This is a genomic window from Shewanella sp. 10N.286.48.B5, assembly GCF_002874355.2.
Taxonomy (GTDB): Bacteria; Pseudomonadota; Gammaproteobacteria; order Enterobacterales; family Shewanellaceae; genus Shewanella.
In genome coordinates this window covers 1-230,686 of the sequence record NZ_MCVG02000003.1, presented here as the reverse complement: position 1 = coordinate 230,686, position 230,686 = coordinate 1, and the positions used below count along the sequence as shown (strand labels likewise).

Here is a 230,686-nt window from a genome sequence, read left to right as displayed (position 1 = left end):
CCTAAATAGTGGCATTTCTCACAGCCTTTTTAAGCGCGCAAATGTAGCATAATCAGCTGTATTTCGCCAATCCAGATGCTATGGGCTTGTTGCGACAAGCCGTGTAGGTTAGCATGATGCAGTATTTCCTAAATTAACAGAATAAGAACAGCGACCTGTGCTGAGGGTCAAAGCAAATATGGATGTATTAGATAAAGTTATTACCAAGGTTGCGGCTCTTCCTCAAAAGCAGCTGAGCGCGGCCTTCTTTTGGTTAGGGTTAGTGATCGTGCTATCAATTGCTGCTCAGATCACTTGGAAGTTAATGCCTGTTAATTCTCAAGCTGTAGCATGGCAACCATCGCCAACTTCTTCTGCTAGCGCGAAACGTATTGAGCTCAGTGGTGTGCAACAGTTATCACTGTTTGGTAAAAAAGGTGCCAGTGATACCCAAGCGAAAAAGCCCGCTCCAGTGGAACAAATTACCGATGCCCCTAAAACTAACTTGTCTATTTTGCTGACAGGTGTGGTGGCATCAACTTCTGATTCACATGGCCTTGCGGTTATCGAGTCAAAAGGCAGCCAAGAAACCTACAGCCTAGGTGACAAAATCAAAGGCACTTCAGCGTCATTAAAAGAAGTTTATGCCGACCGCATTATTATTACCAATGCGGGCCGCTATGAAACCTTAATGCTTGATGGCTTAAATTACACCACTCAAAGCCAAGCCAATGAATCACTTCAAAAAGCAAAACAAAATCGCACCGTGCAAACGGTTCAGCGCAGTGTGCTCTCTCAAGAGTTAGCCGATTCACGTGATGAATTACTAGCCGATCCGGGTAAATTAACCGACTATCTGGCTATCTCACCAGTCAGCGGTGCAGATGGCATCAGCGGTTATCGATTAAACCCGGGCAAAAATAAGTCTTTATTTGCCTCAGCAGGTTTTAAAGCAAATGATTTAGCCAAATCCATCAACGGCTACGACTTAACTGATATGGGGCAGTCGTTAGAAGTGATGGGGCAATTAGCAGAATTAACCGAAATTGGCGTCATGGTCGAACGTGATGGGCAGTTAGTTGAAATAATTTTTAGTTTGCCAGAATAGTATGGGCAGTAGAGGATTGAAAATAATGAAGAGTTACGGAATTCGACGCAAGTTATTTGCTGGAATGGTTGCCGGTATTGCCATGCTGGCTTCTCAAGCTGCTTGGTCGGAACAGTATGCTGCCAATTTCAAAGGCACAGACATTCAGGAATTCATTAATATTGTGGGTAAAAACCTCAATAAGACCATCATCGTTGATCCTACTGTTCGCGGCAAAATTAACGTCCGCAGTTACGACTTATTAGATGACGAGCAGTACTACCAGTTCTTCCTCAATGTTTTGCAGGTGTATGGCTATGCCGTGGTTGAAATGGAAAACCGCGTTATTAAAGTCATTAAAGATAAAGATGCCAAAACTGCAGCTATTCGCGTCGCTGATGATAACACCCCAGGCTTGGGCGATGAAATGGTCACCCGCATTGTGGCGTTATACAACACCGAAGCTAAACAACTAGCGCCATTACTGCGCCAGCTTAATGATAATGCTGGTGGCGGTAACGTAGTGAACTACGACCCATCTAACGTATTGATGATTTCAGGCCGCGCAGCTGTCGTAAATAAATTAGTCGAAATTGTTCGCCGTGTCGATAAGCAAGGTGATACAGCTGTTGAAGTGGTATCCCTTGAATATGCCTCAGCCGGTGAGATTGTCCGTATTGTTGATACCCTTTATCGCGCCAGCGCTAATCAAGCACAAATGCCCGGTCAAGCGCCAAAAGTGGTGGCTGATGAGCGTATGAACGCCGTTATTGTGAGTGGTGATGAAAAGAGCCGTCAACGCGTGGTCGATCTAATTCGTCGTCTAGATGCTGAGCAAGCTAACACTGGTAACACTAAAGTACGCTACTTACGCTACGCTAAAGCAGAAGATTTAGTCGAAGTGCTAACCGGTTTTGCTGACCAACTCGTGAGCGATCAAGATGCGGGTAAAACCTCGGGTAGCAAGCGTAAAGAAATTAATATTATGGCTCACGTTGATACCAATGCTTTGGTGATCAGCGCTGAACCGGATCAAATGCGCACCATTGAAAGCGTGATTAACCAGTTAGATATTCGCCGTGCACAAGTATTGGTAGAAGCGATTATTGTTGAAGTATCAGAAGGCGATGATGTTGGCTTTGGTATTCAATGGGCATCAGCTGCTGGTGGTGGTACTCAGTTTAATAACTTAGGCCCAACCATAGGTGAGATTGGCGCAGGTGTATGGCAAGCACAAGGTGAAGAAGGCACTACAGTGTGTACCGAAAATGGTACTTGTACTGAAAACCCAGATTCACGTGGTGATATTACCTTACTGGCGCAAGCATTAGGTAAAGTGAACGGCATGGCTTGGGGCGTGGCAATGGGTGACTTCGGCGCCTTAATCCAAGCGGTTTCAAGTGATACCAAATCAAACGTACTTGCAACACCGTCGATTACCACCCTTGATAACCAAGAAGCATCATTCATCGTTGGTGACGAAGTACCTATTCTTACCGGTAGCCAAAACTCAAGTAACGGTAACAGCAACCCATTCCAAACCGTTGAACGTAAAGAAGTGGGCGTTAAATTAAAAGTGGTACCACAAGTCAATGAAGGTAATGCGGTTAAGCTGACCATTGAGCAAGAAGTGTCAGGTATTAACGGTAAAACTGGTGTCGATGTGACCTTTGCAACTCGTCGCTTAACTACCACGGTTATGGCAGATTCTGGTCAGATTGTAGTACTGGGCGGTTTGATTAATGAAGAAGTACAAGAGTCAGTACAAAAAGTGCCATTTTTAGGTGACTTACCGATTATCGGTCACTTATTTAAGTCTTCATCAAGCGGTAAGAAAAAGAAGAACTTGATGGTATTTATCAAGCCAACCATTATTCGTGACGGTATCACCATGGAAGGCATCGCTGGTCGTAAATATAACTACTTCCGCGCCCTGCAACTTGAGCAACAAGAGCGCGGCGTAAACTTAATGCCTAAGACCAATGTGCCAGTGTTAACTGAGTGGGATCAAGAAGCTTATTTACCTGATGAAGTGAACGAAGTGCTTAATCGTTACAAAGAAGGTAAAGAGTTAGAAACTAAGATGCGCGAAACAGACCCTGCGCTTAAGCATATTAGCGAAAGAAAAGATCTAGACAATGCCGTCACTGAAGCTGCTGAAACCGAACAAGAAGATGATGCCAATGAGTGAAGCAGCAATGACTGAACAATTGGCACAGGTGTCTACCGATTTAGGCTTAGAAGCCGAAGAGCTTAATGATGAGGTGTTTCACTCCAACAGTCGTGAACGCCTGCCATTTGCTTTTTCTCATCGCTTTAATTTGGCATTGGCCAAAGAAGCCGATGCCCTAAAGCTTTACTACACCAGTAATACCCCACTTGATGCCATGCTTGAAGTGCGCCGTTATGCCGGTGAAGATCTGGTGTTAGTCAAGCTGCCGGTAGAAGACTTTGAAGCGAAATTAACCCACACATTCCAGGCTAATTCATCAGAAGCCCAGCAGCTGATGGAAGACATTGGTAATGAAATGGATTTATTTACCCTCGCCGAAGAACTGCCACAAACCGAAGATTTGCTCGAAGGTGATGATGACGCGCCAATCATTAAATTGATCAACGCCTTGTTATCAGAAGCCATTAAAGAAGAAGCCTCTGATATCCATATCGAAACCTACGAAAAGCAATTAATCGTCCGTTTCCGTATTGATGGGGTTTTGAAAGAAGTTTTAAAACCTAACCGTAAACTGTCTTCATTGTTGGTTTCACGTATTAAGGTGATGGCGCGTTTAGATATCGCAGAAAAACGTGTGCCGCAAGATGGTCGTATTTCATTACGTATTGCCGGCCGCGCAGTTGATGTGCGTGTCTCTACCATGCCATCAAGCCATGGCGAGCGAGTGGTATTACGACTACTGGATAAAAATACCGGCAACCTAGATTTAAAATTATTGGGTATGACCCTGTCTATCCAAGATGAATTTGAAGCGTTAATTCGTAAACCGCACGGTATTATTTTGGTTACCGGCCCAACAGGTTCAGGTAAAAGTACCACCCTGTATGCGGGGTTAACTGAGATTAACTCCAAAGACACCAACATTTTAACCGTTGAAGATCCGATTGAATATGAACTGGAAGGCATTGGCCAAACTCAAGTGAATATGAAAGCGGATATGACCTTCGCCCGTGGTTTGCGGGCGATATTACGTCAAGATCCTGATGTGGTCATGATTGGTGAAATCCGAGATTTAGAAACCGCACAAATTGCAGTGCAAGCTTCACTAACCGGTCACATGGTTATTTCGACCTTGCATACCAACACGGCATCGGGCGCGATTACTCGTCTGCAAGATATGGGTGTTGAGCCTTTCTTGGTGTCTTCAAGCTTACTGGGTGTATTAGCCCAGCGACTTATTCGTACCTTGTGTAACGAATGTAAGGTCGAGCATGAGCCAGATGAGCGTGAGCGCGAATTATTAGGCATAACGGTCAATGATACCCGAGTGATTTATCGCGCTAAAGGCTGTAAAGCCTGTGGTCATAATGGTTATCGAGGTCGTACCGGTATCCATGAATTACTCACTGTTGATGACAACGTTCGTGAATTAATTCACGGTGGCCGCGGTGAGTTAGCCATTGAAAAGTATGTCCGTCAAACGATTCCAAGTATCCGTCATGATGGCATGAGCAAAGTACTGAAAGGGGTTACCACCCTTGAAGAAGTATTGCGCGTGACCCGCGAGGAGTAATCAATGGCAGCGTTTGAATATAAAGCCCTTGATAGCAATGGTAAACAGCAAAAAGGGGTGATAGAGGCTGATACGGCTCGTCATGCACGTAGTCAGCTACGTGAACAGCGCTTAATGCCCTTAGAGCTAGAACCGGTTGCTGAAAAAGAAGCCAAGGCCAAAAGCGGTGGGCTTAAGTTTTTCAAACGTGGTATCTCGGTTGCAGAGCTTGCTTTAATTACCCGTCAAATCGCCACTTTAGTTGCTGCAGGTTTACCCATTGAGGAATCACTCAAAGCGGTAGGCCAGCAATGTGAAAAAGATCGTCTTGCCAGTTTGGTAATGGCGGTGCGCTCGCGGGTTGTTGAAGGGTACAGCTTGGCTGATTCTTTAGCCGAATTCCCCCACGTATTTGATGATTTGTACCGCGCTATGGTGGCATCAGGTGAAAAGTCTGGTCATTTAGAAGTGGTACTAAACCGCTTAGCCGATTACACCGAACGTCGCCAGCAACTGAAATCTAAGCTAACTCAGGCAATGATTTACCCTATGGTATTAACCATTGTTGCCATTGGGGTAATTGCCGTATTACTGGCAGCAGTGGTACCTAAGGTGGTTGGTCAGTTTGAACACATGGGTCAAGAGCTACCCGGTTCAACTCAGTTTTTGATCCTCGCCTCTGATTTTGTGCAAAATTATGGGGTATTTGTGCTTGTGGCACTGATTGGTTTGTTTGCACTACTAAAGCAGCTGCTAAAAAAACCAAACTTTAGAATGCAATATGACACCTGGTTACTCAAAGCACCGGTTATTGGCAAAGTCAGTAAAGGCCTGAATACCGCCCGTTTTGCGAGAACCTTAAGTATCTTGTCAGCAAGTTCTGTACCTTTGCTTGAGGGCATGCGTATTGCCAGTGAAGTGCTGCAAAACGTCAAAGTGCGCGCAGCAGTGGATGATGCTACAGCAAGAGTGCGTGAAGGTACCAGCCTGGGCGCGGCGCTAACTAATACCAAACTTTTTCCGGCTATGATGCTCTATATGATTGCATCAGGCGAAAAAAGTGGTCAGCTGGAGCAAATGCTAGAACGTGCTGCAGATAACCAAGACAGAGAATTTGAATCTAATGTGAATATTGCCTTAGGGGTATTTGAACCCATGCTCGTGGTCAGTATGGCCTCGGTGGTGTTATTTATCGTGATGGCAATTTTACAGCCTATTTTAGAATTGAATAACTTGATCAGCGCTTAAGTATCCAAGTTATTTACTATTTATTGTTAGCGCACCGAGTGTGCGCGTCGGAGGAAGTTGTTAATGCAAACTAATCGAAATCAAACCCGTGGTAAACAAGCTGGTTTTACCTTACTTGAAGTCATGGTCGTGATTGTTATTTTAGGTATTTTGGCCTCTATGGTGGTACCTAACTTAATGGGTAACAAAGATAAAGCTGATATCCAAAAAGCCGTTTCTGACATTGTAGCGTTAGAAAACACCCTCGATATGTACCGCCTAGATAACAGTGTTTATCCAACAACGGAGCAAGGCTTAGATGCGTTAGTGCAAAAGCCAACCTCGTCACCTGAGCCACGTAATTACCGCCCAGACGGTTACATTAAGCGTTTACCACAGGATCCTTGGCGTAACGATTACTACCTATTAAGTCCTGGCGAAAATGGCCGTATTGATATTTTCAGTGCCGGTCCTGATGGCCAAGTGGGAACTGAAGATGATATCGGCAACTGGAATCTGCAAAACTTCCAGTAAGCACGAAGTCTAATAGCAGATGATGATATCTAAACGCCAATCGGGGTTCACCCTCTTAGAAGTATTGCTGGTTGCCTTATTGATGGGGTTAGCTGCGGCTGCCGTCACGATGACAACCAGTACTTCAGGGCCTGAGCAAGCGTTAAAAAAAACGGCCCGTCAGTTTATTGCGACCACTGAATTAGTGATTGAAGAAACCATTTTAAGCGGTCAATTCTTAGGTGTCGTCGTCGAAGAAGATGAATATCAATTTGTCTATTACGATGAAAAAAAATGGCACCCTATAACCCAAGATCGTCAACTGGCCCCAAGGCAAATGGACCCGGGTGTGAGTTTGAGTCTACTGCTTGATGGCTTGCCATTAGTTCAAGAAGATGAAGATGATGAATCTTGGTTTGATGAGCCATTAATTGAAGCCTCAAAAGAAGATAAAAAGAAAAATCCCGAGCCGCAAATTTTACTGTTTCCCAGTGGTGAAATGTCGACGTTTGAGTTGAGTTTTTTGACCGATGACGACCAAGGTAAAGAGATTGAAGTGCTAGTGGTGGGTGATGCATTAGGGCGTTTAGCCATAGGAAGCTTTGATGAAATACAGTAAAGGTATGACCTTACTTGAAGTCATAGTGGCCTTGGCGGTGTTTTCTATTGCTGCGGTTGCTGTCACCAAAAGCATTGGTGATCAAATGGCCAACCTGCCGATTTTAGAAGAGCGAACCTTAGCCCAATGGGTTGCTAGCAATCAAATGGTTGAGGTTAGATTAACGCAGCCTTTTCCTGAGCTGGGCACTAAAAATGGTCAGGTAGAGTTAGCCGATAAAGATTGGTATTGGCGTCAGGAAGTGATTAAAACCACCGACGACAATTTCAGAATGATCAGAGTATTAGTCAGTGATGATGACAGATTTAATCGCACCGTCGCACAAGTGAGTAGCTATGTTCACAATGAAGGCTAAGCGCTCAAGACACAGCGACAATCATCGCCAAGCAGGCTTTACTTTGCTGGAAATGATGATTGCTATTGGTATTTTTGCCATGATCGGGCTGGCATCGAACTCGGTACTGTCAACCGTGATGAAAAACGATGAAGCCACCAAAGAATTTTCAATCCGTTTGAAAGCCTTACAGCAAGGTTTTGGCATTATCGAACGTGATTTAGGCCAGATGGTAGCCCGAACACAACGTGGCCTAGACGGCGAGCGTACCACCACTGTGTTTCAAACGGGCGATAACATGCTGGACTCAGAAACCGAAGCGCTGGTGTTTTTCCGTTTAGGTTGGCTCAACCCTGATGGCATGTTGCCAAGGGGTAGTTTGCAATCGGTGTCATATGTGGTGCAAGAAGGCCGCTTAGAGCGTTGGTACTATCCTTACCCTGAGCCAGAAATTGGTGCAGAGCCATTAAAAAGTTTGATCATTAAAGATGTTATCTCCATCGAGTATTCGTTTTTTGTCGGTGATAAATGGGAGCGTAAAGTTGATGCTTCACAACTGCCACTTGGCATCGCGATGAAATTAGAAATTGAAGGCTTAGGTATCATTGAGCGTCGTTTTCTACTGCCTAAAGGTGGCGGTGATGCCGCAGCCAGTAACGGCGACAATAACGATGATAATGGCAGTAACGATAATACTGATAACGACAATGATACTGATGGCTCTAGCACGGGTGAAGACGGATGATGAAATATCAGTCGCCGGGGTTGCGTAAACAGCGCGGAGTCGCGTTATTAGTGGTGTTACTGGTGGTCGCTTTAGTGGTGATTATTGCGACCAATATTACCAGCCGTAATCAGTTATCCATGCGCCGTACCTTGAATTTAGCCCAGTATGATCAAGCCTATTGGTATGCTATTTCGGCAGAAGAATTAGGTAAAAAGATTTTAAAGCAAGATATGGAAGATGCTGACGGCACCGTACATTTACAGCAATATTGGGCTTTAGCTGATGTGATTTTTCCGGCTGAATACGGCGAAATTGGCGGTGAGATTAAAGATATGCGTTCTTGTTTTAATCTTAACGCTTTATCAGTTAAGTCAACAGAAGTTGAAAATGGCCAACCTAAATTATCATTAGCCGCGACTCAGTATATGTCACTGTTGGTTGCCCTAGGTATGGATGAATTTGGCGCCGAGCGGCTGACCCATACTTTGATTGATTATATTGACGAAGATACGGTAGCAATGCCCTATGGCGCTGAAGATGCCGATTATGAGTCTCGTAATACGCCATATCGAGCAGCGAATACCTTGATGAATCATCGCAGTGAGCTGCGGGCGGTATTAGGATATAACCAGCAAGTGTATTTAACCTTGTTGCCTTATATTTGCGCGATACCAGGTAATAACCAACAATTGCTTAATGTGAATACCCTAGAGGTTGAACAAGCAGCATTGTTAGTGGGTATGCTAGAAAACAAGATTAGCCAAAGCGATGCGGAAAGTTTAATTAACCAACGACCTGCAGATGGCTTCGAAACCGCAGCAGAGTTTTGGGAAAATAATTCCTTAGCGAGTTTAGCCACTGAAAGTAATATGAAATCGAGCATAGTGGTCGATAGTAATTACTTCTTATTAAAAGCGGGCGCTAAAGTGGATAATGCGATGTTTAGAATGGATAGCGTTTTGCGTCGCAGTAATAACAAGTTTGATGTGATCAGTCGTCAATACGGTGATCAGCAATAATGAATATGGGTAACAATCCGCTTCAATTAACCTTGGCTAGTTTGGCCTGTGGCAGTTTGAAGCTTGTGGAGAATGACAGTGTCTGAACGGCTTTTTATCCGATTAGGGAAAACATCAACAAGTCCTTGTTCGTGGCTGGTATGGTCAGAACAAGAGCAAGAAATTATTGCTTCAGGTGAGTTAAGTGATGCAGCGAGCTTAACCAGTTTGACTGAGCGCGCGGGCAATCGTCCGGTGGATGTGTTGGTGCCAGCGGCCAGTATGACATTGACTCAAATTGCATTGCCTGAAAAAAATCAGCGCCAAGCGTTAAAGGCACTCCCTTTCATGCTAGAAGAAACCATCGCCTCTGATGTTGAAACCATGCACTTTGTGGTTGGCCCCCGTGATGGTGAGCAGCTAAATGTCGCCGCAGTGGCCCATGAGCAAATGCAAAACTGGTTATCTTGGCTGCTTGATGCTGGCATTAAAGTAAAGAGTATTGTCCCTGATTGTTTAGCCTTACCGTTGGATCAATGTAGCTGGGCTGCGCTGGATATGGGTGATGAATTGTTACTGCGTACCGGTGAAGGTAGTGGTGTGAGCTTGCCAAAAACATGGTTAGATTTCGCCTTACCTGAGCTGCTATCGCGTCGAAGTGATGCCGATTCTGCGCTAAAAATTGCCGCCTATAGCGAAGACTTAGTGTTTACCAATGCTGAGGTGGAAGCGAAACCATTAGATATTCCGATGATGGTATTGGCAAAGGGTATTTTACAGGCACCGATTAATTTATTAAGCGGTGTGTATCAGCCAAAGCGTGAATACAGCAAGCATCTGATGCTATGGAAAAATGCGGCTATTGTAGCGGTTATTGCTATCGTACTTGGGCTAGTGAATAAAGGCTTAACCATTCATCAGTTGAATCAACAAACCGCTGAAATAAAACAGCAAAGTGAAGCGATATTTAAGCGTGTTAGTCCAGGGGTAAACCGGATTGTTAATATTCGCTCGCAGCTGGACTCACAATTGCGCAGTCTTAAAGGTCAAGGTGGCGGTGCTGCTTTCTTTGACATGCTTGATGGTCTGAAAGAGTCATTTCAAAAAGTGCCCGATTTAAAACCGAACTCAATTCGTTTTGATGCAAGTCGTAATGAACTGCGCATGCAAGTGACGGCAAAAAGTTATGATCACGTGGATAAATTCAAGCAACTGGTTGAAGCGCGTTATGAGTTTGATATGGGTGCCATCAATAGCGGTGACAATGAAGTGAATACCACAATTACCTTGAAGGGCAAATAAGATGGAAAATTTGCAAATTTGGTGGCGTGGACTCGCGCAACGTGAACAGCAATTAGTCGGCAGTTGCGCAGTGTTTGTGGTTATTGGAATTTTGTATTGGGGCATTTGGAGCCCGATTGCAACTGCGGCAGACAATGCTGAAAAAGATCATCAAGCAGCCAAGCAAACCTTAAATTATGTTAAACAATCGGCGAATAAAATTGCCGGTTTAAAACAACAAGGTTCTGGGCCAAGAGCATCAGGCAGCTTAAGTTCGATTGTGAACCAATTAGCTGGCCAATATGATTTAGACATTACCCGTATGCAGCCACAGGGCAATAAAATCCAATTATGGATGGACGATGTGCCATTTGACAGCTTACTTGATTACTTGCATGAACTGGTTGAAGAAAAAGGCTTAACCCTAGAAAGTGTTGATGTATCAGAGTCTGACTTGGCAGGTTATGTCAAAGTGCGCCGTATTCAGTTATCTAAGTAAGTAGGTATAGTAGTGAGTTTGATTAAGAAAATTATTTTAGGTGTTTTTGTTTACCTGATCTTTTTGGTGGTATTTATCCCAGCAAATTGGCTAGTGGGGATTGCGCCATTACCCAATAATATCAAGGTAAGCGGTGTTAGTGGTACATTGTGGCAAGGCTCTGCTGATTTGGTGTCGATTGATCGCCGTTTGATTGAACAGGTGTCATGGGATTTAAATCCTTGGACATTATTTATTGGTCAGCTCTATGTCGATCTGCAGATTGGTAGCCGGGCAACGCCAGTTAGTGGGCAGGGTGATATTAGTTGGTCTTTAGCAGGTGTCTCAGCTGAAAACTTGCGCTTTGAAGCGCCGAATAAATTTTTATTAGGCAACGCAAAATTACCCTTTAGAACCATGGTAGATGGTGATGTCAGTTTAATTGTTGAAAGCCTTAAGCAAGGTACGCCTTGGTGTGAGCAGTTAACCGGTAAGCTATTTTTGAATGCTATTGATGTTAAAAATCAGTTTGGTGAATATCCTTTAGGGGATATCGCCCTAGGGTTGAGTTGTATTGATGGCCAAGTGCAATTGATGACTGATGACTCAATGAACAAAATGGGGATTCAAGGTAGCGCAACTTTAGGTGAAAATAATCGTATTGTGGTTAGTGCTAAGATCAAACCGACCCATGAGCAGCCACAAGATTTAACCCAAGCTTTAAGCTTTTTGGGTAAACAAGATAGCCAAGGCTATTACCCTGTTAATTATCAGGGCACGATTCCAGGGTTGTAGTAACGACTGCTTCATCAGAAATTTGAAAGGCAGCTGAATCACATCAGCTGCCTTTTTTATTGGCTATAAATTATTAGCTACCATAGGCACTTAGCCTTTAACTGCAGCTAATAAGTCTTGATGTAAGAGTTGGTAATCATCAATGGCAGGAAAATCGATAAAATCCTTATTGGGCTTTTGACTGTCAGGATTGCTAATACCTAATTGAAAGCCAACACCCGCCAAACGTGATGCTTCAAGAATATTTTCATTGTCATCAACAAACAAACAGCGGCTTGGATCTAAATCATACTTCGCGAATGCTTGCTTCCAAAATTCAGGGTGCTCTTTAGGATAACCCGTTTCATGGCTCGACATCATTCCATCTAGGCCTCTTGCCAGTTCAGTATGTTCTAATTTAAGTTCTAGGCTTTTAGGATGGGCATTGGTTAACAGGATTCTTTGTTTACCTGCCGTAGCGAGCGCCTCTAAAAAGGGCATGCTGTCTTGGCGCATTTGAATTCGCTCAACCAGTGAATAATGCAGGGTGAGAATATCTATGTCTAATTGTTGCTGCCAAAAATCAATGCAATACCAGTCTAGGGTGCCAACAACCTTATGGTAAGACTGCTCGACTAGCGCCTGCGCTTGGGCTAAGGAAATTTGCTTTTGTGTACTAAGCTGTTGAGGTACCAAAGTTAACCAAAAATGGTTATCAAAATGCAAATCCAGCAAGGTGCCGTCCATATCGAGCAAAACTGTGTCTATCTTATGCCAAGGAAACATGTAAATTCCGGTTGTAGAATATAGCTAGGGTAGTAAGATTGTAACTGGTCTTACTAAATTCGTCATATACGAGGTTTTAATGACATCACGGCATAAAAAGCCCGAAATTCTTCATCGCGAAATTGTCGCCAAAAGTCGACTGTTTCAGATAGAACAGCTGCACCTAAAATTTTCTAATGGCATTGAGCGTCAATATGAACGAATGAGTGGTGGCAGCCGCGGTGCGGTCATGATTGTGCCTGTGCATCAAGGTCAATTTTTGTTGGCTAAAGAATATGCCGCAGGCACTGATAATTATGAGTTGGGTTTTCCTAAAGGCTTGATTGATCCCGGCGAAGAGGCTGTTGAAGCCGCGAATCGTGAGTTACAAGAAGAAATCGGTTTTGCCAGTCGTAAGCTGACCTTATTGAAAGAATTAAGCTTAGCGCCAGGTTATTTTGCCAGTAAGATGCAAATTTTCATTGCTGAAGATTTATATGAAAGCAGCCTAGAAGGTGATGAGCCTGAACCTATTGAAGTTATTCCGTGGGCGCTTGGTGAATGGCAAGCGTTACTGGATAACACTGATTTTTCAGAATCGAGAAGTGTGAGTGCATTATTTTTAGCCCAACAACATTTACAAGGTTAATCTTGCTACTGTGTTAGCGGCTAAATTTAGCCAATTGAGATGTTGTAAGCGTTATTACTGACTGATGATTAAAATATTTCAGCTTACTCATCTAATTTAACTACAAATAAATCGTAAATTAGTCTAACTTGACACTATTCAGAGTATTATTTGGCGATTGGAGTCGTTATGAAGCCAGAAGAAGTAATTGAACAAGTCATCAGTATTGCCACCGAGGCGGGTCAAAAAATCCGCGATATTTATTTGAAAGGTGATTTTGATCGCGAAATAAAATCTGATAATACTCCTGTCACCTCAGCGGATCTGGCTGCAAATGAAATTATTTGTACTGAACTTGCTAAATTAACGCCTGATATTCCAATCTTAAGTGAAGAAGCTGCCGATATACCTTTTAATGAGCGTAGCGAGTGGCCACGTTATTGGTTAGTGGATCCATTAGATGGCACTGGTGAATTTATTGCTGGTAGTGGTGACTTTTCAGTGATTATTGCACTCGTTGAGCATAATCGCCCTGTGATGGGGATAGTGTATGTGCCGATGACAAACGTGTGTTACTACGCGATTGCAGGTTTAGGAGCCTACAAACGTGATGCTAACAATGAAGTGCGTATTAGCAGTAAACCACTTACTGATATTAATGAATCAGGTTTACGTCTTGCGGTAAGTCGTCGTCAAGACCCACAATCAGTATTAAAGTTACTCAGTCATCCTAGCAGTTGCGAATTAGTGGTGTTAGGCGGCGCAGCATTAAAGAGTTGTTTAGTGGCCGAAGGCCGAGCTGACTGTTACGTGCGTTTAGGGCCAACCGGTGAGTGGGATACAGGCGCTGCGCAAATTATTCTAGAAGAAGCAGGCGGCGCGTTAATGGATATTAACCTGCAACCGTTAACTTATAATGAACGTGAAACCCTTGAAAATCCAAACTTTATTGTTGTAGGTAGCCCGAATTTACCTTGGGACGATATCCTCACTAATTAGTCAGCTCGACATGACTTATTTAAGCCCTCTAGTAGAGGGCTTTTTTGTGGCCGCCATTTATAAAATACTCATGCTGTCTATAAATTAATGGGTTATGAGCATTGTTTTAATTTTGTTTGCTGTTAGTTTGTTGTTCAAAGCATTATTGATAATAGCGGCTTAAGGGCAAATGCAATGCGTGAAGGAGAGGGGGTGTTCACTCAGAGCTTCATTCATGGCTTAAATTACTTACCAAAATTGTTATCTATTTATATTCAAGGCTATACCTCAGGAATGGCAAAATAAGGATGTTTCATGGTATTAACCAAACGTTTTCTCCCTTACTTCATCACTCAGTGCCTTGGGGCATTAAACGATAATATCTATAAAAATGTGCTGCTATTACTGGTGACTTACAGCCAGGTAGATGCACTACCGATTAGCGTCAATATGTTTGTTAATTTAGCTGCCGGAGTGTTTATTTTACCGTTTTTCTTATTTTCAGCCCATGCAGGTGTCGTGGCTGACAATATGGACAAAGCGCGACTGATAAGACGACTTAAATTACTGGAGCTTATCATCATGTCTTGCGCGGCTTTTGCCATATTGTCGCAAAGCTATTTGCTGATGTTGGTGCTGCTATTTCTTACTGGCAGTCAATCGGCTTACTTTGGCCCAGTTAAGTATTCCTTATTGCCACAAACGCTTAAAGAAGATGAGTTAGTTACTGGTAATGCTTGGGTTGAAATGGGCACCTTTATCTCGATCCTTGCTGGCACCTTGTCTGCAGGTTTGTTAGTGGCAAGTGAGCATAGTTTACTTGGCGCTGCGGTGACTGTGGTGACGTTATCTATTGCTGGTTACTTATCAAGCCGGGCTATTCCTGCATTACCGCCACAAGGCACAATCAGTAAAATTCGTTTTACCCCTTTTACGGGAACATGGCGCAGTATTGCCAAAGTAAGGCAAACCCCAAGTATCTGGATGGCTATTCTCGCCATTAGCTGGTTTTGGTTTTTGGGCGCCACTTATTTAACCCAGTTTCCTAACTTTGCCAAATTACACCTGTATGCCGATGCCACCGTGGTGTCGTTATTGTTGGCATTATTTTCCATTGGTATCGGCATTGGCTCGTGGGTATGTGAGCGGATTTCCTATGGTCATGTGGAGTTAGGCGTGCTGCCGTTTGGGGTTTTAGGTTTAACGGTATTTGGGGTTGATTTAATTTTTGCTATTCCGCCAGCGCCATTAGATAGCAGTTTTGTTTACAGCTTTAGTAGCTTTATCGCAGATCCGCAGCATTATCGGCTGATGGTTGATTTGCTGTTTATTGGCTTAAGTGGTGGATTATTCATTGTGCCCTTGTATGCCTTTATTCAATCTAGGGCTGCACCAGGGGAGTGTGCCCAAGCTATTGCGGCAAACAATATTAATAATGCCTTATTCATGGTGATGGCGGCAATACTATCTATGTTGTTACTTGGCGTTTTAGAGTGGAGTATTCCGCAATTATTTTTACTCCTTGGTGGGTTGAACACTGCGGTGGCGTTATATGTGTATGCTCAGGTACCTGAGTTTGCTCAGCGCTTTATCAGTTACTTGTTGAGCCACTTGATGTACCGCGTCAGTGTTAATGGGCGTCTCAATATTCCGGCGCAGGGAGCTGGGGTGATTGTCTGTAATCATGTTAGCTATGTTGATGCCTTAATTATTATGGGTGCATCCACCCGTCCTATTCGTTTTGTGATGGATAAATCCATCAGTGAAATTCCGCTATTAAAATATCTCTTTCGCCATGCTGGAGTTATTCCTATTTGCTCACCTAAAAAGTGTGAAACCACCTACAAGCAAGCATTTGAGCTAATCCATGAAGCCCTTGGTAATGAGGAGCTAGTGTGTATTTTCCCTGAAGGACGTTTATCTGTTGATGGTGAAATTGCTGAGTTTAGACCCGGTATCGAAGCGATTTTAGCGAGAGATTCCGTCACAGTAATCCCGATGTCATTACAAGGCTTATGGGGCTCATACTTTAGCCATAAAGGCGGCCATGCACTGACAACACTGCCGAAGCGTTTTTGGTCTAGGGTGACTGTGAATATTGATGCAGCGGTCGATGGGGTCTCACTGGGTCGCCATGGGCTACAAGCTAAGGTCACTGAGTTATTTGATAGCACAACTACTCGTTAAATGAGAGCGCTAATGGTCGTTAAGTGATGGAGCTAAAACACGAGTATAAGTGATTGCTCTATCTTTGCTATGTGACACTCATAACAGCAACCGTTCGTTGTTATGAGTGCAGAGTGTGTGAATTATCCTGCTAGCTGATCTAAATATTGCTGGAGCGCAATTTTATCACCACTAAATATTACCCTTTGCTGACGTTTGCTCATTTGGTATTGATACATAGGGTCGTAATAGCGCTCTAATAGTATTGAAATCCAATCAAAATGTTCATTAGCATCGTTTATTGAAAACTGTCGATTTATGGCGCTTTCAATAATGGCACTGAGCTGTTGGTGTTGCTTGCCACCTAAGCGTTTTTTGATGCTATTAATGCTGCTAAGCAGGTATTGGCTAAACTGTTCTTTTCCATGTTCTGCGCCATATTTATTGATAAAGGCGGCTGACTTATCAATAACATAGTCTTTATGTATTCTGTTTATACGATTCGCTAAGCTTTCTTCTAATACAATCATCTCACTGGCTTGCATCGCTTGGTAAAAAGCTTTGGGTATGGCTGAGCGCCCGATTAAGAAGCTTTCGTCTTCTAACAAGATTTTATGTTGTGGCAATTGCTGATGTTGTAGTAGCTGTGTCGCCAGCTGATTTTCGAAATTAATTTGAGTTGGTTGGGGCTCAAGGTTCTTACCAAAGCTTGAGCCGCGATGATTGGCAATGGCTTCTAAGTCAATGGACTCTGGTCGCAGTTGTAAGAGCTCGGTCTTACCGCTGCCGGTGCTGCCGCTTAAAATGACTAAGGGCTGCAAAGTCGCCGCGGTATCAATGGTATCAATTAAATATTGGCGCATGGCTTTATAGCCACCTTCAATATAAGGGATATCGATGCCGGCCTCTTTCAGCCATTGCTGTGACAACTTTGAACGTAAGCCACCACGAAAACAATATAGGTAGCTGTTGGGGTGCTTAGCGATAAACTGCTGCCAGCTTTCAATGCGCTGCTGCTTGGTTTTGCCATTAACCAATTGATGACCTAATTCGATAGCCGCCTGTTGTCCTTGCTCTTTATAGCAAGTACCAACCTTGGTACGTTCACTGTCATTCATCAGCGGGAAATTGGCCGAATGCTCGAAGGCGCCTTTACTAAATTCGATGGGGGCGCGCACATCAATGAGCGCGCGCTGCTGAAGGAAAAGACGTTGATACTCGGTTTTAGCAATGATGTTAGCAAGCATTTGTTACTCTCTATCTCAGTGTAATTAATGCGCTATTGGTATTTGAAGCGCTCAATTCACCAATGCAAATAGGGGCAATATTTTGCGCCTCAAGTAAAGCAACCAGTTGTTGTTCTGCGTCAGCGCTTACCGCAATCAACAAGCCGCCACTGGTTTGCGGATCGCACAAAATTGCTTGTTGTTGCTGAGTTAGTGCTGGTAAGTATTGCTGATAGCTGTCGAAGTTGCGTTGGGTTCCGCCTGGGGTGCAACCTAAGTTTAAGTAGTGCAGCGCTCGGTCTAATAATGGGATGTTATTAAATACTAAATTCGCAGTGACATCGCCGCCTTGGCAGACTTCAATCAGGTGACCTGCCAAGCCAAAACCCGTGACGTCTGTCAGTGCATTTACTCCAGCGATTGCCGCAATATCTTGGCCGACCTTGTTTAGCTGACACATGGCATCAATGGCAATCATACTGTCTTGCTCTGTGAGTTTTTTTTGTTTTTGCGCGGTAGTGAGGATACCGATCCCTATCGGTTTAGTGAGATACAGTTTATCGCCAGCTTTTGCCGTATTATTGCGCTTTAATTGCTCAAGAGGGATTTGTCCGGTTACCGCCAATCCAAAAATCGGTTCAGGTGCATCAATGCTGTGACCGCCAGCTAACATTATTCCCGCATCTGCACAGGCTTGGCGCCCGCCTTCAATAACCTTTTGAGCCACTTCTGCAGCTAAGATATTCACTGGCCAGCCAAGTATGGCAATAGCCATGATAGGCGTGCCACCCATGGCATAAATATCGCTGATGGCATTAGTGGCCGCGATACGCCCAAAGGTGAAGGGGTCATCCACAATCGGCATGAAAAAGTCAGTAGTACTGATAATGCCTGTTTCATCATTGAGTTGGTAAACTGCTGCATCGTCACGGGTTTGATTGCCGACTAATAATTTAGGATCGGTAAAAGAGGGTAAAGATGAGGCAAGTATGGTGCTAAGTACCTGCGGGGAAATTTTACAGCCACAGCCGGCGCCGTGGCTATATTCAGTAAGTTTAACTGACGATTCAGACATTAATGGGTAACCCTTAAAAAGGAAGATTATCCATCATAAACACATACGGCTACCTTGCAAGGTAGCCGTTTACTTTTAATGGGTTAAAGCAGACTTTAATAAGCAGCAGTGAGGTTATTCCAGTTTTTCTTTTGGGCTAACAAACGTGCTTTTAATTCTTCGACCTGCAATTTTAATTGCTGGTTGCTCAGTTGTTTACGTTTGGCATCTAGCAGTACCTTTTTCGCTTGATAATAATCCACTAGATGTTGCTTCATAAGATCATATTCGGCTTGGAAATTAGCGATTATTTCATCACAATTTGGTAAATGTGCGACCTTATTTTGCGCTCTTAATAATTGCATTTGAAGTTTGGCACTTTCGATTCGCTCTTGCGGTACTACTCGTAAATCAGTGGCTAAACCACACCATTGCATTGACTTAATTAGCCATTTTGTTGGGTCGTAATGCCACCACTTAATACCATTACGGTAGTCATTTTCAAAAATGTGATGAAAGTTATGATAACCCTCACCATAGGTCAGTAAGGCAATCATGCCATTATCTTTAGCCGTATTTTTATTGGTATATGGCTGACTGCCCCAGACATGGGCTAATGAATTAATAAAGAAAGTACAGTGATGTACGACCACTAAACGTAATAGTCCTGCCATCAGCACCATTGAAATAATATCGCCATTGAGCCAGCCTAAAAATGCCGGTAGTGCGATATTCATCAATACCACTAGGGTAAGATAATGTTTATGCTGCCACATAACGATGGCATCTTTTTGTAAGTCACGGACGTTATTATAATCATGATAACGACTGGCTTGGTATTCACGTAGCATCCAACCAATATGACTATACCAAAAGCCCATTTTGGCTGAATAAGGATCTTTGTCGTTATTATCAACGTGCTTATGATGGATGCGATGATCTGATGACCAATGCAGTGCACTATTTTGTAATGCTAATGCACCGCCAAGGGCAAATAAGAATCGCATTGCAGGATGCGCTTTATAAGCTTTGTGAGACCATAATCTATGGTAACCGGCGGTAATTGAAAGGCCGCTAGCAAAGGCAAGTACCACAAAAGCAATCCACTCAATAGCTTCAAAGCCATGTGTAAAGCCACGCCACGGCACTAAAGTCAGCGCGCCAAGTAGTGTTAGCGCAAATAAAGCAGTATTTAACCAAATAATCGGTGGTTTTTTCATTAAGATAATCCATGATTCTTATTGAGCGTACAGTTGTAAGCTAATTTAGCTCACCAACTTTATTCGGTCAAGTATCTCGGGGCTGTGTTTTTAGCTTAAAAGCGGTATTATCTGTGCAATAACATTTACTAAATGGATCTTTACATGGGTGTAAGAGCATTACAGAAAGAAAAAACCCGTCGTGCATTGGTAGATGCCGCTTTTAATCAATTAAGCGCTGAACGTAGTTTCTCCAGTTTAAGCTTGCGAGAAGTGGCAAGGGAAGCGGGCATAGCACCAACCTCTTTTTATCGTCATTTCAAAGACATGAATGAACTTGGTTTAACCATGGTTGATGAAGGTGGACTTACACTTCGACAAATGATGCGTAAAGGTCGCCAGCGCGCAGAAGCGGGTGGCAGTGTCATTCGCATCTCGGTTGACACGTTTGTGGAAGTATTAGAATCAAATCCCAATGTTTTTCGAATTCTATTACATGAGCGCTCAGGAACGTCAGCGGCTTTTCGTGCCGCTGTAGCAAGAGAAATAGAACACTTTATTTCAGAGTTGTCTCATTACACAGAGGCGACTGCTGGAAGAACGCCGATGCTAGCCAGAGTACAAGCAGAAGCTTTAGTTACCCTAGTGTTTAACGCTGGGGCATCAGCTTTAGATATGAAACGAGCTGACAGAAAAGTATTAGCCGATCACTTAGTGCTGCAATTGCGCATGGTGGCAAAAGGCGCAGAAGCGCTGCAACATAAAGTTGATACTAAATAGCATCAGTGAATTAATAGTAAAACTTGCGCAATAAAAAAGCCGTTATGGATAATTCATCCTATAACGGCTTTTTAATATGTGTTGAACCTACTTACGTTCTAGTAGTACACCTGATTCCATATGGTGGGTATATGGGAATTGATCAAATAAAGCGAAACGGGTGATCTTATGGGTGCTTCCCAGTACCTCAAGGTTTGCTTTTAGGGTTTCTGGGTTACATGAAATATATAAAATGCGGTCGTAGTTTTGCATTAATGCCAAGGTGTCATCGTCAATACCCGCTCGTGGTGGGTCAACGAAAATGGTATTGCAATCGTAGCTATCTAAGTCAATACCTTCTAAACGTCTAAAGGTGCGTTTTTTCGCCATCGCATCACTAAAGTCTTCAGCAGACATACGAATGATTTGCACATTATCGACTTTGTTGATGGCAATATTATACTGCGCAGCATCAACAGATGGCTTAGCTAATTCTGTTGCTAGTACGCGGTCAAAGTTTTGCGCTAAAGCGATAGTGAAATTGCCATTACCGCAATAAAGCTCTAATAAATCGCCAGTGCTGTCTTTGGTTGCTGAAATAGCCCATTCAAGCATTTTGACTGACACTTTCGCATTTGGCTGGGTAAAGCTATTTTCAATTTGTTTATAATGTAATTCTTGACCGGCTACATTAAGGGTCTCAACCACAAAGTCTTTATCTAAATCGATTTTAAGTTTACGTGCTCGGCCAATGATATTGACGTTAAACTTTTCAGCTAAACGCGCCTTCATTTGGGTCGCTTGCTCTATCCAAGTGTCACCTAATTGGCGGTGATAAAGTAACGACACTAAGATCTCACCGCTAAGCGTGGTTAAAAAGTCCACCTGAAATAACTTAAAGCGTAAATCATGATTAGGACGTAGCTCTTCCATTAATGCAGTCATCATTTCATTGATTAAAGTCCCTGCTGGCAAATATTGCTCACAGCGCACTTTCTCATCTAAGACTTTATCAAACATGTAATAGAATAAGTCATCGCCATCGTGCCATACTCGAAACTCGGCGCGCATACGGTAATGGGCTGGTTCTGAGGCAAAAACTTCTAAACTAGGCGGCGTAAAATCGGCAAAGTCCTGTTCAAGCTTGATACGCTTCTCTGCTAGTTGCGCATCATAGTTTTTAGGATCCATTGCAGCTAAATTCATTTTGTTCCACCATAGGCTGTAAATTAAGGGCGCAAATATTATACTACACAACGCTGATGTCCAGCGGATTGACTTAATCTTAATGGATTAAGTGGTTAATTTTATCTATACAGCTTTTATCACCCGCATTATGGAGAAGAGATTGTCAGGTCCAATACTTATTTTTGATTCTGGTATCGGCGGTTTATCCGTTTTAGAACACATTCAAACAAAAATGCCTGCTAAAGATATCTTCTATTTATTTGATAATGCCCGGCTACCTTATGGGGATCTAGCAGAACAAGCATTAATTGAAGGTTGTGTGGCACTGATTATCAAGCAAGTGGCATGCATTAATGCTTCCATTGTGGTCGTTGCCTGCAATACTGCCAGCACCTTAGTGTTACCGCATTTACGAAGACGACTAACCATACCCGTGGTGGGCGTAGTGCCAGCAATTAAACCTGCAGCGCAATTGACTCAATCCAAACACATAGCATTACTTGCCACGCCAGGGACAGTTGAAAGAGCTTATACTAAAGAGTTGATCCGTGAGTTTGCTGGTTGCTGTGAAGTGACTTTGATTGGTTCATCTGAATTAGTGCTTATTGCCGAAGAGAAAGCTAAAAGAAACCCAATAAACTTAAATGCGATAAAACCAATCTTGGCTTCGATAAATGGCACTGATATAGATACCTTGGTTTTAGGCTGCACTCACTTTCCGTTATTACGCCAAGAAATAGCTGAGTGCATTAGCCATCCAGTAACGCTATTAGATTCCGGCGAAGCCATTGCAATAAGAGTGGCGTCATTATTAGAAACAATAAACAGGTCAGCTAAAGGTAAAACGAACAAAGTAGGCAGGTTAACAGCGGGATTTACAAAGAAGATAGATAAAGGCTTAGCATTAACATTAGCTGACTACGGTTTTAAGCAACTAGAGTGCATTTCCGTAGGCAGCTAATAGAAGGGGTTTAGTCTTCTTTATTTGACTCAGATGGATCTGACTCTTGTGATTTAGCTTCACGCACCTTTAGTGTGCGTTCTTGGAAACTGTAATCGTTTAACTTGTTCATTGCTTTCTTGGCGCCAGTTTCAGACATTTCAACAAAACCAAATCCCTTACGGCGACCTGTTTTTCTATCTCTAACTAAACGTACTGAATTAACTGGTCCATATTCGCCGAATAAAGCTTTCACTTCACCTTCATGAACACGGTAAGGCAAGTTACCAACATAAAGTGTCATTGTTGGGCCAACATAAGGCTTATTTGAATCAGTTGCAGTTGAAGACGGAACAAAAGTGAATATAAGACTCGCTAACATAACACCAGCGATGAAAGACACGACTAATTGAACATTGGTAGAAAGAGCATAAATAACGATTGCACCTATAAGGGCAATAATTAGGGTAATAACAAATGACTTTTGCATATGATTGTCTCTAATAAAAATGAAAAATGATAAATAACTGTTAAAAACATTGCTATGGTAATGAATTATTGAAGCTTTCACCATACTCTGATGAAAATATGACCTCAAAACACGATAAAAACCATATTACTGATAGTTACTGTAGGACAAAAGTGTTCTTTAAATACCCATAATAGTTAAAAATAAAACGATCTGTTCAAAAGCTATTCGCTTAAACGGTTTTTATATAAAAAGCCCTTGCACCAATTCAGAATCTGCCTATAATGCGCATCCACTGACACGGCAAACCACGCACTAGCATGGGTTACACGCCAAATCAGTTCACTGTAAAGTGACGCTGAAAATTGTTTTTAAATAAGTTTAAAAATGACTTGACGCGAAAAAGGAATTGCGTAGAATACGCATCCCAAGCCAACGACCTAGCGTCTAACGGCGGAGTCTGAAAAATTGATTCCACGCTCTTTAACAATTTATCAAGTAATCTGTGTGGACACTCACAGGTGTTGAGTTAATCGAAATTGCTTATTCTTTCTCGTAAAGAGTGAAGCAATCAAAATTATTACTCAATGTAACGATGAGTGTTCATAGCAATATGTAACAAACGTTTTAGAGATTCTTCCGAGTCTTTAAATCGAAATCAGAATTCATTGAGCCGAAACATTTTCGAATGTTTCAACAAAACTTTAATTGAAGAGTTTGATCATGGCTCAGATTGAACGCTGGCGGCAGGCCTAACACATGCAAGTCGAGCGGTAACAGGAATTAGCTTGCTAATTCGCTGACGAGCGGCGGACGGGTGAGTAATGCCTAGGGATCTGCCCAGTCGAGGGGGATAACAGTTGGAAACGACTGCTAATACCGCATACGCCCTACGGGGGAAAGGAGGGGACCTTCGGGCCTTTCGCGATTGGATGAACCTAGGTGGGATTAGCTAGTTGGTGAGGTAATGGCTCACCAAGGCGACGATCCCTAGCTGTTCTGAGAGGATGATCAGCCACACTGGGACTGAGACACGGCCCAGACTCCTACGGGAGGCAGCAGTGGGGAATATTGCACAATGGGCGAAAGCCTGATGCAGCCATGCCGCGTGTGTGAAGAAGGCCTTCGGGTTGTAAAGCACTTTCAGTAGGGAGGAAAGGTTAACGGTTAATAACCGTTAGCTGTGACGTTACCTACAGAAGAAGGACCGGCTAACTTCGTGCCAGCAGCCGCGGTAATACGAGGGGTCCAAGCGTTAATCGGAATTACTGGGCGTAAAGCGTACGCAGGCGGTTCATTAAGCCAGATGTGAAATCCCCGGGCTCAACCTGGGAATTGCATTTGGAACTGGTGAACTAGAGTCTTGTAGAGGGGGGTAGAATTTCAGGTGTAGCGGTGAAATGCGTAGAGATCTGAAGGAATACCGGTGGCGAAGGCGGCCCCCTGGACAAAGACTGACGCTCATGTACGAAAGCGTGGGGAGCAAACAGGATTAGATACCCTGGTAGTCCACGCCGTAAACGATGTCTACTCGGAGTTTGGTGCCTTGAGCACTGGGCTCCCAAGCTAACGCATTAAGTAGACCGCCTGGGGAGTACGGCCGCAAGGTTAAAACTCAAATGAATTGACGGGGGCCCGCACAAGCGGTGGAGCATGTGGTTTAATTCGATGCAACGCGAAGAACCTTACCTACTCTTGACATCCAGAGAATTCGCTAGAGATAGCTTAGTGCCTTCGGGAACTCTGAGACAGGTGCTGCATGGCTGTCGTCAGCTCGTGTTGTGAAATGTTGGGTTAAGTCCCGCAACGAGCGCAACCCCTATCCTTATTTGCCAGCGCGTAATGGCGGGAACTCTAGGGAGACTGCCGGTGATAAACCGGAGGAAGGTGGGGACGACGTCAAGTCATCATGGCCCTTACGAGTAGGGCTACACACGTGCTACAATGGCGTATACAGAGGGTTGCAAAGCCGCAAGGTCTAGCTAATCTCACAAAGTACGTCGTAGTCCGGATTGGAGTCTGCAACTCGACTCCATGAAGTCGGAATCGCTAGTAATCGTAGATCAGAATGCTACGGTGAATACGTTCCCGGGCCTTGTACACACCGCCCGTCACACCATGGGAGTGGGCTGCACCAGAAGTAGATAGTCTAACCTTCGGGAGGACGTTTACCACGGTGTGGTTCATGACTGGGGTGAAGTCGTAACAAGGTAGCCCTAGGGGAACCTGGGGCTGGATCACCTCCTTACCTATACGACTAACGACTAACTTAATGTTTGTTGAGTGTTCACACAGATTACTTGATAGAAAGAAAGCAATATATTTTGGTTGTTTAGCTCCGCTGGTTAGAGCCCACCCCTGATAAGGGTGAGGTCAGTGGTTCAAGTCCACTCTGACCCACCAAAATCTTCATTTCTCCTAAGCGAAGATTTTGTATTAAAGTATTTTGTTTTACTGCATGTAAATGGGGCTATAGCTCAGCTGGGAGAGCGCCTGCCTTGCACGCAGGAGGTCTGCGGTTCGATCCCGCATAGCTCCACCATTTACATCTTCTCAATAAGTTGAGTCGACATATGCAATTAAGAGATGCCAAAGATAATCTAACCATTATCTTTGGCTTTTTTTTACCCGTTCTTTAACAATTTGGAAAGCTGATAGTATTTAATACGATGATGTCTGTCGTTGTATTAATTACAAATCGTATTATTGGGAAATTAATCCTTTTCTGATAATACATTGAGTTCTCAAAACACTTTATTAAGTGTCTTGAATATTCTAAAAACTAAGGCGAATTTGTGTACTCGCAAGAGATGCAAATCATGTAATAAACCAGCTAGTTACGATACAGCTGTTAGGGCTACCCGCTCTAACAACGATTAAGTTTCCTTGTGAAACTCATTTGGGTTGTATGGTTAAGTGACTAAGCGTATACGGTGGATGCCTTGGCAGTCAGAGGCGATGAAGGACGTAGTAACTTGCGAAAAGCGTTGGCGAGCTAGTAACAAGCATTTGAGCTAACGATGTCCGAATGGGGAAACCCGGCCACATAAGTGGTCATCATAACGTGAATACATAGCGTTATGAGGCGAACCTGGGGAACTGAAACATCTAAGTACCCAGAGGAAAAGAAATCAACCGAGATTCCCCTAGTAGCGGCGAGCGAACGGGGATTAGCCCTTAAGTCTATGGGGTGTTAGTGGAATGAGTTGGAAAGCTCAACGGTACAGGGTGATAGTCCCGTACATGAAAACTAACCATAGATGAAAACGAGTAAGGCGGGACACGTGACATCCTGTTTGAATATGGGGGGACCATCCTCCAAGGCTAAATACTCCTGACTGACCGATAGTGAACCAGTACCGTGAGGGAAAGGCGAAAAGAACCCCTGTGAGGGGAGTGAAATAGAACCTGAAACCGTGTACGTACAAGCAGTGGGAGCGGTTCTTGAGACCGTGACTGCGTACCTTTTGTATAATGGGTCAGCGACTTACGTTTTGTAGCGAGGTTAAGCGAATAGCGGAGCCGTAGGGAAACCGAGTGTTAACTGCGCGTTTAGTTGCAAGGCGTAGACCCGAAACCGAGTGATCTAGCCATGGGCAGGTTGAAGGTTGAGTAACATCAACTGGAGGACCGAACCGACTAATGTTGAAAAATTAGCGGATGACTTGTGGCTGGGGGTGAAAGGCCAATCAAACTCGGAGATATCTGGTTCTCCTCGAAAGCTATTTAGGTAGCGCCTCGAGCGAATACCACTGGGGGTAGAGCACTGTTAAGGCTAGGGGGTCATCCCGACTTACCAACCCTTTGCAAACTCCGAATACCAGTGAGTACTACTCGGGAGACAGACGGCGGGTGCTAACGTCCGTCGTCAAAAGGGAAACAACCCAGACCATCAGCTAAGGTCCCAAAGTTATTGCTAAGTGGGAAACGATGTGGGAAGGCTTAGACAGCTAGGATGTTGGCTTAGAAGCAGCCATCATTTAAAGAAAGCGTAATAGCTCACTAGTCGAGTCGGCCTGCGCGGAAGATTTAACGGGGCTAAGCAATACACCGAAGCTATGGGTTTGCTCTTATGAGCAAGCGGTAGAGGAGCGTTCTGTAAGCGGTTGAAGGTGAAGGGGTAACCCACACTGGACGTATCAGAAGTGCGAATGCTGACATGAGTAACGATAAAGGGAGTGAAAAACTCCCTCGCCGAAAGACCAAGGGTTCCTGTCCAACGTTAATCGGGGCAGGGTGAGTCGACCCCTAAGGCGAGGCCGAAAGGCGTAGTCGATGGGAAACGGGTCAATATTCCCGTACTTCTGCTAACTGCGATGGAGAGACGGAGAAGGCTAGGCTAGCGCGGCGTTGGTAGTCCGCGTTTAAGGTTGTAGGCTGTTCACTTAGGCAAATCCGGGTGAACATTAGGCTGAGAGCTGATGACGAGTCACTAAGGTGATGAAGTAGTTGATGCCATGCTTCCAGGAAAATCTTCTAAGCTTCAGGTTAGTAGGAATCGTACCCCAAACCGACACAGGTGGTCGGGTAGAGAATACCAAGGCGCTTGAGAGAACTCGGCTGAAGGAACTAGGCAAAATGGTACCGTAACTTCGGGAGAAGGTACGCTGCTGTTGGTGATGGGACTTGCTCCCTAAGCTGACGGCAGTCGCAGATACCAGGTGGCTGCAACTGTTTATCAAAAACACAGTACTGTGCAAAATCGCAAGATGACGTATACGGTATGACGCCTGCCCGGTGCTTGAAGGTTAATTGATTGGGTTATCTTCGGAGAAGCTCATGATCGAAGCCCAAGTAAACGGCGGCCGTAACTATAACGGTCCTAAGGTAGCGAAATTCCTTGTCGGGTAAGTTCCGACCTGCACGAATGGCGTAATGATGGCCACGCTGTCTCCAGCCGAGACTCAGTGAAGTTGAAATTGCGGTGAAGATGCCGTATACCCGCGGCTAGACGGAAAGACCCCGTGAACCTTTACTATAGCTTGGCACTGAACATTGAACCTACATGTGTAGGATAGGTGGGAGACTTTGAAGCTTCGTCGCTAGATGGAGTGGAGTCAATCTTGAAATACCACCCTTGTAGTTTTGATGTTCTAACCGTGGCCCCTTATCGGGGTTCGGGACAGTGCCTGGTGGGTAGTTTGACTGGGGCGGTCTCCTCCCAAAGAGTAACGGAGGAGCACGAAGGTTGGCTAAGTACGGTCGGACATCGTACGGTTAGTGCAATGGCATAAGCCAGCTTAACTGCGAGACATACACGTCGAGCAGGTACGAAAGTAGGTCATAGTGATCCGGTGGTTCTGTATGGAAGGGCCATCGCTCAACGGATAAAAGGTACTCCGGGGATAACAGGCTGATACCGCCCAAGAGTTCATATCGACGGCGGTGTTTGGCACCTCGATGTCGGCTCATCACATCCTGGGGCTGAAGTCGGTCCCAAGGGTATGGCTGTTCGCCATTTAAAGTGGTACGCGAGCTGGGTTCAGAACGTCGTGAGACAGTTCGGTCCCTATCTGCCGTGGGGCGTTGGATGATTGAAGGAAGCTGCTCCTAGTACGAGAGGACCGGAGTGGACGAACCGCTGGTGTTCGGGTTGTTATGCCAATAGCATTGCCCGGTAGCTACGTTCGGAATCGATAACCGCTGAAAGCATCTAAGCGGGAAGCGAGTCCTAAGATGAGTCATCCCTAGGAATTTAATTCCTCTAAAGAGCCGTTCGAGACTAGGACGTTGATAGGCAGGGTGTGTAAGCGTTGTGAGGCGTTGAGCTAACCTGTACTAATGACTCGTGAGGCTTAACCATACAACCCAGATGAGTTTTATCTGAGTTGATGGTAACTAGATTTATTACAAAAGACTTAGTGATAGAATTTAAGCACTTAATAAAGTAAGAAACTCAAACAGCTTTCCGAATTTAGTTAACCGCTTATGCGGTTAACAACCAAATTTGCTTGGTGACAATAGCATTGTGGTACCACCTGATCCCATCCCGAACTCAGTAGTGAAACGCAATCGCGCCGATGATAGTGTGGGGTCTCCCCATGTGAAAGTAGGTCATCGCCAAGCGCCTAATATCTCTCGTAAGAGAGTCGATAAAGCCCTGACTTAACAGTCAGGGCTTTTTTCGTATTGGGGGAAAAACAACAATACCTAATGCTGATAATTTGAGTTATTAGCTGCAACATATCAGCGTGAGCGGTGAGTGTGGACGAATGCCCATGTGAAAGTAGGTCATCGCCAAGCGCCTAATATCTCTCATAAGAGAGTCGATAAAGCCCTGACTTAACAGTCAGGGCTTTTTTCGTATTGGGGGGAAAACAACAATACCTAATGCTGATAATTTGAGTTATTAGCTGCAACATATCAGCGTGAGCGGTGAGTGTGGACGAATGCCAATGTGAAAGTAGGTCATTGCCAAGCGCATAATTTATCTTACTTTTTAAAAGTAAGAACAAAAGTTACGAATAATCCCTGACTCTACGAGTCAGGGATTTTTTCGTTTACGACTTTCGATCAATATAGGGTGAAGTAGGGTGCAATGTCTGTGTTTATAAAGCAACGCTTTATACAGACATGAAAGGCGGAGGATTTAGCCGCAGCTGAACAACGCCAAGTGCCTAATATTTCTCGATAGAGAATCGATAAAGCCCTGACTTAACAGTCAGGCTTTTTTCGTTTCAGGCAAAAAGAATAAACCCTAATGCTGATAACTTGAGTCATCAGCTGCTAGATAATATCGTGAGCGGTGAGTGTGAGCGATTGCCTATGTGAAACTAGGGGGAATGTCTGTGGTTATAAAGCAACGCTTTATACAGATATGGAACGCGAAATATTTATCCGCAGCTGAACATCGCAAGCGCCTAATTTCTCTCGTAAGAGAGTCGATAAAGTCCTGATTTAACAGTTAGGGCTTTTTTGTATTTGGGGAAGAAGAATAAATCCTAACGCAGATTACTTGAGTCATTTACTGCTACATATCGGTGTGAGCTGCGAGTCTGGGCGAATGCCTATGTGAAAGTAGATTACCGCCAAGCGCCTAATATCACTCATTAAAGAGTCGATAGAGCCCTGACTTAATAGTCAGGGCTCTATCCGTTTTCGGGGAAAGTGAAATATGTACTAACCATGAGAGCTTGAATCATCACCTGCTAGATAATATTGTTCGGTGAGAGTGGGAAAATGTTCATGACAAAGCAGACCTTAATGCTGATCTAAATTCAGCAAGGCTTTATAGCGACTCTACACAGATATAAAGTACGAAGGGTTTATTTGTTGATCAACATCAACAAGCGTCTAATCAGTATCAAGCCCGATATTATGTAGCGGGCTTTTTCATTTCTGGCTTTCAATATATATGTCTATGGATATTATTTTAATAGAAGACAAATTAAGCTCCCGGTGCTCAATAGGCAAAGTTTTATAGGTTTTTTAGAGATATTGATATGACACGAGTAGTGCTAAGACGTTTTGATATAAAAACCTACGGGATGTAGTAATTTATTAATCAAAAGAGACTTATTTCGCCATTTGTATATATCTTAAGTACAATAGTGTTCATTATTTTTCGTTAGAACTATGCCTTTATGCCTGTAAGTTTAGCTCCCCATAATACCTTGGCCTTAACACAATGTTGCGACGCTATTGTTGAAGTTGACTCAAAAAAACAACTGATTTCAGTCGTTTCTAAGCTTGTCAGTGAATCTAAGCCTATGTTGATCTTAGGCGGTGGCAGTAATGTGGTATTTACCGATGATTTCAATGGCACCATTATAAAAGTGCTTACAAAAGGAATTAAGGTCGTTGAAGATGAGTTTAATTTCATCTTATCAGTTCAAGCAGGTGAAAATTGGCATGATTTTGTTGAATACTGTTTAGAAAATGGCATTAACGGCTTAGAGAATCTAGCGTTAATTCCAGGCACAGTTGGCGCCGCGCCTATTCAAAATATTGGTGCTTACGGTGTAGAAATCGATAATTTCTGCTCTCAAGTAGAATACTATGACTATACGACATCTCAGTTGATAACCCTTGATGCAGATCAGTGCCAGTTTGGTTACCGAGATTCAATTTTTAAACACCAGCTTAAGGATAAGGCTGTCATCACCGAGGTTGAATTTAGATTACCTAAGTTGTGGGCGCCTAATCTTGAATATGGACCACTAAAACACTTACAGGATGACAGTGTTAGCGCACAAATAATATTTGAAACAGTATGTGATGTGAGGCAAAGTAAATTACCGGATCCTAAGGTACTTGGTAATGTTGGTAGTTTCTTCAAAAACCCGATTATTTCAGCTAAGCAGTATCTTGAGTTATTAACCGAATTTAGTGATCTTGTCGGCTACGCGCAAACTGACGGCACGATTAAAATTGCCGCAGGTTGGTTAATTGATGAAGCTAATTTAAAAGGCTTTACAGTAGGCCGTGCTGCCGTGCATACCAAGCAAGCACTAGTGCTCGTTAACCTCGGTGGGGCAACGGGTAATGATATTTGTCAATTAGCTCATGCGGTGATGAATAAAGTTTACGATAAATTTAATATAAATTTAGAACCGGAACCAAGAATTATTGGCCCAAAAGGCGAGGTAGATATCTGATATGAATGGTCATTGGGTTAAAAAGAAACAGATCCTAGCTTTGCTTGATCATAGTGATTATGTCTCTGGTGAGCAAATTGCTCAAAAAGTGGGTTTATCACGCACCGCGGTAAACAACCACATCAGCCAGTTACTTGATTATGGCGTAGATATATACAGTGTTAAAGGCAAAGGCTATAAGTTATCTAACCCATTACCATTATTTGATGAGGCAAAACTATTGGCTGCAATAGATAATCGTTGCTTTTATTTTGATGACATTAACAGCACCAATGCCTTTATGTTGCAACACGCTGATGAATTGAAAACAGGTGATATTTGTATCGCTGAATATCAATCTGCAGGTAGGGGGAGGCGAGGACGTAATTGGGTATCTCCCTATGGGCACCATGTTTATGCTTCAATTTTTTGGCGCTTAAATCAAGGTATGAATGCAGCAATGGGCTTAAGCTTAATTGTTGGCTGCTCTATTGTAAAAACCTTAGAGAAATATGGTGTAGAAAATTTAGGCTTAAAATGGCCCAATGATATTTATAAAGATAATAAAAAATTAGCAGGCATTTTAATTGAATTGTCTGGCCATTCCTTGGATGAATGTAATTTAGTGATCGGTTTTGGCATTAACATGAGTATGTCTAATAAGCATGCTGAAGCTATTGATCAACCATGGAGTGACTTGAGTGCTTTAGCGGAGATGCCAAATAAAACTGATTTAATGATTGATTTACATCAACAACTTAAATCAGATTTACGCCTATTTGAATTACAAGGCTTAACGCCTTTTATACCGCAATGGGAAAAACATGATTTATTCATTCATAAAGAAGTGGATTTGATCATGGCACCTCATTCTCTATCGGGGATCTGTCGAGGAATTGATCAACAAGGCGCTATTTTATTGGAGATTAATGGCAACATTACATCACACATTGGTGGCGAAATTAGCTTGAGGGCATCTGCCAAATAACCGTATTTATTTACGTAAAAGCACTTGGTCTACAAGGTGGTTCTGGGCTTTTTTTAAAATGAGGTTAGCGCGGGCACGACTGGGTTTGATGTTTGACTGTAAATTGGGGCCGTTAATTGTGTCCCAAATATTCGCTGCCGTAGCATTCGCTTCTTCATCAGACAGTGTCGAATAGTGATGGAAAAAAGACTCAGGATCACTGAAAGCCCCTTGTCGGAATTTCAAAAAGCGTTGCTGGTACCAGTGTTTTAACAGTGACTCTTCAGCATCGACATAGATAGAGAAGTCGACATAATCTGACAAAAAGGTACTTTTATGATCAGGTGATGGATCTAATGATGTCTGTAATACATTAAGGCCTTCGATAATCAAAATATCGGGCTGATTAATTTCTTGGACACTATCCGTTAACCTATCGTAGCTGACATGAGAATATAACGGTGCCGATACGGATTCATCGCCAGCTTTAATGCTGGAAATAAAATCAATCAACATTTTCATGTCGTAACTTTCAGGAAAACCTTTGCGCTTAAGCAAATTACGTTGTTTAAGTTCTGCTAACGGGTATAAGAAGCCATCGGTGGTGACTAATTCGACTTTTGGGTGCTCTGACCAGCGTTGTAATAATGTTTGCAAAATACGTGCAGTGGTACTCTTACCGACTGCAACACTGCCTGAGATACTAATGATGTAAGGTGTTTTTGTCGGTTTATGACTTAAGAACTGATCAAGCACTTCACTGCGTTGATGTTTGGCACTGATAATCAGGTTGAGTAGGCGACTTAAGGGCAAATAAATATCCGTCACTTCATCGAGTGACAGTTGCTCATTCATGCCTCGAAGGTTTTCTAATTCTTCTTGGCTTAGTGTTAAAGGCACCGAATTACGTAATTCAGACCATTGTTGGCGCTGAAAAGAAAAATAAAGTGCTTGCTGAGATAATTTATTTGATGTCATAACGTCCTTTCCTTAGATCAGGCACAGTACACCAACAATATATATTGAACAATAGAAAATGCATTGATAGTTTTAGCAATAGTTTAAATCGAGGTATTTTTGAACGCAGTTGTTAAATTGAGCCTAAAAAAGCGACATTTAAGACTTTTTTTATCTTTTTTATGCTTTTGCTATTGCACTTGTGCCGACATTTACCTAATATCCGTTTCCGAAATGATTAGCCGGCATAGCTCAGTTGGTAGAGCAACTGACTTGTAATCAGTAGGTCCCGAGTTCGACTCTTGGTGCCGGCACCATTTTTCTGGAGGGGTTCCCGAGTGGCCAAAGGGATCAGACTGTAAATCTGACGGCTCAGCCTTCGAAGGTTCGAATCCTTCTCCCTCCACCATTTTTAAAGGTAGTTAGGTAGCCTTAAACAGGTTGCGCGGATGTCGTATAATGGTATTACTCCAGCCTTCCAAGCTGATAACGCGGGTTCGATTCCCGCCATCCGCTCCAAATTGCTGAACGACTTGATTGCTTAATATCTCTGTCAGAGTTATTAAGTCAATCAAATCCTTTAAATCAGCACGTCCTGTCTTATGCTAAACTAATCTCCTAAACTAATCGATTCGATGTCATTCAATGCATCGGATTTTTTCTATATGTGTTTTCATTACCAAGACTCTGGGTTGAGGCAATATCATGGCTAAAGAAAAATTTGAACGTAGTAAACCACACGTAAACGTGGGTACAATTGGTCACGTTGACCATGGTAAAACAACTCTTACAGCAGCTATTTCAGCTGTATTGTCAAAAGTATATGGTGGTGAAGTTAAAGATTTCGCACAAATCGATAACGCTCCAGAAGAGCGTGAGCGCGGTATTACAATTAATACTTCTCACATCGAATATGACACTCCATCTCGTCATTACGCACACGTAGATTGTCCTGGTCACGCCGATTATGTTAAAAACATGATTACTGGTGCTGCACAAATGGACGGCGCTATCTTAGTAGTTGCTGCTACAGATGGTCCAATGCCACAAACACGTGAGCACATCTTGCTTTCACGTCAGGTTGGCGTACCTTTCATCATCGTATTCATGAACAAATGTGACATGGTTGACGATGAAGAACTACTTGAATTAGTAGAAATGGAAGTTCGTGAACTTCTTTCTGAATATGACTTCCCAGGTGATGACTTACCAGTTATTCAAGGTTCTGCACTTAAAGCACTTGAAGGCGAAGCAGATTGGGAAGCTAAAGTTGTTGAACTAGCTGAAGCTCTAGATACTTATATCCCAGAGCCAGAGCGTGACATCGATAAGCCATTCCTACTTCCAATTGAAGATGTATTCTCAATTTCAGGTCGTGGTACTGTTGTTACTGGTCGTGTTGAGCGCGGTATCATCACAGTAGGTGACGAAGTAGAAATCGTTGGTGTTAAAGACACAACTAAAACGACTTGTACTGGTGTTGAAATGTTCCGTAAGCTGCTTGACGAAGGTCGTGCTGGCGAGAACTGTGGTGTACTTTTACGTGGTACTAAGCGTGATGACGTTGAACGTGGTCAAGTATTAGCTAAGCCTGGTTCAATCACTCCACATACAACTTTCGAATCAGAAGTATACGTACTTTCGAAAGAAGAAGGTGGTCGTCACACTCCATTCTTCAAAGGTTACCGTCCACAGTTCTACTTCCGTACAACTGACGTAACTGGTACTATCGAGCTTCCAGAAGGCGTAGAAATGGTAATGCCTGGTGATAACATCAAAATGGTTGTTACACTAATCTACCCAATCGCAATGGATGACGGTTTACGTTTCGCTATCCGTGAAGGTGGCCGTACTGTTGGTGCTGGTGTTGTAGCTAAAGTTATCGCTTAATAGCGATTTTAGTTAACACATAAAAAAAGGAAGCTTCGGCTTCCTTTTTTGTTTTTATTATTTTTTGTAAGATTTGCTGATGATCTCTAGTGTCATCCTTGCGAACTGACTAGAATAAGAATACAATCTATGGCCGATTTTTGACCCTGAGCTGATGCTTTTCGTGGCTTAATTCGGAAGTACTGATTGATAATGGTACACTTTATCAATTTTAAGCTCAGGTCTCTTAGTGAGTAACGGAACCAACCGATGACAACAAATACTGAAAACCAGACTAATTCTCTGGATATTGTTAAGTGGGGCATAGCAGTTATATTGATTGCCGCCGCTGTTATTGGCAACCAAGCATTTGGCGAAGCCAGTGTTGTGGTACGCGCTTTAGGCGTAATTGTTGCCTTTGTTCTTGCAGGTTTTATTGCTCTGCAAACTGTGAAAGGTAAAGAAGCTTTATCTTTTGCTCGTGAAGCTCACATTGAAGTTCGTAAAGTGGTTTGGCCTACGCGTCAAGAAGCGCTAAACACTACATTCATTGTTCTTGCTGCAACAGCTGTCGTAGCCGTTATCCTTTGGGGTTTCGACTGGGTACTTTTGCGCGTTGTTAACCTAATTACTGGCGTATAGGCATTTACATGACTGAAGCAACAGAAGCTAAAAAAAGATGGTATGTGATCCAAGCATTCTCGGGCTATGAAGGCCGTGTATGTAAAACATTGCTTGAACACATAAAAATGCACAACATGGAAGATTACTTCGCTGAGGTATTAGTACCGACAGAAGAAGTGGTTGAAATGCGTGCAGGTCAGCGTCGCAAAAGCGAACGTAAATTCTTCCCTGGCTATGTATTAGTACAGATGGAAATGAATGACGAAAGCTGGCATTTAGTTAAAAGTATTCCACGTGTTATGGGCTTTATCGGTGGTACATCTGACCGTCCAGCGCCTATTTCAGACAAAGAAGCGGATGCCATTCTTCAGCGTTTACAAGACACAGTTGAGTCACCGACTCATCGCGTTATGTATGAACCTGGTGAAGTTGTTCGTGTTAACGATGGTCCATTTGCTGATTTTAATGGCACTATCGAAGAAGTTGATTACGACAAGAACCGCGTTAAGGTTTCAGTAATGATCTTCGGTCGCTCTACTCCTGTTGAACTTGATTTCGATCAAGTTGAAAAGAGCTGATTAAATTAACTACAAATAGTATTTGTTTGCGGGTGCGAATTTTTGTATAATTCGCACCCGTAATTTTCAAGGGGAGCATATTGGCATGTAGCCGATACGCGTTTGAACCCAAACTGAGGATATGTCGACATGGCAAAGAAAATTGAAGCTTATATTAAGCTACAAGTAGCAGCCGGTGCTGCAAACCCGTCTCCACCAGTTGGACCTGCTTTAGGTCAAAAAGGTGTGAACATCATGGAATTCTGTAAAGCATTCAACGCTCGTACTGAAAAGTTCGAAAAAGGCATGCCAATTCCTGTTGTTATCACTGTATACAACGACCGTTCTTTCACGTTCGAAACTAAGACTCCTCCAGCATCTTTCTTATTATTGAAAGCTGCAGGTCTTAAGTCTGGTTCTGGCCGTCCGAACACTGAGAAAGTTGGTACTATCAAGCGTAGCGCAGTTCAAGAAATTGCTGAATCAAAAGCTACTGATATGACTGGCGCTGATATTGAAGCGATGACTCGCTCAATTGAAGGTACTGCACGTTCAATGGGTTTGGTAGTAGAGGACTAATATAATGGCAAAGCTAACTAAGCGCATGCGCGTTATCCGTGAAAAATTAGACGGAACTAAGAACTACGACATCAATGAAGCTACTGCTTTATTAAAAGAATTAGCAACTGCTAAGTTCGTAGAAAGTGTTGACGTTGCTGTTAACCTAGGTATCGATCCTCGTAAATCAGATCAAAACGTTCGTGGCGCTACAGTATTACCACATGGTACTGGCCGTGAAGTTCGTGTTGCTGTGTTTACACAGGGCGCAAACGCTGAAGCAGCTAAAGAAGCTGGTGCAGAACTTGTTGGTATGGAAGATCTTGCTGCACAAGTTAAAGCTGGCGAAATGAACTTTGACGTTGTTATCGCATCTCCAGATGCAATGCGCGTTGTTGGTATGTTAGGTCAAATCTTAGGCCCACGTGGTTTAATGCCTAACCCTAAAACTGGTACAGTAACGCCTAACGTTGCTGATGCAGTTAAAAATGCCAAAGCTGGTCAAGTTCGTTACCGTAACGACAAGAACGGTATTATCCACACTACTATCGGTAAAGTGGATTTCACACCAGTTCAGCTTAAAGAAAACTTAGAATCGCTTGTAGCAGCACTGAAAAAGGCTAAGCCTGCAGTTGCTAAAGGCGTTTACTTGAAGAAAGTTACTATCTCTACCACTATGGGTGCAGGCGTAACTATCGATCAAGGTAGCTTAGACGAAGTTAAGTAATATACAAAGCGTGCGTATTAGTCTATAATGCGCGCACTTTGTGGGTTGAGGTCTATTTTCTACGTGTGTTACTAATTTATTAGTCCGCTTATTGAATAGATTTCCGTCCAAGACCGTAGGTGTAATCTAACCATTACTTAATTTCCTACGTAGACGGTGTCAGACCCCCCAGATAGATTTTGTTCTGCTGGAAAATCTGCACCGTAAGTCGTTAAACACTTTGTGTTTAACATGGTTAATTCTAGGGAATTCCCTAGGTAGAATCCAGGAGTAAAGCCAATGGCATTAAGACTCGAAGACAAAAAAGCGATTGTTGCTGAAGTCAACGAAGCAGCCAAAGGTGCTTTATCTGCAGTTGTTGCCGATTCACGCGGTGTAACTGTAGGTGATATGACCGGTTTGCGTAAAGCAGCTCGTGAAGCTGGTGTATTTATACGTGTAGTACGTAATACATTAGTTAAACGCGCTGTAGCTGGTACTGATTTTGAGTGCCTTAGCGACACGTTTACAGGTCCTACTTTAATTGCCTTTTCTAACGAGCACCCAGGTGCTGCAGCACGTCTATTAAAAGACTTCGCTGCTACGCAAGAAAAGTTTGAAATTAAAGCAGCAGCCTTTGAAGGGGAAGTAATCCCTGCAGCAGATATTGATCGTTTAGCGAAATTACCAACTTACGACGAAGCACTAGCTCAGTTAATGATGACTCTAAAAGAAGCATCTGCTGGCAAGTTTGTTCGTACCTTGGCCGCTCTTCGCGATCAAAAAGAAGCAGCTTAATATTTTATTAGCCGCTTAATTAAATTGAATTCAGTACAATAGGAATTTTTTGTTATGTCTATCACAAAAGACCAAATCTTAGAAGCTTTCGCAGAAATGTCTGTAATGGAAGTTGTTGAACTTATCGAAGCAATGGAAGAAAAATTCGGCGTTTCTGCTGCAGCTGCAGTAGTTTCTGGTGGTGGTGATGCTGCCGCTGCTGTTGAGCAAACAGAATTTGACGTTGTTATGACATCTTTCGGTGCTAACAAAGTTGCTGTTATTAAAGCACTTCGTGGCGCTACAGGTCTTGGCCTGAAAGAAGCTAAAGCGATGGCTGAATCTGCACCAGTTGCAGTTAAAGAAGCTATCTCTAAAGAAGAAGCTGAAGCACTTCAAGCAGACCTAGTTGCTGCTGGCGCTGAAGTAGAAGTTAAGTAAGTTATACTTTAACTTACCACCTCCCGAGTAATCGGGCGGAGGCTGGCGGTTTTTTAACCGTCGGCCTTTTTTGCGCTATATGCGCAGGCGATTTTTTATTCACCGTTTGTCGCCAGTTTTAGCAGTTCCTAGCAGAGATTACTGGTTAGGTTCTTGCCATTAACGGTGATGGGCAAACGTGCTGATTTAATCTTTTGTATTATTTCAGTCTTGGTCACATCTCGTAAGTAGAGGAAACCCATGGTTTACTCCTATTCTGAAAAGAAGCGTATTCGTAAAGACTTTGGCAAACGCCCAAAAGTTTTGGATATTCCGTACCTATTGTCTATTCAATTAGACTCTTTTAAGAAGTTCACCGATCAAGATCCTACGGGTGAACGTGGCTTCGAAGCCGCATTCCGTAGCGTTTTTCCCATCAAGAGCTTTTCTGGCAACTCTGAACTGCAATACGTCAGTTATAAGTTAGGCGAGCCAGTTTTTGATGTGAAAGAGTGTCAGATCCGCGGTGTTACATATTCAGCTCCATTACGCGTTAAATTGCGTATGGTGTTATATGACCGTGAAGCTGCACCAGGCACAGTTAAAGACATTAAAGAACAAGAAGTCTACATGGGTGATATCCCATTAATGACTGATAACGGTACTTTTGTTATCAATGGTACTGAGCGTGTTATCGTGTCTCAGTTACACCGCTCACCAGGTGTATTCTTTGATCATGACCGTGGTAAAACCCACTCTTCAGGTAAAGTGTTATATAACGCACGTATTATTCCTTACCGTGGTTCATGGCTTGACTTTGAATTTGATCCAAAAGATGCCTTATTTGTACGTATTGACCGTCGTCGTAAATTACCTGCGACTATCATGCTACGTGCACTTGAGTTTTCTACTCAAGAAATCTTAGACTTATTCTTTGAACGTACTCAGTTCAAAATTAAGAAAGATTCTCTTGTTATGGCACTTGTACCAGACCGTTTACGTGGTGAAACTGCAAGTTACGATATTAAAGATTCAGAAGGCAATGTTCTTGTTGAAACTGGTCGTCGTATTACTGCTCGTCACATTAAACAACTTGAAAAAACTGCCACTACAGAACTTGAAGTACCTGTAGATTACATTGTTGGTAAGTTTGCTGCTCAAGATTATATCGATCAAGATACTGGTGAAGTACTTGTTAGCGCAAATGCTGAAATCACCCTTGAAGACCTTGCTAAACTTTCTTTAGCAGGCATTAAAGAAGTTGATACTTTGTTTATCAACGATCTTGATCATGGTGCTTATATTTCTGACACATTACGTATCGATTCTACAACTAACCGCTTAGAAGCATTAGTTGAAATCTACCGCATGATGCGTCCAGGTGAGCCACCAACCAAAGATGCTGCTGAAAGCTTATTCCAGAACTTGTTCTTCAGTGAAGAACGTTATGACTTATCTAAAGTAGGTCGTATGAAGTTCAACCGTCGTCTTGAGATTGCTGAAGACGAAGGCGCTGGCGTATTGTCTAAAGAAGACATCGTACACGTTATGAAGAAAATCATCGAAATCCGTAATGGTGACGATGAAGTCGATGATATCGACCATCTTGGTAACCGTCGTATTCGTAGCGTTGGCGAAATGGCTGAAAACCAATTCCGTGTTGGTCTAGTTCGTGTTGAGCGTGCTGTTCGTGAACGTCTATCATTAGGCGACTTGAACGAGTTGATGCCACAAGATCTTATCAATGCGAAGCCTATTTCGGCAGCAGTGAAAGAATTCTTTGGTTCTTCACAGCTGTCTCAATTCATGGATCAAAACAACCCGCTTTCAGAAGTAACGCATAAGCGTCGTATTTCTGCTTTAGGCCCAGGTGGTTTGACTCGTGAACGTGCAGGCTTCGAAGTACGTGACGTACATCCGACTCACTATGGTCGTCTATGTCCGATTGAAACGCCAGAGGGACCAAACATTGGTCTAATTAACTCTTTAGCAAGTTTCGCACGTACTAACTCATACGGCTTCCTAGAAACTCCTTATCGTAAGGTTGTTGATAGTGTAATTACTGATGAAGTTGAATACTTGTCAGCAATTGAAGAAGGTCGTTATGTTATTGCACAGGCAAACATTGAAGTAGATGGTTCTAGCCGAATCATTGAAGAGCAAGTTGCTTGTCGTCATAAAGGTGAATCTACCTTTATGCGTGCTGCTGACATTCAATATATGGATGTATCACCACAACAGATTATTTCTGTTGCGGCATCACTAATTCCGTTCCTAGAACACGATGATGCTAACCGTGCATTGATGGGTGCGAACATGCAACGTCAAGCGGTTCCTACTTTACGTGCTGATAAGCCGTTAGTCGGTACAGGTATTGAGCGCACTTTAGCGGTCGATTCTGGTGTTGTTGTTGCTGCGAAACGTGGCGGTGTTGTTGATTACGTTGATGCTAGCCGTATCGTTATCAAAGTTAATGAAGCAGAGTTAACACCGGGTGAAGCTGGTATTGATATCTACAACTTAACTAAGTATACCCGTTCAAACCAAAACACCTGTATTAACCAACGTCCTTGTTGTTCTGTTGGTGATCCAATTGTACGTGGTGATGTATTAGCTGACGGTCCATCAACCGATTTAGGTGATTTGGCTCTTGGTCAAAACATGCGTATCGCGTTCATGCCGTGGAATGGTTATAACTTCGAAGATTCTATCTTAATTTCTGAGCGCGTAGCGCAAGAAGATCGTTTTACTACTATTCATATCCAAGAGCTTTCATGTATTGCTCGTGATACGAAACTAGGTAGCGAAGAAATCACAGCTGATATTCCAAACGTAGGTGAGTCTGCTTTATCTAAACTAGATGAATCAGGTATCGTTTACATTGGTGCTGAAGTGAAAGGCGGCGACATTCTAGTTGGTAAAGTGACACCTAAAGGTGAAACTCAGCTGACGCCAGAAGAGAAGCTATTGCGTGCAATTTTCGGTGAGAAAGCTTCAGATGTTAAGGACAGCTCTTTACGTGTACCTAACTCTGTTAAAGGCACCATCATCGACGTTCAAGTATTCACTCGTGACGGTATCGAGAAAGATAAACGTGCGCTTGAAATTGAAGAGATGCATGTTAGCCAAGCTCGCAAAGATTTAGGCGAAGAGTTCCAGATCCTTGAAGAAGGTGTGTTGAGCCGTGCGCGTAACTTATTACTATCTACCGGTTTCTCAGAAGCTAAATTAGCAGAGCTACCGCGTAAAGATGTATTAATTCAAGTTATCGATGACGAAGCTAAACAAACTGAACTTGAGCAATTAGCTGAGCAACATGAAGAGCTAAAAGCAGACTTCGATAAGAAGTTTGAAGTTAAGCGTCGTAAGATCACCCAAGGTGATGACTTAGCACCTGGTGTACTGAAAATTGTTAAGGTTTACCTAGCAGTTAAACGTACTATCCAACCTGGTGATAAGATGGCGGGTCGTCACGGTAACAAGGGTGTAATCTCTAAGATTTGTCCTATCGAAGACATGCCTTACGATGAAACTGGTGATCCAGTTGATATCGTACTTAACCCATTGGGCGTACCATCGCGTATGAACATTGGTCAGGTACTAGAAGTCCACTTAGGTGCTGCAGCTAAAGGTATCGGTAATCGTATTACTGCTATGCTTGAAGAGCAACGCGAACTGGCAGAGCTACGTAGCTACATTCAGCAGGTTTATGACTTAGGTGATGACGTTCTTCAGAAAGTCGACATCAGTACATTTAGCGACCATGAAGTAGTGCGCTTAGCTAAGAACCTGAGAGGCGGCATACCAATTGCTACGCCAGCTTTCGATGGTGCTAAAGAGAAAGAGATCAAGCAAATGCTTGAACTTGCAGGCTTACCTTCATCTGGCCAGTTAACATTATGTGACGGCCGTACCGGTAACGAATTTGAGCGTAAAGTAACTGTTGGTTACATGTACATGCTTAAATTGAACCATTTAGTTGATGACAAGATGCACGCCCGTTCAACCGGTTCGTACAGCTTAGTTACACAACAACCATTGGGCGGTAAAGCTCAATTCGGTGGTCAGCGTTTCGGTGAGATGGAAGTATGGGCACTAGAAGCATACGGTGCTGCATATACTCTTCAGGAAATGCTAACGGTTAAATCAGATGACGTTAACGGTCGTACTCAGATGTATAAAAACATCGTCGACGGTAACCATCAGATGCACCCAGGCATGCCTGAGTCTTTCAACGTATTGTTGAAGGAAATTCGTTCACTTGGTATTAATATCGAGTTGGATCAAGAGTAAGCATCGCTCTTAAGCAATGTTTGGTAACCAAGGATGCTTTGCAATAGCAAGGCATCTGGTTTAACTCCTTCAGGAGAGAAACGTGAAAGACTTATTAAAGTTTCTTAAACAGCAAAGCAAGACTGAAGAATTTAACGGAATCAAAATTGGTTTGGCTTCGCCAGATCTAATCCGTTCTTGGTCTTTTGGTGAAGTTAAAAAACCAGAAACCATTAACTACCGTACCTTTAAACCTGAACGTGAAGGTTTATTCTGTGCGCGTATTTTCGGTCCTGTGAAAGATTACGAATGTTTGTGTGGTAAATACAAGCGTTTGAAGCACCGTGGTGTTATTTGTGAGAAGTGTGGCGTTGAAGTTACACAGACTAAAGTGCGTCGTGAGCGCATGGGTCATATTGATCTTGCAAGCCCAGTTGCCCACATTTGGTTCTTGAAATCACTTCCGTCTCGTATCGGCTTAATGCTTGATATGACACTTCGTGACATCGAACGTGTACTTTACTTCGAATCATTTGTTGTGATCGAGCCTGGCATGACCAGTCTTGAACGTGGCCAAATGCTTACTGAAGAAACGTATCTTGATGCACTTGAAGAATACGGTGACGAGTTCGAAGCTAAAATGGGTGCTGAAGCAGTCTTAGACTTGCTACGTGCAATTGATTTAGAAGAACAGATCGAACAAATGCGTGAAGAGTTGCCTTCAATCAACTCTGAAACCCGTCGTAAAAAGGTCACTAAACGCCTTAAACTGATGGAAGCATTCTTCACTTCAGGTAACAAGCCTGAGTGGATGATCTTAAAAGTTCTACCGGTTCTACCACCTGATTTACGTCCTCTAGTACCACTAGATGGCGGACGTTTTGCTACGTCTGATTTGAACGACCTTTACCGTCGTGTAATCAACCGTAACAACCGTCTAAAACGTCTATTAGACTTAGCTGCGCCAGACATTATCGTACGTAACGAAAAGCGTATGTTACAAGAGTCTGTTGATGCGCTATTAGATAATGGTCGTCGTGGTCGTGCTATTACAGGTTCTAACAAGCGTCCGCTAAAATCTTTGGCCGATATGATCAAAGGTAAGCAAGGTCGTTTCCGTCAGAACTTACTTGGTAAGCGTGTTGACTACTCAGGCCGTTCGGTAATTACCGTAGGTCCTACTTTACGTCTGCACCAGTGTGGTCTTCCTAAGAAGATGGCACTTGAGCTATTCAAACCATTCATTTATGGCAAGCTAGAAGGTCGTGGTTTAGCTACTACGATTAAAGCTGCTAAGAAAATGGTTGAACGCGAACAGCCAGAAGTATGGGATGTTTTAGACGAAGTAATTCGTGAACATCCAGTTATGCTTAACCGTGCACCAACACTTCATAGACTTGGTATCCAGGCATTTGAGCCGGTACTAATTGAAGGTAAAGCTATTCAATTGCACCCATTAGTATGTGCGGCATATAACGCCGACTTCGATGGTGACCAAATGGCTGTGCACGTACCGTTAACGCTTGAAGCTCAATTAGAAGCTCGCTCGTTAATGATGTCGACAAACAACATCCTTTCTCCAGCAAATGGTGAGCCAGTAATCACGCCTTCTCAAGACGTGGTACTTGGTCTTTACTATACCAGCCGTGAATGTGTTAACGGCCGTGGTGAAGGTATGACATTTATGTCTGTTGATGAAGTTGAAAAAGCGTACGCAACAGGTGCTGCAGAATTGCATGCACGCGTTAAAGTACGTATTACAGAGACTTCAACTGACGACAATGGTGAAAAGACTCAAAGCCGTCGTATTGTAGATACTACAGTGGGCCGTGCATTGTTATCGCAGATCTTGCCTAAAGGCTTACCGTATGAACTGGTTAACCAGAACATGGGTAAAAAGCAAATCTCGAAACTATTGAACACTTGTTACCGTGCGCTAGGCCTAAAAGATACTGTTATCTTTGCTGACCAATTAATGTATACCGGTTTCCGTTATGCAACTATCTCTGGTGCCTCTGTTGGTATCAACGATATGGTTATCCCAGATGAGAAGTACACTTTAGTTGAAGAAGCTGAACGTGAAGTGCTTGAAATTCAAGAGCAGTTCCAATCAGGTCTGGTTACCGCTGGTGAGCGTTACAACAAAGTTATCGATATTTGGGCAAGTACCAACGATAAAATCTCTAAAGCGATGATGGACAATTTGAAGAAAGAAGTTGTTATCAATCGTGATGGCGAAGAAGAAGAGCAAGATTCGTTTAACAGCATCTATATGATGGCTGACTCGGGCGCTCGTGGTAGTGCTGCTCAGATCCGTCAGTTAGCGGGTATGCGTGGTCTGATGGCTAAGCCAGATGGCTCAATCATCGAAACCCCAATTACTGCGAACTTCCGTGAAGGTCTAAACGTACTTCAGTACTTCATCTCTACTCACGGTGCGCGTAAAGGTCTTGCCGATACCGCATTGAAAACAGCTAACTCGGGTTACCTAACTCGTCGTCTTGTTGACGTTGCACAAGATCTAGTTGTTATTGAAGATGATTGTGGCACTGAAGCTGGCTTAACCATGAAGCCGTTGATTGAAGGTGGTGATGTTAAAGAGCCTCTTCGTGAACGTGTTCTTGGTCGTGTTGTTGCTATTGACGTACTTGAGCCTGGTACTGAAAAAGTACTTGCTCCACGCAATACGCTACTTGACGAAGCATGGTGTGATCTTCTTGAAGAGCACAGCGTTGATGAAGTTATCGTACGTTCTGTAATTTCATGTGAAACAGACTTTGGTGTTTGTGCCGCATGTTACGGTCGTGACTTAGCTCGTGGTCATATCATTAACCACGGTGAAGCTATCGGTGTTGTTGCTGCTCAATCAATCGGTGAGCCAGGTACACAGCTTACGATGCGTACCTTCCACATTGGTGGTGCAGCATCTCGTGACTCTGCTGAAAACAATGTTCAAATTAAGAACTCAGGTACACTGAAGCTTCATAATGCGAAATACGTTAAGAGCATCGACAACAAGTTAGTTATTGTTTCTCGTTCATCTGAACTTGCAATCATTGACGAACTTGGTCGTGAAAAAGAGCGTTACAGAGTACCTTACGGTACTGTTTTAGAAGTGTTGGAAGACAGTGAAGTGGCAGCAGGCGCAATTATTGCGAACTGGGATCCACATACTCACCCAATTATTTCTGAAGTAGCCGGTTCAGTTAAATTCGTAGACATGATTGAAGGCGTTACTATGACGCGTCAAACAGATGACCTAACTGGTCTGTCTTCGATTGTGGTACTTGACCCAAGTGCTCGTAGCACAGCTGGTAAAGAAATGCGTCCTGCTATCCGTCTAATCGACGCTGATGGCAACGATCTTATGATCCCGGGTACCGATGTACCTGCGCAGTATTTCTTACCTGGTAACGCGATTGTAGCGAAAGACGATAATGCACAAATTAACGTTGGTGATGCTTTAGCACGTATTCCTCAGGAATCGTCTAAAACTCGCGATATTACCGGTGGTCTACCACGTGTTGCTGACTTGTTCGAAGCTCGTAAACCAAAAGAGCCTGCTATCCTTGCTGAAATCTCGGGTACTATCTCATTCGGTAAAGAAACCAAAGGTAAAGTACGTCTAGTCATCAGCCCTGCTGATGGTAGTGATCATTATGAAGAAATGATCCCTAAATGGCGTAACCTGAACGTGTTCGAAGGTGAAAAAGTTGAACGTGGTGAAGTTATTGCTGATGGCCCAGAAGCTGCGCATGACATCCTACGTTTACGTGGCATCCATCATGTTGCTAACTATATTGTTGATGAAGTTCAAGACGTTTACCGCCTACAGGGCGTTAAAATCAATGATAAGCACATTGAGGTGATTATTCGCCAAATGCTACGTAAGTGCTTAATTACTGACGCTGGTGATACCGAATTCTTAGTCGGTGAACAAGCTGAAGTTGCCCGCGTTAAGATCGCTAACCGCGAACTTGAAGCACAAGGCAAAACACCTGCGAAGTTTGAGCGTGAATTATTAGGTATTACCAAAGCATCTTTGGCTACTGAATCATTCATCTCAGCTGCATCGTTCCAGGAAACAACTCGCGTACTAACCGAAGCTGCTGTTGGCGGTAAGAGCGATCCATTACGTGGTCTGAAAGAAAACGTAATTGTTGGTCGTCTAATCCCAGCTGGTACCGGTTATGCATATCACACAGCTCGTAATGAAGCTCGTGCGAATGTCAAATCGGACAATGCAGAAGCGCCAGTGATCACTGCAAGTGAAGCAGAGAAGAACTTAGCTGACTTACTTAACTTAGCCGGAAGTGCTGATTAAAGTAAATGGTATGTTAAAAAAGGCGCCTTTGGCGCCTTTTTTATTGGAAATTGCATGAAAAGTTGTCTATTTCTTGACAGTTGGCCATTACCTTTCTAAACTTTCGCGTCCCATCATAGTGGGATATAGATTTTTCACACAAAATTGTTGAGATATTTCAACTGAACGGAGCTATTCATGGCAACTGTAAACCAGTTGGTACGTAAGCCTCGCTCGCCAAAAGTCGAAAAGACTAACGTGCCAGCGTTGAATGCGTGTCCACAAAAACGTGGAGTTTGTACTCGTGTGTACACAACTACTCCTAAAAAACCTAACTCTGCACTACGTAAAGTAGCACGTGTTCGCTTAACTAACGGTTTCGAAGTTACTTCGTACATCGGTGGTGAAGGTCACAACTTGCAGGAACATAGTGTAATTCTAATCCGTGGTGGTCGTGTTAAAGATCTACCTGGTGTGCGTTACCACACTATTCGCGGTGCATTAGATTGTGCTGGCGTAAGTGCTCGTCGCAACGGCCGTTCTAAGTACGGTGCTAAGCGTCCTAAGTCGTAACTTGTCCGTTTAAGTAAGGCCAAGCTAGTTAAAAAAATTCCAGTTTTGGAAGTACCTGAAGCATACGGAGAATTGTTATGCCAAGACGTCGCGTTGTAGGACAACGTAAAATCCTACCAGATCCAAAGTTCAAAAGTGAGTTGTTGGCTAAGTTCATCAACGTCATTATGGTTGACGGTAAAAAGTCAACTGCTGAAAAAATTATCTACCAAGCATTAGATGTTGTCGCTGAAAAGAAAAGCGAAGAGCATTTAAGCATCCTTGAAGCTGCTCTTGATAATGTTCGTCCATCAGTCGAAGTTAAATCTCGTCGCGTTGGTGGTTCAACTTATCAAGTACCATGTGAAGTTCGTCCAGTGCGTCGTAACGCACTAGCGATGCGCTGGTTAGTTGAAGCTGCTCGCAAGCGTGGTGAAAAATCTATGGCTCTACGTCTAGCTGGTGAAATGCTAGACGCATCTGAAAACAAAGGTACTGCTGTTAAGAAGCGTGAAGACGTGCATCGCATGGCTGAAGCTAACAAAGCCTTTGCTCATTACCGTTGGTAATTTGATGGAGTGGGCGTTAGCCCACTCCATATTGTTGATATTTTCTAAAGCACTTTAGCTTTAGTTGAGAGGGTATAAATAGTGGCTCGTACAACCCCAATTGAGCGTTATCGTAATATCGGTATCGTTGCTCATGTGGATGCAGGTAAAACTACCACAACAGAACGTGTTCTGTTCTATACCGGTTTGTCTCATAAAATCGGTGAGGTGCATGACGGCGCCGCTACCACTGACTGGATGGTTCAAGAGCAAGAGCGTGGTATTACTATCACATCTGCTGCTGTAACCACATTCTGGCGTGGTATGGATGCTCAATTCACCGAACATCGTATTAATATCATCGATACCCCTGGTCATGTTGACTTTACTATTGAAGTAGAACGTTCGCTTCGAGTACTTGATGGTGCAGTTGTTGTCTTCTGCGGATCATCAGGTGTCGAGCCACAATCTGAAACTGTTTGGCGTCAAGCTGATAAGTATCAGGTACCGCGCATGGTATTCGTTAATAAAATGGATCGTGCAGGTGCTGACTTTGATAGTGTCATCGACCAAATCCGTAACCGCCTAGGTGCGACTTGTGTCCCTATTCAATTGAATATTGGCGCTGAGGAGAACTTTAAAGGGGTTATTGATTTAATTAAGATGAAAGCAATTAATTGGTCTGAAAAAGACCAAGGAACGACTTTCTCTTATGAAGAAATTCCTGCAGATCTTCTCGCTAAGGCAGAAGAAATGCATGAGTATCTCGTGGAAAGTGCTGCAGAGGCCTCTGATGAATTGATGGAAAAATACCTTGAAGAAGGTGAGCTATCAGAATTAGAGATCAAGCAAGCATTACGTCAGCGCACAATTAACAATGAAATAGTATTAGCAACTTGTGGTTCTGCATTTAAGAACAAAGGTGTTCAAGCTGTTTTAGATGGTGTGGTCGATTACTTACCGGCTCCTACTGAAGTCCCTGCAATTAAAGGGATTGACGAGAACGATAATGAAGTCGAACGTCCATCAGACGATAATGCCCCTTTTGCGGCATTAGCGTTTAAAATTGCGACTGATCCATTTGTTGGAACTTTAACCTTTATCCGTGTATATTCAGGCGTATTAGAGTCGGGTGCAGCGGTTTACAACTCTGTCAAAGAGAAACGTGAACGCGTCGGCCGAATCGTACAAATGCATGCAAATGACCGAACCGAGCTGAAAGAAGTTCGTGCTGGTGATATTGCCGCGGCAATTGGCTTAAAAGATGTGACAACAGGAGATACTCTTTGCGCAAATGATCACAAAGTGATTTTAGAACGCATGGAGTTTCCAGAACCTGTAATTACTATTGCCGTTGAGCCACGTTCGCAAGCAGACCAAGATAAAATGGCGATTGCGCTGCAAAAATTAGCAGCTGAAGACCCGTCTTTTAGAGTGGAAACTGATGCAGAATCAGCTCAAACATTGATTTCTGGCATGGGTGAATTACATTTAGACATTATCGTAGACAGAATGCGTCGCGAATTTAATGTAGATTGTAACGTAGGTAAACCTCAGGTTGCTTATCGTGAAACAATTCGCTCAGCAGTTGAAGTGGAAGGTAAGTTCGTACGTCAATCAGGCGGACGTGGTCAGTTTGGCCATGTGTGGTTGAAAGTTGAACCTTCTGAAGAAGGTCAAGGCTACGAATTTGTTAACGAAATCGTTGGTGGTGCAGTTCCTCGTGAATTCATCCCATCCGTTGACAAAGGTATTCAAGAGCAAATGAATAACGGCGTATTAGCTGGTTATCCAATGCTTGATGTGAAAGTGACTTTATTTGACGGCTCATATCATGATGTCGACTCAAATGAGATGGCTTTCAAAATTGCTGGTTCAATGGGCTTCAAAAAGGGTGCGCTTGAAGCAACCCCTGTGTTACTAGAACCCACAATGAAAGTGGAAATAACCACACCTGAAAATAACATGGGCGATGTAGTGGGTGATTTGAACCGACGTCGCGGTATTATTGAAGGTATGGATGATGGTCTGGGTGGTGTTAAAATTATCCACGCTGTTGTACCGCTTTCTGAAATGTTTGGTTATGCTACTGACTTGCGAAGTGCAACTCAGGGTCGTGCTTCATACTCTATGGAGTTCTTAAAGTACGACGATGCACCATCAAATATTGCAAAGGCAATTATTGAATCACGTACTTAAATTTTTAAGTACTTAATTAACTGTTATATAGCTCGTTGTCGAGCACTTCTGAAAAGAAAGGAATATATCGTGGCTAAAGAAAAATTTGAACGTAGTAAACCACACGTAAACGTGGGTACAATTGGTCACGTCGACCATGGTAAAACTACTCTTACAGCAGCTATCTCAGCTGTATTGTCAAAAGTATATGGTGGTGAAGTTAAAGATTTCGCACAAATCGATAACGCTCCAGAAGAGCGTGAGCGCGGTATTACAATTAATACTTCTCACATCGAATATGACACACCATCTCGTCACTACGCACACGTAGATTGTCCTGGTCACGCCGATTATGTTAAAAACATGATTACTGGTGCTGCACAAATGGACGGCGCTATCTTAGTAGTTGCTGCTACAGATGGTCCAATGCCACAAACACGTGAGCACATCTTGCTTTCACGTCAGGTTGGCGTACCTTTCATCATCGTATTCATGAACAAATGTGACATGGTTGACGATGAAGAACTACTTGAATTAGTAGAAATGGAAGTTCGTGAACTTCTTTCTGAATATGACTTCCCAGGTGATGACTTACCAGTTATTCAAGGTTCTGCACTTAAAGCACTTGAAGGCGAAGCAGATTGGGAAGCTAAAGTTGTTGAACTAGCTGAAGCTCTAGATACTTATATCCCAGAGCCAGAGCGTGACATCGATAAGCCATTCCTACTTCCAATTGAAGATGTATTCTCAATTTCAGGTCGTGGTACTGTTGTTACTGGTCGTGTTGAGCGTGGTATCATCACAGTAGGTGACGAAGTAGAAATCGTTGGTGTTAAAGACACAACTAAAACGACTTGTACTGGTGTTGAAATGTTCCGTAAGCTGCTTGACGAAGGTCGTGCTGGCGAGAACTGTGGTGTACTTTTACGTGGTACTAAGCGTGATGACGTTGAACGTGGTCAAGTATTAGCTAAGCCTGGTTCAATCACTCCACATACAACTTTCGAATCAGAAGTATACGTACTTTCGAAAGAAGAAGGTGGACGTCACACTCCATTCTTCAAAGGTTACCGTCCACAGTTCTACTTCCGTACAACTGACGTAACTGGTACTATCGAGCTTCCAGAAGGCGTAGAAATGGTAATGCCTGGTGATAACATCAAAATGGTTGTTACACTAATCTACCCAATCGCAATGGATGACGGTTTACGTTTCGCTATCCGTGAAGGTGGCCGTACTGTTGGTGCTGGTGTTGTAGCTAAAGTTATCGCTTAATAGCGTCTTTAGTTAACACATAAAAAAAGGAAGCTTCGGCTTCCTTTTTTGTTTTTATTGCATTTTGATTCTAACCATGTAAAATCCACCGCCTTGAACAGAACCACTAAATTGAAGAGTTTTTGTTCGCAGGGGTTGATCTATGAAATTAGATCTGTATAATTGCCCTTCGCTGTCCTAGACAGCGTAATATAATGTTTAATCATTTGGATTATTCATTTTCATAATTGACTCCGATTGGGAGTCTACGGTTAAATCATCTCGCTCTGCTTTTCCATTGGGAAGAAGCTAGAGGGTGATTTTTTATGTGTGCATTTTAGGAGCTCTGGTCAATGCAGAACCAAAGAATCCGTATCCGCTTGAAAGGATTTGATCATCGTTTGATCGATCAATCAACAGCGGAAATCGTTGAAACTGCTAAGCGTACAGGCGCACAGGTTCGTGGTCCAATTCCACTTCCTACGCGTAAAGAACGTTATACCATTTTGACTTCTCCGCACGTCAACAAAGACGCACGTGATCAGTACGAAATTCGTACTCACAAGCGCTTAGTTGACATCGTAGAGCCAACTGAAAAGACTGTAGACGCATTAATGCGTTTAGATCTTGCCGCTGGTGTCGACGTTCAGATTAGCTTAGGTTAATTGAGATCCTTAGAAGAGGTTTGAAAGATGGCTATCGGTCTTATTGGTCGTAAAGTGGGTATGACTCGCATCTTCACAGAAGATGGTGCTTCAATCCCTGTAACAGTAATTGAAATTGCTGGTAACCGCGTAACTCAAGTGAAAACTTTAGAAAACGACGGATACCGTGCTCTTCAAGTAACTACTGGTACCAAAAAAGCCAACCGCATCACTAAGCCAGAAGCAGGCCATTTTGCTAAGAGCGGCGTAGAAGCCGGTCGAGGTTTATGGGAATTGCGTTTGGCAGATGGTGAAGGTGAAGGCATTGAAGTTGGTGCTGAACTTAACGTTGATATCTTTGCAGATACAGCGAAAGTTGATGTTACTGGTCAATCTAAAGGTAAGGGCTTCCAAGGCGGTATTAAACGCTGGAACTTCCACGCTCAAGATATGACACATGGTAACTCTTTGGCTCATAGATCTAATGGTTCTATTGGTCAAAACCAGACACCTGGTCGCGTTTTCAAAGGTAAGAAAATGTCTGGCCACATGGGTGCCGAGCAAGTAACTACTCAAAATCTAGACGTTGTACGTGTAGATGCAGAGCGTAACTTGTTATTGGTAAAAGGTGCTGTTCCTGGCGCTACCAATGGTGACTTGATTATCAAGCCAGCCGTTAAAGCATAGGTCTGAGGAGATAGTAATGGAATTGGTATTGAAAGACGCGCAAAGCGCTCTTGAAGTTTCCGAAACTACCTTCGGCCGTGACTTTAACGAGGCATTGGTCCATCAGGTAGTTGTAGCTTACGCTGCAAACGCGCGTCAGGGCACTCGTGCTCAACAGACTCGTGCGGAAGTAACTGGCTCAGGCAAAAAGCCTTGGCGTCAGAAAGGCACAGGCCGAGCTCGTGCCGGTAGTGTTAAAGGCCCGATCTGGCGTGGCGGTGGCGTAACATTCGCTGCTAAAACACAAGATCACAGCCAAAAAGTTAACAAAAAGATGTACCGTGGTGCTCTAAAAAGCATTCTTTCTGAATTGGTACGTCAAGAGCGTTTAGTCGTTGTTGAATCTTTTAGTGTTGAAGCTCCTAAAACTAAAGAGCTGAAAGCTAAGTTAAAAGAAATGCAACTAGAAGACGTTCTAATTGTTACTGCAGATGTTGATGAGAATTTATTCTTAGCAGCACGCAACTTATACAAGGTTGACGTACGTGACGTAGCGGGTCTAGACCCAGTTAGTCTAATCGCGTTCAACACTGTTCTTGTTACTGCTGATGCAGTGAAGCAAATCGAGGAGATGCTAGCATGATCACCGAAGAACGTTTGCTAAAAGTTATCTTAGCGCCACATGTATCTGAAAAGAGCACTGTATTAGCTGAGAAAAACAACACTGTAGTTTTCCGCGTAGCAATCGATGCGACTAAAGCAGAGATTAAAGCTGCTGTAGCGAAACTTTTCGAAGTTGAAGTTGATAGTGTTCGCACTTTGGTAAACAAAGGCAAAACTAAACGTACCGGTGGCCGTGTAGGTCGTCGTAGCGATTGGAAAAAAGCCTATGTAACTTTAGCTGCTGGTGCTGACATCGATTTCGTCGGTGGCGCTGAGTAAGCAAAGGAGAATTATCATGGCAGTTATTAAGTGTAAGCCAACCTCTCCAGGTCGTCGCCACGTTGTTAAAGTGGTGAACAGCGACTTGCATAAAGGGAAACCTTTTGCAGGCCTGTTGGCTAAGAAATCTAAAAGTGGTGGCCGTAACAATACGGGTCGCATCACTGTTCGTCACGTTGGTGGTGGACACAAGCAGCATTATCGTATTATTGATTTCAAACGCAATAAAGACGGTATCCCTGCGAAAATTGAACGTCTGGAATATGATCCAAACCGTACAGCTAACATTGCGTTAGTATTGTACGCAGATGGTGAGCGTCGCTACATTCTTGCCGCTAAAGGCATGAAAGCTGGTGATGCAATCCAATCTGGTGTGGATGCAGACATCAAAACCGGTAACGCAATGCCGCTTCGCAACATCCCAGTGGGTAGTGTTGTGCACGCAGTAGAAATGAAACCTGGTAAAGGTGCTCAAATCGCGCGTTCAGCTGGTGCTTATGTTCAAGTTGTTGCTCGTGATAACCAATATGCAACTTTACGTCTTCGCTCTGGCGAAATGCGCAAAGTGCCTGTTGATTGTCGTGCAACATTCGGTGAAGTTGGAAATGCCGAGCACATGTTACGCCAGTTAGGTAAAGCAGGTGCTAAACGCTGGAGAGGCGTACGCCCTACAGTGCGTGGTGTTGCAATGAACCCGGTAGACCATCCACACGGTGGTGGTGAAGGCCGTACTTCTGGTGGTCGTCATCCAGTAAGTCCATGGGGTGTGCCAACTAAGGGTTATAAAACTCGTAGTAATAAGCTCACCGACAAGTACATTGTACGTCGTCGTAACAAATAGTAAGAGGATTCGCCCATGCCACGTTCTCTCAAGAAAGGTCCTTTCATTGACCTGCACTTGCTGAAGAAGGTAGAGAAAGCGATGGAAGCGGGAGATAAAAAACCAATTAAGACTTGGTCTCGCCGCTCAATGATCATCCCAAATATGATTGGGTTGACCATCGCTGTCCATAATGGTCGTCAGCACGTACCTGTGTTCGTAACTGACGAAATGATCGGTCATAAGCTTGGTGAATTTTCACCAACTCGCACTTATCGCGGCCATGCTGCAGATAAGAAAGCGAAGAAGCGTTAATACGGGAGACATAAGATGGAAGTTTTAGCTAAACATCGTTACGCCCGTACGTCTGCGCAGAAGGCCCGTCTAGTTGCTGATCAAATTCGCGGGTTGCCTGTATCTAAGGCGCTTGAGATTTTGACCTTCAGCCCTAAGAAAGCCGCCGTACTGGTTAAGAAAGTACTAGACTCAGCTATCGCAAACGCCGAACACAACGAAGGTGCAGATATCGATGAGCTTAAAGTTGGCCAAGTCTTTGTTGACGAAGCACCAACTATGAAGCGCATCATGCCTCGTGCCAAAGGCCGCGCTGATCGTATCATGAAGCGTACCAGCCACATTACTGTGGTTGTATCAGATCGCTAGGAGAAGAGAGCAATGGGACAGAAAGTACATCCTAATGGTATCCGTCTGGGTATCACGAAGCCTTGGATCTCTACTTGGTACGCCGATAAGTCAGATTATGCGAATAATCTGAACAGCGACTGGGAAGTTCGTCAATATCTTACAGAGAAATTGAAGGCTGCATCAGTATCTAAAATCGTTATCGAGCGTCCTGCGAAGAGCATCCGCGTTACTATTCACACTGCCCGTCCAGGCGTTGTGATTGGTAAGAAAGGTGAAGACGTTGAAGTATTACGTGCACATGTATCTAAAATTACAGGCACTACTGCTCAAATCAACATCGCTGAGATCCGTAAGCCTGAGTTAGACGCAAAGTTAGTTGCTGACAGTATTGCGCAGCAACTAGAACGTCGTGTTATGTTCCGTCGCGCTATGAAGCGTGCAGTTCAAAACGCAATGCGCATTGGTGCTCAAGGTATCAAAGTTGAAGTGAGCGGCCGTCTAGGCGGAGCTGAAATCGCACGTTCTGAGTGGTATCGTGAAGGTCGTGTACCTTTGCATACTCTACGTGCTGATATCGACTATTCTACAGCTGAAAGTCACACCCAATACGGTGTGATTGGCGTTAAAGTTTGGATCTTCAAAGGCGAAGTTCTAGACGGTAACGTTGTCGCGTTAGAAGAGCCGAAGCAGCAGTCTAAGCGCAAGCCTCGTGCTAAATAGGAGAAACTTTAATGCTGCAACCTAAACGTATGAAGTTTCGCAAGATGTTCAAAGGCCGTAACCGCGGTCTAGCGAACGGTACTGAAGTTAGCTTTGGTACTTTCGGTTTGAAAGCTGTCGGCCGTGGTCGTTTAACAGCTCGTCAAATCGAATCTGCACGTCGTGCCATGACACGTCACATTAAACGTCAAGGACAAATTTGGATTCGAGTTTTCCCTGACAAGCCAATTACCTCTAAGCCTCTTGAAGTGCGTATGGGTAAAGGTAAGGGTAACGTTGAATACTGGGTATGTCAGATTCAACCTGGTAAGGTTCTTTATGAGATGAATGGTGTATCTGAAGAGTTAGCGCGTGAAGCGTTTGCTTTAGCTTCTGCCAAGCTTCCTATTAAGACTACCTTCGTAACTAAGACGGTGATGTAATGAAAGCGAGCGAACTAAGAGAAAAGAGCGTTGAAGAACTTAACGCTGAATTACTTGGTCTGCTGCGTGAGCAGTTTAACCTGCGTATGCAACACGCTACTGGTCAGTTGACTCAAACGAATCAATTGAAATTAGTGCGTCGTAACATTGCACGTGTTAAGACCATTATTACTTCTAAGGCAGGTGCGTAATGTCTGATAAAATCCGTACTTTGCAAGGTCGAGTTCTTAGCAACAAAATGGACAAGTCTATTACTGTTGCTATTGCACGCCAAGTGAAACATCCTATTTATGGGAAGTACATTAAGCGTACAACTAAGATCCATGCACATGACGAAACCAATCAGTGTAATGAAGGTGACGTAGTGACTATTAGTCAGTGTCGTCCTCTTTCTAAGACTAAGTCTTGGACACTTGTTGAAGTAGTAACAAAAGCCTAGTAATCATTAGGTTATAGTAAACGGCTCCAATGCTTGGGGCCGTTTGTTTTTTTATACTATGCAACCCAATATTTTGGTGTTATACTTGCGCCCCATTTTTGAACAAATTGCATTCAATGCTAATGAGTAATTAGCAAGGTATGAATTGTTCAAGAAGTGGACAAATATGATCCCAATTTCGGGGTTTTGTAGTAACGATAGCGGAGCACTTAAAATGATCCAAATGCAATCGACTCTAGACGTCGCGTGTAACAGTGGCGCTCGTAGAGTTCAGTGTATTAAGGTCTTGGGTGGCTCTCATCGTCGTTATGCCGGTATCGGCGACGTCATCAAGGTTTCTGTTAAAGAAGCTATTCCTCGCGCTAAAGCGAAGAAAGGTGATGTATATAACGCGGTGGTAGTCCGTACTAAGAAAGGCGTACGTCGTCCAGATGGTTCTGTCATTCGCTTCGATCGGAATGCAGCAGTTTTGCTTAACGCAAACCTTGCACCGATTGGTACTCGTATTTTTGGACCAGTGACACGTGAATTGCGCAACGAGCAGTTTATGAAAATCGTCTCTCTGGCACCAGAAGTACTGTAAGGAGCTTCAAAATGGCAGCTAAAATCCGTCGTGAAGACGAAGTAATTGTATTAGCAGGTAAAGACAAGGGTAAACGAGCAAAAGTTTCTCAAGTCCTACCTACTGGTAAGTTGATTGTTGAAGGCATCAATCTTGTTAAAAAACACCAAAAGCCAAACCCACAATTGGGCGTAACTGGTGGTGTAATCGAGAAAGAAGCAGCGATACAAGCATCAAACGTAGCGATCTTTAACCAAGCCACAGGCAAGGCAGATCGTGTTGGTTTCCGATTCGAAGACGGCAAAAAAGTCCGTTTCTTTAAATCGAATAGTGAACTCATTAAGTAAACGGAGTAAACGATGGCGAAACTGCATGATAAATATCAAGAGACTGTTATTGCAGAACTTTCTAAAAAGTTCGAATATACCAGTGTCATGCAAGTCCCTCGGATTGAAAAAATCACCCTTAACATGGGTGTAGGCGAAGCCGTTGCAGACAAAAAAGTTATGGAGCATGCGCTCCGTGATATGACTGCAATCGCTGGCCAAAAACCAGTTGTAACTGTTGCACGTAAATCAGTTGCTGGTTTTAAAATCCGTGAAGGCTACCCTATTGGCTGTAAAGTTACCCTACGCGGTGAGCGTATGTGGGAATTTTTAGAGCGTTTAGTTGACATTGCAATCCCACGTATTCGTGACTTCCGTGGCCTAAGCGCAAAAGCGTTTGACGGTCGTGGTAACTACGCAATGGGTGTGCGTGAGCAAATCATCTTCCCAGAAATCGATTACGATAAAATCGATAAGATTCGTGGTATGGATATTGTTATCACTACTACTGCGAAGAATGATGAAGAAGGTCGTGCTTTGTTAGACGCATTTAACTTCCCATTCAAGAAATAAGGGTAGCATAATGGCAAAATCATCTATGAAAGCACGTGAAGCAAAGCGTGCACAGCTCGTAGCTAAATATGCTGAAAAGCGTTTAGCACTTAAGGCTATTATCAGCGCACCTGCGACTTCTGACGAAGACCGTTGGGAAGCTGTTCTTAAGTTACAAGCTCTACCTCGTGATTCTAGCGCTGCGCGTCAACGCAACCGTTGTAATCAAACTGGTCGCCCACATGGTTTCTTACGTAAATTCGGCCTTAGCCGTATTAAATTACGTGAAGCTACTATGCGTGGTGAAGTTCCTGGTCTACGTAAGGCCAGCTGGTAAGCACTTGTCACGGAGTAAGCTAATATGAGCATGCAAGATCCTATTGCGGATATGTTAACACGTATTCGTAACGGCCAAGCTGCTAACAAAGTATCAGTAAAGATGCCTTCAGCTAAGTTAAAAGTAGCAATTGCGAAATTACTTAAAGATGAAGGTTACATTACTGACTACGCCGTAGCAGAAGAAGCCAAGCCTGAATTAGAAATCACTTTAAAGTATTTCCAAGGCAAACCAGTCGTTGAGACTATCCAGCGCGTAAGTCGTCCTGGTCTTCGTATTTACAAAGGTAAAAACGAACTTCCAAAGGTGATGGGCGGTCTGGGTGTCGCAATTGTGTCCACTTCTAAAGGCTTGATGACCGATCGTGCTGCCCGCCTAACAGGCATGGGTGGCGAGGTTATCTGCTACGTAGCGTAAGGAGCTAGGTATGTCACGTGTAGCAAAAGCACCAGTGTCTATTCCTGCCGGCGTAGAGGTGACCTTAAACGAACAAACTATCACCGTAAAAGGTACTAAAGGTAGTTTGACTCGAGAAATCAACAAAGCGGTAAGTGTTGTTCTAGACAACGGCGTACTAAGTTTTGGTCCAGTTGAAGGCGTTGCTAACGCTTGGGCTCAAGCTGGTACAGCTCGTGCACTAGTAAACAACATGGTTGTTGGTGTTTCTGAAGGATTTGTTAAAAAATTAAAGTTAATTGGTGTTGGTTACCGTGCGAAAGCAGCTGGTTCAAACCTAGATCTAACTTTAGGTTTCTCACATCCATTGGTTCACAAACTTCCCGCAGGTGTTACTGCAGAGTGTCCTAGCCAAACTGACATCGTCCTTTCGGGCGTTGATAAACAGTTAGTTGGTCAGGTTGCTGCTGAGATTCGTGGCTATCGTCCACCAGAGCCTTATAAAGGCAAAGGTGTTCGTTATGCAGACGAGCAAGTACGCCGTAAAGAGGCTAAGAAGAAGTAGGTAACGCGATATGGATAAGAAAACATCTCGCTTACGTCGCGCTCTGCGTGCTCGTAAGAAGATCCAAGAGCTGGGCGTGAACCGTCTGGTTGTACATCGTACACCGCGTCACATTTATGCTCAGGTGATTAATCCTGAAGCTCAGGTGTTGGCAGTTGCTTCAACCGTTGAAAAAGCGGTTAAAGAACTACTAAAGAGTACCGGTAACGTAGACGCAGCTAAAGCAGTGGGTAAAACTGTTGCAGAGCGTGCGATCGAAAAAGGTGTAACTTCGGTTGCATTCGACCGTTCTGGTTTCAAGTATCACGGTCGCGTAGCAGCATTAGCTGACGCAGCTCGTGAAGCTGGCCTGAAATTCTAAGGGGTTATAAAAATGGCTAAATTAGAAGCTCAGCAGAAAGACGATTTGCAAGAGAAATTGATTGCAGTTAATCGTGTTTCTAAAGTAGTTAAAGGTGGTCGTATCTTTAGCTTCACCGCACTAACAGTGGTAGGTGATGGCAACGGTAAGATTGGCTATGGCTATGGTAAAGCGCGCGAAGTTCCAGCAGCTATTCAAAAAGCAATGGAAAAAGCCCGTCGTAACATGGTAACCGTGGAGTTGAACGCAGGTACACTGCATCACCCAGTTAAAGGTCGCCATACTGGTTCGCGTGTTTACATGCAACCAGCATCGGAAGGTACCGGTATTATTGCCGGTGGCGCAATGCGTGCCGTATTGGAAGTAGCAGGCGTTCATAACGTTCTGTCAAAAGCATACGGTTCTACTAACCCGATCAACATCGTTCGAGCTACTGTCGATGCGTTGGTGCACATGAAGTCACCAGCACAAGTTGCAGCTAAGCGCGGCTTGAATGTTGATGAAATTCGAGGTTAATGCACCATGGCTACTAAAACGTTTAAAGTAACACAGACAAAGAGTGCGATTGGTCGTTTGCCAAAGCACCGTGCCTGTTTATTAGGTTTAGGCCTAAGACGTATTGGCCACACCGTTGAAGTTGAAGATACTCCTTCAGTTCGCGGTATGGTTAATAAAGTTTACTACATGGTTAAGGTGGAGGATTAATAATGCGTTTAAATACTCTATCTCCAGCAGCAGGATCTAAGTCTGCTCCTAAGCGTGTAGGTCGTGGTATTGGTTCTGGTTTAGGTAAAACCGCAGGTCGTGGTCATAAGGGACAAAAGTCTCGTTCTGGCGGCGGTGTGCGTATCGGTTTTGAGGGTGGTCAAATGCCTCTTAAAATTCGTTTACCTAAATTCGGTTTTACCTCGCGCAAAGCTTTGGTCTCAGCTGAAGTTCGTTTACTCGAACTAGCAAAAGTTAACGGTGATGTTATCGACCTTAACGCACTGAAAGATGCGAACGTAATTACTCGCAACATACAGTTTGCGAAAATCGTTCTTTCAGGTACCATTGAACGCCCAGTGACCGTTAAAGGTCTGAAGGTAACCAAAGGTGCACGTGCAGCTATTGAAGCTGCCGGCGGCAAGATCGAGGAATAATACGTCGATGGCAAAACCAGGACTTGATTTAAAAAGCGCGAAAGGCGGTTTATCTGAATTGAAAACCCGTCTCCTGTTCGTGATTGGTGCGATTATCGTCTTTAGAGCCGGTTCGTTTGTACCAATTCCTGGTATTGACGCAGCTGTGTTAGCAGATCTGTTTGCTCAACAAAAAGATACCATCCTTGGCATGTTTAACATGTTCTCGGGTGGTGCTTTAGAGCGTGCCTCTATCTTTGCATTAGGTATCATGCCGTATATTTCGGCATCGATTATCATGCAATTATTGACTGTTGTTCATCCTGCTCTTGCTGAATTGAAAAAAGAAGGCGAGTCAGGAAGAAAGAAAATCAGTCAGTACACTAGATACGGAACGTTAGTGTTGGGTACGCTTCAATCGATTGGTATTGCAACAGGTTTGCCAAGCCTAGTACCTGGCCTTGTGGTCAATGTAGGTTTTGGTTTTTACTTTGTTGCAGTTGTGAGTCTAGTGACAGGAACAATGTTCCTAATGTGGCTAGGTGAGCAAATTACTGAACGTGGTATTGGTAATGGTATCTCGATATTAATTTTCGCAGGTATTGTTGCTGGTTTACCGTCTGCTATCGGCCAAACGGCTGAACAGGCTCGTCAAGGTGATTTGAATGTACTGGTTCTGTTGCTATTAGCAGTAATCGTATTTGCAGTTACTTATTTAGTTGTATTTGTAGAACGTGGTCAACGTCGTATCGTCGTTAACTACGCTAAGCGTCAACAAGGCCGTAAGGTTTTCGCAGCGCAAAGCACACATTTACCTCTTAAAGTGAACATGGCAGGTGTGATTCCGCCAATTTTTGCATCCAGCATTATTTTGTTCCCAGGCACACTGGCTCAGTGGTTTGGTGCAAATGAGTCCATGTCATGGTTAAGCGATTTCGCTTTAGCTGTGTCACCTGGACAACCGCTGTATTCATTATTGTATGCAACAGCTATCGTTTTCTTCTGTTTCTTCTATACTGCGTTGGTGTTTAACCCACGTGAGACAGCTGATAACTTGAAGAAAAGTGGTGCGTTCATTCCTGGGATTCGTCCTGGAGAACAGACTTCGCGTTACATTGATAAAGTAATGACTCGTTTGACCCTTGCGGGTGCGATTTATATTACCTTTATCTGTTTAATTCCGGAGTTCATGTTAATTGCGTGGAAAGTACAGTTCTATTTTGGCGGTACTTCACTACTAATTATTGTAGTCGTAATCATGGACTTCATGGCTCAGGTTCAGACCCATATGATGTCTCATCAGTATGAGTCTGTGATGAAGAAAGCTAACCTAGTAAACAAAGCGAATTTAGATCGCTTTGGTCGCTAATAGCTTTTAACGGAGTGATGAAATGAAAGTTCGAGCTTCCGTGAAGAAGATCTGCCGTAATTGCAAGATCGTCAAGCGTAGTGGCGTTGTACGTGTGATTTGTGTTGAACCAAAACACAAACAGCGTCAAGGCTAAAAAAAGATATTTGCTCAGTTCTAAATAGAACTGAGCAAATAATGTTTGCAAATTTGTTGGCTGTCGAGTATCCTTTCGGGCTTTTCGCAGTCGACCTTTAACATATTAAGGAGTGCATAGTGGCCCGTATCGCTGGCATTAACATTCCTGATCAAAAGCACACAGTCATCGCATTGACTGCAATTTTTGGTATTGGACGTACGCGCGCTAGAGAAATCTGCGCAGCTACTTCAATTGCTGAAGATGCTAAGATCAAGGAATTGAGCGAAGCTCAAATAGATATTCTACGCGAAGAAGTTGCCAAATACTCAGTAGAGGGTGACTTACGTCGTGAGATTTCAATGAACATCAAGCGTCTTATGGATCTTGGTTGTTATCGTGGTCTCCGCCATCGCCGTAGCCTGCCTCTTCGTGGGCAACGTACTAAGACCAATGCGCGTACGCGTAAAGGTCCACGTAAACCAATTAGAAAGTAACGGGAAGGTAAACCAAAATGGCTAAAGTTCCGTCACGTTCTCCGCGTAAGCGCGTACGTAAACAGGTTGCAGATGGTATGGCTCATATCCATGCATCTTTCAACAACACAATTGTCACCATTACAGATCGTCAAGGTAATGCGTTGTCTTGGGCTACCTCTGGCGGTTCAGGTTTTCGTGGTTCACGTAAATCTACACCGTTCGCTGCGCAGGTTGCTGCTGAGCGTGCAGGTATTGCTGCACAAGATTACGGTGTTAAAAACCTTGAAGTTTTCGTAAAGGGTCCAGGTCCAGGTCGTGAGTCAGCCATTCGTGCGCTGAACGCTGTTGGTTATAAAATCACCAACATTACCGATGTGACACCTATCCCTCATAATGGCTGTCGCCCACCTAAAAAGCGTCGTGTATAACACGTCGTATATAGGATAGTTGGAGAAAGATCATGGCAAGATACTTGGGTCCTAAGCTCAAGCTCAGCCGCAGAGAAGGTACAGACCTTTTCCTAAAAAGCGGTGTGAGAGCAATCGATTCGAAGTGTAAGCTTGAAGCTGCACCTGGTCAACATGGCGCACGTAAGCCACGTTTATCAGAGTACGGTTTACAGCTACGCGAGAAACAAAAAGTTCGTCGTATGTACGGTGTGCTAGAAAAGCAATTCCGTAACTACTACAAAGAAGCTGCACGTCTAAAAGGCAACACTGGTGAAAACCTACTTGCTCTTTTAGAAACCCGTTTAGATAACGTTGTTTATCGTATGGGTTTTGGTGCGACTCGTGCTGAATCACGTCAATTAGTAAGCCACAAATCAATCGTGGTTAACGGTCGTGTTGTTAACATTCCGTCATTCAAAGTGTCTGCGAATGATGTTGTAAGCATCCGTGAAAAGTCACGTACTCAAGCTCGTATTAAAGCGGCTTTAGAAGTGGCTGGTCAACGTGAGAAGCCTACATGGGTTGAAGTCGACAGCGCGAAAATGGAAGGTGCTTTCAAGCGTCTACCAGAACGTAGCGATTTGTCTGCGGAAATTAACGAACAGCTGATCGTCGAGCTTTACTCTAAGTAAAGCTAACAAACAAGAGAGGACACAATGCAGGGTTCTGTTACAGAATTTCTAAAACCGCGTCTCGTTGACATAGAGCAGGTTAACCCAACTCGTGCCAAGGTTACGCTAGAACCACTAGAACGTGGTTTTGGTCACACATTAGGCAACGCTTTGCGTCGTATCTTATTGTCGTCTATGCCTGGCTGTGCCGTAACTGAAGTCGAAATCGACGGCGTGTTACATGAGTACAGTAGCAAAGAAGGCGTACAAGAAGATATCCTTGAGATATTGCTTAACCTTAAAGGTTTAGCGGTAAACATTGAGGGTAAGGATGAAGCTTTACTTACTTTAAGTAAGTCAGGCACAGGCCCTGTTACAGCAGCAGATATCACACATGATGGTGATGTTACCATTATGAATCCTGATCATGTTATCTGTCATTTGACTGGTAACAATGATATCAGCATGCGTATCCGTGTTGAGCGTGGTCGTGGTTATGTTCCAGCTTCGGCTCGTGCACAAACCGAAGACGATGATCGCCCAATTGGTCGCTTGTTGGTTGATGCTTCATTCTCACCTGTTGCTCGCATTGCATATAATGTTGAAGCAGCACGTGTAGAGCAACGTACTGATTTAGATAAACTCGTTATCGATATGACCACTAATGGTACTATTGATCCTGAGGAAGCAATTCGTCGTTCTGCAACAATTTTAGCTGAACAGCTAGATGCGTTCGTAGACCTTCGTGATGTGACTGAACAGACTGTTGTAGAAGAGAAACCGGAGTTTGATCCGATTCTGTTGCGTCCTGTCGACGATTTAGAGCTAACTGTACGTTCAGCCAACTGTTTGAAGGCTGAAGCGATTCATTACATCGGAGATCTAGTACAACGCACTGAAGTTGAGTTGCTCAAGACTCCTAATTTAGGTAAGAAGTCTCTTACTGAAATTAAGGATGTATTAGCGTCTCGCGGATTGTCTTTAGGTATGCGTCTAGAAAACTGGCCTCCAGCTAGTTTAGCAGACGACCTATAAGTCCCAGTTTAGTTAGTACAGATTAAAGATTATAAGGATTAGGTCATGCGCCATCGTAAGAGTGGTCGTCAACTAAACCGCAACAGCAGTCATCGTCAAGCTATGTTCCGTAACATGGCATGCTCACTAGTTAGTCATGAGTTAATCAAGACTACAGTAGCTAAAGCGAAAGAACTGCGCCGCGTAGTTGAGCCTCTAATAACACTTGCTAAAGTTGACAGCGTTGCAAATCGCCGTTTAGCTTTTGCTCGTACCCGCGACGCTGAAGTTGTAGGTAAGTTATTTACTGAATTGGGTCCACGCTTCCAGGAACGTCCTGGTGGTTACACTCGTATTCTTAAGTGTGGTCTACGTACCGGTGATAAAGCCCCAATGGCTTACATCGAGTTAGTAGGTCGCCCTGAAGCTGCTGAAGCTGTTGAAGTAGAAGCTGCAGAGTAATTTATTACTCATTTAAAAAAACCGAGCCTAGCTCGGTTTTTTTATGTCTATTTTTCGTGAAATTTTAACTTAAATCATCTTTACTAATTAATTTCTCTTAGTATTTTACTCTGGCTTACCTGGCTTACCTGGCTTACCTGGCTTACCTGGCTTACCTGGCTTACCTGGCTTACCTGGCTTACCTGGCTTACCTGGCTTACCTGGCTTACCTGGCTTACCTGGCTTACCTGGCTTACCTGGCTTACCTGGCTTACCTGGCTTACCTGGCTTACCTGGCTTACCTGGCTTACCTGGCTTACCTGGCTTACCTGGCTTACCTGGCTTACCTGGCTTACCTGGCTTACCTGGCTTACCTGGCTTACCTGGCTTACCTGGCTTACCTGGCTTACCTGGCTTACCTGGCTTACCTGGCTTACCTGGCTTACCTGGCTTACCTGGCTTACCTGGCTAGCTGCATAGAGCTTCCATTAATTTAAAATAGTTCGCTGCTGACTGAAGACTCGTTAATCCACAAGAAAATGAATAATTAGCTTCTCGTAATTAGCTTAGATTTACTCGCAAACTACCCAGTTGTAATTGTTAATCATCTGAACCCAAGTCAGTTAAACTGCTTTGAAAGTTGTTTACGAAGCTTTCTGTAATAGCTAAATTGTCATTTGCATTGCTGTAATCAGTTTTGACTGTAGCCATTTAGTTGTGTCATTTTTTGGTGACATAAGTTGGTTTACTAGCCATGAAAGGTTAACTGTTTAAGTTAGTTGGCAGCGTTAAAGGGTTCTGCGTCTTTGTTTATAAAGCCACTAAACGTGTGCTTAAAACCAGTTATCTTTTTCAAGTAGCACATGTTAAACGAGTCCACCTAAGTCTTTATCACCAAGTGTCCCGGCTTGTTAGGCTCAGAATCTAGTGGACAACGAAAGTGATTTACCTGTTATTTAAACCCTAGTTGCTAATTTTAAGATTTATTTTGATTCATTCTAGATTTTATTAAGCAGTGAAATAACACTTCTTTTTATTAGCTGCTAAAAAAGGTATTCAAGTCAACTATATCAATTGCAGCCTGGTTTGGCATTGGTGTTTGCTCCAATGCAGAATATAGTTTTGTTTAAGGGATTTTTTTAAAGAAGGGTTTTGTGCGGTGCTAATAGGTAAGTTAGCTATTCATGCGCTGTAGGTATTAGAAATATAATCGCTTGAGAGCTATTTAAAAGCTTCCAGTCAGCTTATTACGATTAATATAGGGTTTAGTGTACTTTGTTAATATAAGTCCGTTTAAATGTGCGCAGAGGCTAGGGTTATCATTTTCCGGGTAATTAGCACTTTATAGTTTTTTGGGGGGGAATTGCGGCTAATGCAGAGGGATTGATTATCACAACTTTTTGGTTAAACATTAACTCTTGGTTGTTTGAGGGCAACAGTAAACTTAAACTCATAGTTGACTTCCTATACTTTAATTACGCAAGCCAAATAAAAAAGCACCGACCAATTATGGTCAGTGCTTTACATGGTGATTAGCTTACGGATGAAGCTTAAATTTCGTATGGTCGCTACTTAATCTTGGATTAGTTGTATTTATAACCTTCGGATTGAGTTTGCTCAGAGTAATCTAATTTTTCATGGCTTTGGCCCATGGCTTCAGCAACTTCTGGAGGCATGTAATTTTCATCATGCTTTGCAAGTACTTCAGTTGCTTGTAATACGCCAGGCTCTGTTAATACACCTTGTGCAACAATACCTTGTCCTTCACGGAATAGATCAGGCAACAAGTCATCAAATGTTACGATGATTTCGCCACCAAGAATATCATGAATGGCAAATTCAACATGTAAACTATCAGGATCACGTACCATTGAGCCTAAGGTCACCATACCACCTACACGTATACGTTGACCAACTTCAGGCTTGTCACCTGTATCTGGTTTACCGTTTACAATTTCATACGGAGTATAGAATAAGTTTAAGTTTGAATTTAGCGCATATATTAGTAATGATGCGATACCGGCAACACCTGCAATTAATGCGACTGCCAGTGTTAATCTCTTTTTGCGTCTTGAATTCACTATCTGCTACTCCTAGTTTCTTTAAGGCGGTCTTCTCGTTCCATCTTTTTAGATATTTCGAGTAAGACGGATCTTTTTTGACGAAGGCTCAAGAATAGTAACGTCCCTAAGCTTCCGAAGGTAACACCGTATGACAACCATACATAGAATGCATAACCGCCCATATTTAAAAATTCAGAAAATGATTCGAACTGTATCATTTCGATGCCTCCGTTTTTGCTAATTCTCTAACCCAAGGACGCATTCCATTTCTAGCTAAAATCTCAGCTTTGTAGCGTAGCAAAGTGATTGCACCAATCATTAAACCAAAACCGACGATATTGATAAGTAACGGTGCTAACATTTCCATTGGCATTGATGATTTTTCAGTGATTTTAATTGTCGCAGGTTGATGTAAGCTGCTCCACCAATCAACTGAGTATTTAATAATTGGAATATTAATTACACCAACGATTGCTAAAATGCCTGCTGCACGAGCTGCAAGTACTTTATCTTCAAATGAAGCGTAAAGAGAGATTACACCTAGGTATAAGAATAATAGCACCAGTTCTGATGTTAATCGTGCATCCCATACCCACCAAGTGCCCCACATAGGTTTGCCCCATGCAGCACCAGTTAACAAGGCGATAAAGGTGATTACAGCGCCTATTGGTGCAATTGAGGCTGCAACCCAATCGGCTGCTTTAATCTGCCATACAATCCCGACAAATGAAGCGGATGCCATAGCCATATACGCGGCCATAGACATTGAGGCAGCTGGTACATGGATATAAATAATTCTGAAACTTTCGCCTTGTTGGTAATCCATTGGGGCAAATAGCATTCCCCAGATGGTTCCGACACTTATAAATAAGATGGCAGAAAATGCAAACCAAGGTAAAAGGGTTGATGCTAGTTTGTATGCACGCTCTGGATCAGCGTATGAATGTAGCCATTTCCACATTTAGTTTGTACTCACTCTTAATGAAGCACCAATTGCAAATGGTGCCATAACTAATGAACCGACCAACATTGCACCAATAATAGCAAGTTGACCTGTGTAGGGTAAATTCATTCCAGCCGCATCAATCGCACTTGTAGCGAAGATGAGAACAGGTATATATAGCGGTAAAATTAGCAAGCTTAGTAGTACACCGCCTTTGCGTAATCCAACCGTTAATGCAACACCAATAGCGCCAAGAAGGGACAATACTGGTGTTCCGACTGCTAGTGTCGAAATCAGTGCGCCATAGCTATTACTATCTAAATGCAGCAGTACAGCAAGTAAAGGTGCGACTAAAATTAATGGTACACCGGTTAAAATCCAGTGCGCCAATACTTTTGATAATACCAAAATCGATAATGGCTGTGGGCTGAGCAACATTTGCTCTAGGCTGCCGTCACTAAAATCGGCTTTAAATAGACGCTCTAATGACAGCATCGATGCTAGTAGGGCGGCTACCCAAATAATGCCTGGAGCCACACGTGATAATACTTGTGGTTCAGGGCCAATACCTAGCGGAAACAATGTCACTACCAGTACAAAGAATAATAATGGGTTAAAAATATCACCACGATGTCTAATGGCAATTTTTAGATCCCGTTGCAACAATGTCATAAATGCTTGGGTGTAACTTATGCCTCTTTTCATTGTTGTACCTTATACGAAGCGATAGTCTAGTTTGATTTTACGAAGCACATCATCAGTTATGATGCCCATATCTTGGTGAGTTGTCATAATCACACAACCACCATTTTTAGTGTGCTGAATGAATAATTGCTCTAATTCTTCAACACCTTTTTTATCAATGGCGGTAAATGGCTCATCTAAAATCCAAATACGACAATTGGTATGCCACAATCTTGCTAATGCTGTACGGCGATGCTGACCTGCAGATAAGTGTCCTGCTAGGGCTTCTTCAAATCCGCCTAAGTTAACTTTGGCTAATATATCGTAACTATCAAAGCCATCATAACCACTTAACCTTAAATTGAAGTTAAGATTTTCGAGGGCTGTTAACTCACTTTTAACACCGGCTAAATGACCTAGGTAAAGTAGATCTTCATTAAATTCATCGCGGCATTGTGTGATATCGGTATCGATATATTCAACCTCTCCAGCATAAGGCCTTGAAAGACCAGCTATTATGCGCAAAAGGCTTGTTTTTCCAGCACCGTTAGGTCCTTCAATTTGAACAATATCACCAGCGTTAATTTCAAAACTTAATTCGTCAAACAGAATACGATCTTCACGAATACAAGTTAACTCATTCGCTTTTATTAAGGTTGGCCGTTGAATGTTTTCTGTCACTTAGCCCTCTTTATCACTGTCAAAGATGAATACAAATTTATATTAACATAAACACTATTAAGGATTTAGCATTCAGGCTATCTATGTGCTAGGTATTTGAACTGGTTCCAATAAAACACATCTTATGTGAACTTTTTCATGATTCTCTAATATATTACTTTATCTTAGCTTAATGTATTATTTCGGATGCCAAGGTGAGATTCTTGTCACAAAAAGGTGAGTTTTATTGAAGTTTGTAGTAATCTGATGGCGATTTATAAGTCTGCCTTCATTAAGAGGTGGCGTTGAGCTGTTAATTTATTTGCATTTAGGAACGATGAACATGAAAAAATTATTAGCAATGACTGCAGTTGCCGCGTTGACTTTGTCTTCAAACGTTTTTGCCCAAGATGGCGAAGCGGTTTATAACAAAGCGTGTACAGTATGTCACAGCATGGGAGTTGCTGGTGCACCAAAGACTCACGACGCTGCAGCTTGGGAACCACGTTTAGCTAAAGGTCTTGATGCATTAGTTGCAACAGTCAAAACAGGTTTAAATGCAATGCCACCAGGTGGAATGTGTACTGATTGTACTGATGAAGATTACAAAAACGCTATTGAGTTTATGTCTAAGTAATTTTAGGTTGCTCAATAAAAAAACCGGCTTAAGAGCCGGTTTTTTTATGTCTATTTATTGATAGTGGATTATTGAACCACTGTATCAAGTAATAGTTTAGCTTCTTTACCCACAGCAACAGATGCAACGATACCTTTTAAATCACCAGGTTGCGCCTTCACACTGCCATGTTTTGATAGCACTGCGATAATTTCTACATTTGCAGCACTGCTTAGTTTTACATCGCCACCCATTGAAGTAGTGTCATCAAGTGTCACCGTTACAGGTAAACTGTTGGCACTTATTTTGGTCGCAGCTAAAGGTACCTTAGGGCCTTGAGTTGAACGGGCGAAGATAAATACCATATCTGAAGAGCTAACTTGATCGGCTAACTCTGGAGCAATTGATATCGCGACATCTACAGTTTTAACACCTGCTTCGGCTGTAGCTGCTGCCATTGGGTTATGAGTACTATCGTTTGGCATCACTCCCGTTTCAGCTTGAATACGCATTTGGGCAGATTCAATAGCATTCATAAGTGCAGTGCGATCCACATCTTTACGATCGCTATCTAAAATAGATTGCCACGCTGTGATTGCGCTTTGATAGTCAGCAGTGAAAAACGCATCCATACCGACAAGCAACAATGTAGAAGGGTCGTTTGGATCTAAAGCTAAAGATTGATCTACAAGCGCTTGAATCTGAGGATTCATTTGCTGACCATTTTTGTAATACAGTGCCGTCGCTTTAGGGCCTAATAATTCAGAAGCTGTGCCAACTAATTCCATCACTTTATCAAAAGAGGCAACAGCATGATCAAACTGGTTTGCTGAAATATAAGCATGACCTAAGCTAAACCAAGCTTGGCTGTTTTCTGGCTCAGCTTGAACTTGCTGCTCCATCATTTGTACACGTTGAGCCATAATCTGCTCATTGCTCATACCTTGATGTGGCGAAGCTTCAGCTTGTGGCGGGGTAGCTAACTCCTGGTATGCACCAAGGGTTGAGTAAAAGTAACCTGAAACAGCCAAGACACCAACGGTCATAATTGATGGCCATAAGATCCCTTTTGCTTTTAATTTCGTATCTAAAGAATCGTCACCAGCAATCTTCATATCTTGCAGAAGGCCAATTTCTAGTTCTTTTTTAAGCGCGTCAAACTCTGTTTGATCAAGCAAGCCTTCTTCAAGTTCTTTAGCTAAAATGCCTGCGCGCTCGTTGAAGAGTTCAAGGTTAGTTTGCTTACGTACGCCTGATTCTTCAGCAGATAGCATTTTTTGCTGACGAAAATGAGGGATCCAAATCAGCATAAAGCTGATGAGTACGACAAGCGCAATAAATATCCAAAATGTGGTCATTGTTTCAATATTCACTTTTAGGTTGCTGAAAAAATAAAGCGGAACTGCCGCCTAACTTGAGTGCTAGATTATACGTAAAGATGATTCATTGAACAGTAATATACGATTTTACTTAGTCAGAATCCTTATAGTTGGGCACTGGTTCACAAATAAATAACCACCTTTGAAATCAAACGAAACTTAAATGAACTTTTTTAGTCATAGGCTTAGCTGTTATAACTGTGTGTTTTTAATCTCTATTTTTTTGAGAATGAGACTAGTGACCCAGTTTTGCATGAAATAGGCAGACATAAACAACAGCAAATACTAAAATATAACAAAATTCGTATTAGCTAATGTTAATGTAGCTGATATATAGCATTATGTTAGTTATGCGTTGGTTTGATTAGGTTCGGACCAACTTTTATCACACTGAGGAATACCCATGATCCCAGAACTTGGACACTTCTCGCTCATTATAGGTGTGGCATTTGCCATGCTATTAATGACCGTGCCGTTAATTGGTGCAGCCCGTAAGGACCAGTATCTCGTAAGATATGCTTGGCCGATTTGTTACGGTATGTTCTTTTTCATCGCTCTTTCAGTTATCAGCCTAGGCTATAGTTTTGCCGTTGATGACTTCTCTGTGGCTTATGTCGCACATCATTCAAACTCACAATTGCCAATCTTCTTTAAGATTGCAGCAGTGTGGGGTGGCCATGAAGGGTCACTTCTATTCTGGGTATTCTCTATATCTGTCTGGGCTGCATCAGTTGCATTGTTCAGTAAAGGTATGGAAGAAGTCTTTATCGCACGTGTTCTTGCGGTATTAGCAATGATCATTGTTGGCTTCTCTTTATTCATGCTAATCACTTCAAGCCCATTTGAGCGTATTTTCCCAATACCGATGGAAGGTCGAGATTTAAACCCAATGTTGCAAGATGTGGGCTTAATCTTCCATCCACCAATGTTGTACTTGGGGTATGTTGGTTTCTCAGTTAGCTTTGCATTTGCTATTGCTGCGCTTATGAGTGGTCGTCTAGATTCTGCTTGGGCTCGTTGGTCACGTCCTTGGACACTAGCAGCTTGGGTATTCCTAACAGGCGGTATCTCGTTAGGCTCTTGGTGGGCATACTACGAACTTGGCTGGGGCGGATGGTGGTTCTGGGATCCAGTTGAAAACGCATCGTTCATGCCTTGGTTAATCGGTACAGCGTTAGTGCATTCACTTATTGTGACTGAAAAACGTGGCGCATTCCGTAACTGGACCGTATTACTGTCAATATTCGCTTTCTCATTAAGCTTGCTAGGTACCTTTATTGTTCGTTCAGGTGTTTTAACATCAGTGCATTCATTTGCAGCCGATCCTAGCCGTGGTATGTTTATTCTGCTCTTGCTTGGCCTCGCAGTTGGTGGCTCCTTGACCTTGTTTGCGTTAAGAGCAAGTCAAATGAGCAGTCCTGCAAGGTTTGAACTCAAATCTAAAGAGACCTTCTTACTTGTATGTAATGTGTTATTAACTGTTGCAGCAGGTACTGTACTACTTGGTACGCTATATCCATTGCTAATTGATGCATTAGGTATGGGCAAAATCTCTGTAGGACCTCCATATTTCAACGCTGTATTTGTACCAATTGTACTTGTACTGTTTGGCTTCATGGGAATTGGCCCAATCATTCGCTGGAAAAAATCTAAAGCGGGTGAGATTAAACGCCAACTTATGATCCCTGCGATTGTGGCTGCAATTGTTGGTTTGGCAACACCATTTATCGCTGGTAACGAAATGAACCTTTGGGTTGCATTCGGTATTGCTGCTGCGACATGGGTAGCACTAGCAACCTTCAGAGCGGCATATAACCTAGTAACTGACAAAGAAGGTAAGTTCACCCTTAACAAGATTGGCCGTAGTGAAATGGGGATGATTATTGCCCATTTAGGTATTGCCGTATCAATTGTTGGTGCCACTATGGTGTCTAACTACTCGATTGAGAAAAGTGTTCGTATGGGCCCTGGTCTCAGTGAAGAGTTAGCGGGTTATACCTTCAACTATATTGAAACCAAAAACGTGGTTGGTCCTAACTACACCGCGCAACAAGGTCAGATTGAAGTTTATTACGATGACGAATTTGTTACATTGTTAAGACCTGATCGTCGTCAATACAATGTACGTACGATGGATATGACTGAAGCAGGTATTGATTGGGGCTTGTTCCGTGATCTATATGTGACTATGGGTGATCCATTGAGCATGACTCAATTTGCTGTACGTCTTAACTATAAACCGTTTGTTCGTTGGATTTGGTTTGGTTCAATCTTTATGATGGTCGGCGGTTTCTTAGCTGCATCAGACAAGCGTTACCGCGTTAAAGAAGCTAAAACTGCTAAAGAAGAAGCAGAACAAGCAAAATTAGCCACTGCTTAATATATCGGAGAAAGTATGAAAAAGTTGGTGCTGTTTATACCATTGGTATTGTTTTTGGGGATGGGAGTTTTTCTTTATCAGGGGTTATTCTTAAATCCACAAAAGCTGGATTCAGCACTAGAAGGAAAGCCGGTACCGGCTTTCCAACTTGAACGCCTTGAAACGCCGGGTGAAATGTTAACGCAAGCTGATTTAAAGGGTGAAGTGTCGATGATCAATGTTTGGGCTACATGGTGCCCGGCATGTAAATACGAACATCCTTTTTTAATGATGCTTGCGCGTAAAAATATTTTACCTATTTATGGTGTTAATTATCGAGATGAGCGTGCGCCAGCAATACGTGAGTTAAGTCGTGAAGGCGATCCCTACACGCTTAACATTTTTGATAAAGATGGACGTTTAGGTTTAGACCTTGGGGTATATGGAGCACCAGAAAGTTTCATTGTTGACCATAACGGTATAATCCGTTTCCGCTACGCGGGGCCAGTTGATAGTAATGTCTGGAGTGAAACACTCTACCCAATGATCCAACAGTTACAAGCTGAAGCTAAACAAGACGGAGTTTAATAATGAAAACATTGAAAATACTTGTTGGCTTGATGACAAGTTTAGTTTTAGCTTTTAATGTGATGGCAACGCCAGTAGATACTTATGAATTTAAATCTACCGATAACCAAAAGCGTGCGTTGAACTTAGCGCACTCTTTACGTTGCCCACAGTGTCAAAATCAGAACTTGATCGATTCTAATTCGCCAGTAGCCCAAGACCTCCGTCTTGAAGTCTACACCATGGTTGACGAAGGAAAGAGTGATGATCAAATAGTAGATTTTATGACAAGTCGTTACGGTGACTTTGTACTATATAAGCCAAGATTAGATCCTAAGACCTACATTCTATGGATTGGCCCATTTGTACTAATGCTTATTGCACTTTACATTGCATTGGTTGTTGTTCGTAAACAACGTGGTAAAGCAGCAAATGTGGAGCAAGAGTTAACTGACACAGATCGTGACGAGTTAGCCGCTTTATTAGCAAGCAAGCAACAGCGAGATGAAAAATGAACAAGATGATCAAATTGATCATGCTTGGTGCATTAGCGGTAAGTTTTACCGCTAATGCATATCCTGGAATGGAAAAACAGCAACAGCATGTTAGTCAATCAACACTTGATAAGATAAATGTATTAGCGCAGCCGTTTCCTATTGCACACATTGGTTTTAATGATGCCGAAGGCAATGAAGTTGATTTCGAAGCCCATAAAGGCAAAGTTGTTATCATTAATATGTGGGCGACCTGGTGTCCTCCGTGTGTAAGAGAGCTACCTGCATTAAATCGATTAGAGAAAACACTGAGTAAAGACGAATATGTGTTGATGCCAATCTCTATTGATGCAGAAGGCAAGAAGCAAGTTAGCCCTTTCCTTGATTCTATTGGTCTAGGTGCTTTTACTTCTTATTACGACCCAAGACAGAATTTACGAGAAGTATTTCCACTAGACACCATACCAGCGACCTTTATTCTAAATAAAGAAGGTGAATTGGTTGCTTATGTGCGTACTTATGTCGATTGGGATGATGAAAACGCTGTTGAGTTTTTACGACAGTTTCAATAAATTGCAATTAAAGTCTAACGATAGTGATATAAGGTTGCTTGCTTAATAGACTAATCACACCTGAATTGATTAAAAAAGATCGTATTTGATGAAAAGATCATCATGCGATCTTTTTTTTGCTTTTTTATCACTAAAAGCCCTTGCGCTAAATCTTAACTTGCCTATAATGCGCATCCACTGACACGGCGACAGGCCAATAGCCTCAAGGTGTTAGCGTTAATTAAGACGCTTTTAAAGCGTCATAATTAACCGGTTGAAAAGCATTTTAAATTAACGTTAAAAATGACTTGACGCCAACAACGGGAAGTGTAGAATACGCATCCCTAAGCCAACGACCTAGTGTCAAATGGCTGCTGATATGAAAGATTATTTCTTGCATAATTAGCAACGCTCTTTAACAAATCAAACAAGAAATCTGTGTGGACACTCACAGGTGTTGAGTTAATCGAAATTGCTCATTCTTTCTCGTAAAGAGTGAAGCAATCAAAATTATTATCAATGTAACGATGAGTGTTCATAGCAATATGTAACAAACGTTTTAGAGATTCTTCCGAGTCTTTAAAATGAAATCAGAATTCATTGAGCCGAAACGAAGCTTTTATTTATAAGAGTGGTTGTTTCAACAAAACTTTAATTGAAGAGTTTGATCATGGCTCAGATTGAACGCTGGCGGCAGGCCTAACACATGCAAGTCGAGCGGTAACAGGAATTAGCTTGCTAATTCGCTGACGAGCGGCGGACGGGTGAGTAATGCCTAGGGATCTGCCCAGTCGAGGGGGATAACAGTTGGAAACGACTGCTAATACCGCATACGCCCTACGGGGGAAAGGAGGGGACCTTCGGGCCTTTCGCGATTGGATGAACCTAGGTGGGATTAGCTAGTTGGTGAGGTAATGGCTCACCAAGGCGACGATCCCTAGCTGTTCTGAGAGGATGATCAGCCACACTGGGACTGAGACACGGCCCAGACTCCTACGGGAGGCAGCAGTGGGGAATATTGCACAATGGGCGAAAGCCTGATGCAGCCATGCCGCGTGTGTGAAGAAGGCCTTCGGGTTGTAAAGCACTTTCAGTAGGGAGGAAAGGTTAACGGTTAATAACCGTTAGCTGTGACGTTACCTACAGAAGAAGGACCGGCTAACTTCGTGCCAGCAGCCGCGGTAATACGAGGGGTCCAAGCGTTAATCGGAATTACTGGGCGTAAAGCGTACGCAGGCGGTTCATTAAGCCAGATGTGAAATCCCCGGGCTCAACCTGGGAATTGCATTTGGAACTGGTGAACTAGAGTCTTGTAGAGGGGGTAGAATTTCAGGTGTAGCGGTGAAATGCGTAGAGATCTGAAGGAATACCGGTGGCGAAGGCGGCCCCCTGGACAAAGACTGACGCTCATGTACGAAAGCGTGGGGAGCAAACAGGATTAGATACCCTGGTAGTCCACGCCGTAAACGATGTCTACTCGGAGTTTGGTGCCTTGAGCACTGGGCTCCCAAGCTAACGCATTAAGTAGACCGCCTGGGGAGTACGGCCGCAAGGTTAAAACTCAAATGAATTGACGGGGGCCCGCACAAGCGGTGGAGCATGTGGTTTAATTCGATGCAACGCGAAGAACCTTACCTACTCTTGACATCCAGAGAATTCGCTAGAGATAGCTTAGTGCCTTCGGGAACTCTGAGACAGGTGCTGCATGGCTGTCGTCAGCTCGTGTTGTGAAATGTTGGGTTAAGTCCCGCAACGAGCGCAACCCCTATCCTTATTTGCCAGCGCGTAATGGCGGGAACTCTAGGGAGACTGCCGGTGATAAACCGGAGGAAGGTGGGGACGACGTCAAGTCATCATGGCCCTTACGAGTAGGGCTACACACGTGCTACAATGGCGTATACAGAGGGTTGCAAAGCCGCAAGGTCTAGCTAATCTCACAAAGTACGTCGTAGTCCGGATTGGAGTCTGCAACTCGACTCCATGAAGTCGGAATCGCTAGTAATCGTAGATCAGAATGCTACGGTGAATACGTTCCCGGGCCTTGTACACACCGCCCGTCACACCATGGGAGTGGGCTGCACCAGAAGTAGATAGTCTAACCTTCGGGAGGACGTTTACCACGGTGTGGTTCATGACTGGGGTGAAGTCGTAACAAGGTAGCCCTAGGGGAACCTGGGGCTGGATCACCTCCTTACCTATACGACTAACTTAATGTTTGTTGAGTGTTCACACAGATTGCTTGTTAACTTCTTCGGAAGTTGAGCGAAATGCGCCGCTGGCCGGTTAGCATTGTTCTTTAACAATTTGGAAAGCTGATAGTATTTAATACGATGATGTCTGTCGTTGTATTAATTACAAATCGTATTATTGGGAAATTAATCCTTTTCTGATAATACATTGAGTTCTCAAAACACTTTATTAAGTGTCTTGAATATTCTAAAAACTAAGGCGAATTTGTGTACTCGTAAGAGATGCAAATTATGTAATAAACCAGCTAGTTACGATACAGCTGTTAGGGCTACCCGCTCTGACAACGATTAAGTTTCCTTGTGAAACTCATTTGGGTTGTATGGTTAAGTGACTAAGCGTATACGGTGGATGCCTTGGCAGTCAGAGGCGATGAAGGACGTAGTAACTTGCGAAAAGCGTTGGCGAGCTAGTAACAAGCATTTGAGCTAACGATGTCCGAATGGGGAAACCCGGCCACATAAGTGGTCATCATAACGTGAATACATAGCGTTATGAGGCGAACCTGGGGAACTGAAACATCTAAGTACCCAGAGGAAAAGAAATCAACCGAGATTCCCCTAGTAGCGGCGAGCGAACGGGGATTAGCCCTTAAGTCTATGGGGTGTTAGTGGAATGAGTTGGAAAGCTCAACGGTACAGGGTGATAGTCCCGTACATGAAAACTAACCATAGATGAAAACGAGTAAGGCGGGACACGTGACATCCTGTTTGAATATGGGGGGACCATCCTCCAAGGCTAAATACTCCTGACTGACCGATAGTGAACCAGTACCGTGAGGGAAAGGCGAAAAGAACCCCTGTGAGGGGAGTGAAATAGAACCTGAAACCGTGTACGTACAAGCAGTGGGAGCGGTTCTTGAGACCGTGACTGCGTACCTTTTGTATAATGGGTCAGCGACTTACGTTTTGTAGCGAGGTTAAGCGAATAGCGGAGCCGTAGGGAAACCGAGTGTTAACTGCGCGTTTAGTTGCAAGGCGTAGACCCGAAACCGAGTGATCTAGCCATGGGCAGGTTGAAGGTTGAGTAACATCAACTGGAGGACCGAACCGACTAATGTTGAAAAATTAGCGGATGACTTGTGGCTGGGGGTGAAAGGCCAATCAAACTCGGAGATATCTGGTTCTCCTCGAAAGCTATTTAGGTAGCGCCTCGAGCGAATACCACTGGGGGTAGAGCACTGTTAAGGCTAGGGGGTCATCCCGACTTACCAACCCTTTGCAAACTCCGAATACCAGTGAGTACTACTCGGGAGACAGACGGCGGGTGCTAACGTCCGTCGTCAAAAGGGAAACAACCCAGACCATCAGCTAAGGTCCCAAAGTTATTGCTAAGTGGGAAACGATGTGGGAAGGCTTAGACAGCTAGGATGTTGGCTTAGAAGCAGCCATCATTTAAAGAAAGCGTAATAGCTCACTAGTCGAGTCGGCCTGCGCGGAAGATTTAACGGGGCTAAGCAATACACCGAAGCTATGGGTTTGCTCTTATGAGCAAGCGGTAGAGGAGCGTTCTGTAAGCGGTTGAAGGTGAAGGGGTAACCCACACTGGACGTATCAGAAGTGCGAATGCTGACATGAGTAACGATAAAGGGAGTGAAAAACTCCCTCGCCGAAAGACCAAGGGTTCCTGTCCAACGTTAATCGGGGCAGGGTGAGTCGACCCCTAAGGCGAGGCCGAAAGGCGTAGTCGATGGGAAACGGGTCAATATTCCCGTACTTCTGCTAACTGCGATGGAGAGACGGAGAAGGCTAGGCTAGCGCGGCGTTGGTAGTCCGCGTTTAAGGTTGTAGGCTGTAAACTTAGGCAAATCCGGGTTTACATTAGGCTGAGAGCTGATGACGAGTCACTAAGGTGATGAAGTAGTTGATGCCATGCTTCCAGGAAAATCTTCTAAGCTTCAGGTTAGTAGGAATCGTACCCCAAACCGACACAGGTGGTCGGGTAGAGAATACCAAGGCGCTTGAGAGAACTCGGCTGAAGGAACTAGGCAAAATGGTACCGTAACTTCGGGAGAAGGTACGCTGCTGTTGGTGATGGGACTTGCTCCCTAAGCTGACGGCAGTCGCAGATACCAGGTGGCTGCAACTGTTTATCAAAAACACAGTACTGTGCAAAATCGCAAGATGACGTATACGGTATGACGCCTGCCCGGTGCTTGAAGGTTAATTGATTGGGTTATCTTCGGAGAAGCTCATGATCGAAGCCCAAGTAAACGGCGGCCGTAACTATAACGGTCCTAAGGTAGCGAAATTCCTTGTCGGGTAAGTTCCGACCTGCACGAATGGCGTAATGATGGCCACGCTGTCTCCAGCCGAGACTCAGTGAAGTTGAAATTGCGGTGAAGATGCCGTATACCCGCGGCTAGACGGAAAGACCCCGTGAACCTTTACTATAGCTTGGCACTGAACATTGAACCTACATGTGTAGGATAGGTGGGAGACTTTGAAGCTTCGTCGCTAGATGGAGTGGAGTCAATCTTGAAATACCACCCTTGTAGTTTTGATGTTCTAACCGTGGCCCCTTATCGGGGTTCGGGACAGTGCCTGGTGGGTAGTTTGACTGGGGCGGTCTCCTCCCAAAGAGTAACGGAGGAGCACGAAGGTTGGCTAAGTACGGTCGGACATCGTACGGTTAGTGCAATGGCATAAGCCAGCTTAACTGCGAGACATACACGTCGAGCAGGTACGAAAGTAGGTCATAGTGATCCGGTGGTTCTGTATGGAAGGGCCATCGCTCAACGGATAAAAGGTACTCCGGGGATAACAGGCTGATACCGCCCAAGAGTTCATATCGACGGCGGTGTTTGGCACCTCGATGTCGGCTCATCACATCCTGGGGCTGAAGTCGGTCCCAAGGGTATGGCTGTTCGCCATTTAAAGTGGTACGCGAGCTGGGTTCAGAACGTCGTGAGACAGTTCGGTCCCTATCTGCCGTGGGCGTTGGATGATTGAAGGAAGCTGCTCCTAGTACGAGAGGACCGGAGTGGACGAACCGCTGGTGTTCGGGTTGTTATGCCAATAGCATTGCCCGGTAGCTACGTTCGGAATCGATAACCGCTGAAAGCATCTAAGCGGGAAGCGAGTCCTAAGATGAGTCATCCCTAGAGATTTAATCTCTCTAAAGAGCCGTTCGAGACTAGGACGTTGATAGGCAGGGTGTGTAAGCGTTGTGAGGCGTTGAGCTAACCTGTACTAATGACTCGTGAGGCTTAACCATACAACCCAGATGAGTTTTATCTGAGTTGATGGTAACTAGATTTATTACAAAAGACTTAGTGATAGAATTTAAGCACTTGATAAAGTAAGAAACTCAAACAGCTTTCCGAATTATTATTTACTGCATTTGCGGTAGATAAAGCAAGAATTTGCTTGGTGACAATAGCATTGTGGTACCACCTGATCCCATCCCGAACTCAGTAGTGAAACGCAATCGCGCCGATGATAGTGTGGGGTCTCCCCATGTGAAAGTAGGTCATCGCCAAGCGCCTAATATCTCTCGTAAGAGAGTCGATAAAGCCCTGACTTAACAGTCAGGGCTTTTTTCGTTTGGGGGGCAAAAAGAATAAATCCTAACGCTGATAACTTGAGTCATTAGCTGCAACATATCAGCGTGAGCAGTGCGTGTGTGCGAATACCCATGTGAAACTAGGGTGTAATGTCTGTGGTTATAAAGCATAGCTTTATACAGATATGGAGCGCGGAGGATTTCTCCGCATCTGAACATCGCCAAGCGCCTAAAATCTCTCATCAGAGAGTCGATAAAGCCTGAGTCACCGTGTCAGGTTTTTTCGTTTTTAGGATATAAATATCAACAAGTTCTGATAATTGAAGTATTTAACCATATTTTTCTGAATATAAATGTGGGCAATAAGCCAATGTAGAACCAAGTTTAAGTCAATGGCCTAATTTTTCTAGATAGAATAATTAGCCTATTACTTAAGAGTCAGGCTTTATTGTGTTTGTGATTATAGCGCTGCTTACAATTAATAATTCACTTAAGAACCTGTTGAGTGCACAAGTTGAACTTAAAACAACCTATTGCAGTATTAAATAGCAGTAACGTAATGCAGCTATCATGATGGTAAGCTATCTTGTAGGTTATTTTGCGGATTTAATCTTGCTTGTTGTTTCTTTTCAAGACAGGCTTTTTAGGGATAATGATGAAACTAGAGATGATTTGTACTGGCGAAGAAGTACTATCTGGCCAGATTATAGATACTAATGCTGCCTGGGTTGCTAATACCATGATGGAGTTAGGTATTGAAATGCAGCACCGTATTACAGTTGGTGATCGCTTAGATGATCTTGTTCAAGCATTTATTGATAGAAGCCATCATGCCGATGTGATTATTATTAACGGCGGTTTAGGGCCAACCAGTGATGATATGTCAGCAGAAGCGATGGCGTTAGCTAAGGGGGAGCCTTTAGTTGAGAATGTTGAATGGCGAGAGAAATTAATTGAATGGTTTTCGCGTAACAACCGTGTGATGGCCAAGAGTAACCTTAAACAGGCTTGGTTACCTGAGTCTGCAGTAATGATTGATAATCCTGTTGGAACAGCATGTGGTTTTAGAGTTAAGTTAAATAAAGCATGGTTATTTTTTACTCCCGGTGTTCCTTTTGAATTAAAGCACATGATCACCGAGCAGTTTATTCCTTTTATTAAGGCTGAATTTAAAGCTAGTGAAAACACTGCGCTAAAAAAACTGCTTACCATAGGTCATGGGGAGTCTTCTTTAGCTGATAGCCTAGCGGATTTAACTTTGCCTGATGGTGTCACCTTAGGTTACCGCTCTTCTATGCCACATATTGAGATTAAAATATTTGCTCGTGGCGATGAAGCAATTAGACAACTCTCAAGCGTGACCCAAGAAGTCAAAGCGATTCTCGGTACTGCAGTGGTCGCTGATGATAAGCCCACACTTGCTGCAGAAATTCATCAACGTTTATATCAATCTGGTTTTAGTTTAAGTGTTGCAGAGTCTTGTACTGGCGGTTTAGTAACGAGCCAGTTAATTGATTTTGCAGGCAGCTCATCTTATTTACATCATGGCTTAGTGACCTATAGCAATGAATCGAAAGTCAAAGTACTAGGGGTTAATCCACAGGTTTTGGATGATCACGGCGCGGTTTCTATTCAAACTGTTGAGGCTATGGCTAAAGGCGCTAGAGAGATTTTAGATAGTGACTACGCCTTATCTACTAGTGGCATAGCTGGACCTGATGGAGGTTCAGAGGAAAAACCTGTTGGGACAGTGGCCATTGCGCTGGCGACTAAAAATGCGGTATATAGTCAGATGATTAAAGTTTCCAGCCGCTCACGAAGTTTGGTGCGCAGTTTAAGCGCTGCAGTTGCCTATGACATGTTACGCAGAGCATTATTAGATGAAGCGATTATTGTTGATTACCCATCAATAAAACGTTTTGATAAGTAATTAAGCTTATTGTCTTTATATAAAAAAAGTAGCAATATTTATTGCTACTTTTTTTGTTTCAGTTGCATAATTAAGGTTTAAAACTTAATGACAATCTTGCCTTTTTGCACTTCAATCTCTTTGGTGATTGAGGCCATTAGTGCTTGATTAGCATCATTTTCATCCAGCACGTAGACAGGTTGCGATGCTAGAAAAGTACTAAGAAACATCATTAGCTGTGGTGTGATTGATGAAAGCATTTTTTCAATATCTGCGGGGGTTGATTTAACCTCAACCAAATCTAACTTCTTTAAATAGATGCTTTTGGTTTCAACGTCATACCAAGGCTCAGCCTCAAATGTTGTCACAAGATCCGCTTCTATAGATTTAAAAGGGTTTTTAACGGCCATTCTTGTTTGGGCTGTGACCGCAATAGTATTGGGCTTGTGGCCCAATTCTACTTCCATATCATTGAGTTTAAGTTGAAGCCCAAAAACTTGGTTACCTTGGGAGACTTCATAATGCATCTCGTTATTTAGGTAATCTTCAACTTCAGACTCACTAATGCTGTACTGAGTGGCGCAACCAGTCAGTAATAGCATTAGTAAACCTAAACCACATTTAAGTATGCGCATTAGCCAGTGTTTCTCATTCCTGCTGCGACGCCAGCAATGGTTAACATCAGTGCAAGTTCTACTTGTTTAGATGCTTGATCTTCATTACGGGTACGAGCGAGCAATTCAGCTTGTAAAAAGTTGAGTGGGTCAATATACGGGTTACGTAACTTAACAGACTCGCGGTTCCAAGGTGTATGCGCCATTAACTCTTCTGATTGGGTTAATGACAATACCTCATCAATACCTAATTGTAGGCTGGCGCGCAGCTTTATGCCCAAATGTTTTAATTCATCAGGAACAAGGCTGCTATCGTAATAACTAGCAAGGTTTGGCTCCGCTTTCATGTATACCATTTCAAGCATTGAAACACGGGTCTCAAAGAATGGCCATTGTTGCTCCATTTCTATGAGTAAATCAGCTTCACCTCGTTGTGACGCGGCTTGTAGTGCTTCGCCTGCACCTAACCATGCTGGTAGCATTAGGCGGTTTTGAGACCATGCAAATATCCATGGGATTGCGCGTAAACTCTCAATGCCGCCATCGACACGACGTTTTGCTGGGCGACTCCCTAATGGCAGTTTACCTAGTTCAACTTCAGGTGTCGCTGCGCGAAAGTAAGCCACAAAATCAGGCTCTTCACGGACGATGCCGCGATAGGCTTTAACTGAATCATCTGCTAAGCGCTGCATACAGTCACGCCATTGCTGTTTAGGCTCAGGTGGCGGCAGTAAGGTTGCCTCCATAACTGCTGAAGTATATAAAGCCAAGCTTTGAACGGCCACTTTAGGTAGGCCAAATTTAAAGCGGATCATCTCCCCTTGTTCGGTGACACGAATTCGACCATCAACAGAACCCGGTGGTTGCGATAAAATTGCTTTATGAGCTGGTCCGCCGCCTCGGCCAATGGAGCCACCACGACCATGGAACAGCATCAGTTTTACATCTGCTTTCTTACATACTGCTACTAATTGCTCTTGGGCATGATATTGCGCCCATGCAGCAGCAATCACGCCGGCATCTTTGGCTGAATCAGAATAGCCGATCATCACCTCTTGCATGCCTTTGGTGTAACCGCGATACCAGTCAATATTAAGCAGTTGAGTCATGCAATCAGCTGCTGTGGTTAAATCACTTAATGTTTCAAACAATGGCACTACGCGCATTGGATGCTGGCAGCCACTTTCTTTAAGTAATAACAGCACCGCTAATACATCTGATGGCTTACTTGCCATTGAAATAACATATGAACCCAGTGCTGTCGCAGGCTGGCTTGCAACCAGTTTACAGGTGTTAAGCACTTCTTGTACGTCAGCCGTTGGTTGCCACGTGCTTGGAATAAGCGGTCTGCGACCTGTTAGCTCACGTAATAAAAACGCCTGCTTTTCGTTTTCATCCCAGTGATCATAGTCACCTAGGCCTAAGTAGCGTGTTAGCTCGGCAATGACGTCGCTGTGACGTTCAGCATCTTGGCGGATATCCAACCTGAGCATATGGATACCGAAACAGGCCATACGGCGAAGAATATCTAACAATAATCCGTTGGCAATAAGCCGCATACCTGATGAGGTTAAACTACGGTATAGCAGCTCTAGTGGTAGCTTTAAGTCTTCAAGTTCCCAAATAGTTTCATCAGGTTTCATATCGACTTGATGACCTTCAAGGCGGATATTTAAGTAGTCGATGGTATTACGTAATTTGTTACGTAGATCACGCAGCACATCACGGTAGGGCTCTTTACTGTTATTGGTTAATGCCATCAGTTCTTCACTGGCATCTTCCATGGATAATTCATTAATCAGCTTAACGATATCTTTGAGGTATAAGCGTGCGGCAGCATGGCGGTTTCGTAGTAATACTTCTTGTGTGACGACTGAGGTAACAAATGGATTACCGTCTCTATCTCCGCCCATCCAGCTAGAAAAACGTACTGGGCATATGTCTGTGGAAATTTGTTTGCCCGTTTTAGCTTGTACATGATCATTGAGCTGGCGTAAGAAGTCGGGTACAGCTTGCCATAGTGATGTTTCAATTGTGCTAAGTCCCCAGCGAGCTTCATCAACAGGGGTTGGCCTGTCATGACGAATTTCATTGGTATGCCATATTTGTGCGATGAGCTGGCGTAAGCGTAAATGAGATTGGCCTATTTCTCGCTCAGTTAGTTGCTGATTTTCTTGCTCTGTCAGACAATCGACCACCGCGGAGTATTTTTGAATGAGGGTGCGACGTGAAATCTCGGTGGGATGTGCTGTGAGTACTAAATCGATATCGAGGTTTTCAAGACACTGGATAACCTCTTGCTCATTGGAGCTGCTGTTAAGCATTCGTCCAAGTAGCTGCTCTACTGGATCCGGTGTACATACAAGCTCATCACAATTACGGCTAATGGTATGGAATTGCTCCGCGATATTCGCCAAATTAAGGAATTGATTGAAGGCTTTGGCAAAAGGAACTAATTCTTCATCAGGAAGCGAGTTGAGTAAAGTGAGCATCTGTTGGCGTGATTCTGCATTTCCTTGGCGGGATTCTTTAGCCAAAATGCGGATTTGCTCGACCTTTTCGAGAAAACCTTCACCAAGATGATCGCGCATAGTATCACCTAAAATTTGTCCTAAGTTGCTGACATTAGAACGCAAGGATGCATACATATCGGCGGTTTGATCTGCCATAATTACTCCATAAGTTACTTAATAAGCGGTGACAATTTTTCCATAAGCTTTAGCACAATAGCGAGCGACAACTGCTTGGTCAATGGCTGATGAGATAAATTCAAAAGCCATTAATCTGCTTGTTGTTATTTAATACAAGCTTGATAAATCAGTTTTTTAATGAGCTCAACCGTTGGGGTTAAATATTCAAGGCCAATATATTCATCGGGCTGATGGGCCTGATTGATACTCCCGGGGCCAAGTACTAATGTTTGACAGCCTAATTGATTTATATAAGGCGCTTCAGTGGCGTAATTGACCACTTCAGCTTGGCTATTAGCAAGCTCAGTAACCAGCTTGGTCCAATAACTATCAGCTTTTCCTGCAAATGACTCAGAGCCTGGGTATAAGGTGCGTACTTCAATACTGCCTGGATATTGCTTATTAATTTCAGCAAGGTAGTTAATGACCATTAACTCTAAATCAGCTAATTCAATACCGGGCAGTGGGCGAATATCAAGGTGTAAGTCGCAGCAGCCACAAATACGGTTGGCTGCATCGCCGCCGTGAATATGGCCAAAGTTCATGGTTGGGTAGGGCACGCTAAAGGCATCTTCTCGGTAGTTTTCACTTAAGTGTTGCTTGAGCTTTATTAACTGACCTGTGACTTGATGCATTATCTCGATGGCATTAAGCCCACGTGCAGGATCTGATGAATGACCACTGCGACCAATAACGCGAATACCTTGGGCTAAATGGCCTTTATGCATATAAACCGGCTTTAAGCTGGTTGGCTCGCCGATAATGGCATAATCTGGTGCTATAGATGTTGATTCAGCAAAGGCTTTAGCGCCATTCATGGTGGTTTCTTCATCGGCACTGGCAAAAATATGTAATGGACGCTTTAACTCAGTTAATGGGATGTCTTTTAACGCTTCCATGATTAGGGCAAAAAAGCCTTTCATATCGCAGGTACCTAGGCCATACCAGCGATTGTCTTTCTCAGTTAATTCAAATGGACTTTGGCTCCAACGACCTTCATCAAAGGGAACGGTATCGGTGTGGCCAGCTAATAACAAGCCGCCTTTGCCAGAACCAATGGTGGCGACAAGGTTTTGTTTACCTCTGCTATCAGCGACAGTACTAATTGTGCAGTCAAACCCCATGTCGCTAAACCAAGACTGTAGCAGTGCAATAACTGCATGGTTACTCATATCTTGTTCTACTTCTAAGGCACTGATTGAAGGTAGTGCAATCAACTGTTTAAAAGCATCTTTTAATTCTGGTAGTGAGTTCATAAGGGCCTTTTATAAATATTTAATTAAATAATCATTCATAATTATTGCATAAGTAATGTTTTGTGTTAGTCTAGCAAACAGCTAAGGAATTCACCATAACTTGATAAATATTTAAGAACTATAGATATGTATGTAATTGCGATTCAATTCACTGTAACAGATCCCAAAGTAAACTATTCTCGACGATAGTTTTAATCTCGAGCACCCTGCTCATATTTCAAATAAAAATTAATAGTTTACTGACTTAAAGATGACAACATAATGAAAAAAATCGCAATAATTGGTGCTAGTGGTTATACCGGAGCACAAATCACCGCTCTTATTGATGCGCAAGCGTCACTATCGATCCAAGGCTTATATGTTTCTGAAAACAGCCTAGATAAAGGCCGGTTATTAGCAGATCTATACCCGAGTTATCAACACATTCAAATTCCTCTGTCACCGTTATCGGCTGATGCTAAACAAGCCATCGTTGATCAAGCTGACGCTGTTGTATTAGCAACAGAGCATTCAGTTAGTTTGGAATTGGCCGCATTCTTTTATAACCAAGGTTTAGCTGTATTTGATTTAAGTGGCGCATATCGGTTTGCTGATACCGCTCAATATCCTAAATGGTATGGTTTTGAACATACTCAAGCAGCAGTGCTTGCTGATGCGGTTTACGGCCTAGCAGAATGGAACGCGCAAGCCATTGCTAATAGCAAAATGATTGCTGTGCCAGGTTGTTATCCAACTGCATCACTCACAGCGCTAAAACCATTAAAACCATTGTTAACTAATGCTTACCCTGTAATTAACGCAGTCAGTGGTGTGACCGGTGCAGGCAGAAAAGCCCAATTGCATACCAGTTTTTGTGAAGTCAGCTTAACGCCCTATGGTGTATTAGGGCATAGACATCAACCAGAAATCGCCACCCAGCTGGGTCAAGAAGTTATCTTTACCCCGCATTTAGGTAATTTTAAGCGTGGAATTTTAGCCACCATTACTGTGCAACTTAAAGCGGGTACTACAGAAGCTGACATTGCTAAAGCTTATGGCGTATATGATGACTCGCCACTGGTGAGCGTAAAGCATAACCAATTTCCTAAAGTCGATGATGTGGTGCTAACACCCAATTGTATCGTGGGCTGGAAGTTTGACCCGCAAAGCAATTACCTAGTGGTCGCTAGCGCCATTGATAATTTAATGAAAGGCGCTGCAAGCCAAGGTCTGCAGTGCATTAATATTCACTTCGGTCTATAACAGGAGCCTTGATTATGTCTAATACCAACCCTGTTATCGTACTTAAAGTGGGTGGCGCGCTGTTGCAATCAGAGCCTGGCATGGCAGAGTTGATGTCAGTAGTTGCTGAAATGATGCAGCAAGGGCAGAAAGTGATTTTTGTTCACGGCGGTGGTTGCTTGGTCGATGAACAGCTTGAAGCTAATGGCAAGCAAACGATTAAGCTTGAGGGCCTGCGTGTTACCCCTGCTGATCAGATCCCGATTGTTGTTGGCGCTTTGGCAGGCACATCGAATAAAATTTTACAGGCCGCGGCAATTAAAGCTGGCATCGTCAGTGTGGGCATGAGCTTGGCTGATGGCAATATCGTCAATGCCAAAATTAAACATGAAAAGTTAGGTTTGGTGGGGGAAGTATCACCGAATGATCCGAGTTATTTAACTTATTTATTGTCGCAAAACTGGTTACCTATTTGCAGTTCAATCGCGATTTCACCAGCGGGCGATATGCTGAATGTCAATGCCGATCAAGCCGCTACCGCATTAGCTAAACTCGTTGCCGGTCAGCTGGTGTTATTGTCAGACGTACCCGGTGTACTTGATGCTAAAGGTGAGTTAATTGCCCAATTAGATCAACAACAAATTAGCTCGCTTGTGGAGCAAGGTGTGATTGAAAAAGGCATGAAAGTAAAAGTTGAAGCGGCATTAGAGGTCGCTCAATGGATGGGCAAAGCCGTACAGGTCGCCTCATGGAAACAACCCCAACAATTAATAGCATTAACTAACGGACAATCCGTTGGCACTCAAATTCAGCCTTAGGAGCAAAGCTAATGGAACACTTATTATCACTTAAAGACTTGTCGCAAACCCAGCTATTAGACTTACTGGCTTTGGCGAAAAAAATTAAAGCAAACCCAGCTGATTATAATCAAGCGCTGGCAGGCAAAAGTGTGGTGATGTTATTTGAAAAGCCATCACTGCGTACTCGAGTAAGTTTTGATATTGGTATTAACAAGCTAGGTGGTCATTCAGTTTATCTTGATCAACAAAATGGTGCATTAGGCAAACGTGAGCCAGTATCTGATTTTGCGACTAACATTTCGTGCTGGGCAGATGCGATTGTAGCAAGAACTTTTTCGCATACAACTATTGCAGGTCTTGCTGAACATGCGTCAGTTCCGGTGATTAATGCGCTATGTAATTTGTACCACCCTTGCCAAGGCTTAGCAGACTTTTTGACCTTATCAGAGAAGTTTGATGATGTAAGTAAAGTGAAATTAGCTTACCTAGGTGATGGTAACAATGTGACACACTCTTTGATGTATGGCGCTGCTATCTTAGGTGCGACCATGACTGTAGTTTGCCCGCCAGGCCACTTCCCTGACGGCAATATTGTCTGTGAAGTACAAGCTTTGGCTGCCAAGCATGGTGGCAAGCTTATCTTGACCTCGGATGTGAGTGAAATGGGCCCGCAAGATGCCATATACACAGATACGTGGATCTCAATGGGCGACAATACTTCAATGGCAGAAATTGAAGCGAAATTTAAGCCTTATCAAGTTAATAGTGAATTAATGAATAAGGTAGGTGCCAATTACTTTATGCATTGTTTGCCAGCTTACCGTGAAGTGGAAGCAACAGCAGAAGTAGTGGATGGTGAAGGTTCACTTATCCTCCAGCAAGCAGAAAACAGAATGCATGCACAAAACGCCGTATTGGTTACTTTGTTAGGTTAATAAATCATATTTTCATCAGCTGGCGTTAGCGAGCTTTTATAAAACAAATTTACGTTAGGAATTACCATGTCAATTGCAGCACAACCAAATATTAAAAAAGTCGTATTAGCTTACTCGGGTGGATTAGACACCTCAGCGATTATCCCATGGCTAAAAGAAACCTATGATAATTGTGAAATTGTCGCCTTTTGTGCTGATGTTGGTCAAGGTGCAGAAGAACTTGAAGGTTTATATGAAAAAGCCATCGCATCAGGTGCTTCAGAGTGTTATATCGTCGATTTAAAAGAAGAGCTGGTGGCTGATTATATTTATCCGACTATTGCCACAGGTGCTATCTATGAAGGTACGTACTTACTGGGTACCTCAATGGCGCGTCCAATTATTGCTAAGGCGCAAGTAGAAGTCGCCCGTAAAGTTGGCGCTGATGCGGTATGTCATGGTTGTACCGGTAAAGGTAATGACCAAGTACGTTTCGAGGGTTGTTTTGCCGCACTTGCACCAGAGTTAACCGTTATTGCGCCTTGGCGTGAATGGTCAATGGTCAGCCGTGAAGATTTGCTTGATTACCTTGCTGAAAGAAATATCGAAACTACAGCATCAGCGACTAAGATTTATAGCCGTGATGCCAACGCATGGCATATCTCTCACGAAGGCGGTGAGTTAGAAGATCCGTGGAATGAGCCAAGCAAAGAAGTATGGACCATGACAGTGGCACCAGAAGATGCCCCAAATACCCCTGAGTATGTTGGGCTAACCATCGCCAATGGTCGTGTTACTCATGTTGATGATGTTGCGCTATCTCCATATGACGCACTAATGAAGCTAAATGAATTAGCTGCAGCACACGGTGTTGGTCGTATCGACATTACCGAAAACCGTTTAGTGGGCATGAAGTCTCGTGGCTGTTATGAAACCCCTGGTGGAACAGTGATGTTTGCAGGCCTACGCGCAATCGAAGAGCTAGTGCTCGATAAAACAAGCCGTGAGTGGCGTGAGCAAGTCGGCGCACAAATGGCTCATCTTGTATATGATGGACGTTGGTTTACGCCATTGTGTAATTCATTGATTGCCGCGTCAGAATCTTTAGCTGAATTAGTTAACGGCGAAGTGGTCGTCAAACTTTATAAAGGCCAAGCAAGTGTGGTGAAAAAGCGCTCTCCAAACAGCTTATATTCAGAAGAGTTCGCGACCTTTGGTGACGACAATGTTTATGACCAAAAAGATGCAGCAGGCTTTATCCGCCTTTACTCTTTATCAAGCCGTATTAGAGCATTAAATACCAAGTAATTTCCTGTTATTTAAGATTGATACGGGGCTCATATAGCCCCGTTTTTATAGAATAAGTTAAAAGAGGGTATCGACATGGCGTTATGGGGCGGAAGATTCAGTCAAGAAAGCAGTGCATTATTTAAATTATTTAATGACTCATTACCAGTAGATTATCGTTTAATTGAAGAAGATATTATTGGCTCAATTGCATGGGCTTCAGCAATCACTTCAGTGGGCATTTTAACCCAAGCAGAATGTGAGCAATTGCATGGTGCGCTAAATGAGCTACTTAGCGAAGTTGCTGACAAACCAGAATTGATTATTGCTTCTGGCGCAGAAGATATTCACAGTTTTGTGGAGCAGTCTTTAATTGCCAAAGTAGGCGACCTAGGTAAAAAGCTGCATACAGGGCGTTCGCGTAATGACCAAGTAGCCACAGATTTAAAACTATGGTGTAAAAAAGAAGGTCAGCACTCACTTACATTACTGAAAAAGCTCTCTGCTGAACTTGTTAAGCTTGCTGAGCGTGAAATTGATGCTGTGATGCCTGGCTATACCCATCTGCAAAGAGCTCAGCCAGTCTTATTTGGCCATTGGTGTTTAGCTTACGTAGAAATGTTTGAACGTGACATTAGCCGTTTAGAAGATGCACTAAAGCGTGCTGATACTTGTCCATTAGGCACTGGCGCCCTTGCGGGAACAGCTTATCCAATGGACAGGCATCAAATTGCACAATCATTAGGCTTTGCTGCGCCAACCTTAAATAGCTTAGATTCAGTGTCAGATCGTGATCATGTTGTTGAGTTATGTAGCGACGCTTCAATAAGCATGATGCATTTAAGCCGTATGGCTGAAGATTTAATTTTCTTTAACAGTGGTGAAGCAGGTTTTATTGAGCTTGATGACGAAGTGACATCTGGTTCATCTTTAATGCCACAAAAGAAAAACCCTGACGCCTTAGAGTTAATTCGAGGCAAAACGGGCCGTGTCTATGGCAGCTTAATGGGTATTCTTACTACCATGAAAGCATTGCCACTGGCTTATAACAAAGATATGCAAGAAGACAAAGAAGGCTTATTTGATGTCATGGATAGCTGGTCTATTTGTCTTGAAATGGCAGCATTAGTATTAAGTGGCTTGCAAGTTAACCGTGAAAGAACTTTAGTAGCAGCTCAGCAAGGTTATGCTAATTCTACCGAGCTTGCAGATTATCTGGTCGCTAAAGGTATGCCATTTAGAGAAGCGCACCATGTTGTTGGTGAGGTGGTCGTGGCTGCCATTGCCAAACAAACTCCATTAGAAGATTTTGTTATTTCAGAGCTACAGCAATTTAGTCCAATTATCAGTGATGATGTTTATGAGTGCTTAACGATTGAGTCATGCTTAGCAAAACGTGAAGCTTTAGGCGGTACCTCGTTAGCGCAAGTAAAATATGCATTAGCGCAGAAACAAGCTAATAGCTAAACAATATGTAAGCCTTATTAGTTTATATTTGTTTCTTTTAGGCTTAAATGAAAAGTCCGCAGTGATTAATCATTGCGGACTTTTTAATGCATTAACACCAGACTAATTTTTAAAAATAACTGCTGGTGGATTTATTTACTGAAATAAATCATCTGCCGGATTCTCTATAAACAGATCATCTTCGATAACTTCTTCTGTGGCATATTCAGTCGGCTCAGTGCCTTCGATAAAATATTCAAATGAAGTGGTGTAATCTGTTTTACGGGTTAATTTGCCACTAGCTAAGTCAATACGCGCCGAAATAATCCCTTTAGGTGGAATGCTCGCAACTTCTTCGGTACCAGTGAGCGCTTGGTTCATAAAATCATTCCAACCAGGCCCTGCTGTTTTTGCCCCAGCTTCAGCCCCTGATATTTGATTTTCAGGACCATCGGCAACCCAGCTGGTTCTGCCTAGTTTACGGCTGTGATCGTCAAAACCAACCCAGAATGTCGAGGTGAGAGTGGGGTTAAAGCCACTAAACCAAGTATCGCGGGATTCATTGGTGGTACCGGTTTTACCTGCAATGTCACGACGCTTTATCAAGCGTGATGCTCGCCAAGCGGTACCATTCCAGCCTGTGCCTTTACTCCAATTGCCGCCACCCCAGATTACACTTTTGAGGGCTTCAGTAATTAAGAAGGCGGTTTGCTCAGAAATGATCCTAGGAGCGTAGCGCGCGTTTTCATCTCCACAAGCAGCAATACCAGTATCACTATTATTAGAACTAGTCTCAGCACTAGCAAGTGTATTGTCTAAGCTGTTTTCAGTTTCAACTGGCGCTTGCTGTGAGCTAACAAACTCATTAGCCATTGCTGCAAAAGGGTCATCAATGCTGTTGGTTGTCTTATTAGTCGCATCATCAACCTCATTGACATCTGAGGTGCAGGCCAGTGCAGGTGACGCTTTTTCAATGACATTGTCATATGAGTCAGTAACCTTACTAATATAATAAGGTTCAACTAAATAGCCGCCATTAGTAAAGACATTAAAGGCGGTGGCGACTTGCAGTGGTGTTACTGAAGGGGACCCTAAAGCGACAGATTCATTTCGTGGTAAATCAGCAGGGTCAAATCCAAAGTCAACTAAGGTATCTATGGTGTTATCTAAGCCAATATGACGCATGGTACGAACGGACATTACGTTGATAGACTGAGCTAAGCCAATGCGTAAACGTGTTGGACCGCCATAAATGTCAGGTGAATTTTTTGGTCGCCATGCCGTACCTTGACGAGTATCGGGCTTATTAATCGGCGCATTATTGATTAATGTTGCAAGGGTGTAGTCTTTTTCAAGCGCGGCAGCATAAATAAACGGTTTGATATTAGAGCCTAATTGACGCTTGGCCTGGGTAACACGGTTATACTGGCTTTGACTAAAGCTAAAACCGCCCACCAAAGTGCGAATAGCGCCATCGCTTGGTTCTAATGAAACCGTTGCACTTGAAACCTGTGGAATTTGAGATAATTGCCAAAACTCGCCATTATCTCTAATCCATACCTTTTCACCGACAGTTAAAATATCCGCTGCTGTTTTAGGTGGCTTACCTTGACGGCGATCGTTAATAAATTTGCGAGCCCATTTCAGGCCATTCCACTGGATGACAACTTCTTCACCTTTAGTATTCAGTAAAGTTGCTTGTTGCTCACTAACCGACATGACAGCTGCTGGCATAATACCTTGTACTGCAGAGGTCGTTTTAAGGTTTTCTATAATGTCGCTGGTGGCCAGAGGTGTATCTGTCCACAAGGTGCTAATTGCTCCACGGTAGCCATGACGCTGATCATAAGCAAACACATTATCGCGTAGGGCGCTTTGAGCTTTTAATTGCAGATCTGAAGAAATGGTAGTGTAAACGTTATAACCATTAGTATAGGCGTCTTCTTCACCATACTTATTTACCATATAATCACGTGCCATTTCAGAAACGTAAGGTGCATATAGATCTATTTCTGCGCCATGATATTTCGCGGTTATAGGGGCATTTATGGCTTCTTGGTATTGTGTCTCGGTGATATTGCGTTTTTCCAACATGCGGCCTAAAACCCAGTTACGGCGTGTCATGGCACGATTCGAATTACGAATTGGATTAGCTGCAGAAGGCGCTTGGGGTAAGCCGGCAATCATGGCCATTTCTGGCAGAGAAAGTTGGGCTAAATCTTTGCCATAATACACTTGAGCTGCAGCGCCGACACCATAGGCACGGTTACCTAAAAATGAGCGGTTTAAATATAATGTGAGGATTTCTTCTTTAGATAATGCTTTTTCAATTTTTAGCGCAAGAAAAATTTCTTTCGTTTTACGAATATAGGTTTTTTCACGGGATAAGAAAAAGCCTCGAGCCACTTGCTGAGTAATGGTGCTGGCGCCTTGGCTTTTTTTGCCTGTAGTAACCAAAATAACGGCTGCGCGAATAATACCAATAGGATCGATACCCTGGTGTTCAAAGAAACGTGCATCCTCGGTATCTAATACCGCATTAATTAATTGCTGAGGCACATCTTCATATTCAACCGGTATTCGTCGTTTTTCACCAAATTGAGAAATTAATAAACCATCTTGACTATAAATTCTTAAAGGTGTCTGTAGTTTGACCGTTTTAAGCGAGTTTACATCCGGTAATTCTGGTAAAACGTAGAAATAAGCAGCGACAATGGTGCCGACGCCCAATAAAGTTAAGCTAAAAATAGCAATAAGTATTCGTTTAAACCACTTCACCAAAATAATCCAAAGTTCGACAATATGGCTTCTAGTATATAAGCGGGAGGGTTTTTGGTGAAGTAAAAACATGAAAACAAAAAAAAACTAGTTGTAAAATGTAGAAACATTTTATACAAATACTTATAACGAGTTGATTTTGTGCTAATCTATTTTAAAATATAAAATAATAAATGCGATGATGGAATATGCTTTCTAAATTTTGGAAGCGTCAAGCTCCGCAAATGGTGGGGATCGATATTGGATCCCATGAAATAAAGGCCATATTGCTGGGTAAGACTGCTGATGGATATAAAATTCAAAATTATATATCAGCTCCTTTACGAAAAGGAGCTGTAGTTGATCATGAAATTCGTGATTCTGAAGCTGTTATTGAATCATTAAGGCACATAAAGCGTGGACTACCGAAAGGTATTAAATCTGCCGCAGTGTCTGTTTCTGGTTCTGCTGTGATGACAAAAGTGATTTACATGGACGCTTCATTAAATGAAGAAGAAATGGAAGCGCAAATTGAAATTGAAGCAGATAATCTTATCCCTTATTCACTTGATGAAGTGAGTATCGACTTTGAAACTCTTAATCCCAACACTACCGACCCAACAAAGGTAGATGTGTTATTAAGTGCTTGCCGTACTGACAACATTGATTCAAGAATGGATTCACTTGATGCAATTGAGCTTGATACCAAAGTGGTTGACGTTGAAGCTTATGCTTTAGGGCGTTCAGCAGAACTTATTCTGGCTCAACTTCCTGAAGGGGCCAATGAAAAATCCGTTGTGCTAGTGGATGTTGGCGCCAATATGACGACATTTGCGGTTGTAGAAAATGGCGAAACGACATTTATTCGTGAGCAAGCATTTGGCGGTGAGTTATTTACCCAATCAATTCTATCGTTTTACGGTATGTCTTACGATGAAGCTGAAAATGCTAAAGTCACAGGTGATTTACCACGCAATTATATGTTTGAGGTGTTATCTCCATTTCAAACCCAATTATTACAACAAATAAAACGTACCTTACAAATTTACTGCACTGCCAACGGCAAAGATAAAGTTGACTATATTGTCTTAAGTGGTGGCACTGCAAAACTTGAAGGTATGACAACGTTATTGGCTAATGACTTAGGGGTGCATTCAATTGTTGCTAACCCTTTTCAAGGTTGTTTACATGCTGATGATGATATTAAAAACCAAATAGAACCTAGTATCAGTAAATATATGGTTGCATGTGGTTTAGCGCTTAGGAGTTACGCTCAATGGCGAACATAAACTTACTACCTTGGCGTGAAGAGGCCAGAGAAAAACACAAACGAGACTTTATTGGCATATTAGCGTTAGTGTTTTTAATGACCTGTTTAATTGTATTTCTGGCATTGAGTTTTATTGAAGTCGTTATCGACGATCAACGTGCTAGAAATTCATACTTACAGTCTGAAATATCATTATTAGACTCGCAAATTGCCGAAATTAGAAAAATTAAAGCGCGTAAAGATGATATTGAACGTCGCACTAAAATTATTCTAGACCTGCAGCAATCTCGTAATTTGCCAACACATGTATTAGATGAACTAGTTAGAATTGTGCCGCCAGGAATTTATCTTTCCAGTATTGAAAAGAAAGGTAGCTTGTTGTGGATTGAAGGTCGCAGTGAATCTAATAATAACGTCGCGAATATGATGAGAAAAGTTAAAACATCTCAATACCTCAATGATCCAAGCATGCAGTCAATTGTTAGTCATAATGAAAACTTACGACAATTGCAAAAGTTTAGATTAAGAGTGACTATTTTTGATGACCAAATCAGTACTGGCTCAAGCCAAGGAGGTCAGCAATGAATCTTGACTTAGAGCAGTTTAATGATATTGATTTTGAAAATATTGGCGCTTGGCCTGCATTAGTTAAAATTGTATTTGCTGCTTTTTTATCTATCTGTGTACTTGGCGCCAGTTATTATTTATTTATTTCCGATGCGATAGATGTCCTTAATGCTGAAGAAAGAAAAGAAATAACCCTAAAAGAAGACTTTCAAACTAAATATCGTTTGGCGGCAAACTTAAAACTGTATCGTGAGCAACTTGTGGTAATGGAAGCTCAGTTTGCAGAACTTTTAAAAATGTTACCATCTGAAAATGAAATGCCAGGTTTACTGGATGACACCACATTCGTAGCAACAGATGCTGGACTGCGAATTAATAGCTTAGATTGGGATACTGAAATTGAGCGTGATTTCTACTTAGAATTCCCGATAAAAATGTCAGTTGTAGGTGATTATCATAAATTAGGCAGCATGGTAAGCGGTGTCGCAAAATTGCCGCGGATTGTCAGCTTGCATGACTTTGTCATTAAGCGTGATGATTCAGGTAGTCTATCGATGGATATTTTAGCTAAAACCTATCGATTTAAAGAAGGTGCGAAAGTACCTGCGAATAAGAAGGGGAAGAAATAATGAAACTCTTACCCTTATTACTCATCATGCTATTGCTAACAGGTTGTATTGGTGACAGAAGTGATTTGGAGTTGTTTGTAACAACGACTAAATCACAGCATGTTGCTCGCATTCCTCCGTTAAAAGAAACACCTAAGTTTGAGCATTTTGCCTATCAAGCAGAGCTTATGCGAAGTCCTTTTGTTCCACCTTCTCGAGAGCTCACAGAGGAAGTGATTGACACAAGTAGAGATTGTTTACAGCCAGATTTGAAACGTCGTAAAGGGCGCTTAGAAACGTATGCTATAGATAATTTAAAAATGCGCGGTACGTTAAGTGAAGATGGCACAGTTTGGGCCTTAGTTGAATCATCAGATACCAATGTTTATCGCTTAGGTGTCGGTGAGTATCTTGGACTTTACCATGGCAAAATAGCTGAAGTCACACCGCAATACATTGAAATTATAGAATTAATTCCTGATGGTTCAGGTTGCTGGGCTGAAAGAGCAAGCAACTTAGAACTTTCTGGCAAATAATGCGAAGGATGAGGGAATAATGAAATCTTCTGCCTCGATGCAAAAATCGACCACAAAAATATCACTGTTCAGAACCGTACTCGGTGCTGTGTTGTTGCTTGGTGCATTACCAAGCGCGTTAGCTGCGAATAAATTAGTGGATGTAAAGTATCATTCTATTGTTGATCACCAATTAGAATTAGAATTGGTGTTCGAATCTGACATTGTTCAGCCTGAAGTTGATTTGAAGGCGTCACCTGCTCAAATTCTATTAAGTTTTGACGATAGTATTTCAAGCCTCGATAAAGACGATATTACTATCGATAGAGTTGGGGTTGAGAGTTTAAAAACCTCTCAACAAAATGGCGCACTGAACATCGTTGTAGATTTAGCTGAGGTAAAACCTTATCAAGGCAAAGTGGTAGGTAATACTTACCGTTTAACGGTTAACGATACTGTATCTGGGCCTGATAGCGCTGATAACCCATTTGTAAATGGCATTGATACTATTGATTTTCGCCGCAATAAAAATGGTGGTGGCGATTTATTAATTCATTTAGATAATCGCTCTGTTGCTGCCAACGTAGCTCAGGTTGGCTCTAAATTAGAAGTGAAATTGTATAACACAGATATTAAAAGCGAGCTTTTATATGTGATGGATGTACAAGACTTTAATACACCAGTTACGAGCTTTGAGACCTTTAAAGAAGACTTAACTGCCCGTTTGATGGTCGATGTTGATGGCAACTATGATTACACATACAAGCAAGACGGTAATGTGTTCAAAGTGAGTATTAATAAAGTAGAACGTGCCATCGTTGCTAAGGATGACAAAAAATATAATGGCCGTTCTTTGTCGCTTAACTTCCAGAATATTTCTGTAAGAACAGTACTGCAAATTATTGCTGATTATAATGATTTCAATTTGGTCACCAGTGATACCGTAGAAGGCAATATCACTCTACGTTTAGATGATGTGCCTTGGGATCAAGCGCTAGATTTGATTCTCCAAACCAAAGGGTTGGATAAGCGTATTGAAGGCAATATCTTAATGGTTGCCCCAAGTGAAGAGCTGGCTATTCGAGAAAGGCAAGATTTGGCTAACAAGCAAGAAGTCAAAGAGTTAGCGCCGCTTTATTCTGAATATATTCAGGTAAACTATGCAAAAGCGGTCGATATTGCCGAGTTGATGAAAAGTGCTGATTCAAGCTTATTGTCAAATCGCGGTAGCGTTGCGGTTGATGAACGTACCAATACTTTATTAGTCAAAGATACCGCAGATACTTTAGAAACTATTCATCGTTTAGTTGAAGTACTGGATATCCCGATTAAGCAGGTATTAATTGAAGCCAGAATGGTGACGGTTAAGGATAACGTCTCTGAAGATTTAGGCATTCGTTGGGGAATTACTGATCAACAAGGTGAAAGAGGTACCTCTGGGTCACTAGAAGGCGCTAATGATATTGTTGCTGGGGTTATTCCTGCACTAAGTGACCGCTTAAATGTGAACTTGCCCTCTTCGGCCTCTAATGCTGCCAGTATTGCATTTAGTGTGGCGAAAATGGCTGATGGAACCGTACTTGATTTAGAGCTAAGCGCGTTAGAGCAAGAAAATAAAGGCGAAATTATTGCGAGTCCACGTATTACCACTTCAAACCAAAAAGCGGCCTATATCGAACAAGGTGTAGAGATCCCTTATGTGGAGTCTGCCTCAAGTGGTGCCACAACTGTGTCATTTAAAAAAGCAGTGTTGTCATTACGAGTAACCCCGCAAATTACCCCAGATGACCGTGTCATTCTTGATTTAGAAATTACTCAAGATACCCGTGGTGAAGTTGTTTCAACTGGTACGGGTGAAGCGGTTTCTATTGATACTCAGCGAATTGGTACTCAGGTGCTTGTTGATAATGGTGAAACCATTGTATTAGGCGGTATTTACCAGCAGAACTTAATCAGTCGAGTTAGTAAGGTGCCAGTATTAGGTGACATTCCTCTGGTTGGTTTCTTATTCAGAAACACATCAGATACAAATGAACGTCAAGAGTTATTGATATTCGTGACACCGAAAATCGTGACTGAAAAACTGTAAAGATAAAAAATATTAATGCCAGCTTAATTGCTGGCATTTTTTTGCCTTAAAATAATTAATTGCTTGATTATATTAAGGTCATTAAACATACCATCATTTTTTAAACTCGATGAATCTAGGGTTAAATTATTTATTTTTAATAAACTCACTATAAATCGCTCACATCACTTGCAACAACTGGTGCATAACTGAGATAATCCTTCGTCAAGTCTCATTAGAGCAAGGTTAAATAATAGGTCGGCTTGAGTTTAAGTCGATAAGGCATACTTTTCATATAAGATTCAGACGTATATACAATGGCTGAAAAACGCAATATTTTTCTGGTAGGCCCTATGGGCGCAGGTAAAAGCACAATTGGTCGTCACTTAGCCCAACTGCTGCATTTAGATTTCCACGACTCAGATCACGAGATTGAGCAACGCACAGGTGCAGATATTGCATGGGTGTTTGACGTTGAAGGCGAAGAAGGTTTTCGTCGACGTGAAGCTCAAGTCATCGCCGACCTTTCGGAAAAGCAGGGCATTGTCCTAGCTACTGGCGGCGGATCTGTACAAAGCAAAGACATTCGTAATCATCTGTCGGCTCGCGGTATCGTTGTATACCTTGAGACAACAATTGATAAGCAAGTGGCTCGTACTCAACGTGATAAACGTCGACCTTTACTTCAGGTGGATGATCCACGTGAAGTGCTTGAAGATCTTGCTGACGTTCGTAATCCTTTGTATGAAGAGATTGCAGACGTAATAGTTAAGACTGATGAACAAAGCGCGAAGATTGTCGCAAATCAAATTATTGAGCAACTCGGTTTTTAGGTAGGTTTATGCAACAAGTGCAGGTTGAATTAGGTGTAAGAAGTTATCCCATTTATATTGGCCAGAATTTATTGCAACAAAACGCTTATCTCACCGATTACCTTTCCGGTAAAAAAGCACTTATTGTCACTAACGACACCATTGCTCCGCTGTACTTGAAACAAGCGCAGCAAGCTATGGCATCTTGTAGTGATATAGGTGTGGTTGTATTGCCGGATGGTGAACAATATAAAGATTTAACTCACTTAAATTTAATTTTTTCTGCACTGTTAGAAAATAATTATGCCCGTGATTGTGTAATCGTAGCACTAGGTGGCGGTGTCGTTGGTGACATGGCCGGCTTTGCTGCATCTTGCTATCAGCGGGGAGTTGAGTTTATTCAAATTCCAACCACCTTATTATCTCAAGTGGACTCTTCTGTTGGTGGTAAAACCGCAGTAAATCATCCGCTTGGTAAAAATATGATTGGGGCTTTTTATCAGCCACAACTGGTATTAATTGACACCGATTGTTTATCGACATTACCTGCAAAAGAGTTTGCTGCAGGAATGGCAGAAGTCATTAAATATGGCGTTATCTGGGATAGCGATTTTTTTAGCTGGTTAGAGCAAAATGTTGCTCCATTAAAAGCATTAAATACCGAAGCATTAAGCTACGCGATTGCTAAATGCTGCCAGATAAAAGCTGATGTCGTTACCCAAGATGAAACAGAGCGTGGTGTACGGGCACTGCTAAATTTAGGCCATACATTTGGTCATGCTATCGAAGCTGAAATGGGCTACGGTGTATGGTTACATGGTGAAGCTGTTGCTACCGGAACCATTATGGCGGCGGTAACATCGCAAAAGTTAGGTCTAATCGAGCAAAAAGATGTCGATAGAATTATTCGTTTGATGTTGGCGTTTGATTTACCGATAAGCTCTCCTGATTCAATGAACTTTGCTGACTTTATTAAGCATATGCAGCGAGATAAAAAAGTTCTCGCGGGTCAAATTCGATTGGTTTTACCCACCTCAATAGGCTCTGCTGATGTATTCTCTGATGTTGAAGAGTCTTTATTAGCTGACGTCATTAGCCAAGTTTAAGCTTTTTTGTCTAATGGTGGAGCTGTGGACATTCAACAAACGCTTTTATTACCTTCCCAAGAAGCTTTAGTTCAGCGGCTACAACATATTGCCAGCTATAGTGAGCAGCTAGTATTAGTCTGCGGCGCTAAAGGTTCAGGTAAAACCACCTTAGTTACAGCATTGGCGAGCGAGCTTGATAACTATAACTCTGCGTTGGTTATCTGCCCAATGCACGCTGATAGCGCTGAAATTCGGCGTAAAATACTGATCCAACTGATTTCATCACCAATTTTTGATGATACCTTACCGCTATCAGATACCTTAATTCGCATCCAATCTAGCTTAACAAAACCGCTGCATATCATTATTGATGATGCACATTTGCTGCCTAAAGAATTATGGGCAGAATGTATAGTGCTGACTCAAATCCGTTGTGCGGATAAACCGGTATCACTGACTTTTACGGTCACCACTGAATCATTTGCAGAGTTTAATGAATTAACTAAAACCATGAAGGATTTATTGCTTCATGTCGAGGTAGAGCCATTATCCTTAGCTGAACGTGAAGGCCTATATCGCACTTTATTAGTTAGAAGCAATAAAACGCCATTTATACCTCGCGAAATCATTCAATCACAAATTGAAAAACAAATGGGTACTCCTACCGAAGTGATTGAGTTACTTAAGCTTGCGCTTGAGGATAAGGTTGAAGAGCCAAAACGCTGGCCAAAATATTTTCCCTTAGGGGTGATCAGCTTGCTGCTGTGCTTAACCTTAGCGATTGTCGTTTTTTTTTATAATGAACCCGCAGCAGAATCTATTGAAGCAAACCAAGTTAACTTTAGGGCTTACCAAGCGCCAGAATCTCCAGCGCAATGGGCAAACCATCATTATGGCCAAAGCTTATTATTGCCTTGGCTTCAATTACATTTGCCATCTCAGCAATCTTTAATAGCGGCTAATGAGCCAAGCGATCTTGTTTTACAGCTGCTTACTGAGCAGCAAATATTAACCAGCACTACAAAAAGTGGCGCAGTTGAAATCGAAGCAGCAAACACTCAACAGGATTACCAGAGCGTTCATACTGTGGCTGTTGAATTAGTGGCTGGTGAATTAATAGCAGCTGAGTTAGTGGTAAATGAAGATATTGATACCGCTGAAGTTGATGAGACATTGGTCATTATTGAAACAGATAAGCTACAGCTTACTGACAACAGTGCAGCGCTGAGCAATACTGACGATATTGCCACAGCCAATGAAGCGTTAGCCGAGCTGAAATATCGAGCGGGTTACACATTACAACTGGCGAGCGTTATCGAACCCAAATCACTTAACAGTATCTTGTTAAAATTAGATAATGAAACCGCTGTAATTCGTGCTAATTATAATAAACGTCATGTTGTCTTATTTGGGCAGTTTAATAACGCCAGCCAAGCACAAGATAAAGCGCTTAAATTACAAACCGAACTCGGTTTAAGTGCCCCTTGGGTTCGAAAATTCAGCGATCTTCAAGGTTATCAACTTAGTTCAAATTAATTAGTTAAAGCCCTTAAATCAGCAATGATTATTCTCAATAAAAAGAGTACAATCATCTGCTTTAATTTTGCTAGTAAATGGTATTCATGACTAAAAAGCATAGAGCCTTTCTTAAATGGGCGGGTGGAAAATTTAAACTCGTTGATGAGCTAGCAAAACATTTACCTCAAGGTGAAAGGCTAGTTGAGCCTTTTGTCGGTGCAGGATCAGTGTTTCTCAATACTGACTACGACTCATATCTGCTATGCGATATTAATCATGATCTAATTAACCTCTATAATATTGTTAAAAGTCAGCCTGAGAAATACATTGCAGCAGCAAAGGCCATGTTTGTTCCAGAGATGAACGTAAAAGAGCAGTATTACCGAGTGCGTGAAGAGTTTAACCAAACTCAAGATCCGTTTTTACGCTCCGTTTATTTCTTATATATGAATCGTCATGGTTTTAATGGTTTATGCCGTTATAACCGTAAAGGCGGCTTTAATGTCCCGTTTGGTTCTTACAAAAAACCTTATTTTCCTGAAAAAGAACTGCGTTATTTTTCTGAAAAAGCTCAAAAAGCGATTTTTGAGTGTGTGGGTTACGAGCAAGCATTTGATATGTCAAAAGCAGGTGATGTCATTTATTGTGATCCTCCTTATGCTCCGCTATCAACTACAGCAAGTTTTACGACCTATGCCGGCCCAGGTTTTAGTCTTGACGACCAAGCGCTATTAGCGAGAAAGTCTCGCCACACTGCACTTGAGCGTGATATCCCGGTACTGATCAGTAATCATGATATTCCACTGACTCGAGAGCTATATCGCGGCGCAAAAATGGCCTCGATAGACGTACAGCGCAATATTAGTCAAAAGGGTATTTCACGTAAGAAAGTAGCTGAAGTGATGGCGTTATATGATCATCATTATCAAGAAGTTATTGATTAAATCTTGAGTTAAGCAAAGGCTTAGCTGATAAATAGTGGCTTAGCTCAGTACCTGCTTAACAATCAATATTAGCGATAAAACCATCAGCACTGCCAGTGCAATGCCCATAAAGATGAAGGGTAAGGGTGATCGACTTTGCTTAAAATCACGTTGGCGATTATCTTCCGTTTGCACCCCAAAAAATGCGGCGATAGTACTGGTAAATACCTGCCAAATAGACATTAAAGTGCGTTAGGGTTATTCGTTGGCATATCACTTATTGGTCTATTGTGGTCATTACTATGCAGTAACTCCAATAAATCTAAAAAGTGAAACTGACTTGAGCGACTATTGCCTGTTACCCAACTTCCCCAACTGACATTATCTGAATCAACTGCACAGCGGTTAGTCGGATGGCTACTGGGTAAACTCGCGTTATAGGCAACATTGTCAGAGCAATCACATTGCTGAGCTTGCAAGGCGGGCTCGCTTTCTGACATGAAAAAGTAGGCAACAAGCATTAATGCGCTAGTCGAAAATAAGCTAACAGCAGGTTTTAATGTTACTTTACCTGTTTGCTTAGTACTCATTTTTAGCTGACGGCACATCATAAGGGCTATCCTTGTCTTATACTTTCAGAAATTATTCAAAAGGGATTAATCATCTATCTACATTGGCATATACGCTGCCTAGCAGAAGATTGTTCACAATACACAGTGACATGTGTCGCATTATAGCAAGTTTGTTTAGATATTGAACAGTCATCATGTGTGATCTAGATCAACTTAATATCGACATAGCACTAAAATTTACATTTCTTGCTGTTGAAAAAGTTTTATTAGCGATTGAGACTAGAGCGATTTCTCTGCAAAGGGTAAAATACTGTCACTTATAACCGCCTCGAGAAGACTATGCGTCCATTTTTGATTGCCCCATCTATTTTATCTGCCGATTTCGCCCGTTTAGGTGATGACGTTAAAGCCGTTTTAGATGCCGGTGCTGACGTTGTTCATTTCGATGTTATGGATAATCATTATGTGCCTAATTTAACCATTGGCCCTATGGTATGCAAAGCGTTGCGGGACTACGGCATTACTGCTGATATTGATGTACATTTAATGGTTAAGCCTGTTGATAGTCTAATTCCTGATTTTGCTAAAGCAGGCGCATCAATTATAACTTTCCACCCAGAAGCCACAGAACATCTTGATCGCAGCCTACAGCTGATTAAAGAATCAGGCTGTAAGGCAGGCTTAGTGTTTAATCCTGGTACACCATTACATTACCTTGACCATGTGATGGACAAATTGGATGTGATTTTATTAATGTCAGTAAACCCAGGTTTTGGTGGCCAGTCATTTATCCCATCGACACTGGCTAAGCTTAAGCAAGTGCGTGACATTATTGATGCCAGCGGTTATGACATCCGTTTAGAAGTCGACGGTGGGGTAAAAGTAGATAATATTGCTGAAATCGCTGCTGCAGGCGCCGATATGTTTGTCGCAGGCTCTGCTATTTTCAATCAACCTGATTACAAAGTAGTTGTTGATCAAATGCGTGATGAACTAGCAAAAGTTGAAGGCTAATTATGACAGTATTTTCTAATATTAAAGCCATCGCTTTTGATTTAGATGGAACACTTATTGATAGCGTTCCTGATTTAGCTGCGGCAACTAATGCAACACTAACAGAGTTATCATTACCTAACGCACAAGAAGCGCAAGTTAGAAGCTGGGTTGGCAATGGTGCCAATATGTTAATGCGCCGCGCTTTAATGTTTGCTCAACCACAAGTGACTGATACGCAGGCTATTGACGCTCAATTAGAGCAAGTTATGCCAAGGTTTATGCACCACTATGGGCTTCATTTAGAAAAACACAGTAGCTTGTACCCTAACGTGTTAAGCACCTTGAAGCAGATAAAAGCTGCTGGCTATAACATGGCAATTGTGACTAACAAACCGTACAAATTTACCACACCGTTACTTGAGTCTTTTGGTATAAGTGCGTTTTTTGATCTTGTACTTGGTGGCGACTCGTTAGAAAAAATGAAACCCGACCCATTGCCATTAACGCATATTTTGCAGCAATGGCAACTTGAGCCAGCACAACTGCTTATGGTAGGTGACTCAAAGAATGACATACTCGCTGCGAAATCTGCCGGTCTAAGCTCAATTGGCTTGACCTATGGCTACAACTACGGTGAAGATATCGCCCTGAGCAGCCCAACGGCAGTATGTGAACAATTTAATGAAATTTTAGCGCTACTGAATTTATCCGCTGAAATGAATGCAACATCAATGGAGCAATAAACGAATGACTGCAAAACCTATCGTGTTTAGTGGTGCTCAACCATCAGGTGAGCTGAGTATTGGTAACTACATGGGCGCACTTCGTCAATGGGTTAACATGCAAGATAGCCACGACTGTATTTATTGCGTAGTTGATTTACATGCAATTACTGTAAGACAAGACCCTGCGAAACTACGTGAAGCCTGTTTAGATACCTTAGCTATTTACCTTGCATGCGGTATCGACCCTGAAAAAAGCACGGTATTTTTACAATCTCAAGTTCCGCAGCATACACAGCTGAGCTGGGCGTTAAACTGTTACACCCAAATGGGTGAGCTAAGCCGTATGACCCAGTTTAAAGATAAGTCGCAAAAGCATGCAAACAACATCAATGTTGGCTTGTTTGATTACCCTGTATTAATGGCTGCAGATATCTTGCTATATCAAGCTAACGAAGTACCTGTTGGTCAAGATCAAAAGCAGCACTTAGAGCTAACCCGTGATATCGCGACGCGCTTTAATAATGCCTATGGTGATACGTTTGTCGTGCCAGAGCCGTTTATTCCGCCAACGGGCGCAAAAGTCATGTCACTGCAAGAGCCGACTAAGAAAATGTCTAAGTCGGATGAAAACCGTAACAACGTTATTGGTTTACTTGATGATCCTAAAGCGATTATGAAGAAAGTGAAAAAAGCCATGACCGATAGCCAAGAGCCACCAGTGGTGCGTTTTGACGTTGAAGAAAAACCAGGCGTTTCAAACTTGTTAAGCCTGATGTCAGGTTGTAATGGTCAGTCAATCGAGTCAATTGAAAAAGACTTTGAAGGCAAAATGTACGGTCACTTAAAAGTCGCTACCGGTGAAGCAGTTGTCGCTATGCTTGAGCCGCTGCAAGAGCGCTACCGTGAGATTAGAGCCGATGAAGATTATCTTAATGCAGTATTTAAAGCCGGTGCTGAAAAGGCACAAGCTCGTGCAGAAGAGACGATCAAAAAGGTCTACGAGAAAATCGGTATGATTGTGTAGTATCTGTTTTTTTAAGACAAAAAAAGCCAGCATCAAGCTGGCTTTTTGTGAGCTGCCAATAAAGGCTAATGGTTTGAAATCGCCGTGGCTGAATACTCAGGATTACTATTTTGTGTCATGTTTGGATGGGTATGGTTTGGGGAATGGTTAGATGGGCTCGGTTGGCTGGGAGCTGGGTTGATTGTGCTGCCGACAACACTCGTTTCAATATGTGGAAAAGTCTTGATAGCCAAGCGTAAAGTATTGGCTAATAGGTTGGTCGAAACGCAATAATAGAAGGTTACTCATTAGCAACAGCCAATAAAAATAGTCTATACAAACTCTTTTTATTGGCAGTCTAATGATGAGTTATTGAGCTAGTCATCTTTATCGACGTACTCAAATACTTTGATTACCTTACGTACACCAGAAGTATTGCGGGCGATATCAACCGCAATATCCGCTTGTTCGCGATCGATTAACCCCAGTAAAAATACCTCGCCGTTTTCCGTGATCACTTTAACTCGGGTCACATCCAAAGACTTCTCATTTAGCATCCGCGTTTTAACCTTGGTTGTTACCCAAGTGTCGTTGCTGCGAGTGGTAAATGAGGTAGGGTTACCAATGCGAATTTGATTATGTAATTTGCCGCCAATTTCCAGCTCTTGTACCGTTTTAATGGCTTTATCACGCAACATTGAGTTAGGAGATTGACCAATCATCAATACATTACTGTTTAACACCACACCGGTAATATTGGTCTGGTTATGAATATCTTCATGCTTAGACAGTGCGCTGGTAATTTCAAAGTCGGCATTGGTATCACTGATTTGTGTCGACATACTACGCTCATCATTGACCATTTTGGCCCCGCCAACAGCACCAACCATCACCACGCCAGCGCAGCCTTGAAGAAGGAAAAGTATTGCTATGACAAGAGCCGTTTTTATCATGCTTGCTCGTCCTGTGGGAACAGAGTGCGGTCAATATTGTCACATAAGCAGTGAATTGCTAATAAGTGAACTTCTTGAATACGCGCAGTGACATTGGATGGAACTCGTACTTCAACATCGCCAGCGCTCATCAAGCCCGCCATAGCGCCGCCGTCTTTACCGGTTAATGCCACAATAGTCATGTCACGGCTTAATGCAGCTTCCATGGCTTTAATGATGTTACCTGAGTTACCGCTGGTCGAAATTGCTAATAAAATATCACCTGGTTGACCCAGTGCCATGATTTGCTTTGAGTAAATTTCGTCATAGCTGTAATCGTTAGCAATAGCTGTAATGGTTGAAGTGTCACAACTTAACGCGATAGCAGGTAGCGGTGGACGCTCAATTTCATAGCGGTTTAATAACTCAGCTGAGAAATGCTGCGCGTCACCTGCACTGCCACCATTACCACAGGCTAGGATCTTGTTACCACTTAAAAGACATTGCACCATCATTTCAGCCGCTTTCTCAATCGACTCTGGTAATGCTTCAGCAGCATCAATCTTGGTTTGAATTGACTCTGTAAAGCTATCTTTAATACGTTCTAACATGGGTTAAATCCTTACAAGGTAAAGTGTTGCTAGCATGCTTTATTTCTTCAATTGAGCAGCATTATAGCTAAAAATGGCTGTTTAAAAACACCCCTGAAGCCATTGAATGTCGGTTGTGTTAATGGCAACCATATCAAAACGGCATGGGGCATTGATTTTATGGGTTTGTATATACTGTTGGGCTGCTTTTCTGATGCGAGAAATCTGTGCTGCAGACAGGGCGGTGAGTGCGCCGCCAAATTGGGTTGATGAGCGAAATTTTACTTCAACAAAGACCCAAGTTTGTTGGTCGCGCATGATTAAATCAATTTCACCAAAGCGGTAACGCTGATTTTGAGCCACAAACTTAAGGCCTTGCTGTTCAAGGTAAGTACGTGCGGTTAATTCAGCCTGTTGGCCTTGACCCACAGTTGACGACATCATAATGGGCGCAGCTGGCCTCGTTGGTATTTACCCCAACTGAGTTTACGTTCAATTACGCCATTTTCATCCACCGATAATGCGCCACTACGACCATTAAACTGGTAGCCAGGAAAGGCGCGCATTTGCGCTAAACGATTGACTAAATCAAGGGCGTCATAACCCATGATGTATAAACGCTTCTGGCTGTTATTCCAATTGCTCCAGAGTTTTTTGACCATGGTGGTTTCAGTATTCGTGCCCATTAACCAAGGGATATCACTGATCATCAGGTTGTTAAGCTCTTGAGCCGATTGAGTCGAGCTGCCACTTAAACGGCTGCGGCTGGTGGTATACAGGGCAACCGGATCGGCAAACACACTAAAATTGACGTCTAAAAAGGGCTTTAATAGCACTAAATCTTTTGCGGCTGAGATCATGTAAATAGCATCAATATCACGACGTGAGCGAAAATCAGCTTCAATATTGTTGCCAATCAGCTCTTTTATTCTAGCAATTCGCGCTTGGCTGTCTTTAACACCTAAGGCTTCTTGTACTGTTAGCTTCATCTGATCGCCGCGATCATAAAAGTGGACTTCAGCATTGTCTTCAGTGAGCTCAAGCCACTTTTTATTAAAGCTTTCTGCCATACGTTTACCCGTTGAGTCATTACTGACTAACAATAACGGTAGCGTGATGCCATCTTCATAGAGTTTTTGCGCAGCATCGCTAGCTTCTTGTGCTGGCGATAATGAAAAGTAAAACTGATCATTTTCTGGGGTAAAGCTGTCGGTTTGATTTAAATACAGCTGCGGCACAGTGAGCAAATCTTGCTCATTAAGTGCTTGTAGCTCTTCAACCGCGGAAGGCAATAGCGGCCCAATCACAAATTCAGCACCAGCAGCAATAGCAGCTTGATAAGCTTGCTCAACCCCAAGGTTAGTGTCAAAGAAATTAAGCTCAACATTGTCTTCAAATGCCGCCATATAGCTGGCAATTAAACCTTGTCTAATTGGCTCTGCAACACTGGCTCGTCGGCCTGTTAACGGCAATAACACTGCAATATTTTGTGGTTTAAAAGGTTTGGCATTTAAGGCTTGTTCTAAATCTGATGGCAGTTTCGCAGCGCCTGGGTGATTAGGGTTGGCTTGTTGCCACTCACCTAAGTAACGAACTAGCTGTGATGGGTCAACCGCATAATGTTTGGCAATATAGGCTAACTGTAACCAGCCTGAAAAAGTGGGATTGCTGTTGTCACTCATAAAGCTTTTAATGGTTTCTTCATGCAGTGGCTGTAGCGTACGCCAAATAGTGTCATTCACTTCAAAGGCTTGCTGCTGCGGAAGATATAAACTGAGTAAACTTAATTGTCTAAGCTCATCAATAGGCTGCTTAGTTTGATTAAATAAGCGGGCTTTATATTGATGATAAGTGACTCTTTGCCACTGGGGTAATTTCCATTGGCTAGGATAGCGTAAAATTGCTAATGCATCGGCATCTGAGCTGGTGTTTTCAGCCACCCGCGCAGAAAGGTAAATATACTCAGCCTGAATGCTTAAATCACTTTGCAAATCAGCTTTCATCGAGGTCAAAAGCTTGTTTGCGGCAACAAAATTGCCATCATTGATATAAGCATGTGCGGCAAGTAGCAAATAGCGGTCGCGAATTTGCGGCTGTTTAGCATTGCTTGCTGCAGATAAATAAACATTAGCCGTTTGTTCAACGGATGCCATTGAGCTATCAATAGCCTGTTTATTTTCAGTAGGTTGAGTCGCACAACCAAATAACACGGCTGATAAAATGGCGGCGAAAACAAATTTAGTTGTATTCAGTCTTTTTAACACAGGGCTTCACTCTGGTAAGATGCTGACTCTAGTTTAACCTGCTCTTTCACTTGGCGAAAGTCTTGATGATAGTCAATACAGAGGTAGTTATGGACCTATCGGTCGCACTTTATATCGTTCCCACTCCTATAGGCAATTTAGGAGACATCAGCAGCCGTGCAATCGAGGTGCTTAATAACGTTAAACTTATTGCCTGTGAAGACACGCGTCATAGTGGTAAATTGCTCAGTCATTTTGGCATTGAAACCCGTAAGACGGCGTTGCATGATCATAATGAACGTGACAGAGCCCAGTGGATTATTCAAAAGCTGAGTAATGGTGAAGCTGTGGCACTTATTTCTGATGCGGGCACGCCGCTCATTTCAGATCCTGGCTACCACTTGGTCAAACAGGTGCGTGAAGCAGGTTACAATGTTATTCCGTTGCCGGGCCCTTGCGCAGCAATTACCGCCTTAAGTGCATCAGGATTACCTTCAGATCGTTTTTCATTTGAAGGCTTTTTACCTTCAAAAGAAAAAGGCCGTTTAGACAAATTATCAGCACTTAAAGAAGACTCAAGAACCTTAATCTTCTATGAATCACCACATCGCATAGTGCACAGTTTAGAGTCAATTGTGGCGGCATTAGGCGAAGACCGTGAAATTGTCATGGCCCGTGAAGTGACTAAAACCTTTGAGACCTTTTTATCTGGCGCAGCAGGCGCTGTACTGCAACAAGTTAAAGATGACTTAAATCAGCAAAAAGGCGAAATCGTATTAATGATCCATGGTCACCGCAGTGACAGTGATTCAGAAATACCCACAGTGGTGATCAATACTTTAAAATTGCTATGTAAAGAACTGCCACTTAAAAAAGCCTCGGCATTGGCTGGCGAAATCTACGGCCTTAAAAAGAATGCCCTTTACAAATACGGTTTAGAAATCGGTCTATAGAGAATAGGTTGAGTTGAGTAGTTAGCTCAACCTGTTTACCTCAGCTTCATATGGTTTGCCATAAAGCCATATTTTAGTTGGTGTGTTGCAGTGGCTTAGGCTATAATCCGCGCCGAGTTGGCCAGACAGTTGCTGCGTTCGCAAGAACGGGGAGGAAAGTCCGGGCTTCAAAGAGCAGGATACCAGGTAACGCCTGGGCGGTGTAAACCGACGACAAGTGCAGCAGAGAGGAGACCGCCAACTTCGGTTGGTAAGGGTGAAAGGGTGCGGTAAGAGCGCACCGTGCGGCTAGTAATAGTTCGTAGCAAGGTAAACTCTATCCGAAGCAAGACCAAATAGGGTCCCGTATGGCGCTGCTCGCGTTGGGACCGGGTAGGTCGCTTGAGCCTGTGAGCGATTGCAGGCCTAGATGAATAACTGTCCAAGACAGGACCCGGCTTATCGGCCAGCTCACCTAATAGTACGAAGCCCGCTTATCGAAAGATAAGCGGGCTTTTTGCTGTCTAGTCTATCAGTAACTTATTTCATTACCGCTTGTTGGAAACGGTTACCTGCAATGGCGCCGATGACAAGTACCAGTAAATATACCCAACCAGATAATGAGAAATTAGCAATTGGGGTGAACAAGGCGCCGACATTACAGCCGTTAGCAAAGCGTGTACCAAAGCCCATTAACAGTCCACCTAAAGCAAACAATGCCAGCTGTTTTGTGGAGTGGTTTATGGCAAATGAGAATTTAAATTTACCCATAAATAACACCGCGATGAGCGTGCCTAAGAAAATCGCCAAGTTTTGTACTGATACCCCGTGTTCAAAAAAAGGCGTGCTGAACATAGCTTCAGGGCGCTGGCTTATTTCGGTAATGGTGTTCATTTCAACCCCAAACAACATCAAACCTTTAGCAAACCAAATACCAAAGGGGGTCGATGCGCCCCAGCCTGAGCCAGTACTTGCCATCATGATGCCAAAAATAACGGCAATAACTAATGCTGTGGTGCGCATTTGCCACAGGCTGGCAAGCCAGTTTTGATATGTTTTACGGCTAAATAACGTGAACTGTGTGTCTGCATCACGGTTAACGCTTTGGGATTGAAGCTGTTGACGCTCAATTTCACCGGCGACACCTAAGTATGAGCCTTTACGGCGGCGATAGTTTTCATATTTTTTGGCAATAATCACCACGGTTAACGCTAAAACTATGGTCACTAAAATTGACATGAAGTAACCATTTAGCGGCGTGCCAGCAAACAAGTCGGGTAAAAATACCCCTTTACCTTGATAGCTTGCTGATGAAAACCAGCTATCCGTTATCCAGCTTTGGCTGCTTTGTAATGGAAAGCCAAAAAAGACTCCCGCGCCAAAAAACACTAAGGTAATTGCCGCTCTTGGCACATCACTGACAAACTCCACCATCATCCCCGTTGCGCAGCAGCTGGATAAGCTCATGCCTGCACCAAACATGATGCCGCCAATCAATAGCCCTGCATTAATGGGGTTAATCCATAAATCATAGTGCTGGCTATCAGCGTTAAGCAATAAACCGGCATTGATGATGGCAGTGATCACAAACATGAACATCAGGGTTTGCAATAATTGAGTAGAGCCGCGGCGGTAAGCGCGGTTAATACTGCCTGCAAAACCGATGGCGCCTTTGGCTAACGCAAAGCCTAAACTAAGGCCTAATAACAAGCGTAAAAACAGCCCGTCATTGGCTAATTGAGTCGCACCAACCACTAAGGTTAATAGCAAAATGGCAACGGCCATCACCGCTTGATTTTTATTTATTTCCACTAGACCAACCCACTACATTTGATAACAAATTCAAAACAGAAATTAAACAAATGACATTATTTTCAAGTGTTTAAGTGCATCTGCTATTTTAGGGCGATTATGGTGAACCCGCTTGTTGCTGTCTATCGTCAACCGTTGTTTTAAATAGACTGCTTTGTCATAACTCATGCAATAAAGTGAATTATGATGATAATTATTTAATGTCTAAACCATGAAAGAGCTCAATTATCGATTCATTTATTAGCATATGGATCAAAATAACATGGCCGTTATGTTGGTTGGCTTTTCATTGGCTTGTTATTGGTTATGACTCAATATTTGAGGCGTTAGTCATTGGCTGTAATAGAGTATTGAGTGTCTAGACGATAATAAAATAGGCGCTATAGTGATTGTAAGTCAGCGTGTTATTACATCACAAAGCCCCCTTTTGGAGAATAAGGAGTGCGTGAGTTACGGGTTCTTTTATGGCTGCTTGTGCTCAACTCTTAAGTCTAACTCTTCCTTTGCGATTTTTAACAGTTTATCTCGCATCCAACCATTTAATGGGTCTTGCTCCGCTTGTTTATGCCAATACATATAGACAGGTAAATCGGGTACTTCAAAGGGCAGCTCTACCACACTCACGGGCATTTTATCTTTGAGTAGACTGGCGTAAGCATTTGGCATAGTCAGTAACATATCGCTGCGACTGATCACGCTGGTGGCGGCAAAATAATGCTCACATCGCAAGGCTATTTTTCTCGCAAGCCCGTGCATCGCTAACGCCATATCCACGAGGTCAACTTTGGAATCTTTTAAGGTGACCAAGGCGTGGGGGAAATTAACATAGTTGGCTAAGGTTAAGTCTTGCAATATCGGATGACCTTGGCGGCATATTAACGAAAACCGCTCATTACACACTAGTGTGTGGCGAATATCGTCATGGGTTGGCATTAATACATCAATGACAATATCTAAGTCTTGATGCATTAACGCGGGCTCCATTTCAACCTGTGTAACTTGACGGCTATTTACTGTGATATTAGGGGTATTTGTCAGTAAGTCAGTGACCAATACTGGGAAAAATATCGATTCTAAAATATCGCGAAAACCAAACTTAATCTCCCGCTGATGTTGACTGACATCAAAGGCTGTATTGTCTGACAGTGTTTGCTCTAACACTGCTAATCCGTCAATCACTTGGGGAATAATGTTCTGGCAAACGGATGAAGGCACCATTTTTCTGCCGTGGCGGATAAACAGTGGGTCGTTAAATTTGTCTCGTAATCGTGCTAGTGCGTGGCTAACCGCTGGCTGGGTAAGATGCAGTTTAGTCGCAGCGGCGGTAATACTGCCTTCTTGATAGACAGCTTTGAGCACTAAGAACAAATTTAAATCAATCTTACTATGCATCATATTAATGTTTCGCCATAAATTTATATCACTTTTATTTATCTTACGACTATTTACATTAGATTAACATGAGTTAAAAAAGGAACAGTTAATGAATAGTCATATGATGGAACAAGCGAAGCGCATGACCATAGGTAGTGAGAAATATAAGCTACCAATGCCAGCGACATTTAGCGATCCGCTAGAGCAACGTGAATATGAAAAGCAGCGCTTAGCGGCAGGTTTTAGGGCGTTTGCCCTTAAAGGATTTGATGAAGGATTAGCAGGGCATATTACCTTGCGTGACTGCATTGAACCAGAGACTTTTTGGGTCAATCCTGTTGGGATGTACTTCGGCCACATTACAGTCTCTGACTTAGTTAGGGTTGATCACCAGGGTAATATTATTGAGGGGAACTCTGCCATTAATAATGCCGCTTTTGCCATTCATTCTAGGATCCATCATGCCAGACCGGATGTGAATGCCATTGCTCATGCGCATACCACTTATGGTCGCGCTTTTTCTGCCTCGGGTGAGTTATTAGCGCCAATTTCCCAAGATGCTTGTATGTTTTATCAAAATCACAGTGTGTTTAATGCGTTCACAGGAGTTGTCGCTGAATTAAGTGAAGGCGATATGATTGCTGAATCATTAGCTGATAATACCGCAGTTATTTTACAAAACCATGGGCTGTTAACCGTGGCTAAATCAGTAGATGCTGCGGTGGCTAACTTTGTGATGATGGACAGTTGTTGCCATAGTCAATTATTGGCACAAGCAGCGGGCAATATGCAGCTTATTAGCGATGAAATTGCCACTAAAACCCGTCAGTTTAATGGTTCTGACTTGGTGACATGGGGTAACTTTCAGCCCTTGTTCCAACAAGTGCTTGCTCAAGATAGTCGTTTTCTTGATTAAAGCGAGAGCAAACAGTGATTATAGGCGTCAGCAAAAAGTGCCAGTAGAAAGTACCTGCAGGGATAAATAACATCAATGGACATCAATGGACATCAGGGGGGGATGTATGGAAGCGTCAATTTTTACTGAGGTGTTATTACCGCTGGCATTGGCCTTTATTATGCTTGGTATGGGGTTGAGTTTAACTCAGCAAGATTTTACGCGCTTATGGCGCACACCTAAACCCATTATAGTGGGTTTGCTTGGGCAAGTGATTCTGCTGCCTTTGTTGGCGCTAGGTATTTGTATCGCGTTAGACCTTAATGCTGCATTGGCGGTAGGTTTGATGATCCTTGCAGCTTGTCCCGGCGGCACTATGTCTAATGTCTTTAGTCATTTAGCTAAAGCAAATCTAGCACTATCAGTCAGTTTAACGGCGTTATCCACATTAATTTGTGTGTTTACCACGCCGTTTATTATTGGTTACTCGGTGCTGTTATTTGTAGGTGATCAAGCGACAGAGTTTTCAATTTTGGCAGCGGCCTTAGGGCTGGTGCTGATTACTTTACTGCCTGTATTGATAGGCATAGTGATTCGGCACCATTACGCATCTTGGGCACAAAAAGTGGCAGTGTATTTTAGGCGGTTTTCACTGTTTTTTATGCTCACTATGATTATTGCCCTGATAATCAAAGAGCGTGAGTTGTTACTCGAATCATTTGAACAAGTCTTTCTGGCGAGTATTTCACTGAATATATTATCGGTAATGATGGGGCTATTACTGGCTAGGTTGTGCTCATTATCCATTATTGATGGACTAACGTTAGGCATTGAAGTTGGTATGCAAAATGCGGCTTTGGCAATATTAATTGCGATCAGTTTTTTGCATGAACCTGAGTATGCTATTGCCGCAGGGGTATATGGTTTAACTATGTACATTGGCCCTAGTTTATTAGTGTATTGGGTTAAGCACTTTCGCGGCCGAAAAACACAGGTGCAGCAACCTGCTAATCGTTAATGATGAAGGCTATTGTTATCATGACTTTCAAACATTAACAATGGGTGGCACTTTATTTAATAATAACTAATGCGATAAGGTGAATATTAATGGCCACTATACAATAGCTAAATCATCCGTTATAGAGGTGCTTAGTGCTAACCTCTATGATTGAATCGTCTGTAATTACGACCAATATATGTATTAAAGTCCTTATTAATCAGTAATGAGGCTAAGTTTATTGAGTTTCTTGCTCATGGGGCGCATTATCTAAACTCGACTTCTTTAACATAAAATCACTTCAAATAATGAAAAAGCCCAATGCTGCTACCGCGCCGACTCCGCTGACAACTGATGTAAAAACGTCGGCGACAAAGGCTGACTTTCCTATTATTGGTATTGGTGCTTCTGCTGGCGGCCTTGAGGCCATTGAGCAGTTTTTAAGCCAGGCTAAAGCTGATTGCGGTATGGCTTTTGTGGTGGTGCAGCATCTAGACCCTCACCATAAAGGCATTATGTGTGAGCTGTTGCAGCGTGTAACCCCGCTTAAGGTGCTACAAATTAGCGATCGCATGATGGTTAAGCCCAATCATGTATATGTTATCCCGCCCGCTTATGACCTAACTCTTTTAAATGGGACATTACTGCTATTTCCTCGTGTTGAGCCCCATGGGTTACATTTACCGATAGATTATTTTCTTAAGTCTTTAGCGGCTGATAAACAGGCTCAAAGCATTGCGGTGATTCTGTCGGGAATGGGCTCAGACGGCACGCTTGGGTTACGGGCTATCAAAGAAAAATTTGGTGCAGTGTTTGTACAGCGCCCTGATACGGCCAAATTTGCCAGTATGCCTAAAAGTGCCATTGATACCGGACTAGTTGATGCTGTAGCACCCGCAGATGTGTTAATGGATAATGTGGTTAATTACCTCAACCACATGCCTATTCAGGTTGAAAATACTGAACAAGATCACCACGACATTAAAAAAGTCATCGCCTTGCTGCGATCCCATACAGGGCATGATTTTTCCCGTTACAAAAAAAGCACCATTTATAGACGTATTGAGCGGCGCATGGCTTTGCATAAGCTCACCACCATTGCTGACTATGCTCAGTATTTACGCAGTAATGCCCAAGAAAATGAACTGCTGTTTAACGAGTTACTCATTGGTGTGACACACTTTTTCCGTGACAGTCAGGTTTGGCTGCAGCTTCAGGATGAGGTTATTCCAGCATTGCTGGCTAAACACCCAGAAGGCGGCACCTTGCGAGCTTGGGTACCTGCTTGCTCTAGCGGTGAAGAGGCTTATACATTGGCAATCGTGTTTCAAGAAGCCTTAAAGCAAGGGAGTTATCCCCAGCATTTTGAGTTGCAGATATTTGCCACCGATCTTGATAATGACGCGGTTAAAAAAGCCCGAGCTGGGATCTACCCGGCGAGTATTGCAGATGATATTGCTCAAACGCTATTAGATCATTATTTTGTGGCCAATAAGGCAGGTTACCGCATCGGTAAAGAAATACGGGAAATGGTTATTTTTGCCCAGCAAAATCTGGTCACCGATCCACCATTTACTAAGCTTGATTTAATCAGTTGTCGAAACTTGTTTATCTATTTAGAAGCGGATTTACAGCAAAAGCTGATCCCCTTATTTCATTACAGCTTAAATCCTGGTGGGGTGCTGGTGTTAGGCACCTCTGAAACCATAGGTAAAGACGACGTCCTGTTTAGTGCTGTGCATGAAAAACTGCGTATTTATCAGCGATGCGAGACAATTGAACCGATTAATTTAATGAGCTTTCCAAGCAGAACCTCAGGTGGCTATTCACCTGAGCAAATGTTTGAAAAACTGGTGCCCGCTAAAACCCAAGGAGTTGATGATTTGAACTTAGAAGACTTGACCCAATCGCTGTTGCAAGAGCACTTTGTGCCAGCGGCGTTGCTGACCACAGAGCAAGCGGATATCGTCTATATCAATGGTAAAACTGGCAATTATTTAGAGCCCGCAGCCGGTAAAGTGAATCACAATCTATTTGCAATGGCTCGTGAAGGTTTAACTGCGCCCATAAGTGAAGTGTTTAATCGGGCTGTGCGCCAAAAGAAGAAGGCTGAACTAAGAAATATTAGTGTGGGGACTAATGGCAATGCAGTGCAAGTGGATGTGAGTGTGCAACCATTGCTGCAACCTGCAAGTCTGTGTGGCATGGTATTGGTGCTGTTTAGTGAATCATCAATGCAGACTTCGGCTTTAAGCACGCACAGTAGCGCTGATGGCGTTGATAGCGCTACTGATACTGATGAAATAGTTGCCTTAAACCAAGTCCTGCAACAGGCTCGGGATGATTTAAGGATCACCACCAATGAGATGCAGTTTGCACAAGAAAACCTCAAGTCGACTAATGAAGAATTACAAAGCACCAATGAAGAGCTGCAAAGTACTAACGAGGAGCTGACCACCTCTAAAGAAGAAATGCAGTCGATGAATGAGGAATTACAAACCGTCAATCATGAGCTAAACACTAAAGTTAATGAGTTGTCAGAAGCCAGTGATGACATGAAAAACCTGCTTAATAGCACCAATATTGCCACCTTGTTTTTAGATAGCGATCTTAAGGTGCGCCGTTATACCACTGAAACACGCAGTATTTTCAAACTCATTGCCAGTGATGTTGGTCGTCCGATCACTGATTTAGTTAGCTCGTTAATTTATCCCGCCTTGGCTGATGATGCCTGCGAAGTGCTGCGGAGCCTGATATTTCAGCAAACAGAGGTGCAAACCCATGATGGTCGCTGGTATATCGTGCGCATCATGCCTTATCGCACCCAAGAAAACCTCATCGATGGCGTAGTGATCACCTTTAGTGACAATACTGAAAACAGAATGGCGAGTATTGCCATGACGCAATCGGAATCGCGATTCCGATTATTATTTGAAAATTCCTCCCATGCAGTTGCCTATAAAAGAATCATTTTGAACAATGACAAAGCGGTAGACTTCAACTATCTTGAAGTAAACAACGCTTATGTTGGCATAACCGAACTACATGACGTAATTGGAAAAAATGGCAGTGAAGTCATTCCAAATATCCTCCAATCGAATAGTGACTTTATGGCTGCTTGTGGTCGCGTCGCTATGTCTGGCAAGCCAGAAAAAATTGAGTATTACGTAAAAGAAACTAAGCAATGGTTTGAATGTTCAATGTACTCACAACAACAAGGTCTGTTTGTTTGTGTGACTAAAAACATTACCGATAAAAAGCACAACTTAAAAACCTTAAATAATGTAAGGGAAATACTTAAGCGGGGGAATAACTCCTCTGAAGCAGAGCTTAGGAATTTATTGGTGGATGTACAAAATAATCTGGAGAAACTTTGCAAGATGGAATAGCAAAGTGATATCCAAAGGCAAAGGAAGATAGCCATGACCAAGTGCACGCAATGAACAAGGGTATAAAGCCAACTATTCAAAGCCTGAATTCATTGCGGAAGGATTCTATGCAGTGTCAGCATAAACATGATTGCAATGAGTGCAATGAGCGCTGCTCACTAGCGGATGAGGTTGCAGCTGAACGATTATTACATGAGTTACAGGTGCATCAAATCGAATTAGAGATGCAGCAAAACGAGCTAATAGTGGCCAGAGATATCGCCGAATCAGCCGCTGCAAACTATCAAGCATTATATGATTTAGCCCCAGTAGGTTATGTTTCGCTAAATCGCACTGGGTATATCACTCAGGCTAATTTTACCGCTGCAAGTATGTTAGGTATGCCCCGTAAAAATATACTGGGTAAACGCCTTGGAGCATACTTAACTGAAGACTCCCTACTGCAATATAACGCCCACCTTGCCAATACTTTTCAAGGCGTTGACTCTCCAGACAGTGAGATAAAACTTAACATCGATAATAAGCTAAGCACGGTACAGTTAAAGCTTACTATTAACGAAGATGGCCTTGAATGCCTTAGCGCACTGACAGATATTACCGCCACTAAAAAATCTGAAATAAAATTAAAACTTGCCGCCAGTGTTTTTAGTCATGCTCATGAAGGCATCATGATCACCGATTTAAAGGGCAATATCCTTGAAGTTAATGACACTTTCACTCAGATAACAGGCTTTAGCCGTCAAGAGGCCATTGGTAAAAACCCACGAATTTTCAGATCGGGTCGACAGTCTGCAGACTTTTACGACGGTATGTGGAGCACGCTGAAACAGCATAACTATTGGTGTGATGAAATATGGAATAAACGCAAAAACGGCGAAATTTATCCGCAAATGCAATCAATCAGTGCGGTGCGTGATGTGTATGGCAAGGTCATGCACTATGTCTCAATGTTTACTGACATAACCGATAAAAAAGCGCACCAGCAGCAACTAGAGCATACCGCCCATCACGATATGTTAACTGGTTTACCCAATAGAGCATTACTGGCCAATAAGTTAGCGCAGGCACTAAAACAGAGCCAGCGACGCGGTAAAAAGCTGGCACTGGCTTATCTTGATTTAGACGGCTTTAAAGCCATTAACGATACCCACGGCCATAGCACTGGCGATCAATTCTTAGTTTTAATTTCACTGGCGTTGAAAAGTGCGCTGCGTGCAGGAGACTTTTTAGCGCGTATTGGCGGTGATGAGTTTGTTGCAGTGCTGAGCGACCTTGAACAGGCCAGCGATTGTGAGCCAGTATTACAGCGGATGCTGGTGGCTGCATCGCAAAGTATTATTTGCAATGAAGAAATACTGCAAGCTTCAACCAGTATTGGGGTAACACTGTACCCGCAAAATGGCACCGATCCAGACTTATTGCTAAGACAAGCTGATCATGCGCTGTATCAAGCGAAAGACGCAGGCAAAAGCTGTTATTTATTTTTTGATAAGGACTCTGCTGAAGCCTCGAAAACGAAACGAAAGAGCCTTGAGTGTATTATTCAGGCTTACGAAAACCAAGAGTTTGTTCTTTATTTTCAGCCTAAAGTAAATATGAACACAGGGAAAGTAGTGGGGGTTGAAGCATTGCTGCGCTGGCAGCATCCGCAACAAGGATTATTGCTGCCAGAAGTCTTTTTACCCATGATTGAAGACCACTTAATTAGCATTAAAATAGGCGAGTGGGTAATTGATACTGTACTTAAACAACTAGATGAGTGGCAAGAAAAAGGCTTAACGATTCCCGTTAGTGTCAACATTGGCGCCAGCCAATTGCAAAGTAGTGACTTTGTCGCCAACTTAGCTGCAGCTTTAACCGCTTACCCTAATATTTCTCCCGAGCTATTGGAAATGGAGATATTAGAAACCAGTGCCTTAGAAGATATGGTTAAAATTAGTCAGCGAATGAACGCCTGTTTACAAATGGGCGTTAAGTTTGCCTTAGATGATTTTGGTACCGGTTACTCATCACTTACCTACCTTAAAAGCTTGCCTGCTACGAAATTAAAAATAGATCAGAGCTTTATTCGGGATATGTTAACAGATACGTCTGATCTTGCTATTGTGAAGGCTATCATAGGCCTAGCAGATATCTTTGACCTTGGGGTCATAGCTGAAGGGGTAGAAAACAAGGCACAAGCTGACAAGCTGTTATCACTTCACTGCACTATAGCTCAAGGTTATGGTATTTCTAGACCTATGCCAGCAGCACAGGTGCCTAAGTGGGTGCAAGCTTGGCACTGCAATCCAACTTGGACTGCGTAATTCTTAATGCGAATAAAAGCGCTCTAATTCACTATCACTTACCCTCATAACTCAATTCTTTGCTTCCTAATCAAGTAACTAAAAAGGCTTCTTTTGTATCATGATTAAAGACTGTCGAATCCCCTTTAAAAATAGGCTATGTTAATGAAATAAACAGGTCGCTCTTACGGGCTTTAAATGCTGTTGAGCATGATTTAGCATTTGGATGTAAAAACGGTTTATGGGCATTATATAAGGCGCTTAACGCAGCAAATTCAGCATTTAGTGATGGGACTTACCATGAGTAAAATTTTTCTAATTCGTCACGGCCAAGCCAGTTTTCATGCCGATGATTATGATCAGTTATCTGATTTAGGCATTGAGCAGGCTAAGCTGGTGGGGCGATATTTAGCCAATAAAACCATTACGCCAGATCTCGTGATAACAGGCTCAATGTTACGCCATCAGCAAACCGCGCAGCATAGCCTAGATACCTTTGGTTTGGCCGATGATGCACTGATAAGTTTAAGTGAGCAAGATGCTGGCTGGAATGAATATGACCATCAAAATATTCTCGGTGCGTATCATCCTGAGTTTACCAGCCCCAGTAAAATGCGCGCATTTTTAGCTCAAGAGCCCGATCCTCTCGCGGCTTTTCAGCAGCACTTTTTCGGCGCTATGGAGCAGTGGACACAGGCATCTGCAACGGCTAAGTTAAATGAAAACAACCTATATACAGAATCTTGGAGTGATTTTCAGCAACGGGTCATAGGTGTTTTTGAGCGCTTAACCAGCGAGCATCACGGTAAAACCATTTTGGTCTATTCATCGGGCGGACCAATTAGCGTGATTGCCAGTTTATTATTGGGATTGCCGCTAACACAGTTTGTCGATATTAATTGGTCATTAGTCAATGGCGGCGTGACCAAAGTGGTGGCCAGAGGTCAGGACAAGCAGTGGTCATTGTCGTCATTAAATGAGCACGATATATTCGAGCAACAAGGGGATAAAAGGATAATTACTTACACCTAAGTGCTTATTTTTGCTGTAACAGCGCCTAAAATGGGCTTAAATAGCCCATGTAAATAATAAAAATAACTCATCATAAAATGGATAATAAGATGCGAAAAAATATTTTGATCACCGGGGCAAGTTCGGGTTTAGGTCGAGGAATGGCCATTGAATTTGCAAAACAGGGATCTAACTTAGCACTGTGTGCGCGCCGAATGGATAGGTTAGTTGAGCTCAAGGCTGAGCTAGAACAAATTAACCCGCAAATTAACGTGCTGATAAAAGCCTTAGACGTGAATGATCATGAGGCTGTTTTTAGCGTTTTTGATCAATTTAACGCTGAAATGGGGCCGTTAGACCGCATTATTATTAATGCGGGCATGGGCAAAGGTGCTTCCATTGGTACTGGGTATTTTCATGCCAATAAACAAACCGCAGAAACCAATTTTATTGCCGCGCTTGCACAGGCTGAGGCGGCAATGGCTATCTTTAGGGCTCAAAATTCAGGGCATTTAGTCACCATATCATCTGTCAGTGCAGTACGTGGTTTTAGACGGGCGATGACAGTTTACGCAGCCACTAAAGCAGCGCTAACATCTCTTAGTGAAGGCATACGTATTGATGTAATGAATACGCCGATAAAAGTAAGCTGTATTCACCCTGGTTTTATTCAAAGTGAGATCAATGAAGGGGTTGAAAAAATCCCCTTTATTGTCGATACCGAAACCGGTTGTAAGGCGTTAGTAAAAGCGATTAATAAAGAAAAAGCCAACGCTTTTGTGCCAGGTTGGCCATGGGCAATATTGCATTGGGCATTACGGATTGCACCTGTGAGTGTTATCAGAAAAATGAGTTAAATCATTTGCTTAAATTAGAATTAGAATTGGCCTATTTATCCTGTGATAGATAGGCTTTTTTGTATTCACACTGCACTGAACCTTAGTTGTGATGGGATTGAATGGTTCGATCCTTCAACAGTGAGTCGAAAAACTGCTTTAATTAAGTCATAATTTTTATCGTTAATGCTGCTGAGTTTTATTGTGCTAACCCATATTGGTATTTTTGGGGACGGCCGATTCAGTACTGGTACTCTTTTTACTTGGTTAGGTACTTCATGTTTAAAAAAATCTCATTGTGCATTTTAGCGATGGCTTCTTGGCAAGCATCTGCTGAACAGTCTTATTTTTTTGACCAGCAAGATGGCCAATTTGATCTTGGCTATCACCTCGCTGAAAATGCCTATGGTTTTTTACCGGTTCCTATTTTAATTACTGAGCCTGCAGTTGGTGCTGGTGGTGGTTTGATGGGCTTGTTTTTGCACGAAACCGATGAAGAAAAAGAACTACGTAAACAAAAAGCCCTTGAGTCTATTGATGGCGGCGCCCAGTTAATTCCTGCAGCAATGACCTTGGTGGGCGGCGGCGCGACAGCCAATGGTACTTGGTTTGCTTTTGCGGGGCACCGTCATTCTTGGTTAAACGATAGTATTCGTTATACCGGCGGCGCAGGTGCTGCTAAGGCGAATTTAGATATTTATACTAATTTAGGTGGCTTACTACCTGAAGGGAAAAACCTCAAATTTGATACCACTACCGAAGCTTACTTTGCGATGCAAAAACTGCAGTTTAGAGTGGCTGATACGCCATTATTGTTGGGCTTAAAACAGCTATGGTCAGTGTCCAGTGTCTCATCATCAAACGCTGTAGTTGATTGGTTTTTGCAAACCGCACTGGGTGATAAACATACCACCTCAGGTCTTGGTTTGGTGGCCGAGTATGACACTAGAGATAATATGTTTTTCCCGAAAAAGGGTTACATTTTATCGGCTGAATACATGTTATATGATGAGGCGTTAGGTTCTGACAGTCATTACGGTACCTTAGATACCAGTGGCGAGTTTTATTTCCCTATTGCTAAAAAGTGGACCTTTGCGGTCGCTGCTAGTTATCAGGAATTGTATGAGAAAGACACCAGCCTTTCACCTACCACTAAGCCTTATGTTGATCTTCGTGGTGTATCAGCATTTCGATATCAAGGTGATCAAGTCGGCACCTTACAAGCGCAGTTGATGTATCACATAGATCACCGCTGGACGGTATCGACCTTTTACGGTTACGGCCAAACAGAGACAGAGACGGAATCAATACAAGACAGCAGCGACTCCGTTAATGCTTATGGTGTTGGCTTTCGCTATCAAATTGCCAGACGTTACGGCATTCATATGGGAGTGGATGTCGCCGCCAGTGAAGAGGAGCGGGCATTGTATTTTAACCTAGGCTCGGGCTTTTAATCGTCAATCAGACACTTAAGCACATATTAATTGGCAATCAGTTTATATGTGCTCTTACCTTTATAAGTACTATTGAATTCAGTAGTAGTCAATATCATCTACCAGGGACTTAGTTATAATTCTTACACTTTTAATTAAGCACTTTTCGATAATAAAATTATATTTAACTGATAATTGATTACACTGTTTATATTGGGTTGTCTCTATGTCTGTATTTTACAAATAGTGTTGCTATTTTATCTTTGCTTATGTCTTTATTAACAATCTAATCATTTTGTAACTGCTGTAGGTTATTAATAATTAGGGTTTGAATAATTTAAGAAACTATTTTTATTAATTGCCATTTAATTTGTTGGTAATTTAAAGTGTCGCGGCGAGGCTTAAGATGTTTATTTGTTGTTGCTCAGGTGTTTGTTTGTGGCTTGATTTGTGTTTATTTTGTGAGAAACACTTGTTGCAGCCAGGTTTTTAATTTAAATTTTCAAAACTAATTTTATATTTATAATGTTATCAGTAGCAGTAGGCGAGTAGTACTGAATTGTTTTCTATTTTGGTCAGATTTGAAATTTATTGATCATTTCAAGAACAAGTGTCATTTCAATTGACTGGGACATAAGCTCTACCAATCATCACAATCATAAAAGCTAAGGTTTTGTAATTAAACATGGTGCCAAAGGCTAGAGTAAAATAGAGGTCTGAAATTTTGGTTTTATCTTATCTGTCTGTACTTTAATTATTTTATGTTTTTGATTGTGGCAGTGTCTTGCTGTCGAAACAATTCAGAGTGTTGTTTTTTATTCATATCTTGAGGGATATTTTTTATCCTAAGAGATACTTGTTGAATATATGTGCTGTTTTTATATTAACTGAAATATTTATGAGGGGTAAGTTAAGACTTAAGGTTTTTAGCCGTGAGTCTTAAGCTTGTTTTTCAAACTATATCTGTAATTTTTATTTTTACGTTTGTTGCTTGTTTTCTGCGTTGTTATTTTTTTTGACTTTAAATTCAAAGCTGTTTTTTGTTTTTATTGTTGTTTGAAATAAAATCTTCACTTTACTTATTTGTATGTTTTATTTAATTTACTCCCGCCTTTACTGATGCTGAAATATTGCTTGAGATTAATTGACCAATCTTAATCTGTGGCAATAATTCGGCATACAGACATAAATAAAATAATTATTTGGAATAAATATGAAATTGAATGCTAAGAAGCTTCTGCTTGCGACCAGTGTTGCAGCAGTACTTACAGGTTGTAATAGCTCATCAGACGATAAATCAATTAGCATGGAAGTCCGTTTGATGGAAACCACAGATATCCATACTAACGTTATGCCATACAATTACTTCGCGAGTGCAGAACACAACGAAAACAACCTGCCAGAATGGGGCTTAGCACGTACTTCCTTAGTCATTGCTGAAACGCGTGAAGAAGTCGCCAATAGCATGTTATTTGATAATGGCGATTTAATCCAAGGTAGCCCAATGGGTGACTACATGGCAGCGCTAGGTGCAGAGCATCTTAAAGATGACAAGCATCCGGTTTACAAAGCGATGAACCATTTAAAATATGATGCGGCTAACTTAGGTAACCACGAATTCAACTATGGCCTTGAATACTTAGATGAAGCACTTAAAGGTTCAGATTTCCCTTACGTGAGTTCAAATGTGTGGAAGGCTGATAGCTCGCTTGAAAAAGTCAGCAATGCAGCAGATGAATGTGAAGTACGCATTACTGAAGATTTTTATGACACCGCTGAGCATATGTATAACCCATATGTCATTTTAGACCGTGAGTTTATTGCCGAAAATGGTGAATCATACAATGTTAAAGTCGGTGTCATTGGCTTTACACCACCAGATATTATGGGCTGGGATGCTTCGCATCTAGTGTGTAATGTGATGGTTTCAGATATCAAGAAAACCGCTGAACATTTTGTGCCTATGATGAAGGCTGAAGGCGCAGACGTTATTGTTGCTATCCCGCATTCAGGCTTGAACGATAATGAAGATGAATTTGCTGAAAACGCAACATTGCATCTAGCTTATGTTGACGGTGTTGATGCCATCATGTTTGGTCACGACCATCGCGAGTTCCCGAATCAAACTGATGAATACGGCGATATCCCAGGGGTTAATCCTGAACTGGGTTTAATTAATGGTATTCCTGCCATCATGCCAGGTTTCTGGGGTGCTAAGTTGGGTGTTATTGACCTAAAACTTAAATCTAGCGATGACGGCGAGACATGGACTGTTGACCATTCTCACTCTACAACCGAGCTGCGCTCACTAATTCCAAATGAGTCTGATGTTCTTATTGAAGATCTAGTAGTTGAAGAGCATGAAGGTACCGTTGATTACATGTCAGCAATGATTGCTGAAATCGATGTCAACATGAACAGCTTCTTCCCACAAGTGGTACCAGATTTATCCATGCAAGTGGTTAACCAAGCACAGCTTCATCAACTGAATAAATGGAAAGCAGAAGGCGAGTTTGCTGATGCATCTGCAGACGCTATTTTCATGTCTGTATCTGCGCCATTTAAATCTGGTCGTAATGGCGGCGCCGATTACACCAACATTCAAACTGGTGAGCTAACTAACGCTTCAGTTGCTGATATCTATGTATTTGATAACAATACCCCTGCCGTTTTAAAAATGACCGGTGCGGATATGAAAAACTGGATTGAGTGGGTTAACTCAAATGCTTATAACAGCTTACCATTAGCTGAAGGTGAGACTTTCTTAGTTGAAGGCTTCCCTGGTTATAACTTCGATGCGTTTTATGCTGGCTTTAATGAATCTGGCGAAGGCATGCTTAAGTACACAATCAACGTTGAAAACGAATCAAAGTACACCAACATTAATGGTTGGGAATTTGATACAACAGACAGCAAGCAGTTAGTTGAGCTTACCTATAACGGTACTGAAATGGCTGATGACGCAGAAATCTACGTGATTACCAACAACTACCGTGCTTCTAACTCTCGTATGCCTGGTGTTGATAACGCTGAGCTTGTTAAAGAAGAGGCGGCATTTAATAACCGTGAATTAGTGCAATTCTACTTGGCTGATCGTTTAGCTGAGCAAGAAGGTGATAGTAAATTAGCGTTCCCAAATGCTGAAGTGTTTGAGCTTATCGCGCCAAATACTACTAGTGTGTCATTTGCTTCTGCAAAGCTTGATGAAGCCTTCCGTTGTGCGACCAATGAAATTACTGGTCTTTCAACTGAGCAGGAAGATGGGACTAAAGAAGGTACTGAAGGTTTCACTATTTACAACTTTAACTTTGATTACAGTGGTGAATTTAACTGTAAAGCTAAAGGTCAGTAATGCTGATTTAGCGTTAAAGTTTAGCGTTAAAGTCTAGCAAGTATAAAACCCTACTTAAGCATTAGTAGGGTTTTTTTATGTGTTAAATTCAGTGAGTTCTCGACATATTGATGCTGCTCACAGTTACGGAGCATCATTATTGCAGAGTGTGAACCACCTTAAGGTTTACCAGCGTAAAAGCACGTAGGTTATTACCATTGCTATTTTACTTTGCCGCTACAGGCAACTTTCAGTACAAGGATCTATCATGTTTGATTCAAAACCAGATAAAGCTTTTTTCGATCGCGCTAGTCAGTTTATTAATGTTGCTAATGAGTTCAATCAAAATCCCAAGGTAAAAACGGGTGAGGTAAGCGCTTCATTCATGTATTCCTTAACCCGCTACAATGCTTGGTTTGCTTCTACTGGTTTTGATAATGCCGAAGAGATGCAGCAGAAAAAAGCTGACATGGTGGCCTATTACACTGAAGAGTACCGTAAGTTGTTAGAAGGTAATATGGACGATTACATTAAAAACTTTGATCATTACCGTAAAACACAAAAGTAAACCTGTTGCTGCACAGCGCAAGATTATGATTTAAAAAATCCACTATCAGAGTATCGTTAAGATAATCGACAGTGGATTTTTTATCGTTAATTATCTTGGTGTTGACGATTAAGCCCTATCAAGTGTCTCATTTTATACTCCGAGTAATGTTAATTACCCCGGCAACAACGGCATCGCAGTTTTGTTTCTAATAGAAACGGGCAAGACAAGATGACCAAGTTCCTATGTCGCGTTGTGCTTAGCCGTACTGAGTACTCTGCAATCTGCAATCTGCAATCTGCAATCATCAACACTCAACAATGTGAAATGGGCTCATCAATAGGTGCTATAGCGCTAATTGTTGCCGATGCAGCCATGCTACCGGATTGCCTAACAGTGGTAACTGCCATACACCATAATGCTCATCATCTTGTAGGCGGTAGTAGCGAATATCATTATCGAACAATAGGCTGCGGCGCAACGAGCTGTAGAAAGTGAACAGTTCGCCTTGTTTTCCTAAATGTTGATCTGGAGTGAGGTGTTGATGGTCAACGGTCATGAAAAATACACTTATGTTGTGACCTTCTTGCTCTATTTGTTGCTCATTAAATTGATAACGAGCTTGAAACTGTATCGATGCCCCATCGCAATTTAACAGGCTAATACAGGCATCAACCGTCATAATACCTGCTTTGTCTTCGTTGTAGAGCAAGGCCATCCTAAAATCGACTCTTACGATGTCACCAGATTCAGTCGGATAATAAATATAATTATTATAATGTTGCTCGGTTAATTCAGTTGTTTGTACAGCCGCTTTGGGTAAGGTTAATTGATTTCTGGACGGCGTGGTGGTGAGCTGTATCTTTTGCGTCAGCTGCTGTAGTTGTACTGCAGATATTAAGGCGTTATGGCTAACGGTATTGAGCAAGCCCGTTTGAGCGCAATCACCTTCTGGGCACATTGCTAAACTGTAGTAATGATTGTGTTGTCCTAGCCATTGGGGCTGGGATGGATTAATTATGGGCAGCGGCAATGAATCACAGTGATCTTCTGAGGTCGCCTCAATGACTGCTGTTAATGGATGTTGTTGACATAACGTAAAAGGCAGGTTTACTGAAGACGGTTGCCATTGTCTATACCCTATAACGGCGATAATGATACTCAAAAATATCAATATAACCATAGCTTTGATGGTTAGGGTTGTACGGGGATTTTTGTTTTGCTTTGTGGCCTGTGGCGCGTTTAATGCGTAACCATGACGCGGAATGGTTTTAAGCTCTATTGACTCATCGCTGGCAAGCTTTCGTCTTAAGGTACTGATGCATTGATTGAGAGATGCATCAGTCGCATTGCGGTTAGGCCAACCAGCTGATTGTAAATCGGTTTTAGTGGCGACACCTTCAGCCAGTATTAAATGTTTTAATACTGCATTTTCTGAAAACGATAATGAGTGCTGCTCACCTGTTCTAGCATCCGTCAGGGTTTGTTTGTCAGAATCGAATAGCAAGTTGGCCAGCAACAACATGAAAATTCCTGAGTGGTTAAGAAGAGATATAATATAGCGAAATGTGGTTGATGTTGATGTGAAAGTGGTCAAATAATTTGACCTTCCTCAAATAAAAAGGGGCATAAATGCCCCTTTGAGAGAGTGATGATGAATTTGGGGATTAATTCAATTTATGCTGTTGTTTGAGTTTGTCTAATTTATGGCAAGTGATACAGGATTCTGTTTCCAGCTCATCCTTAGGTACACCAAAACGACCGCCATTTTGCTCCATATGCGCACGTACATGGGGCTTAATTACCATGGTATTGCTGTCTTCGTCATACCGCTTGGCATGGCATGAATAACAAGTTGCAGACACTGGGCTCACATAAGCATCGACGTTAACATCAGTGGCCGGATACGCTCTGCTATCAGGATCATAAGTCAGATCCAATGCTAAGGGTTTGCCTTCTTCAGTTAAACGCTCTGCACCAAAAGTGTCACCTTCATGACAACGGTAACAGTTGGCTTGGTTAGCGGGGTAATTTACTGAGCGGATCCAATCCGGTTGTTTCTGAGTTGCCCGCTGGTTGTTATGTAATGAATGCATCCAGATTTTATGATCTGGGTGACTCACAACGAGTTGCTCAACAAAGTCTTTGTCACCTTGCACAGTATGACGTTCGCGAATGGCTTGGGTCGGCGGAGTATTGGGATTATGACATGCGACACACGCATCAACGATATCAGCAGTTGAGGTGCCGTAGCCTTTACCGCGAGGTATCATAGGCTTAAATGCAATAGCTTCTTCACCATCATTACCGGAGAAACAGGTCGTATTCGCCAGCTCAAGATTTGATTCGGTCTTACGAGAGTGACAACCACGGCAATTTAGCTCGGTAGTATCCGTTTCTTCATTGTAACCATGACAAGAACCGCAATTTTTGTTTGACACAATTGGGCGACGTTTAATTTCATCACGCAGGCCATTGGCATCAAAGAACCAACGTTTGTTATAAGTAGCATTGCTCTTAACGCCTTCTGCACCACAGGTCGCTGCTTGACCTAAATCATCCGTACAGAAAAAGACTCGATTCGAGATAAAGCCATAATTGTCTGAGGTGTCACCTGCAAAGGTATCATTCATCTCAATTGGCCCGACCCGGTAAACAAGGTTGCCATCAACTAATGCATGCACAGGCGTTAAGGGACGTAATCCGCTTTGCTCTGACGTCATTCGTTTGGTGGTTTTACCGTAAACAGTATAGCCGCGGCCTTGTCCCATGTGACCAGCAAGCCCTATACCGTCTTGTTGCCCTTGGGTGAAATTAACATCAATGCCCCAGTTTACGTACAACTCAAGCCCGGATAAATAATCCCAATCTTTCGCTTCTGTGCTAGTAAAAGGCAGCGCTTGGCCTTGTTGATCTTCAAGTCCAACCACGATTTCTGCAAATGATTCACCTTCAACATCAACAATCTTCGCATCGCTAATGTTGACATTCATTAGGCTGCGGCCCGCGATACCGGCATCGGCTTTGCCTCGGTGTTTATCATAGACATGCTCGGCACTATGGCAGCTTGAGCATTGGCTGTTATCACTCATACCGCTATGATCTATGTTGGCTTCTTCTAAGTTATGACAACTAGAGCAATTTTCACGAGTTGGCATTGTTTGCCAGTTTAACGCTTCAGTGTGTTCGGTTGTTTCTTCATCGTTGTGACAAGCTAAACAGTTACCAACGGTCTCAGAGCTAACACCAATATGAGCTTGATGAGCAATGATAGGCCATGTTTTATCATCATCGACTCTGCCTGCTGAGTGGCAAGTGGCACAGTTTTCTAGGCTATCACCGCCATGTTTAATGCTGGCAATGTCTTCATGACAGCTTAAACATGTTTGACTATCGACAATATTACGGGTGAACGATAGCTCAGAACCATCGACCATGTAATCAGTGTTTTGATATGTGGTCGGCACTAACTCAGTGCCATTTACGCGGAGGATAACGCGTTGGGGTAAACTTGCATCATAGCCATTTGGAAAGTAACTGCTATCGGCTAGGTTGGTACCCATTGTGTATTGGTATTGGCCGTTAGCAAAGTCGGTTAGCTCTCCTGGGCACTCTTCATTGCAGGTTTCGTTGAGCAGGTATTGCCAAGCAGAGCTATCACCATTAATTGGTGCGAGTAACTGAGCGGCTTCAACTCTAATGCTGTTAATTTTTGTGACAGGCGTCCCTTGTTCATTTTCAGCAGAGAATTTAAGGGTAATATTACCTTCAGAGACAGAAATATCTTCAATATCGAGGGATAAAACCTTCGCTGAAGGGCTGCTAGGTGGTGGTGAAATACCGTCTTCACCATCACGGCCATCGTTACCACACCCTGCCATAACAAGAGCGGCTAGTGACATGCTATATGCCCATATGTGCTTTTTATTGTTCATCATGATCATCTTAATTTTAGGATTATTAGTATTGCTTCCGCCGAGGACATTAGCTAAAGATGCGCAGATTTGATGAGTGAACTGTTTTAAAAATAGAGTTTTTTAGAGGGTTTGGCCTGATTTTAGATATTTTTAGCTTTTTTAACTGAAGCTGCTGGTAGTTTGGCTTTGAAAGTGGGGCATTCTAATAAATAAAATCCACTATCAGAGTATCGTTAAGATAATCGACAGTAGATTTTTTCTGATTTAGTTTTTTGATTTAGTTTGATGACTCATCACCACTAACCATTAACCACTAACCATTAAGCCAATCAGCCTTTAATGTTATAGGCCCCAGTCGTGTTGAGTACCACGGTAATGGCAGCATCGCTGGTGTTTTTCCAATACCAACCATGGGCACCTGCAAAAGGGGTGGTTAATGAGCCTGTCACTTTATTTGCAGTACTGATGTTGTAGCTTTCATAGTAGCCAGTGGTATCGCCTTGGGGCTCACCGTGAAAGTCAAAAAACAACGGCGCTTCATCAAGGGTGTGCCATTGATAGGTTAAATGAGTAAATTGATTGAGCAGTAATTTATATTCCAACCCTTTGCCTGCAGGAATAACCACATTGACGCTATCCGATCTTACCGCTGCCGTTTTTCGGGCTTGTTTAATGTCTGCAACTAAGGGCGCGGTGACAATGACTAACGCTGCACTCTCTATATCATCTATACCCTCTACACTTTCTGTATTTTCAACAGTCCCTATTTCAGCTGCTTGAGCTATTTTGGTTAACCCTAAGGCTTTGCCAATACCCGTCGGGTCGATATTGTATTCAGCAGGTAATATGGCTGTGACCAGTACAATCGCGGCAATAACACCTGCGGCGATACTGGCTTTAATAAGCGTTGCTGTGGAGTGTACAGGAATAGTTATGGAGTGCACCGGAATAACTATTGGCTGCAACTGTTGTTCATTCTTGTTCATGTTTGTTCCTTAAAAAATGCGGTAAATGATGATGCATATTCCGGCTGATTAATTGATAAAATAGCCAGTTAATTGAAAGCCCACTAACATTAAGCCGGTGCTCATTAGCAAGGTATTGGCGGCGGTAGAAAACTGCAGGTAGCTTTTATGACGTCGCCATAAGCTCATCACGATCAGTATCAATCCCAATGCTAAAAATTGGCCGATTTCAACACCGACATTAAAGGCGATGATGTTGGCAACAAGTCCATCGCTGGGCAGCTGAAACTCTTGAATCTTGGTGGTTAAACCAAAGCCGTGAAACAGTCCAAAGATCATCACTGCAACCTTGGTATTAGGTTGAAAACCGAATAGGCGTTTAAAGCCGCCGAGATTATCAAAGCCTTTGTACACAATTGAAAATCCAATAATGGCATCGATCAGATAAGCATTAATCTGCACATCATTTAGCACCCCAAATAGCAGGGTTACACTGTGGCCGATGGTGAATAAACTGACGTAAATCAGCACATCTTTAGTGCGAAATAGAAAGAAAATCACCCCGACGAGAAACAGTAAATGGTCGTATCCAGTGACCATGTGTTTAGCGCCAATGTAAATGAAAGGGAAGATGGAAACGCCCTGATTTAAGGTAAGAAATTGCCGAGTGTCTTCATCAACACCATGGGCAAATAAAGAAAATGAAGCGAAAAGCCCCATGAATATCACCACCATTTTTATGGCAGTGGCCAGTTGTTGGCTCATTGTTGTAACTCCAATAAGTCACGCACAAATGCGCGTTATAAATATCGCTTTACGACTGAGCTCAATCATTGAAGCTCTGCTGAAATAACTCAGTTTGGCCTTGATGAATGCGCAGTCAGTTAAATCACTCTTATTACGAATATGATTATAAAGTCGCTGACTTATTGATGTGGTGGAGGTATAGGGGGAGCAAATTGGTAACTTTGATAATCTATTGGATTATCTGAAAGGGTATTGGTATGGGCAAATTCAGCGACAAATATGGATTCGAATGGTGGATGAGCCGCAGAGAGTGACTGATTAGCATGTTCATGATCAGCAGCGGACTTATCAGGGTTATTCGCTGCTAATATTTCTGCCTGTGATTCAGTGGCATTAAAGGTTTTTTAAGTGTATTTTCAGCCTCTTGGTAAGGATGAGAGTGCTGTGATAAATCTGCATGGTGATGGGCAAGCACGATACCTGATGGATGTTCTCCGTGAGGGTATTGCACTGAGAATGCCGTACTAATAGTAAATAACTGACACAGCAATACCACTAACACTATTGATAGTGTCATAGGGGATAATGGCCTAGATGAAGATTGCAGTTTGGCCTGATCGTTATTGAAGTTCAGTTGTTTAAGCCTTGGCACCAAGTAGCGTCATTTATTAAGGTGATTAAATCAGATAAACCTTAAAACTACTAGAGCTGCAATTATTGGTCATCGCCAGTAAGGCAAACTAGACTTGAACAGTCGTTCATTGTAAAATTGAGCAATCGTTCAATATAGATCTGAGACTAAGATTATGACTAAAGCAGCCAAATTTAATCGTGAGGAAACGATTCAAAAAGCGGCCAACCTATATTGGCAAAAAGGTTTTCACGCGACTTCAATGCGTAACCTGCAAGAAGTAATCGATTTACGCCCTGGTAGTATTTATGCCAGCTTTGGCAGCAAAGAAGGCTTGTTTAAAGAGGCCTTACAATACTATGCGCAAACGGGTGTTGAGATGTTAGCCCAGTGCCGTATTGATGCTGGCTCGCCCCTTAGGGCGTTAAAACTGTTTATTGAGCGCTCAGTGTTAGCCAACAAATCAACCGTGCCAAGTGGTATGTGTATGCTGGTTAAAACTGTGGCAGAATTAACCACAGACAATGCCGATTTATTAGCTGAAGCTAAAAGTGCCTTAGGGATGGTTGAGGCTGAATTTGCCGCACTACTCACTGAAGCGCAGCAGTTAGGTGAGTTAGATACGACTCAAGATCCACAGGCGTTAGCACGTTTTATTCAAGTGCAGATAATTGGTATTCGTACTTATGCCCATGCCAATCAAGATGACGATACCATTCAAACTCTCATTGATGGTGTATTTGAAAGTTCGCAATTAATGCCTGGCCATTAAAAAGCGTTTGATTGTTGCAATGGCAATGCAGCGGCTAGGGACAAAGAGCACTAAAGTAAAACCTCTAAATAAATGATTTTATTTTTAAGGGATGAATATGGCTATTACACTGGCTTTTGATGTTTATGGCACGCTAATTAACACCCATGGGCTGTTGGCACAATTGCAAACGCTGGTGGGTGATAAAGCCTTTGGGTTCTCAACTACTTGGCGCGAGAAACAATTAGAGTATTCGTTTCGCAGAGGCTTGATGAACAATTATGTTCCTTTTAGTGAGTGTACCCGCCAAGCGCTAGATTATACCTGCCTGTATTATCAAATATCTTTATCTTCAAGCCAAAAACAAGCCTTACTAGAACGCTATAAAACCTTGCCAGCATTTGCAGAAGTAAAGCAAGGCTTGCTGGCATTTAAAGCCCAAGGTTATCGGTTATTTGCCTTTTCAAATGGTACTGCCAAAGCGGTTGAGCAATTATTGCAAACAGCAGGCCTTATTGAGTTATTTGAAGCGATAGTGAGCGCCGATGAGATCAATACCTTTAAGCCTAATCCGGCTATTTATCAGCATTTTTTGCATGTTTCAGATTCATTAGCCAGTGACACTTGGCTAATATCAAGTAACCCCTTTGATGTGACGGGGGCAATATCTGCAGGGCTAAAAGCAGCTTGGGTTAAGCGATCACCAACGGCGATATTTGACCCTTGGGAGATTCAGCCCAATGTGATCGCCACTGATTTACTAGCATTAGATAATATGATGAGCCAATTTGCGATTAAAGAGACTTAACGCCGCAGTGATAACATTTACCAAAGCTTATTTAGCAGTGAAGTTAATGAGCCGTGCTCTAAAAGCTTAAAGCAGAACGGGATAAATCCCATCAACAGCGGGTTCATAAACTAAAAAACGGATGATATTTATCATCCGTTTTTTATGTCATCGGCTTTAAAAAAGTCTCACCATTAGTTACTTTCTAACTCTGCCAATAGTTGCGTCAGTACCTGTTTATATGACTCAACCGGATGAGCGCCGTTTAAGGCACTAGTGCGGTTAAATATAACCGTCGGTACCGAAGATATTCCTGCAGCGGTCCATTGGTTTTTCTCAGCGCTGATATGCTCTCTGATGTCGGGGTTGTCTAATAATGCCATAGCCTCATCGACGTTAAGCCCAATAGCAGCTAGTTCATTGGCCAATACTGCTCTATCTGAGACATCTTTATGCTCAGTAAAGTAAGCGCTAAACAAACGTAATTTCAATTCAGTTTGTTTATCAAAACCTTTGGCGTAATCCAGCAATATATGAGCATCAAAGGTATTAACGATATGCATGTCGTCGCCAAAGTTAAACTCAAAATCGAATTCGGCGCCGCGCTGGGCAATATTTTCTCTGGCTTTGGCGCTATCTTCAGCACTTGAACCATATTTACGCGCCACATGTGCACGTAATTCTTCACCTTCTGTAGGCATATCAGGATTGAGCTCAAAAGGTTGCCACTCAAGTTCAACTTTGTCTTCTATCCCCAGCTCTTTAATGGCTTGCTGCAAACTCTTGTAACCGACCACACACCATGGACAAACTACATCTGAAACGATATCGAGCTTAATTTTATCTGACATATTACACTTGCCTTGCTATGTGATTTTGGACTTATGCTTTTCTTGGGCTTGTACTTAGGTTTGTACTTAGGTTTGTACTTAGGTTTGTACTTAGGTTTGAACTTAGGTTCGAATTTAGAATTGTACTTGGATTTAGCTTTGAAAATGATTAAAGCTGATAATTATCAGCTTTAATGTTAACCGTAAACGTCTTACTTATTGGTGAGCGCTGAATTAGCGACTACTTTTCCCAAGCAAATTGTTGAAAAGGCTTATCCACCGGAGTATGAGCAACATGGTTTACGTAGTTGCTAATGACTTTTTGTGACAGACCTAAAACGATTTCCAGTAACTGTTGCTGACCATAACCTGCTGTAAAGAAGGCTTCCATTTCAGCATCAGATAACAAGCCACGGTTACGCACCATCAACAATGTGGTGTCATGTAGTGCTTGTAATTTAGCGGTTGGCATTGCGGTGCGATTTCTCAGTGCTTCAGTTAACGCGCCATCCACTTTCATCATATGGGCGATGCCAGTATGGGCTGGTACACAGTATGTACAACCATGTTCAACATTAATGGTTTGCCACACTACCGTTAATTCTTCGGCATTGAAAGATGAGCTTTCAAATAGGTTATGCAGTGTTTGATAGGCCTCAAAGGTATTCGGCGATTCAGCAAGCACTCCATGAAGATTGGGCACCATGCCAAAGCTTTTTAAAGACTGTTCTAACATCGTTTTACTTGCTTGTGGTGCAGACTCGATAGTGTGAATAGTAAATTTGCTCATGATGATGCTCCGAATTTGAATCTTCTTATAAATAATTTAGTTCAAGTCAGTTAGCGCTAGTAAAAAATAGGGGGTAACTTCATTGTGTGAAATAAATATAGACTTAATTGAACGATCGTTCAAGATTTATTTTGAACGATTGTTCAAAATAAAAAGTGTTTTGCGATTAATGCATTGAACAAGCGTAGATTTAAGTTTAATTTCTCGACGTAATTGTTGAGTGATAGCCATTTTTTCTCAGGGCAAAGATAAGCATAAGGGCTTGAGGGAAGTTATTGATACTGAGCAATCGTAAACTTGAAGCTTATATCAACTATTAGGCGGCGACTTTGATTGGATTCAGTTTGGCAGCAAGCTATGATTAGTTTAATCAACGTTAGCTGAGTACGCTTATTCGAGCTTATTCAAGCTTATTCAAGCTTATTCAAGCTTATTTGAAGTTGCTTGAAGCTTCCAAGGACATGATAAATGCAATCGATTACTAAACAGCTGAGTCTTTTTCTTGATGTGGTGCAGCAGGGTTCGTTTACTAAAGCGGCGGCATTGCACGATATGGATAACTCGTTACTGTCAAAGCAAATCAAAAAGTTAGAAGCCGAGTTAGGGGTGCAATTACTGAATCGCTCAACGCGCTCGTTTTCATTAACCTCAGCAGGGGAAGAGATCCTCGAACAAACCCAGACTTTATTAGATACCCTAAATCAAATCCAAAATATTGCCGATTCATACCAGTCTGAGCCAAAAGGGATTATTAGAATTACCTCGTCTATCTTCTTTGGTCAGGAGTATCTGCAACCTGTCATCAGCCAATTTATGAAGCAATACCCCAATGTAAAAGTTACCCTGTCATTGGATGATAAACGCGCCGATATTATTTCTGATCACTTTGATGTGGCTTTTAGGATTGGCAAGCTCACAGAGTCGAATTTGATTGCTAAAAAAATTGCTAATACTCACTTTGCCATCTTGGCTTCAGAGGCATTTTTGGCGGAGCATGGTCACCCGCAAACCCCAGAAGAGTTAATTCAATTGCCTGCGGTTATTTATAGCAATGGTAATGTCATCTTAGATCAGATGCGCTTATCCCAGCAGCCCCATGGCGAACAGTTTAAAAACTATAAAATGCAGGGGAATTATAAAGTCAGCGATGTCAGAACCATTATTGAAGCGGTGAAGGATGGCTTAGGTTACACTCATATTGATTTATTTAATTTAAATCAGTCGATTACTGAGCTTAAATTAGTGCCATTATTAACCCGCTATTCACTTTCCACTATGGATACTGGCATATATGCTGTCTATCCGCATCGTAAGCAAACCCTGCTAGTGAGTGAGTTTATTAAAGCGGTGCAGCAATATATTGGCACGCCACCTAAGTGGGTTGAACACGTACCGAATTATAAAAACTTATATAAATAAACTGAAACTAATTTTAGTGATGGTTATTCACTGTAAGTGAAAAATGTGGTGTAAGTGGCTGTTTTTGAAGGTGTTTGTTTTCGGTCGTAATGAATTAAAAGGAGGGTATACCATGTCTGTAAACAAGTTGATGAGCTTAGGATTCATGCTATTACTTACTGGCTGCGCCGCAACGCAAGCCAGTAAGCAAAAAGCGGCCATGTATCAGTTTGATGAGTTACAGCAGGTTAACTCGATTAGTCATTTTCGACTTGATAGTTGGCGCAGTATCGATAGCCGTAGTTTATTTATTGACGTGCGCCCAAGGCAAAGTTATTTACTGGTGCTTGATGGCATTGATAATAATTTGCAGTTTGCACAAGCCTTATTGGTCTCATCGAAACTGGGGACAGTTGAAGCGGGTTTTGATACGGTATCGACCGCGGCAGAGCCGCAATTCACCACCCGAATAAAAAGCATCTATCGCATTGATGATAAACAGCAAGAACAGCAAGTGAAACAAAAAATAGCAGGCTTTTCAGCGGTTAAAAAGCCTTAGTGGTTAGCGGATAAAATTAAGCTTGCAGCAGTAACGACAAGTGTCAGTTTAAAAACGATTTTTCACTTGAAAGCGCCACTCCCAATCATCGACATATTCGCCGCTGGTAAAGGGCACCGCGAAATCAATATGGCCGACACTACCGTAGCTGGATTTTGATGAATACACTCTGGCACCAATGCCAATGCTGCCAATGGGGGCGTTGACTTCATTATTGTCATCAGGCCCGCCAAACGCCTGTCCAATATCCACAAAGGTGGCCCAGCCAAGTTCAGCAAGTTGATATAAATTGATGTTGGGATAATAGCGGACTTCTCCTGTGAGCAACCATTGATTATCACCATATTGATAGTCGTTAGGATAACCTCTTACCCCTGTATCATCGCCTAGGGCAAAGGGGTCATCGAGGTAATTATTTTGCGAGCTGGCTAAGCGGGTTTTAGCGTAGGCGGTCCATTTAGGGTTAATGTGGTGGAAGTATTCACCTTGGATGCTGATATTATAGTAATCGGCTTGGCTGGTGTTAAAGCTGGCTTCACCAGTAAGATTAAATAAGAATAAATTATCTTGTTGTTGATAGCCTCGACTGCTACTGACCGTTAGGTGATAGCCTACAGAAGACTCTTCGGCGACATCGCGAGTCTCAATGCCTAATTGCACAAAGTGACGCCAGCCTAAGTTAAAGTCCTCATGATTATTAATTAGATGGATATTAGTAAACACCTTATAATCATCTTGTAAGTATTCATAACTTGCCCAAGGGTATAAAAAGTCTCTGTCTTCAGGCAAGGCTTGATTTGGGAAGGTCTCACTGGGCTCAAATTGGTGTTTATCTTGGGTAAAACCTAAGCTAATTCGCGATAAATCCGCCTCTGTTTTATCAATAAGCCAGCCATAGCCGATAGCGGCATAATCGACATTATGCTCAAACTCATTAACGTCTTGGCCATTTTGTCTTAAGGTATCAATACGTTGATCGGTTAAGTATTCTGCGAAATACCTATCGGGGGTATCTAGTGAGTAAAACGGCTTATTAAAATACAGTTGGGTTGCTTGACCATCACTATTATCATACCAATTGGCAGCAATTGTGGCGTGTTTGATGAATTTTAGTGGTGCTGAAATGCCAAACTTATAACCGGTTCGATCAGCATTTGATTGATATTTAAAGCGGGTTTTAATGCCGCGTCCCATCAAGTTATCTTCTTTTATCCCGACAGAAAACTTAGTTTCACCACCGCTAGAGCTTAAGCTGAAGGTGGGCAAGAGTGACCAATTATCCCAGGTTTCCACCACCACAGTATCTTGCTCATTCTCTGCGCTAGGATCTTTTTCTGCGAGATAAATTTTGGCTTCTCGCAGGTAAGGCTCGGCTCGCAGTAAGCGCTGGGATTCTGCAAAGGTTTTTTGATTTACCTCATCGCCTTCAGTGAACGTAAGCTTATCGAGGATCGTTGCTTCAGTGGTGTTGATATGTAGCCAGTTGGCCCAGTGGTGAATAAAGAAGGCATCAGGGTCTGATTCATCAAAAATAGCATTGCTCTGCACGATAATGTTATCGACAGTAAAGGGGGTTGACTGGTTTTTGCTGTTTGTCATTACCAATGCCGAGGCTGAATGCTGCAGGTTGTTAATTTGCTCAGCATGTGCCGCGGCGATAGAGATAATCAAGGTAATAACAAGGATAATGGCTAAAGCGCAATTAGCGCGAATTATCACAATATTATTAGTTTTTATTATGGTACCTACTCAATTATTTATAGAAGGGATAGCTAATTAAGCTATTGAGTAAATAGCATTTAAAATTTCAACAGCTGAAATTAAATGCCTTATCTTAGTATGGCGGGTATTTTGAATTTCGCTGCTTTTTTGCGTAAAAATCAACAAGGGAGCGATGTGCTCCCTTGTTGGTGTTGCCGAGGGCCTTTTTTAGAGGGCCATTTTAAAAGGGCGGTTATATAAGAGGCTATTATATAAGAAGCTATTATTTAAGAAGCTATAAACTTCGCTTTGGCGGTACGATGACGTTAGCGAATATAAGCCCAGCAATCAGTGACATAAAAATCAAGAACACTTGTGAGCCAATATGGGCCTGATTGAGCATGGTTTCACCTGAAATCATTGCGTTTAAGCCGATATAGGTTTTACTGCCAGGCACCAAAATAACAATGCCTTGAAGTAGGGCAATGGATACCGGTGCTTTCATCCAACGGGCAAATAAGTTGGAGTAAATGCCCACCGCCAGTGCGCCGACAAAAATACCAATAGACTCGCCTAAATATAAGCCGCCAATCATGGCTGAAAAATACGCCACGATACCGGCAAAAATGCCCCAAGGTGAATCCTTAAGGCGGGCTTTAAAGATAATCACTAACGCCATTGAGAGTAATGGCACCGCCGCCCACGAGGCATAAATTGGTAGCGCGTAAGGCTCAATATGCACTGATTCGCCAAACATGACTTTACCCAGTGTCATGCCTAATACGGCGCCAAAATACAGCTTAAACAGCAGCATCATCGCATCCATAATTCTGGCTGTGCCTGAGATGAGATCCCGCGCGGCTAACTCCGCAAGCCCCAGTGTTAATGCTAAACCGGGAATAAAAATAATAATCCCAGAGAGGATCACCACAGGAATATTAATACTGGGGTCTAATATGGCAATACCGCAGGCAAGAATCGCACATATCACCGCCGCAAGGGGCTCAAGCATTTCTGCCATTCGTGACGAGCGCTCAGCCCAAAAAACCATGCCATAAACCAGTAGCCCTAGCATGGCTGACCAGAACACATCATTCCAACTGGTGTCCATCAGCATCGCAAAAGCGCCGGCGCTGACGCCAAAAGACAGCAAGGTTAATTTATGGCCGTAAGGGTTAGGCTTGTTGGCAATTTCTTCTAGGCGATTAAGGGCTTCGGTTAAGGTGCGCTGACCTGTGGTTAGCTCTTCAACTAAATCAAACGTGCGGGCAAGGGAGCCTAAATCTAACTCCCCTGGTTTGACCCGCGCCACATGATTATATTCTTGCTCAGTATCATGCTGTAACACGAAGGTCATTGAAGTGGGCGAGATCAAAAAATAGCCTTCAATCCCCAAGGTAGTAGAGACCGTTTGTAAATGGGACTCAAGGCGATATGCCGGGGTGCCAAATTTGTGCAACGCCTTACCTAATCTTATGATAAATCGGCGTTTTTCAATGAAGTTGTCATCGTTCATTTTGCATGGTCACTCTAGGGTAAAAGGGAGTCGTTATTTGGCGCGCATAGTAACCGAAATGTGCTTTACTGAATACCTACATTTGGCTATTTTTACGATTTTATCAGTCGGTTAAAAAGCATTGGCATAATTTAGTTTATACATACTGTAGACCAGAAATGTTTAAGCTGAGGTATTAACGCTCAAAGCGCAGGTCAAAGGGGGGATTAAAGGCAGAGGTTAGCGACGAGCCATGTTGATTTTTTGGCTGTAAAACCAGCAAGCAGACAGGTATCTATGATGGCAATGTTATAGCTAACGGCCTAGGTATTACCTAAGCCGTTGATGACAGGTTAATTAAAGCGACTGACTGTCTTTAACGATAGTGCTAGATGCTTTAAATAAATGAATCGCACCCCATGCCAAAATAATCATTGAGATACTGAGGGAATAGCGCAGTGATTGCTCGCCAAACTGTGGTACTAAAGCGTCACTGACCATGCCAACCACTAATGGTCCAAAGCCTTGACCTAAAATTGCCATACACAGCATGGTTAGTGCCACGGCCATGGCTTTCATTTTAGGCCCTGCAACGGTTTGCACTGCGGCAAATGATGGCCCAGTCCCAGTTGATAAGGTAAATACCCCTAAAAATAATAGCCCCAGTGCCAGCGTTGAGTTAGCAACTAAAAAGCTGCCGATAAAGATTGGAATGACAATCACAAAGCAACATGCGGCCCATTTGACTTCCCAGCGCTGATCTTTAGCAATAATCTTAGGGGCTAAAAACGCCCCTGCCAAGGTACCAAATAAGGTACCAAAGCCCATTACCGAACCATAAAGAACACCGACTTCTTCAAGGCTCATGTGATGGGTTCGGATTAAAAATGACGGTAGCCACTGCACAATGCCATAATTACCAAACGCGCCCATAGATAGCCCTAACATCAGGTTTCGATAGGTTCTTTGTGTTAGCAGATGTTTGATGGTCGCAATAAGGTTGAGCTTATCATTATCAGCATTGATGAGCGGATTGCTGACACTATCTAGGCCTCTGTTATCTTTTACTGTCAGCCAAACCACCAAGCCCACGATTAAACCGGGCAGGCCCATAAAAATAAAGGTCATTTGCCAACCCACACTGTTGGCCAGTAAGCCGCCTAAAATTAATCCCGCTAAAATACCAACGGTGCCGCCAGCTTGGAAAATACCAATCGCAAAGGCTTTTTGTTTACCGGGAAATAAGTCCCCCAGCATGGCGTGACTGGCAGGAATACAGCCTGCCTCACCCACTCCGACGCCAATTCTGGCTAATAGTAGTTGAATGAAGTTAACTGACATACCGCAAGCTGCAGTCATGGCACTCCACAGCGCCACACTAACAGAGATGATCAATGGACGATTATATTTATCTGCCAGTCTGGCAATGGGAATACCAAACACAGCATAGAAAAAGGCGAACGCAAAGCCGGTTAACAAACCTAGTTGCGTATCAGAAAGGCTTAAGTCGTGCTTTATTGGTTCGATTAACACCGACAATACGAAGCGGTCCATATAAGCCAAGGCGCACACTAGCGCCAGCATAAACAGCACATAATAGCGATTGGTCGCCTTGCTATCTTCGGCAGTTGTGGGCCGGTTTTCGGCGTTTAATGCGCCATCGTCGCTGATGACATTGCTGGAACTTTTCATAAATGATCCTTGTTATTATTGTTATCGGCGAAGCGTTTACGCGCTAATGGGAAAGCTGGCATCATTATCAATGGGATATATAGGGTGCGTGAGCTTGGTATGCGCAAATTCGCCCACTCTGGCGGTGGTAAGCCCGGGTGAGTCAGCCATCAGTAAGTGATCACTTACTTTTTGGTAGAAGGCGCGCCAATGTGCTGATGATTTAACGCAAACCACATCGTATTCATAAATATCAATTCCGTGGGCACGCCCCGATACATCGTCAAAAGCTTGGCCTAAGCCTGTTTGCACAATCACATCCACTTGGCCAATGCTGAGTCTTACCGAAGGACCTAAATCGAAGCTGACACCGTTTAACATCGGCCCACGAATGGTTTCTATGCCATCAGAAATTGATTTAACGTAAGCCGTGCATTCAATTGGGGCGCCACTGCGAAGTGGATCTAACTTACCACCTAAATTGACACTAATCGTTGCGCCAACACCCGCCTCAATCGCTTGCTTTACCACTTGGGGGTCGCGAATGTTAAAAAAGGCCACTTTACCCAAGTCGGTGGTGAGAATTTTACTCAGCAAATGGGTTGTGTCACCGGTACAGCCGCCACCGGGATTGTCACCGATATCTGCAATCACAATCGGTTTATTATCATTTTCCCAAAAAGCGGCGGGGGCTTGATAGCGGCCTTTAGTGGCAAGAATATCGGTTGCGATGGCAATGGTTTGATCGACATTAGGTGGCAGATTAAGGCTGAGTTGTCTGTTGTCCCAAATCCATTGGGCAAATTCAGTGGCAATTTGCTCAGCTAACACAATATCGTTGTCAGTGGTCACTAATACATACATGCCGCAATATTCAGTGTCTTGATAGGGAAAACCGTGCATTAGCGAGCAATTGAGTATTTGAGGATTTTCTTCATAGGCAAGGCACTTATCGCGGATTAAGGTGCCAAAGGTACCTGCCTCCATGGTGGTTGAAGGCGGCAATAAAATCGGAATTTTCTGGTAATTCATGGTGGGCGTCAGTTGATTTAAAAAGGCGCTAACCCCAGTGAGTAGTGCTTCTTTGGCGCAAGGATTAAAATCTACGTGGGCATATTCTTTACAGGTGGTGTAATAGTCATATTCACGAGCAATAAGATCTGTCACTTTGCCATGTAAATCAGTTGAGGCAACGATTTTGGTGTCAACCCCAACGACCTCGCGGATGGACTTAGCCAGATCGCCTTCTAAATCTGAGGTGCTTTGGACGATACCTGCGCCATGAACCATCAAATAAAATACATCGACTGGCTCATTGGCTAATGTTGATAACAGCTGCTGCTTGACGGCGGCATAAGCATCGTCGGTAACTGTGCCGAATGTGGTGTTAACGTGCATGAATACTGTTGGGACGATTTCCCAGTCATTTTCGAGACAGGCATCAATAGCGCCGCCCATGGCAGTACCCGCAAGCTTTAATAGCGCTTCACCTTCATACACCACTAAATCTTTAAGGGTTGTCGGCCCAGTTAACTCTGTGGCATAGGTGTTTGTTTCATGAAATAGCCCACCGATCCCCACGCGAATTTTATTTGAATCTTTCATGCCACCACCAACTTGTAATCAAAACGTTAACGTTAAGATAGGGGCTTAAGCAATCACCACACTGTCACATTGATTACATTTGCTGAACATTATGCGCCGAAACAGCAGTTGTCAGTCCAGTGACAAAGACGCTGCTGGCAAATGTTAAGATGAAATCTTTTTGTTCGTTGCGTGAAAGTTGCCACTTTGTAATCTAGGTGACAGATTGCCTCTAATCAGTTTGTTACCCCTAGATAAAGGCAAAGTTGTTGAGTTGCGCAGTTTGGGAGCGTGCTGTTTTTTGCTTATAAAAATAATCCAATAAACAAAAATAAATAAACAGGTGCGACGATGAAGAGAACACAATTAGGTATCGCAATTAGTGTGGTTTTGCTGGGGCTTTGTGCTCCAAGCTATGCACAAGAAAATGACCCTACGCAACAAGACAACGCCACAGGTATTGAAGTCATTCAGGTGACATCACAAAAACGCGCCCAATCAATTAATGAAGTCCCTATTGCCATCAGTGCCATGAACGAGACCGATATTGAAAGGCTAGGCGCGCAAGATGTGCGAGACATGCAATTTAGTGTGCCGAACATGATTGTCACTGGCTACATAGAGTCGTCACCATCTTTTGGTATTCGCGGTATTAGTGATCGCTCACGTAATCCAGGTTACGATAACCGCGTTGGGGTATATATTGATGGCGTTTGGGTTGGGCGCTCATCAGCTGCTAACCAATCCGCGTTAGATGTTGAACGTGTTGAAGTATTGCGCGGCCCTCAGGGAACCCTATTTGGTAAAAATACCGTTGCTGGTGCGATTAATATTATTACTAAGCGACCACATTCAGATGAGCTGAGCGGGCGTTTAGGTGTGGATATTGGCAATTTTGGCCTGCAAAGCTATAACGGCAGTATTAATGTTCCATTTTCTGAAGATTTTTCAGGGCGCTTGTCAGTGACGAAAACCGATCGTGATGGTTTTGTTGAAAACAGCGATCCGCTGGGGGTGATCCTCCCAGCAGATAAATTTGTTGATGAATTCAATAATAAAGATGAGCTGGCAACCCGAGCGCAATTTTATTGGCATGCGGGTGAGAATACCAACGTGTCGTTAAGCTTTGATTATGTTGAAAATAAAGCCAACGTATTACTGGGTGAAAAAGTCGATGATCCACTCGCACCGGATGTCAATGTGGTGTCATTAGATTCAAGCCAAAGGTTAGATAGCACCATTAAAGGCAGCGGGCTGACCATTGATCATACCTTTGCCAATGATTTCCAATTAACATCGGTTACAGGTCTACGTAGCTCAGAATGGAACTTAAGTGATGTGGATGAAGACTATTCGCCACTGCCCTATGCCTTTACTGAATTTCAAACAGAAGACTCAACTCACTTCTCTCAAGAGTTAAGACTCGCTTCTCCTGCCTATGAAAGCTTTGATTACATTGTTGGCGCTTACTACCTAACCCAAAGTATTGAGGGTGACTCAGATGTCCAAGCCTTTGCACCTGCACTTAACCCAGCTGCGCCACCAGTGTATGTTGGTGCTAGCCGTGTAGCTGATGTTGATGCCGATTCATATGCGCTATTTGCCCACGGTAATTATCGAGTTACTGATCAGTGGAGTATTACCGCAGGTCTTCGTTACACCTATGAAGAAAAAGCCATTGATTACACCATTGTTGATACTTCAGGCTTGTTTACTAATTTATCAGCCAAAGAGTCACGTGACGCATCAGATGTATCACCTACGGTGAGCTTAAATTGGATCCCTGTTGAAGATTTACTGCTATTTGCCCGCTATTCTCGCGGCTTTAAAAGCGGTGGTTATAATGCCGACTTAATCAATGATGCCGAAGCGTTACCCTTTGAAGATGAGTCAGTTGATTCTTATGAAATTGGCTTTAAGTCGCCATTTTTAGATAACACCTTAAATCTAAATGCCAATGTGTTTATCTCACAACATGATGATTATCAGGTGCAAAGCTTTACCCAACTGCCATCAGGTGGCACGGCTATCACCATAACCAACGCCGCTGAAGTTGAAAGTAAAGGCTTTGAGCTTGAGCTGCAATGGCAACCTATCGACAGTCTACAGTTGTGGGCAAACTATGGTTACACTGATGCTGAATTTAAAGCTTTTCCAGAGCCAGCAGGCCCTGGTACTGACTTCTCAGGTAATCAATTAGCTGAAGCGCCTAAATATACCTATGGCATTGGCGCTGAGTATCGTTATTCACTGAACTATGGCGATTTTGTGGTTCAGGCTGATTACTTCAAACGGGATAAGTTTTACTCAAACCCAGATAATGCCGTCAGTAACTTAAACCAAGAGCGCGGTGAAAGCGCTGCAAGAATTGGCTTTGAAGCTGAGTCAGGCGCATGGAATGTGTTCTTATGGGGTAAAAATCTGGCAGATGATGTGTCGCAAATTCATAACTCGACCTCATTTTTGGGCATAGGACGTGCTCAGTACAGCCAGCCAAGAACCTATGGCGTTAAAGGACAATATAAGTTTTAGCCTTGCAGGTGTAACCTTGGTCTAGCTAACGCTTAACCTTGGTTTTGACGATAAATAAAAAGCGCAGATTATTTTATAATCTGCGCTTTTTTGATGCTATTTAACTTAATGTTTAAAGTGAGCCATTAACTTCAACTCGTCACTGCAGTCATTAACTCATCCCATAACTTGCGGGCAATTAAGCCTATTTACGCCTATGACGCGATGGCTTTAACAGCCACTTGAGAGGTGATCATTTTATCCACCCCAGATATTTTGACTAACGGCTTAGAATCTAAAATACGGATTTTTCCATAGTGATATTCAATAAACCCGGCATCTGACCAATCTTTCAGTAACTTGTTAATGGCCTGACGGGTCGCACCTACTGAAGAGGCTAACATCTCTTGGGTAAATTCAAGCTCTTGGCAAGCAGAGTTAGGAACATTAGTGGCTGAAAAGGCCAGTAAAAATAATATTTGATTGGCTAAGCGGCGCTCTAAATTAAAAAATAACCCATACTCATACATGTTAAACACCTCTCGAATACGATAGGCCACATGCTCACACAGTGTTTTATAAATAATGGGATATTTTTCAGTTAATTGCTCGAAGTCCTTCGATAAAATTTTACCGACTTTGACCTCACCAATGGCGATAACATCTTGCGGACGTACATCATTATCAATAGCGGATAAAAAACCGATGCAATCACCTTCGCCATAAATCACATAAGTGGCTTCTTTACCATTGTCTGCAATAACTCTTAGACGGACCGTACCACTGAGTATTTGATATTGACCCGCGCCAGCACCTGATTCACCTTTTCTGTAAATGTGCTCTCCATCACTAAAGTGTTTTATTTTAAATGTAGCGGTTACTTCGTCTTGAATGTGTTGCGGCAATAACGCAATCCAATTAGCTGTATTCGACATACTAGAGCTCACTTTGGTTATTATTTTTAGTATTTATGCTGAAATTGACGGCCATATTTTATTGTTATATTGGCTTTTTTCTTGTAAAAAATTTAGCCATCACCCTAAAAGGCTGCTAATTATATCTACCATGACTGAGGTCGACAGCATAGTAATAAATGGTGCTAATTTGTTACATGCGGGTGCAGTTAGTGTTTTTTTATTAACAAGAGTTACCCAAGTGTCATCTTGATTGCAGTGTTGGCCAAATAATTACTCCTATAATGATTTTTAATCATCATGACATCATTGATATAAGGTTGAATTTAAATGGCTAAACAAGTATTAGGTAACAATGCCTTAGGCTTACCTTTCTCTCCAGCAGTTGCTGCTGGTGGGTTTATTTTTTTATCTGGGCAGATGGCGTTTGATCAGAACAATCAACTAGTGGATGGTGATATCACCGTGCAGACCAAGCAAGTGCTAACCAACATCAAAAACTTATTGGCAGAGCAAGGTTTAACGCTGGACGCCGTTGTAAAAAATACCATTTGGTTAACCCACGTTGAAGATTTTGCCGCCTTTAATCAGGCCTATGCTGAATTTTTTCCTAATAATCCTCCTGCTAGAGCGACTGTGAGATCTGATTTATTGATCCCGGGTGCGCGCATTGAAATTGAAGCGTTAGCGATAAAAGATTAGCCACCAATTAGCGCTGTAATGCTTGAGGGGAAAACATGAATATCATTATTATTGGTAGTGGACTGTTGGGCTTGAGCACGGCTTATCAGCTACATACCCAAGGTCATCAAGTCACTGTGATCGATCGACGTGAAAGTGCAGGCCTTGAAACCAGTTTTGCCAATGGCGGCTTACTGACCCCTAGTTTGTCAGATCCTTGGAATGCACCAGGTGTGTTCTTTAATATGCTAAAAATGATTGGCAAAGAAGACTCGCCATTACTACTCAGACCTAAAGCATTACCCTCGCTGGCATTGTGGGGGCTCTCCTTTCTAAAAAACTCTCGCCGTAAAACCTACGAGCAAAGTATTTTTCGTAACACCCGCATGGCGAAATACACCCTAGATGTGCTTGATGATATGACCCAAGCAATCGGTTTGTCTGATCTGGGTGGTGGCAGTGGCACCATTAAGGTCTGTCGTCAGCAACAGGAGCTGGATGAAGTGCTGGCCATGGCCGAGTTTCTTCAGCCTGAAGCGGTTAAGTTCACTATGCTCAGCCGTGATGACACCTTTAAACTTGAGCCTGCATTAGCCCCGCTAAAAGGTAAGGTTGCGGGGAGTATTTATTTTCCTGAAGATCGCTTTGGCGATGCCCATCAATACTGTGTTGAGCTAACAACTTACCTTGAAAAAGCAGGGGTGCAGTTTTTATATAACACCACAGTGAACGATATTATTAAGCACCAGGGCAAAATCACCCACATTAACACTAGCCAAGGCCAGTTAGATGCCGATGCATTTGTATTGGCTGCAGGCAGTTACACGCCGTTATTAGCTAAACAAGTGGGCGTTAATATTCCGGTTCGCCCCTGTAAAGGTTATTCATTAACCCTAGCGCTTGATGGCTGGCAGGGCGGGCCTAGCATGCCTGTGATAGATCATTCGCTGCACGCTGGGGTGGTGCCGCTAGGGAATCGAATTCGGGTGGCGGGTACGGCAGAGTTTAACGGTTATGATACCCAGTTAAATCCTGGGCGGTTGCAGAATCTTTATGATTTATTGCAGGCGATTTATCCTGAATCTAGCGCTTTTGTGAACCCTGAAACCACCAAAAGTTGGACGGGTTTACGACCGGTGTCAGCATCGGGTGTACCGCTAATTGGCCGCTCAAAAATTGATAATTTATATATTAATACTGGCCATGGGCATTTAGGCTGGACGATGGCGGCAGGCTCTGGCAAGGCGCTTGCAGACCTTATTAGTGGCGAGCGCCCTGAAATATCTCTCGCTGATTACGCAGTTAATTGCTGAGTTAATTGCTGAGTTAATTGGACAGGGTAGCAAACCTGAATGGCTTGCTACGCTGACATTTATTACCACCTCTAAGGGAAAACCTTGCCGCGGTTGAGAAGATTTTTAGGGTCAAAAGCGAGCTTCAAGCGTTTCATTAAGGCTATTTCGTTGTCAGTGCGGGAGCAATGTAAGTATTTAAGCTTATCTAAACCAATGCCATGCTCAGCAGAAATCGAGCCAGCGTAAGGTTTTAGCTGCTGATAAACAATGCTTTGCACTTGATGCTTAGTCTGCTCATCATAGCTACCAACACAAATGCCTAAATGTAAATTACCATCACCTAAGTGACCAAATACAATGAATTTTGCATGGGGCCACTGCGTCATAATTTGGCTTTCAACTTGCTGAATATATTGCTCCATGTTGGCAATAGGCAGGCTAATATCAAAGGCAAACAGTGGGTTTAACTCGCTGATGACAGTGTCAATATCATCCCTCATGGCCCATAACTGTTCACGCTGACTTTCTGACTTAGCAATTGCGGCGTCCACCAAAATATCTTGCTCTAACGCGGCCATTAGCGCTTCTTCAAATTGCACGGCGTCGCGCTCGGCGTTATGGCCCGTGGCTTCAATTAACACGTAATATGGATAGCCACTGTCGATAACCGTATTGTGCTTGTCTGAGTCGGTCATTAATTGATAAAAATTGCCCCACATCACTTCAAATGCCGATAGCTGACCATTTAAGTGACTGTTGAGTAATTTCAGTAGCTTGGCGACAGCATCAAACTGGGTTGCGGCGACAATGGCAGTATTGCGACTGCTGGGCAAAGGGTGCAGGCGTAACACGGCTTTAGTGACGATACCTAAGGTGCCTTCGGTGCCGATAAATAGCTGTTTAAGATCATAACCGGCGTTATTTTTTAGCATACTGTTTAATGACGAAATAACCGTGCCATCCACTAAAACCGCTTCTAAGCCCAAGACTTGTTCACGCATCATGCCATATTTAAGCACGCTATTACCGCCAGCATTGGTGGCTATATTTCCGCCAATAGTGGCGCTGCCTCTGGCGCCTAAATCCAGAGCAAATAACCAATCTTGTGCGGCGGCTTTTTCTTGCACCATTTGTAGCGGCACGCCCGCTTGCACTGTCATAGTGCCCGCTTGATTATCGATGGACTCAATCTGAGTCATGCGCTCTAACGAAATCGCAATATCGTCAGCTGTTGCATAGGTACCATTGACCAATCCGGTTAACCCGCCCCAAGGGATGGTGGTTTGATCCTGCTGGTGGCAAAGGCTCATCACCTTAGATAGCTCTTCGGTTGAAGCAGGGCGCACTATGGCCAGTGCTTGGCATTGTCCTTTGCCATAAGAGTAAGCAGGCCTGTTGGCAACGTCATCCCCAAGGATAATGCCTTTATCACCTACGATAGCGGTTATCTTTTTTATAATATCTATCATATTCACTCTCTGTAGCTATGTATTAGCTAACTTCTTTAAATTTAATGGCTGATTTATCTGGGCCATGGGTAAATTGATGTAATAGCTTTCCTTTGGCCATGAGTGTGGCGCTAATATTGTTTTCTTTAATATGGCCAAAGCCTTTAATCATTTGCGGTAGCTGAGCGATTTCAATGGCGAGTGGTAAATTATCATGATTCAGGTTTTCGATGATATGCTTTATATCTGCTTGATAATCTTTAATTAACTGCCTTTCCATCTTTCTTTCATTGGTATAGCTAAACATATCTAGTTTAGAGCCGCGCAAAAACTTAAATTTAGCCAACACTTTAAACGCCGTTAAGATCCATGGGCCAAATTCACGCTTAATCGGTAAACCAGTATCTGGATGTTTTTTGCTAAACAAAGGCGGTGCGAGAGAGAATTTAACCTTAAAGTCGCCGTCAAAATCGTTATGTAAATTTTGCATTAGCGTCGCTGAGCTGTGCAGACGCGCCACTTCATATTCGTCTTTGTAGCTCATTAATTTACTCAGATTAGTGGCTACCGCTAAGGTTAAGCGGTCAGAATTTTCAGCCACAGCTTTTTCTGCTTGGCTGACTTGTTCAATAAACTCACGGTATTGCTTGGCATAGGCATTACTTTGATAATGACTGAGATGCTCAGCCCCATCTTCAATGGCGCTAAAGGCGGTGGTCGCAATATTTTGCTGGCTGTCAGTGGTCAGTAATTGCGAGAACAATTCAGGATTAAAACACAATAATCGGCCTAAATTTAACGCGTTGAGATTAAAGTCAATACTCACACCATTAAGGCGTAAAGCGTGTTCAACTGAGGCAACTGAAAGCGGTAACGCCCCTTTTTGCAGGGCAAAGCCCACCACAAATAAATTAGCGCCTATGGTATCTCCCATGAGTTTTTTGGCGATGTTAGAAGCATCGATAAAATCGACATTATCGCGGCCTAATAATTGGGCTAACGATTGCTGCTCTTTAAACTCAGTGGGGATCGCTTGTGGGTTTAATTGAAATATTGCTGGTGGCGCAATGGCAGCATTACCAATTAGGCGAGTATGTTGATCATTAATGATTTTAATGATGTGCGGATCTAGGGTCGCCAGTAAATCGAATGCTAAAATTAAATCGGCGCTGCCAGTATCAATTTTAGGGCTAAATAATCGCTCAGGTGAGTTGGCAAATTTAAGATGGCTGTAAACCGCGCCATTTTTTTGCGACAAGCCGGTCATGTCGTAAATTGAGCAGGCTTTATTATCAATATGAGCTGCCATGCCTAATATCGCCCCGACAGTGATCACCCCTGAACCGCCAATCCCTGCAATCATGACATTGTAGTTATCATCAATGTTACACGCGGTAGGCGCGGGAATCGTGGCAAACACATCTGCTGAAATCGCGGTGGCAGCGGCCTTTTTCGGGGTGCCACCAATGACGGTAACAAACGAAGGACAAAAGCCTTTATTACAGCTGTAATCTTTATTACAACTGGATTGATCTATTTGACGCTTGATGCCTTTCGAGGTCACTTTAGGTTGCAAGCTCACGCAGGTTGACTGAACTGAGCAATCGCCGCAGCCTTCACACACGTCAGCATTAATGTATAAGCGTTTAGTTGGATCAGCAATTAAGCCACGTTTACGGCGGCGACGCTTTTCTGCTGCACAAGTTTGCTCGTAAATTAATACGGTGCAACCTGCTATCTTGCTGAGCATGGTTTGCACCATGTCTAAGCGGTCACGATGATAAATCTCAACGTTTTTGGCGATGTCTGGGTTATTGGCGTATGCCTGTGGCGAGTCAGTGACAATCACGCATTTACTAATGCCTTCATAGGTCACTTGTTGGCTAATTTCAGCGACGGAGATTGGCCCATCCACTGGCTGGCCGCCAGTCATGGCAACCGCATCGTTATATAAAATTTTATAGGTGATATTGACCTTGGCCGCGATGGCTCCGCGGATTGCCATTAAGCCAGAGTGATAATAGGTGCCATCGCCTAGGTTTTGAAACACGTGGTTGGTGTTAGTGTATTTGGCTAAGCCCACCCACTGCATGCCTTCACCGCCCATATGGCAAGGGATCATGGTGTCTTTGCGATAAAATGCTGCCATGGCGTGACAGCCAATACCAGCCATAGCGATACTGTTTTCAGGTACTTTTGTGGAGGTGTTATGGGGGCAACCAGAGCAAAAGTAAGGGGTTCTAGGTAAGCTGGTGGCGCAACTTTTAGGGTCAAGCTTTGAGCGTAAACGCACAATTGCGGCGTCAACCTTGGGGTGAGTTTGACCATTAATGCGCAGGCGCTCAGCGATGATAAAGGCCAGTGTGAGTGGCTCTAACTGCACATCGGCACTGACGAGCGCGAGGCCATTTTCATCCTGTTTACCAATAACCCGTGTGGCACCTTGTTTGCCAAACAGGATTGATTTTATTTGCTCTTCAATAAAGGCGCGCTTTTCTTCAATAACCAGTAATTCAGGTTGCTGCTGGGCAAAGTCGGTTAATTTGCTGGGCTCGATGGGCCAGATACAACCTAATTTGAATACCGATAACCCCAGTGTTTGCGCAAGATCATTGTCGATCTCTAATAATGCCAGGGCCGACATTACATCGTTATAGGCTTTACCGGCAGTGACAATACCCAGACTTCTTTGTGAGGCGTTGTCATTTTTGGCTACGCGAACCTGATCAAGATTATTGGCTTTAATAAAGCGATGCACCAAGGGCAAGCGGTGAGTAATGACATTGGTTTCATTGGTTTGCGGCGGGATAAAGCCACTGGTTTTGAGATTGATGCTGTCTGTGGGGGTGTCATCTCGACTAGGACGTTTGATATCTATATTGTCGAGATTAATATCAATGGTAGCGGTTTGTTCCACTGATTCATTCACACATTTAAAGCCTACCCATAAGCCGCTATAACGAGACAGCGCCCAACCTAAAATACCATAATCGATAAATTCGCTGACATCGGCAGGGTAAAGTGAGGGAATAAGATTTGCCGCTAACGCTTGTTCACTTTGATGTGAAATAGTCGATGATTTACCAGGATGGTCATCACCGTAAACCACCAACACGCCGCCATGTTCATGGGTGCCAGCATAGTTTGCATGTTTAAATGGATCGCCACTTCTATCAACACCGGGCCCTTTGCCATACCACATGGCAAATACGCCATCGACATTAGGCTCGGGTATGGTGTCGAGTAACTGGGTACCCCAAATCGCCGTTGCAGCTAGGTCTTCATTGACCCCAGGTTGGAAGGTGATGTTATGTTGATCTAAACGCTTTTTGGCTTTCCAGATATAACTATCTAATGCCCCTAGTGGCGAGCCTCGATAACCTGAAATATAACCCGCGGTATTCAAGCCTTGGTTTTTGTCTAATTGCGCTTGAATTAGCGGTAATCGAACTAAAGCTTGGTTGCCGTTTATAAAGATACGACCAGATGTATTGTTATATTTATCTTCTAAAGTGATGTCACTATGTTTCATCTGCTCTGTTCCTTCGAGTCATATTTGGTGTTATCAATCGATTTTTAGGTTAGAACATGTGAATTATGATGACTGCAATATAGGTGACATTTGTTAAATAAATTCAAAATTAGGCTTTTGTAAGCCTTGCCGCTGTGATGATAAAAATCGCTTTTTTCATTAAACAAAGCCGATATTTAGAATATAGTGAAGCCTTAACAGCATTTAAAAGGAGTTCAAATGATCGCCAGTGTATCGGGGTTATATATCGCTTTAACGGCCATAATGGCCATTTATTTTAGTTTACGAGTGGTAAAGCTTAGAAAAGGGCTGAAGATTGGTATTGGCAACGAGGGTAATCAAGAGTTAATTATTGCAGATCGCGTGCACGCTAACCTTGTGGAGAACGCGCCATTTGCGCTGCTATTAATCTTGGTGGCTGAAGTGAATGGGCTTTCAGCACCGTTTTTACATTTGTTTGGCAGTTTGTGGTTATTCGCGCGCTTGTTACATGCCATTGGCTTAACGCAGGGCAAAGGCGGTTATCATTTTGGCCGCTTTTGGGGAGTATTAATCACCTGGATAATTATTGTCAGCTTAGCCGTGGTTAATATCGGTTTATTTTTAGGCTTATGACTGAGTACTTGATAAGGTGGGAGTTTTACTATTCCCACTGTATTTATAAGGTTTTTTATTTTTAGTCATCAATAAAAAAATTTCACATCTGCTGCTTTTTTAGTCACACTTACTCATCGCCAACTGGTATACTCCGCGACCGTTTATCGACGTATCCATCAATTTTAGGTTACACACATGCAAGTTGAATCCACGTTATTTAATTATCCAAAGTTCTGGGCAGAGTGTTACGGCACAGCTCCCTTTCTTCCGATGTCTCGCAAAGAGATGGATCAACTTGGATGGGATAGCTGCGATATTATTATCGTCAGTGGCGATGCTTATGTGGACCACCCAAGTTTCGGCATGGCGGTTATTGGCCGTATGCTTGAAGCACAAGGGTTTCGAGTCGGTATTATTTGTCAGCCAGACTGGTCAAATAAAAATGACTTTATGAAGCTAGGTCGTCCGAACCTGTTTTTCGGTGTAACCGCCGGCAACATGGACTCGATGATCAACCGCTATACCGCAGATCGTCGCATTCGCAGTGATGATGCCTACACCCCAAACGATGAAGGCGGTAAACGCCCAGATCGCGCGGTAACCGTTTATACCCAGCGTTGTAAAGAAGCCTTCAAAGAAGTGCCCGTGGTGATCGGTGGTATCGAGGCCAGTTTACGCCGTATCGCTCATTATGATTACTGGTCTGATAAAGTGCGCCGCAGTGTGATATTTGATGCTAAAGCCGATATCTTAATTTACGGTAATGCCGAGCGCCCGCTGGTGGAAGTGGCACATCGCATCGCTAATGGCGAAAAAATGGCTGATTTGCACGATATTCGTGGCACCGCAGTTATTCGTCATGAACCTTTGCCCGGCTGGAAAGGCATGGATTCGCGCAAATTAGATCAACTACACAAGATTGATCCTATCCCCAATCCTTATGGTGCTGATGATGTCGGCTGTGAAAAATTATCCGGCCCAACCGATAAAAAGATTTTTGATAATGATGCCCCTAAAGCCATCAGCGTGCAGCCGCCAAGACCTAAGCCGTGGGAAAAAACCTATGTGCTACTGCCAGCTTATGAAAAAGTGGCTGACGATAAATTCTTGTATGCCCATGCTTCACGTATTTTGCATCAAGAGCAAAATCCGGGTTGTGCCCGCGCGTTATTTCAAGCTCAAGGAAATCGCTCTGTGTGGGTTAACCCGCCAGCGTGGCCATTAAATACTGATGAAATGGATGCGGTGTTTGATTTGCCGTATCAGCGCGTACCGCACCCAAGTTATGGTAAAGCGGTGATCCCTGCTTACGACATGATTAAAACCTCGATTAATATCATGCGAGGTTGTTTTGGTGGCTGTTCGTTCTGCTCGATTACCGAGCATGAAGGGCGCATTATTCAAAGTCGCTCGCAAGAATCTATCATCAAAGAAATTAAAGATATTCAAGACAAAGTGCCGGGCTTTACTGGGGTTATTTCAGATTTAGGTGGCCCAACCGCTAACATGTATCGCCTCGGCTGTACTAGCGTCAAAGCAGAAACCACTTGTCGACGTTTATCCTGCGTATATCCCTCAATTTGTGGCCATTTAGGTACCGATCATAAACACACCATTGATTTATATCGCGCCGCCCGTGACGTGCCGGGGATTAAAAAGGTTCTGATTGCATCAGGTGTGCGTTATGACTTAGCCACAGAAGATCCTCGCTACATTAAAGAGCTGGCTAAGCATCATGTGGGCGGCTATTTAAAAATCGCCCCAGAGCACACTGAAGATGGTCCACTAAGCAAAATGATGAAGCCGGGAATGGGCAGTTATCATAAGTTTAAAGAGCTATTTGATCATTACTCTAAAGAAGCGGGTAAGAAGCAGTATCTTATTCCTTACTTCATCTCAGCACATCCGGGGACCACCGATGAAGATATGCTGAATCTAGCCCTGTGGCTTAAATCAGAGAAGTTTAAGCTTGATCAAGTGCAAAATTTTTATCCATCGCCAATGGCCAATGCCACCACCATTTACCACACTGAGCTTAACTCATTGAAGAATGTGAAGCACACCAGTGAACAAGTGACCGTGCCTAAGAAAGGCCGTCAGCGCCGCTTACACAAAGCGCTGCTGCGCTATCATGATCCTGCAGGCTGGCCACTTATTCGTGAAGCCTTAGCTGCCATGGGTAAAGAGCATTTAATTGGTAATGGGGTGCAACATATTGTGCCACCAGAATCACGTAATGAGCGCCAAGGTTTTGGGGCTAAAAACCGTGGTGGCAAAAATGATGGTAGTAAGACGGCTTTCACCCGTTTTTCTGGTAATCAGTTTGCGGATAGAGACAGCGGTAAAAAACCGACCAAAGCCAACAAAGCCAAAGCGGCTGGCGAAAAGCAAGAAGGCGGCAAGTCATCTTCAGCTAAAAAACCAGCTAATGCCAATAGCGCTAACAAAGGCAAAGCTAAAACAGGCTGGTCACAGAAGAAGCAGCCATTTAGCAATAAGGCGAATGCAAAAAATAAATCTTCAAATAGTAAGGGCGCTAGATAAGCCGCTGAGCTAATTTGAAATTGTTAACTAGAAAACCGCCAATAGGCGGTTTTTTTATTTCAGGTTAAATTAAACAATCACTGTTAGTCTGCAAGCCTAGTTCATTTGCTTTAGGGTATCGCCCATGGTTTAAATGAATGATTAAAAACTAAAATAAATACCCCAAGGAATAATAATGAAAAAAATATTGGCCACTGCTGTATTGAGTTGTCTGATCCCCGCTACTGCTATGGCACATGGCAGTCATGATCATGATGAATCTACCACTTACGCTAGTGTACAAGACAGTTACTTTGATGCGCTTGCTGTGCATTGTGGTAAAGCGTATGCGGGTGAGGTGACTGCGGGCAACGAAGCTGATTCAGCTTTTAGCAATAAAGCATTAATCATGCACGTACGTGAATGCAGCGATACTGAGCTTAAAATTCCTTTTCATGTGGGTGACGATCACTCTCGTACTTGGGTTATCACCAAAACCACTTCAGGCTTGCGCTTAAAGCATGATCACCGTCATGAAGATGGCACTGAAGACAAAGTCACCATGTACGGTGGCGACACTGCTGACATGGGCACTGCAACTGAGCAATCATTTCCTGTCGATGCTGAATCAATTGCTAACTTTAATGAAAATGGCTTAACAGCGTCAGTGACTAACGTGTGGCATATGTACATTGAGCCAACAGTCTTCACTTATCGTTTAACCCGCGAAAATCGTGATTTTAGAGTGGATTTTGATTTAACCAAGCCAGTGGCGCTGCCGCCAACGCCTTGGGGTCATGAGTAAGTATCGCTGAAGCCATACATTGCTTACAGTGGCAAGTACTTGAAGTGCAATAAATCAGGCTGCCAAGGTAGCCTGATTTATTGATCATGATTAATTGAAAGGGCAGTGATTTAAAGTCTATGTAAATTTAGTTTTTTGATAGTCATGGCTATTTAGCATCAAAACTAAATGATTGGCCTGCGATAGCCGCCTCATACATCAATCCGCCTTTCGCGGCAGTGAAAACCGCCATGCCATTCATATAAGCAGCATTAGCTGCTGTACGGTTGCCTGCATTGCCAGCCCCTGCTGAGTTACCTGTTGAGCCCACTTGTGCATTGGCGCCAACAGTAATGGCCACTGCAGATGCCTGGGCGCTAAACTCAAAGGTACCACTGGTAAAGTCGTTATAGGCTTCAGCATCTTTAAAGAAAATAATTTCGCTATAAGCTTGTCCACCTAATTGGAAGCCAATAGAAAGTTGTGACACGCTTGAATCACCACTATAAACACCACCTTTATATACCTTGCCTGAGCCGTAGGCCGCACCGATACCAAAGCCGCCTTTACCCACGGTTGGGTAAATCGCATAGCCGTAGGCACTATCAAAAAAACCTTGTACTTCGGGGGCCTTTTTAAAATCGGCAATGGCTTCGGCGTATTTGTCAGCGTGAGCTGAGCTGGAAAATGTCAGTCCGATAAGCACGAATGTGACCGCTAGCAATGACAATATATTTTTCATAAAAACTCCTGTGATAAGCAAACTTTAGTGATGATAGCTTTAGCATAGCAAACCCAAGCTGAACAAAGCTGTAATAAAAACGCCTAATATTGCTACTAGGTGCTTAAAACTAACATGAGTTCAGTTGGTGCTGAGTATTTAAATGAGTGGTGTTGTTATTTAAATCTAGCAGTGAGTAAATAACTCACTTAATATCCTCTTTAATTGAGCTTGTTTGTACAGGTGTTGGCTCAGGCTGTGGCCTTTATCTGGCGAAGTTAATTTCACTTAGTTTTTGGGACTGACTTGTTCTCTAAGCCCTGTTCTGAGGCTTTGTCATCACTGATAACACTTCTTAAATAATCAAGTTCTTCATTATCCAGTAGCAGCTTGGCACTATGATGCTGGGGTGTTTTATTGACCTTGATACGTAAAAATACCAGTCGGGTCACTTGGTGTAGTCCGTATATGGCAAACCCATAAATGGTCGCTAATAGACATAATCTGACGATGCCAACAGCATAGCTAGAAATAGTGTCACCAAAATAGAAGGGTAATAACACCAATACCAATCGTAAAACCCAATTAAGTAAAATGCCGCCAGTAAGCAGTAATAACCACCTAAATCTAACATTTTTTAAGCTTTGATGTTTGTCGACTCTATGACGACTTAACGCGCTAATGATAAGGAAAAAATAGATCCCGCTTTGAATTAAAATAATGGCAGGCATGACTAGGGCTATTTTATTAATGGTGACTAATTCACTGATGTTGTTGACTTGAATATGGGATGCATCGGGAACCATACCAATATTGAACGATACAGTGACAACAATAACCGCCATGGAAATTAGCGTAGTAAGTATATGTTTGACGAAATTGAGGTCAGAGTTTTTAATTTGTAAACACGCTTTGCAATAGCTGTACAGTAAGGGCATCAGTAAGAAGTAAAATGGCACCATTAACGTCATCATAAAATGAATTTGAATTGGGGCATTTTCGCGGGTGATACTGGCTGAAAAAAAGAATAGCGAGATCAGAATAAATAAGGCGCCCAGTAAGCGATTACTATGGCTGGTGCTGCTGTCGTTATTAGCAAAAATATAGCGGACGTAAAAACCTACTCCCAAGCAATGTATGCCAGCGAGTAATGATAGCCAAATATACGCCTGTGAAAAAAACTGATTAATTACGATGGCCAATCCCTTTGTTTATCGTTAAGTCATATCTTAAATCACGCTTTATCAAGCAGCATTATTATGTTTTTTCTGTTTTCTCATATGACGGTTTGACGCCGCTTCGGGCGGTTTGCCAGGTGCGGGCTTTCTTTCTGCGAGCAAATGCGTTATCGCCATAATAGGATGGGGAAGCAGCATTCTTGGGCCAGAGTAAATCATGATTTCACGCACTTTTTGTTTCATGTGCGGTTTGTAGCAATGCACAGGACATTTGTTGCATGTCGGCTTTTGTTGACCATAAGGACAGCGATCTAAGCGTGTTTCTGCGTATTCAAGCAATTCAATGCAATCTGGGCACAAGCCTTGGCTATTTTCCGTTTGTAACGCAATTTGATGATGAGCCCGGCAATAAATTTTTGCCATAGCATTCATTGTGTTGAATTCATATAACAGCTTGCCTGATAGGATCGCGCTTATTGTCATGTGTTAATACCATAGTAAATCACTCGGGTATGGCTAGTTTACCTAATCACAGTCTGTTTATTCAATTCAATGCTTAATAAGCTTGAACTAGAGCACATAAAAACAAAAGCTAAAAATAATGTCAGCTTATTGTGTTAACGAGCATAAAAGCGACATAAACACTTGATTTTTGTCCTAAGAATAGCTTATTAATATTAGTTCAGCTTGTTTAATTTTCAAGCAGAAAAATGAAGCTTCCTTCTTCGGATAGGCTAGGAATGGTAAACTCCAAAACTATTCAAATGCACACAGCATGACACAAATATGGTGTTATAAATGATTATTAAAATTATTGTCGTTGTTTTATTGGTTTGGCTGGGTATTTATCTTTATCGTCGAACCCAAACCGTTGCTAAGCAAGAGCTAGAGCAGAAAGAACCAACTCAGGCAGATCCGCAGCCAGAAGCTGAGATAACAGATATAGCCTCAGCCCCATCTGAGATTGAGTCAGCACCGCAAGATAATACTGAACTTGAGACTGAATCAATAGCTCAAGAATTAGAACCAAGCCCTGTGCAAGATGAAGATACTGTAGTCACTGCCGTAGATGAAGTTGAAGCAACAGTTGAACAAATAGTCGAGACTGAGTCTTATGAGCTGCCAGAGCCAGAGCCAGAGCCAGAGCCAGAGCCAGAGCCAGAGCCAGAGCCAGAGCCAGAGCCAGAGCCAGAGCCAGAGCCAGAGCCAGAGCCAGAGCCAGAGCCAGAGCCAGAGCCAGAGCCAGAGCCAGAGCCAGAGTCAGAGAATAAACCTATTACAGCAGCTTTACCTGCAACAGGTGCATGGGCAAGTGATGCATTTACGGCTTTAGTTAGCCAATATGATGCAAGTGCTGAACTACAGGCCCAGCATCTGAGTTTACTCAGTATTATTAGTCACAGTTACAAGTTACGTAAACAAGCTGATTACTGCCAATACGGCGCAGGTTTGACCCAGCGTTATCAGTTAGCTTATAAACAGTATCGCCAGCAAAACGCCACTGCTGCAGATGATAAAGGCATAGGCTTTATGCAATTATCAACCATGCTCAATGATACTAAGCAATTTGATAAAGCCATTGAAGTCTGTCAGCAGGCCATTGATTATCAATTAACAGATGGAACTGTTACCGGTTTTGAAGGTCGAATTAAGCGTATCGAGAAAGCAAAATCTAAAGCGAGTAATTAAGTGAATTGAATAAGACTAGGTAATTGGCTTTAACCATGATTTAGGTTATTAGGTTTTACCATGATCTAGTACAATGGCACTATCGTATGGAAAAGCGGACTTAGGTTCGCTTTTTTATTGCCCTAAAAGTGTTGAAACTGAATGTAGCTACTGGAATCCTGTAGCTAAATATTGAGATTAAAAGTGCAACTTAGGGTGAAAATAAGCATGCTTAAAGAGGTTTAAATGATGAATCGTAAAATGCGTAATACGCTGTTTTTATTCATGGCTATCATGGGGCTAACCGGCTGTATTCGTACCCCAGAATGGACACTGTTTTATTATGCGGATGAAGCCAAAGCGCCGCAGCAACCCATCAACGCCAAATTTATAGCAGGTTATTACGATACGCTTGAACAATGCCAAGCTAAAGCCAAGGGCATGCTGAGATTAAGCGGCAAAAACAGCCATCAACTGGATGCTAACCAGCTAGAGAATGCCACCGCAATACCGGTTGCCATTGATAAAGGCTATCAATGCAAACAGTTATGCCAAGTCAATGATGACAATGTCATTATCTGTCAATAAAACCTTGCCAGTAGTGAGTTATTAGCCTTCGCCATCAGGCTATTGTAGACCCAAGGAACAGGTTAAATGCAGTTTAAACAGGATTATTTTGAACAACTGGAAGGCTTTTATTCGCAGGTCTATCCATTGCCTATCAGTCAACCCCATTGGCTGGCTTGGAGTGATGACGCCGCCAAATTAATTGGCGCGCAAAGAGGCCAACTTAACGCCCAAGGTGATGATGAATTACTGCTGCAACTGTCAGGTAATCACGCTATGCCTGGGGCAAGTTACTATGCGCAAGTTTACAGTGGCCATCAATTTGGTGGTTATAGCCCACGATTAGGGGACGGGCGCTCAATTATTCTCGGCGAAGCGCAGGCAAACCCTAATGCTACAAGTAAAACAGCTAATAACGCGTCAGCTTGGGATGTGGCCTTAAAAGGGGCTGGGCCAACACCTTATTCTCGCAGTGGTGATGGTCGAGCGGTTATGCGTTCCGCGGTAAGGGAGTTTTTAGCATCCGAGGCCTTGGCGGCATTATCGATTCCGACCACCCGAGCATTAGCGGTGATTGGCTCTGACTTACCGGTATGGCGTGAATCACAAGAAACTGCGGCGATTACAGTGCGTTTAGCCAAAAGCCATATTCGTTTTGGTCACTTTGAGTATTTTTGCCATAGCGACCAAGGTGGTAAAGATAAACTAATTCAGTTACTAAACTTCACCATTAAGCAGCATTACCCGCATTTAACTCAAGATTATCAAGGCTATAAAGCCTGGTTTACCCAAGTAGTAAAAGATACTGCTATTTTAATCGGCCACTGGCAAGCGGTAGGCTTTGCTCATGGGGTACTTAATACTGATAACATGTCGATTCTTGGTGACAGCTTTGATTTTGGCCCATTTGCCTTTTTAGATACTTTTAAAGAAGACTTTATTTGTAATCACTCCGATCCCCAGGGCCGTTATGCCTTTGGTCAGCAACCTGGCATTGGCCTGTGGAACCTGCAACGTTTAGCCCAAGCATTAACGCCCGTCATTGAGTCAGATGATTTAGTGGCTGTGCTGAATACTTATCAAGCTGAGTTAGTGCAGCAATATTTACTGCTCATGCGCGCTAAAATGGGCTTGAGTGTCAGTGAGCAAACCACGGCGCAAGCCCAAGAGCAAGATAAAACCGACTTAGATCTCATTGGCCGATTTTGCCATGTGTTACAGCATAATTTATTGGACTATACCAATACTTTCAGGGCGTTTGGTCAGTTAGACATAACCAGTGTCCACGCCAATATTAGTGATGAGATAATCGATAGACCCAAATTTGACGACTGGTATAAAAGTTATCAGCAGCGGGTTGGAAAGGTTGATGATATTGACCAATGGCAAGCACAGCGTAATAGTGTGAATCCCAAGTATATTTTACGCAACTACTTAGCCCAAGAAGCCATAGTGGCGGTGGAAGAAGGCGACAATAGTAAATTGTTAGAGCTGCATACTCTGTTAACTCAGCCCTATGCTGAGCAACCAGAATTAGACCATTATGCCAATAGACCACCCCAATGGGGACAAGGCTTAATCATGTCTTGTAGTAGCTAGTCAGTCATAGTAACAAGGTATTTAAGCAACTTATTTAAAGGAACATCATGTTATTGCGTTCGGTGCAATTAGATAAAGCCTCGCTGAGCATTTTAATTTCAGCAGAAATAGATTTTGAGCAGTTTGAAGCGTTTGCTGAGCCCTTAGCCTTGGCAATGGATTGTGATATTCGCGATCGCTTATGGGGCGCAGATAGGCACCAATGGCAGCTTAATTTTGAAGGCAGTCAGCTGTGGCTTAACTATGAGTTTTACGGCGATATTTGTTGGATATCAACGGAAGTAGAAGCCGATCTTGAAGTGCTAGAATATTTAATCACCTTGCTACAACCGCTGATCACTGCCAATGCGGTAAAGGATACACATGAATAATGACAATGCTGACAACGACTATCTAGATAATGACGAAGATATCGATAGTCAGGAAAAGTCGGGTAATGTAATAGAACCGGAATCACATCTTAACGATATCGCGCCAAAGGCTAGTGCTGACGAGGCTTGCTTTCATTATCAAGCCTTAACGCCTGATTTAATTCTCGATGCCATTGAGAGTGTTAACATCTATCCTGAAACGGGGTTGCTGGCGTTAAATAGTTACGAAAATCGGGTGTATCAATTTCGCTGCGATCGCGGTAATCGTTATGTGGTGAAGTTTTATCGCCCTCATCGCTGGAGTGATAATCAAATTCAAGAGGAGCATGATTACGCACTCGCGTTAGCTGCTGAAGATATCCCCATTGCAGTACCTGTGATTGTTGAGGGTAAAACCCTGCATGAATTTAAAGGTTATCGTTTTACTTTATTTCCCTCTATTGGTGGCCGCGCATTTGAGGTGGATAACCTTGATCAACTTGAAGCAGTTGGTCGCTTTATTGGCCGGATACATCAATATGCTAGTAAAGAGAGCTTTCAATATCGTGAGCCCTTAAGCTGCCAAATTTTAGGGGATGATGCGCTGCAATATTTACAGCAGTCAGGGCAAGTGCCTGAGGCCATTAGTCAGCAGTTTTTCACTGTCACGCAGCAAGTGTTGGCCAAGGCCAAGTCTGTATTGGCGCAGCATCAATTTCCGACATTACGGCTTCATGGTGATTTGCATCCAGGCAATATTTTATGGACCCCAGATGGCCCTGGTTTTGTTGACTTAGATGATGCTCGCCAAGGCCCTGCGGTGCAAGATATTTGGATGATGCTCACTGGTGATAGAGCCCAACGGTTATTACAGCTAGATGTATTACTTGAAGGCTATGAGGAGTTTTGTGATTTTGACCACAAGCAACTTAAGCTGATTGAGCCGCTGCGGGCATTGAGAATGATCCATTACAATGCCTGGCTAACAAAACGCTGGCAAGATCCTGCTTTTCCAAGGAACTTTCCATGGTTTGGTGATATCAAATACTGGGAACAGCAAACATTAGCGTTTAAAGAGCAACTTTCAGCGCTGGATGAAGAGCCATTAAGCTTGATGAGTTTTTAATTGAGTAATTGGCAAACCATAACGTAGATTGTTACAAATGATCCTGATAAGGTCTTGAGCATAAGAGATAATCTACATTATTATAGATTTAGATAAATTAGCGTTAACTATGCTACGGCATAATTGAGATTGCATACTAAAGGAAACAAGATGAAAAAAGCATTATTAATGGCTGCAGCGTTACTATTAGCCCCAATGGCGGCAACCGCAGCAGACTATAAAGAAGGTGTGCACTACACTGTGATTAACGAAGGCCCAGCCACATCAAAGCCTGAAATTACTGAGTTTTTCTCATTCTTTTGCGGGCATTGTTACAACTTCTCAAAAACTGTAGTACCAAAAATTGAAGCGACCCTTCCAGAAGGTGTGGCTTTTAATCAGGCACACGTTGAGTTTATTGGCGCAGATATGGGCGTAGAAATGTCACGTGCTTTCGCTATTGCTCATCAGCTCAATGTTGAAAAGAAAGTTGAACCAGCTATTTTTGCTGCAATCCATGACAAAAAGCAACGCTTCACCAACTTAAATGATATCCGTATGGTGTTTATTGCTAACGGTGTTGACGGTAAAGATTTTGATGCAGCAGCTAAGTCTTTCATGGTGAATGCGCAAATGTCTAAAATGAAGCGTGATACTCAGAATGCAAAAATTTCTGGTGTGCCTTCGTTAGTGGTTAACGGTAAATACCGTGTTGAGACAGGTGCGATTAAGTCTTACGATGAGCTATTAGACATCGCTTATTACTTAGCGACAGCTGACAAGTAACATGAGGGTTTAACCTCCCACGTGACAAAAGGAGCCAATGGCTCCTTTTTTTGTATCTTTAATTTATTAGTGGCTGAAAAAGAGCAAAAAAAAACCGCATGTTTTAAAATTTGCATTTTAAAACAGTGCGGTGTTGAGCCAATTGGCTCGTTATTTACCCTGAGTAACGAAGTCACTTTACCAAGGTGTCAAAAAAATGGCAAGCGTCATTTTACTGGCTCGTTACATTTTGTTTACATTGAGTTATTTTGAAGCGGAAAAAGATCGATTTTAATGAAACTCTTTTGCGGTTTTTTTGTCCAACTTTGAGTTGTAAAATGAAATATAGCCAAAGGAGTCTCCATGAGAAGGTTTCCGGTATATGCACCTAAACTCATCGTTAAACATGCGCGAATTTTTTTAACTGGGGTGATTTGGGTAAAAGACTTAGGGTGTTTAGAGTTTAGAAAGGGGCGTTTTTTAATGCCGAAAAAAAGCCTGCCAAAAGTAAAGCAGGCTGTTTCTGAGCTTAACCAAATGCTAGTAGCTCAGCATGTTGAAACTAACACAGTTTAGCTTTCGCTATTGAGTAAGCCGACAAGGCCATTCACTTTATCGTTCCAAGAGTTTAGGTCTTGTTGCAATTGCTGATTAGTCTCAGTCAATTGAGCATTCTTTTGCTTCTCTTCTTCAAGCTCCATTTTTAGTAGCTCTGCATTTTCAAGAGTTGCCTGGATTTTGGCTTCCAGTTGGGACAGTAATTCAAGGCTCATATCGGGAGTCCTAATAGTTTCTGGATGGAATGCTGATTCTAGCAGTGACTGGGGTTTAAGGAATAGCCAAATTCGTTAAGTGGTTAAAAAAAGAACGACTTTGGCTACTATTTTGTAAGCTTTATCCATCTGTCAGTGTGAGTGGCTTGTTTTAAGCTAAAAACCGCCACATCCTGTGCTTTTTCAGTGAAATGATAAAACTTTATTTGTTGCGGTTTACCATGCTTTAACGGCTAATTTTATGGTTTTAATTATTGTGAACTTCGATTGACGCTTAATTGTGCTCCACTTTATCCATTTGCTTGACATTACATCTGATGATTCATAGTCTGCTAGCATTGTTTTTAAGGTGGTAGCAAATGGACATCAAATATAATTTAAAAGCGGCATCGTCGCGTCGTACTGAGCAGTTTAAACCAGAAGGCAATGTAGGCTTTGGTAATCTCAGAACCGATCATATGTTTTTAATGGATTATCGAGATGGCCAGTGGTGTGACCCTCGCATTGAGCCTTATGCGCCGTTTGAAATGGCCCCGGGCGCCATTGCGCTTCATTATGGTCAGTCCATCTTTGAAGGTGCTAAAGCGTTTAAGCATGACGATGGTGAAATCTACACCTTTAGACTGGATAAGAATGCCCAACGTTTAAATACCTCTGCAGATATCTTATGTATTCCTAACCTTGCTGAAGACATTCAACTGCAAGCCATTAATGCGCTTATTGATGTCGATAGGCTGTGGTTTCCAATGCAAGATGGCGCATGTTTATATATTCGGCCTTTTATTTTTGCTACCGAAGATCGTTTATCAGTGAGCCCAAGCTTGAACTTTACTTTCTGCGTGATCTTAAGCCCAAGTGGTGCTTATTACGCTGATGGGGTGAATAAAGCGATTCGATTACTGATCAGTAAAAAATTCCACCGCGCGGTATCAGGCGGCACGGGGGCATCAAAAGCGGCCGGTAATTACGCAGCATCGTTAAGAGCGGGGCAAGCCGCTGCTGAATATGGCGCTGCCCAAGTGTTATATCTTGATGCGAACAACAAGCAGATTGAGGAAGTGGGCGCAATGAACCACTTCCATATCCTCAAAGATGGCACTGTAATTATCCCGACGTTTACTGACACTATCTTAAAGTCCATTACCTCGCAATCTATGCTAGAAATTGGCCATTTATTGGGATGTGAAGTGCGCCAAGAAACCATTATGCTGGACAAATTTATCGCAGATATCGAAGCCGGTGAAATTGTTGAAGCGGGCGGATTTGGTACTGCAGCCGTGGTATCGCCAGTGGGCTCGTACATCTTTGAAGATGGCCGTATTGTTACAGTTGGTGATGGTGAAGTTGGCCCTTGCATCAAGCGTATTTATCAAATATTTACCCAACTGCAAAAAGGTGAGCTTGAAGGACCTGAAGGCTGGGTTAAGCGTGTTGAGCGTGTCGCGCCATAGCTAAACTGAATAAATTCAGACAATAAAAAAGGCTCATTTGAGCCTTTTTTATTGCTTGGAGTATAGGGTTTAGCTGTGTCGATTTTTATTGAATCGCTTTAATGCTATGCTAGTTTTTCCTGCTGGTTATCTAATCTTAGCCTTGCTAAACAGTCCTCAGCAGTCAGTGGTTTACTGAGTAAAAAGCCCTGCACTTGATCGCAGCCTTCATGCTTTAAGAAGTCAAATTGCGCCTCAGTTTCAACGCCTTCTGCCACGACATTGAGTTCAAGGCTGTGGGCCAGAGTAATAATGGCGCTGGTAATAGCGGCATCATCAGGATCATCAATAATATCGCGGACAAATTCTCTATCAACTTTCAAGGTATCGATAGGGAAGCGCTTTAAGTAACTTAAACTTGAGTAACCAGTACCAAAGTCATCAATGGCAATGGTAAGGCCTAGGGCTTTTAGCTGGGCTAATACTGTGACTGAGTCTTGCGGGTTACCCATGATCATCGACTCTGTCAGCTCTAACTCCAGAGCGCTGGCGGGTAACCCTGATACCGCAAGGGCCACTTCAATAGTGGAAATAATATCGGCTTTAAGTTGTCTTGCTGATAAGTTAACAGCCACAGAAATATGCTCAAAGCCTTGTTGATGCCATTCAGCTAATTGATTGCAGGCCTGATCAATGGCCCAATGGCCAATGCCGTTAATCATCCCGGTTTCTTCCGCTAACGGAATAAATTCCACTGGTGAGATAAATCCAAGGGTTTTACTTTCCCAGCGCAGTAGGGCTTCAACGCCAATAATCCGCTTGGTTTTAATGTCAAACTTGGGCTGATATACCAGATACATTTCATTATTTTGAATCGCCTGTTTAAGGCCTGCCTCAAGCTCTACATGACGGGTGGCATATTGGTTTAAATCTTCAGTGTAAAACTGGAAGTTATTACGCCCTAAAGATTTAGCATGGTACATGGCAGTATCTGCATATTTAATTAATGAGGTACTGTCGCTGGCATCATTAGGGTACAAACTAATGCCGATAGAAGGTGATACGGTAATATTTTTATCATCCAATAAGAACGGACTCTTAAAGGCGTTTAATACTTTTTCTGCCACAACAGCAGCAGATTTTATTTTGCTGAGCCCTTCAAGAATAATGGTAAATTCATCGCCACCGAGACGAGCAACAGTATCGCCATCGCGCACCGAGTTTTGCAATCGAATCGCCACCGCTTTTAATAATAAATCCCCCACATGATGACCCATGGAGTCATTAATGTGCTTAAAGCGGTCTAAATCCAAAAAGAATAATGCCACAATGTCTTTTGAACGATGGGCTTTGGTTATGGCTTGATTAAGCCTATCTTGAAATAGGGTGCGGTTTGGTAACCCTGTTAGTGGATCGAAATTGGCTAATATGCGTAAATCTTCTTCGGCCTTTTTACGGGAAGTGATATCAGTAAATACCGCAACAAAGTGGCTCGTTTCACCTTTAGTATCGATGACCTGATTGATCTCCAGCCATGCCAGAATGCTTTTTTTATTTTTAGTGCGGATATTAATCTCACCCGCCCAATGTTTTTTTCGTAACAGCTGTAATTCAACGTTATGATAAAAGGATCGAGACTGTTTACCATAAGCTAAATACAGGAAGTGTTTACCTACAATGGCTTTATGGTCAAAGCCGGTAATACGACTAAACGCAGGGTTTACCGTGCGAATACGGTAATCCAGTTCGCCAACCACTACGGCTTCATTCATGCTGTGTAACACTTGGCTTGAGAGTTTTAACTCATTTTCAGTTTCTTTTCTGACGGTGATATCTTTATGAGTTCCCGCCATGCGAACCGGTTTATCTTGTTGATCCCACTCAACGACCTTACCGCGATCAATTAACCATATCCATTTACCTGGCTGCTTCTCTACTCGGTATTCTGCCTCAAAAAATTCTGCTTTCCCGGCTAAATGGTCATTTAGCTGTTGAGTCACGCGGGCTTTATCTTCTGGGTGGATATGAGTGATCAGTGCTTGATCGTCATCTGCTACTACCCGTTGTGAGGGCACGGTATTGGTGCGGTAAACTTTATTGTCGCGGATATTCCAGTCCCACATACCGTCGCCAGAAGCCCATAATGCTAGCTTTAAACGTTCTTCTGAAGCGCGGATACTGATTTCAAACTCACGTTGTTTTTCACGCTTTAATTGCTTTAGGTATATGAAAAACGTCATTAGCAACATCATCGCAATGCCATAAACTACGTAAGCGCCTTTACTTAGGTAAAATGGCGGCACCACAGTAAATTTGATACTAAAAGGCGGCTCTGTGTAGGGGTTATCAGTGAGGGTCGAGCGCACTAACAGCTCAAACTTTTTCGGCGGCAAATTGCTAAAACTGATGTCATTTGATTGATTTAACTCAACCCAATCATCATTGTGACCGACTAATTTGTAACTCAGTTGCTGTAACCCAGGGTAATTAAAATTCAGTGTACTGACAGTAAAACCAATGGTTTTATCAGAGTAGGGCATTTGTAATGCTGGTGGCTGTTGCAAATTTAATAATGGAAAATGCTGCTCACCCAAATGATAACTGGTTAGGGCTATTCTAGTGTTAGGTCTTTTAGCTGGAACCAATAGTGGATTAAATTGATTTATGCCATTAACGCCGCCAAACCACAGCTGGCCATCAGTATCGTTAAATTTAACCCCGCCGTTAAACTCCGCAGCTTGCACTCCATCAAAGGGGTTGAAGAACATATACTCTAAACTAGTCGATACTCTGGCGATACCAGAATTGGTACTAAGCCACAGGTTTTGAGCATCGTCTTCTAACATGGCATAAACCGTGTGCTGCTTTAACGGTTCACTTAAGGGCTCAAATTGCAGTTGGTTATTGCTGGTTTCGATAATTTTATCGACACCACTATGGGTTGCCATGAAAAAATCCCCAGCATCAGTGACGATAAAATCTCTAATACGATTATCACTGAGTGTGCTAGTGTCGGCTGCTTGGCGACTTTTGAGAATGAGTTCTTGTGTGTCAGGTTTTAGTCTGACTAAGCCTGCCATTGTGCCGAGCCACAGGCTGTTGTTATGGTAAGTAAGGGACAATATTGGGCGCTTACTGGGGACAAATTCAGTCTGAAAATCAAAATTGTATTGATGAATAACCTCTTCACCTGGCAATACAAAATATAAGCCGTAGTTACTAGCAATCCAAAGTCGGCCGCTATCATCTTGAGCAAATTTACGGATCAGCAGCGAGTCTGAAGCGCTATTATCAGCTAAAGGCACAAATGACAGCTGCTGATCTGGCGTTAATTGTGCCAGCCCGTGATTAGTACCAAACCACAGATTACCGTCTTGGGTTTGGGTGATGGCATGTACAGTTAACGGGTACTCTGCTTCATGTACATTAAGGGCCTGAGCAAATAGGTCGTTGTAGTAATAAAAACTACCTTGCTGCTCATCAAATAGTTTTAAGCCTGCGCTTTCAGTGCCAATCCATAAACGCTGCTGATCATCACGAAAAATCGCCCGGATCATATTGGCCATTTTAGGCTTGCTAGGATGGAGTTCGTAAATATGGTTAAAATACACTTGATTGAGGTTAAGCTTATTAATTCCTGAGTAGCGAGTGCCTAACCATAGGTTACCGTCTTCTGCGAGCATGATGCTTTGTAGATTGTCTTCGCTAATAGATTGGCGACTATTGGGATCGTATTTATGGATGCGGCTGCGCCATGTATCACCAATTAAATCCAATTGAATTAACCCAGCGTTTGCGCCAATGGCCCATATTTGTTTATCACCATTGATGACAAAGTCTTTTATTTGATTGTATTTTTTAGTTTGGTTATTGATCCAAATTGTGGTTTGTTCGCCGCTAATCAGATCGTAGCTGATCAGTCGATTGCTAATCGCTAACCACACTGCGCTTTTATCGTGACTGGTTTTTATACTATTGACCCGCAGGTTGGGTGGGATATCTAAGCGGATAATGTTGTTGCTATCAATGGCGTAAGTGCCACTGGCTTGGGTGCCAACAAAAATATATTTGTCATCGATATTGGCGATACTGGTGATATGAGGATCGATAGCATTATTTAAGCTTATTTTTGCTATTTTATTGGTATGCAGTGATAGGGTGAATAAACCTGATTGAGTCCCTATCCACAAACTATTATCAATTAACGTGAGTTTAGTTAGCTTTAAGTCTGTTAACCCTTGGGCACTCCCAAAATGAGTAAACTCACCATTACTGAGGTTTAAACGGCTGAGTCCTTGGGAAAAGGTTGCCACCCATAAGTCACTATCAGATGATTGCAATATATCGGTAATGTAATTGCCGGCAATACTGGTGGGATTATTACCGTCGTTAACAAACACATCAAATTGAATGCCGTTATAACTGTGTAAGCCATCTTGAGTGCCAACCCATAACATGCCTGAGCTATCTTTGAACAGTTTAGTGACAGAGTTTTGATTTAAGTCGTTAGAGGCTTCAAATTGTTCAAACGCTAACAGGTGATTGTCATTAAGTGGGCTAATTGCATAGACGGAAGCTGACATTGAGGTGAAGAGCACCAAAATGCATAAGCATGTTTTCAAGGCTAAGGAAAAACGTAAATTCAATCTGCACCTGTAATAATTATAATGGGTAAAGAATGATGCCAAATTGCACATTGTTAATTAATATCTAATTTATAAACATGCTTACAACAGGGCGTACCGCTAGTTTATTTGTATATGTTGCCAGCGATTTAAAGTTTTTATTGTTGAATTATAACCATATTACGCGAGTAATATAGTTTTTTTCAAATTACATTTAAGTTTGCTGATTTTATGCTTGTTGAGAAACTGTTGTTGGCTTAACTGTTTTGATGAAGCTTGTTGGTTTAAAAACAAAAAACACGCAATTAAGCGTGTTTTTAGGCTGATTTTAAACAGTACTATTTGGGCGTAGATGTGTCATTAAGGTATTTTTTATAAATACCATCTAACTGCTGATCCTTCTCGAACCAAACTTGGTTTAACCAGCGCTGAAATTCAACTCGGGTTTCAGGATTAGAGAAATAATCTTCAGCATCCACTTTAGGTACTGGCATTTGCTCAATTCTGACCACAATTTTTTTAACACGCCCAGACATGACCTCATACAAAGCGCCTTTCTCTGTGTCAGCATCAGGATAAGCTAAGGTCATGTTAAGTAACCCAGTAAATTGCTCGCCCATTGCCGAAAGGGTAAAGGCAATGCCGCCAGCCTTTGGCCTTAACAAATGTTTATAAGGCGACTGTTGGCGCTTGTGTTTATCTGCAGTAAAACGGCTGCCTTCCACATAATTAATAATTGATGTTGGGAAATGCTTAAATTTTTCACATGCCTTGCGGGTGGTTTGTAAATCTTTACCCTTAAGTTTTGGATTCTTCTTGAGCTTAGCAGGGCTAGTTCGGTTCATGAACGGCATATCTAATGCCCAGCAGCCTAAACCCAGAAAGGGCACAAAGATTAGCTCTTTTTTAAGGAAAAACTTCAACATAGGAATATGGTTACGCAAGATATAGGTTTGCGCTGCAATATCAAAGCCACTGACATGGTTACTGATCAACAAATACCAGCCGCGTTCATCCAGGCCTTCAAGCCCCTCAATATCCCACTCTATTTTAGCAATGAGAAATAAAATACCGCCATTACAGCTTGCCCATGCCCACATAAAGCGGTTCATTAAGCGAGTAAGTGCGTTTCTTGCTGCAACTACAGGAACGACCAGCTTAATGACGCCACCAATACTAATGAGACCTGCCCATAGTGTGGTATTGATGATCAATAAACTGCTACTAATAAAAAAGATGACTGGACCTGGTAAAAAACCTAGCATGTAGCTAAATACCTCTTATTTGTTTTCTTCAGCCATAATGCTGATTTTTTTATCTTTTTCTTGCCAAAGTTGATTTAACTGAGACTGAAAATCAATTTTAAACTGCCTATCATTACTATAGTCACCTTTTAAGGTCGCTGGGATATCAGAGATGTGAATATCGACATAAACCTCAGTTAACTCGCCGCAAATATACTCCCAGTAGCTTGGCACTTTATTAGGGTAGTAAATGGTGACATTAACTAACTTGTTGATGTGTTCACCCATAGCATCTAAAGCAAAGGCCATTCCACCGGCTTTGGGCTTCAGCAAGTGCTGAAAAGGCGAAGCTTGCTTTTGGTGTTTTTGCGGATGAAAACGGGTGCCTTCAACGAAATTCATCACGCTGACAGGCTTATGCTTAAATTTGTTGCACGACTTACGGGTAATCTCAATGTCTTTACCTTTAAGTTTTGGGTTCTTTTTCAATTGTGCTGTCGAATAACGACGCATAAAGGGAAAGTCTAACGCCCACCAAGCAAGCCCTAATATGGGAACAAATATGAGCTCTTGTTTTAAAAAAAACTTTAAAAATGGGATCTTACGATTAAAAACACGCTGAAGTACTAAAATATCGACCCATGACTGGTGGTTAGCTATAACCATGTACCATTCTTTTTCAGAAAACTGATCATCACCGCTTAGTTTTATGGTAACGGGATGAAAAATGGCTTCGATAACACCATTAACACTGATCCACGCACTGGCACAGTTATCTAAAATATAACTGCATATTTTACGAATAACATTAATGGGTAATAGTTTGAAAATACTAAAAATTAGAATGGGTGTAACCCAGACGATCGTATTTATGACATAGCAAATAAATGCTATAGATCCTTTAATTTTTGCTAACAGCGGCATCTAGCTCTCCTGTAAATGGAAGCTTATGTTACTCCGTGATAGCCTTCGGCTCAATCCACTGAACAATAATATCGAAACTTTTTGTGATTTTTCAGGTAATCACTCGATATTTTAATGCGTTAGCTATTTATTGTTGGCTCAAACGGTTCATTAACCTGTCCATTGCCCTGTAGCCAAGTGCTTGTGCTATATGCCTTCTTTCGGTGGTTTCAGACTGTTGCAAGTCTGCAATGGTGCGTGACACCCGCTGAATTCGATGGAAACTTCTGACGGATAAGCCCAATTGTTGAATACTCTGTTCGAGAAACTCTAAATCGCTTTGGCTCATGGCTAAGTGTTGTTTCAATTGGGTTGGGCTTAACTGGCAATTAATCACGCCTGCACGGCTGAGTTGTTTTTCCCGCGCTAGCTGCACTCGCTTAGCAATGGATTGGCTACTTTCGCCTATTTCTTGGGTTTGCGTTAAGGTGCCTGCAGGCAGTTTAGGGACTTCTATCGTGAGATCGAATCTATCTAAAAATGGCCCTGATAAACGGGATAAGTAACGTTGAATTTGGTCAGGCGTTGCGCGAGAGTTTTCAACATCACCGCAAGGGCTAGGGTTCATCGCCGCGATGAGTTGAAAGCGACTAGAAAAGGTTACTTTGGCGGCAGCCCGAGAGATAACCACTTCACCAGACTCCATTGGCTCACGCAGGCAATCTAATACTTTGCGAGGGAATTCCGCAATTTCATCAAGAAATAAAATGCCTCTATGGGCTAAGGATATTTCCCCAGGTTTTGGCACGCTGCCTCCGCCCACTAAGGATATTGATGAACACGTATGATGTGGCGCTCGAAAAGGCCGCTCTAAAAAGGCTTGGGGTTTAATATTAAGTCCTGCAACCGAATGAATCGCAGCAACATCAATGGCCTCTTCATAGGTAAGCTTGGGCAGTAGCGGGATTATCCGATTGGCCAGCATACTTTTACCTGTACCGGGCGGACCAATAAATAGGGTGTTGTGACCACCTGCCGCTGCGATTTCCAGCCCTTGCTTAGCTTGGTATTGACCAATCACTTCGCTGAGGCAGAGTGCGTTTTCTGCTAAAGGTTCTTCAAACCATTCCAATTGCTGATCAACCAGTGGTAATTTTGCTTGGCCGTGCATAAAGGCTGCGAGGTTTTGCAAGTGAGCGACTAAGTGGGTTTGCGGGTAACCCACTAACTCTGCTTCATGGCGGTTATCTAAAGGGATGAATAATTCATGCTGTTGATTTTTAGCGGCAATAATAGCGGGCAGAATACCAATGCAGGGCCTTACTTGTCCTGACAAGGCTAGCTCACCAATAAACTCACATTGGGCTAACTGGGTATTAGGAATTTGCCCCGAGGCGGCCAAAATACCAATGGCGATAGGCAAATCATAACGGCCACCTTGCTTGGGTAAATCAGCTGGAGCCAAATTGACCGTTATTCGCTGCATGGGGAATTCAAAACCAGCGTTTATTAAGGCACTACGGACTCGCTCTCTGGCTTCTTTTACTGAGGTTTCAGGTAACCCCACTAAATTAAACGCAGGCAAACCATTACTAAGATGTACTTCGACAGTGACTTTAGGCGCTTCTACGCCGCAACAAGCGCGGGTGTTTACACAGGCAATAGCCATTAACAAATCCTTTTGTTTTGTGTGCTGGAATTTAGTAACTATTTAGTTAGTTTTTAAGCTTTCTAAGTGTAGCAGCTAAAATCAACAGTGCGATTTTAGCTGCTGTTGATATTTGAGAGGCTTAAATAACTTCAAGAAAGGCTTTTAAAATAGGTTCTTGAGTGCGTTTTTCTTTGCAGCAACAACCTAATTGAAAGGGGGCGATATCTTGTGGTGATTCAAGCCGCTGTAAGCGTTCTCGCACTGGGCTATTTTCGACTACCACATCAGGACTAATACTGACGCCACAGCCCAAGGCCACCATCGAGGTTATTGCCTCTTGCCCCGAGACTTGCGCATAAATATTGGGCTTGAAGCCCATGGCTTTAAACCAATTATCAGCGCGGCGTCTGCCAGGCCCATGGTCGGGGACAATAAAAGGCAGCTGCGCCCAGTCTATGGGTTGTTGCTTAATCATGCTTTGGGCTTGGCATTTTATGGTGGGCGCATATAGATGCAGCGGCACTTGGCCGATTTCTTCAAAATGTAGGCTTGCAGGCAATGAGTCTGGCAAGGCGATAATGGCAACATCGGCGCGATTATGTTGGATCTCTGCTACTGCATTGGCCGCATCCCCCGTGTTCAAGGTAATTTCCACATGAGGGTGCTCACGTCTAAAGCGGTCAAGCAATGCAGGTAGGTGACTGTATGCGGCAGTGACTGAGCAATATAAGTTGATACGACCGTGAAGTAAGGGCTGCTCGGGGTCAATGCGGCTTTTCAAACTTAACCACTCAGCTAAGGTGTGTTCGGCAAATTGCTTAAATTCATTGCCCGCATGGGTAATGCTGACACTGCGATTGTCCCGCTCAAACAATTTACAACCCACTTCTTCTTCAAGGCGCTGCAATGCGCGGCTTAATGTTGACGGGCTCACATGGGTTTGCTGGGCTGTTTTGCCAAAATGCAGGCTGTCGCATAAGTGTAAATACAGTTTTAATGCACGAATATCCATGTTGTAGCCTTAATAAAATCAGTGTCTTGAAATCAATTTGTTCAGATATGCGGGATATATCAATAACGTTGCAAAAAGTGAAACGTAGTGTGCCGAATATATCATTTTGAGCAATCATGAGCTTACGCTATAGTGATCTCAATCACAACTTCTGGATAGTTTGGCTGCCAGAATGGAGTGTCTCAAATTTCTGAATTAAAGGTGGTATCTCAGATGGCTAACTATTTTAACTCTCTGAATTTACGTCAACAATTAGCTCAATTAGCACAATGCCGCTTTATGGATCGTACTGAGTTTAGCGACGGTTGTAGTTTTATTAAAGATTGGAATATCGTGATCTTAGGTTGTGGGGCACAAGGCCTAAACCAAGGTCTGAATATGCGTGACTCAGGCTTGAATATCTCTTTTGCATTACGTCCGCAAGCGATTGCTGAGAAACGTGCATCATGGAAGCAAGCAACTGATAACGGTTTTAAAGTAGGCACTTTCGAAGAGCTTGTTCCTGCTGCTGATTTAGTGCTTAACCTAACACCTGATAAACAGCATTCAAATGTTGTTAATGCAGTAATGCCATTGATGAAAGAAGGTGCCACATTATCTTACTCTCACGGTTTTAATATCGTTGAAGAAGGTATGCAGATTCGTTCTGATATCACTGTTGTTATGGTTGCGCCTAAGTGTCCAGGTACTGAAGTACGTGAAGAATACAAACGCGGTTTTGGTGTCCCAACACTGATAGCGGTTCACCCTGAAAATGACCCGAAAGGTGATGGCCTTGCCATTGCTAAAGCTTATGCAAGTGCAACTGGTGGCGACCGAGCGGGTGTTTTATTGTCATCATTCATTGCAGAAGTTAAGTCTGACTTAATGGGCGAGCAAACAATTCTTTGTGGCATGTTGCAAACCGGCGCCATTCTTGGTTATGAAAAAATGGTCGCTGACGGTGTTGAGCCAGGTTATGCAAGTAAGTTAATTCAGCAAGGATGGGAAACTGTCACTGAAGCACTTAAGCATGGCGGCATCACTAACATGATGGATCGTTTATCAAACCCTGCCAAAGTGAAGGCGTTTGAAGTTGCTGAAGAGTTGAAAGAAATTCTTCAACCATTATTTGAAAAGCACATGGATGACATTATTAGTGGTGAGTTCTCTCGCACTATGATGGCAGATTGGGCCAATGACGATGCAAACTTACTTCGTTGGAGAGCAGAAACCAACGAAACAGCATTCGAAAATTCACCAGTATCAGATGAACACATCGATGAGCAAACGTATTTTGACCAAGGTATCTTCTTAGTTGCCATGATCAAAGCCGGTGTAGAGCTAGCGTTCGATACCATGGTTGCAGCAGGTATTATTGAAGAGTCAGCTTATTACGAATCACTACATGAAACGCCATTGATTGCTAACACCATTGCACGCAAACGTTTATATGAAATGAACGTAGTTATTTCAGATACTGCTGAATACGGTTGTTACTTGTTTAACTATGCAGCGGTGCCGCTATTACGTGACTACGTAAAAGCAATGTCACCAGAGTTATTAGGTGCTGGTTTAGCTGCGGGTTCAAATAGCGTTGATAACAAGCGCTTAATTGAAGTGAATGAAGCGATTCGTCATACCGATGTTGAGTTTGTCGGTGCAGAATTACGCGGTTACATGACTGATATGAAAGGTATTGTTGAAGCTAACTAATTTTTGTTGATTGTGTTGTGAAGTACCTGTTCAGCTACGTTTTCGGGCAGGCATCAAACTTTTGTAAAGTTAAAACTTGCATAAAGTAGAAACAATCAATCAAAAGCTTAGGCTGGTTATCACGGATTTGTGTTGACCATCATAGCTTTAGATTTTGTTGTTGTTTGCATTGTCTCGGCAGGGAAGCTGAATTTTTTTTGACAACACAATTTTATGTTGTGTTTATAAATCGCTTTATGGTACTCCTATAAAGGATGAATTATAAACAGTCTGGCAAAGTGCGAGACCTTATAGCAACATTAACAAATATTTTTTAAGACATTTTTAGGATTCAGTCATTTATGTTTAACCAAGCTGCCCAGCTCATTATTGTGATTATTACCGTCGTGATTATTAAATCACCGCGGGGGTGGAGTTTGGCAAAAAGACTGAGTTAGAAAGTCAACATTTGCAAAAACCCCCGCTCCGAAAGGAACGGGGGTTTTTTAGTTTTAGGGCTGCAAATACTGGGCACATTAACAATACAGAGCGTGAGAGATGCATATGGAATCAGGGCAAAAAATGAGAGGCGCGGACGCAGTCATTAAAGTATTGGCCGCACATGGTGCAACCACAGTATTTGGTTACCCAGGTGGCGCTATTATGCCAATTTATGATGCTCTGTATGGTAGCCCTGTTACCCACCTGCTGAGTCGCCATGAGCAAGGCGCTGCATTTGCCGCTGTGGGTTATGCTAGAGCCAGCGGTAAAACGGGAGTCTGTTTTGCCACATCAGGCCCAGGTGCGACTAATTTAATCACCTCGCTTGCTGATGCATTACTGGATTCTGTGCCTTTGGTGGCGATTACAGGCCAAGTGTCAACGGCAGTGATTGGCACCGATGCTTTTCAAGAAATTGATGTTCTTGGTATGTCATTATCGTGCACCAAACACAGCTTTATGGTGACGGATATCAATGAGCTTATCCCGACGCTTTATAAAGCCTTTGAAATTGCCGCATCTGGCAGACCCGGCCCTGTGTTAGTTGATATTCCCAAAGATATCCAAATAGCTGAGCTTGAATACAAAACTCCAATACTCAGCTTTACTGAAGAACCCGCAGCTGAGCTAAGCGCGATAGATGCTGCTAAAGCTTTAATACAACAAGCTAAAAAGCCTATTTTGTATGTTGGCGGCGGGGTAGGTATGGCGGGCGCAGTTGATCATTTACGTCAATTTATCAATGAAACGGGTATGCCTTCAGTGGCGACCTTAAAAGGTCTTGGTAGTATTGAACATGGCTGCAAAGGTTACTTAGGTATGCTCGGTATGCATGGTGGTAAAGCGGCAAACTTAGCCGTGCAAGCCTGTGATTTATTGATTGTCGTTGGCGCAAGATTTGATGATCGGGTCACCGGGCGATTAGCCACCTTCGCTCAAGATGCCAAAGTGCTGCACCTTGATATCGATATCGCAGAAATCAATAAGCTCCGCCAAGCTGATGTATCTATTTCAGCAGATTTAAGACAGGTATTACCCGCGTTATCGATGTCGCTTTCATTAGCGCCATGGCAGCAAGAAATTGAAGATTTATTTCAGCAACACCAATGGGATTATCAACATCCGGGTGAATTGATTTATGCTCCAGCAATGTTACGTCGACTAGCAAACAAATTACCAGAAGACAGTGTTGTCAGCTGCGATGTGGGCCAACACCAAATGTGGGTGGCACAGCATATGTGGTTTCGCCGTCCTGAAGATCATTTATCCAGTGCAGGTCTTGGCACTATGGGCTTTGGTTTACCCGCGGCTATTGGCGCACAAGTGGCGCGTCCAAATGCCACAGTGGTGACGGTATCTGGTGATGGTTCATTTATGATGAACGTTCAAGAGCTCACCACAATTAAGCGCCGCAAATTGCCGGTAAAAATTTTACTGATTGATAATCAAAAATTGGGCATGGTTAAGCAGTGGCAACAACTGTTTTTTGAACAACGTTATAGCGAAACCGATTTATCAGATAACCCAGACTTTGTCTTAATGGCATCAGCATTTGATATTCCAGGGAAAACAATTCGTCGCGCTGACCAAGTCGAAGCAGCGTTAGATGAAATGCTAAGTACCCCAGGACCTTTTATGCTGCATGTGTCCATTGATGATGCGTTTAACGTGTGGCCATTGGTTCCGCCAGGGGCATGTAATAGCGACATGATGGATCAAATGGAGAAACAAACATGATGCATTCAGTTGAATTAACCTTACACAACCAACCAGAAGTGCTGGAGCGAGTGCTAAGAGTGACCCGTCATCGTGGTTTTAGCATTATCAATATGAATATGCAGCTCAACGAAGCAGGTACCGTCACGCTGCATTTTGATGTCAAAAGTGAGCGAGTGATTGAATTGCTTACCCATCAATTAAATAAACTCATTGATGTCATCGATTGCCAAGCAGTGACTGTGCCTGCCGCTATCGATGTTAATACACCAATATTCGCAGCAGCTAGTCAAAAGACGACCGCGCAAGCATAAACAATTTCATCGATATAGATTAAGGGACAGACTATGGCAGCGACACAATCAGAACTTATATGGTTTAACGGTGAAATTATGCCTTGGCAAGATGCTAAGGTACACGTGATGACACATGCAATGCATTATGGCTCTTCAGTATTTGAAGGTATTCGCATTTATGATACTCATCTAGGCCCAGCAGGGTTTAGGCTAACCGACCACGTGCAGCGTTTATTTGATTCCGCCAAAATTTATCGAATGAATGTGCCTTTTAGCTTTGAGCAAGTCATGCAAGCTTGCAGTGATTCTGTGCTAAAAAATAACTTACCCAGCGCTTATATTCGTCCATTAATATTTATGGGTGATGTAGGGATGGGGATCACCCCGCCAATTGACGCGCAATGTGATATGGTCGTAGCGGCTTTTTCGTGGGGCGCCTACCTTGGCGAAGAGAGCATGGATGCCGGCGTTGATGTCGCAGTGACATCATGGCAACGCCTAGCACCTAATACCATACCGACAGGGGCAAAGGCCGGCGGTAATTATTTATCATCACAGCTAATTTCTACAGAAGCAAAGCGTAACGGTTTTGATGAAGGTATTGCATTAGATACTAACGGTTTAGTTAGTGAAGGCGCAGGGGCCAATTTGTTTATTGTCAAAAATGGCAAAATATATACCCCGCCTGCAACCGCAGCCATCTTAAAAGGCATTACCCGTGACACTATTATGGTGTTAGCCAAAGAGCTTGGATACGAAGTGATTGAAGAAGCGATGGCGCGGGAATTTCTATATGTTGCTGATGAGATCTTCATGACCGGCACCGCCGCAGAAATAGTGCCAGTAAGAAGCGTTGACCGTATTGAGGTTGGCGCAGGCAAACGTGGCCCAGTGACACAACAAATACAACAAAGTTTCTTTGGTTTATTTAACGGAGAGACAGAAGATAAGTGGGGCTGGCTAGAGCCGCTAACTCAATAGCCTTGAGCTTAATAAGCAGCCTTGAGCTAAATCGAGAGTTATGAGCTAAATAAACAGCTTCAATCCATTTAAAATAATTATAAATTAAACGACTATTACAATTTGAATCAGTTTACTTTCAATGGTTACCGCATCATGTAAATGACTCAAATAAAATGGTTAAAGCAGTATTACAAGGAAAGGATAAGACAATGCCTAAACTACGCTCAGCAACTAGTACCGAAGGTCGTAACATGGCTGGCGCACGCGCCCTTTGGCGTGCAACAGGTGTAAAAGAAACTGACTTTGGTAAGCCAATTATTGCCATCTCGAACTCGTTTACTCAGTTCGTACCAGGCCATGTGCATTTAAAAGATATGGGCCAATTGGTTGCTGGCGCAATTGAAGAAGCAGGTGGTATTGCCAAAGAATTTAACACCATCGCCGTCGATGATGGTATCGCCATGGGTCATGGCGGCATGCTTTATAGCTTGCCATCACGTGAGCTGATTGCTGACAGCGTTGAATACATGGTTAATGCCCATTGTGCAGACGCGCTAGTGTGTATTTCTAACTGCGATAAAATTACTCCTGGCATGTTGATGGCAGCGCTAAGGCTCAATATCCCAGTGATATTTGTCTCTGGCGGGCCAATGGAAGCGGGCAAAACCAAGCTTTCAGATAAAATTATCAAACTTGACTTAGTCGATGCCATGGTAGCTGGCGCTGATACCAATGTCAGTGATGAAGACAGTAAGCAGATTGAACGTAGTGCATGCCCAACATGTGGTTCTTGTTCAGGAATGTTTACCGCCAACTCTATGAACTGCTTAACAGAAGCTTTAGGTTTATCACTACCTGGTAATGGCTCGTTATTAGCGACTCATGCTGCGCGTCGTAACTTATTTTTAGAAGCAGGTACGCGCATCATGGATCTCGCCACCCGCTATTATCGTGATGACGATGCCAGTGTTTTGCCGCGCAATATTGCCTCTTTTAAAGCCTTTGAAAATGCCATGGCGCTAGATATTGCCATGGGTGGTTCATCAAATACCGTATTGCATCTTATTGCTGCAGCACAAGAAGGTGAAGTGGACTTCACTATGGCTGATATCGATAGAATGTCGCGTATGGTGCCGCACCTTTGTAAAGTCGCGCCTTCAACGCCAAAGTACCATATGGAAGATGTTCATCGTGCTGGTGGGGTGATGGGTATTCTAGGTGAGCTAGATAGAGCTGGCTTACTGCATAGTGACGTTCCCCATGTGGCAGCGGATAATGGCGGCAATTTAAAATCAGTATTGGCTAAATATGATATTGCCCAAACACAAGATGCAGCTGTACGACGCTTTTATAGTGCAGGACCTGCAGGCATTCCAACACAAACTGCCTTTAGCCAAGATTGCTATTGGGACAGTGTCGATGATGATCGCCAACAAGGCTGTATTCGTACCCGTGAAAATGCCTTTAGCCAAGAAGGCGGCCTAGCGGTACTTTCAGGCAATGTGGCTGAAAATGGCTGTATTGTCAAAACGGCCGGTGTTGATGAGGAAAACCTGACCTTTGTGGGTACAGCGCGCATTTATGAAAGCCAAGATGATGCCGTAGCAGGTATTTTAGGTGGTGAAGTGGTTGCTGGTGAAGTGGTGGTTATTCGCTACGAAGGCCCTAAAGGCGGCCCTGGTATGCAAGAAATGCTTTATCCAACGACGTACCTTAAATCTCGCGGTTTAGGTAAGGCATGTGCATTGATTACTGATGGTCGTTTCTCTGGTGGTACCTCAGGATTATCAATCGGTCATATTTCACCAGAAGCTGCTGCTGGTGGCACCATTGCACTGGTTGAAAATGGCGATACCATTGAAATCGATATTCCTTCACGTTCAATCAAATTAGCCGTTGCAGATAGTGAACTTGAGCGTCGCCGCGCTGCTATGGAAGCAAAGGGGCCACTTGCATGGAAGCCAGTATCTCGTGAGCGTTACGTATCTTTGGCACTTAAAGCTTATGCATTATTAGCCACCAGTGCCGATAAAGGTGCTGTGCGCGATCGCAGTAAATTAGAAGGTTAATCTATGCAATCCTTGGCATCAGCAACGCAACTGGAGTTAACGCCCATGCCCTTAGCTCAGCAATATTTACAGAAGATCCTATTGTCGTCTGTGTATGACGTCGCCAAAGTAACGCCGCTATCGAGCATGAAAAAGCTATCGGCACGCTTTGGCTGTGACGTGTATTTAAAACGTGAAGACATGCAGCCAGTGCATTCTTTTAAGTTGCGTGGTGCCTATAATCGTATTGCGCAGCTAACCCCTGAGCAAGCTGCAGCAGGTGTGGTATGCGCCTCTGCAGGTAATCACGCCCAAGGGGTGGCAATGTCGGCGGCAAGCGTTGGCATTAGTGCGGTGATTGTGATGCCGACGACAACCCCCGAAATTAAAATCGATGCGGTAAAGCGCTTAGGTGGCAATGTGCTGCTCCACGGTCAGGCATTTGATCAAGCCAATGATTACGCCAAAGCCTTATCTGAAACCGAAGGCCGAGTGTATATTGCCCCTTTTGATGATGAAGCGGTGATCGCAGGTCAAGGCACCATAGCTCAAGAAATGCTGCAACAGCAGCGTGATATTGATGTGGTGTTTGTGCCTGTAGGCGGCGGTGGTTTAATTGCAGGCATTGCGGCTTATTATAAAGCGGTTATGCCACAGGTTAAAATTATTGGCGTAGAGCCTGAAGATGCTGCTTGTTTAAAAGCGGCATTAGCTGCGGGCGAGCCAGTAACACTAAGTCAAGTGGGTTTATTTGCTGATGGCGTCGCGGTTAAGCGTATCGGTGAAGAGCCATTTAGAGTCGCCAAAGACTATGTTGACGATGTCATTACCGTTACCTCAGACGAAATCTGCGCCGCAGTAAAAGACATTTTTGAAGACACCCGCGCCATTGCTGAACCTGCTGGGGCGTTATCAACCGCGGGGATGAAAAAGTATCTACAGCATGTGGCCAATGACGCCGATAAGCCGTTAAAAGTGGCTTCGATTTTGTCAGGTGCTAATGTCAATTTTCATAGCTTGCGTTATGTCTCTGAGCGCTGCGAGCTAGGCGAGCAAAAAGAAGCTATTTTAGCGGTTAAAGTCCCTGAGCGTCCGGGAATATTTTTACGCTTTTGTGAGCTGTTAGATAAACGCGCCATGACTGAGTTTAATTATCGTTTCTCCAGCCGTGATAAAGCGGTGGTGTTTGCAGGTATTCGCCTGTCAAATGGCCAAGCTGAGCTTGATGATATTATCGCAAATCTAGAAAGCGATGGCTTTGAAGTACAAGATTTGTCCCATGATGAAACCGCCAAGCTACATGTGCGTTATATGGTCGGCGGTCACCCGCCTGAGCCATTGGATGAACGCTTATTCAGCTTTGAGTTTCCTGAGCATCCAGGGGCGTTATTTAAGTTTTTAACTACCCTGCAAAGCCAATGGAATATCAGTCTATTCCATTATCGTAACCACGGCGCCGCTTACGGTCGTGTGTTAGCAGGTTTTGAAGTGCCCGCCAGTGACGGCGAAGCGTTTCAGCAATTTTTAACTGAGCTTGGTTTTGTTTATCAAGAAGAAACCCAAAGTCCAGCCTATCAGCTGTTTTTAGATTCTAACCGTTAATAGGATATTAAACAGGCACCTTGATGGTGCCTGTTTAACCTTAAAGGCCAGCATAGATTCTAACTATCTACTTAGCCGTTATTCACTGGCGCAGATCTTAATGTCCTGTAAATATGTTGCCATCGCCATAATTTCAGTGTCGCTATAAGTTTCCATCACATTTTGCATTGGAATATATAAACCATTAATCCGTCTTTGGTATTTATAGTCACGCAATTGTGAATCCAAATAAGCTGCAGATTGGCCGGCAACTTTTGGGATCAGTGGCATTTTCGGTATTTGTCCATTTGCGCCATGGCAATTGACGCAGCCACCGCGGCCATAATCATGAAATAATTTCTCTCCGCTGATGCTATCTGCATCAGTAGCTTGGCTCGCGAGACTCATAACGCTAAATACTACGCCAGCGAGTAAACGATTAACCATGGTTTGCCTCCACGCTCGGTAAGTATTGAATAATTTCTTCAGCCATACGACTGCCATTCATGCCATAGCCAAAAACATCAATAAGTTGTTGGTCTGGACCATATAAATAGAAATAAGAAGAGTGAAAAACTTCATAGCGCTTAGGTAATGGCTCACTGGCGGGAAGTCCATCAATCTGATAGCCGTAGCTAGCACCAATATTGCTGGCGATCGCAGCGGTTTGCTGGCTATTACCCACTAACGCTTCTATGGCGTCATCAAAAAAGCCCACATATTGATTTAGTTTTTGATGGGTGTCTCTGTTGGGGTCGATAGAGATAAAGACTGGGGTCACTTGCTTGGCGTTGTCACCGAGTTTTTGCAAGATACTCTTGAGGGTAAGTAAAGTGGTTGGACATATGTCCGGACAAGTTGTGTAACCTACAGTCAGAAGTAAATATTTATCCGGATAAGACTGTGCTGTGACAGGATCGCCATGTTTATTGAGCATATTAAACTCAAGCGTCTCTGCAGCAACAGTTGCACTGTAAAAAACAAAACTTAACAAGCAAAAAATTATACGCATATTGGCCTCTTATAATTAACTAATGGCAGATGGTGTTCGTTAGGCCCATAACAATATGATTGGGCTGGATGAGCTGTGTCTTGATGTCGGTTTTACCGCTGAGTTTACGTAAATCAACGACCTTAATGTCGCTTGAGTTGTCATGGGAGGAAAACATCGATTTACTGTCTGATACCACCACCATGTCGCGAGTGTGTCCCTCAGTAGGTAGTAGGGTAATTTTATTATCTCCTTTTAGATTAAAAATATGTAAGCCCTTACGAGATTCAACAGCAGCGACTCGCTCTAACCAGCCAGTGCGAATTTTGTTTGCTTTAGCGCCAATATTGAGCTCTTTGATAGTATTTTTTGAATAGGCATCAATGATTTTTATGTTGCCATTATTGGCGGCTAGTACGATATGTTGGCTATCAGAGGTTACATATGGCCGTGCGACTTCGGCATCAAAATCAAGCCATTTCCAATCTTTATTACTGATAAAGTCCCAAATATGGACTTTATGATCCTTAGGAATCGATACCATACCTAAGCGTGAGTCTGGGGTTAGGGTTATTTCGCTGACGGGATTACCATTACCCATGGTAATAGTTTTCAAACTATCGTGATAAACATTCCAAATATGTGTTGCGCCATTTGTTTCTTGAGTGATCATCAGCCGGTATCCATCTGACGAGAAATTAAGTGAGATTGGACTAGCAAGATTATTAATATGTTTAACCACTTTTTGAGTTAATGGTTCTACCACAGTAACTTGATCTTTACCTGCGACAGCCAACATTGCACCATTTGAGTGAAACTTTAACGACTGGGCTTGAAAGCCTAATGCCATTGACCATGTTTTATTATTGCTTAAGTCCCAAATATACAGGCTTGGGTCATTTTTAATGGCGTATACCAATAGACTTTGTACATCACTGACAACCATATCAACGGGGATCCCCGCGAGTTTCTTGTGTTCCACTAAGGTAAAATTAAAGGTATCAATGATTGCTAATTGCGCTGATTTAGCATCTGTGACAAAGGCCCAGCGGGCTCCGTCGTCGTAGGTCTGTTGGGCTTGTACCGAAGCACAAAAGAGCATAGTTAAAAGGCTTAAAGCCACTTTTAGCTGTCTGAGCATAGTCGTTATCTCTTAGGAAGAAAGCCTTCTGCGAGGATGCAGAAGGCTTGAGTACTATTACAAGTCGCGTACACAGCGGTTCCAGAACAAAGAACCTTTATCTTGGCCTTGACCATCACCAATTTGGTAACCGACACCCCATGCAAGTGTCCCATGTTGACCACGGATTTTTTGTTCTTCAGTTGTCTGCTCTAATTTTCTTGCCGTTAATGGCCTATAGAGCATCATTGGTCCACCAATGTGGGATGTACTGGACCAGAAGTAATACTTATACGGCGTATTAGGGAAAAATTCTTCATCAATAGACGGATTAAACTTGTTGTAATTGACGATAGACACCAGCTCTTTCACCTGTGGCAAGCGCCAATCTTTTTTACCTGCTAATTCAAGGTTTTCACAATATTGGATAGAGTTTTCCCAGTCTCTACGGCTAGGTCCAACCTCTTGCTGCCACTGTAGATTAGTTAGTTTGTCAGTAACGGTTTTATCGTTATTGTCGATAAAGTCATTAGTATGGAAACCACTATCTTGCTCTGCTCTGACACAACGAACCAATTTGGTTGAGGCGGTATGCTGACCCATGATATGTGCATCAGGGAAGCCCACATGCCAGACGTGATCCTTGTGGTCGCTAATAGGCAGTGCCCAAATACCAGAACTCATCCGAGGCATGTTTAAAAAGGCATTCATATCAATGGCTGGGCGGAATTCACCGTAGTCAGCAATGGAAACGAGCTCTTTCATAAATGGCAAGCGCCAATCGCTTTGTCCTTCGAGCTCTAATGAATCACAATAATTTACCGCTTCAGCGGCGTTCATCCATAAACGGGAAGTTTTACGTTCCCAAGTTAACTTAGTATTATTGTCTAGAGTCGTTAAGCCAGAATCACTGATGGTGTAACTTAGCGGGTTTTTAATCGTATCGTTATCTTCACCTTTAGTGTCGGTGAAGTCTTGAGCTTGGCCGCTATCAGGCAACTTGAATCCAGGGGTTGCAGGCATCCCTTTACCTGTAGGGAACTCGATTCTGTCGATGTGTTTTACAAACTCGCCACTGGTATAAGCGATCATGTCGCGCCAATCATCTTCAGTATGCAATTTCGCAATGCGCTTCATCATACCGGCTTTGCGGTTGGTACGAATGCCATCACGATAGGCTTGCATAGTTTCAAATACATAGGTCGGCATCTGGCCACGAATAGTCGGATTTGCCTTTTTAGTGCTTAGCCCTTGCTCGCCATGACACATTTTGCAGCTTTTATCGTATTTAACTTTGCCGCGTTTATAAGCCTCGCTAGCTACAACTTCTGGGTTGGGATAAAAACTCATTTCTTTATTAGCATATATAATGGCGATTTCTTCCATTACATCAACTGGATACTTATACACGGTCAATTTCATTTGTGAGGCAATGCCGCCAAACCTTTCAGCATCATAGTCGATCCATTGATCCAAAAAGTATTGTGCTGGCAAGCCTTCTAATTTAGGGCTTAAGGTTTCAACAACGTTTTCGCGGGCAGGGCGATGACACCCCATGTAGCAAGTCGCGCCCATTTTTTCGGCGCGGGCTATTTGTTCTGGGGTTAAGTCGCTATAGGTGCGAGTGACTTTATAGTCCCCATGAGCCATCTCTGCAGAAACACTACCGCAAATGGACAGACTGACAGCTAAAGCTGATAACGAAATCAGATGGTTGAATTTCATAATTAATGTCCTTTATGGTGAGCAGAAGCTTGATTAATGTCAGCCACTGATTTGACTACGGCTTCGCAGCTTATCTCTGGACCGTAGGCAAAAATAAAATTCATCTGATAAGTTTCGCCTACTACTGCAGGCTGATTTAGATCCATTAGCATGATGTGTGCTGCCCCTGGTTTGAGTTGGGTAAGTGGCTTATTCAAGATGACACGAGGAATTTGAAACATGCTCATAGTGCCATTTTTCATTTTAACATCGTGTAATTCAACCTGTTTTGATAAGCCTTTAATCTCAACGCGTTGTAGCATTTCTGCACCTGGTAAGCGGTAAGTTTTAGCATCGGCATTTGTGTCATAGTTAATATCGGCATAAGCTGCAGTTGATGTGGCTCCAGGAATACTCTCCCGAATGACACAGTTTTCAATATTGACGCTAGCATGACTCATACTTGTAACAAGCAAGGATCCTAAAATCATTAGTTTTTTCATTATTTACCTCAGAAATGGAAGATGAAACCAATGTTGACGTTGTCATCATGGGCATCATTTGGATTGATATCGACAGGTTGCTCTTTGTAGAGTGCCGCTTCGGTATACAAGGTGATATTGTCACTGAAGTGATATTTAATGCTGGCAATAGTTAAGTTTTGATCCGGGTTTTGCGCTTCATCTTCCCAGCTTTTAGTTTGAAAGCTGATACCGAAATCAATGTTATTGTAGTTATATGTTAGTGCAGCTGAGTAAACGCTTTTTGCTTGACTTGGCGAGCTTTCAGTCAGTTCAGCAAGGGCGGCAAGGGTGACATTATCCCACTGGTAATCTGCAGCTATAGTCCAGCGAACACAGTTTTCATCAACACTGCCGAATACTTTTTTATCGATTTGTGCACGGTTGATGATCAGGTTGTAATTTTCACCGTGATATAAGGCGCGGAGGCCGAAAATATCGATATCAGTATCATTGTGTTGATTGGGAGTGATAACGGCGGCCTTGAACCAAAGAGTGCCTAAGTCGCCTGAGATTTTAGGTGTCGCATAGGCCAATTGATTATGACCATATTTAGCCGCTTCAAATAAATTGCCACCACTTGAGATTTCCATATTGTTACTGGCATGGATGTCCACTTTTGAATAAAGATCTTTCCAGGTTCCAGTAGTGCCTTCACCGACAAAAACACCACCATAGTTTTTATAGGCGATAAACATATTGGCATCAATCAACTCAATATCATTAAAGGTGCTGGTATCGGTAAAGTTATCTGAGTATTGCAACCGAGTGTTATAAAACACTTTCAAGCCATCATTTTTATATAAACCTTTAAGGCCAAGGTTGGCTTCGGCTATTTGCGCATTTAAGCTTTCATTGCTTTGGTATCGTACCTGAGCTTGGGTGCTACCATAAAGTGTTGGTAACCAGTGTGCATTTTCAGCTGCGACTGTGACCTGTGGTGTAATGCTTAAGGTAGCCATACCAAGCATGATCAATCTCTTATTATTCATATTTTAAATCACTATTTTTGTTAATTATTATGCTTGAGTGATATGGTATGAATAATAAAAAGTATCCGCTTATTGTTAATTGCATTGCCGCTATGCAAATGTTGAATTAAAAATTTTGAGATATATCTCGTTTTGGTGTGTTTATGTTAACTGGGGAGTGCTTTTTATAATTTTTTAACTTTGTGAGGGTTTTTATGGATATAGAGAGTTTGAGAATGTTTAAATCAGTGACGCATTATATGAGCATTACTCAAGCAGCACTTATATTGGATATTAGTCAGCCAGCATTAAGCCGACGGATTAAGCAATTAGAAGACGAGCTTTCAGTAAAACTATTACATCGCAGTGGTGGCAAAGTTGAACTGACACCGCAAGGGGTAAGATTCTTACAATCAGCAGATTGCATTTTAGCTGAACATGATTCAGTGAGAGATGAAATATCAAGTGACATAAATGACACTAAAGGCCATATTGTATTGGGATTAGTCCATCCTATGGCGCGTTGGCTTAGTGAGAGTTTTATCGAAGATTATAGTAAGCGCCATCCAAATACCTACCTAAGTTTAGTAACAAAAAGCCCGAAGGAGATGGTGACGATGGAAGGCTGCGACTTAATGGTTTCACCTGTATTGCCTGATGATATAGCTTTAATAGCGAAAAAGGTTCACAAGTTTAAGCGTTACTTTTGTGCATCTCCTGACTACGTTCGTATTAATGGGCTACCTAAACATCCTGATGACTTAGTTAAACATCAATGTATTGTTAATTCTGCAGTAAATAAGAATGAAAAAAGTTGGCTCTGGCATTCGAAAACTGGGGAGCAAGGGGGGTCTAAGATCACTCCCGCTATTTCTACCGACTCAATAGATGTTGCTGCAACGCTAGCAATTAAAGGAATGGGCGTTGCTTCTCTTCCTGGTAGCCAGCTAAATCATTATTTTAAATCTGGCTCGTTAGTCGAGCTGTTTGACTATCAATTTTATCAACATCAAGATTTATATTTAGTTTATAGAACACGAGAATTTATGCGTGCAAACCTTAAACAACTTATTTTAGAATTGCAGGAGTTTTATCGAATTCAATATAGTAATTGCACTTTATCTAATTAGTGATTTAATTATTATGGATAGGTGGTTTATTAATTTAAAATGAAAATCATCCTCAGTTGGCTGAACTTAAGCAGATAATATATAAATGAATTAAATTAATATTAAGGCTTCACTTATAGTGATTATAGTTGAAATTTTTTAGGCATCGTTATATGTATTTTTTAAATTTATCAGTCTCTATTTCTGATTAGTTAAAGTAGTGAACGTTAATGTAAATGAATAAAAGTTATCTATGGCATCACCTTTTGCTATGTCGGTATGTTATGGTGCTTTTACTCGTGAGGCTCAATAACCGACTCAGTTCTCATCAGTGACAGCCTAAACGAGAAAATACTTGTGGGTTGTAATTAATACTTCTATGTAGGGTAATTATTTGACCAATAATATTTTAAAATAAAATAGTGAGACCTAGCCAAGGAGACTTTGATGTTATCTGTACCATCTAATGTTGTTTCAAAAATTAGTGCCTTTAATCCACCTCGCCGCACCCTTATGGGGCCAGGGCCTTCAGATGTCTATCCTGAAGTGCTTGCTGCGCAAGCAAAACCCACCATTGGTCATTTAGACCCTTTATTCGTCGCCATGATGGATGAGCTAAAAGCGCTGATTCAATATGCATTTCAAACTGAAAATGAAATGACCCTAGCTGTGTCTGCGCCCGGTAGCGCTGGTATGGAAACCTGTTTTGTCAACCTGGTTGAGCCAGGTGAAAAAGTCATCGTCTGTCGTAACGGGGTGTTTGGCGAACGTATGCGCCAGAATGTCGAACGCGTTGGCGCGACTGCGATTGTGGTTGATAACGAATGGGGCGAACCTGTTTCAGTATCAGCGGTAGAAGCAGCGCTGCAAGCCAACCCTGATGCCAAATTCTTAGCCTTTGTCCATGCTGAAACCTCTACTGGCGCAGTATCTGATGCTAAAAGCTTATGCGCATTAGCGCAGCAACATGATTGCTTAAGCATTGTCGATGCGGTGACATCACTGGGCGGCGTTGAGTTACGAGTGGATGATTGGGGCATTGATGCCATCTATTCAGGTAGCCAAAAGTGTTTATCATGCGTGCCTGGGATTTCGCCAGTGTCTTTTTCAGCCAAAGCGGTTGAGAAATTAAAGCAACGTAAAACACCTGTTCAAAGTTGGTTCCTCGATCAAACCTTGGTAATGGGTTATTGGGGTAGTAAAGATAGTGGCGCAAAACGCAGCTATCATCATACCGCGCCTGTAAATGCCCTTTATGCACTGCATGAGTCATTACGTATTTTGGCCAATGAAGGCTTAGAAAACGCATGGCAACGTCATGCTGATATGCATCAGTTACTGCGTGCCGGCCTTGAAAAACTAGGGCTTACTTTTGTTGTTGATGAAGCGTGCCGTTTACCACAACTCAATGCGGTGTTTATCCCTGAAGGTGTTGATGACGCTGCAGTGCGTAAACAGTTGCTGGAAAACTATAATTTAGAAATCGGTGCGGGCCTTGGGGCATTAGCGGGTAAAGCATGGCGCATTGGTTTGATGGGCTACGGCGCAAGACGCGAAAATGTTGCCTTGTGTTTACGTGCTTTAGAAGAAGCGCTGAACTAAGCAGGTTGATGTAAATGTTATACAAAAATGGCATCCAATTGGATGCCATTTTTATTGCTTTTTAGCCATGGTGATGGCTGAAAATACCAGCGATTTTCTACTCAGCTGAGAACTTTTTCTCTAATTCATCCACTTGGGCTTGCAGTGCTTCAAGCTTTTCACGGGTTTTTAATAACACGTGTTGCTGAACTTCAAACTCTTCGCGAGAGACCACATCTAATTTCATTAATTGGTTTTGTAGAATTTGCTTTGAACGTTCTTCAAATTCACCGGCAAATTGCTTTACGCCACTAGGAAGATTATCACTCAGTTGCTTGGCAACTTCTTCAAGTTTTTTAGGATTAATCATTATCAATTCCATATTAAAATTAGCTGTTTGTTAGCTCGATTGTACCTGAGGCGGAGGCGTTTTCCAAAGCAATCACCATTGTTTGCTGCTTCATTTGTCACTTTTAGTATTACGATCGAAAATACCATAACGATCGATATTTTTAATTGCAGCTTGGCGGTTTCTGGTATGATCACGATCCTTTTATTTTCGTTATTGGTGATCTAGTTAGCATGAAGTTAAATCCTGGGCAAAATGATGCCGTTCACTATGTTTCTGGACCTTGCTTGGTTTTAGCGGGGGCGGGTAGTGGTAAAACTCGGGTAATTATTAACAAAATTGCATACTTAGTTGAAAAGTGTGGCTACAAGGCGCGCAATATTGCTGCCGTGACCTTTACCAATAAAGCCGCCCGTGAGATGAAAGAGCGTGTCTCGCAGTCAATGGGGCGTAAAGAAGCTCGCGGTTTGTGGATTTCAACCTTCCATACCTTAGGCTTAGAAATTCTTAAACGTGAATATAAAGTGGTGGGCTTAAAAGCTGGCTTCTCACTGTTTGATGACCAAGACACCTTTGCATTATTAAAAGAGCTCACAGAAGATGAGCTTGAAGAAGATAAAGACCTCATCAAAGCGCTTGCTAGCGCCATTTCAAACTGGAAAGGTGATTTAGTCGTACCTGATCAAGCGCTCAAACGTGGCGGTGACGAACAAACTCAATTATTTGCCAAGCTTTATCAGCGCTATGCCCAGCAAATGAAAGCCTACAATGCGCTGGATTTTGACGATCTGATTTTATTGCCGACGTTATTGTTGCGTCATAATGAAGAAGTAAGAACCCGCTGGCAGACCCGTATTCAATACTTGCTGGTGGATGAGTATCAAGATACTAATACTAGCCAATATGAGCTGGTGAAGCTGTTAGTTGGCGAGCGTGCGCGATTTACCGTGGTAGGTGATGACGATCAATCGATTTATTCATGGCGTGGTGCTAAACCGCAAAATTTGGTGTTACTAGGGAAAGATTTTCCGCAACTGCGCTTGATTAAGCTAGAGCAAAATTATCGCTCTAGCCAACGTATTTTACGTGCGGCCAATATCTTAATTGCTAATAACCCCCATGTGTATGAAAAAACCTTATTCAGTGAGCTAGCCTATGGTGAGCCGCTTAGGGTGCTATTTGCTGCCAATGAAGAGCAAGAAGCAGAGCGGGTGGTAGCGGAGATTATTCGTCACAAATTCGTTGGCCGTACTCAGTTTGGTGATTATGCCATCTTGTATCGGGGTAACCATCAATCGCGGTTATTAGAACGTGCATTAATGACTAACCGCATTCCTTATAAGCTTTCAGGTGGCACTTCGTTTTTTGCACGCGCAGAAATTAAAGACATTATGGCTTACCTGCGCTTGGTGGTGAATCCAGATGATGATAATGCCTTCCTAAGGGTTGTTAACCTTCCTAAACGTGGTATTGGCCCTGCAACACTGGAGCGTTTAGGCAGTTATGCCAATGAAAAGCACATCTCGTTATTTGAAGCGATTTTTCAAGCTGAGCTAAACCATCATCTGTCGCCAGCGGCAATGGGGTCGTTATATCAGTTTGGTAAATTCATAGTCGATACCGGCGAAGTGGCTAGCCGCGGTGAACCGGTAGACGCCATTAAGCAGCTTATTCGTAAAATTAACTACGAAGATTATTTGTATGAAACCAGCACCAGCGCTAAAGCAGCTGAAATGCGGATGAAGAATATTTCAGAGCTGTATAAATGGGTGACTCAAATGCTTGAAGGTGATGATTTGGACGAACCAATGACCTTACCTGAAGTCGTTACCCGTTTGACCTTGCGTGACATGATGGAACGTAACCAAGAGGATGAAGGCGGCGATCAAGTACAGCTGATGACCCTACATGCATCGAAAGGCCTCGAATACCCTTATGTGTTTATGGTGGGCACCGAAGAGCGCATCTTGCCGCATCAGTCGAGTATTGATGAAGACAATGTCGATGAAGAGCGCCGACTCGCTTATGTGGGGATCACCCGAGCACAGAAAGAATTATGGTTTACTATGTGTCGTGAACGGCGCCAGTTTGGTGAAACCATGCGCTGTGAGCCAAGCCGTTTTTTGATGGAACTGCCTCAAGATGACTTGATTTGGGAAAACCGTAAACCAAAGCAAACTGAGCAAGAAAGGCTGCAAACCGGTAAAAGCAATATCGCTAACTTGCGAGATATGTTTAAGAAGTAAGCTTAGCTAACTGACACTCCGCTCCTTGTTGGGTGTCAGCTATTTTCTCTAACTGCGTTTTTATACAGATGTCGTTAGCAGAGAATAAGCGCCCTTGACCTTGGTAGTACCCCAGCTGTCGTAACGCTGTGAGTTGTTCGTCAGTATTAACTCCATCAGCAAACATTTCAAACCCTAAGGTCGATGCAATGAGGCAATATGCTTTAGCCAATTGCAATTGTTTGCTATTCAGTAAATGTTGGCTTGCATCAGCATCCAGTTTAAGGGCTTTTATTGGCAAAAAGCTGAGGCTGCTTAACGAGCTATAACCTGTGCCATAACCATTAATGCCGATATTAACCTCAAGCTCAGTTAAAGTATCAAAGGCCGTGATATGGTTTTTTCGGTCTTTAACGAAGGCTTTTTCATGGAAAAACACCCATAAATGGCTTGGACTGATTTGGCTATTTTTGATGGTGTTTTTTAAGCTTCGTAAGTCGTATTTCAACTTAATATGCTTGCTTGATAGTGACATGTGAATTTGTGGCGCGTGGCCCAGGGTGTCAGTTAACGCCTTATAGCCACTATCGATATATTTAAATATATAGTCATCAAAAATGGTGATAGTTTGGGTTTTACTCGCCAATGACTGCAGTTGTTGGTGACTGATACTACCATGTGTAGCGTGTTGCCAAGAGGCTATGGGCTCATAAGCCAAAATGCTCAGACCATCAAAATCGACCACGGGGATTAAATTAACATTTATATGGTGATTTTCTAATGCCTGCTGGAAGTCCTGCTCTAATTCCACTCTTTGATTAAAGTGTTGCTCAATGTGCTGATCAAACACCACATAACAACCTTTACCTTTGGCTTTTGCCTGATACATAGCAGTGTCAGCATGACGTAAAATAGACTCGCTGTCATAGGAGGTGTTCTTTGCGCTATAAGCCACGCCAATACTAGCGCCGGAGATTACCTGTTGGCTGGTTAATGTAAACGGCTGAGCGATGGCTTTAAGTATGCGTTCACTGACATCTTCAGCATCTTGTTTACGATGAATTGAGTCTAGCAGTATCACAAATTCATCACCGCCTAAACGTGCAAGGGTATCGTTATCACGGATACACGCTTTTAATCTTTTTGAGGTTTCAATTAAAAATCGATCCCCTTCTAAATGACCTAAAGTATCGTTAATTTGTTTAAAGCCATCTAAGTCGATAAACAATAATGCACATTGTTCATTTTTATTACGCCTAAGATGTTTAATGGTTTGGGATAAGCGCTCCATAAAGAAGCTACGATTGGGTAAGCCGGTTAAATTATCATGTTTGGCATCAAAGACTAATTGGGCTTCGATCTTTTTACGCTGCATAATTTGTCGCTGCAAATTGTCATTCATTTCAGCGATAGCATGGGTGCGCTTTTGGACTTTGTCTTCTAATAATTCATGACTTCTTTTTAGCTGCTCTGCGGCTAATTTCTTTTCTATGGCATTGGCAATGTGTTGTGACACAAAGGTCAGTAACTCAAGATCTTTAACCGCAAAAGAGTCGTTATCGCTTAAGCTGTATATCGTTAACCCACCGGTGACTTCACCGTGGATGAATAATGGAATACCAATCCATTGCACCATTGCGTGAGTGTGGTTTAAGTCTGGATTATGGCCGTAGATGTCACCGGCTTTAATTAATGCTTGAATATCTTGCTGGCGCAGCAGTAGCGGCTTTTTATGCTTAAGAATATATTCTGTTAGCCCATCTTGCATTGGACGAGGCTTAGGCGGCTCTGAAGCCATCTTAGAGACATAAAAGGGGAAAGAAAGCGTATTGCTTGCTTTATTAACTAAAGAGATAAAACAATTTTCTGCAGGAATAAGTTGGCTGATGATTTTGTGGATCTGTGGATAGAATACAGATTGGCTAACATCAGAGGTCGACAGATCTGCAATTTGAAACAGTGCTGATTGCAACTTTTCAGCTTTTACGCGCTCTTGTACCTCTTGTTTTACTTTTTCGTAGGCATCACTGAGCTCTTTAGTTCGCTGCACAATGGCAATTTCGAGCTCTTCATTATGACGCAAACGTTCCATTACCCCAGAGATATGGTGGCAAATAAAGCCCATTAATTCTAATTCTAATTCACCATATATGATGTCATCACTGTAGCTTTGAACAACTAATACGCCAGTGACCTTATCATTATGCTTAATTGGTACCCCTAACCATTGCAGGCAGGCTGAACCTAAGTCATCTATTTCGCCTGCTTTTACCAGTGACTCAAAACCTTGATCATCACACAATAATGGCTCGCCAGTTCTCAGTACGTAGCCAGTAATCCCCCGTTTGAGCAGCGCTGATATTTCTTCATCGGGATAAAGCTCACTTGGATGGGGATCTTTTTCATCGGCAAAAAAAGGCAAGCTAATAATACTGCTGTCGGTATCGAGTTCAGCAATAAAGAAGTTATCAGCGTGGATAAGTTTTTGCAGGTGAGAGTGAACGCCATGATAAAAAGCATCAAGGGAGATGGCGTTAGTGGCAATGTTGGAAATTTCCAGTAATGCATTTTGGATTACTTCAGCACGTTTGTATTTGCTTAGCAAACGCCTTAGTCGTGACACTCTTCTTTTGAGGTGCTCAACATTATCTGAACTAAATATGGGGAAGGTTCCCTTTTCCATAGCACGCCCTTAATTCCTTTAAGACTTTTTACTGACGTTTCAGTATATGAAACTTAACCAATAATGTGAACCAACATGAGTTTATAATTAAAAATGCTCAAAAATATCCCAATTCAGTCAAAACATGAGCAAACAGAAAAAAAATTAAAAACAAAGGTAGACGTGAAGCTGATTTATCCCTATTATGTGCGTCGCTAACCAAGGCGAGCGCCCATAGCTCAGCTGGATAGAGCGTACCCCTCCGGAGGGTAAGGCCGAAGGTTCGAATCCTTCTGGGCGCACCATTCGGTACAGTAGCTTGTTAGCAAAATTGAAAGATCAGTGGTGATTGTAGCTCAGTTGGTAGAGCCCCGGATTGTGATTCCGGTTGTCGTGGGTTCGAGCCCCATCAGTCACCCCATTCAATTTAACTTCTTTTAGAAGTGTCGTAATTGCAACATCTTCGGTGATTAGCGCAGCCCGGTAGCGCATCTCGTTTGGGACGAGAGGGTCAGAGGTTCGAATCCTCTATCACCGACCAAATTTTAGTATTCCAATTAGTGATTTATTTTGATCCTATCAGATTGGCCTACCGTATAAAAAGTTACATTCAGTGAATAGCGTTGTTGATAACGCGTCACTCACTCTTTTAGAGTGAAGCAAAGGGTTGACCTTATAAGACTTAGAATATCAGTAAAAATTTCGGTGATTAGCGCAGCCCGGTAGCGCATCTCGTTTGGGACGAGAGGGTCAGAGGTTCGAATCCTCTATCACCGACCACATTTAACAAAAAAGCCACTCAATGAGTGGCTTTTTTGTATTTCAAATAAACACCTTGTGCAGCATCATCCCTTTTAGCTACTCCCTTGTTACCTCAATGGTTGGTACGTTTAGTTAGTATCGCTGGGTTTGTTATACATTAATGCAGGTTACAGATAATAAAAAACCACATTTGCATGTGGTTTTTTGGGTATGAATTACCTTATTGGTGGATAAATTAAATGTTGATGGAAACCGGTGGTGAAATAAAGCCTTGGTAAGCATCAAGTCGCATGGAGGCAAAACGTTCTAACTGTGTTTGCTGCTGTATTCCGGTGACTATGACTTGAATATCTAAGCCTTTGGCCACATTCGATAAGGCTCTACATAGCTCAATATTGTGTTGGTCATCTTCCATATAGGCAAAGGATTGATCCAGTTTGACATAACTTGGGCGCAGGCTTTGTAAATAGGCCATTGAACCAAATTGACGGCCGAAATGATCAATACCAAATGTTGCCCCGTTATCACGAATAATATGGCATAACTTTTCACAGTTTTCTAAATCACTATAAACACTGGCTTCAGGTATATCAAAACAGATCCTTTCAGGGAAATTGCAATGACGTAAAAACTGCTGCAACCAAGTGTGAAAATGAATATCACTAATACTTTGAAAGGTGAGGTTAATAGCGAGTGGCTCATAATTTCGCTCTAAAAGTCGGTTTTCTACCACAGTTTCAATTAAACATTGATCCAGCAAGGTGCCTAATGACAATAACTCAACATAAGGCATAAATTGACCTGCGTGTTGCAATTTGTCGTCGACGGTAAGTTGGCAGTAAACTTCCCGCTGGCATACCTCTTTTTTGCGATTGAGCAAAATAGGCTGCCATCTGAACTGGAATTTTTTATTTCGAATCGCATCGGTGAGATTAGTGCGCCATTGCTCACGGCTAAATAATTGTTGTTCGTCGGTTTCAAACCAATGAAACACTTTATTGTCTTTTAGTGACTGCTGCAGTGCATTGTCAGCTTGGGCTAAAATATCACTGACGGTCATTTGACCAATGCGCTCTGCAACACCAATCGCAAAGCCTTCGTTGGGCTTACAACCTGCTTTTGATATTTCCTTATTAAGGGTTCTGAGTAAGGTTTGTAAGTATTTAGTTAGCTGTTCATGTTCAACATCGGCGATCAAAAAAGCAAATTCATAGGCGGCAATACGGCCAATAACAGAAGGTGCTACCTCATCTAAATGGTGCTGCAGCTTTTGTGACAGCAATTTAATGGTTTCATCACGTACTTGATAACCATATTTACTGTGCACTGTTTCTAACCAGTCAAATTTGGCTAAGAATATTGCTCCACTGCTAGGCTCTGCTAACCAGCCATTAATTCGACTGACCATATATTGTCGATTTGGCAGCCCTGAAACCTGGTCGACGAGGTTTTTCTTACGTAGGGCTGAGACTTCTTCATCCAGTGAGTTAAATACCTGTTTAAGTTGTGCCGACATGCTATTAAATGCACTTACTAACTCTTGCAGCTCTTTAGTTTTAGGCATTGGCATATCAGGTCCAAACTGCTGATTAGCCACTTTTTTTGCATGAATTGAAAGGTCGTGTAACGGTTTTAAAATAAAGCCTAAGCCAAAGCGAGCGCAGACGATAGCCAATAAAAATAGAATGGAAAAAATGATAATGGTATTAGAAATAATCCGCCACAGTTCATGGTAGCCAAACCCAGGGTGAGCGGTAATTTCTATTTTAGCTAATTGCAGCCAGCCTGAGGTTAAGACAGTCTCTTTGGTGATGCTTTTAAATAGCTCAAGGTCAATAAACCACTGCGGTACACCGTCGATTCTGATGGCGTTATTCCACACTTGTTGCTTACCATCAACCAGCCAAGTGAGTTTAATTTGCTGGTAATAACCGCCTTCAAATATCACATTGACTAGGGTTTCTGCGCCAACATCATCACCATTTTCAAGGGCAGGGACGAGCATAATACCAAGGGAATGACTGGCATTATTTAAATCTGATTCCATCTGCTTACTCAAGAAACTTTGGGTCTCAGTAAACTGCACGTAACCTAAGCTGATCACCACCAGTAAAAATAAACCAAAAAGTAACGCATAGATTTGACGAAAGAGGGTCATCTTGGTCACTGCTCCATTTTTTGTTTGGGTTGACGCAAGCGGTCGATACCCAATCTAAGTTTTAAATCATTCCATTTTTCAAGACGTGACGAGGAGCCAGCAAGCACACCTCGGCCTTTTTCTTTGTTGAGCCATAACTGTTTACCATTAAAACTATAAACAGGTATTAAATCATTTCTCATTGACGCGGGTTTTATTATCGGGTCTAGATTGTCTAAAACCAGTGGTACCGCGCCTGGTGTTTCATAGTAAGCTAGTACCATGTGGTACTGGTTTACTGTTTTGGCTTTTACCATGGTAATTCTGAGTTTATCTTCAGGTATACCAACTTGGAGTAAGGTAAAGTATTTAGCGATAGAAAAATCTTCGCAATCACCAGCATTGACCCCAATAAACTCCATCGGAGAAGCCCAATAATTAGACTCGCCCCATAAGGCTTTATCGTCAACAAACTTAAATAAGTTAAAGAAACGGTTAACCTTTTCTAGCCTGGCAAGCTCATCAAGTTGCGGTGCTTCATTGATGATTTTGAACCAAGCTGTGGCGCGTTTTCCAGCTCTTTCACCGTAATGCTCAGTTAAAGCATTAATGGTTTTTTTTGCATCAATTTGCGCTGGTGGCGCGGCAAAAAGCCCCGATACCATCAAAGCAGATGCTAGCAGTGAATAATGACAACATTGTTTTATACGTTCTAACCTCGAACGGCCATTATCAGGCAACTGTTAGCACCTCAATGACAATTTTTACTGATCAACAGTATAAATGTGCCACTTCATATCTGTTTTTGAATCATCGCCAGTCACTTCAGCAATAACCCGGCGGTTAGCCTCATTAGCCTCGGCTGAGTCAGATTCATCAATAGGTCTATCGTAGCTATAGCCAATGGCATTGAGCCTTGACGGATTAATAGCAAAAGTGTCAGCTAATATTTGGGTAACGTTTTGTGCTCTGGCTTGAGATAAGTGTAGATTATGCTCATAGCTACCGGTTTTACTGCAATGGCCTTCAATGGTGACATTGGTGCTAGGGTACAGCTTCATTAATTGCGCAATTTGTTCAATTTGCTGATAAAAGCGTGGGTTAATGTCTGCTGAGTCATTTTCAAACAGAATGTGTAACTCCTGGCGCTCATTAATTTTGCTTACGGTGGCGCAGCCATAATTGTCGATATCAGCACCAATGACCGTTTCTAAGCAGCGCTCACGGGCCATAATCACACCGTCATTATCATTATCATTAAGATCAAACTCTTGTTGCGTGGCCGTATCCATAGTGACAATGTCTCGCATCGAACAGCCAGTCGCTAAGCTTATTACAAGTAGCAAAAACAAATATTTCATCATCTTACTCCACCTTCATAATCACGTTCACCTTGCCAAATATCTGGACGTGTGACCCGCAACGAGTCAAGCAATCTACCCGTTGCATTTAGCAGCCGATATTTTGCCGCCGTTTCGTCAAACTCAGTTTGCAGGTAATCTTTACGGGCTTGAAACAGCTCATTTTCAGTATCGAGTAAATCCAGCAAGCTACGTTGGCCTAAATTAAACTGTTGAGAATAAGCTACTTGGGTATCTTTAGAGGCAATCACATGGTCGCGAATATAGCGTTTTTGCGGTGCTAGCATCTCATAAGCATTCCAAGATAAATGCACCCCTTCAATAACTTGGCGATGTGCCCGTTGACGAATTTCTTTGGCCTCATTGATTTTGTAAGCAGCTTCCTTTTCCCGTGCGAGATCTTTACCACCTGAGAAAAGGTTGTATTTAACTCGTACCATGCCGACTAAATCGTTATTATGGCCGCCGACATTAGGGTTGAGAGCACTGCCAGTGCCGTAACCATCTTCACCATCTACATCATTATTCCAATTACCATTTAATTCTAATGAGAACTTTGGATAGTAATTTGACTGCGCTGATTTTCGTTCTTTATCTGCGGCGTTAATATCGCTATTGGCAGATTTAAGGATCGGATGATTTTCTTGGGCCATCAGCACGCTTTCAGCGATATTATCAGGCATCAAATCCATATCTGGCACTGGTGCAACTAAGTTATCAGGTTCTTTTTCGACAATACGAATATACTGTGCTTTCGCATCTAATAGGTTATTTTTAGCTGCCATAACATTAGCGTTAGCACGAGCTAATCGACCTGATATTTGCGATAAATCAGCAATGGAGCCTAAGCCTGATTCGGTGCGCTGCTTAATTTGGTCGTATATTTCTTCATGACTTCGGAGGTTTTTTTCCGATAACACTAATAGCTGCTCAGCTTTAATGTAATTGGTGTAAACCTTACTTACTTCTAAAGCGATATCTTCAGCAGCGGCAAATAATGCCCACTGTTCAGCACTGGCTTCAAATGAGTAGCGATCAACTTCACTGCTGGTATAGAAGCCGTCAAATAACATCTGTTTGATGCTAAAACCTGCTTCACCACGTTCGAGCTCCATAACGCCATCATCTAAATTATCGTTACCAGGCTGGCTTTTACGTCGGGTTGAGGGGCTGTCCGTTTGCTCCCAACCATAGGCGCCGGTTAAATCAACTGTTGGCATATAACCTGCCACAGCTTGATTAACTTGCTCCTCACGGGCTTTAAAGCGATTAAAGGCAATACGCAACTCTGGATTAGTATCCAAAGTATGGGCGACAGCTTGTTCTAACGATTGCGCGTTTAGAGTAGGTACTGCAAAAAATGCAGACATTGCCAATGCCAAAATACTCAACTTACGACACTGGGTTATATTCAATTTCATGTAAAAAACCCTCCAGGTTTTTTGTTTAATTCTCTCGAAGTGCAGTTTCTTTAGCCCTTAAAATAGGGTTTAAAATATACTCAAGGATTGTTCTTTGTCCGGTTATTACGTCTACTGAGGTAAGCATTCCCGGAATAATTGGCATCTGTGTGCCATCTTTTTTTATCAAATTTGATTCTTTGGTTCGTACTCGGATGGTATAAAAGCTGTTGCCTTCTTCATCTAAACTGGTATCGGCACTAATGTGCTCTACGGTGCCTTTGAGGCCGCCGTAGCGGGTAAAGTCATAAGCGGTCACTTTGACGATTGCGGGTAATCCTGGGTGTAAAAATGCAATATCTTGTGGGGTTATCTTAGTCTCAATCAGTAGCTGATCTTCTGATGGCACAATTTCAATAATCTCTTCACCTGGTTGTACCACACCCCCTAAGGTATTCATGTGTAAGGTTTTAATGGTGCCGTTAACGGGTGAGGTAATAATGGCTTTGCTGATCTTATCGAACGCGCCTATTTGCGCTTGGTTCATCCTAGATAGCTTAGTTTGCATTTCATTTAATTGGGCGCGTAAATCAGCAGCGTAAACAAATACCGCCTCACGGCGTTTAAGGATAGCTTCATCCATAGTGGCTTTTAATTTAGGCCGCAGTAGACGTAAGGTTTTAAGCTCGCCTTGAATGTCATTAACAGTACGTTCAAGTTTTAATAGCTCAACTTCTGGAACGATACCTTTTTGTGCTAGGGGTTTAGTGAGTTCTAATTCCCGTGAAATCAGCTGATAGCTTTTGGTTAGGGTGATAATTTTAGAGCTTAACTCTTCAGTTTCTTGTTGGCGCTGCTGAATTTGGCGCACCAAAATTTCTAACTGATTGCTGAGATTATCTAAACGGCCGCTGTATTCAGCTTGTTGGTTTTTAACTAAGTTAGGCTCATCATTGATAATCTCATCAGGAAAAACTAATGGCTGCTTCGTGATTTTAACTTGCTCGCGCCAGTTTGAAGACATGTCAGAAATAACAATACTATCTAGCTCGGTTCGCAGGCGGATCACATTAGTTTGTAAGCTATAAACCTCTTGTTCTTGTTGAGCGAAATCTGAGCGGAAGCGAATGTCATCAATTTTGACTAATGGCTGACCTTTGGTGACTATCATGCCTTCTTGGACATAGATTTCTTGTAGTACGCCACCATCCAAACTATCAATGAGTTGCACTTGGGAAGAGGGGATAACTTTGCCCATTCCTGAAGTTACCTGATCTAATTCAGAAAAATAGGCCCAAATAAAGAAGCAGATAAACATGGCCGCAATTGACCAAATGATTAGGTGATGACCACGTGGTGACTCGGTCATCATGGCACCATAAACATCATCGACCATGTCTAAATCATGGTTAGAGAGCTTGTTAGTCATTAACTGCGCCCTCCTGCAAGTAAGCCATTATTGAGTTTTTCAAGCACGCGATCTTTGGGGCCATCGGCAACAATATGGCCCTTATCAAGTACGATAATGCGATCAACTAAACGTAATAAGTGCATCTTATGGGTGATCAGTAATAAAGTGCGGTCTTTACTGACATGCTCCATTGAGCGAATAAACTGTTTTTCAGCGCGAGCATCTAAACTGGCTGTTGGTTCATCCATTAATAAGATGGGCGGATCATTTAAGGTTGCTCTTGCTAATGCAACGGTTTGACGTTGCCCTCGGCTTAATGACAAGCCGCCTTCACCTACTTGCTGATCTAAACCTTCAGACTCAAGGTTAGTAAACATACTGACCCCAGAAAGCTGCACTGCACGAATAAGTTGATGCTCTGTCACCTGACGGGTGCCAAAAAGAATATTATCTTTAATAGAACCATGAAAAAGGGTCACATCTTGGGGCAAATAGCCGAAATTTTTACGTAAATCACTGGGGTGAATTTGACCCGCATCTAAGCCATCGTAACGCAGGCTGCCTTGAGTGGGTTTATACAAGCCAACTAACAGTTTTGCTAAGGTACTTTTGCCTGAGCCATTACGGCCGATAATAGCAATACGCTCACCGGGTTTTATGTGGACGGAAAGCGGATGTAGCACAGGTCTTTCGGCTTCAGGAAAGCTGAAAGCGATGTTGTCAGCATCAATTTTACCTTGTAAGCGCTGTTTGCTAACCAAATGGCCTTTGTTTTCAAACTCTTCTTCTTGGTTCATTACCTCGTCAAGTTGGCGTAGCGAGCTTGCTGTTTGGTTGCCTCGAGTAATTAGCCCTGCAAGTTGCGCCATCGGTGAGATTGCGCGGCTTGAAAGCATCACCGCTGCGATAATGCCGCCCATTGAGATAGCATTATCAGCCACCCGATACACCCCAAGGATCACCACGCAGACGACGGTAAGCTGCACAATAAAGTTAGCCACATTACTGACGGCATTAGTGAGTTTTTTAGATTTAAGCTGCCAGTTAGCGGTGTGGCCTATCATCTGCTGCCAACTTTTTTGTACTAGGCCTTCTGCGCCATTAGCTTTAATGGACTCTAATGCCGTTAAGCTTTCAATCAAATGGCCGTGCTTGAGGCTTGAAAAGCGGTTACTTTCTTCAATTGCGGCCTTAAGTTTTGGTTGGATGTAGAACGTAAAGCCGATAATGATAACCCCCCCAAGAACTGGGATAACCGCTAGGTCGCCGGCAACAATATAAATAATGGTGACAAACAGTATGGCGAACGGAAGGTCCACTAAGGTGGTGATGGTTGCAGAGGTTAAAATTTCTCGAATACTGTCAAATTCACTTAATTGCCTTGCCATGCCGCCCACGCTAGGGGAGCGTTTTGATAGTGGAATCCCAATTGCTTTGGCAAATAATTTTGAAGAAACAATGATATCGACTTTTTTACCTGCAACATCAATTAAGTAGCTGCGTAACTGACGTAAAATAAGATCAAATAAATAGGCAATCCCTGCGCCAATGGCGAGTACCCATAATGACTCAAAGGCTAAATTCGGTACCACTTTATCGTATACATTCATGATGAATAATGGTGATACCAATGCGAATAAGTTAACTAGCACAGATGCAATCAGGGCATCTCGATAGATGGGTGCTGAGTCTTTAATGCTTTGTAGTAACCAGTGAGTACTATTATCGTGAATGTGAACATCAAAGCTGTTATCGCCACGAAACTCTTGTTTAACTAAAAATAGATAACCCACATAAAGGGTTTCTAGTTCTTCAATGGTGAGAACTTCTTCTCCACCGGTTTCGGGTAATTGAATGGTTGCTTTGTCAGCATCGATATCAAGGCTATGTAATATGCAGGCTTTTTTATCTTTAAGCAGTAAAATACAAGGCAGTAAAATAGCTGATATTTGATTAAGATCTTTACGGGTTAATTTAGCTGACAAACCACCACGCGAGGCAGCTTGCGGTAGTAAATCTGGAGTGATGTTAGCGCCAGTTAATGGTAAGCCTGCCGCAAGTGAGTCACTTGAGCATGGCGAACCAAAATGTTCAGTCATTAAGACTAAGCAATCAAGTAATGGATCAACAGTGGTCCGTTGGGACGCTGAAATAGTCCACTGTTCTTGATTGTTTGATGCAGTTGCTGGCACCTAATGCTTATCCTTTAGAATTATTGTTATAAAAGTAACTACCTTGTTAGCGCCGTTATGATACAACGTGACGCCAACAAAGTGTTGTATTTATGGAATAATATTTTCATCACTTTGTATCTGGAATATGCCTGTAGCTTGATTACTAGCTACGGCAGCACTTTCATCTGCAGCAGAGTCAATAATTAACGCCCCATCTGCTAACAGACCACTAATAACAACACCCTCATCAGTGGTGCCATAATTGCTATTATCAGATAAATCTACCCCATCGAGTACAATGACTTGATCAACACTATTGTTGTCATCGGCATCTATGGTGATCGTGGTATTACCATCAGCAAAAGAGATGCTTAAGAAGTCTGTTAGGGTGTCAGTATCTTCCCCTTGCAATAAGTCACTCAAATCTAATTTGTCAGCGTTGATGTCAAAACCACTAATGGTGTCGGTGCCAATATCATTAGCTGACCAGGTGTAAGTATCATCACCTTCGCCGCCAATGAGTAAATCATCACCTAAACCACCGATTAACAGGTCATCGCCTTCACCGCCAATGAGCAAGTCGTTACCACTGCCACCGATTAGTACATCGTCGCCAGCGCCGCCATCTAAGACACTATCAGAGACATATATCTGACCAGTTGAACCACTTTGTCCATCGCTAATATAGGTTGCTGTTTGAGTTGAACCATCACTGAGGGTAATTGTGAATGTGGCGGCTTGCGCTGCTAGATCACTACCATTATCAGAACCAAGGCTATCAGTATCGAATGCAAACCAGAATGAATCTCCTTCAGTGAAGTCTCCATTACTAAAGTTCATGGTTAATACCGAATTATCATTAGTCATGGCAGCAAAAATATCATTAGCTGAATCAGTAATACCAACCGAGTCACTACCAACAGCTATTGTCGTGTCACTGATATCAAATTCTGCATTTGTATCTGTGCCTGCTCTTAAATCAATTTGAATCTGAGTAATTGATAAACCTGCGGCAAGTGCAGCGACTTGGAATCCGAATTGGTTAGTCGCATTATAAGTGTCACCCGCTCTTACAGTGGCATTAACAATGGCTTGCGTACCGCCGCTATTGGTTGAATTTGCAATGATGATATCGTTTTCATGGGTGCCTGTAAGTGTGGTTGAATTTTGATAATCAACGGTAACTTCAGCACTGTCAGATGCACCATTGCCTTCAAGGGTGTAATTAAAGTTATCGCCATCATTGGCAGCATTTACAGTAACGACGCCATTGGATAAGCTCGCGCCACCGTCAACGGAGGTTATAGCCGCAGAACTTGGCGTTGCGTCTCCATGAGTTAGATAGGCTGTATCAATATTGAGTGTTGAACCATCAGCCTGATTAGTAATGATATTATTTACGTTTGCATCAAGTCCGGCATAGTAATCAAGTTCAATAACCAAAGAGAGTGAATTGCTATCTCCGTCATTATCCAGAATTTCAATGTCTATGTTTTCTTGTTGATTGAGAATATTTTCATCAACATCAATGAAGTAGTTATATACGCCTGTTTCAAAATCTATGGTAAATGTGCCACCAAAACTTGTGGTGAGTACTTGCTCAGGATTAGCAGGGTCATAATTGTAGGTGGCACCCCCTAAGGTGATGCTATCAACACGGCCGCCATCGGCGCCGATTAATACGCCAGTGGTGCTATCTCCCGTTATGATGCCTAAGTCTCCAACAATCGTACTGTTATCGAAATAGTTAAGAATGGTAGTAGTAAGGTCGTCTGCGTCGTCTACGACAATGGCATATTCTTCATTACCATTTATTTCAGGGTAAGCAATAGGCAGCAGCTCATCTAAGCTGGCATTGCCAATACCGATTCCGAAAGAAATATCATAATTATCTTGAACGTAAGTTTGCCATTCAGTTTGTTGGTCCGTATCTACTTCTTGCCCAGATGATGGTACACCGTCAGAGATAAAGTAAACAAAGTTTTGATCGGCGCCAGTGGGTAAATCTCCACTATCCATAACAGTATTAATGGCTGCTGCGTAGTTAGTACCGCCATTTGCGACTAAGCTGTTTAAGTAATTAATCGCGCCATCAATATCATCCAGTAACCAACCAGAGTTTGCGGTCCCGCTTGAATAAGTAATGATTTGTAAATTAACATTACCTGTTTGATCAACTTCTTTAATCAGTGCGGTGAGTGACTCAACTGCAGTTTCAAGATAGCTTTTACCATTGCCCGCCGAATTGCCCATACTGCCAGAAACATCGAGTACAAAGGTTAAGTTAGTAGTGGTAGGTTCTGCACTTGTTTGTAGATTTTGGGTTATATCATTAGCAATAGGAATATCATCAACAATGGTTATTTCAAGATTAGCGTCACTGGTAACACCACTGCTATTTTCGATAATATAATTAAAGTTTTCGAGTAAATCAGTGCCTGTGTTGTTGGTATTATTAAGTTCATATTGATAATCACCTGCACGTATACCCACTGCATCTTCGGTATAGACAGTTAATGTGCCATTAGTGGTATTGATTGTAATGATGCCATCGGATGGGCTCTGGCCTTCAATGCTGGCAATGATAGTCGAAGCACTAACGCCAGAGTCATTGTCGAATAAATTACCCGTAGCAATATGAGAATTACTGCCTTCCTCTGTACCTTGAACCAGCCCTGCTTCAGAAACGGTTTGACTGTCAGCTGTTGCAATTGGAGTAGAGTCTTGGTTTACCGTTAATGTCGCTTCAGAAGTATCTCCGTCAATATCTTCGAGAATGTAACTGAATTCTTCAGAGACGAGGATGCCGTCACCGACAGATGTCGCAGTTAAGCTGTTTAAGCCATAATTGCCACTCGCAGATGTTAAGACAATGTATTGGAATGCGGTATTGCTAATAATGTTGATACTATTATTGGTGGTACTTCCGGTGGCGACAATGGTAGTTCCATCGGCAGCATAAGCAGTCCAAGTGGCCTCGAAAGTACCACCATTTAATCCAATAGTCGCCTGAGTAAAGCTGTCGTTGGTGCCTAAATCAATAATCATGGCTTCGTTGCCATTGATTACATTGCCTCCAACACCAACACGGCTTCCATTGTTTCCAATATTATTACCAGGAGCGCCTAAATTGGTTAAATCTAGATTGTTAACATTATTGATGCCACTTAATGAAATACCGTTACTATTGAGTAGGTCGTTGTAATCAAAACTTTCTGCAATAGTATCTGTTTGAGTCGATTCATAGGTATAACTTCCGCCCTGATTGGCAATCAAAATACCCTTGTCGGTTACGATAGTAATATTGCCATCAGGATCAAAATTGGAGTAGGTCGTGCCTTGGAAATTGAAACTTATAATTGAGGCAGCATCAGCACCAAGTTGATCTATTCCACTGCCATCAGTACCAGCACCAGTGATGACATTGCCATAGGCTGTGCCACCAAAACCAATACTATCTAAGTCATCTAAAGCGGTTGGCGCAGTATCTACCACATCGATAGTGATAGCTGTCCAGCTTGAATTTCCTGTGCCATCAGTGACCTGATAGTAGAAAGTATCCACTATCACATCGCCTGCATTGTGCACTAAGCTCGGCGCTTGATAACTGTAGGTGCCATCAGCATTGATGGTAATCGTTCCACCTAATGTGGTTGTGAATGAGGCGCCCGCTTCGGTCGCGTCAATCTTACTTGTATCAGATGCATAAGGCGCAAAACCACTGATGGTTAAAGTCTCATTTTCAGCATCGGTATCATTGTTCACTAAATCATTGGTTGTAAATGTGAGTAACTCACTTTCTGACGTTGAGAATGAATCGCTACCTGATACAGGGTTATTATTAATCCCCACGATATTAATGGTAACGGTTGCAGTATCTACGGCACCATATTGATCGGTAATCGTGTATGTGAAAGTATCGGTATCCAATTCTCCCGCAGTTAACGAATCAAAAGCACCGTTGACATCATAGCTGTAAGTACCATCAGCATTGATAGTGACGATAGCACCACTGGTTAACGTGATTGCTTGTCCATATGTGTAGCTCGAACCATTGACATGACTAATACTGAAGCTATGACCTTGGGCATCAGTATCATTAGCAAATAAACCTTCTGTGATATCACTAATGGTTAATATCTGATCCTCTTGAACAACATAAGCATCAACCAGTGCAGGTCCTGTGACAGTGACAGAGTCTAAGTAGTAGTCTGAGGAGTCAGTGAGATCTGGCCCTCCATTTACTTCACTAATAGTTGGTGCAGCTTCAAATACCAGCTGGTCAAATACAAGGTTGCCAGTATTAATTGTAAATGTGCCGGTTGTGCCACTAGTTGTTGAAAAGGTTTCGGTTGCGACCAATTGACCATTGTAATAAGCGTACCAAGTACCTTGCTCACCGCTATTTTCATCAGCAAACATTCTAGAAACACTAAAGGTTGCTTCATTAACTAGGCCATTGAAATCAATGACAATCGCTTCTGATGTTCCTGATGCAGAATCATACTCAATCTGACTTGTAATTTGGTCTGTGGATCTTGGAGACCCATCCACACCTAATTGATTAGTGCCATCATTATAAGTCAGTGTTCCGGTGCTGCCGTCAGCATTTCTGGCGCTAATCACAAAGTCTGCTTCGCCATCAGCATTTGTAGGACTTACCCAACCGTTGGATGAGTCTGCAGTGGTTGAGAAAGTACTTCCAACAGCATCATCGACAGCGTCGACAGTGTTTATGGTCGCAGTATCAGAATCAAGTGTTGATTCATTACCTGCTGCATCAGTTTGAGAAATACTAACGGTGATAGTTTGACCTTCAGCAGGTACATCTTCACTCCACGTTATTACGCCATTATTATATGTAAAATCGATTCCAGGAGGTGTGCTGTCAAGGTTAACTAATTGACCACTTTCAAGCTGAAGCTCGAACGTAATTGAAGATCCGTTAACCAAGGTTGTGATACTGACATACCCGCCAGCAACTAAATCAGCATCATCAACATTTGCTTGAATTTGAATGCCTGATCCATTTGCGTTTATTTCATTATGATTAAGCCATGTATCACCAGGAGTCCCGTCATCGGTAATAATAATGCTAGGTCTACTTGGAGCTACATTATCAACGCCTTGATTATCGGTGGCAATGCCCGAAGCATTACCGGCGGCATCAATCACCTGAGCGGTGACATCCACCTGAGTTTGGCCATCAATAACCGCCACTTCAATGGCTTGACCATTGGTGAGCATGTCTTGGGTGACTAAACCATTAAACAGTTCATTGCCGTTGCCATCGGTGATGATCAGCGTGTCACCGACTTCAGTGCCTGGGTTTAACGTGACAGTTGCGGTGACAGTGCCATCAGCACCAATTTCATCACTGCTGTAAATGCCATCGCTGCCCATGCCTGCAAATTCAACGGCAGGGGTCGGCGCATCCGTGTTATCCACGCCTTGATTATCAGTGGCAATGCCCGAAGCATTACCGGCGGCATCAATCACCTGAGCGGTGACATCCACCTGAGTTTGGCCATCAACGACCGCCACTTCAATGGCTTGACCATTATCAAGCATCGCTTGGGTGACTAAACCATTAAACAGTTCATTGCCGTTGCCATCGGTGATGATCAGCGTGTCACCGACTTCAGTGCCTGGGTTTAACGTGACAGTTGCGGTGACAGTGCCATCAGCACCAATTTCATCACTGCTGTAAATGCCATCGCTGCCCATGCCTGCAAATTCAACGGCAGGGGTCGGCGCATCGGTGTTATCCACGCCTTGATTATCGGTGGCAATGCCCGAAGCATTACCGGCCGCATCAATCACCTGTGCGGTGACGTCCACCTGGGTTTGGCCATCAACGACCGCCACTTCAATGGCTTGACCATTGGTGAGCATGTCTTGGGTGACTAAACCATTAAACAGTTCATTGCCGTTGCCATCGGTGATGATCAGCGTGTCACCGATTGCGGTGCCAGCAGCTAAGGTCACGGTGGCGGTGACAGTGCCATCAGCACCAATTTCATCACTGCTGTAAATGCCATCGCTGCCCATGCCTGCAAATTCAACGGCAGGGGTCGGCGCATCCGTGTTATCCACGCCTTGATTATCGGTGGCAATGCCCGAAGCATTACCGGCCGCATCAATCACCTGAGCGGTGACATCCACTTGGGTTTGGCCATCAATAACCGCCACTTCAATGGCTTGACCATTATCAAGCATCGCTTGGGTCACTAGACCATTAAACAGTTCATTGCCGTTGCCATCGGTGATGATCAGCGTGTCACCGCCTTCAGTGCCTGGGTTTAACGTGACAGTTGCGGTGACAGTGCCATCAGCACCAATTTCCTCACTGCTGTAAATGCCATCGCTGCCCATGCCTGCAAATTCAACGGCAGGGGTCGGCGCATCCGTGTTATCCACGCCTTGATTATCAGTGGCAATGCCCGAAGCATTACCGGCGGCATCAATCACCTGAGCGGTGACATCCACCTGAGTTTGGCCATCAACGACCGCCACTTCAATGGCTTGACCATTATCAAGCATCGCTTGGGTAACTAAACCATTAAACAGTTCATTGCCGTTGCCATCAGTGATGATCAGCGTGTCACCGATTGCGGTGCCTGGGTTTAACGTGACAGTGGCAGTGACAGTGCCATCAGCACCAATTTCATCACTGCTGTAAATGCCATCGCTGCCCATGCCTTCAAATTCAACGGCAGGGGTCGGCGCACCCGTGTTATCCACGCCTTGATTATCAGTGGCAATGCCCGAAGCATTACCGGCGGCATCAATCACCTGAGCGGTGACATCCACCTGCGTTTGGCCATCAACGACCGCCACTTCAATGGCTTGACCATTATCAAGCATCGCTTGGGTAACTAAACCATTAAACAGTTCATTGCCGTTGCCATCAGTGATGATCAGCGTGTCACCGATTGCGGTGCCTGGGTTTAACGTGACGGTGGCGGTGACAGTGCCATCAGCACCAATTTCATCACTGCTGTAAATGCCATCGCTGCCCATGCCTGCAAATTCAACGGCAGGGGTCGGCGCATCCGTGTTATCCACGCCTTGATTATCAGTGGCAATGCCCGAAGCATTACCGGCGGCATCAATCACCTGAGCGGTGACATCCACCTGAGTTTGGCCATCAATAACCGCCACTTCAATGGCTTGACCATTATCAAGCATCGCTTGGGTGACTAAACCATTAAACAGTTCATTGCCGTTGCCATCGGTGATGATCAGCGTGTCACCGATTGCGGTGCCTGGGTTTAACGTGACAGTGGCAGTGACAGTGCCATCAGCACCAATTTCATCACTGCTGTAAATGCCATCGCTGCCCATGCCTTCAAATTCAACGGCAGGGGTCGGCGCATCCGTGTTATCCACGCCTTGATTATCAGTGGCAATGCCCGAAGCATTACCGGCGGCATCAATCACCTGAGCGGTGACATCCACTTGAGTTTGGCCATCAACGACCGCCACTTCAATGGCTTGACCATTATCAAGCATCGCTTGGGTGACTAAACCATTAAACAGTTCATTGCCGTTGCCATCGGTGATGATCAGCGTGTCACCGATTTCGGTGCCAGCAGCTAAGGTCACGGTGGCGGTAACAGTGCCATCAGCACCAATTTCATCACTGCTGTAAATGCCATCGCTGCCCATGCCTTCAAATTCAACGGCAGGGGTCGGCGCATCCGTGTTATCCACGCCTTGATTATCAGTGGCAATGCCCGAAGCATTACCGGCGGCATCAATCACCTGAGCGGTGACATCCACCTGAGTTTGGCCATCAACGACCGCCACTTCAATGGCTTGACCATTATCAAGCATCGCTTGGGTGACTAAACCATTAAACAGTTCATTGCCGTTGCCATCGGTGATGATCAGCGTGTCACCGACTTCAGTGCCTGGGTTTAACGTGACAGTTGCGGTGACAGTGCCATCAGCACCAATTTCATCACTGCTGTAAATGCCATCGCTGCCCATGCCTGCAAATTCAACGGCAGGGGTCGGCGCATCCGTGTTATCCACGCCTTGATTATCAGTGGCAATGCCCGAAGCATTACCGGCCGCATCAATCACCTGAGCGGTGACATCCACCTGAGTTTGGCCATCAATAACCGCCACTTCAATGGCTTGACCATTATCAAGCATCGCTTGGGTGACTAAACCATTAAACAGTTCATTGCCGTTGCCATCGGTGATGATCAGCGTGTCACCGACTTCAGTGCCTGGGTTTAACGTGACAGTTGCGGTGACAGTGCCATCAGCACCAATTTCATCACTGCTGTAAATGCCATCGCTGCCCATGCCTGCAAATTCAACGGCAGGGGTCGGCGCATCCGTGTTATCCACGCCTTGATTATCAGTGGCAATGCCCGAAGCATTACCGGCGGCATCAATCACCTGAGCGGTGACATCCACCTGAGTTTGGCCATCAATAACCGCCACTTCAATGGCTTGACCATTGGTGAGCATGTCTTGGGTGACTAAACCATTAAACAGTTCATTGCCGTTGCCATCGGTGATGATCAGCGTGTCACCGACTTCAGTGCCTGGGTTTAACGTGACAGTTGCGGTGACAGTGCCATCAGCACCAATTTCATCGCTGCTGTAAATGCCATCGCTGCCCATGCCTTCAAATTCAACGGCAGGGGTCGGCGCATCCGTGTTATCCACGCCTTGATTATCGGTGGCAATGCCCGAAGCATTACCGGCGGCATCAATGACCTGAGCGGTGACATCCACCTGGGTTTGGCCATCAATAACCGCCACTTCAATGGCTTGACCATTGGTGAGCATGTCTTGGGTGACTAAACCATTAAACAGTTCATTGCCGTTGCCATCGGTGATGATCAGCGTGTCACCGACTTCAGTGCCTGGGTTTAACGTGACAGTTGCGGTGACAGTGCCATCAGCACCAATTTCATCGCTGCTGTAAATGCCATCGCTGCCCATGCCTTCAAATTCAACGGCAGGGGTCGGCGCATCCGTGTTATCCACGCCTTGATTATCAGTGGCAATGCCCGAAGCATTACCGGCGGCATCAATCACCTGAGCGGTGACATCCACCTGAGTTTGGCCATCAATAACCGCCACTTCAATGGCTTGACCATTGGTGAGCATGTCTTGGGTGACTAAACCATTAAACAGTTCATTGCCGTTGCCATCGGTGATGATCAGCGTGTCACCGACTTCAGTGCCTGGGTTTAACGTGACAGTTGCGGTGACAGTGCCATCAGCACCAATTTCATCACTGCTGTAAATGCCATCGCTGCCCATGCCTGCAAATTCAACGGCAGGGGTCGGCGCATCCGTGTTATCCACGCCTTGATTATCAGTGGCAATGCCCGAAGCATTACCGGCGGCATCAATCACCTGAGCGGTGACATCCACCTGAGTTTGGCCATCAATAACCGCCACTTCAATGGCTTGACCATTATCAAGCATCGCTTGGGTGACTAAACCATTAAACAGTTCATTGCCGTTGCCATCAGTGATGATCAGCGTGTCACCGATTGCGGTGCCTGGGTTTAACGTGACAGTGGCAGTGACAGTGCCATCAGCACCAATTTCATCACTGCTGTAAATGCCATCGCTGCCCATGCCTGCAAATTCAACGGCAGGGGTCGGCGCATCCGTGTTATCCACGCCTTGATTATCAGTGGCAATGCCCGAAGCATTACCGGCGGCATCAATGACCTGAGCGGTGACATCCACTTGGGTTTGGCCATCAACGACCGCCACTTCAATGGCTTGACCATTATCAAGCATCGCTTGGGTGACTAAACCATTAAACAGTTCATTGCCGTTGCCATCAGTGATGATCAGCGTGTCACCGCCTTCACTGCCTGGGTTTAACGTGACAGTGGCGGTGACAGTGCCATCAGCACCAATTTCATCACTGCTGTAAATGCCATCGCTGCCCATGCCTTCAAATTCAACGGCAGGGGTCGGCGCATCCGTGTTATCCACGCCTTGATTATCGGTGGCAATGCCCGAAGCATTACCGGCCGCATCAATCACCTGAGCGGTGACATCCACCTGAGTTTGGCCATCAATAACCGCCACTTCAATGGCTTGACCATTGGTGAGCATCGCTTGGGTGACTAAACCATTAAACAGTTCATTGCCGTTGCCATCGGTGATGATCAGCGTGTCACCGACTTCAGTGCCTGGGTTTAACGTGACAGTTGCGGTGACAGTGCCATCAGCACCAATTTCATCACTGCTGTAAATGCCATCGCTGCCCATGCCTGCAAATTCAACGGCAGGGGTCGGCGCATCCGTGTTATCCACGCCTTGATTATCAGTGGCAATGCCCGAAGCATTACCGGCGGCATCAATCACCTGAGCGGTGACATCCACCTGAGTTTGGCCATCAATAACCGCCACTTCAATGGCTTGACCATTGGTGAGCATCGCTTGGGTGACTAAACCATTAAACAGTTCATTGCCGTTGCCATCGGTGATGATCAGCGTGTCACCGACTTCAGTGCCTGGGTTTAACGTGACAGTTGCGGTGACAGTGCCATCAGCACCAATTTCATCACTGCTGTAAATGCCATCGCTGCCCATGCCTGCAAATTCAACGGCAGGGGTCGGCGCATCCGTGTTATCCACGCCTTGATTATCAGTGGCAATGCCCGAAGCATTACCGGCGGCATCAATCACCTGAGCGGTGACATCCACCTGCGTTTGGCCATCAACGACCGCCACTTCAATGGCTTGACCATTATCAAGCATCGCTTGGGTGACTAAACCATTAAACAGTTCATTGCCGTTGCCATCAGTGATGATCAGCGTGTCACCGATTGCGGTGCCTGGGTTTAACGTGACAGTGGCAGTGACAGTGCCATCAGCACCAATTTCATCACTGCTGTAAATGCCATCGCTGCCCATGCCTTCAAATTCAACGGCAGGGGTCGGCGCATCCGTGTTATCCACGCCTTGATTATCAGTGGCAATGCCCGAAGCATTACCGGCGGCATCAATCACCTGAGCGGTGACATCCACCTGAGTTTGGCCATCAACGACCGCCACTTCAATGGCTTGACCATTATCAAGCATCGCTTGGGTAACTAAACCATTAAACAGTTCATTGCCGTTGCCATCAGTGATGATCAGCGTGTCACCGATTGCGGTGCCTGGGTTTAACGTGACAGTTGCGGTGACAGTGCCATCAGCACCAATTTCATCACTGCTGTAAATGCCATCGCTGCCCATGCCTGCAAATTCAACGGCAGGGGTCGGCGCATCCGTGTTATCCACGCCTTGATTATCAGTGGCAATGCCCGAAGCATTACCGGCCGCATCAATCACCTGAGCGGTGACATCCACCTGAGTTTGGCCATCAATAACCGCCACTTCAATGGCTTGACCATTATCAAGCATCGCTTGGGTAACTAAACCATTAAACAGTTCATTGCCGTTGCCATCAGTGATGATCAGCGTGTCACCGATTGCGGTGCCTGGGTTTAACGTGACAGTGGCAGTGACAGTGCCATCAGCACCAATTTCATCACTGCTGTAAATGCCATCGCTGCCCATGCCTTCAAATTCAACGGCAGGGGTCGGCGCATCCGTGTTATCCACGCCTTGATTATCAGTGGCAATGCCCGAAGCATTACCGGCGGCATCAATCACCTGAGCGGTGACATCCACCTGAGTTTGGCCATCAACGACCGCCACTTCAATGGCTTGACCATTATCAAGCATCGCTTGGGTAACTAAACCATTAAACAGTTCATTGCCGTTGCCATCAGTGATGATCAGCGTGTCACCGATTGCGGTGCCTGGGTTTAACGTGACAGTTGCGGTGACAGTGCCATCAGCACCAATTTCATCACTGCTGTAAATGCCATCGCTGCCCATGCCTGCAAATTCAACGGCAGGGGTCGGCGCATCCGTGTTATCCACGCCTTGATTATCAGTGGCAATGCCCGAAGCATTACCGGCCGCATCAATCACCTGAGCGGTGACATCCACCTGAGTTTGGCCATCAATAACCGCCACTTCAATGGCTTGACCATTGGTGAGCATCGCTTGGGTGACTAAACCATTAAACAGTTCATTGCCGTTGCCATCAGTGATGATCAGCGTGTCACCGATTGCGGTGCCTGGGTTTAACGTGACAGTGGCAGTGACAGTGCCATCAGCACCAATTTCATCACTGCTGTAAATGCCATCGCTGCCCATGCCTTCAAATTCAACGGCAGGGGTCGGCGCATCCGTGTTATCCACGCCTTGATTATCAGTGGCAATGCCCGAAGCATTACCGGCCGCATCAATCACCTGAGCGGTGACATCCACCTGAGTTTGGCCATCAACGACCGCCACTTCAATGGCTTGACCATTATCAAGCATCGCTTGGGTGACTAAACCATTAAACAGTTCATTGCCGTTGCCATCGGTGATGATCAGCGTGTCACCGACTTCAGTGCCTGGGTTTAACGTGACAGTTGCGGTGACAGTGCCATCAGCACCAATTTCATCACTGCTGTAAATGCCATCGCTGCCCATGCCTGCAAATTCAACGGCAGGGGTCGGCGCATCGGTGTTATCCACGCCTTGATTATCGGTGGCAATGCCCGAAGCATTACCGGCCGCATCAATCACCTGTGCGGTGACGTCCACCTGGGTTTGGCCATCAACGACCGCCACTTCAATGGCTTGACCATTGGTGAGCATGTCTTGGGTGACTAAACCATTAAACAGTTCATTGCCGTTGCCATCGGTGATGATCAGCGTGTCACCGATTGCGGTGCCAGCAGCTAAGGTCACGGTGGCGGTGACAGTGCCATCAGCACCAATTTCATCACTGCTGTAAATGCCATCGCTGCCCATGCCTGCAAATTCAACGGCAGGGGTCGGCGCATCCGTGTTATCCACGCCTTGATTATCGGTGGCAATGCCCGAAGCATTACCGGCCGCATCAATCACCTGAGCGGTGACATCCACTTGGGTTTGGCCATCAATAACCGCCACTTCAATGGCTTGACCATTATCAAGCATCGCTTGGGTGACTAAACCATTAAACAGTTCATTGCCGTTGCCATCGGTGATGATCAGCGTGTCACCGACTTCAGTGCCTGGGTTTAACGTGACAGTTGCGGTGACAGTGCCATCAGCACCAATTTCATCACTGCTGTAAATGCCATCGCTGCCCATGCCTTCAAATTCAACGGCAGGGGTCGGCGCATCCGTGTTATCCACGCCTTGATTATCGGTGGCAATGCCCGAAGCATTACCGGCCGCATCAATCACCTGAGCGGTGACATCCACCTGAGTTTGGCCATCAATAACCGCCACTTCAATGGCTTGACCATTGGTGAGCATCGCTTGGGTGACTAAACCATTAAACAGTTCATTGCCGTTGCCATCGGTGATGATCAGCGTGTCACCGACTTCAGTGCCTGGGTTTAACGTGACAGTTGCGGTGACAGTGCCATCAGCACCAATTTCATCACTGCTGTAAATGCCATCGCTGCCCATGCCTGCAAATTCAACGGCAGGGGTCGGCGCATCCGTGTTATCCACGCCTTGATTATCAGTGGCAATGCCCGAAGCATTACCGGCCGCATCAATCACCTGAGCGGTGACATCCACCTGAGTTTGGCCATCAATAACCGCCACTTCAATGGCTTGACCATTGGTGAGCATGTCTTGGGTGACTAAACCATTAAACAGTTCATTGCCGTTGCCATCGGTGATGATCAGCGTGTCACCGACTTCAGTGCCTGGGTTTAACGTGACAGTTGCGGTGACAGTGCCATCAGCACCAATTTCATCACTGCTGTAAATGCCATCGCTGCCCATGCCTGCAAATTCAACGGCAGGGGTCGGCGCATCCGTGTTATCCACGCCTTGATTATCAGTGGCAATGCCCGAAGCATTACCGGCGGCATCAATCACCTGAGCGGTGACATCCACCTGAGTTTGGCCATCAATAACCGCCACTTCAATGGCTTGACCATTATCAAGCATCGCTTGGGTGACTAAACCATTAAACAGTTCATTGCCGTTGCCATCGGTGATGATCAGCGTGTCACCGACTTCAGTGCCTGGGTTTAACGTGACAGTTGCGGTGACAGTGCCATCAGCACCAATTTCATCACTGCTGTAAATGCCATCGCTGCCCATGCCTGCAAATTCAACGGCAGGGGTCGGCGCATCCGTGTTATCCACGCCTTGATTATCAGTGGCAATGCCCGAAGCATTACCGGCGGCATCAATCACCTGAGCGGTGACATCCACCTGAGTTTGGCCATCAACGACCGCCACTTCAATGGCTTGACCATTGGTGAGCATGTCTTGGGTGACTAAACCATTAAACAGTTCATTGCCGTTGCCATCGGTGATGATCAGCGTGTCACCGACTTCAGTGCCTGGGTTTAACGTGACAGTTGCGGTGACAGTGCCATCAGCACCAATTTCATCACTGCTGTAAATGCCATCGCTGCCCATGCCTGCAAATTCAACGGCAGGGGTCGGCGCATCCGTGTTATCCACGCCTTGATTATCAGTGGCAATGCCCGAAGCATTACCGGCCGCATCAATCACCTGAGCGGTGACATCCACCTGAGTTTGGCCATCAACGACCGCCACTTCAATGGCTTGACCATTATCAAGCATCGCTTGGGTAACTAAACCATTAAACAGTTCATTGCCGTTGCCATCAGTGATGATCAGCGTGTCACCGATTGCGGTGCCTGGGTTTAACGTGACAGTTGCGGTGACAGTGCCATCAGCACCAATTTCATCACTGCTGTAAATGCCATCGCTGCCCATGCCTGCAAATTCAACGGCAGGGGTCGGCGCATCCGTGTTATCCACGCCTTGATTATCAGTGGCAATGCCCGAAGCATTACCGGCCGCATCAATCACCTGAGCGGTGACATCCACCTGAGTTTGGCCATCAATAACCGCCACTTCAATGGCTTGACCATTATCAAGCATCGCTTGGGTGACTAAACCATTAAACAGTTCATTGCCGTTGCCATCAGTGATGATCAGCGTGTCACCGATTGCGGTGCCTGGGTTTAACGTGACAGTTGCGGTGACAGTGCCATCAGCACCAATTTCATCACTGCTGTAAATGCCATCGCTGCCCATGCCTGCAAATTCAACGGCAGGGGTCGGCGCATCCGTGTTATCCACGCCTTGATTATCAGTGGCAATGCCCGAAGCATTACCGGCCGCATCAATCACCTGAGCGGTGACATCCACCTGAGTTTGGCCATCAATAACCGCCACTT

The 230,686-nt window shown here is 43.2% G+C and carries 183 protein-coding genes, 8 tRNA genes, 6 rRNA genes, 1 other RNA gene and 1 pseudogene; 136 read left to right on the top strand and 63 right to left on the bottom strand.

What is annotated here, in order from left to right; all coding sequences use genetic code 11:
- Positions 1–178 precede the first annotated feature (178 nt).
- From gspC to gspN, 12 genes are all read left to right on the top strand, one after another.
- Positions 179–1,087 (top strand): type II secretion system protein GspC, encoded by a 909-nt coding sequence (gspC, locus tag BCU57_RS17950; RefSeq protein WP_102436021.1) that lies wholly within the window; start codon positions 179–181, stop codon positions 1,085–1,087.
- Positions 1,088–1,112: 25 nt separating this feature from the next.
- The gene (gspD, locus tag BCU57_RS17945; protein ID WP_102436023.1) at positions 1,113–3,257 is read left to right on the top strand and encodes a type II secretion system secretin GspD; all 2,145 of its coding nucleotides are present in this window, start codon (positions 1,113–1,115) and stop codon (positions 3,255–3,257) included.
- Positions 3,258–3,264: 7 nt separating this feature from the next.
- Positions 3,265–4,812 (top strand): type II secretion system ATPase GspE, encoded by a 1,548-nt coding sequence (gene gspE / locus BCU57_RS17940; RefSeq protein WP_372000425.1) that lies wholly within the window; start codon positions 3,265–3,267, stop codon positions 4,810–4,812.
- Between the two features lie 3 nt (positions 4,813–4,815).
- Entirely contained in the window at positions 4,816–6,039 is a 1,224-nt protein-coding gene (gene gspF, locus BCU57_RS17935; RefSeq protein ID WP_102436027.1) for a type II secretion system inner membrane protein GspF, read from the top strand.
- A gap of 63 nt (positions 6,040–6,102) precedes the next feature.
- Complete coding sequence (gene gspG / locus BCU57_RS17930; RefSeq protein ID WP_102436029.1) at positions 6,103–6,552, top strand: type II secretion system major pseudopilin GspG; 450 nt, start codon at positions 6,103–6,105, stop codon at positions 6,550–6,552.
- A gap of 22 nt (positions 6,553–6,574) precedes the next feature.
- Entirely contained in the window at positions 6,575–7,150 is a 576-nt protein-coding gene (gspH, locus tag BCU57_RS17925) for a type II secretion system minor pseudopilin GspH (protein ID WP_102436031.1), read from the top strand.
- Entirely contained in the window at positions 7,137–7,505 is a 369-nt protein-coding gene (gene gspI / locus BCU57_RS17920; protein WP_076541330.1) for a type II secretion system minor pseudopilin GspI, read from the top strand. Before gspH ends, gspI begins: the two co-directional genes overlap by 14 nt.
- A complete protein-coding gene (gspJ, locus tag BCU57_RS17915; protein WP_372000402.1) occupies positions 7,486–8,229 on the top strand; it encodes a type II secretion system minor pseudopilin GspJ in 744 nt (247 codons plus the stop codon). Before gspI ends, gspJ begins: the two co-directional genes overlap by 20 nt.
- A complete protein-coding gene (gspK, locus tag BCU57_RS17910) occupies positions 8,229–9,230 on the top strand; it encodes a type II secretion system minor pseudopilin GspK (protein ID WP_102436065.1) in 1,002 nt (333 codons plus the stop codon). Before gspJ ends, gspK begins: the two co-directional genes overlap by 1 nt.
- Before the next feature lie 78 nt (positions 9,231–9,308).
- On the top strand, positions 9,309–10,511 hold the full coding sequence (gene gspL / locus BCU57_RS17905) for a type II secretion system protein GspL (protein ID WP_102436067.1): 1,203 nt from the start codon (positions 9,309–9,311) through the stop codon (positions 10,509–10,511).
- Position 10,512: 1 nt separating this feature from the next.
- On the top strand, positions 10,513–10,989 hold the full coding sequence (locus tag BCU57_RS17900; RefSeq protein ID WP_102436035.1) for a type II secretion system protein M: 477 nt from the start codon (positions 10,513–10,515) through the stop codon (positions 10,987–10,989).
- Between the two features lie 12 nt (positions 10,990–11,001).
- Positions 11,002–11,763, top strand: a complete 762-nt coding sequence (gspN, locus tag BCU57_RS17895) for a type II secretion system protein N (protein ID WP_102436037.1) — start codon at positions 11,002–11,004, stop codon at positions 11,761–11,763.
- Positions 11,764–11,853: 90 nt separating this feature from the next.
- On the opposite strand, the gene yrfG is transcribed toward gspN, so the two are convergent.
- Positions 11,854–12,528, bottom strand: a complete 675-nt coding sequence (yrfG, locus tag BCU57_RS17890; RefSeq protein WP_102436039.1) for a GMP/IMP nucleotidase — start codon at positions 12,526–12,528, stop codon at positions 11,854–11,856.
- 79 nt (positions 12,529–12,607) lie between these two features.
- On the opposite strand from yrfG, the gene nudE reads away from it, so the two are divergent.
- The 3 genes from nudE to BCU57_RS17875 all read left to right on the top strand — a co-directional run bounded on the left by nudE (position 12,608) and on the right by BCU57_RS17875 (position 16,300).
- Entirely contained in the window at positions 12,608–13,156 is a 549-nt protein-coding gene (gene nudE, locus BCU57_RS17885) for an ADP compounds hydrolase NudE (protein WP_102436041.1), read from the top strand.
- Between the two features lie 168 nt (positions 13,157–13,324).
- A complete protein-coding gene (gene cysQ, locus BCU57_RS17880) occupies positions 13,325–14,134 on the top strand; it encodes a 3'(2'),5'-bisphosphate nucleotidase CysQ (RefSeq protein ID WP_102436043.1) in 810 nt (269 codons plus the stop codon).
- Positions 14,135–14,428: 294 nt separating this feature from the next.
- The gene (locus BCU57_RS17875; protein ID WP_102436045.1) at positions 14,429–16,300 is read left to right on the top strand and encodes an MFS transporter; all 1,872 of its coding nucleotides are present in this window, start codon (positions 14,429–14,431) and stop codon (positions 16,298–16,300) included.
- Between the two features lie 122 nt (positions 16,301–16,422).
- Here the strand turns inward: BCU57_RS17875 and mnmH are convergent, their stop codons facing one another.
- The 3 genes from mnmH to BCU57_RS17860 form a co-directional block, all read right to left on the bottom strand.
- A complete protein-coding gene (gene mnmH, locus BCU57_RS17870) occupies positions 16,423–17,526 on the bottom strand; it encodes a tRNA 2-selenouridine(34) synthase MnmH (RefSeq protein ID WP_102436047.1) in 1,104 nt (367 codons plus the stop codon).
- A gap of 10 nt (positions 17,527–17,536) precedes the next feature.
- Positions 17,537–18,580: a selenide, water dikinase SelD gene (gene selD, locus BCU57_RS17865; protein WP_102436049.1), complete on the bottom strand. Its 1,044-nt coding sequence runs from the start codon at positions 18,578–18,580 to the stop codon at positions 17,537–17,539.
- A 95-nt stretch (positions 18,581–18,675) separates the two neighbouring features.
- Entirely contained in the window at positions 18,676–19,779 is a 1,104-nt protein-coding gene (locus tag BCU57_RS17860) for an acyl-CoA desaturase (RefSeq protein WP_102436051.1), read from the bottom strand.
- A gap of 144 nt (positions 19,780–19,923) precedes the next feature.
- Between BCU57_RS17860 and fabR the strand changes: the two genes are divergently transcribed.
- Positions 19,924–20,538 carry an HTH-type transcriptional repressor FabR gene (fabR, locus tag BCU57_RS17855; protein WP_076541308.1) on the top strand — a complete coding sequence of 205 codons (615 nt, stop codon included), beginning with the start codon at positions 19,924–19,926 and terminating at the stop codon, positions 20,536–20,538.
- An 87-nt stretch (positions 20,539–20,625) separates the two neighbouring features.
- Here fabR and trmA read toward each other — a convergent pair whose 3' ends face one another.
- The gene (gene trmA / locus BCU57_RS17850; protein WP_102436053.1) at positions 20,626–21,723 is read right to left on the bottom strand and encodes a tRNA (uridine(54)-C5)-methyltransferase TrmA; all 1,098 of its coding nucleotides are present in this window, start codon (positions 21,721–21,723) and stop codon (positions 20,626–20,628) included.
- 142 nt (positions 21,724–21,865) lie between these two features.
- Between trmA and murI the strand changes: the two genes are divergently transcribed.
- The gene (murI, locus tag BCU57_RS17845) at positions 21,866–22,666 is read left to right on the top strand and encodes a glutamate racemase (RefSeq protein WP_102436055.1); all 801 of its coding nucleotides are present in this window, start codon (positions 21,866–21,868) and stop codon (positions 22,664–22,666) included.
- A gap of 10 nt (positions 22,667–22,676) precedes the next feature.
- Here murI and BCU57_RS17840 read toward each other — a convergent pair whose 3' ends face one another.
- Positions 22,677–23,135: an RNA recognition motif domain-containing protein gene (locus BCU57_RS17840; RefSeq protein WP_102436057.1), complete on the bottom strand. Its 459-nt coding sequence runs from the start codon at positions 23,133–23,135 to the stop codon at positions 22,677–22,679.
- Positions 23,136–23,819: 684 nt separating this feature from the next.
- On the opposite strand from BCU57_RS17840, the gene BCU57_RS17835 reads away from it, so the two are divergent.
- The 6 genes from BCU57_RS17835 to birA all read left to right on the top strand — a co-directional run bounded on the left by BCU57_RS17835 (position 23,820) and on the right by birA (position 32,678).
- A 16S ribosomal RNA gene (locus tag BCU57_RS17835) occupies positions 23,820–25,362 on the top strand.
- Between the two features lie 218 nt (positions 25,363–25,580).
- A tRNA-Ala gene (locus BCU57_RS17830) sits at positions 25,581–25,656 on the top strand.
- A gap of 368 nt (positions 25,657–26,024) precedes the next feature.
- Positions 26,025–28,917, top strand: a 23S ribosomal RNA gene (locus tag BCU57_RS17825).
- A 147-nt stretch (positions 28,918–29,064) separates the two neighbouring features.
- Positions 29,065–29,180: ribosomal RNA gene (rrf, locus tag BCU57_RS17820) — 5S ribosomal RNA — on the top strand.
- Together the 16S, 23S and 5S rRNA genes with 1 tRNA gene alongside form the textbook arrangement of a ribosomal RNA operon.
- 1,517 nt (positions 29,181–30,697) lie before the next feature.
- Complete coding sequence (murB, locus tag BCU57_RS17815) at positions 30,698–31,711, top strand: UDP-N-acetylmuramate dehydrogenase (RefSeq protein WP_102436320.1); 1,014 nt, start codon at positions 30,698–30,700, stop codon at positions 31,709–31,711.
- A 1-nt stretch (position 31,712) separates the two neighbouring features.
- Positions 31,713–32,678 carry a bifunctional biotin--[acetyl-CoA-carboxylase] ligase/biotin operon repressor BirA gene (birA, locus tag BCU57_RS17810; protein WP_102436322.1) on the top strand — a complete coding sequence of 322 codons (966 nt, stop codon included), beginning with the start codon at positions 31,713–31,715 and terminating at the stop codon, positions 32,676–32,678.
- 6 nt (positions 32,679–32,684) lie between these two features.
- On the opposite strand, the gene coaA is transcribed toward birA, so the two are convergent.
- Complete coding sequence (gene coaA / locus BCU57_RS17805; protein WP_102436324.1) at positions 32,685–33,635, bottom strand: type I pantothenate kinase; 951 nt, start codon at positions 33,633–33,635, stop codon at positions 32,685–32,687.
- A gap of 220 nt (positions 33,636–33,855) precedes the next feature.
- On the opposite strand from coaA, the gene BCU57_RS17800 reads away from it, so the two are divergent.
- The 44 genes from BCU57_RS17800 (at position 33,856) to rplQ (ending at position 66,249) form a co-directional block, all read left to right on the top strand.
- A tRNA-Thr gene (locus BCU57_RS17800) sits at positions 33,856–33,931 on the top strand.
- A 7-nt stretch (positions 33,932–33,938) separates the two neighbouring features.
- A tRNA-Tyr gene (locus tag BCU57_RS17795) sits at positions 33,939–34,023 on the top strand.
- A 36-nt stretch (positions 34,024–34,059) separates the two neighbouring features.
- Positions 34,060–34,133, top strand: a tRNA-Gly gene (locus tag BCU57_RS17790).
- A 186-nt stretch (positions 34,134–34,319) separates the two neighbouring features.
- Entirely contained in the window at positions 34,320–35,504 is a 1,185-nt protein-coding gene (gene tuf / locus BCU57_RS17785) for an elongation factor Tu (protein ID WP_102476545.1), read from the top strand.
- A 249-nt stretch (positions 35,505–35,753) separates the two neighbouring features.
- A complete protein-coding gene (gene secE / locus BCU57_RS17780; protein ID WP_102439681.1) occupies positions 35,754–36,125 on the top strand; it encodes a preprotein translocase subunit SecE in 372 nt (123 codons plus the stop codon).
- A gap of 8 nt (positions 36,126–36,133) precedes the next feature.
- Positions 36,134–36,685: a transcription termination/antitermination protein NusG gene (gene nusG, locus BCU57_RS17775; protein WP_076543266.1), complete on the top strand. Its 552-nt coding sequence runs from the start codon at positions 36,134–36,136 to the stop codon at positions 36,683–36,685.
- A gap of 129 nt (positions 36,686–36,814) precedes the next feature.
- A complete protein-coding gene (gene rplK, locus BCU57_RS17770) occupies positions 36,815–37,243 on the top strand; it encodes a 50S ribosomal protein L11 (RefSeq protein WP_076543265.1) in 429 nt (142 codons plus the stop codon).
- A 4-nt stretch (positions 37,244–37,247) separates the two neighbouring features.
- The gene (gene rplA, locus BCU57_RS17765; RefSeq protein WP_102439680.1) at positions 37,248–37,949 is read left to right on the top strand and encodes a 50S ribosomal protein L1; all 702 of its coding nucleotides are present in this window, start codon (positions 37,248–37,250) and stop codon (positions 37,947–37,949) included.
- 279 nt (positions 37,950–38,228) lie between these two features.
- Complete coding sequence (rplJ, locus tag BCU57_RS17760; protein WP_076543263.1) at positions 38,229–38,726, top strand: 50S ribosomal protein L10; 498 nt, start codon at positions 38,229–38,231, stop codon at positions 38,724–38,726.
- 54 nt (positions 38,727–38,780) lie between these two features.
- On the top strand, positions 38,781–39,146 hold the full coding sequence (rplL, locus tag BCU57_RS17755; RefSeq protein ID WP_076543262.1) for a 50S ribosomal protein L7/L12: 366 nt from the start codon (positions 38,781–38,783) through the stop codon (positions 39,144–39,146).
- A gap of 240 nt (positions 39,147–39,386) precedes the next feature.
- A complete protein-coding gene (gene rpoB, locus BCU57_RS17750) occupies positions 39,387–43,418 on the top strand; it encodes a DNA-directed RNA polymerase subunit beta (RefSeq protein ID WP_102439679.1) in 4,032 nt (1,343 codons plus the stop codon).
- A gap of 82 nt (positions 43,419–43,500) precedes the next feature.
- Complete coding sequence (gene rpoC, locus BCU57_RS17745; RefSeq protein WP_102439678.1) at positions 43,501–47,721, top strand: DNA-directed RNA polymerase subunit beta'; 4,221 nt, start codon at positions 43,501–43,503, stop codon at positions 47,719–47,721.
- A 177-nt stretch (positions 47,722–47,898) separates the two neighbouring features.
- Positions 47,899–48,273, top strand: a complete 375-nt coding sequence (rpsL, locus tag BCU57_RS17740; RefSeq protein WP_076543259.1) for a 30S ribosomal protein S12 — start codon at positions 47,899–47,901, stop codon at positions 48,271–48,273.
- A gap of 77 nt (positions 48,274–48,350) precedes the next feature.
- Positions 48,351–48,821: a 30S ribosomal protein S7 gene (rpsG, locus tag BCU57_RS17735; protein ID WP_076543258.1), complete on the top strand. Its 471-nt coding sequence runs from the start codon at positions 48,351–48,353 to the stop codon at positions 48,819–48,821.
- Positions 48,822–48,902: 81 nt separating this feature from the next.
- On the top strand, positions 48,903–50,999 hold the full coding sequence (gene fusA, locus BCU57_RS17730) for an elongation factor G (RefSeq protein ID WP_102439677.1): 2,097 nt from the start codon (positions 48,903–48,905) through the stop codon (positions 50,997–50,999).
- 69 nt (positions 51,000–51,068) lie between these two features.
- The gene (gene tuf, locus BCU57_RS17725) at positions 51,069–52,253 is read left to right on the top strand and encodes an elongation factor Tu (protein WP_102476545.1); all 1,185 of its coding nucleotides are present in this window, start codon (positions 51,069–51,071) and stop codon (positions 52,251–52,253) included.
- A gap of 332 nt (positions 52,254–52,585) precedes the next feature.
- Entirely contained in the window at positions 52,586–52,897 is a 312-nt protein-coding gene (rpsJ, locus tag BCU57_RS17720; RefSeq protein WP_055026509.1) for a 30S ribosomal protein S10, read from the top strand.
- Between the two features lie 27 nt (positions 52,898–52,924).
- A complete protein-coding gene (gene rplC / locus BCU57_RS17715; RefSeq protein WP_076543232.1) occupies positions 52,925–53,563 on the top strand; it encodes a 50S ribosomal protein L3 in 639 nt (212 codons plus the stop codon).
- Between the two features lie 16 nt (positions 53,564–53,579).
- Complete coding sequence (gene rplD / locus BCU57_RS17710) at positions 53,580–54,185, top strand: 50S ribosomal protein L4 (RefSeq protein WP_076543231.1); 606 nt, start codon at positions 53,580–53,582, stop codon at positions 54,183–54,185.
- Positions 54,182–54,484 carry a 50S ribosomal protein L23 gene (rplW, locus tag BCU57_RS17705; RefSeq protein ID WP_076543230.1) on the top strand — a complete coding sequence of 101 codons (303 nt, stop codon included), beginning with the start codon at positions 54,182–54,184 and terminating at the stop codon, positions 54,482–54,484. The genes rplD and rplW overlap by 4 nt, the downstream gene beginning before the upstream one ends.
- A gap of 16 nt (positions 54,485–54,500) precedes the next feature.
- Positions 54,501–55,325: a 50S ribosomal protein L2 gene (gene rplB / locus BCU57_RS17700; protein WP_102440086.1), complete on the top strand. Its 825-nt coding sequence runs from the start codon at positions 54,501–54,503 to the stop codon at positions 55,323–55,325.
- Between the two features lie 15 nt (positions 55,326–55,340).
- Positions 55,341–55,619 (top strand): 30S ribosomal protein S19, encoded by a 279-nt coding sequence (rpsS, locus tag BCU57_RS17695; protein WP_006083596.1) that lies wholly within the window; start codon positions 55,341–55,343, stop codon positions 55,617–55,619.
- A gap of 15 nt (positions 55,620–55,634) precedes the next feature.
- A complete protein-coding gene (rplV, locus tag BCU57_RS17690; protein WP_102440087.1) occupies positions 55,635–55,967 on the top strand; it encodes a 50S ribosomal protein L22 in 333 nt (110 codons plus the stop codon).
- 12 nt (positions 55,968–55,979) lie between these two features.
- Positions 55,980–56,669: a 30S ribosomal protein S3 gene (gene rpsC / locus BCU57_RS17685; protein WP_102440088.1), complete on the top strand. Its 690-nt coding sequence runs from the start codon at positions 55,980–55,982 to the stop codon at positions 56,667–56,669.
- A gap of 11 nt (positions 56,670–56,680) precedes the next feature.
- Positions 56,681–57,091 carry a 50S ribosomal protein L16 gene (gene rplP / locus BCU57_RS17680; RefSeq protein ID WP_055026502.1) on the top strand — a complete coding sequence of 137 codons (411 nt, stop codon included), beginning with the start codon at positions 56,681–56,683 and terminating at the stop codon, positions 57,089–57,091.
- On the top strand, positions 57,091–57,282 hold the full coding sequence (rpmC, locus tag BCU57_RS17675; protein WP_006083592.1) for a 50S ribosomal protein L29: 192 nt from the start codon (positions 57,091–57,093) through the stop codon (positions 57,280–57,282). The genes rplP and rpmC overlap by 1 nt, the downstream gene beginning before the upstream one ends.
- Entirely contained in the window at positions 57,282–57,530 is a 249-nt protein-coding gene (rpsQ, locus tag BCU57_RS17670; protein WP_055026501.1) for a 30S ribosomal protein S17, read from the top strand. The genes rpmC and rpsQ overlap by 1 nt, the downstream gene beginning before the upstream one ends.
- Positions 57,531–57,744: 214 nt before the next feature.
- A complete protein-coding gene (gene rplN, locus BCU57_RS17665; RefSeq protein WP_076543234.1) occupies positions 57,745–58,113 on the top strand; it encodes a 50S ribosomal protein L14 in 369 nt (122 codons plus the stop codon).
- Between the two features lie 11 nt (positions 58,114–58,124).
- Positions 58,125–58,439 carry a 50S ribosomal protein L24 gene (gene rplX, locus BCU57_RS17660; RefSeq protein WP_102440089.1) on the top strand — a complete coding sequence of 105 codons (315 nt, stop codon included), beginning with the start codon at positions 58,125–58,127 and terminating at the stop codon, positions 58,437–58,439.
- A 12-nt stretch (positions 58,440–58,451) separates the two neighbouring features.
- Positions 58,452–58,991, top strand: coding sequence for a 50S ribosomal protein L5 (rplE, locus tag BCU57_RS17655; RefSeq protein WP_076543225.1), 540 nt, complete (start codon positions 58,452–58,454; stop codon positions 58,989–58,991).
- Between the two features lie 10 nt (positions 58,992–59,001).
- On the top strand, positions 59,002–59,307 hold the full coding sequence (rpsN, locus tag BCU57_RS17650) for a 30S ribosomal protein S14 (RefSeq protein WP_076543224.1): 306 nt from the start codon (positions 59,002–59,004) through the stop codon (positions 59,305–59,307).
- 24 nt (positions 59,308–59,331) lie between these two features.
- Entirely contained in the window at positions 59,332–59,724 is a 393-nt protein-coding gene (rpsH, locus tag BCU57_RS17645) for a 30S ribosomal protein S8 (protein WP_076543223.1), read from the top strand.
- 10 nt (positions 59,725–59,734) lie between these two features.
- Positions 59,735–60,268, top strand: coding sequence for a 50S ribosomal protein L6 (gene rplF / locus BCU57_RS17640; protein ID WP_076543222.1), 534 nt, complete (start codon positions 59,735–59,737; stop codon positions 60,266–60,268).
- Positions 60,269–60,278: 10 nt separating this feature from the next.
- Positions 60,279–60,629, top strand: a complete 351-nt coding sequence (gene rplR, locus BCU57_RS17635) for a 50S ribosomal protein L18 (RefSeq protein WP_076543221.1) — start codon at positions 60,279–60,281, stop codon at positions 60,627–60,629.
- Between the two features lie 12 nt (positions 60,630–60,641).
- Positions 60,642–61,145 (top strand): 30S ribosomal protein S5, encoded by a 504-nt coding sequence (gene rpsE / locus BCU57_RS17630; protein WP_076543220.1) that lies wholly within the window; start codon positions 60,642–60,644, stop codon positions 61,143–61,145.
- A gap of 6 nt (positions 61,146–61,151) precedes the next feature.
- Positions 61,152–61,334 (top strand): 50S ribosomal protein L30, encoded by a 183-nt coding sequence (rpmD, locus tag BCU57_RS17625; protein ID WP_076543219.1) that lies wholly within the window; start codon positions 61,152–61,154, stop codon positions 61,332–61,334.
- 2 nt (positions 61,335–61,336) lie between these two features.
- Positions 61,337–61,771, top strand: coding sequence for a 50S ribosomal protein L15 (gene rplO / locus BCU57_RS17620; RefSeq protein ID WP_055026491.1), 435 nt, complete (start codon positions 61,337–61,339; stop codon positions 61,769–61,771).
- 7 nt (positions 61,772–61,778) lie between these two features.
- Complete coding sequence (secY, locus tag BCU57_RS17615; protein ID WP_076543218.1) at positions 61,779–63,119, top strand: preprotein translocase subunit SecY; 1,341 nt, start codon at positions 61,779–61,781, stop codon at positions 63,117–63,119.
- A gap of 22 nt (positions 63,120–63,141) precedes the next feature.
- The gene (gene rpmJ / locus BCU57_RS17610) at positions 63,142–63,255 is read left to right on the top strand and encodes a 50S ribosomal protein L36 (protein WP_006083579.1); all 114 of its coding nucleotides are present in this window, start codon (positions 63,142–63,144) and stop codon (positions 63,253–63,255) included.
- A 119-nt stretch (positions 63,256–63,374) separates the two neighbouring features.
- The gene (gene rpsM, locus BCU57_RS17605; protein WP_076543217.1) at positions 63,375–63,731 is read left to right on the top strand and encodes a 30S ribosomal protein S13; all 357 of its coding nucleotides are present in this window, start codon (positions 63,375–63,377) and stop codon (positions 63,729–63,731) included.
- Between the two features lie 17 nt (positions 63,732–63,748).
- Positions 63,749–64,141, top strand: coding sequence for a 30S ribosomal protein S11 (gene rpsK / locus BCU57_RS17600; RefSeq protein WP_011635661.1), 393 nt, complete (start codon positions 63,749–63,751; stop codon positions 64,139–64,141).
- Between the two features lie 32 nt (positions 64,142–64,173).
- A complete protein-coding gene (gene rpsD / locus BCU57_RS17595; RefSeq protein ID WP_102440090.1) occupies positions 64,174–64,794 on the top strand; it encodes a 30S ribosomal protein S4 in 621 nt (206 codons plus the stop codon).
- A gap of 24 nt (positions 64,795–64,818) precedes the next feature.
- A complete protein-coding gene (locus BCU57_RS17590; protein WP_076543215.1) occupies positions 64,819–65,808 on the top strand; it encodes a DNA-directed RNA polymerase subunit alpha in 990 nt (329 codons plus the stop codon).
- A 45-nt stretch (positions 65,809–65,853) separates the two neighbouring features.
- Positions 65,854–66,249, top strand: coding sequence for a 50S ribosomal protein L17 (gene rplQ, locus BCU57_RS17585; RefSeq protein WP_076543214.1), 396 nt, complete (start codon positions 65,854–65,856; stop codon positions 66,247–66,249).
- A 1,562-nt stretch (positions 66,250–67,811) separates the two neighbouring features.
- On the opposite strand, the gene ccmE is transcribed toward rplQ, so the two are convergent.
- From ccmE to ccmA, 5 genes are read right to left on the bottom strand one after another with little or no spacing between them, the layout of a single operon-like run.
- Positions 67,812–68,309, bottom strand: a complete 498-nt coding sequence (ccmE, locus tag BCU57_RS17580) for a cytochrome c maturation protein CcmE (RefSeq protein WP_102440378.1) — start codon at positions 68,307–68,309, stop codon at positions 67,812–67,814.
- On the bottom strand, positions 68,309–68,506 hold the full coding sequence (gene ccmD, locus BCU57_RS17575) for a heme exporter protein CcmD (RefSeq protein WP_102440380.1): 198 nt from the start codon (positions 68,504–68,506) through the stop codon (positions 68,309–68,311). The genes ccmE and ccmD overlap by 1 nt, the downstream gene beginning before the upstream one ends.
- Complete coding sequence (locus BCU57_RS17570) at positions 68,506–69,252, bottom strand: heme ABC transporter permease (RefSeq protein ID WP_102440377.1); 747 nt, start codon at positions 69,250–69,252, stop codon at positions 68,506–68,508. The genes ccmD and BCU57_RS17570 overlap by 1 nt, the downstream gene beginning before the upstream one ends.
- Positions 69,253–69,939: a heme exporter protein CcmB gene (ccmB, locus tag BCU57_RS17565; protein WP_102440376.1), complete on the bottom strand. Its 687-nt coding sequence runs from the start codon at positions 69,937–69,939 to the stop codon at positions 69,253–69,255.
- Between the two features lie 9 nt (positions 69,940–69,948).
- Positions 69,949–70,599 (bottom strand): cytochrome c biogenesis heme-transporting ATPase CcmA, encoded by a 651-nt coding sequence (gene ccmA / locus BCU57_RS17560; protein WP_102440375.1) that lies wholly within the window; start codon positions 70,597–70,599, stop codon positions 69,949–69,951.
- Positions 70,600–70,921: 322 nt separating this feature from the next.
- Here ccmA and BCU57_RS17555 point away from each other — a divergent pair, with 322 nt between their 5' ends.
- The gene (locus tag BCU57_RS17555) at positions 70,922–71,215 is read left to right on the top strand and encodes a c-type cytochrome (RefSeq protein WP_076543207.1); all 294 of its coding nucleotides are present in this window, start codon (positions 70,922–70,924) and stop codon (positions 71,213–71,215) included.
- A gap of 68 nt (positions 71,216–71,283) precedes the next feature.
- On the opposite strand, the gene ccmI is transcribed toward BCU57_RS17555, so the two are convergent.
- Entirely contained in the window at positions 71,284–72,552 is a 1,269-nt protein-coding gene (gene ccmI, locus BCU57_RS17550) for a c-type cytochrome biogenesis protein CcmI (protein WP_102440379.1), read from the bottom strand.
- A 424-nt stretch (positions 72,553–72,976) separates the two neighbouring features.
- On the opposite strand from ccmI, the gene BCU57_RS17545 reads away from it, so the two are divergent.
- From BCU57_RS17545 to BCU57_RS17510, 8 genes are all read left to right on the top strand, one after another.
- Complete coding sequence (locus BCU57_RS17545; RefSeq protein ID WP_076543206.1) at positions 72,977–74,953, top strand: heme lyase CcmF/NrfE family subunit; 1,977 nt, start codon at positions 72,977–72,979, stop codon at positions 74,951–74,953.
- 15 nt (positions 74,954–74,968) lie between these two features.
- Positions 74,969–75,520, top strand: a complete 552-nt coding sequence (locus BCU57_RS17540) for a DsbE family thiol:disulfide interchange protein (RefSeq protein ID WP_102440374.1) — start codon at positions 74,969–74,971, stop codon at positions 75,518–75,520.
- 2 nt (positions 75,521–75,522) lie between these two features.
- Positions 75,523–76,014, top strand: a complete 492-nt coding sequence (nrfF, locus tag BCU57_RS17535; RefSeq protein WP_102440373.1) for a heme lyase NrfEFG subunit NrfF — start codon at positions 75,523–75,525, stop codon at positions 76,012–76,014.
- Positions 76,011–76,565: a TlpA disulfide reductase family protein gene (locus tag BCU57_RS17530; protein ID WP_102440372.1), complete on the top strand. Its 555-nt coding sequence runs from the start codon at positions 76,011–76,013 to the stop codon at positions 76,563–76,565. The genes nrfF and BCU57_RS17530 overlap by 4 nt, the downstream gene beginning before the upstream one ends.
- Positions 76,566–77,196: 631 nt before the next feature.
- Positions 77,197–78,738, top strand: a 16S ribosomal RNA gene (locus BCU57_RS17525).
- Between the two features lie 377 nt (positions 78,739–79,115).
- Positions 79,116–82,007: ribosomal RNA gene (locus BCU57_RS17520) — 23S ribosomal RNA — on the top strand.
- Positions 82,008–82,158: 151 nt separating this feature from the next.
- Positions 82,159–82,274, top strand: a 5S ribosomal RNA gene (rrf, locus tag BCU57_RS17515).
- A gap of 676 nt (positions 82,275–82,950) precedes the next feature.
- Positions 82,951–84,225 carry a CinA family nicotinamide mononucleotide deamidase-related protein gene (locus BCU57_RS17510; RefSeq protein ID WP_102440351.1) on the top strand — a complete coding sequence of 425 codons (1,275 nt, stop codon included), beginning with the start codon at positions 82,951–82,953 and terminating at the stop codon, positions 84,223–84,225.
- A gap of 77 nt (positions 84,226–84,302) precedes the next feature.
- Here BCU57_RS17510 and BCU57_RS17505 read toward each other — a convergent pair whose 3' ends face one another.
- From BCU57_RS17505 to argE, 3 genes are all read right to left on the bottom strand, one after another.
- Positions 84,303–84,839: a DUF1439 domain-containing protein gene (locus tag BCU57_RS17505; RefSeq protein ID WP_102440350.1), complete on the bottom strand. Its 537-nt coding sequence runs from the start codon at positions 84,837–84,839 to the stop codon at positions 84,303–84,305.
- The gene (ppc, locus tag BCU57_RS17500; RefSeq protein ID WP_102440349.1) at positions 84,839–87,487 is read right to left on the bottom strand and encodes a phosphoenolpyruvate carboxylase; all 2,649 of its coding nucleotides are present in this window, start codon (positions 87,485–87,487) and stop codon (positions 84,839–84,841) included. The genes BCU57_RS17505 and ppc overlap by 1 nt, the downstream gene beginning before the upstream one ends.
- A gap of 125 nt (positions 87,488–87,612) precedes the next feature.
- Positions 87,613–88,764, bottom strand: a complete 1,152-nt coding sequence (gene argE / locus BCU57_RS17495; RefSeq protein WP_102440348.1) for an acetylornithine deacetylase — start codon at positions 88,762–88,764, stop codon at positions 87,613–87,615.
- A 261-nt stretch (positions 88,765–89,025) separates the two neighbouring features.
- Here argE and argC point away from each other — a divergent pair, with 261 nt between their 5' ends.
- From argC to argH, 5 genes are all read left to right on the top strand, one after another.
- Complete coding sequence (gene argC / locus BCU57_RS17490) at positions 89,026–90,006, top strand: N-acetyl-gamma-glutamyl-phosphate reductase (RefSeq protein ID WP_102440347.1); 981 nt, start codon at positions 89,026–89,028, stop codon at positions 90,004–90,006.
- Between the two features lie 14 nt (positions 90,007–90,020).
- A complete protein-coding gene (gene argB / locus BCU57_RS17485) occupies positions 90,021–90,803 on the top strand; it encodes an acetylglutamate kinase (RefSeq protein WP_102440346.1) in 783 nt (260 codons plus the stop codon).
- Between the two features lie 11 nt (positions 90,804–90,814).
- On the top strand, positions 90,815–91,720 hold the full coding sequence (locus BCU57_RS17480) for an ornithine carbamoyltransferase (protein ID WP_076542002.1): 906 nt from the start codon (positions 90,815–90,817) through the stop codon (positions 91,718–91,720).
- 66 nt (positions 91,721–91,786) lie between these two features.
- Positions 91,787–93,007 carry an argininosuccinate synthase gene (locus tag BCU57_RS17475; RefSeq protein WP_102440345.1) on the top strand — a complete coding sequence of 407 codons (1,221 nt, stop codon included), beginning with the start codon at positions 91,787–91,789 and terminating at the stop codon, positions 93,005–93,007.
- 75 nt (positions 93,008–93,082) lie between these two features.
- Positions 93,083–94,453, top strand: coding sequence for an argininosuccinate lyase (gene argH / locus BCU57_RS17470; protein WP_102440344.1), 1,371 nt, complete (start codon positions 93,083–93,085; stop codon positions 94,451–94,453).
- Between the two features lie 135 nt (positions 94,454–94,588).
- Here the strand turns inward: argH and BCU57_RS17465 are convergent, their stop codons facing one another.
- Positions 94,589–97,210 (bottom strand): penicillin-binding protein 1A, encoded by a 2,622-nt coding sequence (locus BCU57_RS17465; protein ID WP_198589982.1) that lies wholly within the window; start codon positions 97,208–97,210, stop codon positions 94,589–94,591.
- Between the two features lie 188 nt (positions 97,211–97,398).
- Here BCU57_RS17465 and BCU57_RS17460 point away from each other — a divergent pair, with 188 nt between their 5' ends.
- The 9 genes from BCU57_RS17460 (at position 97,399) to BCU57_RS17420 (ending at position 106,579) form a co-directional block, all read left to right on the top strand.
- Positions 97,399–98,478, top strand: coding sequence for a pilus assembly protein PilM (locus BCU57_RS17460; protein ID WP_102440342.1), 1,080 nt, complete (start codon positions 97,399–97,401; stop codon positions 98,476–98,478).
- On the top strand, positions 98,466–99,044 hold the full coding sequence (locus tag BCU57_RS17455; protein WP_102440341.1) for a PilN domain-containing protein: 579 nt from the start codon (positions 98,466–98,468) through the stop codon (positions 99,042–99,044). Before BCU57_RS17460 ends, BCU57_RS17455 begins: the two co-directional genes overlap by 13 nt.
- A complete protein-coding gene (locus BCU57_RS17450) occupies positions 99,041–99,655 on the top strand; it encodes a type 4a pilus biogenesis protein PilO (RefSeq protein WP_076541990.1) in 615 nt (204 codons plus the stop codon). Before BCU57_RS17455 ends, BCU57_RS17450 begins: the two co-directional genes overlap by 4 nt.
- Positions 99,655–100,170 carry a pilus assembly protein PilP gene (locus tag BCU57_RS17445; RefSeq protein ID WP_102440340.1) on the top strand — a complete coding sequence of 172 codons (516 nt, stop codon included), beginning with the start codon at positions 99,655–99,657 and terminating at the stop codon, positions 100,168–100,170. The genes BCU57_RS17450 and BCU57_RS17445 overlap by 1 nt, the downstream gene beginning before the upstream one ends.
- A 19-nt stretch (positions 100,171–100,189) precedes the next feature.
- Positions 100,190–102,238, top strand: coding sequence for a type IV pilus secretin PilQ (locus tag BCU57_RS17440; protein WP_102440339.1), 2,049 nt, complete (start codon positions 100,190–100,192; stop codon positions 102,236–102,238).
- Between the two features lie 296 nt (positions 102,239–102,534).
- Complete coding sequence (aroK, locus tag BCU57_RS17435) at positions 102,535–103,050, top strand: shikimate kinase AroK (protein WP_076541984.1); 516 nt, start codon at positions 102,535–102,537, stop codon at positions 103,048–103,050.
- 8 nt (positions 103,051–103,058) lie between these two features.
- Complete coding sequence (aroB, locus tag BCU57_RS17430) at positions 103,059–104,135, top strand: 3-dehydroquinate synthase (RefSeq protein WP_102440338.1); 1,077 nt, start codon at positions 103,059–103,061, stop codon at positions 104,133–104,135.
- A 24-nt stretch (positions 104,136–104,159) separates the two neighbouring features.
- Positions 104,160–105,653 (top strand): AAA family ATPase, encoded by a 1,494-nt coding sequence (locus BCU57_RS17425; protein ID WP_102440337.1) that lies wholly within the window; start codon positions 104,160–104,162, stop codon positions 105,651–105,653.
- Between the two features lie 86 nt (positions 105,654–105,739).
- Positions 105,740–106,579 carry a Dam family site-specific DNA-(adenine-N6)-methyltransferase gene (locus tag BCU57_RS17420; RefSeq protein ID WP_102440356.1) on the top strand — a complete coding sequence of 280 codons (840 nt, stop codon included), beginning with the start codon at positions 105,740–105,742 and terminating at the stop codon, positions 106,577–106,579.
- Positions 106,580–106,618: 39 nt separating this feature from the next.
- Here the strand turns inward: BCU57_RS17420 and BCU57_RS17415 are convergent, their stop codons facing one another.
- Both BCU57_RS17415 and BCU57_RS17410 read right to left on the bottom strand, forming a co-directional pair.
- On the bottom strand, positions 106,619–106,801 hold the full coding sequence (locus BCU57_RS17415; protein ID WP_076541979.1) for a DUF2970 domain-containing protein: 183 nt from the start codon (positions 106,799–106,801) through the stop codon (positions 106,619–106,621).
- On the bottom strand, positions 106,801–107,169 hold the full coding sequence (locus BCU57_RS17410) for a hypothetical protein (protein WP_102440336.1): 369 nt from the start codon (positions 107,167–107,169) through the stop codon (positions 106,801–106,803). Before BCU57_RS17410 ends, BCU57_RS17415 begins: the two co-directional genes overlap by 1 nt.
- Before the next feature lie 300 nt (positions 107,170–107,469).
- On the opposite strand from BCU57_RS17410, the gene rpe reads away from it, so the two are divergent.
- From rpe to BCU57_RS17390, 4 genes and pseudogenes are all read left to right on the top strand, one after another.
- On the top strand, positions 107,470–108,144 hold the full coding sequence (rpe, locus tag BCU57_RS17405; RefSeq protein ID WP_102440335.1) for a ribulose-phosphate 3-epimerase: 675 nt from the start codon (positions 107,470–107,472) through the stop codon (positions 108,142–108,144).
- Positions 108,145–108,146: 2 nt separating this feature from the next.
- Positions 108,147–108,869: a phosphoglycolate phosphatase gene (locus BCU57_RS17400; protein WP_102440334.1), complete on the top strand. Its 723-nt coding sequence runs from the start codon at positions 108,147–108,149 to the stop codon at positions 108,867–108,869.
- Positions 108,870–108,873: 4 nt separating this feature from the next.
- On the top strand, positions 108,874–109,875 hold the full coding sequence (gene trpS, locus BCU57_RS17395) for a tryptophan--tRNA ligase (protein WP_102440333.1): 1,002 nt from the start codon (positions 108,874–108,876) through the stop codon (positions 109,873–109,875).
- Positions 109,876–109,950: 75 nt separating this feature from the next.
- A pseudogene (locus tag BCU57_RS17390) lies at positions 109,951–110,148 on the top strand (EamA/RhaT family transporter); the annotation flags it as partial.
- Between the two features lie 83 nt (positions 110,149–110,231).
- Here BCU57_RS17390 and BCU57_RS17385 read toward each other — a convergent pair.
- The 4 genes from BCU57_RS17385 to BCU57_RS17370 form a co-directional block, all read right to left on the bottom strand.
- Positions 110,232–110,807, bottom strand: coding sequence for a BON domain-containing protein (locus BCU57_RS17385; protein WP_102440332.1), 576 nt, complete (start codon positions 110,805–110,807; stop codon positions 110,232–110,234).
- Positions 110,804–111,397, bottom strand: coding sequence for a phosphoheptose isomerase (locus BCU57_RS17380; protein WP_076541969.1), 594 nt, complete (start codon positions 111,395–111,397; stop codon positions 110,804–110,806). Before BCU57_RS17380 ends, BCU57_RS17385 begins: the two co-directional genes overlap by 4 nt.
- 81 nt (positions 111,398–111,478) lie before the next feature.
- Positions 111,479–111,817: a YraN family protein gene (locus BCU57_RS17375; RefSeq protein WP_372001410.1), complete on the bottom strand. Its 339-nt coding sequence runs from the start codon at positions 111,815–111,817 to the stop codon at positions 111,479–111,481.
- Positions 111,817–113,640 carry a penicillin-binding protein activator gene (locus BCU57_RS17370; RefSeq protein ID WP_102440331.1) on the bottom strand — a complete coding sequence of 608 codons (1,824 nt, stop codon included), beginning with the start codon at positions 113,638–113,640 and terminating at the stop codon, positions 111,817–111,819. The genes BCU57_RS17375 and BCU57_RS17370 overlap by 1 nt, the downstream gene beginning before the upstream one ends.
- An 89-nt stretch (positions 113,641–113,729) precedes the next feature.
- Here BCU57_RS17370 and rsmI point away from each other — a divergent pair, with 89 nt between their 5' ends.
- Positions 113,730–114,572, top strand: a complete 843-nt coding sequence (gene rsmI, locus BCU57_RS17365) for a 16S rRNA (cytidine(1402)-2'-O)-methyltransferase (protein WP_102440330.1) — start codon at positions 113,730–113,732, stop codon at positions 114,570–114,572.
- Between the two features lie 113 nt (positions 114,573–114,685).
- Positions 114,686–115,029: RNase P RNA component class A (gene rnpB, locus BCU57_RS17360), an RNA gene on the top strand.
- Between the two features lie 62 nt (positions 115,030–115,091).
- On the opposite strand, the gene BCU57_RS17355 is transcribed toward rnpB, so the two are convergent.
- Positions 115,092–116,363: a YeeE/YedE family protein gene (locus tag BCU57_RS17355; RefSeq protein WP_102440329.1), complete on the bottom strand. Its 1,272-nt coding sequence runs from the start codon at positions 116,361–116,363 to the stop codon at positions 115,092–115,094.
- A 462-nt stretch (positions 116,364–116,825) separates the two neighbouring features.
- Positions 116,826–117,758, bottom strand: a complete 933-nt coding sequence (locus BCU57_RS17350; protein ID WP_102440328.1) for a LysR family transcriptional regulator — start codon at positions 117,756–117,758, stop codon at positions 116,826–116,828.
- Between the two features lie 88 nt (positions 117,759–117,846).
- On the opposite strand from BCU57_RS17350, the gene BCU57_RS17345 reads away from it, so the two are divergent.
- From BCU57_RS17345 to BCU57_RS17305, 9 genes are all read left to right on the top strand, one after another.
- Complete coding sequence (locus BCU57_RS17345) at positions 117,847–118,653, top strand: class II aldolase/adducin family protein (protein ID WP_102440327.1); 807 nt, start codon at positions 117,847–117,849, stop codon at positions 118,651–118,653.
- Between the two features lie 106 nt (positions 118,654–118,759).
- Complete coding sequence (locus tag BCU57_RS17340) at positions 118,760–119,650, top strand: bile acid:sodium symporter family protein (protein ID WP_102440326.1); 891 nt, start codon at positions 118,760–118,762, stop codon at positions 119,648–119,650.
- Positions 119,651–119,937: 287 nt separating this feature from the next.
- Entirely contained in the window at positions 119,938–123,018 is a 3,081-nt protein-coding gene (locus BCU57_RS17335) for a chemotaxis protein CheB (protein ID WP_102440325.1), read from the top strand.
- A 107-nt stretch (positions 123,019–123,125) separates the two neighbouring features.
- Entirely contained in the window at positions 123,126–125,324 is a 2,199-nt protein-coding gene (locus tag BCU57_RS17330; protein ID WP_241903588.1) for a GGDEF and EAL domain-containing protein, read from the top strand.
- A gap of 279 nt (positions 125,325–125,603) precedes the next feature.
- Positions 125,604–126,335, top strand: a complete 732-nt coding sequence (locus BCU57_RS17325) for a histidine phosphatase family protein (protein ID WP_102440323.1) — start codon at positions 125,604–125,606, stop codon at positions 126,333–126,335.
- A gap of 89 nt (positions 126,336–126,424) precedes the next feature.
- The gene (locus BCU57_RS17320) at positions 126,425–127,171 is read left to right on the top strand and encodes an SDR family oxidoreductase (RefSeq protein WP_102440322.1); all 747 of its coding nucleotides are present in this window, start codon (positions 126,425–126,427) and stop codon (positions 127,169–127,171) included.
- 257 nt (positions 127,172–127,428) lie between these two features.
- The gene (locus BCU57_RS17315) at positions 127,429–128,604 is read left to right on the top strand and encodes a BamA/TamA family outer membrane protein (protein WP_102440321.1); all 1,176 of its coding nucleotides are present in this window, start codon (positions 127,429–127,431) and stop codon (positions 128,602–128,604) included.
- Between the two features lie 1,192 nt (positions 128,605–129,796).
- Complete coding sequence (locus BCU57_RS17310; protein WP_102440320.1) at positions 129,797–131,935, top strand: bifunctional 2',3'-cyclic-nucleotide 2'-phosphodiesterase/3'-nucleotidase; 2,139 nt, start codon at positions 129,797–129,799, stop codon at positions 131,933–131,935.
- A gap of 247 nt (positions 131,936–132,182) precedes the next feature.
- Positions 132,183–132,482: a DUF3144 domain-containing protein gene (locus BCU57_RS17305; protein ID WP_102440319.1), complete on the top strand. Its 300-nt coding sequence runs from the start codon at positions 132,183–132,185 to the stop codon at positions 132,480–132,482.
- 325 nt (positions 132,483–132,807) lie between these two features.
- Here BCU57_RS17305 and BCU57_RS17300 read toward each other — a convergent pair whose 3' ends face one another.
- The 5 genes from BCU57_RS17300 to BCU57_RS17280 form a co-directional block, all read right to left on the bottom strand.
- A complete protein-coding gene (locus BCU57_RS17300) occupies positions 132,808–133,986 on the bottom strand; it encodes a winged helix-turn-helix domain-containing protein (RefSeq protein WP_102440318.1) in 1,179 nt (392 codons plus the stop codon).
- Positions 133,987–134,128: 142 nt separating this feature from the next.
- Positions 134,129–136,363 (bottom strand): multiheme c-type cytochrome, encoded by a 2,235-nt coding sequence (locus tag BCU57_RS17295; protein ID WP_413211466.1) that lies wholly within the window; start codon positions 136,361–136,363, stop codon positions 134,129–134,131.
- Between the two features lie 344 nt (positions 136,364–136,707).
- A complete protein-coding gene (locus BCU57_RS17290; RefSeq protein WP_198589289.1) occupies positions 136,708–137,364 on the bottom strand; it encodes a hypothetical protein in 657 nt (218 codons plus the stop codon).
- A gap of 48 nt (positions 137,365–137,412) precedes the next feature.
- The gene (locus BCU57_RS17285; protein WP_102440317.1) at positions 137,413–138,108 is read right to left on the bottom strand and encodes a HupE/UreJ family protein; all 696 of its coding nucleotides are present in this window, start codon (positions 138,106–138,108) and stop codon (positions 137,413–137,415) included.
- A gap of 346 nt (positions 138,109–138,454) precedes the next feature.
- Complete coding sequence (locus BCU57_RS17280; protein ID WP_133149396.1) at positions 138,455–138,667, bottom strand: hypothetical protein; 213 nt, start codon at positions 138,665–138,667, stop codon at positions 138,455–138,457.
- A 229-nt stretch (positions 138,668–138,896) separates the two neighbouring features.
- Here BCU57_RS17280 and BCU57_RS17275 point away from each other — a divergent pair, with 229 nt between their 5' ends.
- Together BCU57_RS17275 and BCU57_RS17270 are read left to right on the top strand one after the other, a co-directional pair.
- Complete coding sequence (locus BCU57_RS17275; protein ID WP_102440316.1) at positions 138,897–139,493, top strand: TetR/AcrR family transcriptional regulator; 597 nt, start codon at positions 138,897–138,899, stop codon at positions 139,491–139,493.
- Positions 139,494–139,590: 97 nt separating this feature from the next.
- The gene (locus tag BCU57_RS17270) at positions 139,591–140,280 is read left to right on the top strand and encodes a haloacid dehalogenase type II (protein ID WP_102440315.1); all 690 of its coding nucleotides are present in this window, start codon (positions 139,591–139,593) and stop codon (positions 140,278–140,280) included.
- A gap of 173 nt (positions 140,281–140,453) precedes the next feature.
- Here the strand turns inward: BCU57_RS17270 and BCU57_RS17265 are convergent, their stop codons facing one another.
- Positions 140,454–141,110 carry a DsbA family oxidoreductase gene (locus tag BCU57_RS17265; protein WP_102440314.1) on the bottom strand — a complete coding sequence of 219 codons (657 nt, stop codon included), beginning with the start codon at positions 141,108–141,110 and terminating at the stop codon, positions 140,454–140,456.
- A gap of 220 nt (positions 141,111–141,330) precedes the next feature.
- Positions 141,331–141,879 (bottom strand): carboxymuconolactone decarboxylase family protein, encoded by a 549-nt coding sequence (locus BCU57_RS17260; RefSeq protein ID WP_102440313.1) that lies wholly within the window; start codon positions 141,877–141,879, stop codon positions 141,331–141,333.
- A gap of 468 nt (positions 141,880–142,347) precedes the next feature.
- Between BCU57_RS17260 and BCU57_RS17255 the strand changes: the two genes are divergently transcribed.
- Both BCU57_RS17255 and BCU57_RS17250 read left to right on the top strand, forming a co-directional pair.
- Complete coding sequence (locus tag BCU57_RS17255) at positions 142,348–143,298, top strand: LysR family transcriptional regulator (protein WP_102440312.1); 951 nt, start codon at positions 142,348–142,350, stop codon at positions 143,296–143,298.
- Positions 143,299–143,410: 112 nt separating this feature from the next.
- On the top strand, positions 143,411–143,836 hold the full coding sequence (locus BCU57_RS17250; RefSeq protein WP_102440311.1) for a DUF6491 family protein: 426 nt from the start codon (positions 143,411–143,413) through the stop codon (positions 143,834–143,836).
- 48 nt (positions 143,837–143,884) lie between these two features.
- On the opposite strand, the gene BCU57_RS17245 is transcribed toward BCU57_RS17250, so the two are convergent.
- From BCU57_RS17245 to BCU57_RS17230, 4 genes are all read right to left on the bottom strand, one after another.
- Positions 143,885–145,435, bottom strand: coding sequence for a ShlB/FhaC/HecB family hemolysin secretion/activation protein (locus BCU57_RS17245; RefSeq protein WP_102440352.1), 1,551 nt, complete (start codon positions 145,433–145,435; stop codon positions 143,885–143,887).
- Positions 145,436–145,832: 397 nt separating this feature from the next.
- Positions 145,833–147,053 (bottom strand): threonine/serine ThrE exporter family protein, encoded by a 1,221-nt coding sequence (locus BCU57_RS17240; protein WP_102440310.1) that lies wholly within the window; start codon positions 147,051–147,053, stop codon positions 145,833–145,835.
- 336 nt (positions 147,054–147,389) lie between these two features.
- Positions 147,390–148,724: a spinster family MFS transporter gene (locus BCU57_RS17235; RefSeq protein WP_102440309.1), complete on the bottom strand. Its 1,335-nt coding sequence runs from the start codon at positions 148,722–148,724 to the stop codon at positions 147,390–147,392.
- Between the two features lie 36 nt (positions 148,725–148,760).
- Positions 148,761–150,308: a M81 family metallopeptidase gene (locus BCU57_RS17230; protein WP_102440308.1), complete on the bottom strand. Its 1,548-nt coding sequence runs from the start codon at positions 150,306–150,308 to the stop codon at positions 148,761–148,763.
- A gap of 330 nt (positions 150,309–150,638) precedes the next feature.
- Between BCU57_RS17230 and BCU57_RS17225 the strand changes: the two genes are divergently transcribed.
- Positions 150,639–152,819: a TonB-dependent receptor gene (locus BCU57_RS17225; RefSeq protein ID WP_102440307.1), complete on the top strand. Its 2,181-nt coding sequence runs from the start codon at positions 150,639–150,641 to the stop codon at positions 152,817–152,819.
- Positions 152,820–153,013: 194 nt separating this feature from the next.
- Here BCU57_RS17225 and BCU57_RS17220 read toward each other — a convergent pair whose 3' ends face one another.
- Positions 153,014–153,733, bottom strand: coding sequence for a Crp/Fnr family transcriptional regulator (locus BCU57_RS17220; RefSeq protein WP_102440306.1), 720 nt, complete (start codon positions 153,731–153,733; stop codon positions 153,014–153,016).
- Between the two features lie 309 nt (positions 153,734–154,042).
- Between BCU57_RS17220 and BCU57_RS17215 the strand changes: the two genes are divergently transcribed.
- Positions 154,043–154,414: a RidA family protein gene (locus BCU57_RS17215; protein ID WP_102440304.1), complete on the top strand. Its 372-nt coding sequence runs from the start codon at positions 154,043–154,045 to the stop codon at positions 154,412–154,414.
- A gap of 35 nt (positions 154,415–154,449) precedes the next feature.
- Complete coding sequence (locus tag BCU57_RS17210; protein WP_102440303.1) at positions 154,450–155,706, top strand: D-amino acid dehydrogenase; 1,257 nt, start codon at positions 154,450–154,452, stop codon at positions 155,704–155,706.
- Positions 155,707–155,777: 71 nt separating this feature from the next.
- Here BCU57_RS17210 and BCU57_RS17205 read toward each other — a convergent pair whose 3' ends face one another.
- The gene (locus BCU57_RS17205; RefSeq protein WP_102440302.1) at positions 155,778–157,157 is read right to left on the bottom strand and encodes an FAD-binding oxidoreductase; all 1,380 of its coding nucleotides are present in this window, start codon (positions 157,155–157,157) and stop codon (positions 155,778–155,780) included.
- Positions 157,158–157,179: 22 nt separating this feature from the next.
- Positions 157,180–160,668 carry an indolepyruvate ferredoxin oxidoreductase family protein gene (locus BCU57_RS17200; protein ID WP_102440301.1) on the bottom strand — a complete coding sequence of 1,163 codons (3,489 nt, stop codon included), beginning with the start codon at positions 160,666–160,668 and terminating at the stop codon, positions 157,180–157,182.
- 219 nt (positions 160,669–160,887) lie between these two features.
- Between BCU57_RS17200 and BCU57_RS17195 the strand changes: the two genes are divergently transcribed.
- The 3 genes from BCU57_RS17195 (at position 160,888) to BCU57_RS17185 (ending at position 164,593) form a co-directional block, all read left to right on the top strand.
- Positions 160,888–161,283, top strand: a complete 396-nt coding sequence (locus tag BCU57_RS17195) for an MAPEG family protein (protein ID WP_102440300.1) — start codon at positions 160,888–160,890, stop codon at positions 161,281–161,283.
- Positions 161,284–161,460: 177 nt separating this feature from the next.
- Positions 161,461–163,809, top strand: coding sequence for a YgiQ family radical SAM protein (locus tag BCU57_RS17190; RefSeq protein WP_102440299.1), 2,349 nt, complete (start codon positions 161,461–161,463; stop codon positions 163,807–163,809).
- Between the two features lie 229 nt (positions 163,810–164,038).
- On the top strand, positions 164,039–164,593 hold the full coding sequence (locus tag BCU57_RS17185) for a hypothetical protein (RefSeq protein WP_241901006.1): 555 nt from the start codon (positions 164,039–164,041) through the stop codon (positions 164,591–164,593).
- 148 nt (positions 164,594–164,741) lie between these two features.
- Here the strand turns inward: BCU57_RS17185 and BCU57_RS17180 are convergent, their stop codons facing one another.
- From BCU57_RS17180 to BCU57_RS17170, 3 genes are all read right to left on the bottom strand, one after another.
- Positions 164,742–165,314, bottom strand: coding sequence for a YSC84-related protein (locus tag BCU57_RS17180; protein ID WP_102440297.1), 573 nt, complete (start codon positions 165,312–165,314; stop codon positions 164,742–164,744).
- Positions 165,315–165,577: 263 nt separating this feature from the next.
- Entirely contained in the window at positions 165,578–166,423 is an 846-nt protein-coding gene (locus BCU57_RS17175) for a hypothetical protein (protein ID WP_133149395.1), read from the bottom strand.
- A gap of 114 nt (positions 166,424–166,537) precedes the next feature.
- Positions 166,538–166,954 carry a nitrous oxide-stimulated promoter family protein gene (locus BCU57_RS17170; RefSeq protein ID WP_102440295.1) on the bottom strand — a complete coding sequence of 139 codons (417 nt, stop codon included), beginning with the start codon at positions 166,952–166,954 and terminating at the stop codon, positions 166,538–166,540.
- A gap of 315 nt (positions 166,955–167,269) precedes the next feature.
- On the opposite strand from BCU57_RS17170, the gene BCU57_RS17165 reads away from it, so the two are divergent.
- The 7 genes from BCU57_RS17165 to BCU57_RS17135 all read left to right on the top strand — a co-directional run bounded on the left by BCU57_RS17165 (position 167,270) and on the right by BCU57_RS17135 (position 173,101).
- The gene (locus tag BCU57_RS17165) at positions 167,270–168,160 is read left to right on the top strand and encodes a hypothetical protein (RefSeq protein ID WP_413211465.1); all 891 of its coding nucleotides are present in this window, start codon (positions 167,270–167,272) and stop codon (positions 168,158–168,160) included.
- Positions 168,161–168,385: 225 nt separating this feature from the next.
- Entirely contained in the window at positions 168,386–168,727 is a 342-nt protein-coding gene (locus tag BCU57_RS17160; protein WP_102440083.1) for a hypothetical protein, read from the top strand.
- A gap of 66 nt (positions 168,728–168,793) precedes the next feature.
- Positions 168,794–170,305 carry a protein adenylyltransferase SelO gene (locus BCU57_RS17155; protein WP_102440082.1) on the top strand — a complete coding sequence of 504 codons (1,512 nt, stop codon included), beginning with the start codon at positions 168,794–168,796 and terminating at the stop codon, positions 170,303–170,305.
- A 47-nt stretch (positions 170,306–170,352) separates the two neighbouring features.
- Complete coding sequence (locus tag BCU57_RS17150; RefSeq protein ID WP_102440081.1) at positions 170,353–170,676, top strand: DUF3630 family protein; 324 nt, start codon at positions 170,353–170,355, stop codon at positions 170,674–170,676.
- Positions 170,669–171,781 (top strand): serine/threonine protein kinase, encoded by a 1,113-nt coding sequence (locus BCU57_RS17145; RefSeq protein WP_102440080.1) that lies wholly within the window; start codon positions 170,669–170,671, stop codon positions 171,779–171,781. The genes BCU57_RS17150 and BCU57_RS17145 overlap by 8 nt, the downstream gene beginning before the upstream one ends.
- Positions 171,782–171,931: 150 nt before the next feature.
- Positions 171,932–172,546: a thiol:disulfide interchange protein DsbA/DsbL gene (locus BCU57_RS17140; RefSeq protein ID WP_102440079.1), complete on the top strand. Its 615-nt coding sequence runs from the start codon at positions 171,932–171,934 to the stop codon at positions 172,544–172,546.
- Between the two features lie 342 nt (positions 172,547–172,888).
- Positions 172,889–173,101: a DUF1107 domain-containing protein gene (locus BCU57_RS17135; protein ID WP_102440077.1), complete on the top strand. Its 213-nt coding sequence runs from the start codon at positions 172,889–172,891 to the stop codon at positions 173,099–173,101.
- Here BCU57_RS17135 and zapB read toward each other — a convergent pair.
- Complete coding sequence (gene zapB / locus BCU57_RS17130; RefSeq protein WP_055026159.1) at positions 173,098–173,298, bottom strand: cell division protein ZapB; 201 nt, start codon at positions 173,296–173,298, stop codon at positions 173,098–173,100. The genes BCU57_RS17135 and zapB overlap by 4 nt on opposite strands.
- Positions 173,299–173,657: 359 nt before the next feature.
- Between zapB and BCU57_RS17125 the strand changes: the two genes are divergently transcribed.
- The gene (locus BCU57_RS17125; RefSeq protein ID WP_102440076.1) at positions 173,658–174,749 is read left to right on the top strand and encodes a branched-chain amino acid aminotransferase; all 1,092 of its coding nucleotides are present in this window, start codon (positions 173,658–173,660) and stop codon (positions 174,747–174,749) included.
- Between the two features lie 104 nt (positions 174,750–174,853).
- Here the strand turns inward: BCU57_RS17125 and BCU57_RS17120 are convergent, their stop codons facing one another.
- The 5 genes from BCU57_RS17120 to ilvY all read right to left on the bottom strand — a co-directional run bounded on the left by BCU57_RS17120 (position 174,854) and on the right by ilvY (position 184,163).
- Positions 174,854–179,311, bottom strand: coding sequence for an EAL domain-containing protein (locus tag BCU57_RS17120; protein WP_277869105.1), 4,458 nt, complete (start codon positions 179,309–179,311; stop codon positions 174,854–174,856).
- A gap of 380 nt (positions 179,312–179,691) precedes the next feature.
- Positions 179,692–180,618: an acyltransferase gene (locus BCU57_RS17115; RefSeq protein ID WP_102440074.1), complete on the bottom strand. Its 927-nt coding sequence runs from the start codon at positions 180,616–180,618 to the stop codon at positions 179,692–179,694.
- 15 nt (positions 180,619–180,633) lie between these two features.
- On the bottom strand, positions 180,634–181,521 hold the full coding sequence (locus BCU57_RS17110; RefSeq protein WP_102440073.1) for an acyltransferase: 888 nt from the start codon (positions 181,519–181,521) through the stop codon (positions 180,634–180,636).
- Between the two features lie 127 nt (positions 181,522–181,648).
- Positions 181,649–183,169: a YifB family Mg chelatase-like AAA ATPase gene (locus tag BCU57_RS17105; RefSeq protein ID WP_102440072.1), complete on the bottom strand. Its 1,521-nt coding sequence runs from the start codon at positions 183,167–183,169 to the stop codon at positions 181,649–181,651.
- A gap of 121 nt (positions 183,170–183,290) precedes the next feature.
- A complete protein-coding gene (gene ilvY, locus BCU57_RS17100; RefSeq protein ID WP_102440071.1) occupies positions 183,291–184,163 on the bottom strand; it encodes an HTH-type transcriptional activator IlvY in 873 nt (290 codons plus the stop codon).
- 213 nt (positions 184,164–184,376) lie between these two features.
- On the opposite strand from ilvY, the gene ilvC reads away from it, so the two are divergent.
- From ilvC to ilvA, 6 genes are all read left to right on the top strand, one after another.
- Positions 184,377–185,858 carry a ketol-acid reductoisomerase gene (gene ilvC, locus BCU57_RS17095; protein ID WP_102440070.1) on the top strand — a complete coding sequence of 494 codons (1,482 nt, stop codon included), beginning with the start codon at positions 184,377–184,379 and terminating at the stop codon, positions 185,856–185,858.
- Positions 185,859–186,401: 543 nt separating this feature from the next.
- Positions 186,402–188,075: an acetolactate synthase 2 catalytic subunit gene (ilvG, locus tag BCU57_RS17090; RefSeq protein WP_102440069.1), complete on the top strand. Its 1,674-nt coding sequence runs from the start codon at positions 186,402–186,404 to the stop codon at positions 188,073–188,075.
- Positions 188,072–188,368 (top strand): acetolactate synthase 2 small subunit, encoded by a 297-nt coding sequence (ilvM, locus tag BCU57_RS17085; RefSeq protein WP_076541898.1) that lies wholly within the window; start codon positions 188,072–188,074, stop codon positions 188,366–188,368. The genes ilvG and ilvM overlap by 4 nt, the downstream gene beginning before the upstream one ends.
- Before the next feature lie 33 nt (positions 188,369–188,401).
- Positions 188,402–189,331: a branched-chain amino acid transaminase gene (locus BCU57_RS17080; RefSeq protein ID WP_102440068.1), complete on the top strand. Its 930-nt coding sequence runs from the start codon at positions 188,402–188,404 to the stop codon at positions 189,329–189,331.
- 191 nt (positions 189,332–189,522) lie between these two features.
- On the top strand, positions 189,523–191,382 hold the full coding sequence (gene ilvD, locus BCU57_RS17075; protein ID WP_102440067.1) for a dihydroxy-acid dehydratase: 1,860 nt from the start codon (positions 189,523–189,525) through the stop codon (positions 191,380–191,382).
- Positions 191,383–191,385: 3 nt separating this feature from the next.
- The gene (gene ilvA / locus BCU57_RS17070; RefSeq protein ID WP_102440066.1) at positions 191,386–192,963 is read left to right on the top strand and encodes a threonine ammonia-lyase, biosynthetic; all 1,578 of its coding nucleotides are present in this window, start codon (positions 191,386–191,388) and stop codon (positions 192,961–192,963) included.
- Positions 192,964–193,041: 78 nt separating this feature from the next.
- Here the strand turns inward: ilvA and BCU57_RS17065 are convergent, their stop codons facing one another.
- Genes BCU57_RS17065 through BCU57_RS17040 form a run of 6 tightly spaced genes read right to left on the bottom strand, consistent with a single transcriptional unit; the run spans position 193,042 to position 198,270 of the window.
- Entirely contained in the window at positions 193,042–193,389 is a 348-nt protein-coding gene (locus BCU57_RS17065) for a c-type cytochrome (protein ID WP_102440065.1), read from the bottom strand.
- Positions 193,382–193,954: an SCO family protein gene (locus BCU57_RS17060; RefSeq protein ID WP_102440064.1), complete on the bottom strand. Its 573-nt coding sequence runs from the start codon at positions 193,952–193,954 to the stop codon at positions 193,382–193,384. Before BCU57_RS17060 ends, BCU57_RS17065 begins: the two co-directional genes overlap by 8 nt.
- 19 nt (positions 193,955–193,973) lie before the next feature.
- On the bottom strand, positions 193,974–195,074 hold the full coding sequence (locus BCU57_RS17055) for a WD40 repeat domain-containing protein (protein WP_102440063.1): 1,101 nt from the start codon (positions 195,072–195,074) through the stop codon (positions 193,974–193,976).
- 57 nt (positions 195,075–195,131) lie between these two features.
- Positions 195,132–196,778, bottom strand: coding sequence for a DUF1566 domain-containing protein (locus BCU57_RS17050; RefSeq protein ID WP_102440062.1), 1,647 nt, complete (start codon positions 196,776–196,778; stop codon positions 195,132–195,134).
- A gap of 2 nt (positions 196,779–196,780) precedes the next feature.
- The gene (locus BCU57_RS17045) at positions 196,781–197,260 is read right to left on the bottom strand and encodes a copper chaperone PCu(A)C (RefSeq protein ID WP_102440061.1); all 480 of its coding nucleotides are present in this window, start codon (positions 197,258–197,260) and stop codon (positions 196,781–196,783) included.
- 8 nt (positions 197,261–197,268) lie between these two features.
- Positions 197,269–198,270, bottom strand: coding sequence for a porin (locus tag BCU57_RS17040; RefSeq protein ID WP_102440060.1), 1,002 nt, complete (start codon positions 198,268–198,270; stop codon positions 197,269–197,271).
- A gap of 194 nt (positions 198,271–198,464) precedes the next feature.
- Here BCU57_RS17040 and BCU57_RS17035 point away from each other — a divergent pair, with 194 nt between their 5' ends.
- Entirely contained in the window at positions 198,465–199,379 is a 915-nt protein-coding gene (locus tag BCU57_RS17035) for a LysR family transcriptional regulator (RefSeq protein WP_102440059.1), read from the top strand.
- A 426-nt stretch (positions 199,380–199,805) separates the two neighbouring features.
- Positions 199,806–200,960 carry a pyridoxal-phosphate-dependent aminotransferase family protein gene (locus BCU57_RS17030; protein WP_102439734.1) on the top strand — a complete coding sequence of 385 codons (1,155 nt, stop codon included), beginning with the start codon at positions 199,806–199,808 and terminating at the stop codon, positions 200,958–200,960.
- A gap of 97 nt (positions 200,961–201,057) precedes the next feature.
- Here the strand turns inward: BCU57_RS17030 and ubiK are convergent, their stop codons facing one another.
- A complete protein-coding gene (ubiK, locus tag BCU57_RS17025; RefSeq protein WP_076541888.1) occupies positions 201,058–201,309 on the bottom strand; it encodes a ubiquinone biosynthesis accessory factor UbiK in 252 nt (83 codons plus the stop codon).
- Between the two features lie 212 nt (positions 201,310–201,521).
- On the opposite strand from ubiK, the gene rep reads away from it, so the two are divergent.
- Positions 201,522–203,534, top strand: coding sequence for a DNA helicase Rep (gene rep, locus BCU57_RS17020; RefSeq protein WP_102439733.1), 2,013 nt, complete (start codon positions 201,522–201,524; stop codon positions 203,532–203,534).
- Here rep and BCU57_RS17015 read toward each other — a convergent pair.
- On the bottom strand, positions 203,524–206,196 hold the full coding sequence (locus tag BCU57_RS17015; RefSeq protein ID WP_102439732.1) for a diguanylate cyclase domain-containing protein: 2,673 nt from the start codon (positions 206,194–206,196) through the stop codon (positions 203,524–203,526). The genes rep and BCU57_RS17015 overlap by 11 nt on opposite strands.
- 207 nt (positions 206,197–206,403) lie before the next feature.
- Here BCU57_RS17015 and BCU57_RS17010 point away from each other — a divergent pair.
- From BCU57_RS17010 to BCU57_RS16995, 4 genes are all read left to right on the top strand, one after another.
- Positions 206,404–206,480: transfer RNA gene (locus BCU57_RS17010), tRNA-Arg, on the top strand.
- Positions 206,481–206,520: 40 nt separating this feature from the next.
- Positions 206,521–206,596 (top strand) — tRNA-His (locus BCU57_RS17005).
- Between the two features lie 43 nt (positions 206,597–206,639).
- Positions 206,640–206,716: transfer RNA gene (locus BCU57_RS17000), tRNA-Pro, on the top strand.
- A gap of 162 nt (positions 206,717–206,878) precedes the next feature.
- Positions 206,879–206,955: transfer RNA gene (locus BCU57_RS16995), tRNA-Pro, on the top strand.
- A gap of 217 nt (positions 206,956–207,172) precedes the next feature.
- Here BCU57_RS16995 and BCU57_RS16990 read toward each other — a convergent pair.
- From BCU57_RS16990 to BCU57_RS16960, 7 genes are all read right to left on the bottom strand, one after another.
- Positions 207,173–209,095, bottom strand: a complete 1,923-nt coding sequence (locus tag BCU57_RS16990; protein WP_102439731.1) for an EAL domain-containing protein — start codon at positions 209,093–209,095, stop codon at positions 207,173–207,175.
- Positions 209,096–209,100: 5 nt separating this feature from the next.
- On the bottom strand, positions 209,101–209,739 hold the full coding sequence (locus BCU57_RS16985; RefSeq protein WP_102439730.1) for a transglutaminase-like cysteine peptidase: 639 nt from the start codon (positions 209,737–209,739) through the stop codon (positions 209,101–209,103).
- 99 nt (positions 209,740–209,838) lie between these two features.
- The gene (locus BCU57_RS16980; RefSeq protein WP_102439735.1) at positions 209,839–210,435 is read right to left on the bottom strand and encodes an OmpA family protein; all 597 of its coding nucleotides are present in this window, start codon (positions 210,433–210,435) and stop codon (positions 209,839–209,841) included.
- Complete coding sequence (locus tag BCU57_RS16975) at positions 210,435–211,856, bottom strand: TolC family outer membrane protein (protein ID WP_102439729.1); 1,422 nt, start codon at positions 211,854–211,856, stop codon at positions 210,435–210,437. The genes BCU57_RS16980 and BCU57_RS16975 overlap by 1 nt, the downstream gene beginning before the upstream one ends.
- Positions 211,857–211,881: 25 nt before the next feature.
- A complete protein-coding gene (locus BCU57_RS16970) occupies positions 211,882–213,264 on the bottom strand; it encodes an HlyD family type I secretion periplasmic adaptor subunit (RefSeq protein ID WP_102439728.1) in 1,383 nt (460 codons plus the stop codon).
- Positions 213,264–215,438, bottom strand: coding sequence for a type I secretion system permease/ATPase (locus BCU57_RS16965; RefSeq protein ID WP_102439727.1), 2,175 nt, complete (start codon positions 215,436–215,438; stop codon positions 213,264–213,266). Before BCU57_RS16965 ends, BCU57_RS16970 begins: the two co-directional genes overlap by 1 nt.
- A gap of 90 nt (positions 215,439–215,528) precedes the next feature.
- A complete protein-coding gene (locus BCU57_RS16960) occupies positions 215,529–230,657 on the bottom strand; it encodes a type I secretion C-terminal target domain-containing protein (RefSeq protein WP_413211464.1) in 15,129 nt (5,042 codons plus the stop codon).
- Positions 230,658–230,686 lie beyond the last annotated feature (29 nt).

What these genes read in the sequence shown, in the direction of transcription:
- BCU57_RS17290 (WP_198589289.1), bottom strand. Translation starts at nt 137,364, where the DNA reads ATGAACAAGAATGAACAACAGTTGCAGCCAATAGTTATTCCGGTGCAC.
- rpsJ (WP_055026509.1), top strand. Translation starts at nt 52,586, where the DNA reads ATGCAGAACCAAAGAATCCGTATCCGCTTGAAAGGATTTGATCATCGT.
- rpmJ (WP_006083579.1), top strand. Translation starts at nt 63,142, where the DNA reads ATGAAAGTTCGAGCTTCCGTGAAGAAGATCTGCCGTAATTGCAAGATC.
- birA (WP_102436322.1), top strand. Translation starts at nt 31,713, where the DNA reads ATGAATGGTCATTGGGTTAAAAAGAAACAGATCCTAGCTTTGCTTGAT.
- argE (WP_102440348.1), bottom strand. Translation starts at nt 88,764, where the DNA reads ATGAACTCACTACCAGAATTAAAAGATGCTTTTAAACAGTTGATTGCA.
- BCU57_RS17350 (WP_102440328.1), bottom strand. Translation starts at nt 117,758, where the DNA reads ATGATGCATAGTAAGATTGATTTAAATTTGTTCTTAGTGCTCAAAGCT.
- BCU57_RS17385 (WP_102440332.1), bottom strand. Translation starts at nt 110,807, where the DNA reads ATGATAAAAACGGCTCTTGTCATAGCAATACTTTTCCTTCTTCAAGGC.
- gspG (WP_102436029.1), top strand. Translation starts at nt 6,103, where the DNA reads ATGCAAACTAATCGAAATCAAACCCGTGGTAAACAAGCTGGTTTTACC.
- secY (WP_076543218.1), top strand. Translation starts at nt 61,779, where the DNA reads ATGGCAAAACCAGGACTTGATTTAAAAAGCGCGAAAGGCGGTTTATCT.
- BCU57_RS17455 (WP_102440341.1), top strand. Translation starts at nt 98,466, where the DNA reads ATGGCGAACATAAACTTACTACCTTGGCGTGAAGAGGCCAGAGAAAAA.
- gspF (WP_102436027.1), top strand. Translation starts at nt 4,816, where the DNA reads ATGGCAGCGTTTGAATATAAAGCCCTTGATAGCAATGGTAAACAGCAA.
- BCU57_RS17140 (WP_102440079.1), top strand. Translation starts at nt 171,932, where the DNA reads ATGAAAAAAGCATTATTAATGGCTGCAGCGTTACTATTAGCCCCAATG.
- trpS (WP_102440333.1), top strand. Translation starts at nt 108,874, where the DNA reads ATGACTGCAAAACCTATCGTGTTTAGTGGTGCTCAACCATCAGGTGAG.
- BCU57_RS17265 (WP_102440314.1), bottom strand. Translation starts at nt 141,110, where the DNA reads ATGTCAGATAAAATTAAGCTCGATATCGTTTCAGATGTAGTTTGTCCA.
- BCU57_RS17060 (WP_102440064.1), bottom strand. Translation starts at nt 193,954, where the DNA reads ATGCGTATAATTTTTTGCTTGTTAAGTTTTGTTTTTTACAGTGCAACT.
- aroK (WP_076541984.1), top strand. Translation starts at nt 102,535, where the DNA reads ATGGCTGAAAAACGCAATATTTTTCTGGTAGGCCCTATGGGCGCAGGT.
- gspE (WP_372000425.1), top strand. Translation starts at nt 3,265, where the DNA reads ATGACTGAACAATTGGCACAGGTGTCTACCGATTTAGGCTTAGAAGCC.
- gspD (WP_102436023.1), top strand. Translation starts at nt 1,113, where the DNA reads ATGAAGAGTTACGGAATTCGACGCAAGTTATTTGCTGGAATGGTTGCC.
- BCU57_RS17195 (WP_102440300.1), top strand. Translation starts at nt 160,888, where the DNA reads ATGATCGCCAGTGTATCGGGGTTATATATCGCTTTAACGGCCATAATG.
- rpsN (WP_076543224.1), top strand. Translation starts at nt 59,002, where the DNA reads ATGGCAAAATCATCTATGAAAGCACGTGAAGCAAAGCGTGCACAGCTC.
- rplE (WP_076543225.1), top strand. Translation starts at nt 58,452, where the DNA reads ATGGCGAAACTGCATGATAAATATCAAGAGACTGTTATTGCAGAACTT.
- gspJ (WP_372000402.1), top strand. Translation starts at nt 7,486, where the DNA reads ATGTTCACAATGAAGGCTAAGCGCTCAAGACACAGCGACAATCATCGC.
- BCU57_RS17900 (WP_102436035.1), top strand. Translation starts at nt 10,513, where the DNA reads ATGGAAAATTTGCAAATTTGGTGGCGTGGACTCGCGCAACGTGAACAG.
- BCU57_RS17015 (WP_102439732.1), bottom strand. Translation starts at nt 206,196, where the DNA reads ATGGAAAAGGGAACCTTCCCCATATTTAGTTCAGATAATGTTGAGCAC.
- BCU57_RS17335 (WP_102440325.1), top strand. Translation starts at nt 119,938, where the DNA reads ATGAAAAAGCCCAATGCTGCTACCGCGCCGACTCCGCTGACAACTGAT.
- BCU57_RS17115 (WP_102440074.1), bottom strand. Translation starts at nt 180,618, where the DNA reads ATGCTAGGTTTTTTACCAGGTCCAGTCATCTTTTTTATTAGTAGCAGT.
- trmA (WP_102436053.1), bottom strand. Translation starts at nt 21,723, where the DNA reads ATGAATTTAGCTGCAATGGATCCTAAAAACTATGATGCGCAACTAGCA.
- BCU57_RS17300 (WP_102440318.1), bottom strand. Translation starts at nt 133,986, where the DNA reads ATGTTGTTGCTGGCCAACTTGCTATTCGATTCTGACAAACAAACCCTG.
- BCU57_RS17045 (WP_102440061.1), bottom strand. Translation starts at nt 197,260, where the DNA reads ATGAAAAAACTAATGATTTTAGGATCCTTGCTTGTTACAAGTATGAGT.
- rplP (WP_055026502.1), top strand. Translation starts at nt 56,681, where the DNA reads ATGCTGCAACCTAAACGTATGAAGTTTCGCAAGATGTTCAAAGGCCGT.
- tuf (WP_102476545.1), top strand. Translation starts at nt 34,320, where the DNA reads ATGGCTAAAGAAAAATTTGAACGTAGTAAACCACACGTAAACGTGGGT.
- rplL (WP_076543262.1), top strand. Translation starts at nt 38,781, where the DNA reads ATGTCTATCACAAAAGACCAAATCTTAGAAGCTTTCGCAGAAATGTCT.
- ubiK (WP_076541888.1), bottom strand. Translation starts at nt 201,309, where the DNA reads ATGATTAATCCTAAAAAACTTGAAGAAGTTGCCAAGCAACTGAGTGAT.
- rpsS (WP_006083596.1), top strand. Translation starts at nt 55,341, where the DNA reads ATGCCACGTTCTCTCAAGAAAGGTCCTTTCATTGACCTGCACTTGCTG.
- BCU57_RS17380 (WP_076541969.1), bottom strand. Translation starts at nt 111,397, where the DNA reads ATGTTAGAACGTATTAAAGATAGCTTTACAGAGTCAATTCAAACCAAG.
- BCU57_RS17165 (WP_413211465.1), top strand. Translation starts at nt 167,270, where the DNA reads ATGATTATTAAAATTATTGTCGTTGTTTTATTGGTTTGGCTGGGTATT.
- rpsL (WP_076543259.1), top strand. Translation starts at nt 47,899, where the DNA reads ATGGCAACTGTAAACCAGTTGGTACGTAAGCCTCGCTCGCCAAAAGTC.
- BCU57_RS17340 (WP_102440326.1), top strand. Translation starts at nt 118,760, where the DNA reads ATGGAAGCGTCAATTTTTACTGAGGTGTTATTACCGCTGGCATTGGCC.
- coaA (WP_102436324.1), bottom strand. Translation starts at nt 33,635, where the DNA reads ATGACATCAAATAAATTATCTCAGCAAGCACTTTATTTTTCTTTTCAG.
- BCU57_RS17145 (WP_102440080.1), top strand. Translation starts at nt 170,669, where the DNA reads ATGAATAATGACAATGCTGACAACGACTATCTAGATAATGACGAAGAT.
- ccmI (WP_102440379.1), bottom strand. Translation starts at nt 72,552, where the DNA reads ATGACCACATTTTGGATATTTATTGCGCTTGTCGTACTCATCAGCTTT.
- gspK (WP_102436065.1), top strand. Translation starts at nt 8,229, where the DNA reads ATGAAATATCAGTCGCCGGGGTTGCGTAAACAGCGCGGAGTCGCGTTA.
- BCU57_RS17590 (WP_076543215.1), top strand. Translation starts at nt 64,819, where the DNA reads ATGCAGGGTTCTGTTACAGAATTTCTAAAACCGCGTCTCGTTGACATA.
- rplN (WP_076543234.1), top strand. Translation starts at nt 57,745, where the DNA reads ATGATCCAAATGCAATCGACTCTAGACGTCGCGTGTAACAGTGGCGCT.
- BCU57_RS17210 (WP_102440303.1), top strand. Translation starts at nt 154,450, where the DNA reads ATGAATATCATTATTATTGGTAGTGGACTGTTGGGCTTGAGCACGGCT.
- rpe (WP_102440335.1), top strand. Translation starts at nt 107,470, where the DNA reads ATGCGTCCATTTTTGATTGCCCCATCTATTTTATCTGCCGATTTCGCC.
- BCU57_RS17475 (WP_102440345.1), top strand. Translation starts at nt 91,787, where the DNA reads ATGTCAATTGCAGCACAACCAAATATTAAAAAAGTCGTATTAGCTTAC.
- BCU57_RS17125 (WP_102440076.1), top strand. Translation starts at nt 173,658, where the DNA reads ATGGACATCAAATATAATTTAAAAGCGGCATCGTCGCGTCGTACTGAG.
- BCU57_RS17155 (WP_102440082.1), top strand. Translation starts at nt 168,794, where the DNA reads ATGCAGTTTAAACAGGATTATTTTGAACAACTGGAAGGCTTTTATTCG.
- BCU57_RS17570 (WP_102440377.1), bottom strand. Translation starts at nt 69,252, where the DNA reads ATGTGGAAATGGCTACATTCATACGCTGATCCAGAGCGTGCATACAAA.
- ppc (WP_102440349.1), bottom strand. Translation starts at nt 87,487, where the DNA reads ATGGCAGATCAAACCGCCGATATGTATGCATCCTTGCGTTCTAATGTC.
- BCU57_RS17055 (WP_102440063.1), bottom strand. Translation starts at nt 195,074, where the DNA reads ATGCTCAGACAGCTAAAAGTGGCTTTAAGCCTTTTAACTATGCTCTTT.
- rpoB (WP_102439679.1), top strand. Translation starts at nt 39,387, where the DNA reads ATGGTTTACTCCTATTCTGAAAAGAAGCGTATTCGTAAAGACTTTGGC.
- rplO (WP_055026491.1), top strand. Translation starts at nt 61,337, where the DNA reads ATGCGTTTAAATACTCTATCTCCAGCAGCAGGATCTAAGTCTGCTCCT.
- murB (WP_102436320.1), top strand. Translation starts at nt 30,698, where the DNA reads ATGCCTGTAAGTTTAGCTCCCCATAATACCTTGGCCTTAACACAATGT.
- BCU57_RS17200 (WP_102440301.1), bottom strand. Translation starts at nt 160,668, where the DNA reads ATGAAACATAGTGACATCACTTTAGAAGATAAATATAACAATACATCT.
- rplC (WP_076543232.1), top strand. Translation starts at nt 52,925, where the DNA reads ATGGCTATCGGTCTTATTGGTCGTAAAGTGGGTATGACTCGCATCTTC.
- BCU57_RS17505 (WP_102440350.1), bottom strand. Translation starts at nt 84,839, where the DNA reads ATGCGCATACTTAAATGTGGTTTAGGTTTACTAATGCTATTACTGACT.
- cysQ (WP_102436043.1), top strand. Translation starts at nt 13,325, where the DNA reads ATGAAGCCAGAAGAAGTAATTGAACAAGTCATCAGTATTGCCACCGAG.
- nrfF (WP_102440373.1), top strand. Translation starts at nt 75,523, where the DNA reads ATGAAAACATTGAAAATACTTGTTGGCTTGATGACAAGTTTAGTTTTA.
- BCU57_RS17035 (WP_102440059.1), top strand. Translation starts at nt 198,465, where the DNA reads ATGGATATAGAGAGTTTGAGAATGTTTAAATCAGTGACGCATTATATG.
- rplR (WP_076543221.1), top strand. Translation starts at nt 60,279, where the DNA reads ATGGATAAGAAAACATCTCGCTTACGTCGCGCTCTGCGTGCTCGTAAG.
- BCU57_RS17345 (WP_102440327.1), top strand. Translation starts at nt 117,847, where the DNA reads ATGAATAGTCATATGATGGAACAAGCGAAGCGCATGACCATAGGTAGT.
- BCU57_RS17150 (WP_102440081.1), top strand. Translation starts at nt 170,353, where the DNA reads ATGTTATTGCGTTCGGTGCAATTAGATAAAGCCTCGCTGAGCATTTTA.
- BCU57_RS17185 (WP_241901006.1), top strand. Translation starts at nt 164,039, where the DNA reads ATGGCACATGGCAGTCATGATCATGATGAATCTACCACTTACGCTAGT.
- rplX (WP_102440089.1), top strand. Translation starts at nt 58,125, where the DNA reads ATGGCAGCTAAAATCCGTCGTGAAGACGAAGTAATTGTATTAGCAGGT.
- BCU57_RS17305 (WP_102440319.1), top strand. Translation starts at nt 132,183, where the DNA reads ATGTTTGATTCAAAACCAGATAAAGCTTTTTTCGATCGCGCTAGTCAG.
- BCU57_RS17875 (WP_102436045.1), top strand. Translation starts at nt 14,429, where the DNA reads ATGGTATTAACCAAACGTTTTCTCCCTTACTTCATCACTCAGTGCCTT.
- BCU57_RS17080 (WP_102440068.1), top strand. Translation starts at nt 188,402, where the DNA reads ATGGCAGCGACACAATCAGAACTTATATGGTTTAACGGTGAAATTATG.
- BCU57_RS17220 (WP_102440306.1), bottom strand. Translation starts at nt 153,733, where the DNA reads ATGTCGAATACAGCTAATTGGATTGCGTTATTGCCGCAACACATTCAA.
- BCU57_RS17420 (WP_102440356.1), top strand. Translation starts at nt 105,740, where the DNA reads ATGACTAAAAAGCATAGAGCCTTTCTTAAATGGGCGGGTGGAAAATTT.
- rplB (WP_102440086.1), top strand. Translation starts at nt 54,501, where the DNA reads ATGGCAGTTATTAAGTGTAAGCCAACCTCTCCAGGTCGTCGCCACGTT.
- BCU57_RS17310 (WP_102440320.1), top strand. Translation starts at nt 129,797, where the DNA reads ATGAAATTGAATGCTAAGAAGCTTCTGCTTGCGACCAGTGTTGCAGCA.
- BCU57_RS17250 (WP_102440311.1), top strand. Translation starts at nt 143,411, where the DNA reads ATGTCTGTAAACAAGTTGATGAGCTTAGGATTCATGCTATTACTTACT.
- BCU57_RS17240 (WP_102440310.1), bottom strand. Translation starts at nt 147,053, where the DNA reads ATGAACGATGACAACTTCATTGAAAAACGCCGATTTATCATAAGATTA.
- rplK (WP_076543265.1), top strand. Translation starts at nt 36,815, where the DNA reads ATGGCAAAGAAAATTGAAGCTTATATTAAGCTACAAGTAGCAGCCGGT.
- ilvG (WP_102440069.1), top strand. Translation starts at nt 186,402, where the DNA reads ATGGAATCAGGGCAAAAAATGAGAGGCGCGGACGCAGTCATTAAAGTA.
- BCU57_RS17160 (WP_102440083.1), top strand. Translation starts at nt 168,386, where the DNA reads ATGATGAATCGTAAAATGCGTAATACGCTGTTTTTATTCATGGCTATC.
- rpmC (WP_006083592.1), top strand. Translation starts at nt 57,091, where the DNA reads ATGAAAGCGAGCGAACTAAGAGAAAAGAGCGTTGAAGAACTTAACGCT.
- BCU57_RS17230 (WP_102440308.1), bottom strand. Translation starts at nt 150,308, where the DNA reads ATGAAAGATTCAAATAAAATTCGCGTGGGGATCGGTGGGCTATTTCAT.
- BCU57_RS17285 (WP_102440317.1), bottom strand. Translation starts at nt 138,108, where the DNA reads ATGAGCCAACAACTGGCCACTGCCATAAAAATGGTGGTGATATTCATG.
- BCU57_RS17110 (WP_102440073.1), bottom strand. Translation starts at nt 181,521, where the DNA reads ATGCCGCTGTTAGCAAAAATTAAAGGATCTATAGCATTTATTTGCTAT.
- BCU57_RS16980 (WP_102439735.1), bottom strand. Translation starts at nt 210,435, where the DNA reads ATGAAATATTTGTTTTTGCTACTTGTAATAAGCTTAGCGACTGGCTGT.
- BCU57_RS17225 (WP_102440307.1), top strand. Translation starts at nt 150,639, where the DNA reads ATGAAGAGAACACAATTAGGTATCGCAATTAGTGTGGTTTTGCTGGGG.
- BCU57_RS17375 (WP_372001410.1), bottom strand. Translation starts at nt 111,817, where the DNA reads ATGTCGTCAACTGTGGGTCAAGGCCAACAGGCTGAATTAACCGCACGT.
- mnmH (WP_102436047.1), bottom strand. Translation starts at nt 17,526, where the DNA reads ATGCTTGCTAACATCATTGCTAAAACCGAGTATCAACGTCTTTTCCTT.
- BCU57_RS16970 (WP_102439728.1), bottom strand. Translation starts at nt 213,264, where the DNA reads ATGACTAACAAGCTCTCTAACCATGATTTAGACATGGTCGATGATGTT.
- rpsC (WP_102440088.1), top strand. Translation starts at nt 55,980, where the DNA reads ATGGGACAGAAAGTACATCCTAATGGTATCCGTCTGGGTATCACGAAG.
- rpsK (WP_011635661.1), top strand. Translation starts at nt 63,749, where the DNA reads ATGGCTAAAGTTCCGTCACGTTCTCCGCGTAAGCGCGTACGTAAACAG.
- BCU57_RS17320 (WP_102440322.1), top strand. Translation starts at nt 126,425, where the DNA reads ATGCGAAAAAATATTTTGATCACCGGGGCAAGTTCGGGTTTAGGTCGA.
- BCU57_RS17120 (WP_277869105.1), bottom strand. Translation starts at nt 179,311, where the DNA reads ATGTCAGCTTCCGTCTATGCAATTAGCCCACTTAATGACAATCACCTG.
- ccmB (WP_102440376.1), bottom strand. Translation starts at nt 69,939, where the DNA reads ATGAAAAGAGGCATAAGTTACACCCAAGCATTTATGACATTGTTGCAA.
- BCU57_RS17030 (WP_102439734.1), top strand. Translation starts at nt 199,806, where the DNA reads ATGTTATCTGTACCATCTAATGTTGTTTCAAAAATTAGTGCCTTTAAT.
- rpsE (WP_076543220.1), top strand. Translation starts at nt 60,642, where the DNA reads ATGGCTAAATTAGAAGCTCAGCAGAAAGACGATTTGCAAGAGAAATTG.
- BCU57_RS17245 (WP_102440352.1), bottom strand. Translation starts at nt 145,435, where the DNA reads ATGACAAACAGCAAAAACCAGTCAACCCCCTTTACTGTCGATAACATT.
- BCU57_RS17330 (WP_241903588.1), top strand. Translation starts at nt 123,126, where the DNA reads ATGCAGTGTCAGCATAAACATGATTGCAATGAGTGCAATGAGCGCTGC.
- BCU57_RS17260 (WP_102440313.1), bottom strand. Translation starts at nt 141,879, where the DNA reads ATGAGCAAATTTACTATTCACACTATCGAGTCTGCACCACAAGCAAGT.
- BCU57_RS17460 (WP_102440342.1), top strand. Translation starts at nt 97,399, where the DNA reads ATGCTTTCTAAATTTTGGAAGCGTCAAGCTCCGCAAATGGTGGGGATC.
- BCU57_RS17530 (WP_102440372.1), top strand. Translation starts at nt 76,011, where the DNA reads ATGAACAAGATGATCAAATTGATCATGCTTGGTGCATTAGCGGTAAGT.
- rsmI (WP_102440330.1), top strand. Translation starts at nt 113,730, where the DNA reads ATGGACCTATCGGTCGCACTTTATATCGTTCCCACTCCTATAGGCAAT.
- BCU57_RS17065 (WP_102440065.1), bottom strand. Translation starts at nt 193,389, where the DNA reads ATGGTTAATCGTTTACTCGCTGGCGTAGTATTTAGCGTTATGAGTCTC.
- selD (WP_102436049.1), bottom strand. Translation starts at nt 18,580, where the DNA reads ATGTCTGAATCGTCAGTTAAACTTACTGAATATAGCCACGGCGCCGGC.
- gspH (WP_102436031.1), top strand. Translation starts at nt 6,575, where the DNA reads ATGATATCTAAACGCCAATCGGGGTTCACCCTCTTAGAAGTATTGCTG.
- BCU57_RS17270 (WP_102440315.1), top strand. Translation starts at nt 139,591, where the DNA reads ATGGCTATTACACTGGCTTTTGATGTTTATGGCACGCTAATTAACACC.
- zapB (WP_055026159.1), bottom strand. Translation starts at nt 173,298, where the DNA reads ATGAGCCTTGAATTACTGTCCCAACTGGAAGCCAAAATCCAGGCAACT.
- BCU57_RS17180 (WP_102440297.1), bottom strand. Translation starts at nt 165,314, where the DNA reads ATGAAAAATATATTGTCATTGCTAGCGGTCACATTCGTGCTTATCGGA.
- BCU57_RS17555 (WP_076543207.1), top strand. Translation starts at nt 70,922, where the DNA reads ATGAAAAAATTATTAGCAATGACTGCAGTTGCCGCGTTGACTTTGTCT.
- BCU57_RS17105 (WP_102440072.1), bottom strand. Translation starts at nt 183,169, where the DNA reads ATGGCTATTGCCTGTGTAAACACCCGCGCTTGTTGCGGCGTAGAAGCG.
- BCU57_RS17050 (WP_102440062.1), bottom strand. Translation starts at nt 196,778, where the DNA reads ATGAAATTCAACCATCTGATTTCGTTATCAGCTTTAGCTGTCAGTCTG.
- gspI (WP_076541330.1), top strand. Translation starts at nt 7,137, where the DNA reads ATGAAATACAGTAAAGGTATGACCTTACTTGAAGTCATAGTGGCCTTG.
- BCU57_RS17400 (WP_102440334.1), top strand. Translation starts at nt 108,147, where the DNA reads ATGACAGTATTTTCTAATATTAAAGCCATCGCTTTTGATTTAGATGGA.
- rplV (WP_102440087.1), top strand. Translation starts at nt 55,635, where the DNA reads ATGGAAGTTTTAGCTAAACATCGTTACGCCCGTACGTCTGCGCAGAAG.
- BCU57_RS17445 (WP_102440340.1), top strand. Translation starts at nt 99,655, where the DNA reads ATGAAACTCTTACCCTTATTACTCATCATGCTATTGCTAACAGGTTGT.
- BCU57_RS17215 (WP_102440304.1), top strand. Translation starts at nt 154,043, where the DNA reads ATGGCTAAACAAGTATTAGGTAACAATGCCTTAGGCTTACCTTTCTCT.
- fabR (WP_076541308.1), top strand. Translation starts at nt 19,924, where the DNA reads ATGGGTGTAAGAGCATTACAGAAAGAAAAAACCCGTCGTGCATTGGTA.
- BCU57_RS16990 (WP_102439731.1), bottom strand. Translation starts at nt 209,095, where the DNA reads ATGACCCTCTTTCGTCAAATCTATGCGTTACTTTTTGGTTTATTTTTA.
- rpsQ (WP_055026501.1), top strand. Translation starts at nt 57,282, where the DNA reads ATGTCTGATAAAATCCGTACTTTGCAAGGTCGAGTTCTTAGCAACAAA.
- nudE (WP_102436041.1), top strand. Translation starts at nt 12,608, where the DNA reads ATGACATCACGGCATAAAAAGCCCGAAATTCTTCATCGCGAAATTGTC.
- rplF (WP_076543222.1), top strand. Translation starts at nt 59,735, where the DNA reads ATGTCACGTGTAGCAAAAGCACCAGTGTCTATTCCTGCCGGCGTAGAG.
- BCU57_RS17280 (WP_133149396.1), bottom strand. Translation starts at nt 138,667, where the DNA reads ATGACACTATCAATAGTGTTAGTGGTATTGCTGTGTCAGTTATTTACT.
- rpsD (WP_102440090.1), top strand. Translation starts at nt 64,174, where the DNA reads ATGGCAAGATACTTGGGTCCTAAGCTCAAGCTCAGCCGCAGAGAAGGT.
- gspC (WP_102436021.1), top strand. Translation starts at nt 179, where the DNA reads ATGGATGTATTAGATAAAGTTATTACCAAGGTTGCGGCTCTTCCTCAA.
- BCU57_RS17315 (WP_102440321.1), top strand. Translation starts at nt 127,429, where the DNA reads ATGTTTAAAAAAATCTCATTGTGCATTTTAGCGATGGCTTCTTGGCAA.
- rplD (WP_076543231.1), top strand. Translation starts at nt 53,580, where the DNA reads ATGGAATTGGTATTGAAAGACGCGCAAAGCGCTCTTGAAGTTTCCGAA.
- rplA (WP_102439680.1), top strand. Translation starts at nt 37,248, where the DNA reads ATGGCAAAGCTAACTAAGCGCATGCGCGTTATCCGTGAAAAATTAGAC.
- argH (WP_102440344.1), top strand. Translation starts at nt 93,083, where the DNA reads ATGGCGTTATGGGGCGGAAGATTCAGTCAAGAAAGCAGTGCATTATTT.
- argB (WP_102440346.1), top strand. Translation starts at nt 90,021, where the DNA reads ATGTCTAATACCAACCCTGTTATCGTACTTAAAGTGGGTGGCGCGCTG.
- rpsH (WP_076543223.1), top strand. Translation starts at nt 59,332, where the DNA reads ATGAGCATGCAAGATCCTATTGCGGATATGTTAACACGTATTCGTAAC.
- ilvD (WP_102440067.1), top strand. Translation starts at nt 189,523, where the DNA reads ATGCCTAAACTACGCTCAGCAACTAGTACCGAAGGTCGTAACATGGCT.
- ilvY (WP_102440071.1), bottom strand. Translation starts at nt 184,163, where the DNA reads ATGGATATTCGTGCATTAAAACTGTATTTACACTTATGCGACAGCCTG.
- rplJ (WP_076543263.1), top strand. Translation starts at nt 38,229, where the DNA reads ATGGCATTAAGACTCGAAGACAAAAAAGCGATTGTTGCTGAAGTCAAC.
- BCU57_RS17840 (WP_102436057.1), bottom strand. Translation starts at nt 23,135, where the DNA reads ATGCAAAAGTCATTTGTTATTACCCTAATTATTGCCCTTATAGGTGCA.
- BCU57_RS17440 (WP_102440339.1), top strand. Translation starts at nt 100,190, where the DNA reads ATGAAATCTTCTGCCTCGATGCAAAAATCGACCACAAAAATATCACTG.
- rplW (WP_076543230.1), top strand. Translation starts at nt 54,182, where the DNA reads ATGATCACCGAAGAACGTTTGCTAAAAGTTATCTTAGCGCCACATGTA.
- secE (WP_102439681.1), top strand. Translation starts at nt 35,754, where the DNA reads ATGACAACAAATACTGAAAACCAGACTAATTCTCTGGATATTGTTAAG.
- BCU57_RS16975 (WP_102439729.1), bottom strand. Translation starts at nt 211,856, where the DNA reads ATGAAATTGAATATAACCCAGTGTCGTAAGTTGAGTATTTTGGCATTG.
- ilvA (WP_102440066.1), top strand. Translation starts at nt 191,386, where the DNA reads ATGCAATCCTTGGCATCAGCAACGCAACTGGAGTTAACGCCCATGCCC.
- nusG (WP_076543266.1), top strand. Translation starts at nt 36,134, where the DNA reads ATGACTGAAGCAACAGAAGCTAAAAAAAGATGGTATGTGATCCAAGCA.
- ilvC (WP_102440070.1), top strand. Translation starts at nt 184,377, where the DNA reads ATGGCTAACTATTTTAACTCTCTGAATTTACGTCAACAATTAGCTCAA.
- BCU57_RS17450 (WP_076541990.1), top strand. Translation starts at nt 99,041, where the DNA reads ATGAATCTTGACTTAGAGCAGTTTAATGATATTGATTTTGAAAATATT.
- rep (WP_102439733.1), top strand. Translation starts at nt 201,522, where the DNA reads ATGAAGTTAAATCCTGGGCAAAATGATGCCGTTCACTATGTTTCTGGA.
- BCU57_RS17545 (WP_076543206.1), top strand. Translation starts at nt 72,977, where the DNA reads ATGATCCCAGAACTTGGACACTTCTCGCTCATTATAGGTGTGGCATTT.
- BCU57_RS17540 (WP_102440374.1), top strand. Translation starts at nt 74,969, where the DNA reads ATGAAAAAGTTGGTGCTGTTTATACCATTGGTATTGTTTTTGGGGATG.
- rplQ (WP_076543214.1), top strand. Translation starts at nt 65,854, where the DNA reads ATGCGCCATCGTAAGAGTGGTCGTCAACTAAACCGCAACAGCAGTCAT.
- BCU57_RS17170 (WP_102440295.1), bottom strand. Translation starts at nt 166,954, where the DNA reads ATGACAATAAGCGCGATCCTATCAGGCAAGCTGTTATATGAATTCAAC.
- BCU57_RS17860 (WP_102436051.1), bottom strand. Translation starts at nt 19,779, where the DNA reads ATGAAAAAACCACCGATTATTTGGTTAAATACTGCTTTATTTGCGCTA.
- BCU57_RS17135 (WP_102440077.1), top strand. Translation starts at nt 172,889, where the DNA reads ATGAGAAGGTTTCCGGTATATGCACCTAAACTCATCGTTAAACATGCG.
- BCU57_RS16985 (WP_102439730.1), bottom strand. Translation starts at nt 209,739, where the DNA reads ATGGTATCGGGGCTTTTTGCCGCGCCACCAGCGCAAATTGATGCAAAA.
- aroB (WP_102440338.1), top strand. Translation starts at nt 103,059, where the DNA reads ATGCAACAAGTGCAGGTTGAATTAGGTGTAAGAAGTTATCCCATTTAT.
- rpsG (WP_076543258.1), top strand. Translation starts at nt 48,351, where the DNA reads ATGCCAAGACGTCGCGTTGTAGGACAACGTAAAATCCTACCAGATCCA.
- BCU57_RS17275 (WP_102440316.1), top strand. Translation starts at nt 138,897, where the DNA reads ATGACTAAAGCAGCCAAATTTAATCGTGAGGAAACGATTCAAAAAGCG.
- BCU57_RS17295 (WP_413211466.1), bottom strand. Translation starts at nt 136,363, where the DNA reads ATGTCACTAGCCGCTCTTGTTATGGCAGGGTGTGGTAACGATGGCCGT.
- yrfG (WP_102436039.1), bottom strand. Translation starts at nt 12,528, where the DNA reads ATGTTTCCTTGGCATAAGATAGACACAGTTTTGCTCGATATGGACGGC.
- BCU57_RS17235 (WP_102440309.1), bottom strand. Translation starts at nt 148,724, where the DNA reads ATGAAAAGTTCCAGCAATGTCATCAGCGACGATGGCGCATTAAACGCC.
- BCU57_RS17415 (WP_076541979.1), bottom strand. Translation starts at nt 106,801, where the DNA reads ATGTCTATTTGGCAGGTATTTACCAGTACTATCGCCGCATTTTTTGGG.
- rpmD (WP_076543219.1), top strand. Translation starts at nt 61,152, where the DNA reads ATGGCTACTAAAACGTTTAAAGTAACACAGACAAAGAGTGCGATTGGT.
- BCU57_RS17480 (WP_076542002.1), top strand. Translation starts at nt 90,815, where the DNA reads ATGGAACACTTATTATCACTTAAAGACTTGTCGCAAACCCAGCTATTA.
- ilvM (WP_076541898.1), top strand. Translation starts at nt 188,072, where the DNA reads ATGATGCATTCAGTTGAATTAACCTTACACAACCAACCAGAAGTGCTG.
- BCU57_RS17040 (WP_102440060.1), bottom strand. Translation starts at nt 198,270, where the DNA reads ATGAATAATAAGAGATTGATCATGCTTGGTATGGCTACCTTAAGCATT.
- BCU57_RS17410 (WP_102440336.1), bottom strand. Translation starts at nt 107,169, where the DNA reads ATGATGTGCCGTCAGCTAAAAATGAGTACTAAGCAAACAGGTAAAGTA.
- BCU57_RS17255 (WP_102440312.1), top strand. Translation starts at nt 142,348, where the DNA reads ATGCAATCGATTACTAAACAGCTGAGTCTTTTTCTTGATGTGGTGCAG.
- BCU57_RS17510 (WP_102440351.1), top strand. Translation starts at nt 82,951, where the DNA reads ATGAAACTAGAGATGATTTGTACTGGCGAAGAAGTACTATCTGGCCAG.
- BCU57_RS17190 (WP_102440299.1), top strand. Translation starts at nt 161,461, where the DNA reads ATGCAAGTTGAATCCACGTTATTTAATTATCCAAAGTTCTGGGCAGAG.
- BCU57_RS17325 (WP_102440323.1), top strand. Translation starts at nt 125,604, where the DNA reads ATGAGTAAAATTTTTCTAATTCGTCACGGCCAAGCCAGTTTTCATGCC.
- argC (WP_102440347.1), top strand. Translation starts at nt 89,026, where the DNA reads ATGAAAAAAATCGCAATAATTGGTGCTAGTGGTTATACCGGAGCACAA.
- BCU57_RS17205 (WP_102440302.1), bottom strand. Translation starts at nt 157,157, where the DNA reads ATGATAGATATTATAAAAAAGATAACCGCTATCGTAGGTGATAAAGGC.